This is a genomic window from Rhizobium ruizarguesonis, from assembly GCF_017357285.1.
Lineage (GTDB): Bacteria > Pseudomonadota > Alphaproteobacteria > Rhizobiales > Rhizobiaceae > Rhizobium > Rhizobium ruizarguesonis.
This window is the reverse complement of sequence record NZ_CP071679.1, coordinates 459035-689720: the sequence shown is the minus strand read 5'-3', so window position 1 is coordinate 689720 and position 230686 is coordinate 459035. Positions and strand designations below refer to the sequence as shown.

The following is a 230686-nucleotide window of genomic DNA, read 5'->3' as shown; positions in this document are numbered from 1 at the left end:
GCTGCGCGGCACGGCGGATGAACCTCTTCCAACCATCCTCTGCGGCGATTTCAACGCCATTCCGTCATCGGCGACTTACCGACTTGCCGCGCGGTCATTGAAGGACGCCCAGCTCGCAAGCGGCGCCGCGCCTAGAGCGACCTTTCCCTCGCGCTACCCGCTGATGCGCCTCGACCACATCTTCGTCACTGACGATCTCATCGTCAAACAGGCGGCGGTCCTGGAAAACCGCCTGACAAGGATTGCCTCGGACCACCTGCCTCTGCTCGCGGAAATCGGCTTCGCCTGATCCGTCATCGACGACGACTTTCACCGGGCGAGCTTCCGGTTCATCGCCGCCGCCACCAACGGTAGCGCCGTCGTCACCACGGCTCCCAGAGGCAAACGCATGATGCCCCTCGTGACGACGAAGGTCGCCGCCATTGCGCCTGCCAGCTTGAGCCAGGGCTGATTGCCAAGCTGCGCATGGGCGCTCGCATCGGCCCATCGGACGTTCTCCGTAACGACGGTCGCGGCCTGATGTTGGATCACGTGAAGGCGAGCGCGGAGGTTTTCGAGTTCTTCTCTCAGTTCTCGCAACCGGCCTTCCAGGGCATGACCATCGGAGACCAGGAGCGGTTCCTCGACGGTGCCTCCGACCGAAGCATCACCTCCGAGTGTCGCAATATACGCCCGATATTCAGCATCGCTGGCAAAACCCTCACGTCTGATAAGATCAGGATTGATGCTCGCCTCTTCGAAGGAGGCCGGCGCGGTTTCTACACCGTCGCGCATATCCTTGTTTGTGCCGGTATCCCCGAGTTCGTCCTTGAACATGATGCGTCTCCAGTTGTTTCCTGGCGATAGAACGCTCGACGGGTCAGAAGGATGCATCGGCTGCTCCTGCTGCCGCCTTCACGTCACGACGCGCTGAAACGCTCCGGTCGAAAGTCTGCCAGCAGCGGATGGCGGCGTCCGCTGACGATCTCGTCCGCCAGCAGTTCGCCGGCGATCAGGCCGAGAGTGGCGCCGCTATGGCTGAAGGCGACGAAATAACCAGGGATTGACGGCAGCTCGCCGAAGACCGGCTCGCCGTCGCCCGGGATGGGCTTCGGGCCAACCCCGTAATCCTCGATCTCCAGCGCCGGATTGCCTTCGAGAACTCTGGAAGCCTCGCGCAGCAACCCCTCCAGCGTCGATCGCCTGACTTCGTAGCTGCCGTCGAGCCTGACGCTCACCTCTTCCTCGGACCAGGCGGAATCGAGCGCGAAGCCGCCGCTGGGCGTTGGCCGGATAGCAATGCGAGGCGTGTTGAGCACCGCCTGCAATGGATGGCGGATCGGCTTGGTCCGGACGAGAAGGGCGACCGGCGTTGCATCGCCGATATGCTGGCCGACCTCGGCCACGATTGCGGGGACGTCGCCGCCAGCAGCAAGCAGTACGGCATCCGCATCGCGGCGCATGCCGTCTGCCGTGATCACGCCACGGGCACGCCCGCCGTCGATATCGACCGTCGCGCGACCCGCGTCCGTGACGATCACGCCGCCCAGGGTGCGGAATTCTTCCGCAAGCATGCCGATCAAGGACGGAAGATCGACCCAGCCCTCCCCGGGGTTGAAGATCGCGCCTTGCCGCGTCACCGCATTTTCGTCGACACCCGGCGTCGCCGCGGCAATCCCTTGCGGCGCGAGCCATTGCGCGTGATAGCCGAGATCGCGCTCATAGTCGAAGATCTCAGCGATCTCGTTGCCGGCATCGTCCGCATCCCAGGTCAAGCCACCGTCGAAGCGAAGCCACGGCGCATCGGGATACCGGACGGCCAGTGTGCGATAGCGATCTATGCCGGCCAACCGCAGCCTGTGATAGGCGTCGGTGCGTTTACGCGCCGAGTTGAGCCAGGCGAGCGAACGGCCGGAGGCGCCGTTGGCAAGGGGGCCGTCATTGATGAGCACGGTGCGGACCCCGAGCCGTGCCAGATGGACCGATGTCGAGACGCCAAAGATCCCGCCGCCGATGACGACGACCTTCGAAGGTTTGGTGGAAGCATTCATGTCGATAACCTTGTTGTCTGCTCTTGCTAGATCGAATGAAATCCGGCGCACCCGCCATCAAGACGACCGGGGGCACCATGCGTTGCCTAAGGCGCTTCAGAGGACTTCCGCAAGGAAGCGCTGCAGCCGCTCGCTTCGGGGATTGTCGAAGATCTGCTGCGGGCAGCCGGCCTCGACGATGCGGCCCTCATCCATGAAGACGACCTGATCGGCAACCCTGCGCGCAAATCCCATCTCATGCGTCACCACGGCCATCGTCATGCCCTGTCGGCCAAAGGCGGCCATCAGGTCGAGCACGCCTTTCACCAGTTCGGGATCGAGCGCACTGGTCACTTCGTCGAACAGCATGACCTCCGGATCCATGGCCAGCGCGCGTGCAATGGCGACCCGCTGCTGCTGCCCACCCGACAGACCTGCCGGCCGATGATCCTTGCGTTCTGCAAGACCGACATCGGCCAGACGTGCCTCGGCGATGCGCCGCGCCTCCTGCCTCGGCATTTTCTTGATCTTGGTCAGCGAAAGCATGACGTTTTCGAGTGCCGTGTGGTCGGGAAACAGGTTGAAGTGCTGGAACACCATCCCCACGCGCCGGCGCAGCCTCTCCGGCTTCATCGCCAGGATGCTCTCGTCATCGAGCAGGATGTCGCCGCTTTTCGGTTCGACGAGCCTGTTCATGCAACGCAGCAGCGTCGATTTGCCCGAGCCGGAAGGGCCGATGATGCAGGTGACGGTACCGGCGGCGATGTCGAGATCGACACCCTTCAGCACGTCGAGATCGCCGTAGGCCATGGTGAGGTCGCGGATGTTCAGGACGCCGCCTTTGAAGCGCGGCGTCCTCTCCTCGACCACCTTGACCGTGGGATGAGGGCTGGTGGCGGCCTGCAACTCGCTCACCTCGACCAATCCGCTCGCAGCACCCGAGCCGCGGCCTTGTTTGCCCAGGCGCAGTTTCGCATCGATATAATTGACGAAGTGGGTCAGCGGCACGGTGATGACGAGGTAGAAGAAGCCCGCCAGCAGCAGTGGTGACAGATTGCCCGTGACCACCGCCTGATCCTGCCCAACACGGAAGATCTCCCGCTCGGAGGCGAGCAATCCCAGGAAGTAGACAAGGCTGGAATCCTTGACGTTTCCGATGAATTGATTGACCAGCGCCGGCAGAACGCGCCTGATGCCTTGTGGGATGACGATCAGGCGCATGCCCTGCCCGTGGCTCATGCTGAGCGCCCGGCAGGCTTCCATCTGACCGCGCTCGACGCTTTGAATGCCCGATCGGAAGATTTCGCCGATATAGGCTCCGGCAATCAGGCTGAGCGCCAGGATGCCGAGCGGAAATGGCGATGGACCGAAGATCTCGCGCCCGATCCGGGCAAAACCCTGGCCGATGATCAGGATCGTGACGATCGCCGGCAGCCCGCGGAAAACATCGGTGTAGATGCGTGCCGGCAGCCGCAGCCAGCGGGACTGCGAGATGCCCATCACCGCGAGAGCCATGCCGATGACGACGCCGAGCACGGTCGAGGCCGCGGCCAGGATCAGCGTATTCTTCAGGCCGATGCTGATCATGCTCGGCAGAACTTCCGCCATGGCATCCCAGTCCAGGAAGCTGCGGCGCAGATTTTCAAGCCAGTTCATTCAGATCCCCATGAATTCTTGCCCGGCGCAGACGCCGCCGTCCGGCAGAGCCTTGGTAGGCCGCCCGCCATGAGCGGGCGGCCACGGCGTCACTTCTTGGGAAGATACTGTTCCGGCATCGGCGAGCCGGGGAACCACTTTTCATAAAGGGACTTCCAGGTGCCATCCTGCATCGCGTCGTGAAGCGCGCCGTTCAGCGCCGTCCGGAAGGCATCATTTCCCTTTCGAACCACGAAGCCAGCAGGCGCATCGAAGGACGGGATGTTTACCGCAACCTTCAGCGCGGGATAGCGCTCGCCATATTGCTTGGCAGCCTCGTAGTCGAGAAAATGCGCATCGATCGTTCCGTTGTTGAGCGCGGCCACGGCGGAATTGTTGTCGGGGAATTTCACCAGATCGGTTCCCCCGAAATTCTTGGCCGCATAGACTTCCTGCAAGGTCCCCTGCACGACGCCGAGACGCTTGCCCTTGAGGCCACCGGCATCCTTGATCCCGGCGTCCGCAGTCAAGACCGAGAGATAACCGGCGAGATAGCCGTCGGAAAAGTCGACGGTCTTCTTGCGGGCTTCGGTGGTTCCGATCGCTGCAACGGCAACATCGAACCTTTCGTTTGCGACCGACGGCAGGAGTGCTGAAAATTCCTGGCCCGTGAACGTCACCTTGTCCTTTGGAAAACCGAGGCGGGAGACGACGTTGAGAAACAGCTCGATATCGAAACCGGTGAACTGGCCGTCCGCCGTCGCAAACGTATAGGGCTTGGAATCGCCCATCGTGCCGACGCTGATCACCCCGGGTTCGATGAGGTTATAGGGATTGTCAGCCGCCGCTGCAGAGCCTGCGCCCATCGCAAGAAGGCATGTCAAAAGGCCAGCTCGCAACGGGGCGAGGGTGGCCACGAATGATTCAAAAGGCTTCATGTTCGTTCTCCGCTCTGAAAGGAATGCTCTTGTCGGCATCGTCGGGTCGCCCTGCCCCGCCGCGTAATGCGGCAGAGATTTCTGGACAAGATACCGGTCTCCTGTATAAAGAGACCGGTCTCACAACATATTTGATATCCGTCAATTGACCGGTCGTCAACAACTCTTGTAGTCCTCAGCTCATGGAAGATTCCGCTCATTCGAAACGTTCAGTCACGGTCGCCGACGTCGCGAAGGCCGCAAAGGTCTCGAAGGCGACGGCCGCCCGTGTGCTTGGCGGCTATGGCGTGGTCAGCGCCAAGATCACGGATAAGGTCATGGCGGCCGCCGCCGCGCTCGAATACCGCCCGAATGAGCTCGCCCGGAGCATGAGCACCGGGAGGTCCGGCATCATCGGGGTCGTGGTCGGCGATATCGAGAACGCTTTCTTCAGTCTGGCGGTGCGCGGCATCAGCGATGCGGCCCGTCTTGCGGGATTCAACGTCATCATCGCCAATTCGGGCGAAGAGCTCGATGCGGAAAAATCGGCCGTCGACCTCCTGATCGGCAAACGTGTCGATGGCCTGATCGTCACGCCCGCTCGCTGCGACAGCGTCGATCATCTCCAGCACGTCCGTCGCGCCGGCGTGCCATTGGTTCTGTTCGACCGGGCCATCCCCGAACTCGATGTCGACGCCGTGACCGGGGACGACCGGGATGCGGCCATCACGGCGACCCGCTATCTGATCGGGCAAGGACATCGCCGCCTCGCCTACGTCTCTGCCATGGATGCCGAGGACGGTGGGCTCACCGATATCGGGCGGATCTCGAATTCCGCCGTGCGCGAACGCGTGGAAGGTTTTGTCAGCGTCCTGACTGAGGCGGGGTTGCCGAACCCTCTTCATTATATCAGGCTCGGCGCCACGAACCAGCAACAGACGGACAGCGTGATCAAGCGCCTGCTCTCGGAGGGATCGCCGCCAACGGCACTGCTGGCTTCAGACAGCCTCGTCGGCTTGCGCATCTTCAAGTCGCTGCAGTCGCTCGGCCTATCGATCCCCAAGGACGTGTCGATGATTTCGTTTCTCGACGCCGACTGGACCAGCGTCACCGTTCCGCCGATCACCATCGTCGACCAACGCGTCTACGAGATGGGCAAGCTCGCCGGCGAGCGGCTCATCGCCCGTATCGAACGCGCGCCCCTTGCCGTCGAACGTCTGCGCGTCAGCACGAGCCTCGTCGTGCGCGGCTCCGTCGCGGCGATCGGCCGGTGAGATCTATGGAGTTGGCTATACCCGCATCGCTTTGCGAAGCAGAGTAGTACCGCATGGCAATAAGTCACTGATGCCCATGGTCGCCGATTTGACATTACATGGGGTTGCTGTTGTCTTTGCCTGACCAACGTTATTTAATACCGAAAATACTCGCTGTGGGATTTTCAGAAAGATCATGCTCCAGTCAAAAGACGCTTCATCTGAGCTGATAGATTTGATCTATGGAAGTCTCTTCGGCGAGTGCAACTGGCAAGATTTTCTGGATCGAGTGGCGCAAACTTCGCCGAATGGAAAGGCTGCCCTCCATTACCACGATCTGGCCTCGCCTGTGGCCCATGTTCCCTACGTATCTGGGTTTTCGAGGAATGAGGTCGACCAGTTCAGCAGCCACTTTGCCGCAGTGAACCCCTGGATTCCGAGATTGAGTTTTGTGCCCGTCGGTCAGGGTGTCTGCGGAGACGAAATCTTTCCACGCGAGGACTTGCTCAAATCGGAATTCTACAATGATTGGCTGAAGGGTCAGGCCCAATGCGAGACAAGCATCGGTGTCTCCATCATTCGGGAGGAAACCCGCACCTTCGTCCTATCGACCTGCACGTCGTCAGCGGACCCCGATTTCAACAAGGAGGCGGCCGGGCGCTACACGCTACTCGCGCCCCATTTGAAAAGGGCTTTCGACTTCATCCGGAAGCGTGATCTACTCGCCCCGGAAAGACAGAATACGCAAACCCTGCTCGATAGCATCGGCGTCGGACTGATCTACGTTTCGGAGCAAGGGCGAGCACGCCAATGGAACAAGAGCGCGGAAGCCCTAATGGAGGCTGGCTTTCCTGTCCATGTCCTGCCAGGTGGCGAGCTCCGCCTTCAATGCGAGAAGTCGGCTGTCGTTCTCGATTTCCTGACGTCGAGAAAGGGTGTGCAGACAAAGCCGCACACAGCGGTTGTAAAGGGAAGAGACAAGGATAATTATCGCATCACCCTCGTCCGGCTCCAGTCCGATGCATTCACCGAATTCCTGGAGGGGCCGACTGTGGCCGTAATCATCGAGCCGATGATGGTTACGCCATTCAGTGAACGGCGAGACTTCCTGATGCAAACGTACAAACTGACCGCGACGGAGATCCGGATTGCATCAAGCATTGCCTCCGGGCATTCTCCAAAGGAGGTGGCCATAGCCGATCACATAAGCTACGAAACTGTCAGAACTCACCTCAGAAACATCTATTCCAAGCTCGGGGTTAATTCCCAGGTGGGTCTGGTGGCGCTGCTCATGCGCTAACCCGCCAAATGATCTTGCAATCATGACTGGCCCGCACAGCTTAGCCGCGCCAGTTTGGCGGCAATGCCGTTGCACACTCCTCACGCGACGCCCGGTTGCGTCGATTATCTCGCAGGCAACGTCCAATCACCGAGTCCGACAGCTGAGATCAAATACGCGTTGAACAAGAAATTCTGCGAACCCTTGTTTCGTTCGAGCAGGAAGATCAACGCGACGCTCTCTAATCGTAGAGTTCGCCGTGACCAATCTGTTCCTGCCTGGCAGGTGCGTCGCTGATTGAGGGATCGTCGGCCGGATCGGGATCTTTCTTGGTGGCATCGCTCATAAACTGCGCGGCCTTGAGGAGCGCCGCGGTTATCTCCTCGGTGCCCCATCCGGCTTCATTGGCGGCTGCAATCATCCCTTCCAAAGCGTCGCGCGCGGCTGCGCTCGCCTCTTCGAAGCGTTGCGCGGGAGATTCGGTCTTCGGCGGTGGAAAGGTCATCGGCGTTCCCTCCATAGGTGCGTCTGTTGTGGATGAACGCAGCCCAGGGGAAATGGATGCACGACCATGCTGATTTAACCTGCCGCGCCATACCGGCAACGGCCAGCGAGGTCTTTCCGCCTCAGATGACCGTCTTCAACAGAAACGGAGAGCGCTCCAACGGACGCTGAGCGAGGATCCTCAGCATCGCAGGGCCCTGTATGCCGGAAGTCGCGCATGAGTGGCCGTCGTGATAGACCACCGTCATGACGCGGCTCAGACTATCGTATCTGATCTCCGCGATCGTCCGGGTATGAACCGGAAAGATGAATTCATGGGGTTGAGGTTTCTCCCCCGAAGTGTTCAAGCTCATTGCGGTGCCCCAACGAAAAAAGCAATTTTGGCTCGACCCTGCCCTGGTCTGAGCCTAACTGCGCCAATCAAGCACATATTGCTGCGACGGTCGCGTGACATCAGCGTGACATGCAGAAACGTCATGGCGAACGCAGGCCGGGCCTCCTGGAGCAGTCAGCTTTTAAAGGAAGCGCAGGACCGCGCCAGCCTTTTGTTTTTACGCAATTCCCCGGCAAAACCGCCTCGCGCTTTTCCTGGAATAGCTCTAACGCGCCAGTTGCTAAGCGGCGATCAACCGTTAGTGCAATGTCCTACGGATCTCGTGTGCGAGAGCGGTCTGCGGCCAGCATTCGAGCGTACGTGCCAGCGATCGAACCGCTTCGTCCACGTTGAAAACCACGTCCCCGAGCCGCTCGATCTCATAATCGAGTTCGTAGACCTCGACTTCGTCAAGGCCGTCACTCAGGAGCAATCGCCTCATCGCCTCGATCAGGCGCTCACTTCGCCCAACGATATCAAGAGCGCTTCTTATGATGATGTCGAACATGCACGTCCCCTCGCTTCGATAACGAAGCTTCGGCGATAATCGTGACGCTGACAATCCTGAAATCTTGTCAGACGCGGCTTCGAATCGTGGCGTAGAGATCCCTCAGCTCACGCAGTGCGGGTCGAGGCCGATGGCGCGGTAGTGCGGCGCGACGTCCGGCGAATGCGAGCGCGCCGGCGACCGCCGCGACGAGCAGGAGCGTCGAGGCCGGGTAGAGCTTCGCCGCTGCTTCCGTCTGACGCATTGCTTTGCGGGCACTTCCCTTTGCCGATCGACCGGCATCGAGGACTTGTTGCTGGAGTGCACCGATCTGCTTCCGTAGCGCGCTCAACTCTTCGCGCAGATCATGATCAGGCTGCCGGGGAACACCGACGGCGGCTGTCTTCGTATCGATGACCGCCTTCGGCACGGGCTCGCCGATCTTGGCTCCTCTGTTATCGAGGGTCGTCGTCTCAGTGACCTTGCGACGCGGCATTGCCATTTCTCCTTCTACAACATCCCCGTTTTTCTCGCAGTCACGGAAACGCCCTATCTTTTTGTTTTTACGCGATTCCCGACGCAAACCGCCGCGCGCTTGTGGCATTGCTCTAGTCGTCGTCGAGCGCGAAGACCGGCCGGTAGTGGCGCTCGGCAATCAGCAAGCTCCGGTCGGGCCGGATGATATAGATCTCCTCGACCTGGCGTCCCCATTGATCCGTGAAACTATGCGGGAAGGGAGACCCCACGGGCGATTTCGTCAATTTCGTGCGAGGCTGGCCATTATACGTGATGCTGCCGGGAATGGGGGCCAGTCCCGCCGACGAGTAATAGCCTGCGCCGGTCGTGCAGCCTGCCAGCACAACGGCGAAAACCAACCCAAATCCTATGCTCCGCTTCATCGAGCCCTCCAACGGCTTCAGTGTCGACCGCCGCTCCAAACCCTTGGCACGGTCATCACGACGGGTTCGGGAAACCTGTCGGTGCACTCGCGCATCAATGATCATCTCGGTTGCCGCCTGCCGCAGGCGCCTAAAACTCATCGCTGCGGCGCTTCACGGCGTGCCTCAGAGCCACCAAATGCCTTCGACGCTCCAGCATATAGTCGGCAAATCCGACGCAGATGAACAGCAATGTCGGGCCGGCATAGATCATGATCAGAGCCAACGCGATGAGGATGAATGCGGTCGTCATGGTCTTGTTTCCATCAATACTGATCGTCGCAACTGAAGCGGCGAATGCGGACAAGCGTTCATCTCGCGATCCCTGTCCTTATTCCTTCAAAATTCGCCGGCTTCCTATTCGTTCCCTGCGCGATCGATTTCATTCACTTGGGATGCGCGATCGAACAACAATGACGAAGCTGACGGCTCGGCCGACCTCGATCACTCCTTCGGCCTTTCCTCTCGCATTGCCGCCGTGACGCTCTTGAGCAGCGGACTCCACAGCAAATCCTCGAGCAAAACCGTTAGCTTGGGCTTCCAGTTCGGATAGCTGTCACTGGTGCCTGGAACATTGGTCGGCCTTTTCTCGTCGGTGAGATCGGCAAGCCGAACCGCAACGAGCAGCGATGGGGTCCGCGCGATGAAGCGATAGGCGCTGACGGTCAGTGCCCTCAGCGTCTGCTCGTTGGCGAGCCGGGCAGGCAGGTTGAGGCCGGCAGCCTTGAGTGCCGTCTTCAGGTTCCTCCGCTCGCGCTTGCGGTCTTCGAGATGTTTTTCAGTGAGATCGGGCGGCACGATGCCGTGGTCGTACCGGGCTTGAATGTCGGCGCCGCGCCACCAGCCGGCAAGGGTCTGGTGGTCGTGCGTCGAAATGCAGGCCAGAGCGAGGACAGGATAGACGTCCGCCGGCTTGAAGCCCTGCTCGTCCTGTTCATAGGAAAGAATGCGATAGGAGAGAATGTGGGCGGCCGCCAGATCGTCCTGCAATCCCTTGGGGATCAGTCCAAGGTCTTCTCCGATGACGAGGCATCGATGCTCGCCGGACACCTCGGCGAGGATCTGCAGAAGCCGATCCGCTGGATAGCGCACATAGGCGCCGCCGTCCGGCCTGCTGCCCGATGGCACCAGGAAGAGGCGGCGAAGCGCTGCGGCGTGGTCGATACGGATGGCGCCCGCATATCGCATGGCAGCGCTCACCATGCGCCGGAAAGGCGACATTTCTCCCGCCGCGATCGCGGAAGGCAGATATCCGGCGAGATGCCAGTCCTGCCCGTTCACGGCGAATGGATCGGGCGGGCTGCCAATCGTGGCCTTCGCGAGATAGGTGTCCGGCTCGCTCCATGTCGCCGAGCCGTCGACCGCCTCCCCGACGGCAAGATCGAGATAGAGCCCGATCCGCATGCCGGCCGTCCGCGCCCGGTCCGCCGCCTGCATCAGTTGCCGGTGGGCAAGCCACTGCAGCCACATGTGGAAACCGACATCGTCCACGTGTCCGCGCTCGAATTCGGCGACGGCGGCGCTGTCGAAGCGCTGGAAATCGGCCGGCCACCGTTGCCAGCCGGCGCCCGCCCCGCGCTCGACCATGGAAAACGACAGGCATTCGAAAAGCGCGTGCAGCCGCAGGCTGTTACCGCCTTGCACGACGAAGGCGTCGAAATCGGCCGGATCATAGGCCTCGTCAATCAGGCTGCGCTGTCGCCAGACCGGCCAGAGATCGCGCAGGACCCTCAGCTTGATCTCTGCGACGCCGGCGTAGTCGACGAGATCGGTTTGGCGAAGGCTTGCCAATTGCCGTTCGAGTTCGGGACTGCAGGCAAAACCCGGCAACCGGTCGACCGCGATATAGAGCGGGTTGAGATGCTGGCGGCTCGAGGGCTCATAGGGGCTGCAACGGTCGGGATCGGCGAGAAACGGCGCGTGAAGCGGGGTGAGGCCGATGAAATCGGCGCCCAGCGATCCCGCGAGATCCGCCATTTCGGACAGATCCTCCAAATCTCCGATGCCCCAGTTGCGTGCCGAACGGAGCTCATAAAGCTGCAGGCTCACACCCCAGACGCGCGTGCCGGAAAGGAAATCCGGCAGAAATGACCTGGCGACCTTTTTAGCCGCCGGCGCGGGCTCCCGCCGCGGCGCGCCGGTCTCGTGATCGGCCGCTCCCGGTACGTCGATCTTCAGTGCCGAGAGGATCTTGCGTTTGGTCTCGCCTGAGATCGCCACCTCCCGATTGTCGGGACTGGGCCTGGTCAGGCTGATGCCGTGCCGGCGGGCGAGCTTGTCGAGCTCAGCAGATTTCATCGTTCGATCGCCTTCCTGTCAGCACGCCGTCAAACCTCGCCGATGCTCCAGATCACTGTCCAGGGCGCGAGATTGCCACCGTCACTGCCGCCGAGACGGAAGATCGTCTCGCCGCCGCTCTGCTGCGAGACGGGCGGCGCCGCCTCGGCGCCGAGGTTGGCGTGCAGATGAAGACGGCGGTTTTGCGCCAGGGTCCAATCTACCGCGAGCGCGCTTCCCGCCGCGCGATAGACTGCGTTTCCGGCGCCAGCGCCTTTCAGCAACGGCACGATCCTCTGGTGCCGGAGGTCGAGAAGCGTCCTGTAAAAATCAAGGACATCGGAGGAGGCGAGTTTCGACCAGTCCAGCTTGGCAGCGGCGAAGGTCGATGGCGCCGTCGGGTCGAGAAGGTCCTCGGCGTCGAAGCCCGGCAGACGGGAGAGCTCCTGGCGACGGCCTTTCCTGACCTTCTCGTTCAGGTCCTCGTCGAAATCGCAGAAGAAGGGGAAAGGTTCTCTGGCGCCCCATTCCTCGCCCATGAACAGCATCGGGATCTCGGGCGCCAACAGGTAGATGGCGGCGACAGCCTTGATGACATCAGCCGGGCTCGAAGCCAGAACCCGATCCCCCAGCGCCCTGTTGCCGATCTGGTCATGGTTCTGGATAAAGGAGATGAAAGCGGTGGGCGGGAGATGGCCGCTCGGCCTGCCGCGGCTTCCACCGCGGTACGGCATGTGTTCCCCCTGAAACACGAAGCCTTCAGCCAGCGCCCGGCCGAGCTTGCCAGCGTCGCCGGCGTAATCGGCATAATAGCCAAAGGTTTCGCCCGTGGCAGTGATATGCAGCACATGGTGTACATCGTCGTTCCACTGGGCGATGAACAATCTCACTTCCCCATTTTCGTCACGCTGCAACAGGTCGCTGTCGTTCTCCTCGTTTTCAACGATCAGGTGCACATGCCGGTCGCCGGCCGCGGCCCTGACGCGGCGGGCAAGCGCGTGAAGCAAATGCTCGGCGCTGTCGTCCTTGATGGCGTGGACGGCATCGAAGCGGAAACCGTCGAGCCTGAACTCGGTGATCCAGTAGATGGCGTTTTCGATGATGAACTCGCGAATCATCTCCGATCCGTCGCCGTCGTAGTTGATGCCGTTGCCCCAGGGCGTCTTGTGATGATCGGTAAAGAGTGGCGCATAGGCCGGGATGTAATTGCCATCCGGCCCGAAGTGATTGTAGACCACGTCCAGGAAAACCGAGATGCCGCGCTGATGTGCTGCGTCCACCAGCGCCATGAAATCTTCCGGCCGGCCATAGCTGCTGTCCGGAGCATAGGGAAGCACGCCGTCATAACCCCAGCTGTAACGGCCGGGAAATTCACTAAGCGGCATGATCTGCAGCGCCGTAACACCCAGCGCTTGCAGATGGTCGAGCCGCTCAATCGCGGCCTTGAAAGTGCCCTCCGGCGTGAAGCAGCCGATATGCATCTCGTAGATGACCATCTCTTCCCAAGGCCGTCCCGTCCAGTCGCTCGTCTTCCAGCGATAGAAGGAAAGGTCGACCACTTCGCTCGGCCCGTGCACATCCTGCGGCTGGAACCGCGAGGCGGGATCGGGAATTTCAAGACCATCCGGCAGGACGAAGCGGTAGCGTGTACCGACACTGGCATCCGCGACCGTGTAGTGGTGCCAGCCGTTCCCGACCGCCTGCATCGGCCGCGGATCAGCGCCTTCGATCTTCAACGACACGCTTTCATGCAAGGGAGCCCAGAGGCGGAATAGAATGCCCTCTTCGGTGAATGCCGGTCCGAACGTCATTTGGGTCAAAGGAAAGCCTTCGATGAAATGGGGATGGGATTTAGGTAACTTTTGTCAGGGCAAAAAGTTTCGCAGGCACGGAGAGCGCAAAGCGGCCCCCGTCGCGAGGCGCGCCACCGGCAGAGACCCTAAGAGTATGATTCCATCCTATCGGGAGTAGGATTTTATCCTATCGCGTGCTATAAACCTGCAAAATAGGAGTGTAATCGATGCGTTCGACGCAACAGATGAGCATCACGTTGCCCGTGGAAATGGCGAAGCGCGTTAAACAGCGGGTGTCTAACGGTGATTACGCCTCAGAGAGCGAAGTCATACGCGAGGGACTGCGGGCTTTGCAGGAACGCGAGAATGCCGTCGAACATTGGCTGCGAACAGAAGTTGCGGCCACCTATGATGCCTACAAGGCCGATCCCACCAAGGCCAAGCCCCTCGATGAGGTCTGGAAGCGCCTCGAAGCACGCATGGACGAAATCGATCGGGAAGAAGATTGATGAAGCGCTATAGTATCCGCCTTACTGATGAGGCGGAATTGGATTTGGCGAGCATCTATAGTTTCGTCCGCAAGACATCCGCATCTTCGACCGTCGCCCGCGATTACGTGGCACGCATCAAGACCTTTGTAAGTGGATTCGAAACGTACCCCGAGCGCGGCAGCATCCGCGATCATGTCCGACCCGGGTTACGCATTGTCGGTTTCGAGAGCCGTGTAAGCGTGGCGTTCGTGGTTGAGCCCACCGAGGTCGTTGTCCTCCGCATCCTCTATGCCGGGCAGCAGTTTGAAAGCGACGAGAGTTAGAGCTGGCCCAGAACGCAATACACCCAGTACATCCCCACTTCGATCGTCAAGCTGCGACGACTTTGCCCGAGAGCGCCTGATCCATCGCCGCCTGAAGCTGTTCCTGCGTGAATGGTTTCTTCATCCGCAGCATCCGGCCGAGGCCATTGTCCTCGGAAAACTCGGCATAGCCAGAGGCAAGGATGATGGGCAGCCCTGGAAAGGAGGAGCGAAGGTGACGCGCAAGCTCGGCGCCCGTCATGCCTGGCATGGCATGATCGGTGATGACGAGATCACAACCCTGTCCGTCGGCAAAGAATTCCAAAGCCTGGGAAGCGGAAGACGCTTCTTGCGGCAGGTGCCCGAGATCCTCCAGCATCGCCACGGTTCCCGTCCTGACAAGGGCATCGTCGTCGACGACGAGAATGGCAAGCGGCCGCGACGCCGGTTTCAAAGGCTCCGTCGCCAGAGGCTCGACGGGAGGCTGCACCTTAACGAAGGTTTCGGCAACGGGCAGCCAGAGGGAAACTGTCGTGCCCTTGCCCCGGACGCTCGATATCTGGATCGAGCCGCCGGATTGCGCCGCCAGGCCATGCACCATCGACAGGCCGAGACCGGTGCCCTTGCCGACCCCTTTGGTGGTGAAAAACGGTTCGGCGGCACGCGAGACCGTTGCCTCGTCCATTCCCTCGCCGTCGTCCGATACCGATATCCTGATGTAGTTTCCGCCCGCGAGCCCGGCCGGCCGGGCTTCTTCGGCTGCCGCCGCGGCCACCGTCACGGCTCCGCCGCTTTCGAGCGCATCCCGGGCATTGACGAACAGGTTGAGCAGCGCCAGTTCCAGCTGGTTGCTGTCGACCAGAAGGGGTGCCAGATCCGCCGGGATGCTTTTGCGGATTTCGATGCGCGGCCCCACCGCCTTGGCGAGAAGATCTTCGACGTTTTCGAACAACCGGAGGAAGTCGACTGCCTGCGGCTTGAGCTCCTGGCGGCGTGCGAAGGCAAGCAGGCGCTGGGTCAGCGCGGTGCCGCGCTCGGCCGCCTGGATCGCATTCGTCACCAGGCGTTCGCTGCGTTCATCGGCCGGAAGCCGCTTCTTCAGAAGGTTGAGGCTGCCGAGAACTGCCATGAGGAGGTTATTGAAGTCGTGGGCCACGCCACCCGTCAGGTGGCCGATCGTGTCGAGCTTTTGCGCCTCGAACAGCTGTGCGAGCGCCTCTTCGCGCTCGCGCGTCCTTTGATCGATCCGGTGCTCGAGTTCCTCGTTGAGCTCGCGCAGCTGCGCCGCCGAGGCCTCGAGCTCGGCGGTGCGCTGGTGAACGCGGGCCTCCAGCTCGGCGTTCAGGCGTTCGAGTTCCCTCGTCTTCCTATAGAGATCGGCAAAGACCCGCACCTTGGCTCTCAGCACCTCAGGGACGATCGGGACCGAGACGTAGTCGACCGCGCCGACCGCATAGCCGCGCAGCCGGTCCGGTTCGGCCAGCATCACGGCGGAAACGAAGATGATCGGCGTATTCTGATAGCGCGGATGCTGCCGGATCATGCTGACGAGCTCGAACCCATCCTGTTCGGGCATGCAGACATCGACGAGGATCACCGCGATTTCGGTGCGCAACAGATGTTCGAAAGCCTCGCGAGCGGATTGCGCCTTGATGAGGTTTTCTTCGAGCTCTTCGAGAATAACCTCGTAACTCAGGAGCTTTGCCGGTTGGTCGTCGACGAGGAGGATGTTGACGGGGTTCATGGCCGGATCCTCAGCGATGCAGCCACATGCGAAGAGCCGACAGAAGCTGCTCGGTATTGACCGGCTTCGCCAGATAGTCGGATGCGCCCGCTTCCAGGCATTTCTCGCGGTCGCCCTTCATCGCCTTGGCCGTCAGCGCCACGATCGGCAACCGCCGGAACCGAGGCTCCGAACGGATGACCTGCATCGTCTCGTAGCCGTCCATTCCAGGCATCATGATGTCCATCAGCACGATCGCGACAGAGGGCTCGTTGTTGATGACGTCGATGGCTTCGCTGCCGGTCGTCGCGGTCAGGACTTTCATTCCGCGGCGTTCGAGGACGCTGCTCAGCGCGAAGATGTTGCGGGCGTCGTCGTCGACGAGCAGCACGGTCTCGCCGACCAGATCCTCGTCCGAGCTGTGCAGTTCCTGCAGCGTCGCCTGTTTTGCGGCCGGCAGGTCGGCGACCACCCGGTGCAGGAACAGCGCCGTCTCATCCAGGAGACGCTCGGGCGACTCGACCCCTTTCACCACGACGCTGCGAGCCATGCTGTGCAGCGCCGCGTCTTCCTCGGCGGAAAGCTCCCGGCCGGTGAACACGACCACCGGCACTTCGCCGATCTCGGCGTCGTCGCGCATCTGCTCGAGCACTTCGAAGCCGGACATGTCGGGAAGAGACAGGTCGAGCACCACGCAGTCGGCGGCATTCTGCCGAAGCGCGGCGAGAGCCTCCGATCCGGAGCCGACGCTGGTGATATCGATGTCGTCATGTCCGAGAAGGGCGGTGACGCTCAAACGCTCGGCCTCGTTGTCTTCCACGAGCAGCAGATGCTTGCGGCGCGGCTGCGCATAGGCCTTCAATCGCGACAGTGCCCTGCCGAGGCCTTCCGGTGTCGTCGGCTTGCTCATGAAAGCGAAGGCGCCGCGGGTCAGCCCATGCTGGCGATCCTCGTCGAGGCTGATGATCTGGACCGGAATATGCCGCGTCTGCGCATTCTGCTTGAGCTGGCTCAGCACCGTCCAGCCGAGCATGTCGGGCAGGAAGATGTCGAGCGAGATCGCCGCCGGCCTGTAGTCCTGCGCGAGTGCGAGCGCATCGCTGCCGCGCATCGCCACCAGAACCTTGAATCCGTTGTCGCGGGCGAGATCCACCAGGACGCGGGCGTAATGCGCATCGTCCTCGACGACGAGCAGCACCGAGTCGCCGGCCGCAATCTGGTGGCGATCGTCTTCGACATGTTCGGTCGGCTTATCGGCGCGACGGTTTGCTGCCGCCTCGGCGAATTCCACGACATTTGCCGGCGGAACGGACTTCGGCGCAACCGCGCCGGCGCCGACATAGGTGAGCGGCAGGTAGAGGACGAAGGTGCTGCCGACACCTGGGGTGCTGCGCAACTGGATCTCGCCGCCGAGCAGGTTCGCCAGTTCGCGGCTGATCGCCAGGCCGAGACCGGTTCCGCCGTATTTGCGGCTTGTCGAGGCATCCGCCTGCTGGAAGGCCTCGAAAATGATGCGCTGCTTTTCAGGCGGTATGCCGATGCCTGTATCGACGACTTCGAAGGCGATGACCGAAGGCGCGTGCTTGAGCGAGGGATGATCGGACGACCAGCCGCTCGTTGCCGATGCGACGCGAAGCGTCACGCCGCCCTGCGCGGTGAACTTGAAGGCGTTCGACAGCAGGTTCTTGAGGATCTGCTGGAGCCGCTTCGAATCCGTGATGATGCTTTTCGTTATATCGGCGCCGACCTCGACTGCGAACGACAGGTTGCGGTTTTCCGCTTCGTGCCGGAACGGCCGGGCCATCACCTCGAGCAGGTTGCTGACGGAGATCTCCTCGGCATCGACCGAGACCGTTCCGGACTCGATCTTCGACAGGTCGAGAATGTCGCTGATGAGGTTCAGCAGATCGGTGCCCGCGCCATGGATGGTCTTTGCGAACTCGACCTGTTTGCCCGAGAGGTTGCCATCCGGGTTTTCTCCCAGCTGCTGGCCGAGAATGAGGATCGAGTTCAGCGGCGTGCGCAACTCATGCGACATGTTGGCGAGGAATTCGGACTTGTACTTCGATGTCAGCGCGAGCTCGGTTGCCTTCTCCTCCAGCGCGCGCCGGGCCTGCTCGATTTCCTGGTTCTTCGCCTCGACTTCGACGTTGCGCTCCTCCAGCTGCTGCGCCTTCTGCCCGAGCTGCTCGTTGGTCTGCTGCAGCTCGCGCTGCTGCGTCTGAAGCTCGGCGGCGAGCTGCTGGGACTGCTTGAGCAGGCCTTCGGTCTGCATGGTCGCTTCGATCGAGTTGAGGACGATGCCGATCGATGTCGTCAGCTGATCGAGGAAGGACAATTGCAGCTCGGTAAATTCGCCTGCGGAGGCAAGCTCGATCACCGCCTTCACCTGCCCCTCGAAATGCACAGGCAGAACGATGGCGCTTCTCGGCAGGGTCGTGAACACGCCGGAGCTTATCGGAACGACGTTGTCGGGAAGGTCGGTGACCAGGATGCGGCGGGCGTCGCTGGCGCACTGGCCGACAAGTCCCTGGCCGAACTCGAGCCGGGCCGGGTGCGCCGCCTCGCCCCCTTTCGCGTAGACGGAGAGGAGCGACAAGACCGGCTGCCGCTCGTCGGCATCCACCTGGTAGATGACCCCCTGATGGGCGCCGACCAGCGGCGCCAGCTCCGACAGCAGCATCTTTCCGACCAGCGTCAGGTCGCGCTGCCCCTGCAGCATGTTGGTGAAGCGGGCCAGGTTGGTCTTCAGCCAGTCCTGCTCGGTGTTGCGCTCGGTGGTGAGCCTGAGGTTGTCGATCATCGTGTTGATGTTGTCCTTGAGCTCGGCCACTTCACCGCGCGCGTCGACCTTGATCGAGCGGGTCAGGTCACCCTTGGTGACGGCGGTTGCCACCTCGGCGATGGCGCGCACCTGCGTCGTCAGGTTGGCTGCCAGCAGGTTGACGTTGCCGGTCAGGTCCTTCCAGGTTCCCGCGGTGCCGGGAACATTCGCCTGACCGCCGAGACGGCCTTCCACGCCCACCTCACGCGCAACCGTGGTCACCTGATCGGCAAAGGTCGCGAGCGTGTTGGTCATGTTGTTGATGGTCTCGGCAAGGGCGGCCACCTCACCCTTCGATGCGACGGTGAGATTTTGCTTGAGGTCGCCGTTGGCGACCGCCGTCACCACCTTGACGATGCCGCGGACCTGCTCGGTCAGGTTGGCGGCCATGACGTTGACGGTGTCGGTCAGGTCCTTCCAGGTGCCGGCGACACCCGGCACCTGCGCCTGGCCGCCAAGCTTGCCTTCGGTGCCGACCTCGCGGGCGACGCGCGTCACTTCGCCGGCGAAGGCGTTGAGCTGGTCCACCATCGTGTTGATGGTGTTCTTCAGTTCAAGGATTTCCCCCTTCACGTCGACGGTGATCTTGCGCGACAGGTCGCCGCGCGCCACGGCCGTCGTCACTTCGGCGATGTTTCGAACCTGGGTCGTCAGATTGGCCGCAAGCAGGTTGACGTTGTCGGTCAGGTCCTTCCAGGTGCCGGCGACACCGGGAACGACGGCCTGGCCGCCGAGCCTGCCATCGGTGCCGACTTCGCGGGCGACACGCGTCACCTCGCCGGCAAAGGAGCGAAGCTGATCGACCATAGTGTTGAGCGTATCCTTCAAGAGCAGGATTTCGCCGCGCACGTCGACCGTGATCTTGCGTGAAAGGTCGCCATTGGCGATTGCGGTGGCCACCTCGGCGATGTTGCGCACCTGCGCCGTCAGGTTGCCGGCCATGGAGTTGACGCTGTCGGTCAGGTCCTTCCAGGTGCCGGCAACACCGGAGACCTGCGCCTGGCCGCCGAGCTTGCCTTCGGTGCCGACTTCGCGGGCAACACGCGTCACTTCGCCGGCAAAGGCGTTGAGCTGGTCCACCATCGTGTTGATGGTGTTCTTCAGTTCGAGGATTTCCCCCTTCACGTCGACAGTGATCTTGCGCGACAGGTCGCCGCGCGCCACGGCCGTCGTCACTTCGGCGATATTGCGGACCTGGCCGGTGAGGTTGGAGGCCATGGAATTGACGTTTTCGGTGAGGTCCTTCCAGGTGCCGGCGACACCCGGCACCTGCGCCTGGCCGCCGAGCTTGCCTTCGGTGCCGACTTCGCGGGCGACGCGCGTCACTTCGGAAGCGAAGCGGTTCAGCTGATCGACCATGGTGTTCAGCGTTTCCTTGAGCTCGAGGATTTCGCCCGAGACCGACACCGTAATCTTCTTCGACAGATCGCCATTGGCGATCGCGGTCGAAACTTCGGCGATGTTGCGCACCTGCGCCGTCAGATTGCCCGCCATGGAGTTGACGCTGTCGGTCAGGTCCTTCCAGGTGCCGGCGACGCCGAGCACGTTCGCCTGGCCGCCGAGCCGCCCCTCGGTGCCGACCTCGCGCGCCACACGCGTCACTTCACCGGCAAAGCCGTTGAGCTGGTCGACCATCGTGTTGATGGTCTCCTTCAGTTCGAGGATTTCGCCCGACACTGTGACGGTGATCTTCTTGGAAAGGTCTCCCTGGGCGACGGCGGTCGCGACTTCGGCGATGTTGCGCACCTGCCCGGTTAGGTTGGAGGCCATGGAATTGACGCTGTCGGTCAAATCCTTCCAGGTGCCGGCGACGCCGCGCACATTGGCCTGGCCCCCGAGCCGGCCCTCCGTGCCCACTTCGCGGGCGACACGGGTCACTTCGGAGGCGAAGGCGTTCAACTGGTCCACCATCGTATTGATGGTTTCCTTCAGTTCGAGGATCTCGCCCTTCACGTCGACGGTGATTTTCTTCGACAGGTCGCCATTGGCGATCGCGGTCGAGACGTCCGCGATATTGCGCACCTGCGCCGTGAGGTTGCCGGCCATGGAATTTACATTCTCGGTCAGATCCTTCCAGGTGCCGGCGACACCGCGCACATTGGCCTGGCCGCCGAGCCGGCCCTCGGTGCCCACTTCGCGGGCGACACGGGTCACTTCCGACGCGAACGCATTGAGCTGATCAACCATCGTATTGATCGTTTCCTTCAGCTCGAGGATTTCTCCCGACACCGTCACGGTGATCTTCTTCGACAGGTCGCCATTGGCGATCGCGGTCGAGACCTCGGCGATGTTGCGCACCTGCGCGGTGAGGTTCGAGGCCATGGAATTGACGTTGTCAGTGAGGTCCTTCCAGGTGCCGGCGACGCCTGGCACCTGCGCCTGCCCGCCGAGCCGCCCTTCGGTGCCGACTTCACGCGCCACGCGCGTCACCTCGCCGGCAAAGCCGTTGAGCTGGTCGACCATCGTGTTGATGGTTTCCTTGAGCTCGAGGATTTCACCCGAAACGTCGACGGTGATCTTGCGCGACAGGTCGCCGCGCGCCACGGCCGTGGTCACCTGGGCGATATTACGGACCTGGGCGGTCAGGTTGCCGCACATGGCGTTGACGGAATCGGTCAGGTCCTTCCAGGTGCCGGCGACGCCCGGCACCAGTGCCTGCCCGCCGAGCTTGCCCTCGGTACCGACCTCGCGCGCGACGCGCGTCACTTCCGAGGCGAAGGATCGCAGCTGGTCGACCATGGTGTTGATCGCTTCCTTGAGCTGCAGGATTTCGCCGCGCACGTCGACGGTGATCTTCTTGGAAAGATCGCCATTCGCAACGGCGATCGTGACGTCGGCGATATTGCGCACCTGCGCCGTCAGGTTCGACGCCATTGAGTTCACGCTTTCGGTGAGATCCTTCCAGACGCCGGTCACCTCCGGCACCTGCGCCTGGCCGCCGAGTTTTCCGTCCGTGCCGACCTCGCGCGCGACGCGCGTCACTTCCGATGTGAAGACGCTCAGCTGCTTGATCATCGTATTGACGATATCGGCCGAGCGCAGGAATTCGCCTTTGAGCGCCCGCCCGTCGACGTCGAGCGGCACGGTCTGCAAGAGATCCCCCTTGGCGACCGCGGTGATCGTGCGCGTGACGGCTGTCGTCGGCCACAGGAGATCGTCGATCAGACCGTTGATCGATCCTTCCATTTCAGACCAGGAGCCGTCCGACAGGCCGAAGCGCACGCGCGTGCTCGTTCGCCCGTCCCGGCCGACCACCTGCCCGACATGCTCGAGCTGCTGGGCCATGCGCTGATTGGCGGCAATGATGTCGTTGAGGGCATCGGCGACCTTGCCGGTGAGTCCTGTCAGGTCGGACCGCATCCGTACGGAGAAGTCGCCGCGCCTGACCGCGACGAGGACTTCCAGAAGTGCGCTGGCGTCGTCGAACGCCATTGTTTTGTGGTCATGCCCATTGAGGCTGTCTACCGCAACGCTTTCGCGCGCGAATTCGCTGGATTGGTTGCTCACGAAAATCCCCCTGTTCGACGACTGGTAATTTAGCGCTCAACTCAGAAAATGGTATGGGCCATCCCGCATACAGCTTATCATGATTCAGTGCTTAAAATGAGCCCGATAGTTGCAGGTATCGAAAATGCCCGTCGGAAACCGTCTGGCCGGAATTTGCGGTTTTTCGTGCGCGGGGGAACACTTGCCTGCCGGCTGTCGTTTCAGTCCTGACGATGGAGAGCGACATGTCGAACGTCTCGAGGACAGGCAAGGAAGAGATCAACAACGCGACCAGCCCGACCACCTTCGGAAAGTCGGTCGAGAGCCAGGCGCAAATTAAGGATGCGGCTGCGCAAGCGTCGCCCGACGCCGGCGGCGAGATGCTCAACATCTACCGGTTGGAGCCGATCGCCGCACCCGACGATCCGCGATGGGACAATTCCCCCGGACATGGCACCGTCGTCGTCGCCGCCAGAACGCCCGGTGACGCGAGGATCGTCGCCGCGGCTCGTGAACTCGATTTCATGGAGGTGGATGCGGCTCCCGCCGAGGATGTGACGACGGTCAATGCCAGCGCCTTTCGGGACGATAAGCTTTACACCGTCATCGAGATCGATCGGAACAGACGCGATGTCACGCGCGGGATCGTCGACGGTGTGGTCACCATCGACACCATCCGACCGGTTCAAACGGACTGACGTAGCAATTCCCCGGCGCGATCGGCGAGACGCCGGAGCGTCACCATCGCAGTTCCTCTCGTTTCCTCGGAGTTCTCATGAATACGGCCAACCTCCAGCTCAAAGGCCTGATCATGGCCATGGCAGCGATATGTGATGCGATCGTCGAGAAGGAACTGCTTACCAGCGGGGAACTCAATGCCGCTCTCTCGAAAGCCACGAAGGCAATCGAGGAGGACGACGACCATGAACTGTCGGATGCCAACCGCGCCGCGATCCTGTTCCCCATCCGTGTGCTGCAGCTCGCCGAGGAGGCAGGCAGGAAAGGCGAACGGTTGACGTTTTCGGACTATGCCAAGCTCGTGGCAAAGCTGACCTGAACATGCCCGATGGCTTTACCCTGATGCTGTTGACATCGGAGCGGGTTCGCTTCGGGTCCGTCACGGAGGATCGGGGCCAAGCCGTTTTTCTTCTCCACGGTCATCCAGAACGCATATGACCTGGAGCAAGGCGGCGGACTTTCTGGCACCGGACCGCATACGGGGCATCTCCCCTCTTGACCTCCACCCTGGTTGACTTCATACCATCAACAGATATATAAATACCTCGTCAACCAAGGAGCCGCTCAATGGCCCGCCACGCATCCGGTCCCGTCACAGTGCAGGAAGAGCCGAATTCCATCAGGACCGCGTTTCTGCGACGTGCGACATCGGCGCTGGAACGCATTTCGGCGAACGTCCCGGCAAAGGACCTGGCCGATGCGCTTTCAGCCCCGACCGACGCCGGATCGTTGGCGCAGCTTCTCAGCCGCTCGGATATGGTGGGCGCGGCTATAAACGATCTCGATCCGCTGGTTCCGGCGCTAGCTCGCAACGTCGAGCATCGGCAAAATCTCGTCGAGCGGGCCGGCGGGACAGTGTCAGCCGAAGACGCCGGACGGATGCTTGGCATCAGCAGACAGGCCGTCGACAAGAGGCGGCGGGCCGGCACGCTGCTTGCCGTACGCGAGCGCAGCGACTGGCGCTATCCGCTCTGCCAGTTTGACCAAGGTGAGGTGATCGCGGGGATTTCCGACGTCGTGCGTGATTTTGCCGCCGCCGGTCCCTGGATCGCATTGGATTTTCTGCTTGCTGCCGATACGGCTCTCGGTGGCCGGACAGCCCTGCAGGCGCTGCGCGACGGCGATCGCGAAGCAGTCCGGCGTCTGATCCGGATTGAAACCTCCGACGGCTTTGCCTGATGCCGGCAAATGCAGGCAGAGGGCCGTCGGGATCTGCCCTGCCCCCGCCTCCTTGGCTCGCCCATTCGTCATTGCCGATCGACCTCATTGCGGCCGGGCAGGTTCTTCATAGGGTCCATCGGACGCCTCTCGATCCCATCTTCTTTGGACCCGGCCCCGGGATTGCCGCCACCAATCGTTTCGACAGCGCCAGCGGACGTTTCGGAATTCTCTATGTCGGAATGAGCCGCAGGGGAGCGATTGCGGAAACGATCCTGCGCAATCCCCAGCGGTTGATGGTGTCGATGACCGAAATCACCACCCGCGCCATCAGCGAACTCAGCTGTATCAGACCGCTGAGGATCGTGCGCATGCACGGCACCGGCCTGCAGGCCCTCGGCACCGATGATGCCGTCTCCACCGGCCCTTACGAACCATGCGGCCTCTGGGCCGACGCGCTTTGGGACCATGCCGACCAGCCGGACGGTCTCGCCTACCAGTCACGTCACGATTCGAGCGAGATCTGCCTTGCCCTTTTCGAACGCAGCGACATGGCGTTCGACAGAAAGGGCATGCTTCCGCTCTCCGGCATCCTCAAGGAGATTGCCGCGATCCTCGAGGTCTACGGCAAGTCGCTGTCACCGGTCGGCCCCGTTTAGACGGCGAACGCGGCTGCAGTCGACAGGCGATGGCACGCTGCCCCGTGGCAATGCGCTGTCAATTTTGCGATAAGTTGATTTATTTTGTCTTGTTTTCTGGCCGTTTCTGAGGCTATACGGCGACCGCATATATTCACGCACCGGGAATTTCTTCGTGACCAGCCTCAAATCGCTTATGGCCGCCTGCGGCCTCTCAACCATGATCGGCCTTGCCGCAAATCCGTCTTTGGCCGGTTCGGCGACCTACCCGCTGACGCTGGAAAACTGCGGCGCACAGGTGACTTTCCAGAAGGCGCCCGAACGGGCGATTGGCCTCGGCCAAAACAGCGCTGAAATCCTGCTGCTGCTCGGCCTTCAGGACAAGATGGCCGGCACGGCCTTCTGGCCGAGCAAGGTTCTGCCGCAGCTCGCAGAAGCCAATGCCAAGGTCAAGCTTCTGACCGTCGAGATGCCGACCTTCGAATCGATCCTCGCCGAAAATCCCGATTTCGTGGCCGCGGCTCTGCCAAGCCTGGTCGGGCCGAACAGCAAGGTCGCCAAGCGCGAGGATTTCGACAAGGTGGGCGTCGCAACCTATCTCTCGCCCAGCACGTGCCTCAGCACCAAGGACGTCAAGGACCAGTATGGCAGCCGCGCCGAGCTGTGGAATATGGATCTGCTCTACAGGGAGATCGACGAACTGTCGCAGATCTTCGACGTCGCCGATCGTGGTCAGACGCTGATCGCCGACTTCAAGGCACGCGAAGCCAAGCTTCGCTCCAGCGTTTCGAAGGACGGCAAGAACCTTTCCTACGTCTTCTGGTTCTCCAGCCCCAGCCCGTCGGCGGACGCCTATCTCGGCGGCAAGAACAGCGCGTCCGGCTTCATCGCCGACCTGCTCGGCGGACACAATGCGATATCAGCGGAAGCGGAATGGCCGACGCTCGGCTGGGAAGGCATCATCGCCTCCAATCCCGACGTCATTGTCGTCGCCAGTCTCGACCGCAACCGCTGGGAGCTCGACAAGCCGGAGGCCAAGATCAATTTCCTGAACACCGATCCGGCCGTCAGCCAGATCCCTGCCGTCAAGAACAAGACGATCGTGATCATGGACGGCCAGGCCATGAACCCGACCGTTCGCACGGTCTGCGGCGCTGAGCAGGTGGCCGGCCAGCTGAAGGCTCTCGGTCTGTTGAAGTGACGGAAGCGGGCCGTATCTTCCGGCAGCTGGGAGCCGTCTTCGCACTGCTCCTCGCCTCTTTCTGCCTCATCGCTATCGCCATTGGCGTCAGCGTCGGGATCGGCGACCTGCCGATCCCACTTGCAACCACGTTTTCGGCCGTAACCAACCGGCTGGGATGGACCGCGGTCGAACTGAACCGCATCCATGAGACCGTCATCTGGGATTATCGTCTCAGCCGGGCGCTCGTTGCCGCCTTCTGCGGCGCCGGCCTTGCGCTATCGGGCGCGATCATGCAGTCGCTGCTGCGCAATCCGCTTGCCGAACCCTATGTTCTTGGCATATCTGCCGGCGCCTCTTCCGGCGCCGTCGCGATCGTCATCCTCGGCGTCGGCGCCGGTGCGGTCTCGCTTTCCGCCGGCGCGTTTGCCGGTGCCTTCGCAGCCTTCTTCTTCGTCGCCCTGCTGTCGAACGGCACCCGCGGCGGAGCGGATCGCACCATCCTTGCCGGTGTCGCCGCTTCGCAGCTTTTCAACGCCACCACGTCCTATATCGTCACCACCTCGGCTAATGCGCAACAGGCCCGCGACGTCATGTTCTGGCTACTCGGCAGCTTCGGCGGCGTGCGCTGGCCGGAATTCGCGCTGGTCTCGATCGTCGTCGGCATCGGCCTCGTCGGCTGCCTGTTTTACGCCCGCGTGCTCGACGCCTTCGCTTTCGGCGACGAGGCGGCATCCTCGCTCGGCGTCAATGTCGGCCGCGCGCGGATGGTGCTCTTCGCGCTAACGGCAATGATGACGGCGACGATCGTCAGCATGGTGGGGTCGATCGGCTTCGTCGGCCTCGTCGTGCCGCATGTCGCCCGCTTCGTCGTCGGGCCGTCGCATGTCCGTCTCCTGCCGGCCTGTGCCATGACAGGGGCGATCTTCATGGTGCTCGCCGACATCGCCGCACGCGCCCTCATTCCGAACCAGATCCTGCCGATCGGCGTCGTCACGGCCCTGGTCGGCGTCCCGTTCTTCTCGATCATCCTCTACCGGTTCCAGCGCGCATCATGAGCATCAAGGCCGACAACCTCATCTGGAAGATTGGCAGGAAGACCATCCTCGACGGCGTTTCCCTGGACGCACCGCCGGGCAAGATGCTCGGCCTGCTCGGGCCGAACGGCTCGGGCAAGACCTCGCTCCTGCGTCTTCTGGCCGGCCTGAAGCGGCCGCATTCCGGCCGCGTTACGCTCGACCGGAGCGACATCGGCACGATCAGCCGCCGCTCGATCGCCCGGCGGATCGCCTTCGTCGAGCAGCACGCCACGACAAATGCCAATCTGAAGGTCGTCGACGTCGTCAAGCTCGGCCGGTTCCCGCACCGGTCGATGTTTTCAGGCTGGACGAAGGCCGACGACGAGGCGGTCGAAAGTGCGCTCGCGCGCGCCGGCATGGCGCAGAAGCGCGACGATCGCTGGCAGAGCCTGTCGGGCGGCGAAAAGCAGCGCACCCATATCGCAAGGGCGCTCGCCCAGTCGCCCCAGGAACTGATCCTCGACGAGCCGACAAACCATCTCGATATCCAGCATCAGATCGGCCTGATGCGGCTCGTCTCCGGTCTGCCGATCACCAGCATCGTCGCCCTGCACGATCTCAACCATGCTGCCATGTTCTGCGACCAGCTGATCATCATGCAGCAGGGCAGGATCGTCGCCTCCGGCGCGCCGCAGGACGTATTGAGTGAAGACCTTCTGCGTGACGTCTTCTCCGTCGAAGCCCGCATCGAAGCCTCACCCTATCACGCGCGCCCGCATATCCATTATCTCAGGTGAGAGCGGCTCTCACGTCACGATCTGCAGCGGCAAAGCGGTCGTCTTTTTCAGTGTTTTGAGGACGATGCTTGACTTCACCGACGCCAGATTGTCGGTGACCCGGATCATTCTTTCGAGAAACTGGCTGAGATGTTCGAGGTCACGCGTCATGACCTTCATCAGAAAGTCGGCGTCGCCGGTCTGCGAATAGCACTCCAGAATCTCCGGCGCGGTCTCGATAAAGCGATGAAGCTGCTCGTTTCCGCCTTCGGTATGTGCTCTCAAGCTGACAAGAGTATGAGCAACGACGGTGAAACCCAGTTTCACGGGATTGAGGATGGCCACGACGCTCTGGATATATTTCTCATTGCGCAGCCTTTCCAAACGGCGCGCGCATTGGGTCGCGGAGAGATTGACCTTCTGAGACAGTTCGCTCTGCGTCACCTCGCTGTTTTGCTGGAGAGCGGCGAGCAATTTGATATCGAACTGATCAAGCATGACCACCACACCGAGACGGAGAATTTCTGCACATCATAGCCATGTTGCGCCGATTGTCTGCATGGATGCGCCGTCACGGGGAGATAATCGCAGAAATTCGCCGCGAAAGCTCCGTTAGTCTCCGACTTAGAGTTACGAAAACGAGGTGGACTTGTGTTTGACAAACTGAACAGCCGGCCAGCCGACAGCCTGCTTGCACTCATCAAGGCCTTTCAGGCCGACGATCGCCCCGGCAAGATCGACCTCGGCGTCGGGGTTTATCGTGACACTATGGGACGCACGCCGGTGATGCGTGCCGTGAAGGCAGCGGAGCAGTTTCTCCTGGAGACCCAGGACAGCAAGAAATATCTTGGCCCGGAAGGTGATCTGCAATTCGTGCGCCTCCTGCAACCCATCATCTTCGGAAAATCGCCAAAGTTTACTCAACGCCTTGTCGGCATTCAGACACCCGGTGGAAGCGGCGCCCTGCGTCTCGGTGCTGAGCTCATCCAAGCGGCAAATCCATCGGCGAAGGTTCTGCTCGGAACACCAAGCTGGCCAAATCATGCGCCGATCTTTAGCTCGGCGCGCCTGCCGGTAAAGGAGTACGCTTTCGTTGACCTGATGTCGCAGCAAGTGAAATTCGAAAGCGTGGTCGACGCCTTGTCTTCTGCTCGGGAAGGCGACGTCGTGCTGCTTCACGGTTGCTGCCACAACCCGACCGGCATCGATTTTACCATGGAACAGTGGCGGCGGATCACCGAGCTTCTTGTTACGCATAGGCTGGTGCCGTTCATCGACCTCGCCTATCAGGGCCTTGGTGACGGTCTCGAACAGGACGCCGCGCCGACGCGCATGATCCTCGACGTGGTCGATGAGGCGCTGATCGCCTATTCCTGCGACAAGAATTTCGGCCTCTATCGCGAGCGCGTCGGAGCGCTCTATGTCATGACCCGCAATGTCGATGACATCGGGAAGGTCGAAAGCAACATGGCGGCACTTGCCCGCGTGAACTGGTCCATGCCGCCCGATCATGGAGCCGCAATCGTCAGGACCATTCTCGAGAGCGAAGAGATGTCGGCCATGTGGCGCGCTGAGCTTGAAGAGATGTGCCTGCGCGTCAACGGCAATCGTGCGGCGCTGGCCGCCGCCTCCCCTGATCTGGCCTTCATAAGCAGGCAACGCGGTCTGTTCTCCAATCTCTCCATGTCCAGGGAAACGGCAGTGGCGCTCAGAATGAGCCACGGCATCTACATGGCGGATTCCGGGCGTGTGAACCTTGCGGGCATGCAACCGGCCGACGCCGACGCCATCGTCGCGGCGCTCAGAGCCGAACGCTGCCTGAAATCGCCGACGGTCGCCTGACCGAATTCAAGCTATTGGAGCCTCCGGATGAGCAGGAAAGAAACGACCGGTCAGGCAATGACCCGTTCACTCGTCGCCCATGGGATCGATACCTTATTCGGCATCCCGGGCGCCCACATGTATGATTTTAACGATGCTCTCTACGGTGCCGGTGACAAAATTCGGTTCATTCACACCAGGCACGAGCAGGGCGCCGGTTACATGGCCTATGGTTATGCCAAATCCACCGGCCGGATCGGTGCCTATACCGTCGTTCCCGGCCCAGGCGTCCTCAATTCCGGGGCAGCTCTTTGCACCGCTTACGGCGCCAATGCCCCGGTGCTGTGCATCACCGGCAACATCATGTCCCACTTGATCGGTCAAGGCAGAGGGCAGTTGCACGAATTACCGGATCAACTCGCGACGATGCGCGGAATCACAAAGACGGCAGAGCGGATCAATCACCAGTCCGAAACCGGCCCTGTCATGGCCGAGATCGTCGCCAAAATGCTCTCAGGCCGCCAGGGTCCGGGAGCGGTCGAAGCGCCATGGGACGTGTTTGGACAATCCGGCCCCGAAATCGATCTGCCGGTCGGCACGACAGCGTCTCATCCGGCCGTCAACCCTGATGAAATCGCTGCCGCGGCGGCACTGATATCAGGCGCCAGGAATCCGATGATCATGGTTGGCGGCGGCGCGGTGGATGCTGGAGCGGAGATCGCTGCTCTTGCGGAATTGCTGCAGTCGCCGGTCACGTCCCATCGCTCCGGCAAGGGCATCGTCGCCGACGACCACCCGAACTACCTGAATTTCGTCGCCGCCTACGAATATTGGAAGAACACCGATGTTCTGATCGGCGTGGGTAGCCGCCTCGAATTGCAATTCATGCGGTGGAAGTGGCTTCCCAAGGATCTCAAGGTGATCCGCATCGATATCGATCCGACCGAGATGGTCCGTCTCAAGCCGAACGTTGGGGTGGTCGCCGATGCCAAAGCTGGAACGCAGGCTCTACTCGATGCCCTGGCAGGTTCCGGCCGCACGGATCGCACGCGCGAATTTGCCGAACGCAACGAAGAGGCCAGGTCCCGCTTCTCGGCCGTGCAGCCGCAGCTCGCCTATCTCGATGCCATTCGCGAAGCCCTGCCGAGGGACGGCTTCTTCGTCGAGGAAATCTGCCAGATGGGCTTTACCGCCCGATTTGCATTCCCGGTCTATGCCCCTCGTCAGTACGTCACATGCGGTTATCAGGACAATCTGGGTTTCGGCTTCAACACGGCCTTGGGCGTGAAAGTCGCCAATCCCGACAAGGCCGTTATTTCTGTTTCCGGCGATGGCGGCTTCATGTTCGGGGTTCAGGAACTTGCCACCGCCGTCCAGCATAAGATCAATGTCATCGCCATCGTCTTCAACAATTCGGCCTATGGCAACGTACTGCGTGACCAGAAGCAGGCGTATAAAGGCCGTTATCTTGGCTCGGAACTCACCAATCCAGACTTTGTCGCGCTTGGCGAGAGCTTCGGCATTCGCGCATTCAAGGTGACGAGCCCTGGCGAATTGAAAGACGCGATCGAGAAAGCCCTATCTCTCGACGAACCCGTTCTCATCGAGGTTCCCATCGAGAAGGGATCCGAGGCGAGCCCTTGGCCTTTCATTCATCCGGCTCCGCACACCGAATGAAGCGCAAGGGCTGAAGCCGCTCAAGGCGACGGTCCCTGCAGAAAGATCGTCGATAGCGGCGGCAGCGTCAGCGACAGCGAGACGGGCCTGCCATGGGCGGGCACCGGTTCGGTCGACACCGCGCCGTTGACCAGGCCAGAGCCGCCATATTCCCGTGCATCCGTCGTCATCTTCTCGATCCACACACCGTCTCTCGGCACACCGATCCTGTAGCCGTAACGCGGCACCGGCGTGAAATTCGACATGACCAGGACCGTCGAAGCGCGATCGGGCGCATAACGGAGCATGCCGAGGACGGAATTGACGGCGTCGTCGGCTGCCGCCCATTCGAAACCCTCCGGATGAAAGTCGCCGAACTGCAATGCCGGCTCGCCCCCGTAAAGGCCGTTCAGATCCTTCACCAGCCGCTGAATCCCCACATGCTGAGGCCGGTCCAGCACATCCCAGGTCACCGACCCGTCATGATTCCACTCGCCCGGCTGGGCGATTTCGCTGCCCATGAACAAGAGCTTCTTGCCGGGATGGCCCCACATGAAGGCGAGGTAGCTGCGCAGATTGGCGAATTTTTGCCATTCGTCGCCCGGCATCTTCGTCAGCAGCGAGCCCTTTCCGTAGACGACCTCGTCATGTGAAATCGGCAGAATGAAGTGTTCGGAATAGGCATAGAGCATTCCGAAGGTCATCGTGCCATGGGCGTAGCTCCGGTAAATCGGATCCTTCTCGATGTAGCTCAGGCTGTCATGCATCCAGCCCATGTTCCATTTGATGTCGAAGCCCAGCCCCCCTTGCTCCGGCGGCTTCGTCACCCCGGGCCAGGCCGTCGATTCCTCGGCGATCGTCATCGCGTGCGGGCAGCGCTCGTGAATGATGCTGTTCAGGTGCTTGAAGAATTCGACCGCTTCCAGGTTCTCGCGACCACCATATTGGTTGGGAATCCATTCGCCCTCGTTGCGGCTGTAGTCGCGGTAAAGCATCGAGGCCACGGCGTCGACCCGCAAACCGTCGATATGGTAGCGCTCTAGCCATTCCAGCGCGCTGGCGATCAGGAACCCTTTCACCTCTTTGCGGCCGAGATTGTAGATCAGCGTGTTCCAGTCGCGGTGAAAGCCTTCGCGCGGATCTTCGTGCTCGTAGAGCGCGCTGCCGTCGAAGCGGGCAAGCCCCCAGACGTCGGTGGGAAAATGGGCGGGCACCCAGTCGAGGATGACGCCGAGCCCGGCGCCATGGCACCGGTCAATGAAATAGGCGAAATCCTCAGGCGTCCCATATCGGCCGGTCGGAGCGAACAGGCCGAGCGGCTGATAGCCCCAGGATCCGCCGAACGGATGCTCCATGATCGGAAGCAGCTCGATATGGGTAAAGCCCATGTCTCTGACATAGGGAATGAGCCGTTGGCTGAGTTCGACCCAGTCGAGCGACCTGTTGCCGTCCTTTTGATCGCGAAGCCAGGAACCGGCGTGCACCTCATAAACGGAGAACGCGCCCTCCAGCCTGTCTTGCCGGGACCGGCCCTTCATCCAGCCGTCATCGGTCCATCGAAACGGCGTCGACGATGCGACGATGGACGCGGTGGATGGGGCGGCCTCGCTCGCCCTCGCCACCGGATCGGCCTTCTGCGGCAGGCAGGTCCCCTGCGCATCGACGATCTCGAACTTGTATCTTTCGCCGGGTGCCAGCCGGGGGATAAACAGCTCCCACACGCCCGCCGATTGTCTCAGCCGCATCGGGTTTCGCCGCCCGTCCCAGGCGTTGAAGTCGCCGACAACCGAGACGCGGCGCGCATTCGGAGCCCACACGGCGAAACGAACGCCTGATATACCGTCGATCGACATATCAACCGCGCCGAGCGTACGGCTGAGACTATAGTGGGTGCCCTCCGATATCAGATGGAGGTCGAGTTCCCCGAGCAGCAGACCGAAACTGTAGGGGTCCTCGGTGATCTGGACTGCATCCGGCCATGTGATCCGCAGCCGGTATCCCGTCCTCGACGCAGCCGCCGCCGCAAACAGGCCGGACGGGTGGGCGATGCTGAAAGGCGTCACCACCCGATCGCTCGTCGCATCGATGAGATCGATCGCTTCCGCGCCGGGCAGGTACACCCGCACGATCGTCATGCCGCCGCTTTCGTGGGGACCGAGGATCGAAAAGGGATCGCCGTGGCGCCCCTCGATTAAGGCCCATAGCGCATCCTGTCCGATGCCCGCCAGGAGTTCCGAGCGCTCAACATTCATGCCTTGACCCCCGCCAGACGCGATACAATTTCGGTAAGGCCGGATAGCGGGATCGGAAGCCATTTCGGCCTGTTGCGGGCTTCATAGGCGATCTCGTAGGCGGCCTTTTCGAGAAGAAAGGCATCGAGAACCCTCCGTCTTTGATTGGCTGGCATGTCAAGCTCCTTCGATACGGAAACCGCCTGCGAATAGGCATCGAGAAAGGCCTCCTCGGCATGGCGCCCGAAGCGGGCGATCGCCTCGCGACGGACCTCGTTGTCGTGTTCGATGACCGCGTCATTATCGAGCTGGGCGGTGGCCACGAGATAGCTCAGCGATCTCAAAAGCCCGGCGACATCGCGCAGCGGGTTTGTCTTGGCGCGGCGCTCCGTCAGGTTTTTCGCAGGCTCGCCCTCGAAGTCAATAATGACGGCATCACCCTCGCTGACGAGGATCTGGCCAAGATGGAAGTCGCCATGCGTGCGCGTCATCAGCGTATGGCGGGCGCTCTCCGCCAGCGTCGCGGCGAGGTCTGCGAGTTCGGAACGACGCTTGAGAAGCGGCGCTGCGAGCAGGTCGATTGCGGGGTCGGCATTCTCGTCGCGTTCGTCAAGCTTCGACATGGCATAGGCGAGCTCCCCGGCAACGGCCTTCCTCATCGCCTCGACCTCGCTGTCGCCTGCTACCACCGGGCTGAAGGCCTCGTCCCCGGTCTTCGCAGCGAGCACGACATGCAATTCGCCGAGCCTGAGGCCCACCATCGCGACGAAACTGATCAGCGACCGGAAGACGTCGTCGTCTGGTTGGACCGCCGGATCGTTCAGCACCAGTTCGTCGGCCCCACGGCGCAGATTGTTCAGCATCCAGTTCCAGGCGTCGCCCTGATTGCGGATCGCGCCCTGGACGATGATCAAGGTCGAACGGCGTCCGCTGGAATCGGTATGTGCGACCTCGCCGAGCAACGGCGCCGTGTGGTCATAGCCGGCGCGGGTGAGGTAGCGCGTCATCTCGACTTCCGGATGGATGCCCGGGAAGATGTGCCTGATCAGTTTGATCATCGCTACGTCGCCGACGAGCAGCGAGCTGTTGGATTGTTCAGCCGATAGCCAATGCACCGGCAACTCGTCTGAAATATCGAGACTGTCGAGCTGTTCTGTCCCAATGAATTCGAGCGTGCCGGTCCGGCCGGTGGTGCGCGAGCGGTCGCGAAGTCCGTGGAGAATGCCGCGCGCCATTGCCTCCACGGCAAATCCGTCTGTGAGGAAACCGACGCGTCTACCTTGGCGAATCCTCCCAAGCGCAAGCTGCTGGGCAAGCGCGGATGGGTGCGCATCGTCCCAGGCGACCGCGAGCGGCAGTTGGTAGGATTCGCTGTGGTTCGGCAGCACGACCTCCAACTCGCCGAGGACGACGCCGTCGGCGAATGGGATTGGTGTCGTGGAGATCAGTCGGGCGGCCTGAAGCGCCTGGTCCTTTGCCCCGAACCATCGCCGCTTGGAGAGATAGGCGGGCAGGATTTCGCCGCTCAGGATGCGTGCATGACCCGGTTCATCCACGAGGTCGAGCAGGTTACGCCGGATGACCATCGTCAACAGATCGGGAAGCTGTTCCGGTGGTGCGGTGCGCCACGCCGGCGGGTCGGCATCAGCCGTCAGCTGGAACCAGAAGAAACCGTAGGGCGGCAAGGTCAGCAGATAGGTCAACTGGCCGATCGGCGGAAACGGCGACATGCCGGTCAGTTCAATGGGAACGCGCCCCTCGAAGCTCGACAAGTCGAGTTCGACGGCCTGGGGCAGCCGCGAGAGACTTGCAACACAAAGCAAGACCTCACCTTCATACTCCCTGAGATAGGCAAGGATCTTGCGATTTTCCGGTGAAAGAAACCGCAGCGTGCCACGCCCGAAGGCGGGATGCCTGCCGCGCAACGCCAACATTCTGCGCGTCCAGTTGAGCAGCGAATGCGCGTCCGTGCTCTGCGCCTCGACGTTGACGGCCTCGAAACCGTAGAGCGGGTCGGCGACGGGCGGCAGGACGAGACGCGCCGGATCTGCCCTGGAGAACCCGCCATTACGGTCCGGAGACCATTGCATCGGCGTCCTCACCCCATCCCGGTCGCCGAGATAGATATTGTCGCCCATGCCGATTTCGTCGCCGTAATAGATCACCGGCGTTCCTGGCATCGAGAGAAGAAGCGCGTTCATCAGCTCGATCCGCCGGCGGTCGCGCTCCATCAATGGCGCCAGGCGCCGCCTTATGCCGAGATTGATGCGGGCACGTTTGTCGGATGCGTAGGTCTCCCAGAGATAATCCCGCTCGGCGTCGGTCACCATTTCAAGCGTCAGCTCGTCGTGGTTGCGAAGGAAGATCGCCCATTGGCAGTTGTCTGGAATCTCCGGCGTCTGACGCAGGATATCGGTGATCGGAAACCGATCCTCCTTGGCGATCGCCATGTACATGCGCGGCATCAGTGGAAAGTGGAAGGCCATGTGGCATTCGTCGCCCTCTCCGAAATATTCGCGCGTGTCCTCCGGCCATTGATTGGCCTCGGCAAGCAGCATCACGCCGGGATGAGTGGCATCGAGCGCGGCGCGTATGCGTTTGAGGATCACGTGGGTTTCCGGCAGGTTTTCGTTGATCGTGCCCTCGCGCTCGACGAGGTAGGGGATCGCGTCGAGACGAAAACCGTCGATGCCAGTTTCCAGCCAGAAACGCATCACCCTCAGCAATTCCTCCATGACAAGGGGGCTATCGAAATTAAGGTCGGGTTGATGGGAATAGAAGCGGTGCCAGTAGTAGGCGCCAGCGACAGCGTCCCACGTCCAGTTGGATTTTTCCGTGTCGATGAAAATGATGCGCGTTTCCGGAAATTTCTGATCGGTATCGGACCAGACATAGAAGTCGCGCTCCGGCGATCCCGCCGGCGCCTGGCGCGCGCGCTGGAACCAGGGATGCTGATCGGAGGTGTGGTTGATGACGAGCTCGATGATGACGCGGATATTGCGCTGGTGGGCGGCGTCGACGAAGGCTCGGAAATCCTCCATCGTCCCATAATCGGGGCTGACATTGCCGTAGTCGGCGATGTCGTAGCCGTCGTCGCGGCGCGGAGAGGGAAAGAAAGGCAGAAGCCAGATGGCATTGACGCCGAGGGCTGCGATATGATCGAGCTTCTGGTGCAGGCCGGCGAAGTCGCCGACCCCGTCGCCATTGGCATCGTAGAACGACTTGATGTGCAGCTGGTAGATAATCGCATCCTTGTACCAGAGCGGCTGCGGCGCGCTATCTGCATTCATCGTGTCCATTCATGCCTCCCTTGAGCGAATACGCCAGATCGCATAGGGCAGGACCTCAGGATTGAGACTGATGCTCTGCCATTTGCCGGTCCACTTGAAACGATGCCCGCCGATCAGATCTTCGGCATCCAGCGTGCCGCCGTCGCCCAGCGACCACTGCCAGAGCGGCAGCTCGACGTCGCTCTGCTGGAAATTGTGGGGATCGAGGCTGATGGCGATCAACAGGACGTTGTCGCGGGCACGGCTTGCCTTCTCGAAAAACAGGATATTGTCATTTCGCGCGTTCAGCAGCGTCAACCCGAGATGCGAATGCAGCGCGGTGTTTTCGTTCCGGATGCGGTTGAGCGTCCTGATTTCGGCAATGATATTGCCCGGCCGGTCGTAGTCCCAGGCTCGAATCTCATACTTTTCGCTGTCGGCATATTCCTTGCGCTTGGCATCGGGACGCCCCTCGCAAAGTTCGAAACCGTTATAGACGCCCCACAACCCCGAAAGGGTAGCGGCAAGTGCTGCGCGGATCAGAAAGGCCGGGCGCGGCGCGTTCTGCAGGAAATCCGGATTGATATCATGCGTGTTGACGAAGAAATGGGGGCGGAAGAATTCCTTCGGCGCCGTCTCGGTCAGCTCCCGCATATATTGCTCAAGCTCCCACTTGGCATTGCGCCAGGTGAAGTAGGTGTAGGATTGGGAGAAGCCGATCTTTGCCAGCCGGTACATGACCTTCGGCTTGGTGAAGGCTTCCGACAGGAAGACGACATCTGGATGACGTCCCCTGATATCGCCGATCAGCCATTCCCAGAACGGAAAGGGTTTTGTGTGCGGATTGTCGACGCGAAACAGCTTGACGCCCTGGTCCACCCAAAGCTGGACGACATCCCTGAGTTCCACCCACAGCGAAGGCAGCGCATCTCTGGTGTAGAAATCGACGTTGACGATGTCCTCGTATTTCTTCGGCGGGTTTTCGGCATATTTGATCGTGCCGTCCGGGCGCCAGTCGAACCAGCCGGGATGCTCCTTGAGCCAGGGATGATCCGGCGACGCCTGGATTGCGAGGTCGAGAGCGATCTCCAGGCCATGTCGGCCTGCCGCCTCGACCAGCCGGCGGAAATCCTCGAACTCGCCGAGCTCGGGATGGATGGCGTCATGGCCGCCGTCCTCGGAGCCGATCGCATAGGGACTTCCGGGGTCGTCCGGCCCGGCTTTCAGGCTGTTGTTGCGGCCTTTCCGATTGGTCGAGCCGATCGGATGAATCGGCGGGAAATAGAGCACGTCGAAGCCCATGTCACGGATGGTGGGCAATCTCGGGATGACGTCGTCGAAGGTGCCGTGCCGGTCCGGATCGCCGCTCTGCGAGCGCGGGAAGATCTGGTACCAGCTGGCAAAGGCAGCCTCCTTGCGTTCGGCATCGACGGCGCTTGCCGTCGAGCGAAGCCGAAACGGCCGCCTGTCCGCCTTGTTCATCAAATCGGATGTCCCGGCATCGAGCAGGACCGCCGTGCGCTCGGCATCGGATGCCCTTTCGAGATGGTCGACGAGGGCCTTTAATTCGGCGCGGAGCGCGGCACCTGCATGCATCTCGGCCGAACGGACGAGCTTTATCCCCTCCTGGAGTTCAAGCTTCAGGTCCAGCCTGGCATCGTTCTTCTTCGTCAGTTCGTAGCGAAAGATCGCAAACGGGTTCTTCCATGCCTCGACGGCAAACTCATAGCGTCCAATGCGCTCCAGCAGGAATTCAGCGCGCCAGCGGTCGTTTTCGACCAGTTGCATCTCCGTCTCGTTCCAGTCCGCCGCATCGAGCGGCCGCCAGAGCAGGACCGCTGCGATCGGGTCGTGGCCGTCGGCGAATATATCCGCTTCGACGGTGACGGTGTCGCCGACCACCCGCTTGACGGGAAAGCGCCCGCCGTCGACTTGCGGCGTGATGTTTTCGATGGCGAGCCGCGGGGATGCTGTCGCCTGCGCGACGTCGAGGATCGGCCGGGATGTGATCGGTGCCGGCGCCTTGCCCTCCACTACTAGGGTCTCCCCTGCCCGCAGCCGCAGAGCCGTGCCGTCGGCGGCGACGGGAAGAAAGCCTGAGGCTGCTTCGCGCAGTGCGGTTACCGGAGCTGGCGCACTTTTCCGAAGGTCCCTGTTGAGCAGGATAAACCGCACATTCTCGGCGCTGCGAAGGTCCTCCGCCGCCGATTGCAGCAGTGCTGAGACCGGGCCACTGGCATTGCGGATGAGCCGAAGCGATGAGGAAGGCACATGGGGGTTCTTGCCGATCTCCGTGTTCGCAAGGCGAATTTCGGAGGAGATATCGAAGGCCAGATCATGACGCAGCCCCCGCAAGCCCGTTCCGTTCCCATGGGTCGGATCGAGCGGCGTGGCTGCACCATATTCGAAGCCCATCGGAACCATCAGGCCGCCGCCGAGCGAAGCAGCAAGGCGCAGCGCCCTGACGGCGCGCCTTTCGAGGATTTCGCGGCTTTCGGTTCCGTGCGCGATCCGCCTGCCGAATGGCGGCTCCGGAAAAGCGATCTGCCAGCCGAGCGGCTTCTGGACGCGGTGTTCTTCGACGAACCATCTCTCGTCGAAATCCCACCAGGCCATCGATGAAAAACATCCGTCGAAGCCCGTATTCTTGACCGCGCTCCTCGCCCCAAAATCAGTGCCGGGCGTCCAGGCGAGGAATTGCGCGTCCGCCTTCTCGCGCACCGCCGAAATCAACGATTTGAACGCAGCCGGCGCAATGCGATCAATCCCGAGCGCCCGGTAGCCGGAGAGGCCGAGACCGACCAGCCCCCGCAGCCGTTCGGTCCATTCTTCCAACAGCCGGGATTGAGACTCAGCCGCCATCGCGCTCATCGGCTCCGTCGGATCCAATGGTGAGCGTCTCGGATCGACAGGATGAAAGCCCGCCTCGGGATCTCGGGCCTTGCCGTCGAGCATCAGGTCCATCATCAAGGCGACGCCGCTCTTGCGGGCAGCGTCCGTCAGGCGCGCCACCCCATCCTCGACTGCACTTCCGAGCGACAGTTGAGGATCGAGGCGGCCCAGATCCTGAGAAGCAAAGATGCTGCGCTCCCCGCCCCGGTCGAAGAGAGGTGCCGTCAGCACACGGTCGAACCCGGTCTCCGCCGCATGGTCGAAAACCTCGCGCCACGCATCGATACCCTGAAGAAGGAGTGGATTGACATAATAGATCCGGGGTGGGGTGCTCAACACACCCTGGTTTGGAGAGAATGACATCGGCCGCCGCTCGAGTTTGCTTTGAAGGCAAACTTCTGTTGGCGGCGGTTGTTCCACTGAAACTGCCAATTCGCGATGCGCAGACATCGTCGGCCGCACTGGCGCGGGATCGATGGGACACGTACGAAGGCGCTCGCTTCCGCCGAGAGGCCTTGAAGGTTCGTGCCGAATTTGGGTAGTCTTCCGCTTCCCGGGAGGGGGACCCATATGGCTTCTGAGGGCGCACCATTGTTTCGATCGATACTCTCAAGCGCTGCCCTGTCGGCTTGCGCGTTGTGCCTTGCCTCCTGGAGCATCGAGACCGATCGCTCCACCAAGGACACGCACGGCCTGTTCGAATTCCGCGAGGAGGCCAGGCACTTCATTTCGCACGAAAACGCCAGGGGGCATCAGCAATGGGACGTGCTGGAGCCGAACCTGAAGACGCTGGTTCCCCGATGCGCGGTCCCGCTCGAAACACGGTGGACGCCGAAGAGCTATGGCCGCTCGAAACCGAGCGTGATGGTCATATGCCCGGTCGCAGTCCCGAACACCGCGATGAGACGCTGGGATGTCCATGTTCCGGTAGAGCGCAAGCCAAATCAGACGGGAAGCCCCGCCGCCGCCCCGCACCGTTCTGAAAGATCAGGCGCCCGAACGAGACTTGATGTATCCGAATGAAATCACTGCGATTGCAATAGAGGCGAGCAGACGTGAACCCATCGGTGGAATTATGTTCATATCCCGAACTTGATGATCGAATCGTGATCGTCAGGGCGGGGGACGAGGTTGATAGCGTGTTTGTCCGGACCGAAAGGTTCAATGTGCTGATCGATACGCTCGGAACGCCCGAACAGTGCCTGACGGCGCTGGACCTGCTCGGGGAACAGATGAACGCTCGTCCGCTGATCGTCATCAATTCGCACATGGATTGGGATCATTTCTGGGGGAATGCCGCCATTGCGGGGCGCGCTCCGATTATCGCGCATGCCGCCACGCTCGACCGTTTACGCGACCCTTCCGCACGGGAAGTCCTGAGGGACAAGGCAAGCCAGGAGCCGAGGTTTCGGAACGTCGACCTCATCGGTCCCGATATTACGTTCTCCGGCTCGATGACCCTCAACGGCGGCGATCTGACGCTGGAGCTCATTCATACGCCGGGACATACGCCCGACCATGTCGCCGTATGGATTCCCGAACTTCGCATCTGCCTGGCCGTCGACGCGGTGGAATACCCCATCCCCGAAGTCTGGGGCAAAAATGCAGGCGACCTGCGCTCGATCCGTTCCTCGCTCGAGCGGATACGTGACCTGGATGCAAGACTGGTCATCCCGGCGCACGGTCGGACGCACTCTCCTTCGGCGGTGGATGGCAACCTGGCCTATTTCCAAGCTCTGGCCGATCGTGTCGGCAGTTTGAGCGAGAGCCAGCTGGCGGACCCGCAACTCGGTGGTTCAAGCGGCCTGCGGCTTGAAGACTTCGTCCCCATTCCCGACGGAATGCCTTCCGACGTGGAGGCCTTCTATCGGAACTGCCATGAGACAAACCTTGGCGCCACGGTTCAGGCCCATATCGAAAAACTGAAATTCGCATAGAGGACGTCTGGAGACCGGAAAATGAAACTGTTGGAGGGCGGACGAGCCGGGCAGATCTGGCGTGACGGCAACACCGTGATCAGGCCTTCCGGCGCATGGACGCCGACGGTGCACCGGTTTTTGCGCCATCTGAGAAGCAGAGGCTTTCCGGGAGCGCCTGACCCCATTGAAATAACCGGGAACCAGGAAGTCGTCAGTTATGTCAGCGGGCGCGTCTGCGAAGACTTGAGCGACCAGTTTGTCGGGTCGGAGCGCATGCTGCTTTCCGCAGCCAGGCTACTGCGCGAATTTCATTCGGCATCTCAAGGGTTTCTGGAATCGGATCGCGCGGTCCAGGCATGGATGCTGCCGCCGCAGGAACCGCGCGAGATCATATGCCATGGAGATTATGCGCCCTACAATGTCGCCACAGCAGGTCATGAGGCCGTCGGGATCATTGATTTCGACACCGCTCATCCCGCACCCCGCATATGGGATCTGGCCTATTCGGTTTACCGCTGGGCGCCGCTCTCCGATCCTGCCAATCCTGATGTGACCTTCGGCCTCGACGATCAACTGCAGCGGGCGGAGATTTTCTGCACGGCATATGGGGCGACGATGCAAGAACGGCTCCAACTGCCGGAGATGATCTGCCGACGGCTTCAGGCGCTCATCGATTACATTTTGCCAAGTGCGGCGGCCGGAGATGAGACATTCGCGGAGCACGTGGCTAGAGGAGACGCCTGGCTGTATCTGAGCGATATGCATTATGTTCGAAGCCATCGGAATCGGCTGCTGAAGGCCCTGTGCTGACGCACCTTCGCCAACTCGAATGTCCAGCCTGCCGCATGCCCACCCTACAGCCATTTCCTCCGGCGGAAGAAGCCGAAAAGGACAAGGCACAAGGTGGCGATGACGCCAAGCACGACGAAATAGCCATACTGGGTTTTCAGCTCCGGCATATCGCTGAAATTCATCCCGTAGATGCCGGCGATCGCTGTGGGGACGGCAAGGATCGCCGCCCAGGCGGCGAGCTTGCGGGCAATCGCCGTCTGCTCCGACTGGCCGATCATCACGCTCGCCTCGAAGGCGAAGGCCAGCACCTCGCGCAGCGCGTCGATATCTTCCTGAACGCGGCGCACGTGGTCCGTTACATCGCGAAACAGCGATTGCAGCGTCGGATCCATGCCGGGAAGATCAGTGTGCTCGTATCGCCGACAGACGTCGACAAGCGGCACCACGGCGTTGCGCAGCCGCAGCAGCCTGCGCCGCAACAGGTAAAGCCGCTCGATATCGGACTTTGTCAGCTGTTCGCGCAGCACCAGATCCTCGATATTCTCGACCTCGTCCTGCACGACCTCGATGACAGGCATGTAGTTGTCGACGATGAAATCGAGGATGGAATAGAGAATGTAGTTCTCGCCGTGGGCAAGGGCCGCCGGCGTCGCCTCGCATCGCTGCCGCACCGCCAGATAGGAGGAAGAGTCGCCGTGACGAACGGAGACGACATAACCGCGGCCGACGAACAGGTGCGTTTCGCCGAAGATGATTTCGCCGTCCTTCATGTGCGCGGTCCGGGCGACGATGAACATCGCCTCCCCGTAGATCTCCAGTTTCGGGCGCTGGTGGGGCTGCGCCGCATCCTCGATCGCCAGCGGATGGAGATTGAACTCGGCCTGGACCTGGCTCAGCAGCACTTCGTCAGGCTCGTGCAGACCGATCCACACGATCGCCTTCTCTCGGCCCCGCCATTCGCCAGCCTCCTCTATCCTGATGTCGCGAATGCGTTGCCCATGCTGGTAAACGGCGGCAGCCACGACGCCGGGCCGTTCATAGGGAGGCGATGTGGAACCGCTAGCCCCCTGCGCGGGATTACTCCCCAGATTCTTCAGCTGTTCCAAATCCTGCCGTCCTCCACTCCGCACGGATCACATGTCCGCGGCCAGCTCCTCCGCCAGTCAGGCGCTCAGCCGATCATAATGCTATTTCGTAAAACATGCATCACCGCGTCGGCGCGGGGAGCTAATCGAGTTAACATGCCGCGCGGCAGCATCATGTGTCTGTGGAAATATCGTCCCAATCCTGATCCATGTAGCCGGTCAGCCAGTTGAGGGCGTAGTGTCGTTCGTAAACCACGCCCTTGTCCAAGCCGGCAGGGGGCTCTTCGCCCTTCAGCCGTGCGTTCACGGCGGCCCAATCGTAGCGGTAGATCAAGTCGGCGGCGTCGAGCAGCTCCTTCTGTGGGCGCAGCTTTGCGCGACGCATCAGCCCGTCCGTCCCCAGTTCACGAAGTGTGTTGGCAATGAATGGCACGTCGCAAATGTGGTCGGGGCGTCAAAGATCAGAGGTGATCCCGAGCGCCCATAACATGACGTGCACACCCTCGTAACGCCAGGCGAAGTTCGTCCGGTCCTGATCCGAGGGGTCGGCATCGTCCATGAACGCCTGTTCCTTAGGGGTGAAAAAACTTGCCGCGTCGAACTGCCGGATGAGACCCTGGCCCATTTCGTGGTCGCCGGTCTCGCCTTTCACGGCAACGATCGCAAGCGCAATCGCCCGCTGAACGACAGCCTTTGTATTTCGGCGGGTACTCTCGCTCTCGGGCTCGATGGTCGGCAGATGATCGATGATCGGCACGCCTTCCGATTGTAGCTGGGCGATAGACCGGGCTTTGCGTGCCCCCCCCTCGTCAGCGGGTTGCGAAACGGCTGCCTGCACCGGAAGGATCAATGCGAGAAGGGCGGAAAATATGCGCTTCATCATTTCTGGCTCCTGTCATCCCTGACGCTGCATCGATAGGCATTTTCCTGCTTTAGCGGGAGCTGAGCGCGAAGGTGGCGACGGTTTTCCGGAAAATTGGTAAACGGCATTTTTACATATGGAACAGATCGTTAAATTATTTTCCTTACAAAAGTTCTCGGTCAAGCCGGTATGAAGCCGGACTGTTCGATGGGGATTTTTGATGCGTCGTCCAAACATAAAATCGAGCTTGCTGTTGATTTTCAGTGGCATAGCTCTTCTTTTCGGGCTTGTCGCTTATCTCGCGGTCGACGGTCTTCGAAAGACGAATGGCTCCACCGAAGAAATTGCGACCAACTGGCTGCCGAGCGTGCAGGCGTCGCAGGCGATCAATCTCACCATGACGAATTTGCGCTTAGCCTACCGTGATCACATCATCGCGCAGTCGGATGCGGAAAAGAAAACGCGCGAAGAGGCCATTAAAGTCGCCGAGGATACAGTTGGCAAAGCGGTGGACGCCTATCTTACGCTGGCTTCATCCGACCACGAGCGCGAACTGATCAAGACGATCAAGGAGAGCGTTGGTGGCTACATTGCCAGCAGCTCGCAGCTGCTTGTCCTTTCCCGGGCCAACAAGACCGAGGAAGCGGGGCAATATCTGGGTGGAGAGATGCGCTCTTATTCGGATAAGCTCAAGGAAGCCACGGCGGCCCTGGTCGAACTGAACGTTAGCGGCAGCAACAAGGCCGCCGAACTCAGCAAGGAGACCTTCGCCTCGATAGAATTCGATCTGTTTGCCGCGATCGGGTTTGCGGGATTGCTCGTTCTCGGCGCCGTCGTGTTCGTGCTGACGGGCATCGCCAATCCGATTACCGGCATCACCGCCTCGATGCGGCGGCTGGCCGACGGAGACACCGGTTCGGAGATCCCGTTTGCCGACCGTGCCGACGAAATCGGATCGATGGCGGGGGCGGTCGAGATCTTCCGCCAGGCCGCGATCACCAACAAGCGGATGACAATCGAAGCCGAGGAAAACCGCAACAGGGCGGAGGCCGATCGCCTCGCCGCTCAGCAGCAGGCGGAAGCCGACGCCTCGGAGCGGCTGCGCATCGCCACCTCGGGCCTCGCCGCCGGTTTGAAGCGGCTGGCAGGAGGCGATCTCGCCTTCCAGCTCAACGAGACCTTCGCACCCGACTTCGAGGCGCTGCGCCATGACTTCAACCAGTCCGTCAACCAGCTTGGCGCGACGCTGAGAGCAATTTCCGACAGCATCGGCACGATCGACGAAGGCACGCGGGAAATCTCCTCCGGAGCGAGCGATCTTGCAAAGCGCACGGAGCAGCAGGCGGCCTCGCTCGAAGAGACGGCAGCAGCACTGGAAGAGATCACGGCAAACGTGTCGAACTCCAGCAAGCGAACCGAGGAGACGCGCACGGTGGCCACGGAGGCAAATCGCAGCGCCGGGATCTCCGCGGAAGTCGTTTCTCACGCCGAAGAGGCGATGGGACGCATTGAGACCTCGTCGCAGCAGATTTCCAATATCATCAGCGTCATCGACGAAATTGCATTCCAGACCAATCTTCTCGCCCTCAATGCTGGCGTAGAAGCGGCAAGAGCCGGTGAGGCCGGCAAGGGCTTCGCCGTCGTCGCCCAGGAAGTGCGCGAACTCGCCCAGCGCTCGGCAAGTGCTGCCAAGGAAATCAAGGGCCTTATCCAGAACTCCTCGAAGGAGGTCGAAGGCGGGGTCAAGCTGGTGCGCGATACCGGCCAGGCGTTGAAGACCATCGGCGGCTTCATCACCCAGATCAATCACCATATGGATTCGATCGCCACCTCAGCGAAAGAGCAGTCCATCGGCCTCAGCGAAGTCAACGTCGCGGTCAACCGGATGGACCAGACCACGCAACAGAACGCAACCATGGTGCAACAGTCGACGGCGGCATCCGATTCGCTCGCGCAGGAGGCCCAGAAGCTTCGCGAACTCATCGCCCAGTTCAAGCTCGATGATGTGGCCTCCAGCCATTCCTCAGCCCTTCGCTCGACGGCGAGAACGATGGCGCAGCCCGCGGCTCGTGCAGCCGTGCATGCGGTTGGCGCTCGCCGCTGAAACAGGCGGCAACAGGAAATCCAACATCAAAAGGCGCCCGGCGATTGCCGGGCGCCTTTCATTAAGTCATGACGCGAAGGCCGGATTGCGCCGCGCGCCCATTCTCAACACGAAATAGATCGCCCCGCCGATGGCGACGCCGAAGAACCAGCCGTAGGTTCCCCACCAGTCCGGCAGGATGGTGGTGAAGGTCGGCAGGATCGAAGAGAAGAGCACGCCCACCGCAAATGCGATGAAGGCATTGCCGTGCCATCCGTTCTGGAACCGGAACTCGCCATTCTCATGATAGAGCGCTTCGACGTTCAGCTGGCTTCTCCGGATAAGATAGTAATCCACCATCATGATGCCGAAGATCGGCCCCATCGTCGATCCGATGAAATTGACGAAATGCGCCGCACCCGTCTCCCAGGGAGCAAACGGGTAAAGCACGAGAGCGATCAGGGCGGCGATATATCCCCCGCGTTTGAAGTTGATCTGGCGCGGGAACACATTGGCGAAGTCGAAGGCCGGCGACACGAAGTTTGCCACGACGTTGATGCCGAGCGTTGCGATCGCGAATGTCAGCGCGGCCAGTAGCGCCAGGAACCAGCTGTCGAATTTCGCCGATATCTGTTCCGGATGCAGAAGCACCTCTCCGTAGACGGTGAAGGCGGCGGTGGTCGTCACACCTGCGACAAGGCAAAACGCCAGGAGGTTGATCGGCAGCCCCCAAAGGTTGCCTTTCTTGAGCGCCTTCTCGCTCGTTGCGTAGCGCGAGAAATCGCAGAAGTTCAGGTAAAGTGCTGCGAAATAGGTGATCCAGGTGGCGGCCACGGCAGCTAGCGCTGCAATCGAACCAGGCTCACCCGGCACGCCCGCATCCTTGGTCTTTTCGATCAGCACGTCGCGCGGGATTTCGGACCCGAAGGAGAAGGTGCCGGACTTGACGACCAGATAGACCGCAAGGACCAGCATCATGATCCAGACGGCCGGACCCGCCCAATCCTGGAACTTGCGAACCGTTTCCATCCCACGCTGAATGATCAGCAGCTGCAGCGCCCAGACGATGACGTAGCAGATGACCTCGAGGGTCGAGTGACCGAGGAAGTGGCTGTTCTGGTGAAAGGCAAGCAGGCTGTCGTTGCGGATCAGCAAGGCAACGATGGCGCCGGATGCGGCGGCGGTCTGGGCCCCGTACCAGAAGCAGGCGACCACCGCCCGGACAAGTGCCGGCACGTTCGCCCCGAACGTGCCGAAGGAGGCGCGCGCCAGAACCGGAAAGGGTACGCCGGTGCGCACGCCGGCATTGCCGACCAGGCTCATCAGAATGAAGATGACCAGCGATCCAATGCCGATGGCGATGACGAAATTGACGAAGCTGCCGCACAGCAGGAACAAGCTCGCCGCCAGATAGTAGCCCCACAGGCTGTGGACGTCTGATGTCCAGACGTTAAAGATGCTGAATGCACCCCATTTACGCTCCTCGGCGGGTGCAAGATCCTCGTTGTATAACGAGGGAGACGGATTTCGTACGCTCATGAATGCCCTCCCCTATCCTTGAGGCCAAATCGACCACAGGCGGAAGTCTGCTCTTCATTTGTGCAGATGACAATTTAATAGTCACTTTATACACATCTCTTGACGATGCCTCAGGATTAGCCATGCGCGCCCGCCCGAGACACCAGATCTCATCATTGCGAGCCGACGACACGTCCGGCCAGGCGAAACGGACTTGCGACTGCGGCGCCGGCGGCATCGAAGACATAGGCGCCAACATCGCCGGCGGTCGACCGCCTTCCGCTTTCGAAGGAGGCAAGCTGCGCGCCGAACTTGGCGAGCGATGCGTAGCGGTCATGCCCCAGCCCGTCGGATGCCTGGATCGACGTGATGTCGATGACCCGAAGCCTTTCCTTCAAGGCAGCCTCCTTGATGACGGGATCGTCGATATCGAGGCGTCCGACACGCGCCCGCTCTCCCGCTATGAAGCTCGAGGCCACCAGCGCCCGGTCGTCCTTCGAAACGAGAAGAGATATCGGGATCGGCATCCGCCCGATATCCTTCAGCTGGGACCGGAAAACATCGACGTCGATGTCAGGGGCGGCGAGAATCACCGCCAGTTTGCCGATGACGTCGTCGCGATGCTGCAGTTTGAGCTGGCGCACCGTCTCCATGACCAGGAATCCGCCCATGCTGTGCCCGAAAAGGATGATGCGTTTCACCTTTCCGGAAGTCGAGAGCGAGGTGACAAGCGAGTCGAGGTCGCTGCGCGAGGAAAGGGCCGCATCGCGGTCGGCGACATAGCCGGCGACGGCCGCCGCCGAAGGCCACGAAAACAGGATCGGAGAGCCTGGAATATTGGCGTCCGCGGCGATCTGCGCGGTGCGAAACAACGCCTCCTGATAGCTATAGTTGTAGCCGTGGACAAAGATGCCGACGGTGCCGTCGGACTGCGTGGAGCGGAGCGCCTCCTCTAGGAAGGCGTCCTTTGCAAGCTGCTTGCGCCTGATAACGGCAAATTGGCGTTCGGGATCCGGTCTCGAGTTCGGATAGGTGATCGCGGTGTCCTTCCGGCCGGGAGGGACCGAAAACGCATATTGCTCGTAGGTGAGATTGTCAGCCCAGGCGCTCCCGAACCCGCCGCGTGCGGTGTCGAGGCTCCTGTTCGTCGCAGCGAGCACGTTCACCCGGCTTGGGGCGGCTTCTTCGGAGTGAAGCGATGCGTTCAGATGAGCTGGGAGATGAACGGGCTGATGGACCGGGTTCAACACATCGGGCGACGGTCTTGTGGCGCAACCAGCAAGCATCGCCAGGCCGATTGCGACCAGCATCGCCTTGGCCCTCATCGGAAACCTGTCCAAACGCTGTTCCGTCATCGAACTCTCTCCTCGGAGACCAGGACATGCAGCGGCCGCCGCGGCGGCCACACGCGATGGACGTAAAAGCCCATGCTCATGCCTTTGCCGCGGCTTCGGCCTGAACACCTTCATCCCTCGGAATCCTGAACCACGCGACATAGAGCGCAGGCAGGAACAGCAGGGTGAGCGCGGTTCCGACGACGATACCGCCCATCATGGCGTAGGCCATCGGCCCCCAGAAGATCTCGCGCGAGATCGGGATCAGCGCCAGCGTGGCTGCCGCGGCCGTCAGCATGATCGGTCGCATGCGGTGTTCGGTTGCCTCGATGACCGCCTGCCAGGGCGCCATTCCTTCACTGCGCAGATGTTCGATCTGGACGACCAGAATGACGGAGTTGCGGATCAGGATGCCGATCAGCGCCAGCACGCCGAGGATCGCGACGAAGCCCATGGGAGCATTGCTCAGCAAAAGTGCTGCGACCACGCCGATCAGGGCCGTCGGCGCGACGGCGAACACCAGGAAGAGGCGGCTGAAGCTTTGCAGCTGGATCATCAGGATCGTCGCCATCGCAAACAGCATCAGGGGAGCGACCGCCACGATCGGCCCCTGTGAGTCGGCGCTGGATTCGACCGCCCCGCCGACTTCTACCTTGTATCCCACGGGAAGGTTTTTCTGAAATTCTTCCACCTTGGGCTTGAGTTGGTCGACGATCGTGGCCGGTTGCGTCGGACCGACGACGGCCGCCTTGACAGTTATGGTGGGTTGCCTGTCGCGACGCCAGATCGTCGGCTGCTCGAGCTCGTAGCGGAAATTCGCCACGGCGGAGAGAGGCACGACCTTGCCGTTGGAGGTGGAGAGCTGCAGGTTCTCAAGCGTCTGGATGGAGTCGCGCTCGGATGCCCTGGCGCGGCCGATGACGTTGACCAGGTAGATGTCGTCTCGAACCTGGGTGGCCGTCGAGCCTTCGACGATGCCGTTAAGGGCGGTAGCAATGTCCTCGGAGGAAACGCCGAGCTGGCGCGCCTTGTCCTGCAGGACATCGACCTTCACCACGCGGGACGGCTCGTTCCAGTCCAGGACCATGTTTGCCAGAAGCGGGTGCGATCCCATGACGCCGGCAAACTGCTGCGAGAGGTCGCGGACCTTTTGAACATCGGGGCCGGTGATCCGGTACTGGACCGGCTTGCCTACCGGCGGACCGATGTCGAGAAGCTTCACGAAGGCGTCGGTGCCAGGGAAGGTCTTTGTCAGATAGTCCTGCAGTTCCGCCCGCACCTTGTCGCGCACGTCGAGCCCTTTGGTGACGATGATCGTCTGTCCGAACGACACGTCGGGCGTCTGTACGTCGAAGGACAGAATGAAGCGTGGCGCGCCCTGGCCGACATAGGTCGTCCAATGATCGATATCCTTGTTGTCGGCCAGCATCTCCTTTTCGAATCTCGCCATCTGCCTGTTGGTTTCGGCGATCGAACTGTTGTGGGGGAGGTTCCAGTCGATGACCAGCTCGGTCCTGTCCGAGCTCGGAAAGAACTGCTGCTGCACCAGCCCCATGCCGCCAATCGAAAGCGCGAAAACGCCAACCGTCAGAATGATGGTGACCCAGCGCCAGCGCATCGCCAGCCCCAGAAGCCAAGAGAAGACCGAGGCGAAGCGGCCCTTCTTTTCGTGATGCGATTTCATCGTCTTCGGCAGGATCGTGACGCCGAGAAGCGGCGTGAACAGCACCGCCACCACCCAGGAGACGATCAGCGAAACTGCGATGACCACGAAAAGCGTGAAGGTGAATTCACCGGCGGCGCTGTTGTTGAGACCAACCGGAATGAAGCCCGCAACGGTGACGAGCGTTCCCGTCAGCATCGGAAAGGCGGTCGACGTATAAACGTGGGTGGCGGCCTTCCTGAGATCGTCGCCCGCCTCCAGGCGGGCCACCATCATCTCGACGGCGATCATGGCGTCGTCGACAAGCAGCCCGAGCGCAATGATGAGCGCGCCGAGCGAGATGCGCTGAAGCGAAATGCCGGAATATTCCATCACCACGAAAGTGATCGCCAGGACGAGCGGAATGGAGATAGCCACCACCATGCCGGCGCGAAGACCAAGGCTGATGAAGCTGATGATCAGCACGATGACGATCGCTTCGAAGAGCGCGCGGGTAAATCCGGACACCGCTTCGTCGACAACGGCCGGCTGATCGGAAACGCGGTGGACATCCACGCCGATCGGAAGGTCAGCGACGACACGTTTCATCTGCGCGTCGAGCCCCTCGCCGAACTCCAGAAGATTGGCGCCCTGCTTCATGCCGATCGCAAGCCCGATCGCCGGCTGGCCGTTGAAGCGGAACAGCGCCGACGGCGGATCCACGTAGCCGCGTTTGATCGTGGCGACATCGCTCAGCGGAAAGAAGCGGTCGTTGATCCGAAGATTGATCGATCTCAGGCTGTCCTCGGACGTGAACTGTCCACTCACCCGCAAGGCGATGCGCTCCGGCCCGGCGTCAACGAAGCCGGACTGCGTGACGGCATTCTGCGCCTGCAGGGTCTGGATGACCGACTGCTGGTCGATCCCGAGCGCTGCGATCTGGCGTGTGGAGAATTCGAGATAGATCGCCTCGTCCTGGGCGCCGATCACATCGACCTTGCCGACGTTGGGCACGGTCAGAACCTTAGAACGGGCGTCTTCCACGAGATCGCGAAGCTGGCGCTGGGTAAGGCCGTCGCTGGTGAAGGCGTAGATGTTTCCGAAGACGTCGCCGAAGCGATCGTTGAAGAAAGGACCGACGACCCCGGTGGGGAAATCGCCCTTGATGTCGGCGATCATGTTGCGGATGCGCAGCCAGGTCGGCGCGACATCCTTGGCCTTGGTCGTTGGCAACAGCTCGACGAAGACTGTCGTCTGGCCGGCAACGGTCTCGCTCTTGGTGTAGTCAAGCGATTCCAGTTCCTGGAGCTTCTTCTCGATCCTGTCGGTCACCTGCCGCGTCACCTCTTCGGCGGAGGCGCCGGGCCACTGGGCGGTGATCACCATCGTCTTGATCGTGAAGTTCGGGTCTTCCTCGCGGCCGAGCTTCACGTAGGAGAAGGCGCCTGCGAGAATGAAGACGATCATGAAGTACCAGACGAGCGAACGGTGTTCGAGCGCCCAGTCGGAAAGATTGAAGGACTTCACTGGCTGATCTCCTGGTCGATCCTGATGGCCTGGCCATCTTCGAGTTTATGCACGCCTGCCACGACCACCCTTTCTCCGGGGGCGAGCCCTTCGCTGACGCGGACCGTGCCGCCGTCTTCGACGTCACCGTCGATCTTGACGCGGCGAAGTGATACCTTCCTGGCCGGCGCATCGACGATCCAGACGCTCGGGCCGTCGCTGCCGACAAGGATTGCGGAGGAAGGCAGGACGATCTGCGGATCGGCTGCAATGGTTGCCGAGGCTGATATGACGGAGCCCAGCCGGAAGGTGGCGGGGGGATCGCTCAGTGCGATCTTGGTCCTGCTCGTGCGGGTGGACGTCTCCGCCTCTGGTGCTATTTCACGCACGATCCCGGACGTGCGGATGGTCGGATCGAGCTGCAGCGTCACCTCGAAGGGCGCGCCGATCTTCAGTTTCTGGGCGGCTGCCTGGGGCACGTCGACCACGGCATCGCGCTTGTCCGGCCGTGCGATAGTGACGACCGTCTGGCCGGCCGACACCACCTGTCCGACCTCGGCCGAGGTCGCCGTCACCACCCCGTCGAATTCCGCCCGAAGCTGCGCGTAGCCGAGTTGCTCCGTGGCCTTGTCGAGATTGGCCTGTGCCTTGGCGACGGCGGCGGCCGCCGTCCGCCTTGCCTGTTCGGCCTCTTCGAGCGAGGCTTCGGTGCCTGAGCGCGACTCCAGCAACGCGCGCTGGCGCTGCTCTGTGGTCACCGCGTTCCTGAGCTGGGCGTCGCTGTTCTCCACGTCAGACTGCGCGTTGCGCACGGCAAGCTCCAGCGCCAGCGGATCGATGGCGGCAACGACATCATCCTTCTTGACGAGATCGCCGACATTGACGTTGCGGGCGATCATCCGCCCGAGAATCCGGAAGCCGAGTTCGGTCTCGATCGTCGGTTCGATCGTGCCGGTCAGGCTCAAGCTCGAAGACGACGTTTGCTTGACTGTCATCGACAGCACGGGACGGGGCGCTTCCTCCTTGCTTTCCTCCTGCGGCGTGCAGGAGGAGATCAGGGCCGTACCCATCATCAGTGCGACTATCTTGGGACGAATAATCACTTGGAAGCTTCCTTGACATAAGACACGATTTCACCCGGCCTGAGGAACTTGGTTCCGTCGGCCACCACGACCTCTCCTTCCGACACGCCTGACTTGACGATGAAGCTGCCGGTCTCGTAGCCGGAGACATCCACCGCCCTTGCCGAAACCGCAGACGATGCTGGATCGACAATCCATACGGCCGGCTTGCCGTCCTTGGATGTCATGGCGGACCAGGGAAGCTGGATGACGTCCTGCGAGACATAATCGAATCTTCCGACGACGGGAGCGCCGAGGGGGATCGGAGCGTCGCTCGATATCGCGACCTTGACCTTGATGGTTCCGGTGGAGGAATCGATCGTCGGCGAAATCTCGCGAACCTTCGCCGCGATCTTCTGCGAGGGGTTCGACAGAAGGGCCACGGTCCCGTCGCCGTCGATCGGCCGCAGGAACGCGCTTTCGACCACTTCAAAGACGGCATCCCGGTCGCCGTCATGGGCAAGCGTGAAGACGACCTGGGCGGCCTGCGCCACCTGCCCGACCTCGGCATTGCGGGCGGTGATCATCCCGTCGGCGTCCGCCTTCAGCTCTGTGTAGGACAGAGTATCCTGAGCGGTTTCCAACAGCGCCTGCGCCGACTTCGTCGATGCCTGCGCGGTCAGAAGCGCCTCCTGCGCCTGGTCGAGTGCCGCACGCGTCGTCACCTGCGTTCGAAACAGGCTCTGCTGGCGGTCGTATGCGAGCTGCGCCTGGGTTTGCTGCGCCTCAGCCGACTGAAGATTGGCAGCTGCCACATCCAGCTCGGCCTTCTGCTCTTCAGGATCGATCCGCGCGAGGAGCTGCCCCGCCTTCACGGACTGTCCGACTTCCACCAGCCGCTCGATGATCTTGCCGCTGACGCGGAAGGACAGATCGGTCTGCACACGGGCGCGGACTTCGCCGGTGACCGCGCCACCTTGGACCAGCGGCTCAGGCTTGGCGACGACGACGCCGACCTGCCGTGCGGTGGGCTCAGTCGGCCCGCGCTCATCGCTGCATGATCCGAGACCGACGGCGCATGCGATCGCTGTGGCGACCAGAATGGTTCTCATAGTTGACCTCTTGCTCTCAACGGCAGCTGCTATATAATTGACTGACGCATTAGTCAATGAAACTTTGCGCCGCAGGGACGAGGGCGTGCGCAACAAGGGAGGCGAGGCAAATGGCAGCTCAGAAGAAGATCACGCGCGCGGAACAGAAAGCGCTCCGGCCCATCCAGATCCTGGATGCCGCCTTCGAGGAATTCGTGAGATGCGGTTTCGCTGGCACACGCGTCGAAGACATCGCCGACAGGGTCGGCGTCACCAAGGGTACGGTGTATGTCTACTTCGAGACGAAGGAGAAGCTTTTCGAAGCCATGATCAACCACTTTTCCGTGCCGTTTCAGGAACTGCTGGGGATCACCGAGGGCCTCAGCGGCAGCGCCACCGACCGGCTACTTTCCATTCTCGGCCTGCTCTACGAACAAATCGCCGAGGATCGCACGACCCGCGAGCTGACGCGGCTCGTCATTGCCGAAGGACACCGGTTCCCCGACCTGATCGACCGCCACCACGATCAGTTCATTGAGCCGATCATCGCCAAGGTCGACGCTCTCATTCTCGAGGGTGTGGCGTCGGGGGAGTTTCGCGAAATTCCGGTGGAATTCTCCGAAATCGTGGTCGCGCCCATCCTGACGACGACCGTTCTGCGGCTGATATTCGACGACCGCCGCGTGCCCACTCCCAACAAGGAGGCCTTCCTGCAGGCCTATTTCGACCTGCTGCTCAACGGCCTGCTTGCCAAACCTCACTGATGGCCGAATGACGAATAATTCCGCGCCAAACACGTAGATCTTTTGACGTTTTTATGTAAAAACATTGAGTTAGCTATGCCTTCGAAGGCGCGACCTCAATTCGTGACGGAAAAAGTGGAACGCAAAGTCAATCTCAAGGATGTCGCGCGCGATGCTGACGTATCGCTGAGCACGGCCTCGCACGCGCTGAACGGAACCGCACCGCTGACAATCGAGGTGCGCGAGAGGGTTCTGGATTCGGCAATACGCCTGGGTTACCTCGACCGCCGGAGGAAGAAGGCGACGATCGCGACCTTACGCGTCCTGCTTCTCGCCATTCCAGACGATGCCGCGCCGGAGAGCGACCTCAACCTGGTGAGCTGGACGATCCTCAACGGCCTTCGCAGGGAGTGCGAGCGCCGCGGCATCAGGATCGTACCCTTTGTCAGCACCGGCCGCCGCATCGACGGCGCCCAAGTCAGGCAGATCGCGCTTTCGGAGCGCGCCGACGGCATCGTGGTCCTGAACGACGATCAGCCGGAACTGATCCGTAGCCTCGCCTCCCCTGATATGCCGGTCGTCATCGTCAACGGCGAAGACCCGGCGATGCTGGTCGATACGGTGACGCCCGAAAACCGTTTCGGGGCGCGGCTCGGCATCGAGCACCTGCTGGCACTCGGACATCGCCGCATCCTGCACCTGACCTGGAAGGGCCGCACGACGATCCAGCGCCGATATGACGGTTTTTCCGATGCCTATTTCGCCGCGCAGCTTCCCGTGCCTGACGATATGATCGTCGAGGCAGAGGGATATGAGCCCCGGCACGGCGAGGCTGCCATCAACGCACTGCTCGACCGCGATGCAACGATGAAAGGCGCGACCGCCGTCTTCTGCGCGGCCGACAATCTGGCGCTCGGCTGCCTGAAGGCATTGGCCGATCACGACATCCGCGTGCCCGAAGCGATATCAGTCCTCGGATTCGACGACATCGTTCCCGGCGAGTTCAGCCGCCCGCCGCTTTCGACGATCAGCGTCCCCACAGACAGGCTCGGCGCTGCCGCTTTGGCGCTCATCGAACAGCGCCTGATCGCCAACGATCCGCAAAGACCGGCCCATCGCCTGGAACTCGGATGCCATCTCGTCTTGAGGGGTAGCGTCGCGCCGCCGCGCGAGAATGCAACGCATCGAGCCTGATCGATGCGTTGCATTCGGAGAGCACGATGACCAAAATCCTTGCTGCAACCCTATCGATCTCATTGTGCATCATGATCGATGCTTCGATAGCCATTGCGTCCGACGCTAAAGAAACCTTGCAAATTCCCAAGATCTTTAGTGCAGTGAAGCTTCAAGACTGCAACCAGTACGATGGTAAGGAGCGTCGCGCTTGTGAGGCGACCACGCTCAGACTTGGATACTTTAGCTGGGGCCTCGTGTTCGCAGCGCAAGGCTTCGATCTAGCTCCGCGAATATTGCGCAGTGATCTTGGAGCGTTCCGCGATTTTGTAAAAAGCGATCCGACTTACTCAACGCAAAGATTGGCGGTCCAGGCCTTCTTGAGCAAACCCTTCAAGATTTGCGCCTCTGATGGCTGCGGAAAATACCTCGGCCTATCGGAACGGGAACTAGAGGCCACGTCGGCGGAGTTCAACGAGAGTCGACGGTCGATGATTTGTCTTCTCAAACGAGACCGGTCGAAAGACAAGGCGGGCGGCGCGCTCCACGATCGGACATTGCTCACCGATGTCTGGCAAATGCAGCGCGGCCTGATCCCATCCTGTGCGCCGGTATCGACTGCTGTTGAAGAAATTATTAGGCGCGCCTTCCGTAGTTAGCTAGCGCAAGCGCTCGGCCCGCAAGCGCGTATCGCGCGGGCTTTCTCCAAAGGTGCTGCGGTAGACAATGGAAAATCTGCCCGCATGAGAAAAACCCCACATCGCGCAGATTTCGCGGACGGATCGCTGATTCATCGGATCCCGCAGTTGGTCGCGGGCTGCCTGCAGCCTGATCGTGCGCAAGTAACTGCCCGGTGAAGTTCCCCTGAAGGCCTTGAAGCCCGTTTGCAGTGCGCGAAGTGAAACACCGACATCATCCGCAACCATCGTCATTGTAAGAGGCTCTGCGATATTGGCGTGCATATAGTCGATAGCACGACGGACATGCCACGGCGCGACCAACGACACTTTCTTTTTTTCCATATGGCCAGAAAGACGGTGGCGGCCAAATCGGATCACGAGGTTAGCAAGCGTTTCGCTCATCGCCGCCACGGCCAGAGGTGAAGACAGAAGCGGACCGTCATTGCGCATACCCTGCACGATCGTCTGCACCAGACTGCCGATAAGCTGACCTGACGGTGTTGCGAGATCCACAACGGGCTCAAGGTCAAGCGACTCAAGGATCGGCGTTTCCATCAGTGAAACGAGCATTCGTCTCACAACTTTCCAATCCAGGAAGAGAGCGTCCGAGCAGTGCGGGCCTTGGATGAAACGATCGCCAGCCTCGTGGTTGTTGGCCATGAGAAGACGACCTGGCCCACTTTCAACCACCTTTTTTCCAATGGACAGTCGAAAGGATCCCGTGTGCGGAATGTAAAACGCAAGGTGTTGCGGCGTCTCATCGAGTGTCCGAATTGTCCAGGAGCTCTGATAAACCGAATGAAGCACCGTAAACGCCTCACTTGTTCTCAAGTCCGCTGCCCAAGCAAAGGCCCGGTCGTTGCTCAACGGCTTCGCGCTAAAGACCCCGTAGCCCGCAGAATAGGCTCGAACCATCGACTCGAAGTCACTGCCTTCATGCGTTGGCGCAAACCCGTATGCCTCACGCTCAGGAGCGCGCGCCGTATTTTCGGATCTCAACGATATCTGCAACTCGGTTGTTTCCCTTTCCACACCCCGACCGGCTAACCGCCTTTCAAGCGCTCCATCCCGTTTGAGATCGCCGCAACGCCGATATCCTGCCTTCCAAACGCTCGGACACGATCCCCTTTGAAAGGCCGTCAGCCTCACTGGCTTGACCAATCTCAATGAGGTAAGCAGGGCCGGGAAAGCGGGGATCGAATTCCTTGTTTGACAGAAGCAAAATGCCCTCCCAATGTGGTTCACACTCACAGTGTAAATCAAAACGAACCGAAAATGAAGTATGATCCGCTAAACCATGTTGCCGCGCATTTTTTGCGAGATACACAATCCGTGCGCGTAGCTTCCCGCAACGAGCGCGACCTGTTGCGGCTGATCTGGAAGTCTCCAGGGATCGAGCGCTCCGACCTGACAGAGCCGCTCGATCTCACCCAGCAATCGTTGCACAGGATCGTCGCGCGGCTTCATGAGCGAGGAATGCTCATCTTTTCCCATCCGGAAACCCGGCGGCCGGGACCGCCCAGCCCGGAGCTGACCCTTCGCAAAGACTGGTGTTTAACCCTGGGCATCTCCGTGAACGTCGGCTCGATCGGCCTTTGCCTCATGGGTTTCGGCGAACCTTTGGAAAAAATGGAAATCCAACAGGCAGGCTCCTCGCTATCCGCTGAAATGCAGCGGATCGAAGCGGCGGTCGAAGAGCTTCTTGCCCGCCGAAGCGCCAAACGGCGTGACGTCCTCGGCGTCGGCCTGGCCGTCGCCGGCCACCGGATGCTGGAGACGGCCTTCAATTGCCCCTTGCCGCTCGCTCATTGGTCACTGATCGACCTGGCGCCTTTGCTGGGAGAGCAACTTGGCCTGCCGGTCTGGGCAGACAATGTCGCCAGGACCGCAGCCTTGGCGGAAGCCATTTTCGGTGTCGGCCGGGATGTCGCGGATTTCGCCTATATCGCCCATCTTCATGGCTATGGCGGCGGCCTGGTTGCCGGAGGCATGCCGTTTCGCGGCAATTTCGGCAACGCCGGCGAATTTTCCGTTCTCTTCGGACGTCAGGACTATGAGGAACGCCCTGCGCTCGGCGTCCTGCTTGAACATCTTCGTGCCAAGGGACGCTCGAACTTGACCCTGAGAGACCTGAAGAACGACGACCTGATGGATTGGGATGGCATCGGGGAGTGGATCGATCGCGTCACGCCGGCCCACAATCGCGCCATTAATGCGATCTGCGCAATATTCGACCCGGCATTGATCGTCCTTGGCGGCGAGCTTCCGCATTCACTCGCGAGAATGCTGATCGAACGGACCGAGTTCAACAATCTGCCTCGGCATGGCGTTTTACGCGACGTCCCCAGGCTTGCCGTGGCACAGATAATCGATGCCCCCGGTGCAATCGGCGCGGCCTTGATCCCGCTCTTCGAAACCGTTTTGTGATATGGGCAGGACGCCGCAGCACTTTGTACTCGACGTCAACATAGCCTAAAACGGCGGCCTATCAAGTCGCGGAGGCGGCCGGCTTCGGTGGCAAGCGCTACGCTCGCCGCGGCGCATACCGCCCTAAAAATGAGCGACGGCCTTGGGAGTCATCCGCAAAGACAAAAACCGAAACGCGCCGCATGAACCAAGTTCAATGCGACGCGCCTCAGCCGGGAGGAGGACGTGGTATGGATTCTTCGGCGATTGCGGGGAGGTCTATCTCCACGCCTCGCCGTTCACTTCATGCCTGTTCCGGCGATGCCCGTGGTGATGTACTTCTGCAGGAACAGGAAGACGACGGTGACAGGCAGCAGGCTGAGGAACGTCATTGCCAGGATATAATGCCACTGCACCGAGAATTCTCCCTGGAATGCATTCAGGCCGACCTGCAGCGTGAAATTCTCGCGGCTGTTGAGGACGATGAGCGGCCAGAGGAAATCGTTCCAGCGCCAGAGCACGGAAAAGATCGCCAGCACCGCTAGCGCGGGCGCCGTCAGCGGCAGGATGATGCGCCAGAATATGCAGAATTCGCTCGCCGCATCGACGCGCGCCGCCTCTATCAGCTCATCGGGTATGGTCAGCATATATTGCCGCAGCAGGAAGACGGCGGTCGGAGAGGCGACCGTCGGCAGGATGACGCCCCAGAGGTTGTCGGCAAGCCCGACCCCGACGATGACGAGATAGGCCGGCACCATGACGACGGCGAGCGGGATCATCAGCGTCGAAATGATGATGACGAAGACAGTCGTATCGCCAGGAAATTTGTATTTCGACAGGGCGAAGGCCGCCATGGCGTTGACGATCAGCGTCAGAAGCGTTGCGACGAAGGTGACGAAGACTGAATTCTTGAGGAAGGTCAGGAAGTTGAAGCGCGTCAGCGGATCGGTGTAATTCTGCGTGGCAACCGTCAGCTTCTGCACCGGCGTCAGCCCCTTCACGTCGACGCTGACCGGTGGTCCCGGATTTGCCGGATCGACCATCTGGGCTTTGAGGCCGATGCGGCGGACCATGGCCATTTCACGTTGCTGGCCGTCGACTGTGACCTGCCAGAGGCTCAGCGGCTTGTCGAAGCCGGGCACGGTCTGTTCGACGGCGGCCCGGGGAAGCAGCGTCGGCGGAAACCGGGTGATCTCAGCCGCCGGCTTCAGCGAGGAGAGGCCCGCCCAGAGAACCGGAAGCAACACCACGAAGGTTCCGCCGATCAGCCAGACCCATGACAATATATCGGTTATATCGATGCGTCCGGCCCGGCGTGTGCGCGTGAAAAAGCTGATCGGGTTCATCTCAGGACTCCATTCGCTTGCCGATGCGCAGCTGTATGAGGGTGAGAACCAGAAGCACCAGCCCCATGAGAACCGATGCGGCGGAGGCCAGTCCGAAGAGGCGAAGATCGCTGCCGAATGCCATCTGGTAGATATATTGGACGATGAAGCTGTTGGCCGTGCCGGGGCCCCCGCCATTGGTCAGAACCCAGGCCTCGTCGAAGATCTGGACGGATTTGATCATCAGCAGAATGAACACGACCAAGAGGTTCGGAGCGAGCAACGGAAGCGTGATCCTGAAAAGTGTTCGGCGCGGCGAGGCGGCATCGATGGAGGCAGCCTCGTAGAGCTCCTTCGGGATAGCCTGGAGGCCGGCGAGGAGGATCAGGGTATAAAAACCCATGTGAAACCAGACCGACACCGCGACGACGAAGAAGCGCGACCAGCCGACCTCGAGCAGGAAGATCTCAGGGGGAACACCGATCATCTGGAAGAAGGCGTTCAGGAGCCCGTTGCGATCGAGGAACCATTTCCAGATGAGACCGATGACGACGGGAGACAGCAAGACGGGATAGAAGAACATCGCCCTGAAGAAGCCGCGCGCGACGATCGCCCGATTGAGGATCAGCGCCGTGATCAGCGCCACGAGCAATGTGGCGACGACATTGAAGGCCACGAACCAGAGCGTGTTCCACACGGCCGTCCAGAACAGCGATTCCTGACAGGTTCCCGGCTGCAGATAATTGCCGCAGGAAAGCAGCGTGCGGAAATTGTCCAGGCCGACGAAGGGACGCTCCGACACGAAAAGGTTTGTGCCACCGGTAAAGGCGTACCCGATCGCGATCGCGATCGGAAGGAACGTGAAGATAGCGAACAGAACGAGGTTCGGCGCCAGGAACAGCCATGGCATACGCTTGCGGCCGAAGATGCGCTCGATCACATTTATCGGGGCTTCGACCACTCTCATCGCCGTTTCCCCTGCCTGGGACAGCAATGCACCTGCCTTGAGCGCCGCCATGTTCAGCGCCTCCCCTGTCCGGGCCGCCGGGCAAAAGCCAGGCCGCTTTCGGGATCGAACAGATGAACCCGCCCCGGGGCGGCATCAATCAGGATGTGATCACCGGGCGCCGGCGCGAAATGGCCGGCCTCATGAATGATGATTTGCTCGTCCTGCCCTGCAAGGTTGCCGTAGACATAGGTCTCGGTCCCGAGGCCCTCGTGATACTGGACGATGAACGGCAGGCCCTGCTCGCTGGAACGTGAAAAATGCGCGGGCCGGATGCCGGCGAGAACGGCCTGTCCGACCGCAATGCCGGCGAGATCGACATCGCTAACGATGCTGCCGCCGTTGCCGACATCGATGACGACGCCGCTTTCGCTGACGCCTGATACCTTGCCCTTGATGATGTTCATGCGGGGCGAGCCGAGGAAGCCGGCGACGAAGAGATTGCGGGGGCTATCGAATAGGTCCAGCGGCGCGCCGACCTGCTCGACCCGGCCGGCGCGCAGCACGACGATCTTGTCGGCCATCGTCATCGCCTCGACCTGGTCATGCGTGACATAGATCATCGTCGTCTTGATCTCGCGGTGGAGCTTGGTGATCTCGGCGCGGGTCTGAACGCGCAAGGCGGCGTCGAGATTCGACAGCGGCTCGTCGAACAGGAAAATGTCCGGTTCGCGCACGATGGCCCGGCCGATCGCCACGCGCTGGCGCTGGCCACCCGAAAGCTGCTTCGGGCGCCGGTCCAGATAGGGTTCGATCGCCAGCATCCTGGCGGCTTCGGCAATCCGCGCCTCGATCTCGGCGCGCTTGAACTTCAGGTTCTCCAGGCCGAAAGCGAGGTTCTTGCGAACGCTCATATGCGGATAGAGCGCGTAGGACTGGAAGACCATCGCGATCTTGCGCTCGGCCGGCGAGAGCGCGCTGACGTCACGACTCCCGATCGCGATTGCGCCTGACGTCACCTCTTCGAGGCCGGCGATGACGCGCAGCAGGGTCGACTTGCCGCATCCCGACGGGCCGACGAAGACGACGAACTCGCCGTCCTTGATATCGAGTTCGACGTCATGCAGGACTTTGACCGAGCCATACGATTTGTTGACGTTGGAAAGTTTCAGTTCTGCCATGCCCCACTCCCATCAGGTGCCGCCGTTTCGAAGACGGCGTCGTTTTTGTTCCAGCCTTGCGGCAGCGGTGTCGGCCTTGTGATCCGCACCTCGTTCATCAAGATCCCGGTAACCCCCGCCACGTAGACGGCCGGCATTCCTCCCGGATAGTGCTGAAGACCGATTACCCGCCCGTCTGACCCGCGGGTCCAGGCATTGGCGCGGCCACCGCCATCGGCTTTCGGAGAAAGGTCCGCGTTTGTCGGACGCAGGTCGTAGGACCGCGCCGTGTCGAGTTGCCCGGGCTGCTGCTCTATGGCGATGCGCGTAAGCCGTGCGTTGCCGATGCCGGCCGAAGAGGTCGAGATGACCGTGATTGCCCCCTCCATCCGTCCGGTTATGTCCTCGACGATGAGATTTTCGATGGCGCCCGCCGTGCGTTCCGTGACACGGTCGACGACATTGACGGTCAGCGCCTCTCCCGAGCCCCAGAAACCATCGGGGGTCTCGCGGCACTCCACCGCAATTCTCGAAAACCTCACATTCGATATCCGGCCGCCGTCGCGGGAAAATATGCCGAGCGCCCTGTTGGAGGATGAGACGTTGCAATCCTCGAACACGACGTTGGTGACGTCGCCATGCGTTTCCGTGCCGATCTTCAGCGCACAGCTGAGGCTCTGAACGGAGCAGCGGCGGACAAGAATGTTTTCGCATCGTCCGATGGCGATACGATCGGGGCCGATGCTCGTCTTCAGACATATGCCGTCGTCGGCCGTCGATATCCGGCAGTCCTCGATCACGGCGCCACGGCAGGCATCCAGCACGATGCCGTCGGTGTTGGGAAGGCGGCGGTCGTTGTCGATGGTCACGTCCCTGACCGCAACATCGGTGCAGCGGACGAAGTGCAGCGTCCACATCGGCGAGCGGCAAATATGGACGGAGCTGATCTCGACCTCGTCGCAACCCTCAAAGACGACGACACGGGGACGAAATTCGGCCGGGATGAAGGTTCCCACCGTCTCGTCGTCTCCCACAATGAAGCTGTCGCAACCGGCTTCGATGCGCCCCGCCCCCGTCAGGCTGATCCGCCGTGCATCCTTGGCGACGATCATGCCGCGGTCCGATTTTTCGGCGATCACCGAAACACTCGTATGCGCATAGGCCTCGTAGTCCGGAACGGGTCGCAGGATCGCGCCGGCGGCCAGATGAAGGTCGACGCCGGATCTAAGCTGGAGCCCGCGGCAGACATGGATGCCGGCCTTGAGCTCCACGCGTCCGCCGCCCGAAGCCGACAGGCCGTCGATGGCCGCCTGCAGGCGGACTGTGTCGTCGCCCTCCGCCGGCTCGATCGCGACAGGAGACACGGGGCTCATTGGCGCTCGCCGTTCTCGAGAAAGACTTCCGTCAGGAGCAGCATGGTCAGCGCCTGGCCATAAGGCGTCGGCACGTTGGGGATGCGCCTGTAGAAATCGAGGTCATGGCCCATCGGCGTGCCGTCCGAGACGCCGTGGACGACACCTTCTTCGTCGATCTGCGCCAGCACCGCCGCAAGCGCGCGCTCCGCATAGGCCCTGTCGTCCTTGTCGAGAATGCCGGCATCGATGGCGCGCAATATGCCGTAGGCGATGCCGGCCGTGGCCGAGGTTTCCAGCGGCGAGGACGGATCGTCCAGAAGCGTCGTGAACATGCCGTCCGGACGCTGGTATGCTTTCAAGGAGCGCACCTGGCTGACGAGGACATTCGACAGAAAACGCCGGTCCTTCTCGCCGAGCGTCGGAACGAGATCGAAGAGCTCGGGGATGGCGACCGTGATCCAGGCATTGCCGCGCGCCCAGAAGGCATTGGCGAAATTGTGCCGCCCGTTGAAGGTCCAGCCGTGATACCAGAGGCCGCTGACCGGATCGGAGAGGTAGCGGGTGTGGATCACAAACTGATAGACGGCCTCGTCGATCCATTCGCTGCGCTCGCAGAGCACGCCGGCCCGGGCGAGAAACAGGCAGGCCATGAACAGCGTATCGTCCCACAATTCGCCGTCGTTGAGGCGCTCCTTGACGACGTGCTGAAAGCCGCCGTCCTCAGTCTTCGGCAGTTCCTTGACGAGCCATTCGGCCCAGTCCTCGACGAGAGCGCGAAAATCGGGACGGTCGACATGCTGGACGAGGATCGCAAGCGGCAGCATCGGCGCCGTGCTGTTGATCTGGCGCGGCGGCAGGCCGCGTTCGATCTGGCCGGCATACCAGGCGACGAGCTCCTGCAGCGCTTTCTGGTCATTGGTGGAAATGGCACGCCGCAGGAAGCCGTAAAGGCCGACGCCGACTTCCCAGTCCCATTCGTCGAACTGGATTCCGGAGGCGGAATTTCCCGTCACGAGACCTTCCTTGATGCCCCTGAGCCGGCTGAAAGCCGTCGCCACGCGATCAATCGTCGTCAGGAGGGCGGCGTTATCGACGGATGTTGTGTTCATGCTGGAGACCTATGTTTCAAGAGTAGAACGGCCCGTCAGTGCCGGCGCCGGAGGCTGCACTGTCGTGGGTGAGGATCGGGTGCGGCTGATCGTGGGTGAAGGGCCTCGCCTCGCCGCCGATCGAAAGACCGTCGACATAGGAGAGGTCGATCGCCGGGCCGCCGGGCGGCGTCAGGGAGAGACGCCGAAGCCCGGGATCGAAGGAAACTGTCGTCTGGCGCAGGCGTTCGATGAACGCCTTGAAGGCGTCACCATTGCCGCATCCGACGATACCAGCCCAACCGGAAAGCGGCCCGTAGGAGCGCGCCTCGCGGCCGGCGGTCGGGCCGTCGGTGATCAACTCGAGGCCGTTCGACGCCCAGAGGGCGGAAAATCCCCTGCCCGATCGCGCGATGAGCCACTTGTCTTCGGTAATAAGATCGTCCAGGCCGTCGCGGCCGGTGTAGGCGTGCGTCCATGCGTGCCGTGCGTCGCTTGTGTCCTCGATCAGCAGGGCGACGTCGCGATGCTGGGCAACGCGCGGCAGGATGCCGTTGCCGGCCCAATAGGACGGCCTTTGATTGCCCCAGGGATCGTCCTCACCGGGATGATTGACCCATAGCCTCGCCATCGGGTGGCCGGCCAGCCTGATGTCGAGGACATGCTGCTGGTGCCCCTTCTGGCCGGTCTTGTGATCGACGACCGTCGAAAGCTGCGCCGCCTCATTCTTGAACAGCACGAGTCTTCCGCTCTCGAGCCCCTGGCTGTAACGCGCCTCGATGCTTCTTGCCCGGGTGAGCGCCGCAAGCTCGGCCAGATCGGCGGGCGGCTCGTAACCGCCGGCGCAGAACATGGTCAATGCCGCGACACCGTTGTTCAGCCAGCCGGTTCCGAAGGCGACCTGGGCGAAGGGCGCAAGCTCGGTCAGCGGGCCGGCGCGCAGTTCTTTGTCGTAGGCGCGGCCCTGCGATCCGGCCGGAACGCCTGCGAGCGTATGAAGGGCGATCATCCGGAAGATGAGATCGATCTGGGCGCGGGCGCGGGCTGACATCGCCGTCTCGGCCCAGCGCTCCAGCGCCAGCAGACCGATGAAGTCGATCGGGTAATAGGCCGCTGAGTTCCACTCCGCCAACCCGTGGGCTTCGACGCTGTCGAACCAGCGCCCGAGCCGCTCGCCGGCGATTTCCGCTTGCTGCCGTCCCGTCCTGCCCGAGGCTGAAAACACTTCGTCGGGCAAAAGAAGTCCCGCCAGCAACTGGCTCGTGTGAAAGCAGAGCACATGGTTCTCGCTCCAGAACCACATCGCGTCGTTGCCCGGCTCGTCGACCCAGTAACGGTAGGAGCGAACGGAATGCCGAATGCGATCGACCACGGCGTCGGGCATCCGCTCGGCATAGGCGCCGAGCAGCCACAACAGCGGCACCATGATGAAATCCGAGCAATCCTCCCGCGCATCGATGGAGGCGAGCGTCGCCTCGATGATGCGGTCGAAGCTTTCCTGGTCGTGGTGACCGGTTTCCATCATGGCGATCAGGCGCCCGACGCGGTTGGCGCCGAAGCGGGCGCTGTATTCCAACGCCTGCCGCTTGCGGGCGGCAAGCGACGTCTCTGATGGCAACGGCGAAATGCTGCTCATGAAGCCGGCGTCGATAACGCGCGTGACCGAACCCGGGCCGCTGCCGATCGTCATATGCACGCCGTGATAACCGTCCGGAATGCCGCAGATATCGTCGGCCGTGAGGCTGCCCCGATGGGCCTTGAGCGTCAGTCGGGAATGCGCGAGAACGGGCCGCTCGTGACCATGGCCGACGACCTTGATCTCCACAGGCAGATCGCGTTCGGGCGCCGTGCCGAAGATGATCTCCAGCGGCTGGTTGACGAAGACGTCGCGGGCCGGACGCACGCCGCGCGCAAGGGCTTCCAGCTCGCGGACCTCATCCTGATCAAGCGATACAGGCAGCAGCACGCAGAGCGGCTCGCCGTCCAGCATCTCGAGCTCGAAGAACCACGTCGTGTCGCGCTCGGCGAGGTCTTCGGTATGGACGAGAATCTGGTTGTCGCCGGCTTTCAGCGGCAGGCTGATGTCGGTTGCGCTCTCGACGTTGCGCTTGAAGGGTTCGAAGCGCACTTCCTCCTGTCCGTTGACCCATATGCGAACGCCGCCGCAGGTCTTCAGCTTGAGATTGAGCGTTCGCGCGGTCTCCGTCCTGAACGTGCCCTTCAGCCATCGCCTGAGGTGCGTCGGCACGTGCCAGAAGCCGGTGAACTCGACGCGGCGGTTCGAGCCGGGAAGATTGAGGCTTTCGGCCGGCCAGGCGGTGTCGGGCAGCAGCGGCCGCCCCACCATGGTCGACCAGAAGGCCTTGCGGCAGGGCAGGTCGCCGACATCGACGAAACCGTTGATGAAACGATAGTTCACGCGGTCTTCGGCCGGCGCAGGCTCGCCGGGAAAATAGCTCGCGATGAGGCCGGAAACGGCCCATGCCGTGATCGTCTGGCCCTCGGCCACGCTGTAGGCTGGCGCCATATCGTCCCGCTGCTTGATGCATTCCGTTTTCACAGACCGCCTCCTCCGCAATCCTATGAAAATATTTTCATTAGGTCTTTGTGCGCGCTATTTTTGCAAATTGCCCAAAAACATCGCTATTGCCGCAGAAAATAGCTTGACGGAACGAATGTCAAGTATATGAAATTCATTTATCGATGGCTGACGCCGCGATTGATGAAAATGTTTTCATGGGAGGATGAAAATGAAAACCTATCTCTCAGGAGCCCTCGCACTGGCGCTGGCTACCGTTTCTTTCGCATGGGCCGGCGCGGCCATGGCGGAAACCAAGACGATCACCTTTCTGTTCACCGACGACGACCAGGCTTACGTCGAGCGGATGGAAGCGCTCAGCAAAGAATTCGAGACGGCGCATCCCGACGTCAAGGTCAATTTCGTCTCGTCGGGTTATGATGCGGTCGCCAAGCAGCTACCAGTACAGCTTGCCGTCGGCGAAGGCCCTGACATCGCCAAGATCACCGACTGGCAGCTTGCGCCTTATTACCTCGACATGCGTCCTTACATGAAGGACCCGGACGGTTTCGCCAAGCTGCACGGCGACAGTCTGAACACGCTTCGCTTCCCCGGCGTCAACGATCCGCAGTCGATCAACGGCTATATCGCCTCGCAGACCTTCAACCTGCCCTTCGTCAACAAGACGCTGTTCGAACAGGCCGGCGAACCGCTTCCCAAGCCTACCGCCACGTTGAAGGATATCGTTGAAGCCTCGGCGCGCGTCGCCAAGGCGACTGGCGCTCAGATCCCCTTCACGATGGACCGCTCGGGCCACCGCTTTTCCGGCGCGGCATTCTCCTACGGTTCGAACTACGTCAAGGACGGCAAGTTCTTCTTCCCCGACGATGCCGCCAAGCGTTATGTCACGGATCTCTACGGCTGGACGAAGGACGGCTCCTTCCCGAAGGAAATGTGGGGTGCTGCCGGCGGAACCCAGTACAAGAACATGGGTGACGAGTTCGTCAACGGCAACGTCGTGACCTATCTCGCCGGCAACTGGATGGTCAATCCGTTCCAGAAGAAGATCGGCGACGCCTTCGACTGGACGGCGATCAGCGCGCCGTGCGGCGATGCCGGCTGCTATGCGATGCCGGGCGGCACCGCGATCGTCGGCTTCAAGCGCACCAAGTCTCCGGAGGCCGTGGCCGCGTTCATCGAGTTCCTCGGCTCTGAAAAAGTCCAGCGTGAAATCGCTGAAAACTACGTCATCCTGACGGGCGCCGACATCAAGGACCCGCAATACAAGCTCGAGAGCAAGAATGCCAAGGAAGCGATGGCCGTCTTCCTCGGAAGCCGCAATAGCGTGCCGCAGGCAGCCCGGGACCTGGAACGTCTCAAAGGATCCTCCGCCATCTATCAGCTCATCGTCCAGAGGATGAGCCAGCTGATCGTCGGCGAGCTTTCCATCGACGAGACCTTCAAGGCAATGAGTGCCGACGTCGACAAGGTCAACGAGGCGCTCGCCGCCAAGTAACCGGTCACGCGTTGTCCCGCATAATGCGCGCATGCAGCAGCCACGGCCTCGCAACAGGGCCGTGGCTTTTTCTTTCCCCACGGACACTTCGACCAGTTTCGAATTGTCGATGGCAACGCCGGAGATCTACCGATGCGGATGCGCGGTCTATCGCGGGTCATCTGTGGCAAAGCCGTCATGGAGCCGCTGACGCGGCGTGCGGCTGAACGAATGCCGGCCTTCACACCCGATGGCGAAGGCATGGTGACACGCGGTTCGGGAGAGGCTATAGGCGTTGTCGGCCTTCGCCGGCTCGCAGGCGCCATGGTCAATTCACACATGCCGGCAACCCGGTTACATCAGGCGACTCAGCGACTGTCGACCGTATAGAGGTGCATTTCCATGCCGATGGGCTCCGAGCATCCGCTGCGAAGGGAACTTCACAACGAGCTCCACGCGCGGCCGTCGCTTTACTTCGATGGCGACACGGATGTGTGGCACGTCGCCATCGTCGGTGAGAATGCCGCTCCTCAGATACCGAATTCCCTGCCGGGACTGGAGGACGTCTCCACGACCCGCGAGGGCAACCACGGCATCGGCCGCATCGGTGACGGCCGGCTGAAGTGGGAGGCGCATACCGAGTTCCTCACCCTGACCTTCGTCGTGCCGGCGTCGGCCGAACCCGGCAGCAATCCGCCTGAAGCCTTTCAGGCCTGCTGCCGCCAGATCGACGGGAAGGTCATCGCGGCTGTCCGGGTGCTGGTGCGCGACGAGAAGGACGGGCAGCGTCCAGAAAAACCAAAGCTCGACTATGTCGCCTCTCAGGTCGGCGGCGGCGATGCGGAAGTGCATTCGAACTTCCGCCTGACCGACAGCGGTTTTGTCGAATTCCTGTTCTTCAACCGCAACCTCAATGCCTATCGCACCGGCCGCATGGTCAGGCGTTTCCTGGAAATCGAGACATACCGAATGATGGCGTTGCTGGCGTTGCCGATGGCGCGCGAGACGGTGTCGAAGCTTTCTGTCTTCGACCGGCGCCTCGACCTGCTGATCGCGCATATGCAGAGTGCGGTCAAGGTCGACAAAGCCCTGCTTTCCGAGGTCACCAAGCTCTCGTCGGATGTGCTCAACTTCTCAGCTCTCGCTCGCCACCGCTTCGGCGCGACGAAAGCCTATGCCGAGATCGTCGCAAGCAGAACATCGGAGCTTCGCGAGGTGCGCGTCGAGCAGCGCCAGAGGATCGGCACCTTCATCGACCGGCGGTTTCAACCAGCCGTCCGCTCGGTCGAAGCCGCCGAACGCCGCCTCGACGAACTGGCCGAACGTGTGAGCCTGGCCGGAGACCTTCTCAGGACGACCGTGCAGGTTCAGCTCGAAGATCAAAACGCGTCGCTACTGACCTCGATGGAAGAGAGGGCGCGCATCCAGGTGCATATCCAGCAGGCGGTCGAAGGCTTCTCCGTCATCGCCATCACCTACTACACCGTCGGGCTGGCGAAGATCTGCCTGGAAAGCATTTCCGAACTGGGCGTCGACCCGCACATGGCGAAGCTCGCCGTTCTCGGCGCCATCCCGCTCGTGCTCTTCGCCGTCTGGACGGCAGTTCGTCACGTTCGCAAGAGCATTGCCGGCGCACCGCACAGTCCGGCATCCGGGAGCCATTGACGCCACACCAGACATGCGCTCGCCGCCGCCCTTTCGGGCGGCGGCGTTTGCTCGATCGACAGAATGTCAGGATGCCAACGCGTAGTGCCGATGCTCCGATGCCCGGCCGCTGCTCGTCCTGAAGCGCCGCAGCAGCTCTGCAAGGCTTTCGGTTTCATGCGTCAGGCTCTGGGCGGCGGCCGTGGTCTCTTCGACCATCGCGGCGTTCTGCTGCGTCACCTTATCCATCTGGTCGCCGGCGGCCGAGACCTCGCGCAGGCTCGTCGCCTGCTCGCGGGCAGCAACGGCGATCTCGGCCACGGTCGCATTCATGGCGGTCACCTGCTCGACGATCTGTTCGAGCGAGAGGCCGGATTCGCCCACCAGTTGGACGCCGGTCTTGACCTGCGCCGAGGAGGTGGAGATCAGTTGCTTGATCTCCCTTGCCGCGTTGGCGGAGCGCTGGGCGAGCTCGCGGACTTCCTGGGCGACGACCGCAAAGCCCTTGCCTGCTTCGCCGGCGCGCGCCGCTTCCACGCCGGCATTCAGCGCCAGCAGGTTGGTCTGGAAGGCGATCTCATCGATGACGCTGATGATGTTGCCGATCTTGGACGACGAATTTTGAATTTCCGTCATCGCATCGATGGCGCGGGCAACGATCTCGCCGCCCTTTTCGGCATTGGTGCGGGCGGTTGCCACGACGCCCTGGGCGCGGCTTGCGCCCTCAGCCGTTCCATTGACGCCGCGGGTCACCTCACCCAGCGCCGCGACGGTTTCTTCAAGCGAGGCGGCCTGCTGCTCGGTGCGGCGAGCGAGATCGTTGGACGCGGTGGAGATTTCCGCAAGGCCGGACCGGATGGTGGCGACCGCGCGAATGACGGAGTCGACCGCCTCTTCGAGGCTCGCGACCGAATTGTTGAAATGATCCCGGATCCTGACATAGCGATGGTCGACTTCGCCGACGCGGACGGTGAGATCGCCCTTCGACAGCGCGTCCAGCCCCACCGAAATCTGGCGGAAGGCATGTTCCATCACCTGCGCGTCGCTGAGCCGCTCGGCCTCCTGGCGCAGCCGCTCTTCTTCGGCCGCCAGACGGGCGCGTTCGGCATTGGCTTCCGCGATCAGCTTGGCGCGCCCCGTTTCCTGGAAAACCTTCAGCGAACGCGCCATGGCCCCCAGTTCGTGGCGGTGCTCGACGCCCGTTATCACGATTCTTTCCTCGCCACGGGCAAGCTGCTCCATGGACTGGGCCATGTTGCGCACCGCCGAGGAAATCAGCCGGCCGACGAAATAGGAAAGCACGAGGCCGATGACGATCAAGAGACCGCTGATGAGCAGCGTCGCGCTGGTCGCGGAGGCAACCGTTGCGTCGACCGAACCGTCGAGGTTCTTCTGCGCGCCGGTCACCGCCGCCTGCAGATCCCTGAACTCGCCTGATATCTTCGGCGCCAGCACATTCAGCTGCGTCTGGCGGATATTGCCGGAAGCCTGCAGCACCTCCTTCATGTCGCCGAGACGGGCGGTGTAATTCTGCATCAGCTGGCCGGCGCCCATCAGGCGCTTCTTCTGCAGCTCGTTCTTTGCTGCCTTGGCGGCGGCGTCGTTGAGCGCCACCGCTTCGGCGAGTGCTGCCTGCGCCGTGTCATAGGCGGCAAAATCGTTGGAATGCACGAAGCGTTCGGAGAAGTAGAGGCTGCGGTTCAGGGCCTCCAAAGTCGCCGCCGTCATCTGCAGCAGGGCCACGTCGTTCTGGCGCCAGGCGCTGCGCACGACGTCGTTGAGCGCGATGCTGGTCCAGGGGCCGAATTCGGTGACCTTGGAGATCAGCATGTCGCGCCGGGCCTGAAGGGAAACGATCTGTTCGAAAGCCTTGCCATAGGCGGTGATCTCCTGACGGATCGCCGCAAGGCCGGACTGCAGGTCCTTGTTGCCGGCAAAACGCGGGTCGTCCGCCTCGAAGGCCTTCACGCCGGCGCGAAAGCTGTCGACCACAGCCTGAGTCGGCGTCGAGCGGAAGGCTTCCGCCGACATCTGGATCTCGTTGAGTTGGTCGCTGTAGTCCGAGATGGCGAGACTTTGGCCGGCCGTGGCGCGATAAGACGCAAAGATCGAGGCGAGCCCGTTCATGCCGGAGATCGCGCTGACCGTGAGCAGGCTCATCAACAGGATCAGCGGCACGAAGCCAGAGGTGATCTGCGCGCGAATGCCGAATTTATTCCAGAAATGCAACATCATAGTCCTCTTATGCTCACTGGCTCTTCGGCAGATAGGTGGCAATGTTCTCAGGTGTGACGAGTTCGAAGGGAACGTTATTTTCGCGCGGCACCTTCTCTTTGCGGATCAACTTCATGGCGGCGTCGACAGCGGCAGCACCCTGTCCGACGGCGCTCTGGAGAATGGTCACGTCGAGATCGCCGGCTACCATCGCGGCGAGCGCGTCGTCGGTCGCGTCGACGCCGGCGACGACGACGTCCTTCATCGGCATGCCGGCCTTCTTCATGGCCCGGATCGCGCCGAGCGCCATCTCGTCATTATTGGCGATGACTGCATCGAACTTGACGCCGGCCGACAGCCATTCCTGCATCTGCTGGTCGGCATAATCGCTCGACCAATAGGCCGCCTGCCGCTCGACGATCTGAAGGCCCTTGCAATCCGGGGTGGCGATGACGTCTGATATATCCTGGGTGCGGGCACGGGCGGCGGCGTGGAAGGGTTCGCCCATCAGCACGACGACGCGGCCTTTGCCTTTAAGGAGCGCGCAGACCTGCTTGGTCTCCAGCGTTCCGGATTCCTTCTCGTTGGAGGCGACCACCACCTGATTGTCCGGCAGGTCCAGCAGGTTGGAAGGAACGTTGTTGATGTACACCAGCGGAATGCCGGCATCTGCCGCCATCTTGGTCATTTGCGGCCCGAGGTCGCCATCGGAGACGGCAAGAATGATCGCGTCGACCTTGTCGGCAATGAGCTTCTGCACCTGCTGCTTCTGGAGCTCCTTGTCGCCATTGGCATTTTCGGTGACGAGCTTGAGGCCGGATATCGTCTGCCCATGCGAGACGACGCCGTTCTGAAGCGCCGTTCTGAATTTGTCGAGACCGGACATCGAAACCCCGATCGTCTCGGCATGGGCAGCAGAGATCGATATCGCCAAGGCGATGGATGCAAGCGTGGCGGTTTTCATGAATTCCCCTGCACAATTCGGATATGAATGCGTTATTTCAAATTTTGGTTAAATTTTACTTTTCTTCCGTAAGCAAAAGTTAAGCGCGAGGATATGATCTTGCGGCGGCAGGGGCGCCTTCGTCGGTGGCGATCGACCGGACTTGAAACGCATTACACCAAACTTGATGCAATGCGCTCAAATCTTTGTTCTTATGAAGATTAACGTCCACCGAAGCCGGAGCTGACGGTGATACCCTTGTAGATCACCCTCTGCAGCACGATGGCCAGGACGACACCCGGCAGCATGGAGATCGTCGCACCGGCCATGATGTAGTTCCATGCGGTGCCCTGCTGTGTCTGGAACAGGGTGAGGCCGAGCGGCAGCGTGGCTTTTTCGACGCCGCTGGTGGCAATCAGCGGCCAGAGGAAGCTCTTCCACTGTGCAATGAAGGTGAACAGCGACAAGAGGCCGATGGCCGGCATGGCAAGCGGAACGATGACCGTGACCAGGATGCGCAGGCGCGAAGCCCCGTCCATCATCGCCGCCTCGTCGAGATCCTTGGGGATGCCGAGGATGAACTGCCGCAGCAGAAAGGTGCCGAAGGAGCTGAAGGCGACCGGCAGAATCATGCCGTGATAGGTATTGATCCAACCGAACTTGCTGACGATGAGGAAGAGAGGAATGACCAGCATCACCTGCGGGATCATCAGCGTGCTGAGATAGGTAAGCAGCAGCCCCTCCCGGCCGGGAAATTTCAGCCGGGCGAAGGCGTAGGCGGAAAGGCAGGATACCGCAATCACGATCGCCGTCACGCCGCAGGCGACCACGAAGGAATTCAACAGGAAGGTTCCGAACGGCAGGGAAACCAGGGCTTCGACGAATGTTCCCCAATGATACTCCTCAGGGAAGATACGGACCGGCACGGCCATCACCTCGGCATTGGAGCGCACCGCGTTCGACACCATCCAGAAGAAGGGGAAGAGGAAAAGCAGCGCGATCAGCGAAAGCGCCGTGTAGCTGACGAAGGTGCCGACGCGCCGCAACATGCGGTGACGATGTTGAGACACGGAATGCGGATGCCGTGAGGTCGGATCAATCGTCATAATGCACCCATTTGCGCTGCATGTGGAATTGCAGGATGGTGAGCGCCATGATCATGACGAACATCACCCAGGCGAGAGCCGAGGCATAGCCCATCTGGAAGTTGGTGAAGCCCTTCTGATAGATGGCGAAACCGAGCGTGGCCGTCGCCGAGCCCGGGCCGCCGCGCGTCATCGCGAATATCTCGTCGAAGACCTGCAGCGAGGTGATCGCCGTCATCACGGTGCCAAAGAAGATGGTCGGCGAGATGAGCGGCAGGCGGATGCGCCAGAAGCGCTGCCAGGCATTGGCGCCGTCGATCGTCGCCGCCTCGAGATAGTGCTTCGGCACCAGGTCGAGAGCGGCGTTGAACATCACGACGTTATAACCGACATTCGCCCACAGGGTGACGAGCACGACCGCCTGCATGGCCCAGGTAGAGCTCAGCAGGAAATTCGGCAGGCCAAGCCCGAGCGCGCGGATGATGGTGTCGACCAACCCGTCCGGCGTGAAGATCAGCAGCCAGACCACCGACGCGGCTATGGTCGGCGTGAAGGTCGGCAGGAAGAAGATCACCCGGAAGATCGCCTTGCCGCGCTTCAGGCTCGATATCCAGACCGCGAGCGTCAGCGAGACGATAATATTCAGCGCCAGATACTCGACGGCGAAGAACAGCGTGTTGCGGAGTACGGTGTAGAAGGCCGGATCGACAGTGAAGAGCCTGATATAATTCTGGAAGCCGACGAAGGATGGCGTCGAGATCAGCTGCCAGTTGGTAAAGCTGAGCGCCAGCGACGCCAGGATAGGCAGGGCCATGAAGACCATGAAGCCGAGGAAGCTCGGCAGCAGGAACAGCATGGCTGTCTGCGTTTCCGGTTTCAGGAAGCGCCGTGGCTGACCGGGCTGCAAGGGAACTTCGGCAACAGCGCTTTGCGACATGTCTTCCTCCATGCGCGGCAGGTCCTGCCGCAGCGAGAGCTGGCGCATGACCCGAAAATCGGAATCGATTTTCCGAAAGGATCATGCGCAGATTTCAAAGCGACGGCGCGTCCTGTCGGACGCGCTGGCTTTATTGCTGCGCAAGGCTCTGGATGGACTCCATCGTCTGCTTGACATCGGCGCTGCCGGCAAAAGCCGGCGGGAAATACTGGTTGAAGAGGTTTTCCACCGCTGCCCAGTTGTTGGTGATCACGTAGGGCACGGAGTGCGCCAGAGAATAGTCGATGGCCTCGCCGCCATTGGTGATGTCCTTGGCCGCCACCTTGTACCAGGCCGATTGCGACGCCGTGCGTGCCGGCAAGGCACGGCCCTGCTCGGCGAGATAGGACAAGGCTTCCGAGCTGGTCAGCACCTGGATCGCCTTCCAGGCCGCGTCCTTGTTCTTGCTCGTCGTGGAAATCCCGAAACCGGAGCCTGCGGTGACGGCCGAAAGTTCGCCCTCATCGCGCGGCAGGGTGGTGAGGCCGATCTTGAATTTCGCCTGGTCCTTCATGCCGATGATCGACCAGGGGCCGTCGATATACATGGCGACATTGCCCGAATTGAACCGGCCCTGGACGACATCACCGGGATCCGCGCCACCCGAGGGGACCAGCGGCGCGATCTTGTCCTTGGCGGCAAAGCCGATCAGCCTGTCGGCGGCGGCAACTGCGCTCGCACTGGTCAAGTCAAGCTCGCCGGCGTCGTTGACGTATCTATCGCCCCAGGCCGCGGCCAGGACCGAATAGTTCGTCGGGGTGATGCCGAAGCCATACTTGCCGTCCTTCGTCAGCTTCTTGGCGGCATCAGTGAACTCGGCAAGCGTCCAGCCCGGCTTCGGCAGCGGAACGCCAGCCGCTTCGAGCGCGTCCTGGTTATAATAGATGACCCATGGACCGACATCGTAGGGCAGGCCGTAAAGCTGCTTGTCGACCGACATGCCGCCGATGATCGAAGGAGTGAAGGCGCCGACGTCGAACTTGTCGGCCTCGATCCGGTCATTCAGAGGCTCGAGCAGCGAATAGAAGTTCGGCATGCGCAGCGACTGCATGGAAACGATGTCGGCAAGCTGGCCCGATGCTGCCAGTACCGGCAGCCGCGTCCAGTAGTCGACCCAGCCGGTCGTCGTCAGCGTCACCTTGATATCGGGATACTTGGCGGTCACCATCTCTGCCAGGTGCTGCCAGCTCTTGGTGTCGGTTTCGGAGCCGGTCCACATCTGCCAGGTCAGGTTGACCTGCTCGGCCGATGCGGCTGTGGCAAAAAGACTGCTGCCGATAGCGGCAAGCAAAAGCGTTTTCTTCAGAACCTTCATGGGTTTCTCCTCCCTCCATGAACGCAAAGGACACGCGAGTGCGATCGAGCTCACGCCTTCAGGACAATCTCGATCACCGGCACGGTAACGTCCGGGCGCCGGACCGGCAGTTCGAGCGTGATCATGCCTTCCGGCACCGTCACGCCGATATTGGAATCCACATCTGTGGCGTGGCTCAGCCAGCGCACCTCGCTGGCGTCGTGCAGGAATTGCGCATAGGCGATCCTGTCGGCGAGACCTTCGATGTGGATGTGGCGGTAAGGCCAGTTGTAAACATGCAGATAAAGGCGGTTGCCGCGCTGTGTATAACGGCAGCCGGCCGGTACCGGATAGCGGGACGGCCCGGCCCTATAGATGGAACGCCCGTTGACGGCCATCCAGTTCTGATAGACCTCGAGCGCACTGATGGCGCGCGCATCGAGCGTGCCCCGGCCGGTCGGGCCGACATTCATCAGCAGGTTGCCGCCGAGCGCGACGGAATCGATGAGCAGCTGGATGATCTGTTCCGGGCTTTTCCAGGTATCTTCGTCGCGGTGATAACCCCATGAGCCGCTGAAGGTGTGGCAGGTCTCCCAGAGCACCCCCTGGCTGGCGATGGCGGGGGCCACGCGCGGCGTATATTGCTCCGGCGTGGTTACGTCGGGCAGGTTGCCGGGCGGCAGATCGAGGCGGTTGTTGACGATGATTTCAGGCTGCAGCTCGCGCACCAGATCGACCAGGCGCTCGCTCTCCCAGTCGGCACGCCCCTTGCCGGGCAGGCCGCGATAGTCGCGCCCGGGGTAGCTGAAATCGAACCAGATGATGTCGATGCGGCCGAAGCCGGTCAGAAGCTCGCGCACCTGTTCGCGCATATAGGCAGCGTAGTTGGCGATGTTACGGCCGGCATTCAGCGCTTTGGCATCGGGATGGTTGCGCAGCGGGTGGTGAACGTCGATCGGGAAATCGGGATGGTGCCAGTCAAGCAGCGAATAGTAGAAGCCGATCTTCAGGCCCTCAGCGCGGAAGGCTTCGACCAGCGGCGTGAGCAGATCTTTGCCACAGGGCGTGTTCGTCGCCTTGTAATCCGTCACCTTGCTGTCCCAGAGGCAGAAGCCCTCATGATGCTTGGTCGTCACCACGACATATTTCATGCCGGCAAGACGCGCCCGGCGGGCCCATTCCTTAGGGTCATAGAGATCGGGATCGAAATTGTCGAAATAGCGCTGGTAGTGGTCGTCAGTCAGCTCTTCTCGGTTCTTCAACCATTCGTGCCGGGCGCCCAGCGCATAGAGGCCCCAATGAATGAACATGCCCAGGCGATCCCGGCTGAACCAGGCGTGTTTCTCCGCCCCTCCCGATGCCGGATTTTCCGGCTGGCGTTCCGAAGTCGTCACAGGTTTTTCCTCCCTGTTTTCCGGCTCAACATCATATCGAACCGGTTCGGTAGATGATCATCTCGCCTGATCCGACGTCTGTCAAGCCGAATTTCGCGATCACAAAATCAGAAAGGAAAGCCCTGCAAAACAGGTGATTTGAAGCATAAATGTTGCGTCGGCCAATAAAATTCGACATAATAAAGCATTAGAACCGGTTCGATAGTCATGACCACCATACGAGATGTCGCGCGCCTTGCGGGGGTTTCAATCTCGACCGTCTCGCTCGCGCTCAACAGCCCGAAGCGGGTCGGTGCCGAGACGCTTGACCGCATCCAGCAGGCAATAAAATCGACCGGTTACCGCATCGATCCGGTGGCCCAGACGCTGGCGCGCGGACGCAGCTCGCTGATCGGTTTCGTTTCGGCCAATCTCGGCAACATGTTCTTCGGCGACATCCGTCGAGAGATCGAGCACCAAGCTCTCGATCACGGCTATTTCGTCCTGATCGCCGACTCCTCCGGCAGGGCCGATCTCGAACGGGCGCTGCTGGAGCGGCTGGAGGCGCAGAAGATCGCCGGCATTGCGCTGGCGGCAAACGGGCGCGGCGAGGAGTACGCCACGTTCCTGCGCGACTTCAAAACCCCGATCGTGATGTTCGACCAGAAGGTGGAAGGCGCGGCGCGTGATTTTGTCGGTTCCGACAACCCGCTGACCACCACTATCCTGACGGAACATCTGCTGCAGCTCGGCCACAGGCGGATCGGCTTCATCTCCGGGCCGAGCGGCCTGCACACCGCCGACGAGCGTCTGAAGGGCTTCATGAACACGATGGCCGGCGCCGGTGTGGACATCGACCCTTCGCTGGTGGTCGAAGGCGGCTACACCAGGACCGGCGGCCATGCACAGGCGATGCGCCTCTTGACCCGTCGCGACCGGCCGACCGCAATCATCGGCGCCAATAACATGACGGGCCTCGCAGCACTGCAGGTGATGCAGGAGATGGGTTTCCGCTGCCCTGACGACGTGTCGCTGGCGATGGTCGACGACGTGCCCTGGAGCAATGTCATCACGCCTCGCATCACCATGGTGGTGCAGGATGCGCAGAAGCTCGGCGAGCTTGCGGCACAGCGTCTGCTGGCAAGAATAGCAAGCCCGGAGGGCGCCGCAGCACCGCCGCAGGATTTTATCCTGACGCCAAGGTTCGTGCGCGGAGAGTCGACCAGGCGGCTGTGAGTGCTTCTACCTGTCCTCACGCGTATGCCAAAGGCGCAATACATAGATCATCGACTGCTGGATTTCATAGCGCAGCTCGCAACGACCGACGAGAATACGGCGGACCTCTCGAGGATCGAACTCCTCGAGCCGCTCGCCGAGGCGCGGCTGCTCAAGCAGCCGTGCAGGCGCTGCCGTCAGTGCCCGCACTGTTCGGACCGCCGCTTGCCTGTCGACCGGAGTGAGAAAGTCGTACAAGCGGGCGACGTCCGAGGCCGCTTTGCTCGTCCACTTGATCCCCATCACCGAGGCAAAGAAATCGGCTCGTCGCTATCAAGACTATCGGCCCAGGCTTGAACAGACTGGTGCTCGACAAGGTTACCGTCATCGACGTCGGCCAACGCCTCGAGCGTCAAACGCCGGCGCTCCTCCTCCTGGTCGATCCATGCCGTGAGAGCCTGCTTGACGATCCAACCACGCGAGCGTTCGAGCCGCGACGCGAGTTGATCAACCTTTTGCGCAAGCGGCAGCGGAACATGAGCAGTCAGAACCTTGGTCTCCATCTCAAACTCCTCGTCAATCATTTCTAATCATAGCGATTAATTTTGATTATATCCAGTCGCATGTACATCGTGAAGTAAAGTCGCGGCATTGCGGTAAGCTAACGCCGGATCGCGAGTTTGAGAGAAAGCGCAGTGCCGGATTTTCGTCGGACCGCAAAAACTGTCAAGGAACAAAGCGCAGGCGCCGCTCGTCCATTGAAAGACCGCCACATTTGTCATACATGTGTGATGAATCGTAAATTTCGAGTGCCGCGCGTTTGAACGGCATGCGGATCAGAGCCGAGGCGGGGGTCAGGCGTGGCTATGCAGATGAAGGATCGCAGCAAAGGCTCCGGGTCGCTGGTCACACAGGTCGGCGAAAGCCTCCGGCAAGCCATATTGAGCGGCCAATATTCCGCCGGCGACAAGCTTCCGAGTGAGCACGAGTTGACCGAAACACATGGTGTCAGCCGCACCGTCGTGCGCGAGGCCGTGGCAGCACTTCGCTCCGACGGTCTTGTCGAGGTGCGCCAGGGAGCAGGGATTTTCGTACTCGGTGCCGATCCGACGCTCTCCGCGCGGAAAGTCGACAAGGCCCGCGTCGCCTCCGATCTTGAGGTACTCGAGATCAGAACACCTGTCGAAATCGAGGCGGCGGGCCTTGCGGCCCTGCGCCGCTCGCCGGCACAGGAGGAAGCGATATTCGAATGTCATCGGAAAATCCTCCAGTGCATCGAGAGTGATCAATCGATTCGCGATGCGGATCTCGAGCTCCATGCCGCAATCGCGGAAGCCACGAACAATCCGCTGTTCAGGCAGTTCCTGGAGTCCCAGGGTTCGGCGATCATCCCGCAGTCGAGGCTCGTCCCGGAAACGAGGACGGCCGAACAGACCGCCTATCGAAAGCTGATCCACAGGGAGCACGAGGCAATCGTCGTCGCCATCTCGGACAGGGACGATCAAGCTGCCCGCAACGCTATGCGCGACCATCTGGTCGGCAGCCAGGCGAGGTACCGCAATCTGCTGAGGGATCTGCGAAGCTTCACGAACTGACATCTGATCGCAAGAGCTCACACCTTCTAGCCGATCATCAGATGACGATGACGGCCGCTGACAAGTCGTCTCAAAATTTTCACGTTGAAGCGGTTAGCACGAGGGCTGAACGCTGCCGATGCGCTCGGACAAGGATATGTCTGCGATACATGTCTGTGGAAAGGACGGCGTATCCGGCTTAGGAAATGCGGGCGCTGTCATTGATGCATGGACGGGATTGGACGGGCTGCCTGCCCGTCCGCGACTGAAAGCTAGTTGAAAGCTTCGACGTCATAGGAAGGGGCAGCATCGTGGAGGAGACACGGTCAAGGTGGCGAGACGACGATGCTAGCAAACCATAGGAGGAGATTTCCATGCGTTCTTCACGCAGCCTTTTTCATACCGTCGCTTTTTCGACGCTTCTCGCCGCAGCATCTTTCGCTACCAGCGCCGCACATGCGGCCGATAAGATCACCATCATGGTCGGCGGTTATGAGAAGCAGATCTATCTGCCCGCCAAGCTTGCTGAATCGCTCGGATACTTCAAGGATGAGGGTCTCGACGTCGAACTGCTGAATGAAGCTGCCGGCGTCGACGCCGAAAACCAGCTTCTGGCGGGCGCCGTCCAGGGTGTCGTCGGCTTCTACGACCATTGTGTGGATCTGCAGGCCAAAGGCAAATTCGTCGAATCCATCGTCCAGTTCAGCCAGGCGCCGGGCGAGGTCGAGATGGTCTCGAGCAAGTATCCTGACATCAAATCGCCGGCCGACTTCAAGGGAAAGAGCCTCGGCGTCACCGGTCTCGGCTCGTCCACCAACTTCCTGACCCTCTTCATGGCGTCGAAGGCCGGCCTGAAGCCCGGTGATGTCGTCACGGTTCCAGTCGGCGCCGGCGGCACCTTCATCGCTGCCATGCAACAGGATCAAATCCAGGCCGGCATGACCACCGAGCCGACGATCTCGCGCATGATCAAGACCGGCGAGGCGAGCGTGCTTGTCGACATGCGCACGGTCGAGTCGACCCGTCAGGCGCTCGGCGGCACCTATCCGGCCGCCTCGCTCTACATGGAAGCGTCCTGGGTCGACGCGCACAAGGAAGAGGCACAGAAGCTCGCCAACGCCTTCGTCAAGACGCTGCGCTACATCAACACGCATTCAGCCGCCGAGATCGCGGACAAGATGCCGAAGGACTTCTACGTCGGCGACAAGGACGGCTACATCAAGGCTCTCGACGACGGCAAGGGCATGTTCACACCGGATGGCGTCATGCCGGAAGACGGTCCGAAGACCGTGCTTGCCGTGCTCTCGGAGTTCTCCAAGAACGTCAAGGGCAAACAGATCGACCTTTCCAAGACCTACACGACGGAATTCGTCAAGAACGTCAAGTAAGGCGTCGCGTCGCTTCCGGTCCCAACCGGAAGCGACCTCCCATCGATCCATGGGCATTGCGTGCACGCGCCCAAAGCACGCCTCAGGTATCATCATGCAACATGACAAGAACCAGATTCCTGCGATCGAGCTGATCAATGTCAGCCGCCGCTTCGTCTCGCCGACCGGCAAGTCCCTTACGGCCCTGCGTGATTTCAACATGACGGTCGCCCGCGGAGAGTTCGTCGCCGTTGTCGGCCCCACCGGATGCGGTAAATCGACGACGCTCAATCTTGTGACGGGTCTCGCACGCCCCAGCGCCGGTGAAGTCCGGCTGATGGGCGGCCCGATCACCGGCATTGACCCGCGTGTCGGCTTCGCATTCCAGACCGACGCGCTCTTTCCCTGGAAGAACGTCATCGACAACGTCATGGCCGGTCCGCTGTTTCGAGGCAAGTCGCGCGCCGAGGCAGAAAAGAGCGGACGCGACTGGCTCGCCCGTGTCGGCCTTTCGAAGTTTCTCCATCATTATCCCCACCAGCTTTCTGGCGGCATGCGCAAGCGCGTCTCGCTAGCGCAAACCTTCATCAACGAGCCGGAAATCCTGCTGATGGACGAGCCGTTTTCGGCTCTCGACGTGCAGACCCGCACCGTCATGCACGAAGAGCTCTTGAAGCTGTGGGCGGAGCGCAAGGCCTCGGTGGTGTTCGTGACCCACGACCTCGAAGAGGCTGTCGCCCTCGCCGACAAGGTCTATGTCTTGACCGCCGGCCCCGCGACGGTCAAATCGGTCTACACGATCGATCTCCCCCGCCCGCGCGTCGTGTCGGAAATCCGCTACGAGCAGAACTTCATCGACTACTGCAAGACGATCTGGGAGGACCTCCGCGAAGAGGTCGAGACCAGCTACCGTCGCGCGAGCGAAGCGGCCTGAGGGAGGATATCATGGCACACACCACTCTTGAGGCCGGTTCGGCCACCATGTTTCGGCCAGGCACGTCAGACACGGAAATCGAGGCGTCGGCGCTGAAGGCGATGCGCCGGCGCAAGACGCTGGTGCGCTTCTGGCAGATCGCCATCCTGGTCTTCGTGATCGGCATGTGGGAGCTCTCCTCCAACATGCAGTGGATCGATCCGTTCTTCTATTCGAGCCCAAGCGGCGTCGTTCAGCGCCTCTACGAATGGGCAACAGAAGGCACCACCGAAGGTTCCCTCTGGTATAACCTATGGGTGACGATGGAGGAGGCCTTGATCGGCTTCTTTGCGGGTTCGATCACCGGCGTCTTCGTCGGCATCGGTCTTGGCCGCAACCGCTTCCTGTCGGACATTTTCTCCGTCTATATCAAGGCGATCAATTCGATACCGCGTGTCGTTCTCGCCCCCATCTTCATCATGATCATGGGTCTTGGCCTGCCCTCCAAGGTCGCTCTTGCCTTCATCATGGTGTTCTTCGTGGTGTTTGCAAACGCCTTCCAGGGCGTGCGTGAGGCCGACCGGAATATGATCGCCAACGCCCGCATCCTCGGCGCCTCGGACTGGCAGGTCACCCGCACCGTGGTCATCCCGTCGGCGATGAGCTGGATCTTCGCCAGTCTGCACGTGTCCTTCGGTTTCGCGATCATCGGCGCAATCGTCGGCGAATTCGTCGGCGCCCGGTTCGGGATTGGTCAGCTCATCTCGATCGCCAAGGGTACGTTCGATGCGGCCGGCATGTTCGCGGCAATCCTCCTCGTCATGGTCGTCACGCTTTTTGCCGAATACATCATGACATTGATCGAGAACCGCCTGGCGAAATGGCGTCCGCAGCAACACCTCGATACCCAGTGATCCAATCGACCTCCTCCTACTGCATAATTCCTTAAATCGGAATCGATTTCAGGATAAAATTATGCAGCGATTCAAAGTGTTACAGCGTCCTTTGCGCGTCTGAAAAGACGCGCGGCGCTGTAAGGCAGATCGAACAGAAGGCCGGGCGCCATGCCCGGCTTTCTTCATTTGATGCGCCTCAAGTTTAAGCGAGCGGCAGCCGCACAGTCACGATGAGGCCGCCGCCTTCCGCATCACCCAGCAAGACTGAACCTCCGGCGCCTTCGACAACCTCGCGAACGATCGCAAGTCCCAGGCCGCTCCCCTCGCTTTCAGTCCCCATGATCCGGTAGAAGCGTTCGAAAACCTGTTCGCGCTCGCCGCTCGGAATACCCGGCCCGTTGTCCTCGACGGTCACGATGGCGTTGCCGTCTGCCTGCCCGACGGCGACGGTCACCCGTCCATTCGGGCGGGTATAGCGGATCGCGTTGTCTATGAGGTTGACCAACATCTCGCGCAACATCGTCGCGTCGCCGTCGACAATGACCGGGCGGACGGCTTCCAAGCCGACGTCGATGTTGCGCTTAAGCGCCTCTTCGGCAAGCGCTTCCAGGATCTCGCGGGCGGCCTTCGTAAGGTCGGCCGCATCGTTGCGCGGGCGCCGGCTTCCGGGCTCGGCCCGCGACAAGGTAAGAAGCTGGCTGGCAAGACGCGAAATCTGCTTCGTGCTGGTGCGAAGGGCGACAAGCGCCTCGTCGCGACGGGCCGCATCGGCTTCGCGGGCCGCCACGCTCGCCTGCGTCGAAATCAGCGCGAGCGGCGTTCTGAGTTGATGCGCAGCATTGGATACGAACCGTCGCTGCGCGGCCATCTGGTTCTGGACGCGCTCCATGTGGTCGTTCAGGGCGTGAACGAGCGGCTGCAGCTCGCTCTGCACCATCTCTGGCGGCAGCGGATCGAGACGGTTGCGCCCGCGCAGGCGCAGAGCGTCCCGGAGTCTCAGCGCAGGCGCCAGGCCCCGTTGGAGCCCAAGGATGGTCACCAGGCTGGCGACGAAGACGAGCACGAACTGCTTCGAAAAGTCTGAGAGCCACAACTGCCTTCGCATCGCATACTGGCTGTTATGCGTAACGGCGACGGTGACGGAGATCGCACCGTCATCGGGAAGGCCGACGACAGGATGGTCGAGCATCATGACCCGCACATCGGCACCATGGAACGCGCGATCCTCCCCTGCCCGCTGGACGGCCGACAACGGCAAGTCGGGAAAGCCGCTGACCAGACTGCCCCACGCGGTGATCACCTGGTAAAATACCCGGTCGCCGAAGCCTGTATCAAACATCTCCAGCGCGGAAGGCGGCACGTCCACCTGAACATTGCCGCCCTCGTCGACGCGGACGGCCTCGGCAATGACGCGGGCCGAGGCCAGAAGTGTTCGATCCGTCACCAGCTTTGCCGTCGCATCCGCCGTCCAGAAGCTGTCGTAAAGATTGAAGCCGATCGCGCCGAACAGGGTCAGCAGCACCCAGCAGAGCAATTGTACCCTCAAACTGTGGCTGAGCCGCGCGATCGCCGCGCCCACCTTTTTGACGAGACTACTGGACATGTCTGAGGAGATAGCCGAGCCCGCGCAACGTGGCAATTTGAACCGAACTGCTCTCGAGTTTCTTTCGCAGCCTGTGGACGTAGATTTCGATGGCGCTCGGATCCGCCTCGTCGTCGAAACCGAAGACGCTTTCAGAAAGCGTGGCTTTCGAAACCGTGATGCCATGCTTCATGACGAGCTGCTCGAGAACGGCATATTCGCGCGGCGTCAATTGCAGCGGCTCGCCTGCGACGAAAAACTGCCGCGTTCCACCGGAGAAACGCAGGTTGCCGACGGTGATTTCCGACGATGCCCGGTCCTGGCCGCGGCGGACCACCGCGCGGATCCTGGCTTCGAGTTCGGCGATTTCGAAGGGCTTGGCGAGATAGTCGTCGGCACCGCTGTCGAGCCCCGCTACACGACCGTCCAGGCTGGCATTGGCGGTCAAGATGATGACCGGCAGCTTGCTCCCGGACTGCCGCAATCGCTTCAAAAGCGTCAATCCGTCAAGTTTGGGCAGTGCAAGATCAAGGATCATAGCCGAATACTCAGCCACCTTGAGCAAATGCTCGGCGTCCTCGCCGTCGTGAGCAATGTCGATAGCATACTGCGCCTGTCGCAGGGCTTTGCCCAGCCAAGCCGCCAGATCCTTGTTGTCCTCCACCACAAGCAGTCGCATCCGACCTCCTTAGCATGTGCGGACGGTCTGGCGGAAGCGTGACCCGATTTCCTCCGCCGACGCCTGGCATCCATGGCGCGAATTGTCCGTTATTTGTCCGGCGCGCGCATTTTCCTCTGTCTTCAAATTGCCGAGTATGACTTCATGATCAACTTGGATGGAGCAAAAAATGTCCGGCCATGATATAGTCCTTCTCGTTATCGACGCTCAGGAGTCCTTCCGACACCGCGATTACTGGGATGAAAACCTCGCCTCCGCCTATATCGATCGTCAGCAGGCTCTGATCGACGGTGCGGAAGCCGATGGAATACCCATCATCCAGATCTTCCATGTCGATGAAAACGGGCCGTTTTCGGAAGCATCCGGGTTCGTCACCACACTCGCCCCGCTCAGGATCGCCCCCAAGGCGACATTCAGGAAGAGGCGCCATAGCGCCCTGGTCGGTTCCGGTCTCGACGTGTGGCTGACCGAGAATGGCGTCCGTCGTATCCTCGTCTCCGGCATCCGCACCGAACAGTGCTGCGAGACTACCACCCGCCATGCCTCCGATCTCGGCTATCAAGTCGACTATGTCGGCGAAGCGACGCTGACCTTCCCGATGACCGACGCCACAGGACGCACCTGGAGCGCGAGGGAAATCCGGGACCGGACCGAGCTGGTCCTGTCGGACCGTTTCGCTCGGATAACAACCGTCGAACAGGCCCTGGCGGGGCGTGGAAAGTCACTCGCCGCATGACGGACGCCGCGCAGCCCTTCGATATTCCAGTCTTCGTCGTCGTGCCGCCGCGCGTGCTGCTGCTTGACGTCGCCGGCCCGATCGAAGTGCTGCGCAAGGCGAACCTCGAACAGCGCACGGTGCGCTTTTCCGTCACCTATATCGGTCCATCCCTGACGGTCGGCAGCTCGATCGGTCTTGCCGTTACAGGCGTTGCCGCATTGCCGGAGCGCCTGCCCGATACCGCACTTGTCATCATTGCCGGCAGCGCCGATGCCCCGATGAAAAACAGCCGCCCGGGGAACGAACAGGAGCGCGCAGACCAGGCTGCCATCGTCGCATGGCTAAAGCACACCATTCGCCCGGGAGTTCGTCTGGTCTCGATCTGCTCGGGCGCATTGCTCGCTGCCGAGGCAGGCATGCTCGATGGCCGCGATTGCACCACCCATCATGGCTGCATAGAGGATCTGGCCAGGCTCGCTCCCACCGCGCGTGTCCGGGACAACCGGCTCTATGTCGAGGATGGAGATCGCCTCACGAGTGCCGGCATCACCGCCGGCATAGACCTCATGCTGCATATCGTTGCCGAAGCGGCGGGGCACGCGTGTGCGCTTGCGGTGGCGCGATATCTTGTCGTCTATCTCAGGCGCGGCGGCTCGGATCCGCAGCTTTCGCCCTGGCTCGAAGGTCGCAACCATATCCACCCGGTCATTCACCGCGCACAGGATGCCGTGGCCGCCAACCCGTCTGAGGACTGGTCGGTGGCGTCGCTCGCCCGCCTCAGCGGCGCCAGCCCGCGCAACCTTTCACGGCTGTTCAACGAGCAGACGGGCATGAGCGTGACGGATTTCGTCAACCGCATGCGCGTGGCTCTTGCCCGCGAGATGCTCGCCGGTTCACGGCTGGACATGGAGGCTGTCGCGATGCGCGCCGGCTTCGGCTCGGCGCGGCAGCTCCGCCGCGCCTGGAACCGTCTGAATGACGGCCCGCCGAGTGCGGCGCGGTCGAGGCTACCTACAGGCTCATAGCGCGAGAGGAAGGGCGGATGGCTTGAGGCCGGCTTCCTGTACCTCGGTTCCCCAGATTTCGATCTGTGTCAGTGCCGGATAGGGCGAGGCGTCTTCGGCCTTGATCAGACCGTGCAGTTCCAACCATTCGACGATGCAGGGTTCTATGGCAAAGCCCTGCGCGGCACCCGATTTTGCCAGCGGAAAACAGGAGGTCTTGCCGTTCGAGAAGGTGACGCTGGCCTGCTCCCACCAGGAATCATGCGGAAAGTCGGCCCGGAGATAGAAAACGATCTCGTCGATCCTGACCGGCCTGCCGAATTCCACCGTCAGTGCTGCTTGCGGATCGCGATTGATGCCCCAGCTCGTATAGGGCCAGAAGCCGTGATCATCGTTGGCCTTTTCGCCGTCGATCGCGTTGCGCGCGGCAAAAACCGCTTCGCCGCGGGTCTCGACATTGGCGCGCGCATGCGGAAACAGAGCCCGATTGGCGTGATCGTCCCAGGGGTTGAGGGCGAGATTGCGCCGATGGACAATCTCGTCAGAGCGCGTGCTACGCGCTGAGAGCCGATGGATATCGCCCCTGAAGGCATTCGGCGAATAGGGCTTGCGTTTGTCGCCGAAGGGCACGGCGAGCGAATAGGCGCATTCCTTCATATAGACCAGGCCGGGTTGGATCGCGCCATCGAGGGCGAGGAAGACATGTCCGGGCTCGGAGACCTCCACAACCACGCGATCGCCTTCGCGATAACTCTGGCGATAGACCAAGAACGTCTCGTCCCGACCGGTGGAACTCGCCAACACTGCCCCATCGGCATCCACGATCTTCAGCGTCAATTCCATGCTCGCCCTCCCCAGAGCATGATGCCGAAAAGTGTGAGCGATTTTCGGACGACATCATGCTCTAACTCTTTAATTTAGAACAGGATTCAGATTTCAGGCCGACCCGGCCCAAATCATCCTGTTCTAGACGATCCGCAATCTCAGGAGCCTGCCGGCAAACGGCACGCGCAGCCGGTAGATCTGTTCGGGCCAGGCCGATCTCAGCCGGGCGTCGTCCACGCCGATTTCGTCGATTTCGATCTCGCCGGCGCCCTCGACGAAAATGCTGCCGAGGTCGGCCAGATCGATCCTGTCCGGGCTGACGGTCGGCGCCAGGCATGTCATCAGCGACAGGACCGCCGGCTTGCTCCCGTCATAGGTGTCGACGATCTCGACATGGCGGCCGCGCAGCAGGGAAACGACGCGGCGGTAGCTGTGCAACTGCGCTTCGGGGGAATAGGCGCCTGATATATCGAGCGATATGCGAGCCTGCTCCTCGTCAAACGCGACCTCGACATCGCGGGCGCCAAAGACTTCGCCGGCCGACTGCATGACGCCTGCGAATGTCGGCAGGTTGTGGAAAGCCGACTGCATCGTCCATATCTCGTAGCGCCGCGCCGAAAAGGTCTTTGCGGTATAGGTCTCGACGCCGACGTCGATCAGGAGCGGACGTCCGTTCTTGTAAAGCGTGACACTTCCGACATCGTTGTGATTGTGGCCCTCGCCGTTGTTGCCGCCCTTGACGGCAAGTGAAAACTGCTCGTCGCGGGCGATGAACAGGCCGATGCCGGGATAGAAGATATCGCGCCGGGATGCAGGATGCGGCGGGGCGGCAGCGGGAGGCGTCGGGCCGGCCAGCAGTTCCTGCACGCGATACCAGAGGTTCCATTCACCGGGCAGATGCGGATTGTCGGACGCGGCCCTGTCGGCTGCCGCGAACTCAGCCAGCATCTCAGAGCCGACCGCCTGTCCGAACAGGTATTCGCGCGCGCTACAGGGTTCGACCACAGCGGAGGAATCCGCGAAATTGAAATAGTGGCGGCCGGCCACATGCATATGGGCAATATATTCGGCCATGTTGCGGATCTTCGGCTGCTGCCAGACCCCGGAGAACGGGCCTGGCGCCACGGCATCCAGGATGGTCAACGCACCATGCAGGCAGAGTGCGGCGTGGCGGTAGTAGAGCACACCCTCTTCGCAGGCCCCGTCCTCGGCATAATCCTTCAGGAAGGCGTCGAGACTGCCGAGCGCCTTCTTGGCGACGGCGTGACGCGTGGGCTGATCTGTTTTCAGGGAGAAGACCGTCAACAGGACGTTCTGGCTTATCCATGCCGTCCAGTTGTTCATCCGCTCCTCACCGCGGCCCATCCACCAGAAATGCCGGCCGAGATAGGGCGAGAGGATGCGGATCTCGATCTCGCGCTCTACGCGTGCCGTAATCTCCGGGCTGATGCCGTCGAGCTCGTCGCGAAGCAATGCGACGATGGTGGCAAGCAGCGCGGCCGTTTCGGCGGCGAAGAGATCGACGACAGGCTGCGAATTGTCGGGAAGCGGCAGGCGCGCACCGCTTCGTTCATAGGCGTTATGCGCCGGAAGCTGCCAGCCGCTCTCCTCCGCGATCAGGAAGATGCCATCGACGATCTTCGGCAGGAACCGCGCCCCGCCTTCGATGAGTTCGCCGAGCACCAGATTGTTGAGCATCCGCCGCCGCGTGAAATACAGCTCCTCGAAGCGCGCGCGGTTGCCCGTTGCGGTGAACTCCCGGTAATCCGAGGCCGCAATCAGCGGCCAGGCGCGCGCAAGCGTCTCTTCGGCCTCCTGAATGACCAGCTCCCGTACCGCTTGCGGCACAGCGCTCCATCTGGCGCGATCGGAGCAGACCGCCCCGGGCGTGAAATCGCCCAGCACATCCGGCAGTTCCCCTGAAATCTCGCTGAACATGTCCCTCCCCGTACCGGAAAAGCATCGATGGGCGTTTGGTCTGCATGCTCACCTATCATATGTATTTTGCGCTTTCCATAAAATTCGTATGACCTGTTCAGAACTTGTTTGACCAATACCGGATATGTGCTATGTCGTTGCGGGAGGAAGAGGAGGCATCGGTGTCCCTATCGAATTCGGTCATCACGACGGATGGCGCTCTGGCAACCTCCGGCCGGAAGGTCGCGGTCCTGTCGAAGCGCCAGCGCAGGATCCGCAACGCGCTCGTCGCCTATTCCTTCATCGCGCCGAATTTCATCGGCTTTGCCGTCTTCACGCTCGGCCCGATCCTGTTCGCCTTCGTGCTCGCCTTCATGCATTGGGACGGCTCGAATGCGATCACATTCGCCGGGCTGGATAATTTCTGGCGACTTTTCGAGGACAAGGCCTTTATCGCGGCGTTCTGGAACACGGTGATCTATACGGTCGCCTCCGTGCCGGCGACGCTTATCTGCGCGCTCGGCCTCGCCGTTCTCCTCAACCAGAAGATTGCGGGGCGCGACTTCTTCCGCACGGCGATGTTCTTCCCCTATGTCGCCTCGCTGGTGGCCGTCGCAGTCGTCTGGAACATGATCTTCAATCCCGAGATGGGACCGGTGAACATGATCCTCTACACGCTCGGCCTTGATCCCAAGAACATGCCGGGATGGGCGGCCGATCGCCACTGGGCGATGGTGACAGTGATCCTCTTCGGCATCTGGAAGAACATGGGCTATTACATGGTCATCTATCTGGCCGGCCTGCAGGGCATCAATTCGGAGCTCTATGAAGCTGCCGATCTCGACGGCGCCAATTCCTGGCAGAAGTTTATCCATGTCACCGTGCCGCAGCTCGGGCCGACGACCTTCTTCGTGACCGTCATGCTGACGATCCAGTCCTTCAAGGTGTTCGACCAGATCTACATGATCACCCAGGGCGGGCCCGGCACTTCGACGCTCGTCCTCGTCTACCACATCTACAACGAGGCCTTCATTTCCTGGGATCTCGGCTATTCCAGCATGGTTGCGCTGGTTCTGTTCTTCCTCGTTCTCGCGGTCACCGTCTTCCAGTTCCGCCGCCAGAGGGAGGACGGCGAATGAGGATTGCAGGACGCAAGGTAACCGTCAGATCGGTCGCGATCTACGCCATCGTCATCGCCGTCACGCTCATCATGCTGATGCCCTTTGCCTGGATGCTTTCGGCATCGCTGAAGCTCAGCCGCGACGTCTTCGCTTTTCCGATCGAGTGGATACCGTCCGAGCCGCAATGGCATAACTACGTCGATATCTGGACGAAAATCCCGCTTTCGCTCTTCATCTACAACACGTCGAAGCTGACGATCATCGTCACGCTGCTGCAGCTTTTGACTTCCAGCTTTGCGGCTTACGCCTTCGCCAAGCTGAATTTCCCCTACAAGAACACCTTGTTCCTCGGCTACATCGCCACCATCGCCATGCCCTGGCAGGTCTATATGGTGCCGCAATTCCTGCTGATGCGCGAATTCGGCCTCAACAACACCCATCTGGCGCTGATCTGCCTGCAGGCCTTCACCGCCTTCGGTGTCTTCCTGATGCGACAATTCTACATGTCGATCCCGACCGAGCTCTGCGAGGCAGCCCGCATCGACGGCATGAACGAGTACCAGATCTGGGCGCGCATCATGCTGCCGCTGTCCAAGCCCGCGCTCTCGACGCTGACGATCTTCACCTTCGTCACCACCTGGAACGATTTTCTCGGGCCGATGATCTACCTGACCAAGACCGAGCTGAAGACCGTCCAGATCGGCCTGCGCATGTTCATCTCGCAATATTCGGCCGAATACGGGCTGATCATGGCAGCCTCCGTCGTCGCCCTCATTCCGGTTCTCGTCGTCTTCCTCTCTCTCCAGCGTTTCTTCGTCGAGGGCATCGCCTCGACGGGACTGAAGGGTTAAATCCATGAACGCCGTCTCGTCCGTCGCCCCGCAGCCGATAACCGACCAGGAGGTCAAAGCCGCTCTCGATCTTGCCGTCGAGCAGATCAGGCGTAACCTTCCCGTCTTCACCCATGCCTCGCAGAACCATTCGAGTGTCGGAAATTTCTATCCTGCGGTGGCGAACGACCAATGGACCGCAGGTTTCTGGCCCGGTGAGCTATGGCTCGCTTTCGAGCATAGCGGCGAGGCGGTTTTCCGGCATGCCGCGCAGGTCCAGGTCCAGTCGTTTCTGCATCGGATCGTGAACCGCATCGAGACGGACCATCACGACATGGGCTTTCTCTATTCGCCCTCCTGCATTGCCGCCTGGAAGCTCGTCGGAGACGAGGATGGCCGCAAGGCCGCCATCCTGGCCGCCGACCAGCTGATCGAGCGTTTCCAACCCATCGGCCAGTTCATTCAGGCCTGGGGCCGCAAGGGGGTGGCGGAAGAATACCGCTACATCATCGACTGCCTGCTGAACCTGCCGCTTCTCTACTGGGCGAGCCGCGAAACCGGCGATCCGAAATACCGCGAGATCGCGCTCATTCACGCCCGCACCACGCTTGCCAACTCGGTTCGGCCGGACGATTCCACCTATCACACCTTCTATATGGACCCGGTCACCGGAGCGCCGGTGCGCGGCGCCACCAAACAGGGCTACAAAGACGATAGCGCCTGGGCGCGCGGACAGGCCTGGGCAATCGCTGGCATGGCGCTCTCCTATCGCTATGAGCGGATCGAGGAATATCGCCAAACCTTCGACCGGCTGCTCGCCTTCTATCTCAACCGGCTGCCGGCCGACATGGTGCCCTATTGGGATCTCGTCTTTTCGGACGGCGATGGCGAGCCGCGCGACAGCTCGTCGGCGTCGATCGCCGCCTGCGGCCTTCTGGAGATGGCCGATCTCGTCGAGCCGGAACCGGCCGCACGTTATCGCACGCTGGCACGCCGCATGATGAAGAGCCTTGCGGATCATTATGCGGTCAAGGATCCCACCGTCTCCAACGGCCTGGTGCTGCACGCCACCTATTCGAAGAAATCGCCGTTCAACACCTGCCGCGGTGAGGGTGTCGATGAATGCGTCTCCTGGGGAGATTATTATTACATGGAAGCTTTGACGCGTCTTTCGCGCAGCTGGTCTTCCTATTGGTGAATTCAGGAGAACCCGATGGCCAGCATTTCGCTTAAAGAGCTGAACAAGAGCTACGGTGCGCTCACCGTTGTCCACGACATCGACCTCGAGATCGCAGACAAGGAATTCATCATTCTGGTCGGCCCGTCGGGCTGCGGCAAATCGACGACGCTGCGGATGATCGCCGGCCTCGAGGAAATATCGGGAGGAGAGCTCAAGATCGGCGGCGACATCATGAACGACGTCCCTTCCAAGGATCGGGATATCGCCATGGTTTTCCAGAATTACGCGCTCTATCCGCATATGACCGTCTACAAGAACATGGCGTTCGGCCTGCAGCTCAGGAAGGTATCGCGCGACTTCATCGATGCCCAGGTGCAGGACGCCGCCAAGATCCTCGACATCTCTCATCTCCTGAACCGCAAGCCGAAGGCGCTTTCGGGCGGGCAGCGCCAGCGCGTCGCGCTCGGTCGCGCCATGGTGCGCAATCCGGCGGTCTTCCTTCTCGACGAGCCGCTTTCCAATCTCGACGCCAAGCTGCGCGGCACGATGCGCTCGGAAATCACCAAGCTGCACAAGCGCCTCAACGCCACCTTCATATACGTCACTCACGATCAGGTGGAGGCCATGACCATGGCGGACCGGATCGTCGTCATGAAGGACGGGCATATCCAGCAGGTGGATACGCCGCAGAACCTCTATGACCGCCCCGTCAACATGTTCGTCGCCGGTTTCATCGGCGCGCCGCAGATGAACATGCTGCCCTCGACCATTCTGCGCCGGGGCGATGGCTACGTCGCCGTCTTCGACGGCCGGGAACTGCCGCTGCCTGCCCATTTCGACAAGAGCAGGATCGCGCCCTACCAGGGCCGCGAACTGGTGCTCGGCATCCGTCCGGAAAATTTCCACGAACTGCCGCCGGCTGATATCGCACCGGAGAACCTGGCGCCCCTCAAGGCGATTGTCGAACTTGCCGAACCGATGGGCTCGGAAGTGCACCTGAACATGGTGGCAGGCGGTCGCAATCTCATCGCCCGCGTCTCGCCACGCTACCGGCCCGATATCGGCGAAGAGGCGACGCTGGTTGCCGATATGACCAATGCGCAGCTGTTCGACACGGAAACGGAACGCTCGATTCTATACTGAGGCGCCTGCGGGAGACGGCTATGCAGTGGTTGCGGGACATGTGGACGAGGGAGGGGCCGGGCATTCCGAAGGATGCTCCGAAGAGGACCGGCCTTGCTTTGTTCGCCGAGATCCTCGTCCGCGAGTGGTGGGAGATGGTCAAGCTGAACTTCCTCTTCATCCTGGCCGGCCTCTTCGTCGTGACGCTGCCGGCAGCGCTCGCCGCCATGGCCCGGGTCTCGGTGGCTCTCGTGGAAGACCGCAACACCTATCTGCTGCGGGACTTCACAGAGGCCTTTCTGCGCTACTTCTGGCGCGCCACCGCCTGGGGGCTGGCTTTGGCGGTCGCTCTCGCCGTCTGCATCCATGCGATCGCAACCTATGGCGCCGGCGCGCGGGACAATCTGTTGCTGAGCGCACCGCTGACGGTCGCGCTCGTCGCCACCGCCTTCGTCGCGGTCCTCGCCTGCCATCTCGTCATTCTCATGGTGATGCGCGATCTGCCGGCTCTCCAACTGCTGCGCCTCGCCGCCCTCGCCTCCGTCGTCCGCCCTTTCCCGGCGCTCGCGGCGCTCGCCTTTACCGCCGGCCTATGGCTGGCGCACATCCTCTTCTATCCGGTTTCGGTGTTCATGCCGGCAACCTTCAATTTTTCACTCGGAATGTTCGCCGTCGCATTCGGCGTCCATCGGACGGCGGTGATGGTTCTGGAGCAATTCCAGCAAAAGTGCGCAGCGGTTTTGCGTCCTGAATTGCGCGAAAACCAAAAGAGACACCTGCCAAACGCAACACAGCCGCACCGCGAACCGCATAGACGAGACGCTTCATAAAATAACTGATCCAGAGATGATCCAGGGAAGGAGAACGGGAATGTATTTGGATAAATTCGGGGGGACGGTGAAACTTGCCGTGGCAGGTTTCACCTTGGCGGCGATGACGGCCGGGGCAGCGTTTGCCCAGGACGCCGTGACGCTCAAATGGGCTTTGTGGGATTGGGACAAGACCGCCTATTACAAGCCGCTGATCGAGGCCTATCAGGCCAAGCATCCCAACGTGAAGTTCGAGCCGATGGATCTCGGCTCGCAAGACTACCAGCAGATGATCTCAACGCAGCTGACCGGCGGCTCCAAGGACATCGACATCGTCACCATCAAGGATGTGCCGGGCTACACCAATCTGGTGCGCGCCGGCAACATCGCCGATCTCAGCGGCTTCGTGAAGGATCAGAAAATCGACCCGGCTCCCTATGGCGGCCTGATCGAGGAACTGACCATCGACGGCAAAGTCTACTCCCTGCCGTTCCGGTCCGACTTCTGGGTCGTCTATTACAACAAGGATATATTCGACAAGGCAGGCGTCCCCTACCCCACCAATGACATGACCTGGGCGCAGTTCGACGCGACCGCCGAGAAGCTTTCGGGCGGCATGGGCACCAACAAGACCTACGGCGCGCTTCTGCACACCTGGCGGTCGACCGTTCAGCTGCCCGCCATCCTCGACGGAAAACACACGCTTGTCGATGGCGACTACGGCTTCCTGAAGCCCTGGTACGAGAGGGCGCTGACCCTGCAGAAGGATGGCGCGATTCCCTCCTATGCCTTCCTGAAGACGTCGAACACACATTATTCGGCGCTCTTCTTCAATGGCACGATCGGCATGCTGCCTATGGGAACCTGGTTCGTCGGCACCCAGATCACCAAGGTGAAATCGGGTGAATCGAAGAGCAAGAACTGGGGCATCGTCAAGTTCCCGCATCCCGACGGTGTGGCAACCGGCACGACCGCTGCGCAGATCTCGGGCCTGGCGGTCAACGCCAATTCCGTTCACAAGGAGGCCGCGCTCGATTTCATCAAGTTCGTCACCGGTCCTGAGGGCGCAGCAGTCATCGCCTCGACGGGTACCTTCCCTGCGCTCAAGACGGATGACGTCAGCGCCAAGATCGCGGCAACACCCGGCTTTCCTGAGGATGCGGCCAGCAAGGAGGCGCTGAAGCCGTCGAAAACCTACCTGGAGATGGCGGTCAACCCGAACGCCGCCAAGATCGAGGTCGTGCTCAACCGTGCGCATGACGCGATCATGACCGACAGCACCTCCGTCGATGACGGGCTGAAGGAAATGACTGAAGGCGTGAAGGCCATCAAGTAAGCGTCCAGAAATGTCGAAGGCCGCGAGCAATATCTGCCCGCGGCCGATCCTGTTTTTCATGAATTTCGAGCCTGACAATGATTTATGATCCCGCCCGGGCCAATCCGCTTTTCGGCAATCCCCTGAAGACACGCGACGACCTCGCCAAGGCCGTCATCGATCTCTTCGCGCCGCTACTGCCGTATTTTTCCGAAGGCGGCGCCCGTGTGCGCCTCGGTGCGGCCGCCGCGATCTTCGATCGGGCGGCGGCGGATCTGGAGGGATTTGCGCGGCCGCTCTGGGGGATCGTTCCGCTCGTCGCCGGCGGCGGCACGTTCCCGCACTGGGATCTCTATCGCCGCGGGCTGGCAAACGGCACCAATCCTGCTCATCCCGAATATTGGGGCGATCTTGCCGACCGCAATCAGCGGCTGGTCGAGCTCGCCGCGGTCGGCTTCGCCCTGGCGCTCGTGCCCGAGCACATCTGGGAACCGCTCGACGACAGCGAGAAGAAGACGGTCGCTGCCTATCTTCTCAGAGCGCGCGAGTTGGAATTCATAGACAATAACTGGAAATTCTTCCGTGTGCTCATCGATCTCGGGCTGGAACGCGTGAGCGTGGCGTTCGATCACCGGAAAACCATCGCCTATCTCGACGAACTGGAGGCCTTCGACCTCGGGGACGGTTGGTATCGCGACGGGCCGGTCCGGCGGGTCGATCATTACATTCCCTTCGCCATGCATTTCTACGGCCTGATCTATGCGGTACTGGCCAAGGGCGACGAGGCGCGCAAGGATCGCTTCCGCGATCGCGCTGAGATCTTCGCCAGGGATATCCGCCACTGGTTCGGCCCCGATGGCGCAGCCCTTGCCTTCGGCCGCAGCCAGACCTACCGCTTCGCGGCAGGAGGTTTCTGGGGCGCGCTTGCCTTTGCCTGCGTCGAAGCCCTGCCCTGGGCAGAGATCAAGGGCTATTACATGCGCCATATCCGCTGGTGGTCGGCGATGCCGATTGCCGATCGCGACGGCGTTCTTTCGGTCGGTTACGGCTATCCGAACCTCTTCATGAGCGAGAGCTACAACTCTCCCGGCTCGCCCTATTGGGCGCTGAAATTCTTCCTGCCGCTCGCTCTTCCGCAGGGTCATCCGTTCTGGACCGCCGAGGAGGCACCGCAGCCGGAATTTCCGGAGCCGGTTACGTTGAAGCCGGCGGGCATGGTCGCCATGCACACGCCGGGAAACGTGGTCGTACTCTCCTCGGGGCAGCAGCACGACAAGATGCTCGGCGCAAACGAGAAATATTCGAAATTCGTCTATTCCACACGCTATGCCTTCAACATCGAAGCCGACGACCGGAATTTCTCCGCCGCAAGTTTCGACGGCATGCTCGGCCTCTCCGATGACGGCGTCCATTTCCGCATGCGGGAAACTCTCGAAGAGGCGTTGATCGCTGGTGACCTGCTCTATTCGCGCTGGCGCCCCTGGAGCGATGTCACCATCGAAACCTGGCTGCTTCCCGAAAACCCGTGGCACATCCGCATTCACCGCATCGCCACGCCGCGCACCCTCAGTACCATCGAGGGCGGCTTTGCGATCGAACGCGCGGATTTCAATGCCGATCGCTCCGATGTAAGCGATGGCCGGGCCGTCTGGTACGGACAGACCGACGTCAGCGCCATCGTCGATCTATCGCCCCATCCGAGGGCCGGCCATGCGATGAGCCCGATACCGAACACCAATCTCATCCACGCCAAGACCCTGCTGCCGCAGCTGCGCGGTGAAATCGGCCCCGGAACCACCGTGCTCGCAACTGCGGCAATGGCCCTGTCCAGCCGCGAGAACTGGGCAAAGGCGCTCAACCCGCCGGCCTGCCCTCGCCTCGACGAGGTGGAGCGGCTCTTTCGCGAGAAAGGCGTACAGGTTCCGGCATTCGCCCTCGGGACGTAGCTTGGAGGCACTGGCTTTCGGGTTTCGACCGCAAGCCAGACGGTTGATTATCGTGCGGTCAACTCGGAACGGTATGCTTCAGCGATGCGCTGCGCCAACTGTGCCATTTGATCGTCAGGTATCTGCAGAACCCCGTACTCCGCCATCAGTGCATGGTATTGCTGCTCTTCAAGACGCACACCTGAGGGCAAGGGAACGACATGAAAATGCAGGTGGCTATTGGCTTGTTGGCTGCCGAGCGAAAGCACATAAATTCGCTCGGCGTCGAACACGCTCTTGAGGGCACGCGACAAGACGTGCACCTTCTCCTGTAGTCGAAGATATTCATCTGTCGACATGTCCCACGCCAGATCCTCACGGTGCTCTCTTGGACAGACGAGGCAATAACCGGGCAGAGTGGGATATTTGCTCAGGAAGATGATGGTCTCGTCGTCTTCAAAAACGCGATGGTGAAAGAAGTCAGGGGCATTCCTGACCAAGCCGCAGATAAAGCATGGCCTTGTTCCGATGTCCTGCGCATAAGCCTTGAGATCAAATGGTCGGCGTTCGATCATTCTAAACCTTTGTCGTCTCACGCGCCGAGGCGTATCCGATCGTCAAATTGGTGCGACAACCGATATTGGGAAGTCAAATCGATCCTGCCATCAAATCTGTCCACTGGCGCATATGCGAGGCTATGGTCATCCTGACACTCCCATTGCAATCGACTTTGCATGAATTAAGTGATATTGAGATGTTCATCACCAATCTCACGTGGCCGAAATGACCGAAGCTCTCTTTTCCGAATTTCTCATGATTGATCGGTCGTCCGCCAACGACGGGCGAACCGTGCCATTGGCTGGCCACCGGCGCAAAGGCGTTGCTCCAGAACGGACCTCGGATGAAAACGCTCTGCGTGATGCGTTCGCGGATGCCTTCCTGCAGACCCTGACGAAGTTCGCCGTCGATCGATCTGCTTTTCCTGAGAACGCGGACCCCGAACTCGCGAAGCTCGCCAGGGCGATTGCAAATGTTGCGGTCGGGGATTCCGTGGTAATCCGCTTGAAACCCGATCTGCCGGAAGGACATCGCAGATCCGTCAAGACCTTCTTCCAGACGATGGTCCGCGTCAGCGGCTCGCTGGAAGAAAGCCGCCTGGAAGATGCGATCAACAAGCTCGCGGATGTTATCCTGCCTGATGAGCTTGGCGAGGCGCGCGGCGTGCTCGCAGCGGACAATCTGGAGGTCAGGGATCGCTTCATCGCTGAGGTGCCGCAGCTCACCAGCGCGGAGATCGGAAACCGCGCCGGCTCAAGCGCGAGAAACCTGTACGCGACTGCGGCGCGCTGGAAGAAAGCCGGCGACATTTTCTCAGTACATCATCGCGGCACCGAATATTTTCCGGCGTTTCAGCTCCGGGACGGACGGCCGCATCCTGCGATCAAGAAGGCGCTTGTGGCGCTTCCGGAAAACCTGTCTCCATGGCAGCGCGCATTCTGGTTCGTTTCAACGAACGGCTGGCTGGACGACAAGGCGCCCATGGATGCGCTTGACGATATCGACGCGGTGGCTGCTGCCGCGGCCCGTGAACGGCAAGAGGTCATTGGGTGAGCCACCCTCCTCTGCCATGCCCGCCGTCTCCTTTTCCAACGATCAACATCCGGACGATCAAGGCGGGTACGGCGCTTCATCGGACCCATCTGTCTTCGTTCCGGGCAGGGCAATTCAATCTCTGCAAGGGACAGCCGACGCGCTTTGCGCCGTTCAACGACGCGCACGGCAATTGTGTCGCAACGCTCTATGCGGCAACGAGCAGAGAGGCGGCCGCCTTCGAGTCGATCTTTCACGACATCGAACCGGCCGCCGCTTTCAAGACCGTCCGGCTAGCCGTTGTCGAAGCGCGGACGGTGAGCGTCATCGCGCCAAAGCGTGATCTACGGTTGGCAAGCCTTTTCGCACCCGATTTGAAAGCCTGGAAACTCAGTCGAACCGATCTCATCGAAACGCCGAAGTCGACATATGGCGAGACCGTCCTGTGGGCCGAAGCCATTCATCGGGCGCGCGCAGACATTGACGGGTTGATCTGGACGTCCCGCCAGTGCGACCCCGAACAATGCATGATCCTGTTCGAGGATCGCATGACAGAGGATCGGCTCGACGTCGTTCAATCCATTGACGCCGGTACGGATGTTGGTCTCCTTCTCGAGCTGCGGGACTACGGGCGCCGTGCGGGCATAACGATCATATCTTAGCGCCAATGACGCTCGCTGACTCCGGAACCGTCACCAAAGCTATTCTCAAAAACCAATGCGCGCTCAACGCGGTCGTCGCATAATATTTTCGAATTACTCCATAATTATATTTATATCTTCAACTAATGAATAAGAAAAACCCACTCTTCGCAACATTGCTGTAATGAAATCCGGCAAAGCGCAGCAGCATACTCAGCCTTCAGTTTCCGAGATCTTGAGAGGAGACCGCAATGCCCACCATAATGATCTATCACGACGTCAAAGACACGAAACACTGGCTCGCTTCGCCCATCCGCAAACAGGTATTGGAACCCGTCGGCGTGACGAACATTCGCACGTTCACAGACCCTCAAACGTCCAACCGCGTCGGCTTGGTCATGGACGTTGCAGATATGGAAAAGTTGATGGCCTTCATGCAGACCAAGGCAGCGGCCGATGCGATGGCGAGTGACGGTGTCTTGCCCGAGACCATGACGTTCCTCGTGCAATCGTAACACGCGTCTCAACCAAACTTGGAAATGCAACGCGGGAGGATGATATGACGACATTATTCGTGAGGCACGAGGTCTCCGACTACGCCACTTGGCGCAAGACGTATGATGCGTTTCATCAGGTGCAGAAGGCCAACGGGGTGACGGCGCAAGCCGTTTATCGCGCCATCGACAATCCGAACGATATTACCGTCACCCACGAGTTCGCCACGTTTGAAGCGGCGCAGGCATTCAGCAAGTTGGACGAGCTGAAGACGGCGATGCGCACGGGAGGCGTGCTCGGCGCGCCGACAGTGTGGTTTACCAACAAAGCATGAGATAGGCCAAAACGGCCTCCGCCGCGGTGCAACGGAGGCCGCCGGCTCTCAATGCATGACATGGAGGCGGGTAGTGGACGCTTGCCAGATTGCCGACCTTGATGGCAGTTGCCGGCGAACGTAAAATTATGACCCGCTCGTTATGTCGCGCAGGAGATCCAGGCCGCGTTGGTATTTTTCCGTTTTCTTGCCGGCCTGTTCGGCCTGCCGGAGATTGTCTTCGAGATCGGCCCGCTTGACGGGCAAGGACAACGGGTTTGATGCCGCACGTCTGACGAAGTCGTCGTCCGGCTCGTCCGGCCGCCGTGTCAGAGCATTCACCGCCGAGATGATCGCCGGCGGAAAGCCTTCTTCCCTCAGCCTGTCGAGCGTCCAGCCGCTTCCCTTTTCGACAACGTCATGAAGGTAGGCGACCGTTCGCGTCTCGTCACCAGAAACCAGAAGGGCTACCCGCTGGCAGTGCTCGAAGAACGGCCGGCCGGTTTTGTCCGCCTTACCTTCATGGGCTGTAAGAGCGATCTGGATGGCATGGTCGAGATGCTGCATGGCGATCACGGTCCCTCTGTCTTCCTGATCTTCCGTCGGGAAGGCTTTTCGCCCGTCGTCATCTCGATGTCAGGGACGGGGGCCATCGCGGCCTGGACAGGCCTCGCTCGTGGGCGATCGAGATCGCCGCTCTCACCGGCGCCTTGAAGCAGTGCTGCATCATCCCTGTCGTCTTCATCAAGCAGGTTCTGCAGCGTCTCATTCTCATCCTCGCCGGCCAGTTCGTCACAGGCTTGAAGCCAGTGGCGCTGATCGGCGCCGTCCGGGCGGCCCTCGGCCTCCCAGATTTCGTAGGCACGGCGACGGATCTGCTCGTGCTTGTCTATAGCCATGATCGCCTCCAAGCGCATTTCATCCGAAGAACGAGCCCAGCCGCTTTCACGGCGTGTTGATGGTTGGAAGAAAATCCTCCACCTGTTTGCGCTTATCCTTCGAAAGCGTCTCCACCCGTTCCTTCCAGAACCGCTCAGCCTCGGGTGGATCCTCATCCCATTGGCGAACATCGGTGATGTTGTCGTCGATCATGGACCGACGGTGGCCGCCGAGGCTGAGATATTCTTTCGCAAGCTTCAGGCTTGGGTTTTCAGTGTCGCTATCGCGGCCTGATGTCGAACTCGCGTTGCGCCGGGCATTTTCCAATGCCCTTTTACGATCGGTCTCGGCTCGCTCCGTATCGGCGGAACGCGCGTCATCTGTCCCGCTCTCGGGCGGCACGTTTAATCTGGAAGTCACCATGGATCACCTCTCGATGTTGTGATCCACTAACCTTTGCAAGCAGTGAGAGTTCCGCGTGGGTGGAGATTGATTTGAGCGAGCGCCCCGCACCGCCCGGCAATCAATGAACGGCCATACTCACCATTCGATAGGGGTGCACGGCTTCGAATTGCGAGATCATCGCCGTCGCCTGCTGAAATACGAGCTCGGCATTTTCCGGATCATCACGGGCGAGTTCATCGGCGTTGACGCGGATCGTTTCGGCCATATTGTTGGAAAGTGCGGCAAACTGCGTGTTGCCTTCGACATAGGCCTCGCGAGCCGTCTCCTCCAGCGTACGAGCGATATCGACGAGGATTTCCTCGCGTTCCTCGATACTGAGGTCTTTGATGATATTGGTCTTCTCTTCCATGTCACTCACTCCAAAAAGACGTGGGACGATGACCGAGCTTGAACAAGCCTCGATCATCAAAGAGTTGGGAATGCCGAAATCCGGATTCAAGCCTCAATCCTGCTGGAACTCGCCTCCGGCACCACGCCGTCGCCTTCGTTATTCGAACGCGGGAGGCGATTTTCTGTTCCCTGCCGGGCGTTAGCACTCACGAGCAGGGAGTGCCAATTTTTCTTCCATCACCTCTTGAATTGCAAAACCATCGAACCAAATCATTCTCGCAAGGCTCGCGCGCGAGCACCCGCCCGGATTGGTCATCCGGTCCGGCTAAGGACAACGTCATCACTGTTTATCGATGGAGGAAGACATGTCGTTCCGACCGCTTCATGACCGCATTCTCGTCCGCCGGGTCGATTCAGAGGAAAAGACCAAGGGCGGCATCATCATTCCCGACACTGCCAAGGAAAAGCCGCAGGAAGGCGAGGTCATCGCCGTCGGCCCCGGCGCACGCAACGACGCCGGCCAGATCCAGGCACTCGACGTCAAGCCCGGCGATCGCATCCTGTTCGGAAAATGGTCCGGCACCGAGATCAAGATCAATGGCGAGGATCTGCTGATCATGAAGGAAAGCGACGTGATGGGCATCATCGAAACCCAGGGCGAAAAGAAGCAGGCCGCATGAGATCCCTGCTGACATCCGTCCACGCTGGAGCGCTTCAGCTTTTCATGGAAACGCAGAACCGCTCCAACATTTTATTTCTGACGCAATTCCGAACGGAAAACCCCTTCGTACTTTCCTGGAATTGCTCTGGCTGCCTATGAAGGAGTGAGGACATGGCTGCTAAAGAAATCAAATTCAGCACCGAAGCCCGCGAGAAGATGTTGCGTGGTGTCGACATCCTGGCCAACGCCGTGAAAGCGACCCTCGGCCCGAAAGGCCGCAACGTCGTGATCGAAAGATCCTTCGGCGCCCCGCGCATCACCAAGGACGGCGTTTCGGTCGCCAAGGAAATCGAACTCGAAGACAAGTTCGAAAACATGGGCGCCCAGATGGTCCGCGAAGTTGCTTCGAAGACCAGCGACGTCGCCGGCGACGGCACCACGACGGCAACGGTGCTGGCCCAGGCAATCGTCAAGGAGGGCGCCAAGGCCGTGACTTCGGGCATGAACCCGATGGACCTGAAACGCGGCATCGATCTTGCGGTCGCCGCCATCGTCGCGGAACTGAAGGCCAACGCCCGCAAGATCTCCAACAATTCCGAAATCGCCCAGGTCGGCACAATCTCCGCCAATGGCGATGCCGAAATCGGCCACTTTTTGGCGGAAGCCATGGAAAAGGTCGGCAATGATGGCGTGATCACCGTCGAAGAAGCAAAGACTGCGGAGACCGAACTCGAAGTCGTCGAAGGCATGCAGTTCGATCGCGGCTATCTCAGCCCCTACTTCGTCACCAATGCCGACAAGATGCGGGTCGAGTTCGAAGACCCGTATATTCTCATCCATGAGAAGAAGCTGTCAAACCTGCAATCGATGCTGCCGGTGCTCGAAGCCGTCGTCCAATCCAGCAAGCCGCTCCTCATCATCGCTGAAGATGTCGAAGGCGAAGCTCTCGCAACGCTCGTCGTCAACAAGCTGCGCGGCGGCCTGAAGATTGCTGCCGTCAAGGCGCCGGGCTTCGGCGACCGCCGCAAGGCCATGCTCGAAGACATCGCGATCCTGACCGCCGGCACCGTCATCTCCGAAGATCTCGGCATCAAGCTCGAATCCGTCACGCTCGACATGCTCGGCCGTGCCAAGAAGGTCTCGATCGAGAAGGAAAACACCACGATCGTCGATGGGTCAGGCGCCAAGTCCGACATCCAAGGTCGTGTGGCCCAGATCAGGGCTCAGATCGAAGAAACCACCTCCGACTATGACCGAGAGAAGCTGCAGGAGCGCCTTGCCAAGCTCGCTGGCGGCGTTGCCGTCATCCGCGTCGGCGGCTCGACGGAAGTTGAGGTGAAGGAAAAGAAGGATCGCGTCGACGACGCGCTTCATGCCACCCGTGCTGCGGTCGAGGAAGGCATCCTGCCGGGCGGCGGCGTGGCGCTGCTGCGCGCCGTCAAGGCGCTCGACAATATCAAGACCGCCAATGGCGACCAGCGCGTCGGTGTCGACATCGTTCGCCGCGCGGTCGAGGCGCCGGCTCGCCAGATCGCCGAGAACGCCGGCGCAGAAGGTTCGATCATCGTCGGCAAGCTACGCGAGAACTCCGATTTCTCCTACGGCTGGAATGCTCAGACGGGCGAATATGGCGACCTTTATGCGCAGGGCGTCATCGATCCGGCCAAGGTGGTTCGCACCGCGCTGCAGGATGCGGCCTCCATCGCCGGCCTTCTCGTCACGACGGAAGCCATGATTGCCGAGAAGCCCAAGAAGGACGCGCCGCCGCCGATGCCCGCCGGCCCCGGCATGGATTTCTAGAATCTCGCCCGCCCGCACCGCCGGGCGGGCCTTTTCCGAGGGAATAGAGATGGTTCAGACGATCAAAAACCGATCGCAGGTGCCGCTGGACTCCCGCGATCTTGCAACCTGCCAGCGCGTCTTCGACAAGTTCAGTGCCGATTACGGGGTGGCAAGGAACAGCGACGAAGCCGAACGAATGGCCAGCATCATCATCGAGCTCTACCGACAGGGCGTGCGCGACCCCGATCACCTGCAGTCGATGGTCGAGGCGGCCCGCGGCCTCTTCGAAACGAGCGAGCGCCCGCCTACTGCTCCGGGAATTTGACCATGCTGCCGCCGCCGGTCGCCTGGTCCGTCGGGAAGACTTCAATTCGGGCGACGTCAGCGGTTTCGAACGCATCAGCCCGGATAGGCTTTTCGCCGCTTTCGTCGGACAGTCCCTGAGCGCGTCGGCCTCGGCCGACGGCGTAAACCCTCAGCCCATCTCGCGTAGCCTGTCGACCCGCTCGCAGCACCAGTGACCACGCCGCGACGGAGTGGCTCCGACATAGATCTCGCATCTGCTGACGACGACGTTTTCGCCGGTGACATGTTCGGCCTCGATGACGCTCCATGCCGCCACCTCGACCGGCTCGGGCCGCGCACCCGGCCGCGCTGGCCTTAGCCAGCTCCGGCAAGAACTCGAATTCCCTTTGCGCGGTCCGTCGCGGAACTGGCGGGTCCGGCGGAATTGACAAGGATCGGATCTTTTGAGCATTTCTGGGAGAATGATTCCACGTCTCCAGCCGAACGCTTCAATCCCCCTTCCCCCCGCGGATTTCTTCCAACGGCTCGTTGAGGCAGGCTTCGACGGTGACATCGAGACCGGCCCGGCAAGCCGGACTGTGTTTTCGACCGACAATTCCATCTATCAGGTCGAGCCGGCCGGCATCCTTTTCCCAAAGGGCATCGAAGACCTGCAGATCACGGCGGCCGTGCTGTCGGAGCCGGCTTTTCGGGGGATCACCGTCGCGCCGCGCGGCGGCGGAACCGGCACGAACGGTCAATCTCTCACCTCAGGCATCGTCGTCGACTGCTCGCGACACATGAATTCCATTCTCGAGATCGACCCGATCAGGAAAATTGCGCGGGTCCAGGCAGGCGTGGTCAAGGATCAGCTGAACCAGGCGTTGAAGCCCTACGGCCTGTTTTTTGCGCCTGAACTCTCCACCTCCAATCGCGCCACCATCGGCGGCATGGTCTCCACCGATGCCTGCGGCCAGGGTTCATGCCTCTACGGCAAGACCAGCAACCATGTGCTGGGATTGCGCATCGTGCTTGCGGATGGGACCGACTGGTGGTCCCGCCCGCTCGATGCGGAGGCACTCACGGAGATCGCCGCGCGCCAGGATCGCGTCGGCGAGATCCACAGGACGGTCGACCGCATCGCGCGCGAAAAACGGGACCGGATCACCGATATTTTTCCGAAACTCAACCGCTATATGACCGGTTACGATCTCGCGCACATCCGGCGCGGCGACGGACGCTTCGACCTCAATGCCATCCTCTGCGGCTCGGAGGGAACGCTGGCGATGATCGCCGAAGCCGAACTTAACCTTCTGCCGATCCCCGCCCATGCGGCACTGATCAATATTCGCTACGGGGACTTCAACACTGCATTGGAGGATGCCCGCACGCTCGTCGCGTTGAAGGTCGCCTCAGTGGAAACGGTCGATGAAAAAGTTCTAGGCCTCGCCAGGAGCGACATCGTCTGGACCGGCATTGCCCGCTTTTTTCCCGACGATGCCGGCCGAACCACAAACGGCATCAATATCGCGGAAGTGCTCGCCGACGATGAAGCCGAACTCGACCGCAAGCTGGCCGAAGTGACTGCCGCGCTTGCTGCGGGCGCAAATGCGCATCACATGGGTTATACGATTGCGCGGGATCATGCCGATGTCGAGGCGATCTGGTCGATGCGCAAACGGGCGGTCGGCCTGCTCGGCAATGTGGACGGACCGGTCAGGCCTGTCGCCTTCGTCGAGGACACCGCCGTGCCGCCGGAAAACCTCGCGGCCTATATCCGCGAGTTCCGCGCATTGCTTGATGGCGCGGGCCTTTCCTACGGCATGTTCGGCCATGTCGATGCCGGCGTCCTGCACGTGCGGCCTGCCCTCGATCTCACCCGTGATGACCATGTCCGGCTGGTCCGGGAGGTCAGCGATGCCGTCGTGGCGCTGACGCGTAGATATGGCGGCGTGCTCTGGGGGGAACACGGCAAGGGGGTGCGTTCCGAATATGTGCCGGAATTTTTCGGCGACCTCTATCCCAGCCTGCAGGAGATCAAACGGGCTTTCGATCCGGAAAACCGCCTCAACCCGGGCAAGATCGCAACCCCTTCCGGCGAGCAAGCACTGCTGAAGATCGACGACGTTCCGCTGCGGGGAGATACCGACCGCATCATCGGCAACGAGATCCGCGCAGCCTTTGACAATGCCGCCTATTGCAACGGCAACGGCGCCTGTTTCGATTTCGACGAAACGAGCCCGATGTGCCCCTCCTATAAGGCGACACGCGACCGGCGTTTTTCACCCAAGGGCCGCGCCGCCCTGATGCGGGAATGGCTGAGGCTGCTTGCCGAGAAGGGCATCGATCCCCGCCAGGAGGCAAAGCGCTTGCGGCGAAGCGGCCCGCTCGCGAGCTTCGCGCGGCGCGCCTTCAACTCGCTGAACCCTCAAAATCGCGACGACTTTTCCCACGAGGTCCGCGTTTCGATGGATACCTGTCTGGCGTGCAAGGCCTGCGCGGGGCAATGTCCCGTGAAAGTCAGCGTCCCGGCCTTCCGCTCCAAATTCCTGGAACTTTATTACGGACGCTACCTCCGTCCGCTGAAGGATCCGCTGGTGGCAGCCATTGAAACCACCCTGCCCCTGGTCCACCGGATACGACCTGCCTACAACCTGGTCGTCGGCACGCGAGCCGGCAGGATGATGATGCGCGTCGCCGGACTGACGTCCCTGCCCCGTCTGCCGGCGATCTCTCTGGCGAAGGAAGCCGCCCGCCTTGGCGTGCCGCTTGCGACCCTTCGGCAAATCGAGGCCTTGTCGCCGCGTGAGAGGGAGCGGAGCGTCATCTTCGTCGCCGATGCGTTTACCGCCTATTTCGATCCTGAGGTCGCCCTCGCCGCAATCGGGCTCGCACGGAAAATGGGGCTTTCGCCCTTCCTCGCAGCATCCCACGTCAATGGCAAAGCCCTGCACGTTCATGGCTATCTCGGACGTTTCGAGGCTGCGGCAGGGCGGACCGCGCACTATCTGCAACGGCTGGATGATACGGGCGTGGCGCTGGTCGGGCTCGATCCGTCGATGACGCTCGCCTTTCGCAGCGAATACAAGGAGGTGCTGAAGGCGACCATTCTCCTTCCGCAGGAATGGCTGGTCGCCAATCTCGACCGGCTTGCCGCTTCCCCCTCCACCATCATAGGCAGGAGCTTCCGGTTGATGGCCCACTGCACCGAACGCACCAATGCGCCTGGCTCAATCGCACAATGGAAAAAAGTGTTCGAGAGCCTCGGCATCGATCTTCAGGCAGTGCAAACCGGCTGTTGCGGAATGGCCGGCACCTTTGGTCACGAGGCCAGTAATCGGGCGATTTCCGAGCGCCTCTATGCGATGAGCTGGAAGCCAGAGCTTGATGTGGCAGGCGAAGGCGATATCCTCATGGCAACGGGATATTCCTGCCGCTCTCAGGTGAAGGAAATCGACGACAAGCGCATTTCCCATCCGTTTCAGGTCATCGATCGGATAATTGCTGAAAAGCCAGACTTCGCGCAATAGGGGGCACTCAGATACCTTGCCGAGAAACGGAACTGCTTCAACACGTTACGCCTCACCATACATCAATAATGATGATCTCGGCCGGACGCATCAGGATGCTTTTCCCCGAAGAACGGTCATGTGCTCGTGCTGCACTTCGTTCGCGTCGTTTAGCACCGCGCACCAAAGCCTGTTGCCGAGCCGAAGCGACACCCGCTTGGTGCCCTCATGTTCAGCCGTGCCGACTTCCACCGTGCTGACGACGGAGCCATGTCGCATGTGACGGCGGAGCGCGGCCAGCGACAGTCCGAACCGCTCCGCAAGTTCGGATGACTCCAGGATGAAATCGCCATTTGCATCACGCTCGATCAACACCGGCTTATTCTCCCACCGCTTTACATATCGATGACAAACCGGCTCAGGCCACTGCCGGGATCGCATTATCTTCCTTTGGCAGCAATCGCGCCACTGCGCTCAGCAGATCCGTCTGCGATATCAGGCCAAGGATCCGATAATCGTCATCGACAATGATGACCGCATGCGTGTGCCCGTCCGTCAGAACGGGCAACAGCGACAGAGCAGGATCCGAAGGTCTGGCCACCGCCGGCCTCGCGATCGCATGCGCGATGGTCTCGGTGCTCATCGACAATTCCCGCAAGCCGACAGCGCCGACGAGACGGCCCTCCGGGTCCTTCACCGGCAAGGTGCGGATATTATGCTTCAAAAGAAGATGCCGTGCGGCATCCGGCTCCGAAGCTTCGCCAATGGCGATCACGTCACGCGACATGATATCGGCACAGCTGATCTTGCCGTTTGAGCGGATGGCCGCTTGCAGCTCGACCTGCTGCAACAGCCGGCCGAGGTCTGCCCGGTCGATATCGAAGGTTTCGTCGAGCGCTTCGAGGGCCGCATCGACATCCTCCTCGCGAAAACCGACCCGCACGGCCGATGGCAGGTCGATTGTCTGATGGGTATTCTCCGCGGATTTCGGAACGACGTGCGGATAATTCCGCTTGGAAAGCTTGTGGAACAACAAGCCAAGGCCGACGAGAATGCAGGAGTTCAAAGCGACGGGCACGAAAGGAAAGAGGAATCCCCAGCCGGCAACGACAGGACCGCCGAGCACGGCGGTCAGTGCAGCGGCTCCTCCCGGTGGATGCAGGCAGCGCGTGAAGGACATCGCGCCGATGGCAAGCGAAACGCCGACGCCGGTCGCGATGATCGGATCGCGAATGAAGTAGGCGGCAATAATCCCCATCAGGGCGGAAATCGTATTGCCGCCGATGATTGACCATGGCTGCGCCAGCGGACTTGCCGGCACCGCGAAAAGAAGCACCGCGGACGCCCCCATCGGCGCGACGATCAGGGGAAGATGCGGCCCCTGGCCGAACAGATAGCCGCTGATGACGCCGGTGAGACCAATGGCCAGCAAGGCGCCGAGACATCCAATCAATCGCTCTCGTAAGGTCGCACCGGCCAGAATAGGTGAAAACAAACGGAAGCGGCGGAAGCGGCTCGGTCCCACCTTCGGGGAAACGGGATACTGCATGACAAGACCAATTTTAAGCGAGGATTATCTGGCGGCGAGGGAGGAAGACGTTCGGGCTAGTTTGTCGCCAGCCTGATATCTCTGCCCTTTGTCGCGCTGAGGACTTCGTGGAATGCGTTGAACGCGCTTGGGCGATCATTCCTGCGGTAGACGAGCAGCGTCTCGACAGGCCCGAGCTGATGGGTCTGGACAGGCGTCGGCCAGTGCATGAGATCAAGGACGGATCGCGGCATGACGCCCGCCGTATTGCCGGTCGCAACGCTCGCCAGGATAGCGTGATAGGAGCCGAGTTCGCTCGTCGGCAGGGCGCTCGATTTGCGCGCCCAGTTTTCGGCGATCCGGCGATAGGTGCAGCCGGGTTCCAAAGCGGCGAGTGATCCGACACGCAGGTCTGCGGCGGATTTGATGGAGGGATGCCCGGACGGCAACACGATCAACAGGTCCTCGACAAAAACCGGCTCCATCTCCAGCGCCTTAAGTTCGGCATCGAAGCTCGGGTCTTCCTCGCGCATCGTCTTCGGCGGGCGGGCAATCAGCGCGCAATCCAGCGCATTGGAGAGAACGTCGCGGGTCAGATCGCGGGACGCCCCCATCGTCAGATGAAGTGACACATCAGGCCACATTTGATTGAATTGCGTCAGCGCAGCCGGCAGCCTGCTTGCCGCCGTGCTCTCCATGGTGCCGACCCGCAATGTCCCCGATGGGGCGAGAGGCCGCACGGCCTGGCGCGCTTCGAGCGCAAGCGCCATAAGCCGGTTGGCATAGGCGAGAAACGTCTCGCCCTCACGTGTCAACGTCATCTTCTTGCCGTCACGGCTGAAGAGCGAAACGCCGAGGTCCTCCTCCAATTGCTGGACGCGCGTCGTCACATTCGACGGCACCCGCCCTACGGCCTTGGCAGCCTTGGTAACACTGCGGTCGCTGGCAACGGCGAGGAATATCTCGATCGATGAAAGGTCCAATGAAAGGATCTCGTTTCCGGAATTAAGACGATAGATAATTCTCTATATAAAAATCATTGCCTCAGCTCAAGCCGGTTTCGGCATCGGACCAAAATCATGAGCCCAAGCAGACGAACGATTGCCGAAAAAAGGGTCGCGACGCCGAGGAAATAGCCATGCAAGCCGCGACATGGCCTCTGTTGGATGACGTTTTGAGGGTTTGAGGCTGGCATGAGGTTTGCATGCCTAGGGCTATCTGCAGATCGATCGGCGACGACCTCAATGTTGCAACTTGTCTTGACCTGTCTTCTTCTGAGCGTCGCTTCAGGCTTGAGCATGCGCCGTTTTCTTCTGCCGTATTTCCCAGGCGGCGATCTCGCCGAGAAATCCGCCCCGGTGACAATCGTCGCAAGCGCCGTCTTTCTGGCGGCAATCGCTTTCACCGTCTCCGATCAGGATCTTTGGGCGAAATCGCTCATCCTGATGCTCGGCCTTGCGCTGGCAGCCATGTTCGACGATGCAAGACCCAGGCTGACGATCGCTCTCTCCGCCATCAGTCTGGCTGCCTACCTCGGGCTTCGTTCGATCGCCTGAGTATCCAACCATCACGCAAACAGATCAGTGGCGATTGAACACTGCAGCGTATCGCGGTGTCGACGCCCATTCGTCAACAGAGCCACATCTTACAACCTGAAACATCTCCCGACGGGGGACAAAGAAGACTTCACGCAATACGAGCAAATGATCTCTATTGAAGAATATTCGTTCGCTGTTATTCTGTATTATAGAACATTACCGAAGCACGCAGGGATCGCAGCAAGCAGAAATCGGACCTCCCGCGATCGGTGTCTCTCGACTCCAGGAAATCGAGACCATCGATCCCGGGACCTGATCGTGACGATGCCGAAATCCGGTTTCGTAACGACAACGGCTCCCGCGCCGCACGGATGTTCGAGTTGCGCTGACGATGGGGAGGCGAGTGGCGATCATGGACAACGACCCGGCAGGAAAAACCTGGTCGGAATGGTATGCGTGGCATCCTGTCTTGCCGATCGATGACTCAGTGTACTGGCTCGAGACCGTATACCGACGGGAAAGTCCGGAAGGTTTCTGGCAATATCGTTCGTTCCGGCCCGAATGTGAGCGCCGGCAGGCTCTGATCGACATGCCGGTCTGTCCCGGCGCTTAAAACCCGACAACGATCGCCAGCTAGGCTTGCGTCAACCGAGCGCCTGGCTGACGAGCGCATAGGTTCTCGGCTCATGCGCTGCCTGATGTCCCGAAACCGGAAGCCAAGGGCCGCCGAGCGACATGGTCGTCACGATGTCGTAAACGGGAAGACCGCAGCGAGAGAGGAACTCGGAAAAGGTCCCGCCCTGCTCGCGTGTGTCGAGGCGCAGAAACGATCCTGCATGCTCAGCCGCATGCGGGCGGACGACGGCGATCGCGTCCGCGTCACTGCGCGCCACAATAGGACCGATGACATGGCCACGCCCGAACCGCCGGCAAAGCGAGAAAGCCTCGATCCTGCCGGCGCGGGTCAACACGATGCCTTTGGAATTTGCCATCAGCCGAGCCAGGAGCAGCTTGCGATCGGTGCCGAAGGCCACGCAGTCCAATTCGGCGATCGCTTCCAGATCGCCAGCCTCCACTGCCCGTATCACCGCACCGGACGGCAGCTCCACATCCGGCGGCGAGACCGCTTCGCCCTGGCATTGAAAGACGAGCGCCTCGCGAACAAAGTTCAGGGAACGATAGAGACGTCGCGCTGCACGCGTCGCATTCAGCCCGAGGTTGCGCCCGGCGACCTGTTCCAGCGCGTGGCCCATGAGCCATTGCCCGGCGCCATTTGTTTGAAGACGAGGCGAGGTGATGACCATACCGATCGTGGCAAATTGCGCGTCGTAGGGAAACCACATCGCAGAGCCCAGGATGCGGCCGATGTCATCGATCGCCACGATGCCCTGGCCGAATTCCCGCAAGAACTGCCAGTCTTCGCCACGATGCGGCCAGGCGACGGTCATCGACAGCGCATGCAACTGGTCGAGGGCAACGCTGTCGATCCCGGCAATGTGCGTCTCGAAACTATCGACGAACCTGGATTCGGATGTCAGTTCACTCACTCCCACCCCCTGCCGCATTTTTCTGGCCAAGCCTGTGCCCGGAAACTTCTCTGCCGAGACTAGAACAGATCGTTCGATACAATTCACTGGTGAGGCCGGCGCAAACACAACAATCGACCAAATCCGCTGCGCTTTCGGCAAATAAAGCCTGGGCCGTCCTCTAAAGTCATTGGCTAGGCCCGACCGGCCGCAGTCGTCGTTCACCGTGAGAACCTGGAATGTCGCCTCCCGTCAGCCCAGTTGCAAGCACCTCGAAGATCCGCGCACTGTGAGGAATCCCATGCAGGCAATTGAAATTCTCGAAAGGCTCGTTGGCTTCCCCTCCGTCGTCGGCACGCCGAACGGTGAGATCGTGGCGTGGATCCGGCGCTATCTGCAAAGCCACGGCGCTGTCGTCACGGAGCTTCCCGGCCCGGAGGGAGACCGGTCGAACCTCTTCGCCACCATCGGCCCGAGGGAAACGCCAGGCTATATCCTCTCAGGCCATATGGACGTGGTCCCCGCCGCCGAGGGCGGCTGGACCAGCGATCCGTTCCGCCTGCGGGCCGAAGCGGACCGCCTCTACGGTCGCGGCGCCACCGACATGAAGGGCTTCCTGGCCGCCGTTCTCGCGACCGTCCCAGCGCTTGCTGCCATGCCGCTTCGCCAGCCCGTCCACCTTGCCTTTTCCTATGACGAGGAGGCCGGCTGCCGCGGCGTGCCGCACATGATCGCCCGCCTGCCGGAGCTCTGCGCAGCCCCGCTTGGCGCGATCATCGGCGAGCCGAGCGGCATGCGGGCAATCCGCGCCCACAAGGGCAAGGCCGCCGCCCGGCTGACGGTCAGGGGCCAGTCCGGCCATTCCTCGCGTCCGGACCTGGGACTGAACGCAATCCATGCCATCACCGATGTTCTGGCCTGCGCTCGCGCCGAAGCTGAATACCTCACCTCCGGCCCATTCGAGCATGTCTTCGAACCGCCCTACTCCTCGCTTCAGGTCGGCACGCTGAAGGGCGGCCAGGCGGTCAACATCATTCCCGACAGCTGCGAGGCCGAGTTCGAAGCGCGGGCCATTTCCGGCGTCGATCCCGCCACTTTGCTGGCGCCGCTGCGAGCATCGGCCGAGGCGCTGTCGCCGCTCGGCTTCCAGGTGGAATGGCGCGAACTCAGCGCCTATCCGGCGCTTTCGCTTGCCGCCGATGCGCCGCTTGCGGCCCTGCTTGGCGAACTGACCGGTATCGAGCCGCTCGCCGCCGTTAGCTACGGCACGGAGGCCGGCCTTTTCCAGCGCGCGGGCATCGACGCGATCATCTGCGGCCCCGGCGACATCGGCCGCGCCCACAAGCCGGACGAATTCATCCTCACCGGCGAACTGCTCGCCTGCCAGGCGATGATCGAGGCGCTTGGCCGCCGCTGCGCCTGATGACATCGAGATCAAGGAGCCGACGCAATGACTTTTCTCTTCAATTCCGATGCGAAGCGCGGCGCCATCTTCGCCGAAGCCTTCGCGCGCGAAATGCCCGACATTGCTTTTTCCATGGATCCCAACTCGATCGAACCAGACGCCGTGCGCTACCTGATCACCTGGACGGTGCCGGATGATCTCGCGCGCTACCGCAATCTCGAAATCCTCTTTTCGATCGGCGCGGGTATCGACCAGTTCCGCATTGATGCCGTGCCTGCGTCGGTCAAGGTCGTGCGCATGGTCGAGGACGGCATCATCAGGATGATGCAGGAATATGTGACGCTGGCAGTCCTTGCGCTGCACCGCGACCTGCCGGCCTATCTCCACCAGCAGCGGCGCCGGACCTGGCAGACGATCGCTTCCAGGCAGGCCTCCGAACGCCGCATCGGCGTGCTCGGGCTCGGCATGCTTGGGAGTGCCGCGCTCGAACGTCTGCAGCCCTTCGGCTTTCCGCTTTCGGGCTGGAGCCGCAGCCCGCGCGAGATCGACGGCATCCGGTGCCTGAGCGGCCGCGACGGTCTCGATACTCTGCTTGCAACCACCGACATTCTTGTCTGCCTGCTGCCGCTGACGGATGAGACGCGCGGCTTCCTGAATGCCGAGCTCTTCGCCGGATTGCCGGCTGGCGCTGCACTCGTCCATGTCGGCCGCGGCGCTCAGCTCGATCATCAGGCGCTCGTCGACACGCTCGACGCCGGGCATCTCTCCGGCGCCGTCGTCGACGTCACCGAGCCGGAACCGCTGCCTGAGGACCACGCCTTCTGGAACCATCCGAAGATCCTGCTGACGCCGCACATTGCGAGCGTCACCCAAGCTGAAACCGCCGCGGCGGCCGTGATCGGCAACATCAAGCGGCACCAGGCCGGCCTCGATCCGATTGGACTGATCGATCGCAACCGCGGCTACTGAGTTCTCAACCTAGGAAAGCAAAATCATGTCCCTCCTCAAGACGATCGACACCAACCCATCCTTCGCGCCGCGCGAATCCGGCCCCCTCCCCGAACGGCTGATCTCGGGCAATCCTGCCTTCAAGACCTGGGCACAGGATGTCGCCCGCAGCGAAACGGTTCATAGCGGTGTCTGGGAAGCGACACCCGGCGAGACACGCTCGATCAAAGGCGAGACCTTCGAGTTCTGCCACATCCTTTCCGGCCTGATCGAACTCACGCCGGAAGGCGGTGAACCGGTGGTCTACAAGGCGGGCGACAGCTTCGTCATGAAGCCGGGCTTTATTGGCGTCTGGAAGACGATCGAGACGGTGCGCAAGATCTACGTCACCGTGACGTGACGCCGTAGATTTGACTGCCGCAGCGGCGAAAACGCAATTTTTCGCCGCTGCGGCACCACCGGTCGATGCATGCTGCTCGCGTTCCCCAGTTAGGCTTGTCTCAGCCCATCCCGAGGACATGCGATGACACTCAGCTTCGATCCGAACACGATTTCCACGCCCGTCGGGCATTTCATCGGCGGCCGGCTGGTTCCGGCCGAAGCCGTCATCGACATGCATCGTCCATCCGACGGCAAGCCCTATGCCGGCTGCCCGCTGGCCGACGAGGCCCTTGTCGATCAGGCCGTCGAAACCGCCAGAGAAGCGTTGAAGACGAGCAATTGGGGTGGTGTGCGGCCACGCGAGCGCACCGTGGCGCTGCAGCGCTGGGCGGACCTGATCGAAGCCGAGGCGGAAACCCTCGCCAGGCTCGAAGCGCTTCCCTCGACACGGCCCGTCGGCCATCTCGTCGCCGGCGATATCGCCGTCACCGCCGAACAGATCCGTTTCTTTGCCGAATTCGCCGACAAGGAAGGCGGCGATCTCGTTCCGACCGACGACGCGAATTTTGGCATGATCATGACGGAACCCTATGGCGTCGTCGGCGCCATCACGCCCTGGAATTTTCCCTTGTCCATGGCCGGCTGGAAGCTCGGTCCGGCGCTGGCGGCAGGCAATGCGGTGGTGTTGAAGCCATCGGAAATGACGCCGTTTTCGACGCTCTATCTCGCCGAACTTTCGGTGCGAGCCGGCCTGCCGGCCGGTCTCGTCAACATCGTGCTCGGCGACGGCCCGACCACCGGAAATGCGATCACCGGACATCCAGGCATCTCCAAGATCAGCTTCACCGGCTCGACGGCAGCCGGCTCGGCGATCATGACCAATATCGCCCGCACCGGCATCAAGCCGATGACGCTCGAACTCGGCGGCAAGAGCCCGCAGCTGGTCTTCGCCGATGCCGATCTCGAGCTTGCGGCGGGCGCAATCGCCGGCAGCATTCTCTCCAACGCCGGTCAGGCCTGCGTTTGCGGATCCCGCCTCATCGTCGAGGCGAAGGTGGCGGACGCGCTCGCAGCCGCACTTATCGAGAGGCTGGCGGCCATCCGCCCCGGCCCCACCTGGGATGAAGCGACCGATTATTCGCCCGTCATCTCCGAACGCCAGATCGCCCGCATGGACGGCATCATCCGCGCCGCCATCGACGACGGCGCCGAATGCCTCACCGGTGGCCGCCGCCTCGACCGCGAAGGTTATTTCTACGCACCGACCCTGATGTCAGGCGTGACGGCAACATCGCCGGCGGTTCTTGAGGAAATTTTTGGACCGGTCCTGACCATTCAGACCTTCGAGGACGAGGAGGAGGCGCTGAGCCTCGCCGACCATCCGGCCTACGGGCTCGCCGCCGGCCTCTTCACCCGCGATCTCTCACGCGCCATCCGCGTGACCCGCCGCCTGCAGGCCGGCACCGTCTGGGTCAACCGCTACGGCCGCTCACGCGACCATATCCTGCCGACCGGCGGCTACAAGCAGTCCGGCATCGGCAAGGATCTCGGCCGCGAAGCCTATCTCGCCAACCGCAAGAGCAAGAGTGTGCTCATCAGCCTGTGAGGACCTGCGATGAAAACCTACAAGATCGCCCTTCTGCCCGGAGACGGGATCGGCCGTGATGTGACGACGGCGGCCTGGGCCGTGCTCGAAAAGGCCGCTCAATCGAACGGATTTTCTCTTGATGCAACCAGCTATCCCTGGTCCTGCGACTACTATCTGGAGAATGGCAGCATGATGCCCGCCGATGGCATCGAAACGCTCAGATCCTTCGACGCCATCCTGCTCGGCGCCGTCGGCTGGCCTCGCAAAGTGCCGGATTCGGTGTCGCTGCACGGACTTCTGCTGCCGATCCGCAAGGCTTTCGTGCAATATGCCAATATCCGCCCGCACCGGCTGCTGCCGGGTGTACAGGGGCCGTTGCGGTCTGACGGCTTCGACATTCTCTGCATTCGTGAAAATACCGAGGGCGAATATTCCGGCGCCGGCGGCCGCGTCCACCAGGGCGCCGATAATGAGGTGGCTGTGGAGACCTCGATTTTCACCCGCAAGGGAGTCGAGCGCATCCTGCGTTTCGGCTTTGAGCAAGCGCGTGCGCGCAGCGGCAAGCTTGCCTCGGTGACGAAGTCCAACGCCCAGAAATATTCGATGGTCTTCTGGGACGAGATCACCCAGAGGCTTTCTGCGGAATATCCCGATGTCGAGGTGACCAGCTACCATATCGACGCCATGGCCGCCCGCATGGTCATGGCGCCTGATAGTCTCGACGTCGTGGTCGCCTCCAACCTGTTCGGCGATATTCTCACCGACCTCGGCGCCGCCATCCAGGGCGGGCTCGGCTTTGCCGCCTCCGCCAATATCAATCCCGATCGTTCGGCGCCCTCGATGTTCGAACCGGTCCACGGGTCGGCGCCCGATATCGCTGATCTCGGCATCGCCAATCCGATCGCCGCCATCTGGTCTGGCGCGATGATGCTGGAGCATTTGGGAGAAGCGGCTGCGTCAGGAAAGGTGATGGCCGCCATCGAGGCGACGACGGCACGCGGCATCGGCGCAATTCCCGGCAAGGACAAGACCGACGCGATCACGGCATCGGTGCTTTCGGCACTTGGCTGATCAATGGAGAACAGAATGAACGGATTAAGGGATAGCAGCCTGCTTCGTCAGCAAGGGCTGATCGACGGAGAATGGCGGGGAGCAGCAGCAGGACGTACGATCGAGGTGATCGATCCGGCGTCCCAGCATGTGCTGGGCACGGTGCCCGACATGGATGGAGCCGATACCAGAACGGCGATCGCGGCGGCGGAAAAGGCCTTCGGTCCATGGCGCGCAAAGACCAATGCCGAGCGCGGCGCGTTGCTGGAAGCCTGGCATGATCTGATGCTCGACAATATCGAGGATCTGGCGCTGATCCTCACCCGAGAGCAGGGCAAGCCACTGACGGAGGCGCGCGGCGAAATCCACTACGGCGCCTCCTTCATCAAATGGTTTTCCGAGGAGGCGCGCCGCATCGGCGGAACGACCATTCCTTCGCCGACGGCGGACCGGCGGATCGTCGTTCTGAAGGAGCCCGTCGGCGTGTCGGCGATCATCACGCCGTGGAATTTTCCGAATGCGATGATCACCCGCAAAGTCGGGCCGGCGCTCGCCGCAGGCTGCACCGTCGTCGTCAAACCATCGGACCTGACCCCCTTTTCGGCGCTGGCGCTCGGCGTATTGGCGGAGCGCGCCGGCATCCCCAAAGGAGTGATCAATATCGTCACCGGCATGCCGGCCGGCATCGGCGACGAACTGATGGCGAACCAGACCGTCCGCAAGATCTCTTTCACCGGCTCCACCCGCGTCGGCTCGCTGCTGATGCGCGGCGCGGCCGACAGCATCAAGCGGCTCAGCCTCGAGCTCGGCGGCAACGCGCCCTTCATCGTCTTCGACGATGCCGATCTCGATCTTGCCGTGGAAGGCGCGATCGCATCGAAATTCCGCAATGGCGGGCAGACCTGCGTCTGCGCCAACCGGCTTCTCGTCCAGTCCGGCGTCTACGAGGCCTTTGCCGCCAAACTTTCCGCACGCGTATCGGCCATGAAGGTCGGGGCCGGCACGGATGCCGGCACCGATATCGGGCCGATGATCAACAAGGCGGCGATCGATAAGATCAAGCGTCATGTCGACGATGCGGTGGAAAAGGGAGCGAGGATCCTCGCCACCGCAGGTTCCATGCCTGACGGCGATCAATATGCGGTGCCGATGGTGCTCGGCGGTGCAACGACCGAGATGCAGCTTGCCAGCGAAGAGACCTTCGGACCTGTTGCCCCGCTTTTCCGTTTCGACAGCGAGGAGGAGGCGATCCGCATTGCCAACGCTACGCCCTTCGGGCTTGCGGCCTATTTCTACACCGGGAGCCTGAAACGCTCTTGGCGTGTCGCCGAAGCGCTCGAATTCGGGATGGTCGGCCTGAACACCGGGGCGATCTCGACCGAGGTCGCTCCCTTCGGCGGCGTCAAACAATCTGGTCTTGGCCGTGAGGGCGCGCAATGCGGCATCGAGGAATATCTCGAAATGAAGAGCTTCCACATCGGCGGGCTCGCCTGACCATAGGGAAACAAAGGGCCGGGAAATCATCCCGGCGCTGGATGATCGGAACGACGGTCGATGTTCCTGCTGGAGCAACTCCGACACGTCGTTTCGAATACGCCGCAGCTTTGGCGGATTCCTGCAAAATTACGGCGCCTAAAACAACATTTCTTTGACGCTGCTTTGACGGCGGGGTGCTACGGCCGGTTTGCGAAGTTACGCAGAGGGATTTCAACCGGTTATGCTTCAGTTCGATCATCGCCATAGCGTAGATTTACATTTCGCAATCCCGGTTTCCCTTCCCGGTTGCTTGCCAGACGCCGCAGTTGTGGCAGACTGGTTCCCGGATGCCAGGTTTTCCGGCCGCCAAACGAGCGTATCGGAGGCAACGGGGGCGGGGCCGGTGGATCGCATGAACAAGGAGCACGATCCGTTTCGGATGTTCCTGCTCGGGCCTTTTGCCCTTGTGGACGCTGGGGGGCGGTCGGTTACTCCGAAATCCAAAAAGGCACAGGCTCTTCTGGCGATGCTTGCATTGTCCACCCGGGGCTCGCGCTCGAGAATCTGGCTTAGGGACAAGTTATGGAGCGATCGCTCCGACGACCAGGCGGCAGCCAGTCTACGCCAGGCGCTTTTGGACATTCATAAGAGTCTGGGGCCGGCACGTAATCTCTTGATTGCGGATAAGAATACCGTTTGGCTGGATACGGACCGACTCGTGCTCGATACCGACCTGGTGGTTCGGACGGAGCGGGCTCCGGATCAAGTCACTGACGAATTGCTCGAAGGTATCGACATCCGCGATCCCGAATTCGAGGACTGGTTGGCGCTGGAACGGCAAAACTGGTATCGCCGCCTCGATGAAGGACAAGTCCACGATGTATTCGAGCCGCGACAGCAGCCGAGCCGCGATATCGCCAAACATTCCGCCCTGCTGCCTTTAACAGGCGCCCCGGATACGCCGAGAACAGGCAAACCCGTAGACATCGCCAGCGGCGACCCCTATCGGCGGCGGGTCGGCGGTGAATGGCAATGGATGATGGTTCTTCTGTCCCCCATCATGGTGGGTGCCGGAGAGGGCGGACAAATTGCTGCGACACGGTTCCAGAATCTCATTGCAAAAGCCATCACCGATGGGCTGGGCTTTGGCGTCACCGACCTCTCCTTCACCTTGCCGGATATTGAAGAGAGCGAACAGCAGATCAGCCTTCCCCTATGCCTACAGCTTCGCCTGACGTTTGATGGTGACATGGTGCTGATCGAACTGGTGATGAAGCACCTGATCAACAACCGTATTCATTGGCTGGGCAGTCAGGCAATCAACCGCACGCAGTTCGAGCGGGGCGAGTTCGGCATCGCCGCCGCACTAATCAGCCAGGCAGTCGATCAACTGGCCTATTTCCAGGAGATCCAGGCAACCGACAGCCGATTGTCGCAGGACGGTCTCCTGATCGACGCCGTCAATGCGATCTTTCGGCTGTCGCGCGACGACCTCGATAACGCGGAGCGGCGCCTGGAAGAACAGATCCAGTATCAGCCGCGGTCATCGACTTTTGCCTGGCTGTCATTCATTCGGACTTTCCAGGTCGGCCAACGCTTCAACGCGCTGGACGCGCATCTGATCGAGCAAGCCCAGGCCTATGCGCGCAAGGCGCTGGAACTCGATCCGCAGAATTCCGTGTCGCTCGCGCTCGTCGGCCACGTCCATTCGTTCTTGTTCGGCGAATACGACTATGCGGCCAACCTGTTCGAAAAGTCGATCCGCCTGAATCCGGCCCTGCCGCTCAGTTGGGACCTCTACGCGATGCTGCACTGCTATGCGGGCCAGCCCGACAAGGCGGTGGCCATGGCGCGTTGGGTACAAGAGCTCGGCGTCTACAGCCCGCATAAATATTACTTCGATACGACCAAATGCATTGCGGCAGCGCTTGCGGGCGATCATGCCGCAGCCATAGCTGCAGGCGAAGAAGCCCTCCGGGCACGGCCGAACTTCAACAGTCTGCTGCGCTATCTTGCCTCCAGTCACGCCCATTCCAACAATCTCGGCGGCGCGCGGCATTACCTGCAGCGTCTTGAGACGGTCGAGGGCGGCTTCTCCATCAACGCCTTCCGCGGCAGCGGCTATCCGCTGCTCGACACAGGCGGCGGGCAGATTTTGATCGACGGCCTGCTCAAGGCCGGCGCCAAGCTGCGCTGAACTCCGGACAAATCTTCACATCATCGCGCAAGGAGGCTGCAATGGAAGCGGACACTACTGAGGAATCGCAATCGAAAATTGTTTTATTTCTAAACAGTTATAAATTCAGGATTGAGCCGGATACGGTCCTTCCATGCGAACCCAGGGACGATGCCGGTGCTGATCCTCTCGCTGGTGCATCACCGGCTGCAGCCGATGCAGCCTCCGAAGCTGTGCTTTTCCTCGGCACGGATGACGATGGATCGCCCCTGCCCGGGCCCATGATGGCGACGATGGCCGTAGCCTCGGTCCTTAACAAGAGCGTCGCAAACAAGTCGGTGCTCAACAAGGCGTCGCTGAACAAAAACAAGAACAAAAATAAGAATAAGAACAAGAACAAGTCGACGATGGACGGCGGCAGCCTCGGCGTGTCGCAGCTTATCCCCTCCTTCGAGCTGCGCAGGCTGCATCAGCAGCCGTCACGCAACGCCTATACCGCGGCGCGGCGCTTCACCTGGGAAAAGCTGGATATACTTCCGCCGCCCGGCCCGGATTATACCCGCCTCGAAACGACGGTGATGCTCTCCATGCAACGCCGCGACCGCGAACGTGTGCGCCGCCTGCCCGACATCCAAATCGAGTCGACGATCTCCGTGGGGGAATTCACCCGCGCATTGCATATCGAGGATCTCGGCGGTTTCGAGCAGACGGAAGGCCTTTTCCAGGCAATCCTGACGGCCTGCGAATATGTCGGGCTGATTTACAAAAGCCAGTTCAACCGGCTGCGGCCAAACCAGTTCGAGCCCATGCTGCGGCCGTTGCTGGCCGTGCCGGTCCACGAATCCTATCCCAGCAATCATTCGTTCCAGTGTTTTTCAATCGCCTTTGCGTTCTCGACGATCCTGCCGGAACATCCGGCCACCGACGAGCTTGCCCGCATCGCCCAGAACGTCGCCGAAAACCGCGAATGGGCCGGCCTGCACTATCCGAGCGATACGCAGGCAGGGCGAGATCTCGCCCGGCGTTTCGCTCCCTACCTCCACGACGCGTTCGGTCCTCTGTTCCAGGCCGTACACGACGAATGGGTCTGAATTCGCCAGCTGCTGCTCAACAGGGTTACAACCATGACGGATCAAACACAAATGCCTGAGCCCGCACCGATCAACTACTATTATCTCTGGCACCTGACTGCCCTTGGCGTGGTCGACGCGGAATACGGATCGGCTCCGCCGGCACCTCCAGCGCTCGATGCGAGCGCCGCACGCGCGCTCCCCGATCCCCTCATCACCGGCACGGTCTGGGATGCTATCGCTTCCGCCGGCCCGTTGCGACCCGCACGGGTCGCGTTGATCGATGTCGGCGTATCGCCGGATCATCCCAATCTGGCAACCCGGCTTGACCGGGACGCGTCAATCGATTTGACGACCCATCGTTACGGTGCGCGCGTGCTCGAAATTCTTGATACGACCACGTCCTTCGACCGCGAAGAAAGGCATGCCTTCTTTGCCGGGCTCAACATCGCTCCGCTCGGCAATATCGGCCTTTCGAATGACGACCGGGACTATCTCGGTGATCTGGTTGCCGAATACGCCGCGTCGGAAGGGGTACTCCGGCGGCTCTACAATCCGGAATCGCTTTTTGCATCGCATGGCACCTGCTGTGCAGGGCTGATTGTCGGCGAACCCGCCGTTGTTGCGGAAGAAGGCACGCCAAGCCTTCCGCCGGAAGGAGCCTTCTACGGGAATGGCGACGAGCTGCGCACGAGCGGCAATCGCAATGTCATCCCCTATTTCGGCGTTGATCCTTTCTCAAGGCTCATCTCGATCAGAACGTCCTTCGAAGACGATGTCAGGCAGTTCATTGCGGCCTTCCTTTATGCCTATCTTCAGAAAGCAGATGTGATCGTCTTGCCGCGCGGTCTGCCTGACCCGAAACGCAGCATCGTTGATCCGAAGAACGAGCTGAAGGCCGACCTGGAATTATGGAAAAACCAGGATGCCGCCAATCTGTTCACGCGCATTGCCGTTGCTGATCAGGGTGGGCCTGAACTGGAGCCGAAGGCTGCGCAGAGAGGTTCCAATCCGGATCGCCCGTGGCATGTCCTCAAACAACTCATCCTCGCCATCAGCCGGCACATCCCCATCGTCTGCGCCGCAGGAAACAGTGGCGAGAGCCAGCTGATCTATCCGGCAAGTCTTGCCGCCGACAACAACGGCATCATTGCAGTTGGGGCCGTTACCGTCGAAGGTTTCCGTTCGGGCTACAGCAATTACGGCGAAGGATTGACGGTAGTCTCCCCCTCTGACGACGGGGAGGTCTTCAACAGGCATCAGTTGCGCCTCGACCGGCTTTCTCCCTTTGCCGCGCAGCACGACTACAGCGCTTTTCGAACGCGGGAATACTACTATTCGCACTTCTCGCTGCTGACGACCGATCTGCCGGGGATTTTCGGCTATAATCAGGGCTCCGATCCGTGGTCGGCCATCGTGCCGTTCGGAACCAATCCGGGCATCGGGGGCGGCTACTACACCCCCTTCGGGGGCACATCAGGCGCGTCGGCGCAGGTGGGTGGGCTATGCGCCCTGATACAGCGGGCCTACAAAAGCCACCACAATCCCGGTGACCGCCTCTCGGGGCTTCAAGTGAAATCAATTCTGAAGACGGCATCCCGCCTGGACGCCATTGTCGCGCCCGGAACGAGGAAATTGACGGCGGATTGCATGAACGCCGAGAGCGAGGACGCCGTCGAGATGGCCTATTTCTTTGGAGCGGGCCTGCCAAATGCGCGGGCGGCGGTCCAGGCGGCTCTGGCGATCTGACTGCTGCGGCTGCGTTATCCAAATTCCAAGCCTCCTCTATCGAGGGGGCTTTTTCTTTGTTTACGCCTTTTTTACGGATTTTTAACGCGAAACTGGCGGGCGAATGACGCCCTTGGGGAATAGTGCCTCTCAACCGACGAAGCACAACGTTCCGATGCCGGGCAAAGTCGTCCCGAACTCCGGCATTTTTGCCCGAGATGCAACCTTGATCCGCCCGAAGACAAACTCATGGAGGCTGCCGATGTCCGCGTCCCGCATACAGCAATTGGCAGATGAGGCGCGCCTCCTGCTCAAGCGCAATCCCCTGATGGCAAGTTCCGTCTCCCTGCAGCGCGTGGCAACACGCAACCTTTTGAAGCGACGCTTCCAATATGGCCGCACGCTTGCGGCGGCTTCGAAGCTCGCCGGTTGTTCGGCTGGGGTAGAGGCACTGTCAGGTTATTTCCCCGACCTTGCAGATGGCGGATACACTCGCCTGCCGGAGCTTCCGCCAGCGGTTGCCGGACCGGTCGGCGCCGACCCTTACCGTTCATCCGTACTTGCAGCCTGGATGGGTGCGCTCGCGCGCAGTCTGGAATGGCAGGCAGCCCGCCCCGATGTGCAGGTCGTCGGCCGCTATCTGCAGCCGGATCTGATCGCATCGGATCTTGAACTCGAACGTCAGACAGCGTGCCGGCTCTCTTGCGGCATCGGCCTCGTGCACATCGAAAGTCCGGCGCGAAGCCGTATCATGCAAGCCCTCCTCCGCCAATGCATGCCGGACTATCCCCGGCCCGGCTATCCGATCACCGACGATGCGGAATTGGATCGAATCGCCGACCATCTGGAGAAGGCCTTCGCATTGATCGCGGACTTAGACGAGTACGGCCATCAGCGTCTGATCGCCGGCCTACACACGCTTTACGTTGGCGTGCGGCGCGAACCGCAGTGCTCCTTTTCGAGTTCGAACGAATTGCCGGGCAGCGCGCTCATCGTCCTTTCCAGAGAGAGGTTGCGCGCCGGCGATCATGCCGCGACAGCGGCCCAACTGCTTCATGAGGCGGGGAATATCCTGCTCGGGTTCTATACGACCTCGGCGGCGGCATCCCTGCCCGGCGAGTTCCAGTATGTTTCCCCATACAAGAAGGACCTACAGACGCTCGAGAGCATCCTGCATACGGCCTACACCATTCCCTGGGAGTGCGCCTTGCGCATGGCATGCCTATCCACCGAGTCGGATCTTGAGCGCCGCGCCCGGAAAGCGGCATTCATAATCGCCTATGCCGCGCGGCAAGTCCCGCTCATCGACATAGCTCGGAAAGGTATCGAACGTCTTGGCGGCGATGTCCTCCTCGACCTCCCAGACATCGCCGCCATTCCTTCCTGGAGCAGTCGGATCTTGTTCCTCGTCGGCCAGTTGCTTGCCGAAGAACCCATTGCGCACCGGCAGGCGCATCTTGCCGAGCGCCAGCGAGTTCTCGATCGCCAAGCCTGGGATATCGGACAGATGCTGCTGCGCGGCAAGGAGCCGATCGATCCTCGGATGGGCCGGCGAGAGGTCGATGACAGCGGCGACAATGTCAGCCTCTGGTACGACGGCAAATTCCACGTGATCGCGAAGACACCCGACCATGCGATGGGCGAGGATTACGGTCACTACGCCGCGACGATCCGCGGAGTTGCGCCCACCGAGATGGAGGCGATCTGATGGTCAATGATCAGTCTAGACGATTGTCAACGGCAATCCGTGCGCCCGTCGACTTCCCGAACTTCTTCGCCCACAGCCTGGGGTGGGGCGGCAGAGGGGCTCTGTTCACCGGCAATAGTGCTGATCCTGTCGAGGAACGGAGCCCCAATGTTACCGGGCCTGCATTCGGGGTCTCGTTGGAGGGTTCCAATATGCCGGATGAGGACGAATATATCTCCACCGCATTGGATCACGACGACGCCTTCCTGACGCCTCTTCGCCATCGTCAACGCGACTTCGCAGGTTTTGGCGAAATCGACTTCGTCATTATCGGATGCGGCGGCTTGGGCTCGCAGATTGCCATCCAGCTTGCGGCCCACGGCGCGCGCCATTTCTATCTCGTGGATGCCGATCGTATCGACGAGGACAACTTGAACCATGTCCCATGGGCGAGCGAAGCTGATCTCGGCCGGCTGAAGACGGACAAGCTGGCGACCTGTCTGGCCGCGTGTTTCTCGGCCAATGTGTTCGCGCTGCCGGAATTTGCGGAAGGGGCCGCAGCGCTCCGATTGATCGCAGATTACGCCCACAATCCGTTCGTCGTTCTCGCCGGCGACGATTCTCATCCGGCCCAGGAGTTCCTGACGGCCTGCCACGCATCGAAAGCCGGCCTGCCGCCCCATCTGCATGTCGGCCGCTCCCAAGCACATGGCATGGCAGGTTCCTCGGTCGCAGTGCATGAGGACGCATGTCCCGTCTGCCATTGCACCGCCCAGGTCGCAACCGACGACGGCTTTCTCGCTCCACCGGCCGCTGCCGAGAACGCATTTATCGCCGGCCTTGCCGTATCGCGGATTGCCCAAAAATGCCTTTCGAGACACTCGGCCGCACAGGGACGCCGATGGATATTGGACCTCAAAAGCAATCAGGCCGAGCTGCGTTCTCTCTGCAAACACCCCGAATGCAAGGTATGTCCATGAACACGCTATTTTCGTCGGGATATTGTTGCTCCGTTGGCGCAACTGCCGGAAAGAACGATGAGCTGACGATATCCGAAGCTCTTTGCGATCCACTGATCGCCATGGTGATGCGCGCCGATGGCGTGACCTCTGAAGAATTCAAGCGACTCCTTGAGGCGGCAGCCCGTGAGCTAAAAGCCAATCTGGCTAACTGATGGTTGACGAGCATGTGTGGCCAATCCCGGTGCGAAACCATGGCCCGGCATTGGCACTGGCCGCCCCGCGGAGTTCAGGCACAATGAGATTCGATATGTTGAGAAACTTCCCAACGATAATTCTTGTTTTTGCCGAAGGGAAAGATCGCAGAGTGATCCGTACCGCTCGCGAGGCTGCCCAACTGTTGCTGAAGGAATGGCCCATCGACGATGGTGAGGAATTCTTCACGGCGGTGAGAACCTGTTTGGAGGTTCTTACCGGAGATACCGAGCCCGAGATATTGCATGAGGCGATCGTCCGCGCCGCATATGAAGCGGGTATTGCAGCCATCACGACTGATAACAGCCTTGGTGTTCTCAGGATCTATCCAGTCAGCCAGGTCAGATAGTTGACCGCGCGCAGGTACTCATCGCAATCCTGCCCCCATCGAGCCGCTTCGGCTGCAATCGGACTGATCCGGCCCGTTACTGGAAGCGATCGAGCGTCTTGTAATAGAGCCCGACGAGCGGCAGGAACCACGGCTTTCCGAAATGGCCGGGGACGGCCGGCCAGTCGAGCCCCTTGATTGGGTTACGGTCGGTCTTGCCGAGGATGGAGTCGGCCATGATCATGCCGAGATGGGTGGAGAGCTGGGCGCCGTGGCCGGAATAGCCCATGGCATACCACACGCCGTCGACATAGCCGGCGCGCGGATAGCGGTCCTTCGTCATGTCGACGAGGCCGCCCCAGCAATAGTCGATCTCGACGCCGGCAAGCTGCGGGAAGATTTCAGCCAGGCTGGCGCGGAGAATGTCGCCGCTCCTTGCGTCCGAGCGCTGATCCGACGTGGCGGAAAACCGGGCGCGGCCGCCGAAGATCAGCCGGTTGTCCGGCGACAGCCGGAAATAATTACCGATGTTCATCGACGTGACACAGGTGCGGTTACCCGGCATCGTAGCCGCGATTTCGGCGTCGGTCAGCGGACGCGTGGCGATCAGGAAGCTGCCGACGGAAATGATCCGGCGGCGGAAATAATTAAAGAGCGACGGCGTATAGGCGCCTGTCGCAACCAGCACGTGGTCTGCGGTGACGGTGCCGCGTGCGGTCGTCAGGCTGTGGCGACCGTTGCCCTGCCGGTGGGCGGTCACGGCTGCCTTTTCGAAGATGATAGCGCCGTGACGCGCGGCTGCCGTGGCGAGCCCCGCGACATAGCGGCCCATATGCATCATCGCGCTCTTCTTCGAGAGCATGGCGCCATGGAAGGGCGACCCGACCTCGCTTTTCAGGTCACCCGCCGTCAGAAGCGCCGTGTCCGGATCGACCTCTCTATGAACGGCCTCGAAATTGCGGGCAATGGCGTCGAAATGCTGCGGCTTGGAAGCAAGCTTCAGCTTGCCGGCGCGGCGGAAATTGCAGTCGATTCCCTCTTCGGCAATGATCGCCTCGATCGTATCGATGGAATCGTCGAACGCCTTGTAGAGGGCGACGGCTCGCTCCACGCCGAGTGCTGATTTGGCGGACAGGAAGCTATGGGCGAGGCCGTTGTTGAGATGGCCGCCATTGCGTCCCGATGCCCCCCAGCCGACCCGTTCGGCCTCCAGCACCACGACCTTGACGCCGGCCTTTGCAAGCTGGCGCGCCGCGGCAAGCCCGGTGAAGCCGGCGCCGATGACGGCGACGTCGTAATGTCCTTCGACGGGGCCTTCAGCGGCGCCGGCAAAGGCTGGAGCCGTGTCGTGCCAGTAGGATTCGAACTGCATCCGCGTCTCTCCGTCAGAGCCCGACGACGCCAGGCAGGCCCGAGATGTCAGGAATTTCGACATAACCGTAATAGGGATTGGCCGGCTCATGGCCGCGATTGACCCAAACCTTGTTCTTGATGCCAAGATCGTGGGCCGACATCAGATCATAGCGGAAGGAGGACGAGCAATGCAGCACGTCTTCCGGCCCGCAGCCCAGCATATCGAGCATATATTCAAAGCCCTTGAAGCGTGGCTTGTAGGACTGAGCCTGCTCGGCGGTATAGACCGCATGGAAGGGCGCGCCGAGTTTTTCGACGTTCGACATGATCTGCGAATTCATGGCGTTGGAGAGGATGACCAAAGGGATTTCCTTGGCGACCTTGGCAAGACCGGCCGGGACATCCGAATGCGGCCCCCAGGTCGGAACCCGCTCATAGATCATCCGGGCGGCTTCGTCGCGAAATGTCACGCCGTTGCGCTTGCATGTCCGCTCGAGCGAATTGTGCACCACCTCGGCATAGGGTTTCCAGTCGCCCATGATCTCGTCGAGGCGATAGGCAGCGAAATTCTTGATGAACTCCGCCATGCGTGGCTCGTCGAGCTCTTCGCCGTAGAGATCGCGTGCCGCCTCCGCCATCTGAAAGTTAGTCAGCGTGCCGTAGCAGTCGAAGGTGATGTATTTCGGACGGAACGTCGTCATTTGAGTATCCTTGAGCGATCGGAACTGGGGACGTGTCACAATCATAGGCACCGCTTCACCCACAGCTCGTCTGAATTGGCGGCATCGGAAGCAGAATCTATCGTATCGAAAGCAGGGTTTGGCAGAAGGTTGCGCGTCTGCCCGCGGTCAACGTCCGGCGGAGTGACGCCTTCAATCGCCGTCGTGATCGTGATCGTGATGCGACGGAAGGTCGAGGCCGAAGGTGTTGACGAGATCGGCCACCTGCGCCGGGCTGAGGAAACGAGGATTGAGGTTGCGCAACAGCAGATAGAGCTTCGCCGTTTCCTCCAGTTCCTCGGTCGCAAAGACCGCCGCCTCCAGGCTGTCGCCGGCGACAACAGGTCCGTGATTGGCCAGAAGCACTGACGAATACTTGCCCGCCAGTCCGCGGATGGCGTCGGCCACCGCCGGATCGCCGGGACGATAATAGGGCACCAGCGCGGTTTCGCCGGCGCGCATCAGATAGTACGGCGTCATCGGCGGCAGGGCCGCGCGCGGATCGATCTCCGGCAGCATGGTCAGTGCCACCGCGTGGGTGGAGTGAAGATGGACGATGGCGCGGGCGCTGCCGCGCGTATCGTAAAGGGCAGTGTGCAGCGGAATTTCCTTGGTCGGCTTGTCGCCGGACAGGAGCCGGCCCTCGGCATCGAGCCTGGAGATCCGCGCCGGGTCGAGAAAGCCGAGCGAGGCGTTGGTCGGCGTAACCAGCCAGCCGCCATCCTCCAGCCGCAACGATATGTTGCCCGACGAACCGGGCGTCAGCCCGCGCTCGAATAGCGAGCGGCCGTATCGGCAGATTTCCTCACGCAGGCGCGCGTCGGACATGACAGTTCCTCCAATATTACGCGGTTGCCCCTTCGATCAGCTCAAAGCCGAGATCGACGGACTGCGGCGGCGCATTAGCGACGACCAGTTGCGCGGCTATCTCCCCGGTCGCCACGCGCGGCGTTCGGATGGTCGACAACGGCTGTGGGGTTGCCCGGCCGATATCGAGGCCGTTATAGCCGAAAATGGCGAGCTTCGAGGGGATCGCGATCCCTTGAGCCAGACAATGAAAATAGCCGCCCAGCGCCATGTCGTCGTTGGAGAAATAAACCGCATCGAGATCGGTCGTCCGGGCAAGCAGCCGCTCCAGCCCCAACCTGCCGTTTTCCACGGACGAAGCGCCTGGGAGAATTTCGCGGGCGACGAGCGGGGCGTCATGTGCGCCGAGCGTTTCGCAAAAGCTGGAAAACCGCTTGCCGGCACGGGTATCACGGTTCAGGTCGTGACCGACATAGCCGATCCGGCGATAACCCCGCTTGAGCAGGAAGGCAGCGCTCCCCCGCCCGGCTGCGCGGTTCGAGAAGCCGACCGCGATATCGAGAGCATCGCCGTCGAGATCAAGCAGTTCGACGACCCGACAGCCGCTGGCGCGCAGCATCTTCACTGTACCCTCGGTATGCTCGCATCCCGCCAGCATGACCGCCGCCGGCCGCCAGGCAAGCATCGCGGCGGCGAGCGCTTCCTCCTTGCCCGGATCATAATCGGTCACGGAGAAGACCGCCTGATACCGGTTTTCCTCCAGAACAGCACTGGCACCGCGCAGCACATCGGGAAAGACGATGTTCGACAAAGAGGGAATAACGAAGGCGACAAGACGCGAACCGGTGGAGGCCAGCGTTCCCGCGATCCGGTTCGGCACATAGCCCAGCCGCTCGACGGCGGCCATCACCCGCTCGCGCGTCTTGCCAGAAAACGAACCGTGGTTGCGCAGCACGCGCGACACCGTGCTCTCACCGACACCGGCCGCCTCCGCGACTTCGGCAAGCGTCACCGTCGCCTGATGTTTGAATTCCATCGTTACGTTTGAACCCGACTGTTGAGGTGGTTGTCCGACCTGCCGGCCCGATGACCACCGCTCTGCCCCCCATTTTTCACCGCTCCCGCCAAGAAGCAAGGTTTTTTTGGCAGCGCTACCAATTTGCTGTTGGCAGCGCTGCCAAAATGGATTATTGAAAATGGCAGCGCTGCCAAAAGTGGCTCGGCGTGCCGCGGGAGGATCGACAGGAGACCGCGGCAACAATCGGAGGAGAAAATCATGACGCTGCAGACGCAAGCGCCAGTCATTGGCGCACATCCCGCCCAGACGCTCGAAGACCGTGCCTATGGCAAGGTATTCTGGCGCATCGTACCCTTTTTGATGCTGTGCTACGTGGTCGCCTATCTCGACCGCGTCAATGTCGGTTTCGCCAAGCTGCAGATGTCGAGCGAGCTCGGCCTCTCGGAAGCCGCCTATGGCATCGGCGCCGGCATTTTCTTCATCGGCTATTTTCTGTTTGAAGTGCCGAGCAACATCATCATGAACAAGGTTGGCGCACGGGTGTGGATCGCCCGCATCATGCTCACCTGGGGCATCATTTCCGCCGCCTTCATGTTCACCTCGTCGGAAACCGTCTTCTATGTCCTGCGTTTCCTGCTGGGCGTTGCGGAAGCTGGATTTTTCCCCGGCATTATTCTCTATCTGACGGCGTGGTATCCGGCCCATCGCCGCGCCAGGATCATCACCACCTTCATGTCGGCGATCCCGATATCCGCCATTTTCGGCAATCCGCTTTCGGGTCTCCTGATGGACAGTTTTCACGGCACGCACGGACTTTCCGGCTGGCAGTGGATGTTCCTGATCGAAGCCATTCCGGCTATTCTTTTCGGCGTTGCGACGTTCTTCTACCTTGATGATACGGTCCGGGGCGCGAAATGGCTGAACGATGAGGAAAAACGCGTGCTGACGGCCAATATCGAGGCGGAGAACCAGGCCAAGACGGCAAGCCCGCACAGCATCGGCGCAACGCTGACCGACCGTCGCGTCTGGCTGATGTGCCTGATCTATTTCTGCTTCGTGCTCGGGCAATATGGCCTGAATTTCTGGATGCCGACGATCGTCAAGGCCTCGGGCGTCAACGGAAACCTCAATATCGGTCTGATTTCCGCGATCCCTTATATCTGCACATTCGTCGTGATGCTGGCGCTCGGACGCTCCGCCGACAGGCTGCGTGAACGCCGGTGGCACCTCATCGTCCCAGCGCTCATCGCCGCCGGTGGCTTTGTTGCGGCGACGATGGCGACGAGCACGACGGTCTCGATTGTCTGCCTCTCGCTGGCTGCTGCCGGCGCCATCAGTTGCGCGCCGCTGTTCTGGTCGCTTCCGACGGCATTTCTCGCTGGCACCGGCGCTGCGGCCGGCATCGCCTGGATCAATTCGGTCGGCAATCTCGCCGGGTTTCTCGGGCCGTTTCTGGTAGGCTATCTCAAAGACTTCACCGGCACCAACAGCGCCGGCATGTATCTGCTGGCGGCTGCCTTGGTCATTGGTTCGCTGGCAGTGTTGACGGTTCCCGCGAAAACCGTCAATCGCTGAACTCGCGCATAACCCCGAAAATCGGAATCGATTTTCGGAAAGGATTATGCGCAAATTCAAAATGTTAGAGCGTCCTTAGCGCGTCTTGTAGACGCACGGCTCTCTAAAGCCCCTCCGGGATAGCACCCGGAGGGGCGCAGACCTTTCTCAAGAGACTGGAGAAGCTCCTCATGTCACCGCTTGCTGAAAACTCGGGCTCGACCGTTGTCGCAGCCGTCATCGGTCTTGGTTCCATGGGGCTTGGAATGGCCCTGTCGATGAAGCGCGCAGGTCTCGACGTCGTTGGATATGACGTCACGCCGGCGGCAGTGGACCGCTTCGTCGACGAGGGTGGACGTGGCGCGTCAACCCCCGCCGCTGCGGCAAAGGACGCCGACATTGTCGTCTCCGTGGTCGTCAACGGCGCGCAGACCGAGGCCGTGCTGTTCGGGCCTCAAGGTGTCGCGCATGCGATGAAGCCCGGCGCCGTCTTCATCTCATCGGCAACCATGGATCCAGCGGTCGCGCGCGATCTGGCCGGGCGGGTGGAAGCTCTCGGCCTGCATTATCTCGACGCGCCGATTTCGGGCGGCGCGGCCAAGGCGGCGCGTGGCGAACTGACGATCATGGCATCCGGTTCCAAACAGGCCTTCGATACGGCACGCCCGGGTCTCGACGCCATGGCCGCCAAGGTCTACGAGCTTGGCGACGAGGCCGGAAAAGGCGCCGCCTTCAAGATGATCAACCAGCTTCTCGCCGGCGTGCACATCGCGGCCGCCTGTGAGGCCATAACCTTTGCCGCCAAGCAGGGCCTCGACCTCGACAAGGTCTACGAGGTGATCACCGCGTCGGCCGGCAATTCCTGGATGTTCGAAAACCGCGTGCCGCATGTGCTGGCCGGAGACTATACTCCGCTCAGCAGCATCGAGATCTTCGTCAAGGATCTCGGTATCGTCCAAGACATGGCCCGCTCCGAGCGTTATCCGGTACCGCTCGCGGCAGCCGCCTTGCAGATGTATCTGGCCGCCTCCGGGGCGGGCATGGGCCGTGACGACGATTCCTCGCTGGCGCGGCTCTACGCCAAGCTTTCCGGCGCTGAATTGCCCAGCTCCACCAAAGAGCCGCAGAGCCTGTAAAAGGAACGCGAGACATGCCGGTTTTCGCCGCCAACCTGACGATGATGTTCAACGAATGGGCGTTCCTCGACCGCTTCGACGCCGCAGCCGATGCCGGCTTTGCCGCCGTCGAATACCTCTTTCCCTATGAAGCCGCGCCGGAGGCGATCGCCGAACGGCTTGCCCGCAACAATCTGCAGCAGGCCCTGTTCAACCTGCCGCCGGGCGACTGGGCAGCAGGCGAGCGTGGCATCGCCGCTCTTCCCGGACGCTTCGATGCACTGAAAGCGGATGTCGAGCGGGCACTGGACTATGCGGCGGCGACGGGGGTCAGACGGTTGCACCTGATGGCAGGCATCGCCGACCCTCATGACGAAGACGCCGTCTCCTGTTACCGGCGCTCCGTCACCTATGCTGCCGGGCGGCTTGCGGAAAAGGGCATCGATCTTCTGCTCGAGCCGATCAACGGGCGCAACATGCCAGGATATTTCCTCAACGACTTCGGCGCCGCCGAGCGGCAGATTGCCGAATGCGGTCTGCCGAACCTGAAGCTGCAGTTCGACATCTATCACCGTCAGATCATCCATGGCGACGTCACTATGGCGTTGCGAGGCCTGCTGCCGATCACCGGCCATATCCAGATCGCCAGCGTGCCGTCACGCAATGAACCGGACGGGGAGGAGTTGAACTATGCCTATCTGTTCGGCGAAATCGACCGCCTTGGATATGACGGTTTCATCGGCTGCGAATACATCCCGCGCGGCCACACATTGGACGGTCTTGGCTGGTTCAAACCTTTTGCACGGAGCTAGACGATGGCTATTTTCCTCGGATCAATCGCTGACGACTATACGGGTGCGTCCGACCTCGCCAACACGCTGACGAAGAACGGTCTGCGCACGGTACAGACGGTCGGCATCCCTGATCCGGCGCTGGCGCTGCCGGATGTCGACGCCGTGGTCGTTTCCCTGAAGATCCGCTCCGTCCCGGCTTCGGACGCCGTGACGGCTGCGGCGAGCGCCGAGCGATGGCTGCGCCAACTGGGCGCCGGCCATGTGCTTTACAAGATCTGCTCGACCTTCGATTCCACCGATGCCGGCAATATCGGTCCGGTCACCGAAGCCTTGAGCGATGCAGCCGGCGGCGGCGTCGTGCTGGTGACACCAGCCTTTCCGGAAACGGGACGCACCGTCTATCTTGGCCATCTCTTCGTCGGCGGACAGCCGCTGAACGAAAGCCCGCTCAAGGACCACCCGCTCAATCCGATGCATGACGCCAATCTCGTGCGAGTTCTCACCCGACAATCGCGCAACGTTGTCGGACTGATCGATCTCACGACCATCGCGGCCGGACCCGGCGCCGTCAAGGCGAGGCTCGATTCCTTTCGCACCGCAGGCATCACCGCTGTTATCGCCGATGCGATTTTCGAACGCGATCTTGAAACGCTCGGTGAGGTCGCTCTGGAAACGCCGGTGTCCACCGGTGCGTCCGGCCTCGGCCTCGGCCTTGCCCGTGCGCTCGTCCGCTCCGGTCGGATATCCTCCGGCGGTGCAACGACGACGGACGCCATTCGCCCCGTGGGCGGGCTTTCAGCGGTCGTTGCCGGCAGCTGTTCCAAGGCGACGCTCCATCAGCTCGACATCGCCGAACGGTCGATGCCCGTCCTGCGGCTCGACCCGGAGAGGCTGCTTGCCGGTCCGGATGAGATCGCCGCGGCGATTTCCTGGGCTGGAGACCGCATCTCCGCCGGCCCCGTCGTGGTTGCCGCGAGTGCCGCGCCTGAAACCGTGTCAAGGCTGCAATCACTCTATGGACGAGAGGCCACCGGCCACGCGATCGAGACCGCGACGTCGATCATCGCCACAGAACTGGTGGAGAGAGGCGTCCGGCGCCTCGTGGTCGCAGGCGGTGAAACCTCGGGCGCCGCCGTCGACAGGCTCGCCATTCCGGCATTTCTGATCGGCCCGGAGATTGCGCCCGGCGTGCCGGTGCTGCGCACGGTCGGCAATGCCCAGGGCGATATGCTTCTGGCGTTGAAATCAGGAAACTTCGGAGGCGAAGATTTCTTTGCCGCAGCGCTGGCGATGATGCACTGACAGAACTCGGATAGGTGGATATCGATCGGTTCTAGCATAAGATGCGGCGCCCCATGACAGCAACGCTATAAGATACTGCTTGAACCACGGCCTTCAGACGATCTGCCCGCCGGCGCTCCGGCAGACTGGCGGGCACGACATGAAGGACGCTCCCATGCAAGCAAGTCAGATCGAAATCGTCCCGTTCGGCCCCGACCATCTGGAAGCCGCCGTCGCGCTCTCAAGACAGGCGGGCTGGCCGCATCGGACGGAAGACTGGCAGCTGGCGCTCGCCTTGAGCGACGGGATGGTTGCGGTCGAGGATGGCAGGGTCGTCGGCACCGTCCTCGTCACGCCTTACAAGGGCGATTGTGCGACGATCAACATGGTCATCGTCGACGAGACAATGCGCGGCAGGGGTCTCGGCCGGAAACTCATGGACGCCGCATTGCTGGCCGCGGGAGACCGGCCGCTGAGGCTGGTGGCGACGACGGCAGGCCTGCCGCTCTACCAAAAGCTTGGCTTCCACGAGACGGGAACCGTGCTCCAGCATCAGGGCCTTGCCGGAGAAATCGCCGCGCCGGCGGAAACGGAAGCCGCTACCGACGCCGACCTCCCTGCTATCGCGGGACTCGACCGCCTCGCCTTCGCGGCCGACCGCGAAGGGTTGCTCTCTTATCTCGCCGGGATCGGCGAATTCGCCGTCATTCGCCGCGACGGCGGTATTTCGGGCTTCGCGTGTCTGCGTCCCTTCGGCCGCGGCGAAGTGATCGGACCCGTGGTGGCCGCCGACCTCGGCGAGGCCAGGAAACTCATCGAACATTTCATCGCCAGGCGGCCCGGACGGTTCCTCAGGGTCGACACCACGGCCGAGACCGGCCTTTCCCCGTGGCTCGCCGAACGCGGGCTCGCCCATGTCGGCGGCGGAATCACGATGAGAAAACCGTTGGCCAACGACGCCGCCGATCCGACCGCCACCACCTTTGCCCTCGCCAGCCAGGCACTCGGCTGATCCGGAGATTTCCATGTACAGCAATTCCCTCATCGAACTTGATCGCGCCCACCTCATCCATCCGGTCGCCTCCTACCGCGGCCATGAAAAGCTTGGCGTGCGCGTGCTCGCCTCGGCCAAAGGCGCGACGGTCACCGACGCCTCCGGCAAGCAGCTGATCGACGGCTTCGCCGGCCTCTGGTGCGTCAATGCCGGTTACGGCCACGAAAGCATCGTCGAGGCGGCGGCCCGTCAGATGCGCGAGCTTCCCTATGCGACCGCCTATTTCGGCCTCGGCTCCGAGCCCGCGATCCGGCTTGCCAGCGAACTCGCCGACCGCGCACCGGGCGATCTCAACCACGTCTATTTCACCCTCGGCGGCTCCGATGCGGTGGACAGCACAGTCCGCTTCATACGCTACTATTGGAATGCCCGTGGGCAGCCTCAGCGCGATCAGTTCATCTCGGTCGAACAGGGCTATCATGGCTCCTCGACGGTTGGAGCGGGTTTGACCGCGCTGCCTGCCTTCCACGCCGGCTTCGGCGTTCCCTTCGATTGGCAGCATAAGATTCCGTCTCACTATGCCTATCGCAACCCGGTGGGCGACAATCCGCAGGCGATCATCGAAGCCTCGCTTGCGGCGCTGAAACTCAAGGTCGAGGCGATCGGGCCGGAACGCGTTGCCGCTTTCTACGTCGAGCCGATCCAGGGCTCGGGCGGCGTTCTGGTGCCGCCGAAAGGCTGGATGAAAGCCATGCGCGAATTCTGCCGCGCGCACGACATCCTTTTCGTCGCGGACGAGGTGATCACCGGCTTTGGCCGCACCGGCCCGCTTTTTGCCTGCAGCGAGGATGAAGTCGTGCCCGATTTCATGACCACCGCCAAGGGCCTCACCTCCGGCTACGTCCCCATGGGCGCCGTCTTGATGGCCGATCACGTCTATCAAGCGATCGCCGAGGGTGCGGGTGCTGCCGCCGTCGGCCATGGCTATACCTATTCGGCCCATCCCGTTAGCGCCGCAGTCGGCCTCGAAGTCCTGAAGCTTTATGAAAACGGCCTTCTCGAAAACGGTGTCAGGGCCGGTGCGCGCCTGATGCAGGGTCTGGAGTCGCTCAGAGATCATCCGCTCGTGGGCGATGTCCGCGGCCGCGGCATGCTCGCCGCCGTCGAACTCGTGGTCGACAAGGTGAACAAGACGCCGTTGCCGGCATCCGCCGAACCCTCCCGCCGCATCTTCGATCGCGCCTGGGAAAACGGCCTCGTCATCCGCGCCTTCGGCAATGGTGTGCTTGGCTATGCTCCGCCGCTCTGCTGCACCGAAACGGAGATAGATGCGATCGTTGAGCGCACCCGCATCACCCTGGACGAGACGCTGGAGGACCCGGATGTGCGTCGGGCGCTGCAAGCCTGAGAATATCGCGAAACGGCCAGATTCGGTATTTTGTGCCGCCTCATGATGCCTATTCGGCGAATCCGGTGCGGTGCAGGTGACACACTGAAATCAACGAAAGGCCACCGCAGAAGCCGGCCTTCCATACAAGAGCGGGACAAAGACCCCGCCAGCGGAACAGAATTTTCTTCTTCGAGAAGCCGAGCTCCCATCGGAGCCGAACACTGGGGAATTCACGTGAGCAAGAGCCTTCCGGAATTCAAATACCTGACCTTCGACGTCGTCGGCACGCTCATCGACTTCGAAGGCGGCCTCAAGACCTGCCTCGCCGAGATCGCGGCCGAGGCGGGGACTGAAATCGACGGCGAGCAGGCTCTTGGCCTCTACCGGGCAGCCCGTTACTCCGAGGATGCCGACCTCTTCCCCGACGACCTCGTTCGCGTCTACCTCGCGATCGCGCCGAAGCTCGGCCTGCCCACTGACCAAAAATATGGCGAACAACTGCGGGATTCGGCAAAGAGCTGGAAGGGTTTTGCAGACAGCGCCGCAGCGCTGGCCAGTCTTGCCAAAGATTACCGCCTCGTGGCGATGACCAACGCCCGCCGCTGGGCATTCGATTTCTTCGAGAAGGAACTCGGCAATCCCTTTTATGCCGCCTTCACCGCGGATGATACGGCGACCGAGAAACCCGATCCCGCATTCTTCGAGAAGGTATTCGACTACGTCGCCTCGGAAGGACATTCGAAGGACGACATCCTGCATGTCGCCCAGAGCCAGTACCACGATATCGGGATTTCCAGGAAACTTGGGCTGACCAATTGCTGGATCGAGCGGCGACATGCCGTGAAGGGTTACGGCGGCACGATCGAGCCGGCCGAGTTCACCAAACCCGATTACCATTTCACCTCCATGGCCGGCCTTGCCGATGCCGTGGCCGCTGCGCGCGCCTGACTTTGAAAGCAGATCGGGCCTGCCCATAACGGGCAGCCCGCCACAGAAGAAAAGGGGAATGAGATGAACGACAAGATCACCAATTGGACCAGGTCCGACGACGCCATGGTCGAAACCGCCATCCGTCGTGGCGCGACCCGTCGCGAGTTGCTGCATATGATGCTTGCCGGCGGCGTGGCCATGTCGGCCGGCGGGCTCGTGCTTGGCCGTGCCGGCAAGGCGCTCGCCGCCACGCCCGTTTCCGGCGGCGCGCTCAAAGCGGCCGGCTGGTCGTCCTCGACGGCCGATACACTCGACCCCGCCAAGGCATCGCTCTCCACCGACTATGTCCGGTGCTGCTCCTTCTATAATCGCCTGACCTTCCTCGACAAATCAGGCACGCCGCAGATGGAGCTTGCCGACGCGATCGAGTCCAAGGATGCGAAGACCTGGACGGTCAAGCTGAAGACCGGCGTTACCTTCCATGACGGCAAGCCGCTGACCGCCGATGACGTGGTTTTCTCGCTGAAGCGCCATCTTGATCCGTCCGTCGGCTCGAAGGTCGCCAAGATCGCCGCCCAGATGACCGGCTTCAAGGCGGTCGACAAACAAACCGTCGAGATCACGCTCGCCAGCCCGAATGCCGACCTGCCGACCATCCTGTCGATGCATCATTTCATGATCGTTTCCGACGGCACGACCGATTTCACCAAAGCCAACGGCACCGGCGCTTTCGTCAAGGAAGTCTTCGAGCCGGGCGTTCGCTCGGTCGGGATCAAGAACAAGAACTACTGGAAATCCGGCCCGAATGTTGATTCCTTCGAATATTTCGCGATCAGCGACGACAATGCCCGTGTAAACGCACTGCTTGCGGGCGACATCCATCTCGCAGCCACGATCAATCCCCGCTCGATGCGCCTCGTCGAGGCCCAGGGCGACGGCTTCACCGTGTCTAAGACGACGTCCGGCAACTATACCAATCTCAACATGCGACTGGATATGGAGCCCGGCAACAAGCGGGACTTCGTCGAGGGCATGAAGTATCTCGTCAATCGCGAACAGATCGTCAAATCGGCGCTGCGCGGTCTCGGTGAAGTCGGCAACGATCAACCCGTTTCACCGGCGAACTTCTATCATGACGCAGAGCTGAAAGCGCGAGCCTTTGATCCTGAGAAGGCGAAGTTCCACTTCGACAAGGCCGGCGTGCTTGGCCAATCCATCCCGATCATCGCCTCCGATGCGGCGAGCTCGTCGATCGACATGGCCATGATCATCCAGGCGGCCGGCGCCGAAATCGGCATGAAGCTCGATGTGCAGCGAGTGCCATCCGATGGTTATTGGGACAATTACTGGCTCAAGGCGCCGATCCACTTCGGCAATATCAACCCGCGGCCGACCCCCGATATCCTCTTCTCCCTGCTCTACACCTCGGACGCTCCGTGGAACGAAAGCCACTACAAGTCGGAGAAGTTCGACAAGATGCTGATCGAGGCGCGCGGCTCTCTCGATCAAGACAAGCGCAAGACGATCTACAACGAGATGCAGGGCATGGTCGCCCAGGAAGCTGGTACAATCATTCCGGCCTATATCTCGAACGTCGATGCCACGACCGCCAAGCTCAAGGGCCTGGAAGCCAACCCGCTAGGCGGCCAGATGGGATACGCTTTCGCGGAATATGTCTGGCTTGAAGCCTGATACAGCAAAGGAGACTGGGGCTGCAGCCGCGCCCCAGTTCCTCCATCTGCATTGATGGAACTTAACTCGAACGCAAAGGGAAGACGCCCGTGAACCGCCAGGTCTTATCCCTTGTACTGAGCAGATTGTTCGTCGCCGTGATCACCCTGGTGATCGTCTCCTTCGCCGTCTTCTTCGCGACAACGCTGTTGCCGGGAGATACGGCGACGATCCTGCTCGGCCAAGCCGCCACGCCGGAAGCCGTCGAAGGCCTGCGCAAGGCCATGCATCTCGACGAACCGGCGCTCTTTCGTTTCCTGCGCTGGATCGTCGGATTGCTGCAGGGCGACCTCGGCACGTCCTATGCCAACGAAATGCCGGTCGCTGCTCTCATTGCCGGCCGCTTCGTCAATACGCTGAAACTCGCCGGCGTTACCGCGCTGTTCTCCGTGCCTATCGCGCTGACGCTCGGGATCACTGCGGCGATGCTGCGCGGCACCCTTTACGACCGGATCGTCACCGTGATCACCATCGGCGTCATCTCCGTGCCGGAGTTCATGGTTGCGACCTCCGCGGCGCTCATCTTCGCCGTCTATCTGAAATGGCTGCCGGCGCTGTCCTTCGCCAATGAGGTCCACAGTCTGACCGACCTGTTGCGCGTCTATGCCATGCCGGTGATCACCCTCACTTTCGTCGTCTCGGCCCAGATGATCCGCATGACACGCGCGGCTGTCATCGAGACGCTCAACACACCCTATGTCGAGATGGCGCTGCTCAAGGGCGCTTCCCGGCCGCGCATCGTCTTTCGCCATGCACTGCCCAATGCGCTCGGCCCGATCGTCAATGCCGTTGCGCTTTCGCTGTCCTATCTGCTCGGAGGCGTCATCATCGTCGAGACCATTTTCAACTATCCTGGTATCGCCAAGCTGATGCTGGATGCCGTCGCCACCCGCGACCTGCCGCTGATCCAGAGCTGCGCGATGATCTTCTGCCTGGGCTATCTGCTCCTGATCACCATCGCCGACATCATCGCCATCCTTTCCAATCCGAGGCTCCGATGACCATGACCAGTTCCGAAACCACCTCAGGCCGGCTGTCCGGAACCCGGTTTGGCTATCGCTTCAACATCGTCGGCGCGATCGGCTTCACTGTGATCCTCTTATGGGCGCTCGTTGCGATCTTCGCGCCATGGATCATCCCCTACCCGGTCGGCGAGATCATCGATCTCGACTATTTCGGCCCGATGAGCCGGGAACTCTGGCTCGGCTCCGATTATCTCGGCCGCGACATGCTCTCGCGGATTCTGATGGGCGCACGCTACACGGTCGGCATCTCGCTGGCGGCGGTCACGATCGCATGCTTCAGCGGCGTCGTGCTCGGCATGATCGCAGCGGTCGCCGGCGGCTGGCTGGACACGATCCTCAGCCGCTTCCTCGACGCCCTCAACTCCATCCCGAGCAAGCTGTTCGGCCTGGTGGTCGTCGCTGCCGTCGGCTCCTCAGTCCCGGTGCTGATCATGACGCTGTCGGTGATCTACATCCCAGGCGCTTACCGCTTCGCCCGGGCGCTCGCCGTCAACATCAATGCAATGGATTTCATCACGGTTGCGCGCATCCGCGGCGAAAGCACCCTCTATCTCATTCGCTCGGAAATCCTGCCCAACATCGTCGGACCGGTGCTTGCCGATCTCGGCATCCGCTTCGTCTTCATCGTTCTGCTGCTCTCCGGACTTTCCTTCCTCGGCCTTGGCGTCCAGCCGCCCTATGCCGATTGGGGTGCGCTCGTGCGCGAAAATATCGGTGGCCTGCCATTCGGCGCGCCGGCGGTGATGTTTCCCTCGCTTGCCATCGCCAGCCTGACGATCAGCGTCAATCTGCTGATCGACAACCTGCCGCAGAAAATCCGCGACCGGAGCACGTCATGAGCAATTTCATCGAAATCCGTGACCTGAAGGTCGAAGCCACCACCGATTCCGGCCGACGTGTCGAGATCATCAAGGGTGTCAGCCTCGATGTTGCCGAGGGCGAGATCGTCGCGCTGATCGGCGAGAGCGGCTCGGGCAAGACAACCATCGCCTTGACCCTCATGGGCCACACCCGCGCGGGCTGTCGTATCTCCGGCGGCAGCGTTTCGGTCGGCGGCAAGGACATGGTCACGCTCAGCGAGAAGCAGCGCGCCAAGGTGCGCGGCACCGAAGTCGCCTATGTCCCGCAATCGGCAGCTGCCGCCTTCAACCCGGCCACATCGATTATGGACCAGGTGATCGAAGTCACGCGTATTCACCAGCTGATGTCGCCGGATGAGGCGCGTGCCCGGGCAGTCGAGCTCTTCCGGGCGCTGTCCCTGCCGGAACCCGAGACGATCGGCAGCCGTTATCCGCACCAGGTTTCCGGCGGCCAGCTGCAGCGTCTGGCCGCCGCCATGGCGCTGATCGGCGACCCGACCCTCGTCATCTTCGACGAACCGACGACGGCGCTCGACGTCACGACCCAGATCGAAGTGCTGCGGGCTTTCAAATCGGTCATGAAAAAGGGCGGCATATCAGGCGTTTATGTCTCGCACGACCTTGCCGTCGTGGCGCAGATCGCCGACCGCATCGTGGTGTTGAAAGGTGGGGAGACCCAGGAAACCGGCACCACCGACGAGATCCTCAACAATGCCAAGCACCCCTATACCAGGGAGCTGCTCGCTGCCTTTGAGCCAAAGCCGCGCGGCGCAGTGGGCCCCGCCGAACCCGCGACCGCTCCCCTGCTGAGGATCGAAGATCTCGTCGCGGGTTATGGACAGCGCCAGGCTGACGGACTGCCGCTCGTTCGCGCGGTCGAGCACGTGAGCCTGAAGGTGGAAAAAGGCCGCAATCTCGGCATCATCGGCGAATCCGGTTGCGGCAAGTCGACGCTCGCCCGGGCTATCGCCGGCATCCTGCCGGCCTCGGTCGGCAGTATCGTCTTCGACGGCACGGAGCTGCGTCGCAGCGCTCGCGAGCGCTCGCGCGATCAGTTACGCGAGATGCAGATCGTCTTCCAATACGCCGATACCGCACTCAACCCGGCAAAATCGGTCGAGGACATCCTCGACAGACCTTTGGTCTTTTACCACGGCATGGATCGAAAGGCGCGGAACACCCGGATCGATCAACTGCTCGACATGGTGCGCCTGCCCCGCAACCTGCGCCATCGCCGGCCAGGCGAACTCTCGGGCGGCCAGAAGCAGCGTGTCAACTTCGCCAGGGCGCTTGCCGCCGATCCGAAGCTGATCCTCTGCGACGAGATTACCTCGGCGCTCGACACGGTGGTCGCCGCCGCCGTCATCGACCTGCTCAAGGAATTGCAGCGCGAACTCGGCCTCTCCTATATCTTCATCAGCCACGACCTCTCAGTGGTGGAGGCGATCTGCGACGAGATCGTCGTGATGTTTGGAGGCAGGAAGGTCGAGGAAATCACCTCCTCGACAGTGAAGGCCCCGCAGCACCCCTATTCGCAACTGCTCTTCTCATCGGTGCCGACGCTCGATCCGGCCTGGCTCGACGGGCTCCAGCAAGATCCGGAACTGGTGCGGGCTTATTGCCGGCACTGAGTGCCGATCTCCTGCACGCTTGCCAGACACGGCGCGCACCCGGTCGGGTCGTGTTGAAAAGCCTGGACTACACGGCACGAGATCTGCAAGTGGCAGCGAACATGGCTTTGGAAAGCAAGCCCGAAATTCTGGCGCAAGTCCTTCCAACCAGTAAGGAACTTACAGAGAACAACCTGCGACAGAGAATCGGCATCTGCTTAGGACCGATTGGATCGGGGAAAGGCAACGGGGTGAGGTCGGTCTGGAACCCCGAAATCTTGCGTTTGAGCGGGGCTCCCCCTGCGGTCCTCTCGCCGGCTAATGCGGAAACAAGGTGGTTAGCGGCATGTGGGCCTTGATGATCGGCGATTTCAGGACGACGAAGCTGAAATACTTGTCGATGCCGACGTCCATATCGGTGAGGCGCTCCATGATCGTCTGGTATTCGTCGATGCCGGCAGTGACGAATTTCAGCAGATAATCGTAGCCGCCCGAAACCAGATGGCATTCGATCACCTGGTCGACCTTCTCGATCGCCGCCAGGAAGCGGGCGAAGTCGATCTGCCGATGGTTTTTCAGGGTGATCTCGGTGAATACAGTCAGCGTCTGCCCGAGTTTGCTGACGTTGATCTGGGCCGAATAACCTTCGATATAGCCCTCCGACTGCAGCTTCTTCACACGCATCAAGCAGGGGCTCGGCGAGAGATTGACCAGTTCGGCGAGTTCCACATTGGTGACGCGGCCGTTCTTCTGCAGTTCGTAGAGAATTTTTACGTCGATCCGGTCGAGTTTCATCGCACACGCCCTCAATGACGCAGCAGATTATGCTGCCTGTTTCCCAGACCAACCTTAGCACATGATGCTGGCCTGTCGATCGCGTTGCGAGACAGGCCGAAGCACAAACGGCTGCTGGCATCCTCCCAACACGGAATCTTCTGCTGCCACCAACCGATCTCCGGCAAAGCCGTGGCGTCGGATCCGCTACACTACTGTTAAAACGGAGACGCTCCCATGCCCGCACCGCTCAATCGCGTCGATACCACGCCGGAACTGCCTTCCACCGCTGATGTCGTGGTCATCGGCGGCGGCATCGTCGGCGTTTTCGCGGCCTATTATCTCACCCGGCGCGGATTGAAGGTCGCCCTCGTCGAGAAGGGCCTGGTCGGCGCCGAGCAATCAAGCCGCAACTGGGGCTGGTGCCGCCAGCAGAACCGCGACGCGCGCGAATTGCCGATGTCGACGAAGAGCCTCGACCTGTGGGAGCGCTTCGCCATTGAGACCGGTGAGGACACAGGGTTCCGTCGTTGCGGTCTCTTCTACCTCAGCAATAGCGACGAGGAACTGTCCGGTTGGGCCCGTTGGCGCGATTTCGCCCGCTCGGTCGGCGTCACGACACATATGCTGAGCAGCGCCGAGGCAACCGAACGCGGGCGCGCCACCGGCGCCTCATGGAAGGGCGGGGTCTTTTCACCGACCGACGGCACCGCCGATCCGGCGAGCGCTGCGCCGGCCGTCGCGCGTGCGATCCTCAAACTCGGGGGCACGGTGCATCAATCCTGTGCGGCCCGCGGCCTCGACGTCGAAGGCGGCAGGCTCTCGGGCGTCGTCACCGAGCATGGCACGATCCGCACGAAAATCGCGATCCTGGCCGGTGGCGCCTGGGCCTCCTCCTTCTGCCGCCAGCTCGGCATTCGATTTCCGCAAGCCTCGATACGCTCCTCGATCCTCTCCGTATCTCCGGGCGCAGGCAGCCTTCCGGATGCGCTGCATACATCCGCCGTGTCGGTGACGCGACGCCGCGATGGCGGCCACACGCTGGCGATCAGCGGCCGCGCCCGCGTCGATCCGACGCCACAGCAGTTCCGCTTCGCGCGGCAGTTCCTGCCGATGTTCGCCCGGCGCTGGCGCAGTCTCGCACCCGGTGGGTTGGAAGGGTTTCGTTCGGGTCACGAATCTCTGGCCCGTTGGCGGCTCGACAGGCCGACGCCGATGGAGCACATGCGCATCCTCGACCCGACGGTCGACGAGGCCACCATTGCCCTCACCCATGCGCGGGCGCTCGAGCTTCTGCCCGCCTTGAAGAAGACCGCCATCAGCGCGGCCTGGGCAGGCTATATCGACAGCACGCCCGACGGCGTGCCGGGGATCGGCGAGATCGCCACCCTGCCGGGTTTCATCCTTGCCGCCGGCTTCAGCGGCCACGGCTTCGGCATCGGGCCTGGCGCCGGTCATCTGATTGCCGATATCGTCACAGGCGACGAGCCGATCGTCGATCCCAGGCCCTATCATCCCGACCGGTTCGGGGGATCCGCCTGGGGCAAAGTGGCGGATTTTTAGGACTCGGTCGGGCTTTGCGCGACGTTCGACGACGCGGATCGGCACGGCTTGGTACCGGCCATAGGAGCCGATGCATCACGCTTCGATTGCCACGATCACGAAAAGCCGGCGGTCAAGGGAAGGTGTATCGCTTCGGTTCCTCACTGGCATTATTGGCAATAAAGGCGCGCAATGCCGCCGCCACAGGCGTGCCAGCGACGGCGAGATCGCGTACCGTGCTCATGTGATTGCCGTCTGCGACCTGCGATGCCCGTACGTCAAGCCCTTGGGCGGCAAGAATGTCCCTGAACGCGTTTGCCTGTATTTTGAACGGATCAGTTTCCAGTTCGCCGGTCATGATAGCGACACGCGTTGCAGGATGGTGCTCTTGATGCATGGGCGTAAACCGTCGCACCTCCTCGTCGCTCAAGGCGATCTCGTCACGCAGGAAGGACGTCTGCAGGGGCTGGAGATCGTATAGCCCGCCAAGCAGGAAAGCAGCAACTACGCCCGAAGGCGCTGGCGAACGATGGAAGAGAAAGGTTGCAAGATGTGCACCAGCGGAGTGGCCACTGACGGAGAACCGCTTTGACGTGGCGCCAAAACGATCGGCATGCGCGAGTAGAAAAGCCTTGGCTTTCAGGACCTGACCAACCAGGACGTCCATTCTCGCCATGGGCATCAACGAATAATCGACGATGGCCGCGACCGCGCCGGCGCCGGTGATAGTCTCAGCGACGCAGGAATAGTCCTCCTTGGAAAACATCCGCCAATAGCCGCCATGGATGAACATGTGGATCGGCATGTCCGAGCCGGCATTGTTTGGCAGGAAGATATCGAGCGTCTCGCCAGGCAAAGCCCCGTAGGCGATGTTGGCCTCCATGGCGACAGTGCGCCGCGTTGCTAGGCTGCGAGCTCGGATATCGCCGACGATCTCGTCGAAATCTGCGACATGGTCACGAATGCGGAACGGATCGGCGGCCACAGGTTCCTCCCTCAGAAACTTGTCGCAATGTACTTGGCTTCCATGAACTCCGCGATACCGTGATGCTGCCCTCCTTCACGTCCAAGGCCGCTCTGTTTCACACCGCCAAAGGGGGCAGCGGGATCGGAGACCAGTCCACGATTAAGGGCGATCATGCCGGCCTCGACCTTGGAGGCGACCCGCATGCCGCGGCCAATGTCGCGGCTATAGATGTAGGCGGCGAGGCCATATTCCGTATCGTTGGCGGCAGCGATGACCTCTGCCTCGCTCTCGAAACGGTAGAGCGGCGCGACGGGACCGAAAATCTCCTCGCAGCCCATGTCGGAGGCCGGGGCAACATCGACAAGCACCGTCGGCGGATAAAAAAAGCCGCGTCCTGCCAATGTTCGTCCGCCGCAGAGCGCGCGCGCGCCGCGCGAAATGGCGTCCGCAACAAGGCGCTCGATCTTCTCCATCGCCTTGCGCGTGATCATCGGACCGCACTCGGTATCCAGATCCACACCCGGGCCGACCCTGAGGGCGGCCATGCGTCGGGTAAATTTTTCCGCGAAGGCATCGTGGATACCGGACTGGACATAAATGCGGTTTGCCGCCGTGCACGCCTCGCCCGCATTGCGCATTTTCGCGACCATCAGACCCTCGATCGCCGCGTCAATGTCCGCATCGTCGAAAACGATGAACGGCGCGTTGCCGCCGAGTTCCATGGAACAGGAGATGACATTTTTCGCTGCTTCCGCCAGAAGCGTGCGGCCGACGCCGGTCGAGCCTGTGAAGGAGAGTTTACGCACGCGCGGGTCGGCCAGCATGGCGGCGATGACGGGGCCCGGCGTCGATGTTGTCATCACGTTCACGACGCCCGGCGGCACGCCAGCCTCCTCGTAGAGAGCCGCAAGCGCATAGGCCGTCAGCGGCGTCTCGCTCGCGGGCTTCAGGATGACGGTGCAGCCTGCGGCAAGGGCAGGCGCGATCTTGCGGGTCGCCATCGCGGCCGGGAAATTCCACGGTGTGATGAGAACGCAGATGCCGATAGGCTGGTAGTCGACGACGATGCGGTTTCCGCCGGCCGGGGCAAGGCCGAACTCACCAGAGATCCGCACCGCCTCCTCGGCGTTCCAACGAAAGAACTCCGCCGCATAGGCCACCTCGCCGCGCGCGTCACGCAACGCCTTCCCGTTCTCGAGCGAAATGAGCCTGGCAATCGTTTCGGAGCGCTCCACCATAAGTTCGAAGCAGCGGCGCAGGATCTCGGAACGCTTTCTCGGCGGAGTTTCGCGCCAGCTTTCCGCCGCGCTTGCGGCAGCCTCCACGGCCGCTGCCGCATCCGCAAGGGTCGCATCCGGCACGGCGGCAATGACCGCCTCGGTCGAGGGGTCGATTACCTCGATCCGACCCTCGCCCGCCGCAGGCCGCCAGGCGCCGCCAATATAGAGGCCGCGGGAGAACGCGCTGAGCTCGAAGGGATCGGAGTCTGGATGCGCAGAATGCTGGTTGAGGTTCATGATGGTTTCCCAGGTCAGAGGGCGGAAGCGGCCAGGTCGCCGTCATAGGCGGCGCGCACGAGGCCGCGCATGGCGGCCGCATCGAAGGAGCGTGGATTATTCTTGATCAGCCGGCCGATGCCGAGCGCCTGCTCCGCGGCCCAGTCGATCCGGTCTTCCGGCAAGCCGAGCCCGGCAAGTGTCGGCGCGATGCCGATCGCGGCGAAGAGACGGCTCACCTCGCCGATCGCGGCATCGGCAATCGTTTCATCGTCCTCCACTCCGGTGGGATCGAGACCGAGCGCCCTACCGACAATGGCGATGTCCGCGCCCGCGACGCGGCGATTATATGTCATCACATAGGGCAGCATGGTCGCAACCCCGAGGCCGTGCGGCGTATGGGTCAAGGCACCGACCGGATATTGCACGGCATGGGCCGCAGCAGTTCCCGCCGTTCCGAAGGCGCAGCCGGCTGCGAGCGCGCCCATCATCACATCGGCGCGCGCATCGATGTCGGCGCCGTCGACGAAGGCCTTTTCCAGGCTCCGGCTGAGGAGCCGGATGGCATGCAGCGCGAACTGGTCGGAGAGATCGCTCTTGCCGATGAAGACATGCTGCTGCGCGAGTTCAGGATCGCCGGGGCGGCGCATAGCCGTGAAGGCTTCGATGGCATGCGTCAACGCATCCGCACCGGCAATCGCGGTGAGACCAGGCGGGCAGGATAAGGTCAGTTCCGGGTCGCAGATCGCCGCTGCGGCGATGAGATATGGGCTGGAAATGCCAACCTTCAGGATACGGTCAGGATCGGAAACAACCGCGACCGGCGTCACCTCGGAGCCCGTGCCTGCCGTCGTCGGCACGGCGATGACCGGCAGGACAGGCGCCGGCACCTTGAACTCACCGTAGTAATCGGCGAGCGCGCCGCCGTGAGCCAGCAGGAGCGAAGCGCATTTCGCCATGTCGAGACAGCTGCCGCCACCGATGCCGATCACCATATCGGGCTCAAAACCGCGCGCGGCCTCAACGCAAACCGCGACCGTATCTTGCGGTACGTCCGGCAGCGTGCCGTCATGCACCAGGACGACAATGCCGGCCGCTTCAAGTACGGCGATCATTTCCGCGAAAACGGGTGTTGCGGCAAAACGCGCATCCGTGCAGACGAGTGCGCGCCGGCCGGTCCTGCTGGCGACGCTCGCGAGCGCATGGCGCTGGCCGACGCCAAACAGGATTTCCCGCGGCAGCCTCAAGGCGGCAAACAGGCTCATAATCTTTGTCCCTCGAACGCCAGGATGCGGGGGCGCGAAAGCGCGTTGAGGTCTTCCCAGAGGCGCTGGTCGATCTCGAACCCGTTGCGGCTTGCCGCCGCCCGCCGCCCGCGGGCACGATCGCCAGGGACGAGAACAGGTTCGCCGGCGCTGGCGGGTGGTGAACCGCGCACGGCATCGAGATAGGTCGACAGTCGCGCCGGCAGTCCCGGCGCCAGACTGGGCTCGATCAAGATGAAGACATCGCCCTTGTTGCATGGCGACTGGCTGTCGAGCGTGCCGCGCACATCCGGCGCGAGCGCCGAGCCGGCAAGAGCTGCCACCAGCAGCTCCATGGCGATGCCGAGGCCGTAGCCCTTCGCGTCGCCGAAGGGCGCAATCGCGCCGGCCTTGGCACGCCCCGGATCGGTCGTCGGGTTGCCGGCCGCATCGCGCGCCCATCCCTCGGGAATGGGTCTGCCGGTCGCCGCGTGATGATGGATCCTGCCCATCGGCACGAGGCTGGTGGCCAGGTCGAGCACGAGCGGTTCCTCGGCCGTCGGCACGGCGACAGCAATGGGATTGGTGCCGAGCATGGCCCGGGTACCGCCGAAGGGATGGACCAGCGCCTCGCTCGACGAGAGCGCGATGCCGACGAAACCCATTGCGGCGATGGCCTCCACATAATGCGCAAGCATGCCGAGATGGTTGGCATTGCGCACGGCGACAAGGCCGATGCCAAGATCCGGAATGTGAGGCGCTAGCCGCTCGATCGCGGCCATGGCGACGACGGGGCCAAATCCCGACGACCCCTCCACCTCCAGCACCGCATCCGCGCGCCAGCGCTGGGTGCCCTTCGTCTGCGGGTCAATGACCCCGCGCTCGATCCGTTCGACCAGCCGCGGAAGCCGGTACAGGCCATGCGAGGGGTGCCCCTTCATCTCCGCCGTTACCAGGACGCCAGCCTGCAGGGCCGCGTGGTCATGCGGTGCGCCATGCTCTTCCAGCAGGCGGGTGGCAAGTGCAAGCGCTGAGGCTTCGGATATGCGCATGATTTTTCCTCCCTATATTAAATCGTATAGGATATAGGATTGTCTTGGCCGCAGCATCGTGCTAGCGATTGAACCTGTCAAGAGGCAAGGCAGCAGATGATTTCAACGAAACCGAAGGAACCCTCAACGGGCACAACCCAGATACCGCGCGCCAACAGCCTGGCGGGCGACGTCTACGAGGCAATTTTCAACCAGCTCATGTCGTTGAAGATTGCGCCGGGGACGCGCATCACGGTCGACAACCTGGTCAAGGAGTTCAACGTCTCCCATACGCCGATCCGCGAAGCCCTCGGCCGGCTTGAAGGCGAAGGCCTCGTCGTCAAGCAGCATCTCGTTGGCTATCGTGCCGCGCCCCAGATCACGCGCCACCGCTTCGACGAGCTCTATGAACTGCGTCTGCTGTTGGAACCTGCCGGCGCTGCGAAGGCGGCCGAGGCGATGAACGACGAAAAGCTCGCCATACTCACCGAGGCCGCAGGCGTGATGACACGCAGCGACAACATGGGCGAACGAGCGAACTATTCGGCCTTCGCGCGCCAGGACGCCATCTTTCACGACCGGATCATGGAATTTGCCGGCAACGAGTTGATCCGCGAGATGCTGACATTCCAGCACACGCATTTCCATATCTTCCGCCTGATGTTCCATCGCCGCGTCACCGAGGAGGCGCTCGCCGAGCATCAGACGCTGCTCGATGCCTTTGCAGCGCGCGACCCGGGCGCGGCTGCGAACGCAATGCGCATTCATATCGAACATTCGCGCGACCGGCTGTTGCCGGCATTCGACGAAATCTGAGCAACCGCGCCGGGCAAGGACGAGCCTGCCCGACCTGACAACGAGGAGGAGAACCCATGCCAGGCAAGAAAATCCTGATGCTCACCGGCGATTTCACCGAGGAGTACGAAATCTTCGTCTATCAGCAGGCGATGGAGGCGGTCGGCCACACGGTGCACGTCGTGTGCCCGGACAAGAAGGCCGGCGACATCCTCAGGACGTCGCTGCACGATTTCGAGGGAGACCAGACCTACACCGAAAAACTCGGGCACAACGTCACCATCAACAAGACGTTTTCCGAGGCTGAGAACCAGCTCGACCAGTATCATGCCGTCTACTGCGCCGGCGGGCGCGGACCGGAATATATCCGCACCGACAAGCGGGTGCAGGCAATGGTGCGTCATTTTCACGAGCAGAAGAAGCCGATCTTCACCATCTGCCACGGGGTCCAGATCCTGATTGCGGTCGACGGTGTCGTTCGCGGCAAGAAGGTGGGTGCACTTGGGGCCTGCGAACCCGAAGTCACCCTGGCGGGCGGGACCTATATCGACCTCTCGCCTACCGAAGCCTATGTCGATGGCACGATGGTTTCGGCCAAGGGCTGGACGGCGCTCGCCGCCTTTATCCGCGAATGCCTGAAGGTGCTGGGAACGGAGATCCACCACACCTGAGACGACGGCACCAAGGAACAAAAGGCCCGGCAGGTGACATCTGCCGGGCCTTGTTTGCGGTTGGGCCTGCAATCACGCTCCGCCGCGGTTCCAGCCGCGGCCGCGGTCGCCGAACATTTCATAGCCGCCATCGGTGATGGCGAGCGTATCCTCCAACTTGATGAATCCGCGCTTTGGGTGAAGCATCGTCGTCTCGACCGAGATCACGTTCCCGGCTTCCAGCGGCTTGTCGGCATCGATGCCATCATAGGTGACCGGGTGGTTCGTCATGAGGAATGGCGCTTCGTGGGCAATGAGGCCCATGCCATGGCAGAAAAAATCGGTGAAGGCCGCCGACGGCGAGGCCTTGAGCTCGGCCTCCGCTGCCACGATCATCTCCCTGCCCGCAGCCCCTGCCCTGACCTTGGCGAAGGCCGCTTGCTGGATGCATTCGACTTCGGCCAGAAGGTCCTCCAGCTCCGCATCCGGCTCGCCGAGCACACCCATGCGGCAGAGGTCACCAATATATCCGTGATAGTTGCCGCCGGAATCGATCGACAGGATCTCGCCCTCGACCCAGGCCTGCGGCGAGCCCGCGCGGTTGTGGCTGGAGCCGAGCGTCAGCAGGCAATATTCGAAGTGCAGGCCGCGGTTCGTTTCCTCCCGGCGCAGCTGCTCGATGATCTCCATCTTCGTCGAGCCGGCGCGAGCCGCCGCGATCGTCGCCAGCATAGAGTCGGTAATCAATTCGGAGGCGCGTCTCAGCTTTGCCAGTTCACCCGGCGTCTTGACGGCCCTTAGCCGCTCCAACACATGCGTGGCATCGACAAATCGAGCGCCATCCAGCCGAGAGGCAAGCAGGTCGCGGGCGTCGGATGGCAGGAAGGCTGGCTCGATGCCGATGCGCCCACCAGCCTTGCCGATTTTCTTCAGGTGCTCGACGGCGAGCCCGGCGGCATCCTGCGTGCCCCATGTCGCCGTATGCACGGCGGGCGTCCAGAATGGATTGTTCTGGTGCTCTGCGCCCTCCATGCGGTTCCCCACATAGGCGGAGTGATCGGGCGCGCCTTTCTCATAAATCACCATCGGCAGATACCGGCTATGCCCGATCGCATCCATGGCGGCGAAGAAGATGAACTTATAGCCGCCCATGAGATATTGCGTGTTGTGTTTGGAGGTGGCGACGATGACGTCGATACCGGCTTCCTCCATGAGACGGTCGAGCTTGGCCGTATCGAACGGCGTCACGGCGGCCTGCCTTGTTTGCCCTGCATTGTCGTTCATTGTCTTTCCTCCCAGAAAATGGATGCGACGCCTCAGAAGCCCGGCTGCAGCAGGCGGAAGTCCGGCAAATCGCGAAGCGCAAGCTCCGGCCCCGCCGGTGAGTAGACCACGAAGAGGAGCATCGGCCCGCCGCCGGTGTTCTTCGTCGAATGAAAGCGGCTTTCCGGAATATAGATCGTGCAGCCGCTGGCGACCTTTCGCGTGATCGGATTACCCGTCTCGTCCTCGACCATCTGCTCGCCCTCGCCGGAAATCACAAAAATGATTTCCTCCGCGCCAGGGTGATTGTGGCGGGAATGGCCCTCGCCGCTCGGCAGTTCGACGACACCGCCGGAAAACCGGCTGGCGCCGTTGACCTCGGGCGCCACAGTCAGCGACAGCTTGCCCCAGTCGAAGCCGAAGGCGCTCACATCCTTCGGATAGATGAAGTACTTGTCCTTTACCATGAAACCGCCTCCTCCACATCCTTCTTCAGACGATCGCGCCGATGGCGAGCGCCTTGAAATCTTCGGTCTGCTTGCGAATTGCCGCCTCTGCCGGCAGGCGCTCCATCGAGCTTGCGCCATAAAAGCCGTGGCAGCCAGGGCAACGCTCGAGAACGTAGCGCGCATCCTCCGGCATGGAGATCGGGCCGCCATGGCAGAGCACGATGACGTCGTCGCGCACGGAACGTGCCGCCTTGGTGATCGCGGTGATCTCATCGACGCAGTCATCGAGGGACTTGCCGGAGGTGGCCCCGATCGTGCCGCCGGTCGTCACGCCCATATGCGCCACAATGATGTCGGCGCCGGCGACCGTCATGGCGACAGCCTCGCTCTCGTTGAAGACATAGGGTGTCGTCAGCAGGTCGAGCCCGTGGGCGGTGGCGATCATCTCGACCTCCAGATTGTAGCTCATGCCTGTCTCCTCGAAACTCTGCCGCATCCGGCCATCGAAGAGGCCGATTGTGGGGAAGTTCTGTACGCCGGAAAAGCCCATTGCCTTGAGGTCGGCGAGGAAGCGCGGCATCAGCACGAAGGGGTCCGTGCCGTTGACGCCGGCGAGAACCGGCGTCTTTTTCACGACAGGCAACACTTCGAGCGCCATGTCCTTCACAATCTCGTTGGCATTGCCATAGGCCAGCAGCCCGGCCGCCGAACCGCGCCCCGCCATGCGGTAGCGCCCAGAATTGTAGATAATGATGAGGTCGATGCCGCCTGCCTCCTCGGCCTTGGCGGAGATACCGGTGCCGGCGCCGCCGCCGACGATTGGCACGCCGGCTGCGATCATGCTGTGAAATTTTTCGAGGATGGTCTTGCGCGGTATGGCTGGCATCAATTTGTCTCTCAGGGGTTGGCGATGTCACGATAGGCCGCGACGGCGGCCTCGGCGAAGTGCGGATCGTTGATATGCAGCGGCAGGCGAATAAGACGTCGCGATGCCGTCGGCTTCACCGTCGCCTCGAGCGCGGCAAAAAGCGCGGCGTCGGCTTGCGGATCGAAGAACGGACCGCCTTCGATGTCGAGGGCCGAAACGCCCTTTTCGGGAATGAGGAAGCGTACGGGGCCGTGGCAGAGATTGAGCTTGTCGCCGATCCAGCCGCCAATCTGCGCGCATTCGGCCGACGTCGTGCGCATCAAGGTGACGTTCGGGTTGTGGCGGTATAACAGCCGGCCGGCATAGCGCTCCGGAACGGTCTCCGGCGCCCAGAAGTTCACCATGTCGAGCGCACCGACCGAGCCGACATAGGGCAAGCCTTTGCGAGCAATGGCGCCAAAACGGTCCGAGGTGGCAGGCAAGACGCCGCCGAAAAGCAGGTCACAGACCTCGGTCGTCGTGATGTCTAGCACGCCTGAGACCAGTTCGCTGTCGGCAAGCTTCTCCATCGCGCGCCCACCCGTGCCTGTCGCATGGAAGACCAGGCAATCATAATCCGCTCGGAGGCGCTCGACCATGGCGGATACGGCAGGTGTGGTAACGCCGAACATGGTAAGCCCGAGGGCCGGTTTGGATGCAGTCACCTCAGCCGGCCGGCGGGCCATGGCCGTGATCGCCTGTGCGGCGTTGTGAAGGATGACACGGCTCAGCCGGTTCAGGCCCGCCATGTCCGTGACCGAGGGCATCATCACGATGTCGGAAACATCGACATAGGGCGCCACATCGCCGGATGCGAGCGTCGAGACCATGATCTTTGGCAGACCGAGCGGCAATTGGCGCATGCCTGCAGTGATGATCGAAGTGCCCCCGCCTCCACCGATACCGATGACACCGGCGATGTCCTGGCACTCCACGAGGAAGCGCGCGAAGGCAATGCCCATCGCCTCGACCGCCCTTCCGCGGTCCCCGCTGGCAAGAACGGCTTCCGCCCCGTCCGGATGGCACGCCGCCACTGCGTCGGCCTTCACATCGACGGCGGTCGCAGGCTCGCCTATGCCGACGTCGACGCGGACAACACCCCCGCCCGCCGCTTCGATGCAAGCGGCCAGATACGCAAGCTCCTCGCCCTTCGTGTCGGCCGTGCCGACCACGTAGATCTGCTTCATTTCCCCTCCGCGACCGGGTGAATTCCTCCCGGCATATCTCACGTTCGGGGCAAAGCGACGGGCCCTTGCAAAATTGTGAGACGTGCGTATCATAAAGACATGGATGTCTCACGTCAACAGAACGAAACAGCCAGGACCGAGCGAGGCCCGCGTGCCCGAACGCGAAAACTGATGCTCGAAACGGCAACGCGGCTCATGCAGTCCGGCATCACACCGTCGGTAAGTGAAGTCGCCGAGGCTGCCGAAGTCTCGCGCGCGACGGCCTACCGTTACTTTCCGAGCCAGGCCGCGCTCGTGCATGCCGTGGTGGATGAGGCTCTAGGGCCGATACTCGGCTGGTCGTGCGACAGTCCGGATGCACGCACCCGCGTTGCCGACCTCTTGGCGACCGCGATGCCGCGCATCGACGAGTTCGAGGCCACCTTCAAGGCGGCGCTGAAACTTTCGCTGGACCAGTGGGCGCAGCGCCAGGCCGGCACGCTCGGCAACGAGCCGCTGTTCAAGCGCGGCCACCGGGTCGACCTGCTGAAGAGCGTGACTGCCCCCCTGCAGGGCACCGTGCCGCCCGAATCCCGGGAACGCCTTGCACAGGCTCTTTCGCTTGTCTTCGGCGTCGAAGTGCTGATCGTATTGAAGGATATCTGGGGCCTGACCTCGGAAGGCGCGCAGTCTGTTGCCGAGTGGGCCGCCAAGGCGCTAGTCGATACCGCATTACGGCAGGCAGAGAGCGAGGCATGACATGGCGCGCCCACACTTGGCGCACCAACTGGTTAGACCAGCGTCAGTAATATATTCTTGTATTGTGGTCTGGATCGGCGATGATGATGAATGTGAGACGGTCCGACAAGACTGCGTCAGCAGGCCCGCAATTGCGGGGGAAAGACGTCGACACCTCGATGACGAGCCTTTGATGAAAGCTCTCCGAGGTTGCGCTTGACGATAATGGCATTTGGTAATACCAGATCAGGGAAACGACGTTCAGGCTTGAGATCTGAAACGAGCTAGGGGTCGAGGAGGACCCTGAGCACGAACACCACCCAGGAGGATCGGGAAGCCAGATCGGGAGGCCCGCGATGAAGCGGGAAGCGTGCATAAATGGGAGGAAACGTTATGCGCAAAACTATGACCGGTCTGTTGGCCGGTGTCGGATTGATGTGGGCCTGCGGAACGTCCGCACAGGCCCAGGAACTGACCATCTTCTGGGCCGAGTGGGACCCGGCAAACTACCTTCAGGAACTCGCCAACGAATATGAGGCTCAAACCGGCGTTAAGGTCACGGTCGAGACCACACCATGGGGCGACTTCCAGACCAAGGCCTTCACCGAGTTCAACGCCAAGGGTTCAGCCTATGACATGGTCGTCGGTGACAGTCAGTGGATTGGGGCGGCGTCAGAAGCCGGCCATTACGTCGATCTGACCGACTTCTTCACCAAGCACAATCTGACCCAGGTGATGGCCCCGGCAACGGTGAAATACTACTCCGAATATCCGTCGAACTCGAAAAAGTACTGGTCAGTTCCGGCCGAAGGCGACGCCGTCGGCTGGTCCTACCGCAAGGACTGGTTCGAAGATCCCAAGGAGATGGAGGCGTTCAAGGCCAAATACGGCTACGACCTCGCCCCGCCGAAGACATGGGCCCAGATGCGTGACATCGCCGAGTTCTTCCACCGTCCAGACCAGAAGCGATACGGAATCGCCATCTACACCGACAACTCTTATGACGGTCTCGTCATGGGTGTCGAGAACGCGATCTTCTCGTTTGGAGGCGAACTCGGCGACTACCAGAGCTACAAGGTCGACGGCATCATCAATTCCGAGAAGAACGTCAAGGCGCTCGAGCTTTATCGCGAGCTCTACGGCTTTACGCCTCCGGGCTGGGCCAAGTCCTTCTTCGTCGAGAACAACCAGGCGATCACCGAGAACCTGGCGGCGATGAGCATGAACTACTTCGCCTTCTTCCCTGCCCTGGTGAACGAGGCGTCCAACCCGAACGCCAAGGTTACCGGCTTCTTTGCCAATCCGGCAGGCCCGAACGGCGAGCAATTCGCAGCGCTCGGCGGCCAAGGCATATCGGTCATCTCCTACTCAAAAAACCAGGAAGAGGCGATGAAATTCCTCGAATGGTTCATCAAGGACGAGACCCAGAAGCGCTGGGCTGAACTCGGCGGCTACACGGCAAGCGCCAAAGTGCTTGAATCCCCGGAATTTCAGAACGCCACGCCTTATAACAAGGCCTTCTACGAGACCATGTTCAAGGTCAAGGACTTCTGGGCAACACCTGAATATGCCGAACTGCTGATCCAGGCGAACCAGCGCATTTATCCCTTCGTCACCGCCGGCCAAGGCACGGCGAAGGAAGTGCTCGACTCTCTAGCAGCGGACTGGAACGCGACGTTCAAGAAATACGGACGCAATAAATAGCAAACGCCATCAGCGGAGGGGCTCCGTCGCCCCTCCGTTGCATTCTGCATCTCGCGCCCAAAGGCGCGGTTCGAGAGGGCGCGGCGCCCGGAATTCACCTCGCGCATCGTGATGCTTTTTCCGGCATCCGGCGCCGACTCTCGGAGGAGGAGAGGATTGGCCACCGCAGTCATGACATCGCTGGACACGAAATCGCGTGCCGCATCTCGCGGCATGAGCGACATCCGAATTCGCAATCTCTTCATCATTCCGACGATCCTGTTCCTGATCGTCTTCAACATCTTTCCGCTGATCTATTCGCTCGGCTATTCCTTCACCGACTTTCGCGCCTCGTCGAACGCGCCGGCGAACTTCGTCGGCCTGCAGAACTACCGCGACCTGCTGAACGATCCTTTCATCTGGTCGAATTTCGCCATCACCGCGAAATATGTGATCGTCTCTGTTACGGGCCAGGTGGTCGTCGGCTTCGGCACCGCGATGCTGCTCAACCGCGACATCCCGCTGAAGGGTCTTCTGACGACGCTGCTGCTGCTGCCGATGATGCTCTCGATGGCCGTGGTCGGCCTCTTCTGGAAGCTGCTCTACGACCCGTCCTTCGGCATCATCAACTACGCACTCGGCCTCGGCTCCTTCGAGTGGCTGTCGAATCCGGACATGGCGCTCTATGCGGTCGCAATCACCGACATCTGGATGTGGTCGCCCTTCGTGATGCTGCTGTCGCTTGCCGGCCTTTCGGCCGTGCCGAAGCATCTCTACGAGGCAGCGGCGATCGACCGGGCGGGCCCGTTCTATACCTTCTTCCGCATCACGCTGCCGCTGGTGGCGCCGATCCTGATGATCGCAATCATCTTCCGTACGATGGAGGCCTTCAAGACCTTCGACCTCGCCTACATCCTGACCAGCCAACCGACGACCGAGGTGATCTCCATCCGGCTCTACAAGATGGCCTTCCAGGAATGGCAGACGGGGCGCTCCTGCGCACTCGCCTACATCGTGCTCGTCATGGTTCTCGCCATCACCAACATCTACGTCAAGTACCTCAACAAAGTGAAGGAGCGCTGAGATGGCTGCCGTCCAAACCCGCTCCGAACGCGCGCTGAACCGGGTGGCGATCGCCGCCGTACTGGTCATCACGCTGATCTTCCTGGCGCCGATCTACTGGATCACCTCGACGGCCTTCAAGCCGCGCAACCTCGCCACCTCCATTCCGCCGACGGTGCTCTTCGAGCCGGAACTCTCGCCCTTCGTGAAGCTCTTCACTAAGCGCTCGCAATTGCGCGGGGCGCCGACTCCTGAAGAATATGCCGCCGCCCCCTGGTGGGAGCGGATGGTGTTTGACGGCGGCGAGAAGATCGTTCGCTCCGGCCGCGGCGAGGTGCAGCCCTCCGGCTATCCGAACCGCTTTATGAACTCGCTGATCGTCGCCATCACGTCCACGGTGCTGGCCGTCGGCATGGGAACCTTCACAGCCTACGGCTTCTCGCGCTTCAAAGTGAAGGGGGAGGCAGACCTTCTCTTCTTCATCCTGTCGACGCGCATGCTGCCGCCCGTCGTCGTGGCGATCCCGATGTTCCTCATGTACCGCGTCGTCGGCCTCAACGACACGCATTGGGGCCTCATCATCCTCTACACTGCCTTCAACCTTTCCTTCTCCGTTTGGCTGATGAAGGGGTTCATCGACGAGATCCCTAGGGAATACGAGGAGGCCGCACTCGTCGACGGTTACACGCGGATGGAGGCCTTTTTCAAGATCGTCATCCCGGAAGCGGCGACCGGCATCGCCGCGACCGCGGTCTTCTGCTTCATCACGGCCTGGAACGAATATGCATTTGCGCTGATTATGACGAACCGGCGCGCGCAAACGGCCCCACCCTTCATTCCGAGCCAGGTCGGCTCAGGCCTGCCGGATTGGACGGTTATTGCGGCCGGCACATTCCTGTTCCTGCTACCGGTCGCCATCTTCACCTTCCTGCTCAGGAACCATCTCCTGCGCGGCATGAGCTTCGGAGCGATCCGCAAATGACCTTCCGCGCCTTGAACCAGAAATATCTCGAACCCGCCTCGCAGTATCTGATGATCCTCGGCATCATCGCGCTCTGCCAGCCCTGGAACCTGTTTCTGCATCGCTACGGCATGACGATGACGCTCGTCGGACTGATCGCCTTCATGGTGACGACCAAAATCCCGCGGGACGCGCAACCAGACGAAGGCAGCCATTCATGACGCAGATCGAACTTCGCGGGATTCAGAAATATTTCGGTGCCGTCCAGGTCATCAAAGACCTTAATCTCGCCATCGCCGACAATGAATTCATCGTGCTGCTTGGACAATCGGGCTGCGGAAAGACGACGACATTGCGCGCCGTCGCGGGGCTGGAAACCATCGACGAAGGCGATATTCTGATCGACGGGCAGCCGGTGCAGCATATCAAGGCATCCGGCAGGGACATCGCCATGGTGTTCCAATCCTTCTCGCTCTATCCGCACATGACGGTCTACGAGAACATCGCCTTCCCGCTCCGCGCTACCCGGATGAGCCGTGCCGATGTCGATGCGTCGGTCCGCGAGATCGCCGGTGTGCTGCGCATCACCGGTCTGCTGGCCCGCAAGCCTTCGGCGCTGTCAGGCGGCGACATGCAGCGTGTCGCGATCGGCCGCGCGCTCGTGCGACGCCCAAAGGCCATGCTGATGGACGAGCCGATCGGTGCGCTCGACGCGAAGCTGCGCGAGGAGATGCGGGCGGAAATCAAGCGCCTGCATATCAAGCAGGGTTCAACCACCATCTACGTGACGCATGACCAGGTGGAGGCCATGTCGCTCGCCGACCGCATCGTCATCATGCACGAGGGCATCCTCCAGCAGATCGGCACGCCGGAAGAGGTTTACGCGCAACCCGCCAACACGTTCGTCGCCCAGTTCGTCGGAAGCCCGGTCATGAACATGGCGCCGGCGACCATCACCGAAACGGGCGGCCATGCGAGCGTGCAGGTCGGCGACGCGGTAACGGGCTTCGAGTTCCCCGCTGCACTGGCCAACTGCCTCTCTGACGCAAGGGCCGAGAACGGCAAGCTGACACTCGGGGTCCGGCCTGAGGGCGTGCTCGTTTCACGCGAGGCCCGCGAGGGCTTCATGCCGGTCGAGGCGCATATCATCGAGCCTCTGGGCTCGCACGACATCGTGGACTTGAAGGTCGGTCACCAGATGATCAGGGCACGCACCAAGAGCGGTTTCGTGCCTGGTCCTGGCGAAGCCGTCTGGGCACGCATCGACCCCGCCCAGGCACATTTCTTCAACACCGCGACCGGCTCGTCGCTGGGGATCAGACTCTGATGGCGCATATCGAACTCAAGGGCATCACCAAGACCTTCGGCAGGCACACGGCGCTGAAAAACCTGAACATCGACATTGCTGACGGCGAGTTCTTCGTGCTGCTCGGGCAGACCGGCGCCGGCAAGACGACGACGCTACGCCTGATCGCCGGTCTCGAGAAGCCGACCGCAGGCCAGATCTTCATCGACGGGCAGGACGTCGCCGACTGGGGTGCCGCCGAGCGCGACGTGGCCCTGGTGCTTCAGCAATATTCGCTTTACCCGCGCTATACGGTGCGGGAGAACCTGGAATTTCCATTGAAATCCCGTATCCGTCGCGTTGAACCCGGAGAAATCAAGGAGCGCGTCGACCGCGTTGCGAAGACTCTGCGCATCGAGCATCTGCTCGACCGCAAGACGGACCGGCTGTCGGGAGGCGAGATGCAGCGCGTATCGATCGGCCGGGCCATCGTGCGCAAACCGCGGGTCTTCTTGATGGACGAACCGCTTTCGGCGCTCGACGCGAAGCTTCGCGAAGCACTTCGCACCGAGCTGAAAAACCTGCAGATGAACCTCGGCGCGACCTTCCTCTTCGTCACTCACGACCAGATAGAGGCCATGTCAATGGGCGACAAGATCGGCGTCCTGAACAATGGTCAACTGGTGCAGACGGGTACGCCGCAGGAGATCTACAGAAACCCGGTCAACACCTTCGTCGCGCGCGCGGTCGGCTCGCCGCCGATGAACCTGATCGCCGGCACGCTTGCCGGCGGCGAGGCAGTGGCCAGCGAAGGCTATCGGCTGCCCCTCGGCAACGGACACGGGATCGCGACAGACGGTCGCCCGCTCACCTTCGGCATCCGTCCCGAGGACATTTTTCTCGACAGCGGCGCGCCCGGCGAAGCACGGGTCCACGACGTGGAAAACCATGGTGTTGAAAAGATCGTGACGCTGCGCACCGGCGAGAAGTTCATCCACGCGACCGTGCCGACACAGACGGCGCTTCGGATCGAGGATGAGGTTCGCTTTTCGTGGAATCCGGAAAAGGTCGTGCTGTTTGACGCCGGAAGCGGTGTAAGCCTGCGGCACGCGGGCTGACCTGATCGGTCCGAAGGATGCCAGCGGTCTCGGCGGCACGGCCGGGGCAGTGAGCGTTTCGAGTTGTCGCGACGAGGCGCTATGCGGGAAAGCGCCGGCGATAGTGTTCTACCACTTCAGGATTGCGCAAATTAACGGGCAAGTCGCCCTTGATGACGCGCAGGGCTTCGCTCGCCGCGCCTGTTCCCATGCGCATCATGCTCTCTTCCGTCAGACCCGCGAGATGCGGCGTGACGATGACGTTGTCAAAGCCGAAATAGGGATGGTCGAGCGGTAGCGGCTGCGTTGCGAAGACGTCGAGCGCGGCTCCGCCGATGCGACCATCGCGCAGCGCCTCGATCAACGCCGCATCATCGATCACGGGGCCGCGCGAGACGTTGACCAGAACGGCCGCGGGCTTCATGCGCCCGATGCGACCGGCATTGAGCAAGCCGGTCGTCTCCGGCGTCAGCGGGCAGCAGAGCACCACGATGTCGGCCGTCGCCACAAGCTCATCGATCGTCAGGAAACGCGCGCCGTCCGGCACGCTTTCCGGCGACCGGCTCGTGGCGACCACCTCCAGGCCGAAACCGAACTTCGCGATCTGGAAGATCGCCTTGCCGACATTGCCCATTCCGACGATGCCGATGATGCGGCCGGCGAGGTCGACGGCCGTGTCCGATTGGGCGCGGCCCGCCGCCCAGCCGCTCTGACGCAGTTCGCGGTCCATCGCGCGAAAGCGCCGTAGCAGGGCCAGTGTCACGAGGAAGACATGCTCGGCGACAGTCGAGGCATTGGCGCCCGGGACGTTGGCGACAAGCACGCCGGCACGGGTCGCCGCATCCAACGGCACCATGTCGAGCCCGGCGCCATGGCGGATCGCAGCGCGAAGCGCCGGCGCATCCTCGAAGAAGGCCGGCGGGATCGGCGCGCGTACGATGACGATGCCCGCGCCGCGGCCTTCTCGCAGCAATGTTTCGGGATCGGGCGCGGAAGCGACGCGCAGATCACCCGCAGCCTCAAGCATGGACTTGGCCGCAGGGTGCAGGGGATGTGTGGAAAAGATGAAGCTCATCGGCCCTCCCGCCGGTTGCGCCTATTCGGCTGTCGTCGCTGGACCGCCGATGAGACCCTTCCAATAGCTTTCCGCACCTTGAAGATGCGCGCTCATCAGCGCCTGGGCCAGATTGCCGTCTCGGGCAAGCAGCGCCTCGTAGATGCGGATGTGTTCCTCATGCGAGCGCCGGCTGCGGGCGGCGTCGGCAAAATAGATCGGCAGGCGGTGCTCGCCCATGACGTAATAGACGCTGCACACCCGATGGAAGACGCTGTTCTTGGTGGCTCGGACGATCTCCAAATGGAAGTCCCGGTCCTCGCGCGCCAGCCCCTCGCCGGCGGCAAGCTTCGCCTCCGACGCAGCGAGGATATCGCGCAAGTGCTGGTAGTTCTCCTCCGTCGCCCGATCGCAGGCGAGCTCCGCGGCCTTGATCTCATGGATCTTGCGAAGCTCCACAGTCTCGTAGATCAGGATAGGATCAAGCGGCACGCCGGCGCGGGCAAAAAGCGCCATTGCCTCCACGCTCGCCTCCGTGGTCGTCAGATAGATTCCCGACTTGGCTCGGCGCTCGACGATGCGCATTGCCTCCAGAATGGCCAGTGCCTCGCGGATTTGGCCCCGGCTGACGCCGAAATGCTCCGCAAGCTCTCGCTCCGAAGGCGTACGGCCGTTGCCGCTCGAGTTCGAGAAAAGATGGGCCGCGAGATCGGAGAGGAGGGAGTTTTCTTTCATCGTCACTGTCTTTGCGCGTGAGTCTCCAGGACCCGCTGATTGATCGTGAAGCCCAGGCCAGGCCTGTCCGGGATCTCTACCATACCGTCTTTCACCGACACAGTGTCCTCGACAAGATCATGGATCATCGGATTGGCGCCGAGCGAATATTCGATGATGAAGCTTGCCGGGGAAGCGGCGCACAAGTGCAGGCCGGAGAAGAAGCAGGGCGCACCGGCCCAAAGATGCGGCGCGAAACGGAGGTTGAAGGCGCTGGCGAGCGAACTGATGCGCATCGCCTCCGTAATGCCGCCGCAGAAGGCGGGATCCGGCTGGAATATGTCGGCGGCCCGAAGCATGGCAAGATCTCGGAAGGCAAAACGCGTCGCCTCGCTCTCGCCCGCAGCGATCGGCACGTTCCCAGCCGCGCGCACCTCCGCCATGCCCGGCTTGTCATCCGCTATCACCGGCTCCTCGAACCAGGCGAGGTCGCAATCGGCGACCATCTGGATGAAGCGCTTTGCCTCCGCAACAGTATAGGTGCCGTGCGCATCGACCATGAGGTCGACATCGGGGCCGATTGCCTTGCGAGCCGCCCGCACGCGCGATGCCGAGACATGCAGCGCACGATCCATCGCACCGACGCGCATCTTGACTGACTTGAAACCACCGGCCGCGACATAGGACCGGAGCTGTTCACCGATCCGGTCCACGCTCTCCCAACCGCCCGAGGCATAGGCGGGCAACCTGTCCGCCTTGCGCCCACCCAGCAGCTTCCAGACGGGGACGCCGAGCGACTTGCCGAGAATGTCCCAGAGCGCTATGTCGACCGCGCTGATCGCCGCGACGGAAAGGCCGCGCCGCGCGATCTCGGGCATGGCGTGACCCGAACTCGCCGCCGTCTCGTGGCGTACGCCGTTATAGAGCATCTCCCATATGGTGGAGATGTCGGCAGGATCGCGGTCGATGAGCTTCGGCCCAATTTCGTGATTGAGCATGTGGACCAGCGTGCCATAGGTTCCCGCACTGCCCGCGGCATTCTTGCCCTCTCCCCAGCCGACGATGCCGTCGTCCGTTTCGATCCGCAGGATCGCACTATCGAAGGTCGTCAGTCGGCCGAAGTCGCTGCGGTGCTGACGGCTCGCCTCGATGGGAATTTTAATCCACCAGGCCTCTACGGTCTTGATGCGCATGTCTCGGATCCCCTGCCCCTCGCGGCCCGCGAGCCGCAGGGCATATTCTTTCCGTTCGTTATTTGATCAGCGGCAGGATCGTCTCGGCAGTGATCCGCATCTGATCGTCGTAGAACTTCTCAGTGAGAAGGCTCGAGCCGTGGTCCTGGATAAATTTCAGTTGCTCCGGGGGAATATCGACGGGGTTGCGCTCGACCATGTCCGGATATTTTGAGGCCGGCGTGCGGTCGACCGGAGCGACGAATTCGTTGGTGACGGCGCCGTCGTACCCGATCTCCTTCAGCGTGCCGATGATCTTCGGCCAGTCGAGCTGGCCGAGGCCGGCGGCAAAACGATTGTTATCGGCGACGTGGAAGTCGAACAGGCGCTTTCCAGCGAGCCGGATCGCTTCATACATGTCTTCCTCCTCGATGTTCAGGTGGAAGGCATCAAGGCAAACCCCGCATTCAGGGCTGACGGCATCGGCGAGCGCCAGCGCTTGGGCGGCACGGTTGAAGAAATAGGTCTCGAAGCGGTTGAGCGGCTCGACGGCAATGCGCACGCCCCTCTTCTGGGCATGGGCAAAACACTCCTTGGTAGCGTCCACCACCCATGTCCACTCTTCTTCCTCGGTGCCATCCGGCACCACCTTTCCGACGGTCGCCGGCACCAGGGTGACGATCTCCCCCTCGAGTTCGCTGACCATGGTGATGACGCTCTTGACATAGTCCACCGACCTGGCGCGCTGGCCTTCATCCCTGGCGGCAAGATTGCGCTCGCCGAGCGTCAGGGTGACGGCACCCCAGCAGCGGATGCCGTGCTCTTTCAGCAGCGCGCGCGTCTCATTGACGTCGTATTGTGCCGGCTCGCCGGATATCTCGATGCTTTCGTAGCCATATTTCTTGATGCGCTTCAGCGTGACGGCGAGCGGCTCGGCCCGCATCCAGTTGTGTGTCGAAAGATGCATGAGGTCCTCCCAGACAGGTGCAGCACGGTCCACCGCCAATCGGGCGGCAAAAGGTCATGTTATCGTTGGCCACTCTCGCCATCCTCGGCAATCTGGTTTGGCCAATTCTCGTTATTTGAAAGCTCTAGCTCAATTCTTAACCCTCTGCAAGACGGGGCCAAAAGGTCGATAATTCTTTAAACGATCGACATTTAATCCGGAATTTCCCGCTTAGGCGCAAATCCAGCATCCCAAGCGTGCAATTAACTGGCTTGACCAGATTCGAAGATTTGGTATGACCAGATTTGGAAAAGTGATAGGGTGTTGAAATCGTCGCGCAGTGGCCGCAGGGCCAAGTGGAGGGGAGATGAAGATTGGCATGTGCATGTTCCTCTGGACGACAAGTGTCGGCCGGAAACACGAGGCACTGTTACGCGATATCAAGGACACGGGGTTTGACGGTGTCGAGATCCCGATCTTTTCGGGCACACCCGACGACTACCATCGGCTGGCAGACATGCTTGACCGGATCGGCCTGGAACGGACCGCCGTTTCCGCCATGGGCGATCCGCAGATGAACCTGATCGCCGCCGACGCCCAGACCCGCAGACGCGGCATCGACTACATGAAATGGGCCATCGACTGCAGCGATGCGCTGGGCGCGACGATGCTGAGCGGGCCGCTGCATTCGACGCTCGGCAAATTTTCCGGCAGCGGACCGAGCGCGGCGGAACTCAAGCGCTCGGTTTCCTCGCAACGCGCGATCGGCGATCATGCAGCAAAGCATGGCATCACGATCGGGCTTGAGGCGCTGAACCGCTTCGAATGCTACCTGTTCAACACGATGGACGATCTTGCGGCCCATATCGACGCGGTCGGACACCCGCATATCCGCGCCATGTACGACACGTTCCACAGCAATATCGAAGAGACCGACCCCATCGGCGCGTTCACGCGAAACAGTGATCACATCGTCCATGTCCACATTTCGGAGAACGACCGCGGCGTACCCGGTCGTGGCAACATTCCCTGGGCGGAGACGTTTAGGGCACTACGCGCGAGCGGCTACGACGGGTGGCTGACAATCGAGGCCTTCGGCCGGGCGCTCAAGGAGCTCGCCGCCGCAACAAAGGTCTGGCGCGACTTTTCCGAGACACCGGAATCGGTCTATCGCGAAGGCTACCGCCATATCCGCGATGGATGGCACGCGGCGGTATGACTACCAACCGATTCTCGCCGCGGTCGATAAGGGAACCATCGGCCTGAACGCTGCACTGGCAGGCACGCCTTACGCGTGAGCAATCAACTTCTGCCTGCTCTCATTGAGCACCCAGGTTCCCTTGCATATCGGAGAGATTTCCGAAGGCGTCCGCTCAGGAGACATCCCCTCAGGAAACCAGGGACATCGGGGGGCGGGCGGCGGGCGATGCCTTGCGGATATCGGCGGTCTGAAAGTGGGAGATTCTTTCGTTCAACACTTCCACCTGATGCCGGAGCCGATGAATCTCCGCGGTGTTTTCCTCCACCATGGCGGCATTGTGCTGGGTGATGTGCTCGACATCGCGAACGGCGTTGTTGACCTCGTCAATCCCCTTGTATTGCGTGGTCGTCGAAGACGAGATGACTTGCACCAGCCCATTGATCGAGGTGAAATGGTCCATGATGGATGACAGCGCCTGGCCGGTCTCCTCGACGAGCTGGACGCCTGCGCCAACCTGTGATGCGCTGGTGGAAATCAGGCCCTTGATCTCACGGGCGGCCGTGGCGCAACGTTGCGCAAGCTCACGCACCTCCTGCGCGACGACAGCAAAGCCTCGGCCCGCCTCTCCAGCCCGGGCCGCTTCCACACCCGCGTTGAGCGCGAGGAGATTGGTCTGGAAAGCAATCTCGTCGATCACGCCGATGATGCTGGTGACTTTTTCGGATGACCGGTTGATGGCGCCCATGGCGTCGATCGCCTTGGCGACAACGGCCGCGGAGTGCTCCGCCTGGCGGTGCGCCTCGGCGACCGAAAGCGACGTCTGACGGGCGTTTTCGGCCGTCGTTCGCACGCTGGCAGTGAGTTCGCCCAGCACCCGCGAACTCTCCTCGAGGGACGCGGCCTGTTGTTCCGTGCGGCGGGCCAGATCGTCGGCGGCGCCGGAAAGGTTGGTGCTGCCCTCGGCGATCTCGTAGGTCGTGTTGCGCACCTCGGCGAGCGTCAGGCGCAGCGCATCGATGGCGTGATTATAGGTGCGCGCCATCGCGACATAATCTGTGGCCAGATCCTCGCTCATCACAGCTGCAAGGTTGCCATCGGCGAGTTTGCCGAGCATTTCCGACAGGGCGGTGAGAGCCTCGCTCTGTTCGGCCTCGATACGCGCCTGCTCAGCCGCGCGGCGGGCTTGCTCCAGTTCGTCTCGCGCCCTGTTTGTTTCGGCAAGCTCTTCCAGCCTGGTCTTCTCAAGCGCATGATCACGGAAGACGGTGACGGACCGGATCATGTCGCCGATCTCGTCGCCGCGCTTGCCGTCGCCGATCGGGACGTTCAGATCGCCGTCGGCCAGTCTCATCATCGTCTGGGTGATCCGCATCAGCGGCCCGCGCAGCGTTTCGATCAGCATGAGACCGCCGATGATCGCTAGCACGGTGCCCACAATCATTGCCGACAGCGACATTGTCGCCGAGCGCTGGCTGATTTCCTTGCCGCTCTCCTGCGCCGTGCTGACGAACTGCTCGAGCGTATGACTTGCCGACGCCACCAGCTCCGTCGCGGCCTCCTTGTTGCCCCGCCAGCGATCGGCGATCGATATCAAAAGCGACGTGTGCTTTTCGATTGCGGAAAGCGACGGCTCGATTTTCTTGGCAAGATCCTGCAACGCGGCGTTTCGCCCGCTCAAAGGCACAAGCTTTGCAGCGCTTTCGCGCAGCGCCTTGAGATCTGTGAGAACCGCATCCCTCGCTTCGGCATCCACCCGTCTGTTCAATTCGCTCAAGTGCAAGCGCAGATCGTCAATGGATTTGAAAGCGGCATTGACGATCGCCACCATCGAGCGAAGCGTTGATATACTCGCATCCATGCCGGCAAAGCGCTCGATTGCCGTGTCCGCATTGGCAGCGGCGAGCTTTGCAAACTGCTCCTCGAGATATTGCAGTTCCTGGTCGAGGGGAGCGTAAGTGTCCAGCGTCAGATTGCTACCTTCCTTGGCCATTGCAGCGAGCCTGTCCAAGAGTGGATTCAGCAACGCGATCTGGCTTTGAGCCTTCTCGGACGCAAGCGTCACACTCGCGCCCGCTTCTTTGACGAGCGGTGGCAGCAGGCTGCTGACGGCCTTGGCGAGATCCTCAGGGGTGGTTGCTCGTGCGGTTGCCTTGCGCAATTTCGCAATGCGCTCTCCGAGGCCCTTATAGGCCGAGGCATCGAGAAGAAGTGCCCGGACGAAGGCCTCTTTTCCGTTCGCCTGATCCTGAAGCACGTCGAGTTGCTGGCGGGCGCTCTGACTTTCCTTAAACAGCCGCGCCACCTCGTCGTCGATTGCCTGTTCCGTATTGGCGCGCTCCTGTGACACTGCCCATAATGTGTCGGCGCCGCCCTGCATCTTGGCCCCGAGTTCGCGCACCGCGGAGATCTGTTGCTTCTGCGCCGGATCGGCCAACATCGCATCAAGTGTCGCCGCGCCCTTCTCCTGATCCGAGATGCTGGCGATCAACCAATCGCGCGTGGCAGCACTCGGAAGATCGGTAAACGCAGTCAGCGCGGATCGCAGTTGCTGAAAACTGGAAAGGGTTTCGATCGTCTGCCGGGTCAGGGTCATCTGGCCGTTGAGCGTACCGGCAGTGAAATAACCGAAAAGGCCAATGCCAGCTATCAGGACGATCAGGGGCACCAGAAACAAGAGGATCTTCGTCACGATCCGCATGCGTTGCAACAGTCGATCAATCAGCGCCATGGATGGCCCCCGCCCCAGTAAAATTGGCTCTTTTCCGGCGCGACCTCTCGCCTTGGCTCACTGCACCGGCGGTCATGTCACGATGACCGCCGGTAGCAGGATCGCGCCAGGCCGCCACTGTAGTCACAACTGTTAAAAAAATGGTCAATGGTGTCGAGTTTGGCGCATGTGCGGCGAGGGCGCATTTTCAGCGCCCTCGTCCCGTTACTCAGCCAATGGCCATCAGGCTTGCATTGCTGCGGGCAGCCGCGATGTTGATCGGCGTCGACGCCTCCTCCAGCAGCCAATTCAAAGCAATAGGCTTCGGGATCGCCCGCCAATTCCTCGGTCGTCGCGGCGTGGACCAGCAGAAGCGGTCCGGCCGGTGAGCGATGAAGCTGAAACCCCACCGCTCGGGACGCAAGCCCAAAGTCTCTAAGAGGTAGCCTGAGCCTCCTCGAAATCCCTGAGCCGAGCCAAACATCTACATCCCAAGCCCCAAGGTCCTGCCCCGCTTCAGCGAGCGCTCCAACTCCATCTGCTGCGTGAGTTCTGCACGATGACTGCGGTCGGCAAGGCGGACGACCTGGCGGATCCGCTCGATGTCCCCGGCCTGATCGGGACCCATTCGCTTCAGCTGATCTGCGAGATCTGAGGGATCGGCGCGACCGAAGCGCGTTTCGATCGCAGTAACGATGTCCTTCGCCTCGGCAAGCGCGCGACGACCCTCCGGCGTCCCCGCCAGTTGCTCGACGAACTTTGCCTTGTCCGTATAAGGCAGATCGTCGAGCTGGCGCAGCAGCGCCTCACTCCGGCGGCTCGGCCCCAGAACTTCGACCACGTCCTGCCTTTCTCGCTTCCAGCGCTCCGAGCCGCATTCGGCCGCAAGGCGACGCTGCCAGGTCTTGGCGGATTGGCGAACATGCGAAGCCAGCGCATCGATCCTTGAAAGCGCGTGTTTGCGTTCGGCGTTGTCTCCGAACAGGCCGGTCTTGCCGGCGAGCGCACCGAACGTCTCGGGCGAAGCGCTGAGTTGGTTGGCGAGCGCGACCGGATCTGCATTCTCATCCAAGATGCGACCGCGCAAGGCTTCCATTGCCGCTGGCGCGTCTTTGAACACCTGCGGTGCAAGCTGCTTTGCCGCCTCCCAATCACGTTCGAATGCCACCATTGCCTTTGACCGTCCAACCGCTTCGACACTCATCGCATAGGTCTTCACGGCCGCAATGAGCACCGGGCGATCATCGTCGCGTTCACCGTCACGGCGGTGTTGGTGCGCAGAGCCGCCATCGGCGATGCTGCGGGCTGCGAGCGCTGTGAGCGGCTGCGGTTTCTCCATTGGCTTGGGAACCGCCGTGTCCGGGATGGGCTGTACCCCTTTGGTGATTCCGTGAGATGCGTCATCACTTTCGCCCTGCCCCCGGCGATCCTCCATGCCGCGCCGATTGGCAAAGTCATGGGTATAGTCGAGCGTCGTCTCCTTCACGCCTGAGCGGCTCAGTGCCTCCGTCAGGGCGCGCTCCGTCTTGAATGCATCGAGCCCGGCATAGAGCTGCACCTCTTCACGATGACGGGTCATCGCCACATAGGTCAGATGCCGGTCCATCGTCGTCGACGCGAGGACAAAACTCCGGTCGACGGTAGCGCCTTGCGTCTTGTGGATCGTCGTGGCGTAGCCGTGATCAAAGGCCTGGTAACGATTGACCGGTACGGTCACCTGGCGCTGCCCATCTTGCGTCTGCGCCTTGCCGTCAAGCCGAACCTGTATTGCGTCCGGCGCGACGGCGATGACCTCGCCCAACATGCCATTCTTGACGGCGAGGTCGCGATCGTTCTCCAGGAAGACGATGCGGTCACCACGCGCAAAGGATCGCTTGCCATTGTTGGTCTGGTAGGTGCGTTCCTCACCTCGATCATCCGAGGTGCTGGTGCTGTTTGCCAGCTCGCCGCGATCCTGCAACCGAGCACGAATGCCGGCATTGATGGCACGGACGTCGTCGCGTCGATGTGCCATCGCAATGCGCGTGTCGTTGGGATTGGCCGATCGGTCAGCGACGTAATCGGCAATGATCGCCTTCAGCGTTTCAGCGCGATCCGTCTTCAGATGAAGGTTTCCTCGTGCAGCATAGGCAGCAAGCCCGGCTGCGGTCCGATGCGAGGCAAAGTCGATCGAGGCCTGCTTTTGCCAATCGGCTTTTTGCCGGCGCACGTCCGACAATTGCACGTGACCCACCGCCTCCGCGATTGCCCGGAACGGTGCGCCGGCTCCGATCGCCTGAAGCTGTTCATGGTCGCCGACCAGGACGAGCTTGGCGCCGGCCCGTTTGACCTCGTCGACAAAGCGGGCGAGCTGACGGCTTGCGACCATTCCACCCTCGTCGATGACGAAGACATCGCGAGCATTGAGCCGACTACGATCGGCTTGCCAGGAATATTCCCACGACGCCAAGGTGCGGCTCGTTATACCGGATGACTCCTCCAGGCCCTCTGCGGCCTTGCCGGCTAGAGCCGCGCCATGAACGCGATAACCTTGCGCTTCCCAGGCGTGGCGGGCAGCTGCCAGCATCGTGCTCTTGCCGGCACCGGCAAAACCGATCACCACGGCGATCTGAGCTGGACCCGTGACATGCTCGATCGCCTGGCGCTGTTCAGCCGACAGCCCCTGCCCCGGTGACGCGCCTGCGGCCTGGATCGATCTGTCCTGAGCGGCGATTGCCGCATCGACATGCCGCTTGAACACACCCTGGTTTTGACGCGCTGTCATCGCCATGACGTTGCTGGCGATCGCGCCCTCGATCGCCACGATCTCTACCGTCGAATAGCGTGCCTCACCGTCACGACCCCGAAGGCCCGTGCTTTCGGGCCTCAACTCGACGAGAGCCTTCGACGCCATGACCGCGGCAAAAGCATTCTGGAAGGTCTGCGGATCGTCGTTGATGGTGCGATGCAGAGCCCTGGCAATGTCATAGCGGTTGAAGACGCTCTTCTCGTTGGTAATCAGCTTCAGGATTTCATCGGGGCGCCTCCGGATGGTCTCGGCATTTCGGTCGGCCGATTGCGGTGAGATGCGCGCGCGCGAGACTGCCCCACCGTGGCGTTCGATCTGTGTCGCATGCACACCGACATGTTCGGTCGGCTCGATCGTGATCCCGGCTTCCAGATGCGAACGGTTGTCGATACGGATATCGAGGCCGACCCTCTCAAGGTGCGTGTTGGCAAGATGCTCCCAGGCCTGTCTGAGATCCTTCAGCTGCAGCTGCGATGGCGGCAGGTGATTGGCGAGAAGCCATCTGTTTTCCCGCTCGAGCAAAGTCTTGTCGCCAAGGCCGGTTTCCCTCACCTCACGCGTCGTCATCATCAGATGCGCGTGGCAGTTTCTGATGTCGCCGCCCTCGCCTGGCCGATGGATGGCGAAGTCGACGGCAGCGCCATAGCGGTTGGCGAGATCTTCGGCGAAGGCCCGCGTCAGCGCCAGTCGCTGATCCGACGTCAATTCGTGCGGCAGCGCGATTTCGAATTCGCGGGCGATCCGGGCGTCACTGCGCTTCTCGGCACGCTCGGCGGCATTCCACAGGGCCGATCGCTTCATCGCCCAATAAGCAGAAGAACCAGCCGGCAAGACGATCTCGGCATGCTCGACACCCTGCCGGTTGCTAAAATCATGGGTCAGCCCATCGCGCTCGTTGGTGAGGCGCTCGGCCGCACGATAGGCGGCGGATGCCACGGCACTGCGCCCGCCGCTGCGGGCGATCGGCTTCATGCTGAAGTGATAGATCGCCATCGCTTGTCCTTGGTCAGCGGGCCGCGGCCCGCACTGGAGTTGCGCCAGCAACTCGTAAGTGCGCCCTTGTGCCTTCGTCGCTTCGCGCCTTCGGGCACTGGTGGGAGCACGCGGCAATCTCCCGATGACCTCGTAAGCCGTTCAGCCGGTTGATTCCACGCGCAGATTTGCGAGTAGCCGACATGCCACCCATCGCTGCAGCATCTGCGCATGCGATCGTGTGCGGTCATTGTCCTGATGCCGTTCGGCCGATCGCTGATTGTGGAACAGGGAGACGATGGCAATGGCACGCAAAACCATTGGGGAACGGCTGGCGCAGCTCGAGGCCCAGCGAAGAACATTGCAGATCCGGCTCAGCAAGCAGGAGCGCGCCATCGATACGCGCCGCAAGGTGCTGATCGGCGCACTTGTGCTCCATCGGCTCGAGAATGATCGCGATGTGCAGATCGGCGGCGGACTGGCCGAGTGGCTGAGACGGGAACTGCCAAAGTTTCTCACCCGCGATGGCGACCGGGATCTGTTCGACGCTCTGCTCGAACCACGGCCGCACGACCCGTCTCTCGGCAATATCGGCAGTGGGAGTGCGGCGCCATGATCCATGCCAATCAGATCAAAACTGCCTTCGCAAACATGATGCGCATGGCGGCCCGCGATCCGCTCTGGGCGATCGTCGCGTTCATCACCTTTCCGCTTCGATATGCCAGGTCGTTCCTGAAGGGTGCGGTCGGCTATGTCATCGTCATCGTTACCGTCAAGTTCGGGATCGACTACCTCCTTCGCGTGATCCTTGGCAGCAGCAGAGGTGACATCGTCTGGCATATCGGAGACTGGGGATTCATGCTTTTTGCCATCGTGCTGCTTATCCGGTTTTTGTCCGAGCCGCTGATCACGCATTTTGGCACAGCGAGCGACGCCGACACGCACGGGACGGCTCGGTTCGCAGGTCCGCGAGAAATCGCGCCCTTGACAAAGGCAGAAGGCGGATTGCTGATCGGCCGTGCGAACAACTCTGGCCGGCTTCTTCGCTACAGCGGACCGGCTCATCTCTTCACCATGGCCCCGACGCGTAGCGGCAAGGGTGTCGGCACCATCATCCCGAACCTTCTGACCGCCGACCGCTCGATCATCTGCATCGATCCGAAAGGCGAGAATGCGATCATCGCAGGTGATGCACGAGAGAAGTTCGGGCCGGTTCATATCCTCGATCCGTTCGGCATCACCGGCAAACCAACGGCTGCCTTCAATCCGATGGACGGTTTTAATCCTGCCGGCATCGATGTTGCCGAAGACGTCGCCACCTTGGCCGACGCACTGGTGTTCGACGAACCGGGTCTTTCAGGTGACGCCCATTGGAACGAGGAAGCCAAAGCGCTGATCGCGGGATTGCTGCTGCATGTGCTTGCCAGCCAGCCAGACGACAGGCGCACGCTGACGATGCTCAGGCACTTGCTGACGCTGGCGCCGGAAGCGTTTCGTGCCGTGCTGGACGAGATGCAGGACAGTGACGCAGTCAATGGTCTGGTTGCCCGTGCCGCCAATCGTCATCTCGGCAAGTCGGATCGTGAGGCCAGCGGCGTGCTGTCGGCCGCCCAACGACACACGCATTTCCTCGACAGTCCGCGGATGACCGGGGTGTTGTCACGATCGGATTTCCGGTTCGCTGACCTCAAGGCGAACAGGGCGACGGTATTCCTGGTCTTGCCGCCAGACCGGCTTGCGGCCTATTCGCGTTGGCTGCGTTTGCTGGTGGCCCAGAGCCTGACCGAGATGGCGCGAACGCCACCCTCGCCGCATGCATCTGCGCCGCCGGTTCTCTATCTGCTCGACGAGTTCGCCGCCCTTGGTCATCTGGCGCCGATCGAACGGGCCATGGGATTGATGGCAGGCTACGGTGTGCAACTCTGGCCGATCGTCCAGGACATTCATCAGCTGCGCGCCACCTATCGCCAGCGCGCCGGTACGTTTCTGTCCAATGCCGGCGTGCTGCAAGTGTTCGGCGTCAATGATTACGACAGCGCCCGTCTGGTCTCCGATCTGCTCGGCAAGGAGACCGTGGTGTTCAACACGGCCGCACGCGCGCTCGATTCGGAAAAGAGCGGCCTCTCCTTTGCCGAGCAGCACGTCGGCCGCCCGCTGCTGACGCCCGACGAAGTGCGCAACATGCATGCCGAGACCGAGCTGCTGTTTATCGCCGGTCAGCGGCCGATCGTTGCGACAAAGTTGCGCTATTATGCCGATCCGGAATTCGTCAGATTGTTCACTGCGTCACAGATCTGACGAGGCGACATCACCAACGTGAATCGATCGGGCCTGACCGATTCACAAAAGTCGTTGGACGCAGTGAACCGGTCTTTGCGATTCTGCCGGCATGACACTTCAGCCCTATCGCCTCTACATCGAACGCATCGATCCATCGAAGAACATGGCCCGCTTTTATGCGCTGTCGATCGAGCCGAACCTCTTCGGCGAGACATCGCTCGTGCGCAGCTGGGGACGCATCGGCAACCGCGGGCAGCAGAAGATCCATGTCTTCGACAGCGAGGCAAAAGCCGTCGATCTCCTGCTCACCCTTTTGCGCAGGAAGCGGTCGCGAGGCTATCGGGTCCTGCGGTGATCGGCATCCGCATCTCGCATGGTTGAGTGAAGGAAAAGACGGATGAGTGGAGGAAGAGACGGCTTACGCCGCCTCCTCCTCGTCGAGTTTGGGCTGCAAGGAATGCAGGTAGTCGACGGCGCGCTGCGCATGTGCCGCCGCCGAAAAGATAGCGCGCTTGTCGTGGCTCAGAACCTTGAGCCAGCTATCGAGATAGCCTGCGTGGTCGGGGCGTGGTTCGAGCTCGGGGACGATGCCGAGATCGGCGCAGAGAAACGCGCTGCCGAGTTCGGCAATCAGCTCTTCGCGGGCGCGGCCGCTCCGGTCTTTTGCATAGCGGCTGAGATCGCGATCCAGCCGTCGCGGTGCGCCGGTCCAATGCGTCATCTCGTGGCTGAGGATGGCGACATAAGAGGCATCGTCCCTGAAGGCATCCAGGCATGGCATCTGGATGTAATCACGCTGAGCGGCATAATAGGCAGCCGTTCCTCCATGCCGGATCAGCGCGCCGGTATTGGCAAAGAAGCGGCCGGCATAGCCGATCCGGCTCATCGGATCCTCACCAGGTGCGATCTCGTCAAAGCGGCCGTCGAGACCGGCGATCTGGTCGGTGTTGAACACCGTGTAGGCTTTGAGGAATGGAATATCCTGTTCGATCTCATTGCCCGTCTGCGTCATCTCGGTGCGGCTGAACGAACTGGCAAAGACGACGGTCGTGCCGGTTTCGCCCTTGCGAACGGCGCCGCCAAGTTCGATTGCCTGGCGGAACGTCATCCACCTCGATGAGGCAAAGCCGCGGGCGATGGCTTGCGACCACAGCAGCAGGACGTTGATGCCGGAATAGGGTTGGCCGTTGTGGCGCAGTGGCCGGCCGACCTCGCCCGTCGCATGCCCCGTCGTCCAGGGTTTGGTCCATGGCCGCACGCCCCGTTCGAGATCGGCGATGATCGTGTTGGTGATGCGGCTATAGATATCGGATCGTTGATTGGATTGTTGCCTGCTCATGTTGGAACCTCCGTTTCGAGGTCGCGGCCATCGCGACCTGCTACGGCGGTCCGAAAGCCGGGCGGCAAGTGCTGCCTGCACCCGCAGGGCCGAAACGCAGTGGAGGACGGCAAAGCCGTTGCCGGCGGCGCGAGCCTGGCAGGACCCAAAGCCGGGGCAGGACGCGATGGCCGCAATCGCAGGGGGGTTCTGATGGAGGCAGACGTGGCTGATCCGCGAGGCGGCATCTCGTCGCTCGCGTCACAGATGAACCGCAGCGCGGATCGCTTACCTGCCCGGCCGTCCCAGTGAGCGGGCGATATCGACGATGTCGTCACGCGAGGCGGTTGGGTCCTCTTTGTTCCAGGCAACACCAAGCCCGATCCGGAAGTCGATGCCCCTCACCGCCTTCAGCTCGAACGCCCGGTTCGGCAAGCCTTCGGTCCATTCCGGCGCAAAGCCGATGCCAAGGCCGGCCGAGACCAGCGACACCAGCGAATAGGTATCGTCGCAACTGTAAGCGATGTTGCGGGTCAGATCGTATTCCTCGAACTTCTCGTTGAAGTACCGCTCGGTGTAGGAGAGGTTCTTGCGATTGAAGGCAATGATCCTTTCCGAGCGCAGGTCGTCGATGGCAATCTCCGCCTGTTCCGCCAGCCGGTTGGTGCGGGCGACGGCTAAGAGATAACGCTCATGGGCGATCGAGGAGAAGCGCAACGAGCCGATGTTTTCCACCGGTCTGATGAAGCCGAGATTGATCTGGCCGTTTTCCAGGCCGCGGATGATGTCGCCGGTATTGCCGCTGGATATATGGATGCGGATATCCGGATACTTGCGGGCGATCTTTGCAAGAAACGCCGGCAGCACGCCGGTGGTGGCGGGATAGACGGTGCCGATCCTGATCTGCCTTATCGTCTTGCCGGCCACCGCCCTGGTGATCTCGGCGGACAGATCGACCTCGCTCAAGATCCCGACGCAGCGCTCGTGGAAGATCTCCCCTGCCCTGGTCAGTTCCACCCGCCGGGTCGAACGGATGAACAGCGCACAGCCGAGTTCCCGCTCCAGCGCCTGCACATGGTTGCTGAGCGCCGGCTGGGCGATGCGCACCTTGGCTGCCGCCCGGCCGAAGTGCAGTTCCTCGGCCACCGCGACGAAGTAGGAGAGCTGACGGAGTTCCATGGGAGCGTCCCTTTTTGCAGCTTTATTATGGGACTATCAGTCCGTCGATTGTCAAGCCGTGAATATGCGTTTGTTATGGGATGGACGTTCGACAAACCATCGGCTGGAATCTCAGACGACTCCGTGTGGCCAACGGTCTCTCTCAGGAAAGACTGGCTCTCGAGGCCGAGATCGACCGCTCGTATGTCGGACGGGTCGAGAGAGGCATGGAAAATGTCACCGTCGCAACGCTCGAGGCGTTTGCGAGGGTTCTTTCGGTGAACGTTTCAGCTTTATTCGCAGAAATTGATCCACGCGCTCCCAAGCCCAAGCCTCTTCGGTCAGGCAGAAAACAAAAGGAACCCGGCAGGTGAATGATGGAGCGTTTTCGTCCGTCTGGGCACCTTCAGCTTGGCCGCCTTGAAGGGTTCGAACTCGTGACCATCCTGTTGGCCTTAATACGCAGCAAGGTTCGACGGTTTGAATGGCTGGCTGGCGAGGGCGTCACCTTCGGATGGCACGCTGCCCTGACTACAAAACTCGATCTTTGACAAACGGCATTCAAAGGCAACTGACATCGGAGCCCCGAGCGCTGGCAGCGTTGAATTTGGTCAATGACCGCCCTGCGCCTCTGAGTTGGGTCATCTAACGAAATGAGGTGCTGAAGACCTTGGTATCGAGAAAGTCGACAAACGAGCGACCGAAGTCGCTAAGACGCGGCACTTCGGGACGGTATCGCCGCCCCCTTGCTCCGCTACGCAATCCATGCGTCTATTTAAGCTTTGAGGGGTGAGCTTCAACGTCATGGCATCACGCACGAAGATAGCCGCTTCGCGGCAGCTCGGAGCTGGGGTCGACCTCCATCCCCAAGGGACAACGGAAGACTTGAGGATGAGTGTTTTGCGCAAGAATTCAACTCGGGTTGGCCCCGGCTATCCACAGGTCGTTGTGCTCGTCGGCGCAACGGGCGATCTCTCACGGCGCAAGCTGCTGACCGGGCTGTTCCACCTCACCAATGCGGGCTTCATTCCAGGGTGCCGCATTATCGGCGTCTCGCTCGACGACATCGACGCGGATGCCTTCCGCACCATCGCCCGTGACTCGCTGGACAAGTTCTTGACTCGCAAGTTCTCGCAGTCCGAATGGGAAGCGTTTGCCGCATCGCTCGACTATGTCCCGCTCGCAGCAGGCGCCAATGCTCTCAAGGAAGCGGTCGACAGGGCCGAGGAAGCACTGGGCGCCGAGACGCGGCGCGTCCATTATTTATCCGTGCCACCAAGTGCCGCCCTTCTGGCCGTGCAACTCCTTGCCCAGGCTGAGCTGACTGAACGCTCCCGTATCATCATGGAAAAGCCCTTCGGCACGGACCTTGCCAGTGCCGTTGCACTGAACAAGAAGCTGCACGAGGTGTTCGACGAGAAGCAGATCTTCCGCATCGACCATTTCCTCGGCAAGGAGCCGGCGCAAAACATCCTGGCCTTCCGATTTGCCAATGGCCTGTTCGAACCAATCTGGAACCGCAACTTCATCGACCATGTGCAGATCGACGTCCCGGAGACGCTCGGCCTTTCCACCCGCGCCGCCTTTTACGAGACCACCGGCGCCTATCGTGACATGGTGGTGACCCACCTCTTCCAGATCCTCGCCTTCATGGCGATGGAGCCGCCGACTGCCCTTGAGCCTGCGCCAATCTCGGAAGAGAAGAACAAGGTGTTCCGCTCCATGTTGCCGATTGAGCCGCGCGACGTGGTGCGCGGTCAATACATTGGCTACCGTAATGAGCCTGGCGTCGATCCCGAAAGCGACACTGACACCTTCATCGCCCTAAAATGCGCGATCGACAACTGGCGCTGGGCCGGAGTGCCCTTCTACCTGCGTACAGGCAAGCGCATGGCCGAGGGGCAGCGCATTATTTCGATCGCATTCCGCGAGCCCCCGAAATCGATGTTCCCTGCGGGATCTGGCGTGGGGGCACAGGGCCCTGACCACCTCACCTTCGACCTCGCTGATGCCTCCAAGGTCTCGCTTTCCTTCTATGGCAAGCGCCCTGGTCCGGGCTTCCGGCTCGACAAGCTCTCGCTGCAATTCGCCATGAGCGAAACCGGCCTGATTGGCGAAGTTCTGGAGGCTTATGAGCGTCTGATCCTCGACGCCATGCGCGGTGACCACACGCTGTTCACTACGGCCGAGGGTATTGAGCGGCTCTGGGAGGTTTCCCAACCTCTCCTCGATAACCCGCCGCCCGTACGCCTCTACGACCAGGGCGGCTGGGGGCCGAAGTCGATCCACCAACTCATTGCCCCGCACGCCTGGCGCCTGCCGTTCGAGCGCGCCTGGAGGGATGCGGCAAAAGGATGATTTGACGGTCAAAAGTTGGAGCGATGCCGGCGGTCGGAATGGCGCCGACCAATTGCGAACAATCCCAATAAAATGACGTTGGCAGAGATGTGCAGGAAACGGAATTTCGACCGCTAATGCTCAGTTCCGGAGTGGCATTGGTGCGTGGACCTGCATTTGTGCAGATTTCGGTCTTTTGATACATCGTTTATTTCGTCGCCGCCGTCGGTACCGTGCAGCGAACGGATTTCGGGCGTCCGCAGGCGGGTGTTCGGTTCAGTATTTCAGCCGATCACAGCCTCTGTTTGCTGAGCGGCGAACGAGCGATGCAACCCGCTGCAACGTCGTCCTGGCAAGTGCTCGCTCCAGAGCTTCGATACAGGCCGGGTCGTGCGAATGCCCACCCGTCCCGTAGGATCGCTATTGCCTTGCTGATTGGCATGGCAACTTGATACCGCCCGTCGGCCGCCTGGGTAAATTGGCTGGGCTGTGGTGATCGCGTCAGGACTCAATGATTGGGATTGCGATCACGAAGAAGACCCTGCAAGCGGCCGCTCCCGCTTGAGAGGGATATGTCTTTGAACAACCGCGATATGAGGCGCGGTCGCAATCCTTGCCTCTCATCGATGAGGAGGAATGACATCCTCTTTATCTCGATCGTGATCACGCCTGCATTGTCATGGCGACGATAATTCCCGCAATCCATCGCATGGAATCCATTTTCCACCGCCCAGGCGGCTATCATATCCGCGTTCATCAAGGTCCTGCTTTAGGAGATGCGGACGTGCTGTCTCTAGCTGTCCCGCTCGCGCAAATCGCTTCGCAGTCCTACGGATACCGTAACTGAAACGCTCTAATCCAGCCAAATCCTTCCGCGATACCAGTTCCCACATAGGTGTTGCGAGAAAGACTCGCAGCACTCGGCACGACTCAGCCTTAAGCCCCGCCCGTTTGGTGCTCTTGAAGAGATTCGAACCGTGGCAACAGATCGCCGCGCAATTGGCCAATTCGATCAACTGAAGGGCCGAATACCCAATACCAAGACGTCGCAAGGCTGGATGGCACCGAAACCGAACCGCGCCCGTCAAATGACGGACGCAGCTCAGCGGGAGGCGCCGGGGGATCAGCCTATCCGATTGCCTTCGGCGGAGAAGAGGTGGATTTTCTCGGATTTGGGCGCGAGGTGAATTTGCTGGTCGGGCTTTATATCCACCCGCCGGTGCAGCACGATGGTTGCCGTCTGCGTGCCGACACGCACCGAAAGATGGGTCTCCGCACCGGTCGGCTCGACAGTCAGCACGGTGGCCGGAATGCCCGTCTCCGCAATGTCGAGGTCCTCAGGGCGGATGCCGTAGGTGCGCGCCGCGCTTTGGCTCAATTGCGGGGGAAGCGGCAGGGAAACACCGCCTTCGATACGGAAGCCGCCGTCGCTGACGCCACCCTCGAAGAGGTTCATCGACGGCGAGCCGATGAAGGCGGCGACGAAGGTGTTATCTGGGCGGTCGTAGAGATCGAGCGGCTTGCCGATCTGCTCGATGCGGCCGGCGCGCATGACGACGATCTTGTCGGCCATGGTCATCGCCTCGATCTGATCGTGGGTAACGTAAACGATGGTCGTGCCAAGGCGCTGATGCAACTCCTTGATCTCGCTGCGCGATATCGCGCTCCTTCGGCGCGACGTCGTTGACGACGCGGCCGTCGATGCGGATTTCACCGCCGCTGATATCTTCTAGCCCGGCCAGCATGCGCAGAAGCGTGGACTTGCCGCAGCCGGACGGCCCGACGAGCGTGACGAACTCACCGTCCTCGATATCCGCGGAAACTCCGTGGATAACGGAGGCCGCGCCGTATTGCTTCAGAACCCGGTCGATTGCTACCGATGCCATTGTCTGTCCTCCCTCACAGTTTCAATTGCCAGACGCCGGCCGCGGCGACGGCGCCTGTGAGCGTTGCCGAACCTGCGGCGGCAAAGCCCGGAATGCGTTTGGACCCCGTCCAGCGGCCGTTGTCAGCGAAGACCTCGATGGAGCCGGCATCGAGGAAGATGCGCAGGTTCGACGGTTTCGCGCCGGTGGCGACGTAACGTGGCGGCGTCTTACCGGTACGAGCGTCGAAGACAATCGCCAGACCATCGGCATCGAGTTTCACGCCTAGATCGACATCCGGATGATCGAAGGTGAGATCGAAGGCGGCGCCCGGCTCGGTGAGATCAAGTACGATCTCGACGGCGCCGGTGCCGAGCGGCACGGTCTTGCCGGCGGCAAGCGCGGTGTCGTCCAGCAACTGATGGCGCAGGCTTTCGACGGCTGCGACCGGCGGGGTCAGCACGGTGTCGCCATCGAGAAGCACGCGGCGCGGCAGGGTCATGGTCGTCGGGAAATCGTCCTTCTTGGAAAAATCCGACCAGTTGGCGAGCCAGGCGATGCCGACCGGCTCGTTGCCATCAATGAAGGCCTGGAAGGCATAGGCATCCGAACCGAAATCCAACTCCTGCTCGAACTCCGCAGTGAAGGTGCGGCCATCGAAACCGCCGACGGTGACGGAGGTGAGGTTGCGGCGGCCGGTGGCCGGGTCGCGGCTGGTGAGCAGACCGAAGATCAGCGCCCAGCGGGTTTCTGCGTTTTTGCCGGAAAGCGGCACCATGCAGGGGCATTCCGCCGCCGTCATGCCGAAACCGTCCTCGCGATGGATGATGCCGAGGAAGGTCCAGCCATCGGCGCCTTGCGCGTCTGCGGTTTCATAGAGCAGTACGACGCCGCCCTGCCTGTCACGGCTGCCGAGCAGCATCTTCCAGCGACCGTCCGGGCCTTTGAAGACATAAGGGTCGCGGAAATCGGTGGTGAGGTTCAAGCCTTCCGGGCGCAGCGGCATCACGGTTTCCGACGGGCCGGCGACGATGCCGTCGCGGCTGACGGCGGAAAGCTGGATTTGCTCTTCCGGTTGCCGATCACGCACATGCTCGGTGTAAAAGACGCGGATTTCCCCGCCTTCTGGACCGGTGCCGGGGATCGCCGAGCCGGAGAAGGCGCCGCCGCGGCCATCGTCCTTTTCCGATAGATGCGCCGCCGGGAAGAGGAACATGGGCAGATGCGTCCAGCGGACGAAATCCTTCGAGACGGCATGGCCCCAGTGCATGGTGTTCCAGCGCGGCTCATGAGGATAATGCTGGTAGAAGAGGTGAACGTTTCCGCCGAACCGTCCAAAACCGTTCGGATCGTTCATCCAGCCGAAGGGCGGGCGGAAGTGGTAGCTGTCGGGCACGTCGGGGGCGGCGGTGCGGGCATCGCTGTGCAGGACGCGGATGCCCTCCTTCATCACGGTTTCCGGCCTGAAGGCATAGGCGACAGAGAGCGCTGTGGTTGTCGCATCATAAGACAGCGCGGCACCACCGCCCTTCGCGAGGGTCACAGCGAAGAACTCAAATTCCCCCGTGCGGCGGGTCGAGGGCTCGCCGATGTCGTTGCCATCGACGGCGACGAAGAGCTTCGCCTCGCCGCCGGCATGGCGCGCCTTCAGCCACAGATGCAGCACAGTGCCTTCGGTCAGCGCCGCTTCGATGGTTTCAGGTGCTGACGTTTCGGATTTTGCCTGCAGAGACATGATCAACCTTTCACGGCGGAGCCGACGAATGAACTGACAAACCAGCGCTGGAAAGCCAGATAGAGAATGAGGACGGGGATCATCATCAGCACCGAGGCGGCCATGGCGCGGTCCCAGTAGATGCTGTCCTGTCCGAAGAAGGTGGCGATGGCGACGGCAATCGGCCGCGCATAGTCGGTCTGGGTGACCAGCGTCGGCCAGAGATACTGGTTCCAGCTTTCGATGCCCATGAGGATCGAGACCGTGGCGAGCGCCGGCAGGCTGAGCGGCATGTAGATCGACCGGTAGATGCGGAAGGCCGATGCGCCATCCATTTCCGCCGCTTCATAGAGTTCCTTCGGCAGCTGCGCGAAGAACTGGTAGAAGAGGAAAACATAGAGCGGGCTTGCCACCCAGGGCAGGATCTGCACCGCGAATGTATCCGTCAGCCCCGCCCGCGACATCATGACGACGAGCGGCATGATGATGCTTTCCTGCGGGATGACATAGAGCGCGACGACCAGCGCCAAGAGCGCCGCCTTGCCGCGCAGCGAACCCCAGGCCAGGACGAAGCCCGCCATGGAATTGACGATCAGACCCGAGACGACGGTGGCGACGAGGATCACCAGCGAATTGAAGAGATATCGGCCGTAGGCCAGCTCGCCGGAGAAATGGGCGATCTCCTTGTAGTTCGACAGCGTCGGGTCGCTGACCCAGAAGGCGCGGAAGCTGCCCATGTCGGCGAGGATGCGGAAGCGGTCGTCCTTCAGGCTGGCGATCAGCAGCATGAACAGCGGCGAGATCATCACCAGCGCAATGACCAGGATGCAGAGGCTCTGCACGATGCGCAGGCTTCTCTTGCCGTTGCCCCTTGCGATTGCCAGCGGGGCGGGCTGGCTCAAAGCGATATCAGACATCGAAGCGCCTCAGGAGTTTGCGTTGCAGGAGCGCGATCAGAAGAACGATGACGAAGAGGATGACGGAAACGGCCGATGCGTAGCCGAGTTTCTGCTCTTCGAAGCCGGCGCGCACCATGTAGTGGACAACGGTTTCGGTGCTCTCCTTCGGGCCGCCCTGGGTGAGGATCGCCACCTGCGTATAGAGCTTGAAGGCCTGGATGGTCGTGATGACCAGCACGAAGACATGGGTCGGGCGAAGGCCGGGCATGGTGACGTGCCAGAAGCGTCGCAGCGCGCTTGCCCCGTCGATGCGGGCGGCATCGTATAGTTCTTCGGGAATGCCCTGCAGGCCGGCGAGATAGATGATCATCTGAAAGCCATAGGCCTGCCAGGCTGAAAGCAACACGATGGAGAACATCGCCCAGTTGGGGTCGCCGAGCCAGTCGATCGGCTGGATCGTGCCGCCGGAAAGGAAACCGACGATCTGGTTGAGCGGCCCGCTCGGATACTGGAACAGCGTGCCCCAGATGACGCAGACCACCACCATGGAGGTGATCGCCGGCAGGAAGAACAGGCCGCGCAGCAGGTTTTGCATCGGCAGCTTCTGGTGCAAGAGTAGCGCGGTCAGGAAGGCGAGGCCGCACTGCACCGGCAGCACCCAGATGGTGAAGCGCGTAACGTTCCACAGCGAGGTCCAGAACAGCGGATCGGTGAAGACGCGCTCGAAATTCAGCAGGCCGACGAAGCGCACCGGCGTCGGGCGCGGCACGAGCGGCTGATTGGTCATCGCCGTCCAGAAGGACAAGAGGAACGGCGCGATCAGGAATATCGCCAGAAGCAGAACGGCAGGCGCGATCATCGCCATTTCCTGCCAGAGCCGCCGCTTGTCGCGGCGTTTCGCCGGACGCCGCAAAGCGGGCGTGGAGGCCTGTTGCAAAGTCATTGTTTCCTCCTCATCGGTTATCCTCCCGAGATGGTCCAGGGCCGGCAGGACGAGCCGGCCCCGTCAAAACCCCTTACTGCTGCTCGTCGAAGGGCGGGTAGCCGGCGTTGTCCTCGATATCCTCGTCGATCTTCTTGGCAGCGGCCGTCAGCGCTTCCTGCGCGTCACCGCCGTTGAAGATCTTGTCGACGGCCTGCATGAAGGCCGAGGTGATCGTCGGATAGGCCGGGTGCGGCGGACGGGCGATCGCGGTCTTGGAAGCCTGCTCAAAGGCGATGGCGAGCGGACCGCCTTCCGCATAGAGCGGGGATTCGGCGGCGAAGCTTTTCAGGCCCGGATAGGCGGACTGGGTCTTGGCGTACTCCCGGTACTCCTTGTCCTTCAGCAGGAAGCTCAGAAACTTGCCGGCGATCTCAGGGTTTTCCGAGGTCGCGGAAATGCCCCAGATCCAGGTTCCGTTCGGGCTCACGCCCTTGTCGCCGATCTTCGGCAGCGGCATGACGACGATATTGTCCTTCATCGCTGCCGATGCCTCCGCGTAGAACCAGTGGCCGCCCATGGCGAGCGCGGCCGGCTGTCCCTCGGCGTAGAACTGGTTGGTGCCCGACGAAGTCGGTACGACCCAGCCCTTCTTCACCCAGTCCTGCATCATCGTCAGCGCCTTGACGCAGGCCTCGCCATCGAGCGTGCCGCTGGCCTTCCAAGTCTTGCGGTCGATCAGGTCGCAGCCGGCGCTTTCGAGCAGGGGGCCGTAGGCATAGGTGATCCACTCGGTCTTGATGCCGTAACCTCGGAAGGTGTCGATCGGCCACTTCACGCCTTCAAGCTTGGAAAGCTTTTCGAGATAGCCTTCGAATTCCTCGCGGGTCCAGGCATCGTCGACCGATTTCGGAATGCGGGCGCCAATGGCTTCAAGATATTTCTTATTGCCGTAGAGCACGACCGAGGAGTCGGTTAGGCCGATCGCATAGAGGTCCTTGTCGATCGGATAGGTGCCCTGGGCGATATTCGAATCCGTCATGTCATCGAGCAGGTCCTTGTCAATGAGCGGCTTGACGGCCTGCAGATAGCCGGACCAGACATAATTGGCGAGGAACGGAGCATCGAGTTCCATGATATCGGGCAACTGCTTGGCCATGACGGCGGCGCTGAACTTTTCGTTATAGGCATCGTGCGGCGCGTAGATCATCTCGATGTCGACATCGGGATTGGCGGCCTCGAAGCGGGCGGCAACGTCGCCATAGGCCTTTACCCAGCCGGGATCGCCCTGGTGCATAACGTGCATGACGGTCTTCGCCTCGGCAAAACCGGCGGTTGCGACCAGGGCGGCGGACGCTAGGAGTGCATAAAGTAAACGATTACCCATTGAAGTGCTCATTGATATTCTCCTCCTGTTAGACACTATTCGATGTTCAGACGGATGCCCGTTCGACCAGATGGAACGGCAGTTTCCGCAGATGCGGCGGTTCGGGCTGCTCGGCCAGGAGGATCTCCATGGCAAGGCGGCCCATGGCGCGGTGCGGCAGGGCCATCGTCGTCAACGGCGGGTCCAGCCGCGAGGCAAGCTCGACCTGGTTGTCGAAGCTTGCCACCGCGATATCATCCGGAATGCGAAGGCCGGCGCGGGCGAGCGCCGCATAGACTTCCATCGCCACGCGGTCATTGCCGCACAGGATGGCGTCCGGCCGTTGACCGGATTTCAGAAGCGCCTCCACATGAGAGGCAACAAGGCTTGGCGCGCGGTCGCTGTAGACGCTGCGGCGCACCGCCGGCAACACGCCGACGGGGTCGATGCCCCCCTCCTCAAGCGCCGCACGAAACCCCACCTCGCGCAGCGTGCCAGCGAGAATGCCCGGCAGGTTGATAAAGGCGATGCGCCGGCGGCCGGCGACGAGCAGATAATGCACGATCTCCCGCGCGCCGCCCTCTTCGTCCGGCACCAGCGCGGTGACGCGGCCGGCAGCCTCGCGGCAGTTGATCATGACGCCGACGGCGCCCGCCAACCTGTCCGACAGGGCGACATGCTTGTGATACATGGCGGCATAAGCAACGGCGCGCGGCCGGAACTGCTGCACCTCGTCGAGCACCGAGCCGATAGACTGGCCGCTTCTGTGGTTGACCGCAAAGACCGCCATGCCGGCGCTGCGGGCCGCCCCGTCGAGGCCACGCACGATCTCGGTGGCGAAGGGCGAAGTGATGAGGCCGTCGGAGACGACGCCGACCAGCGGCAGCCAGCCCTGACGAACGCCACGCGCCGCAAGGTTGGTCACGTAGCCGAGTTCTTCCGCAATGGCCTTGATCTTCTGGCGCGTATCGTCCGACATGCGGGCGGAGCCGCCGTGCAATGCGCCCGAAACCGTCTTTACCGAGACGCCCGCACGTTCCGCGATGTCAGAAAGCGAGACTGCCACGATCTTCACCATCCTCCTTGGGTTATCGATTACCCAATAGTGGCGGAAGACGCGTTTTGTCAAGCGGATTTTACGCGCACTGCTCGACGTTCCGCTGGCAATTGAGGGAGAACGCCAGCCTTTCTCGACGCGGTGCGCAAGTCGATGCGGCAGGTCGCCGCCCGCCTCCGGTAATCGAAAGGCTAACTTCGGTTCTCCAAGCGGTTTGTTTTGCGCCACTCTTCGTACTCTCCGCGGGCATCGTCATGCAGCGGATAGTAGCGCTGCAACGACCCGCCCTCCATAAGCTTCACTCGCGAGAACTCCTCCCAATCGTGATGCTTTTGCGACTCTTCGATTACCTTCGAGGCCATTGCGACTGGAAGCACCACCACCCCGTCGTCGTCGGCGACGATGATGTCGCCGGGGATGACCGTGACACCGCCGCAGGCAATCGGAACGTTGACGGCATTGGGATAGATGCTCGTCTGCACATGGTAATTGGGAGTCCAGCCGCGCAGCCATAGGGGGAGATCCAGCTTCTCGACATTGGGCCGATCGCGCATGCATCCGTCGATTACGATGCCAGCGCCGCCTCTGCCTTTGAAATACGTCGACATCATATCGCCAAAGACGCCCGAGCTCATGTCGCCGCGCGCGTCGACCACGACCACATCGCCCTCCTGCGCGTGATAGAGCACGTGCCGGTGCAACTGCGTCTCCGGATCGGCATATTCTCCCTCGGTGAAGAGGTCCGGCCGCTGCGGCATGAACTGGAGCGTCAGCGCCGGACCGACGATCGACTTCCCGCGGTTCTGCGGCACGGGACCGACCATGTGCGGATTGCGGAAGCCCATGTGGCCAAGCGTGCCGGCAACCGTCGCGGCGCCGATTTCCTTCAGTGCGTCGATCAGCTCTTTGGGCGGTCGCGTAATGTCGGGAGTATGGGTCATTTTAGACTCCGGTGGATGAAACTACCAGTTCGTAACAGAACCGTCGCGGCGCTTCAGGTGAGGCGCTTCCCAGAAACGAAAGCTCTCCGCCTTGACCGCCTCTTCATTGACCTCGACGCCGAGCCCCGGCAGATCGCTGACCGGATAGTCGGGGCCGTCGAGCCGTGGCTGCATGGGGAAGAAGTCGGAATTATCGAAGCCCAGCTTTGCTTCGGGCGCCCTGGTCTCGAGCCAAGCGAAATTCGGAACGGCGGCGGCGAGATGGATGGTCGCGGCCGTGCAGACTGGGCCGAGGGGATTGTGCGGCATCAGGTCCACATAGTGCGCCTCGCTCCAGCCAGCCACCTTCATCGCTTCGGTGAGCCCGCCAACATTGCAAACATCGAGCCGGTTGAACTGATGGATGCCGCGCTCGATATAGGGCAGGAATTGCCACTTGCTGGCAAATTCCTCGCCGATGGCGAACGGGATGTCGGTCATCGTGCGCAGGGATTCGTAGGCCTCCGGTGTCTCGTCCCGTATCGGCTCCTCGAGGAAATCAAGCACGCCACGGCCGAGCTTGTTGCAGAAGCTCGCCGCCTCTGCCACCGACAGCCGATGGTGATAGTCGATACCCAGGACGACGTCGTCGCCCAGCGCCTCGCGCGCCTTGTTTAGCATGCTTGCGGTAGTGCCGATCGATTCGCGCGGCTCAAAGATGTCCTTGCTGTTTTGCCCGATGGGAAAGAAGCGGATCGCCTGCCACCCCTGTGCGCGTAGTTCGCGGGCTCGTTCGATGGCAACATCGCCTTCGGCCTCGTCACCGGTCGAGGCGAAGGTAGGAATGCGGTCGCGCTGCTTGCCGCCCAGCAGGTCGTAGGCCGGCACCCCCAGCGCCTTGCCCTTGATGTCGTGAAGGGCAATGTCGATGGCGGAAATCGCCGCCTGCAGAACGCGCCCGCCTTCGAAGTATTGGCTGCGATAAACTTCCTGCCAGATCCGACCAATCTGCATCGCGTCTCGGCCGATGAGAAACTCGCGATAGTGCTCGATCGCGCCGGCCACGGCCTTCTCGCGACCGCTCAAGCCGCTCTCGCCCCAACCGAAGATGCCGTTGTCAGTCTCGACCTTGACCAGCATCTGGTTGCGCGTTCCTACCCATACCGGATAGGGCTTGATCGCCGTGATTTTAAGTTTCGTAGTCATCCACGCCCTCGTATCGCACACATCCGCTTGGTATCAGTTGGCCTTGAGGGCCATTTCTGTTTCGCCGTCGAACAGATGCATCCGCTCCTGATCGAACTCGAGCCAAATCTGTTCGTCGGGCGCGACGGCAATGGTCGGCGGCACGCTGACGTTGACGATGGCGCCGGAAAGAAACGCCTGGACGAAGGTGACGTCTCCGGTCGGCTCCACCGTGTAGGCCTTGGCCGGGACGCTTCCAGGCATCGCACTCTTGTGCAGCTTGATCGTCGAGTGACGTGCGCCGAGCACAACCTTCTTGGTTGTTGCCCTTGAGACCTTCTGAGCGTTTTCTGGCGAGAGCTCGAGGCGCCAGCCCTCCGCGCTGGTCAACACAGTGTTGCCGCTTGCCGTTGACGCCTCCAGCGGAACAAGGCTCATCGCCGGGCTGCCGACGAAGCTGGCGACGAACATGTTCACCGGATGGGCAAAGACCTGCGCCGGTGAATCGTATTGCTGCAGGTAGCCGCCGTTCATCACCGCCATCCTGTCGGCCATGGTCACGGCTTCGAGCTGGTCGTGCGTCACATAGATGATCGTTGCCTTGAGGTCCTGGTGGAAGCGCTTGATCTCTGAGCGCATCTGCACGCGCAGCTTCGCGTCGAGGTTGGAGAGTGGTTCATCCATCAGGAATACCGCCGGATCGCGAACGAGGGCACGGCCGAGCGCCACGCGCTGCTGTTGCCCGCCCGAAAGTTCGCGTGGCTTGCGCTCGAGCAACTGCGTCATGTCGAGCACTCGCGCTGCTTCCTTGACCTTCTTGTCGATCTCGTCCCTTGGCAGTTTGCGCATCTGCAGCGGGAACGCCAGATTTTTGTAGACCGATTTCTGCGGATAGAGTGCGTAGTTCTGGAACACCATTGCGATGTCCCGGTCCTTGGGGTCGAGGTCGTTGACCACCCGGTCGCCGATGACGATGTCGCCCGATGTGATGGGGATTAGCCCCGCTACCAGATTGAGCGTGGTCGTCTTGCCGCAGCCTGAAGGGCCGACGAGCGCAACGAATTCGCCGTCGTTGACCGTCAGCGAAACATTGTTGACAGCTTTGAAGCTGCCATAGGTCTTGACCAGATCTTTGAGGACCACGTGGGCCACCGGCAACTCCTCTAGTGCTTGACTGCGCCTTCTGTAAGGGCGCGTACGAAGTATCGTTGCAGGACGAGGAACAGGACCACGACGGGCACGCTCATCATAAAGCTGGCCGCCATCAGGCCCGGAAAGTCCGTCGTATTTTCCGAGAAAAAGCGCTGGATGCCGACCGGCAGTGTCAACTGGTCGTTCTTGGAGAGGAACGTGTAGGCGTAGATGTACTCGTTCCACGCGCCGATGAAGGCATAGATCGCCGTGGCGATGATTCCTGGCGCCGAGAGCGGCATCACGATCAGGACAAAGGCCTGGAACCGCGTCGCTCCGTCGATGCGCGCCGCCTGCTCGAGTTGCACCGGGATGTTGTCGTAGAAGCCCTTGAGGAGCCAGATCGCCAGCGGCAGGCCGAATGTGAGGTAGGTGAGGATGAGCGACGCATGCGTGTTCACCAGCCCGATCGCGCGCATCAGGATGAAGAGCGGCACGAGAAAGATCACGGCCGGGAACATGTTGCGAAGCAAGACGGCGAAGAACAGAAAGTTTCGGCCCGGGAAGGTGAAGCGCGAAAAAGCGTAGGCCGCAGGAACTGCCACGATGACCGAAAGGATGGTCGTGGCGGTGGAGACGAAAAGGCTGTTCCAGAAGAAGCGGAGGAAGTCCTGGCCAACGCTGTTTTGCGGATCGAGCAGCTTCTGGTAGCTGGCAAGGGTGGGTTGGTCAGGCCACCATTGCGGCGGGAATTGCATGGCCGCGAAGCCGGACTTGATCGAGGTGATCAGCATCCAGATCATCGGCAACGCGGTGTAAAGCAGCATGAACACGAGGAAGATGCGTCCGCCCCACCGCCATCCATCGATGCGCACACGGCGACGGGTCTTGCCTTGAGCAGCAGTCTCGGCAATCGTGCTCATGCGCTCCCATCCTTCCGCTCGTTACCGCTTAGCGCACGGACGTAGAAGTAGCCGAGCGACATCAGGATCAGGAACAGCAGCACCGAATAGGCCGATGCTACCCCCCAGCGCTGGCGGCCGAAGGCGAGCTCATAGATGTGGGTGATCCAGATATGCGATGCGTTCGACGGCCCGCCGCCGGTCATGATCCAAGGGATGATGAATGAATTGAAGTTGGCCACTGCCAGCAGAAGGATCGTCACCGTCGAGACGTTTCTCAAGTGCGGGAAGGTGACGTGCCAGAACCGCTGCCATGCATTGGCTCCGTCAACTTTTGCGGCGCGCAGCAACTGATCGGGAACCGTCTGCAGGCCAGCCATCATCATGATCATGGCAAACGGAAACTCCCGCCAGATATTGACGACGATCAGGGAGGGCAGCACTGTGCTGACGCTGTCGATGAAATTCGGCGGCCTGTCGGCCAATCCGAGGCCGACCAGCACCGCGCCGATAATCCCAAAGTCCGAATGGTAGATCCACTTCCAGATATAGGACGCGGCGACCGCGCTGATGACCCAGGGAATGATCAGGACGGCGCGCAGGATGCCACGGCCGACAAAGTCGCGATGGAGCGCCAGGGCGCTGGCAAACCCCAGGACAAATGAGATGAAAGTGGATCCCAGTGTCCAGATAAGAGTGTTCGTGGTGACTGTCCAGAACACCGGACTTGTGAGGATGGCGGTGTAGTTGCCGAGGCCGATGAAAGTCTTGTCCCGGAGCTGCAGGCCCGGCGGCGTATTGAAGAACGACAGCTCGATCGTATAATAGATCGGATAGGCTATGACGATGAGCATCACAGCGATCGCAGGAAGCACGTACGCGTAGTCAGCGCGATGCTCCCAAATTTTTCGCAGCACGCTGGACCCGTCGGGTTGCAGTCTTCGGCGAGCCTCGGCCTTGCCAGTCAAGATCGTCACTGTGCCCTGCCCTTATTCTTGGGAACAAACCGGCTGCAATCGAGGCGCAGCCGGTCAGATCGTCAGGCTTGGACTAGAGTCCGCCGTCCATCAGGTCTTTCACCTTCTTGGCTGCGTCATCCGCTGCTTGGTCGACCGTCATGGCTCCGGTGAGAGCATTCTGCAGCATGTCCGGGACGATGATGTTCATGATCTCGGGCGACTGTGGCAGCGCCGGGAACGGGATACCGTATGGCAGCATCGAAGTCGTGACATCAAGGAACTTGATATTGTCCAGACGTTCCTTCATCCATTTGGTCTTGAAGCCGTTAAGGTTTCCCGGGTTCGAGCCGGCATAGGCCATCTTCAGCGACCATTCGGGGCTCGTCCACATGCAGATGATAGCCTTTGCAGCCGGCTCGTCTACCTTGCCGCCCTCGACATATTCGGGCTTCAGGATGTGAATGTTGGAGCCGCCAAACACGACGGCACGCTTGCCGTCGGGGCCAGTCGGAATCAGACCGTAGCGCATGTTGTCGATGACGGTCTGCGCCTTGTCCTTGTCGGTACCCGTCGCCTTTTTCTGCAGGTCGAGCATGACGTTGTAGTCGGACGGGTGCGAGATCATCATGCCGAGCTGGCCAGCGAGGAAGAGGGGCTGGTTGTCGGCCTGCTGGTTGGTGAGCGCCGAAACCGGAACCGACTTGTCGCGAACATACATATCGTACGAGGCTTGCAGCGCCGCCTTGCTCTGCGGGCTATTGAGCTCGACCTTCTTATAGGTCGGGTTGGCGGTAGCTTCGTCGAAGACGCCGCCGCCATAGGCCCACAACTGCGGCATGAAGCGATACGGCGTATTGCCGGCATTCTTGCGAGCCACGAGGCCGTAACCGGCAATGCCGAGCTTGTCGTGGATCTGCTGGGAATCCTTGACGACGTCGTCCCAGGTTGCCGGAGCCTTGTCCGGATCGAGGCCTGCACGTTTGAAGATGTCGGCGTTCCAGATGAACGCCATCGTCTCGTTGTTGGTTGGAATGCCGTAGGTCACCCCGTCCCAGGTTACAGCCTTCATTGCGCCGGGCCAGAAATCCTCGGTCGAATACCCTACATCCTCGGGTTTGAGCGGCTGCAAATAGCCCTTTGAGGCGAACTCGGTGCCGCCCAGGATTTGCAGGCGGACCGCCATGGGCGCTGCATTGCCAAGGAGCGCGGTCCGGAACTTGTCCAGCAGGTCGTTATAGGTGAGGGCTTGTTCCTCAAGCTGGATGTTTGGATAGGTTTTGCGGAAGGTCTCGAAGAACTCCTTGTAATACTGGCGCAGGAGGTCGGGGTCGCCCTCGAAGACGCCCTGATACCAGAACGTCAGTCGCCCCTTGTAGTCGAGCGGGGTGACCTTGGCGCAATCGGCGGCCGTGTCAAAATCCTCTGTGCCGGCAATGGAGCGCACATATTGCGGCGACCACTTGCTCAAGTCGACCGGCGCACCCAGCGCGGACGCGGACATCAACGATACCATCAAAGCAGTGCAGACAGTGCCGCGCAGTACCGCACGGCCGAGTGAAATCCTCGTCATAAGGTATCCTCCAGGTTCTCCCATGCCGCTCTGCGTCGAGGCGAGCGGTCTTTGCTCCCCGGCCGTGGGACTTTCCACCTAATGTATCCCTTCGACCTAATCATACGTTTTCAGATTGAAGATTGTCTGTCAATCAAAGAAATCGTACATTGTTTATGGAAGCTTCGCATGATATCCGAGCAATATGTGTATTGATTGGGGACCGTCTTGGCCGGAACAAGCGATTTTAAAGCAATGCCACCCGAAGGGATCGACGCTATCGGGGCCTCCAGCGAGGGCGCCTCGCTTTATCAACTGATCAGGGAAGACATCATCGAAGGGCGGCTGGCTGCCAACGAGCGGCTTGTGGTCACCGACCTCGCCCGGCGCCACGGCACCTCAACCAACCCCGTGCGCGAGGCTCTGCAACTGTTGCGCGGGGAAGGCTTTGTCACCCTCGTTCCCAACCGCGGAGCGCGCGTGCGGCCCATAGATCAGGATTTTGTTCGGGACATCTATGAGATAGGAGTCTTGATCGAGCCGGCACTGACGCGATGGTTCGTGAATATGGCCACCGTCGAGGACATTGCTGAACTCGAACGCATCCAAGGCCTGATCGAAGACAACGACTTCGCCGACACGTTCAGGCACAGCGAGCTGGACACCGCCTTTCACACCGTAATGTACCAAAAACACTACAACCGCCATGCCGCCGAGCTTTGGTGGAAGCATCGCGAAGTGCTTCGAGCCGTGAGCCGGCGTTTCAACTTCACGCTCGCCCGGCGTGCCGCGATCATTAGCGAGCATCGCGAGCTCATCGCGCATGTCAAAGCGGGAAATGCGAACGAGGCAGCCGAGCTCATTGCACGCCACGTCGAGGGCTCCGGCCGGCACATCCTCGAACACATGCGCGCGCGTAACGCCGCTCGGGCAGGATAGAATAGATAGCCTGGAATATCGTTATCCCGACCATTTCAGTAAAGGCAGTTGAGATGAAAATCACCAGCGTCCGGCCGTGGCTAATCAGATCCGATGCTTCTTATTGGGGAGAGTATCTGTTCGTTGAGGTGACGACCGACGAGGGGGTGAGCGGCTGGGGAGAGATCACCACCACGACAAGGCTCGCCAATCGCGCCCTCTGCACGATCCTGCGGCAGATCGGTGCCGCTGTAACAGGCGAGGACCCGGCGCGTATCGAGTATCTGTGGCACAAGATATTCCGCAGCTTCACCTACATGGGCAGTCGCGGCGCCGCCGTCGAATGCGTAAGCGCCATCGACATCGCCCTTTGGGACATCCGAGGCAAAGTTCTTGGTCAGCCGATTTACGAGCTATTGGGCGGACCGGTCCGCGATGAAATCGCGCTCTACACCCATCCCAACCAAGCCAAGTTCACCAGCAAGGAGGCTGTAGTCCGGGAAATTCGAGACATCGTCGAGTCCGGCCACACTGCGCTCAAGTTCGATCCTTTCCCCCACCAGGGCCGCACCGCCGATGGACAGCCTCGCGAACAGCGGGACGGCTACCTCGATGGCAGCATGACCCGCAAGGATGAGCGCGAAGCCGCCGAACTCACGGCTCTGATCCGCGAAACGGCGGGCTCTGATGTCGACATCCTCATCGATGCGCATGGCCGGTTCGACGTTCCCACCGCCATTCGCCTTTGTCGGACCCTCGAGGAAGCTGGTCAGATCGACTGGTTCGAGGAGCCTTGTCCACCGGAGAGCCTCAACGCTCTCAAACAGGTCCGTGAGAAGGTCAGCGCCGCTATCTCATGGGGCGAGCGCGGCCACACGAAGTGGGATTTCGTGCCGGTGCTCGAAAACAGGCTCGCCGACTACATCATGCCTGATGTCACCTGGACCGGCGGCATTACCGAACTCAAGAAGATTTCTGCCCTATGCGAAGCCTACTACATCCCGGTCTCGCCGCATGACGCCGCAGGGCCGATCAACGTGGTTGCGGGAGCGCAGGTGATGATGACCGTTCCTAATTTCTACAAACTTGAAACGTCAGAGTGGAACCTGGGCAAATACGATCACCTCATCGACAGACCACTCGATGTTTCGAACGGCAGCCTCAAGCTTACGCCCAAGCCTGGTCTCGGCGTTGAAATGAACCGCGACTACCTTCAAAGCCACGAGATAGAGCTGGACTAGCTAGCAACGCTCTACGCCGCCGCAGCCGTGCACGGCGACGAGCCCAGCCGACCAGAACGAGGATAAATCATGCCAGAGGCAGATGGAGCCGACGAGGCGCTCAATCGGGTGAACACGCATTCCAAGCCGTCCGACCTTCGCATCACCGACATGCGGGTAGCCGAAATTGTCGGCGCGCCGTTCACCTCAGTGCTGCTCAAGATTTACACCAACCAGGGCATCGTCGGGCTTGGCGAGGTGCGCGACGGCGCCAGCGCCACCTACGCGCTGATGCTGAAGAGCCGGCTGCTTGGCGAGAACCCTTGCGACATCGACCGCCTGTTTCGCCGGATCAAGCAGTTCGGCGGGCACGGCCGACAAGGCGGCGGCGTATCGGCGGTCGAAATCGCGTTGTGGGATCTTGCCGGCAAGGCCTATGGCGTCCCCATCTACCAGATGCTCGGCGGCCGGTTTCGGGAGAAAGTGCGCGTCTACTGCGATACCGACGCCACGGTGCCGAGCGGCACCGAGACCGGCAGGCGCCTCAAGCAGCGCATGGAGCTTGGGTTCACCTTTCTCAAGATGGATCTGGGGCTGATGCAGATCGCGGATGTGCCCGGTGCGGTCGTGTCTCCTGCCGGCTCACTTGAAGGGTACCGCGACCACCCCGGCCGAGGCCCGCTGAAGACCATTGAAGAGCGGCGCGTCCGCAACGCTGCGTACGATTTGCATAATGTCCCGCACCCGTTTACCGGCCTCCACTTTTCCGACAAGGGCCTCGACTTCCTTGAGCAATACATTGCCGAGGTTCGTGAGGTCATCGGCATGGATATTCCGCTCGCCATCGACCACATCGGCCACATCTCAGTGCAGAACGGCATTCGCCTTGCCAGGCGAATTGAAAAATACGTGCCAGCCTGGCTCGAGGATGTGATCCCATGGCAGTATACCGAGCAGTACCGACAACTGCAGGACGCCACTACGGTGCCGATCTGCACCGGCGAGGACATATACCTCAAGGAGGGCTTCGAGCCTTTGCTCAAGAGCGGCGGCCTCTCCGTTATCCACCCAGACCTGCTCACCAGCGGCGGAATCCTCGAGACCAAAAAGATCGGAGATATAGCGCAGGACCATGGTGTCGCCATGGCCATCCACATGGCAGAAAGTCCAATCGCCGCCATGGCCGCGGCACATGTCGCGACCGCGGCTGAAAACTTCATGGCGCTCGAATACCACTCTGTCGATGTCGACTGGTGGGACGATATCGTCACCGGCCTTCCCAAGCCACTGGTGAAGGACGGCTTTATCACTGTTCCGGACAAGCCGGGCCTGGGGATTGACGACGTCGTCGACGAGGTGATCTCGCAGCATCTGCAGCCGGGTGTCACCGGCATTTGGCAGCCCACGGATCGCTGGGACGATGAGTATTCCTGGGATCGCACCTGGAGCTGAGGCAAAAGGAACGAAGATGAAGATCACCGACCTCCGCTGTGCCGTTATCGGCAAACACCCAATCGTCCGCATCGTGACGGACGAGGGCCTCCATGGCTTGGGTGAAGTCGAATTCACCAAGTCCTACCTCACGCCCTTTGTGCTGCATTTCCGCGAGGCGCTGATCGGCGAGGACCCGACTGACGTCGAGAGAGTTATGCTGAAGATCCGCCAACGCGGCTCTTTCAAGCCGTACGGCGCGGCGGTGAGCGCTATTGAGCATGCGCTGTGGGATATTGCTGGCAAGGCCGCGGGCGTGCCCGTCTATAAACTGCTCGGCGGCAAGGTGCGCGACAAGGTGCGCGTCTACAATGGCTCGATTCGCCAGAAACGCACGGGCGACCGGCCGGAGGACTACGCCGCTGACGTCAAGTGGATGATGGAGCAGCCGCAGAACTTCTTCATGGTCAAGCAAGGAATCTCGTTCCACTCCAACATGAAGGACACCATCGAGGACTTCCACTACGGCGTGACGCAGAAGAAGGCCGGCTATCACGGCGCCATGGATCAGGGCATGATCAGCGAGCGCGGTTTCAATCACATGCTCGACTGCGTGATCGCGATGAAGGAAGTGCTGGGCGACAAAGTCAGCCTGGCGCTCGACTGCGGCCCGGGCTGGATGCTGCCCGATGCGATCAAGTTCGCTCGCGCGGTCGAGAAGTACAATTTGATGTGGCTCGAGGACATGCTGACTGGCGACTACGTGCCGTGGGTCAATCCGCAGGCCTATCGGGAACTGACAACCTCCACCTCGACGCCAATCCACACTGGTGAGCAGATCTACCTGCGACACAATTTCAAGGAACTGATCGAGACGCAGGCGGTGCGCGTCATCGGCCCCGATCCAGCCGATATTGGCGGCATTGCCGAGCTCAAATGGGTCGCCGAGCACGCCTACATGCACTCGATCCTGATGGCACCGCACGGCACCGCTAACGGCCTGCTGGGGCTCGGCGCGTTGATCAATGTCTGCGCCACATTGCCGGCAAATTACATCGCGTTCGAATATCCGAGCGCCTCCGACCCCTGGTGGGAGGATCTGGTAATCGGCTTGCCGCCGCAGATCGTGAAGGACAGCATGGTGGACCTACTGGAAGCGCCGGGGCTGGGCCTCGATATCGACGCCGAAGCGGCCAAGAGATATCTCAGGGAAGAGGATGCGGGCTTCTTCGACTGAACCTCCCTCCACCTGCATGAGGTGAATCGTCTACGCAAATGACTGGGATGACACGCTTCGGGTCATGCAGCGCTCAGTAAGCCCCGCCGGTATGGGAAAGGAGATCGGGCTCCGCGCGGACTCTGCAGGCCCGCCGCCCGACGCCCTTGTAGGCCGACGTATCGAGATTGACCCCCGGAGGAGGGCCTCTTTTCCGTCTCGAGTTTCATCGGCGCATGCAATATGCGGCCGAGGGCGCATTTTCTGCGCCCTCGTCTTGTCACTCAGCCGATGGCCATGAGGCTTGCATTGCCGCCGGCAGCCGCGGTGTTGATCGACGTCGACACTTCCTCCAGCAACCAATTGAGGCAATAGGCTTCGGGATCGCTCGCCAATTCCTCGACCGTCGCGGCCTGGACCAGCAGAAGCGGACCGGGCAGGTGAGCGATCTTCTGATTGACGGCAAGAACCCTGTCGCGATCCCCTTCGACGAGGGCACCGGAGAACGGCCCGTCCTTTTCCCAATCCGATGTCCAGGAAATCCGGCCGGCGACAGCCGCCGGAAGGTCCGCCAGGACTGATTTCGATAGGGAACCCGCGTCCACGACGATGTGGTTGCCGGTCGATAGGGCTGCGGCGATCTGGCGGTGAAGCCCGCCCTCCGTCTGCGGCACGAGGAGAATACGACCGCGGGGATGGAGCGCGTAGAGATTGAGTTCGCCGACCGGACCGGTGAGTTCACGTTCGAGCCCGAGTGCCGAGCGGCTTGCATATCCACGCGCCACTTCCCCCTCGCCCGACAAGCCCTTCTTGTCGAGCCAGACGATGTAGTCACGAAGAGCGAGGTCCGTATGAACGGAGTCCTGCTGCGGCGGCACGGGCGCACGCTGCACCAGCCGGCCGATATAGAGCGGACCGCCGGCCTTCGGACCCGTTCCCGACAGGCCGCGGCCGCCGAATGGCTGCACGCCGACGACGGCGCCGATGATGTTGCGGTTGACGTAGAGGTTTCCGGCCTTGATCCGGCTGGTCACATGCGCGATCGTTTCATCAAGCCGGGTGTGAAGCCCGAATGTGAGACCATAACCCGATGCGTTGATGTCGTCGATCAGACGGTCGAGTCCGTTTCTCTTGAAGCGGATGACATGCAGAACCGGTCCGAAGACCTCCCTCGTCAGGTCCGACAGCGACTTGATTTCGATGATCGTCGGCGGAACGAACGTTCCCGCCGCCGCACTTTCGGGCAACGGCAGCTGATCCACCTTGCGGCCCAAGCCGCGCATATGCTCGATATGCTGGTCGATCTCCGTCTTTGCGCTATCGTTGATGACTGGGCCGACATCAATGCTCAGCCGATCGGTCCGGCCGATCGTCAGCTCGCGGAAGGCGCCCTTCAGCATATTGAGGGTCCTGTCGGCGACATCGTCCTGAAGGCAGAGAACCCGGAGCGCCGAGCAGCGCTGACCGGCGCTGTCGAAGGCAGACGCAATGACGTCGGCCACCACCTGCTCGGCCAATGCCGAGGAGTCGACGATCATGCCGTTCTGGCCACCGGTTTCGGCAATCAGCGGAATCGGCTTGCCGCCTGCTGACAGCCGTTCCGCCAGCTGCGCCTGGATCATGCGGGCAACTTCGGTCGACCCGGTAAACATGACGCCTGCAGTCTCCTCCGCCCCGACCATGCCGGCGCCGAGGCGGCCGCTGCCGGGCACGAACTGCAAGGCACCGACCGGCACGCCCGCCTCGTGAAGGATTTTCACACTCTCCGAAGCGATGATCGGCGTGACGCCGGCAGGTTTCGCAAGCACGGGATTGCCGGCCACCAACGCTGCGGCGACCTGTCCGGTGAAAATCGCCAGCGGGAAATTCCACGGGCTGATGCAGACGACCGGACCGAGGGGCGCATGCGAGGGGCCGAGGGTCTTGCGGGCCTGTTCGGCATAGTAGCGCAGGAAGTCGATCGCCTCACGCACTTCACCGACGGCATTAGCGGCAGATTTGCCGGCCTCGCGCATGACGATGCCCATCAGCACCTTGATGCGGGCCTGCATGATATCGGCCGCCCGCTCCAGGCAGGCGGCACGCTCGGCCGGCGGCACTGCGGCCCATTGCGGCGCGTGCTCCGCAGCCATGCGGACGATGCGCGCTGCCTCCTCGACCTTCACTTCGGTCACCGTGCCGACGACATCCCGGTGATCGGCAGGATTGAGAACATCGCGTGTCACCCCATCGGTAGAGCCGTCGGCAAGGAGGGGAAGCGCATGCCACGGGGCAGCAGCCGTAGAAGTGAGCGCCTCAGCCAAATCCGAAAGGGTGGCCTCGTTCGAGAGATCGAGACCATCGGAATTGGCCCGGGCGTTGCCGTAAAGAGCCTTTGGCGAGGCGATCTGCACGTGGGGCGTGCCAACGACAGGCATGGCCGCGACGATTTCGGCGGGATCGGCGATCAGCGCCTCGACCGAGACATTCGGATCGGAGATGCGGTGCACGAAGGAGGAATTGGCGCCATTTTCCAGAAGGCGTCGAACCAGATAGGCGAGCAGCGTCTCATGGGTTCCCACAGGCGCATAGATGCGGCAGGGCCGGTCCAGCTTTTCCTTCCCGACGACCTCGTCGTAGAGCGGTTCGCCCATGCCATGTAGGCATTGGAACTCGTATTTGCCGACGGTGAAATCAGGACCCGCCAGACGATAGATCGTGGCGAGCGTCTGCGCATTATGGGTGGCAAATTGCGGGAAGACCGCATCCGGAGCATCGAGCAGCTTGCGCGCGCAGGCGACGTAGGCGACATCGGTGTAGATCTTGCGAGTATAGACCGGATAGTCGTCGAGCCCGTCCAGCTGGGCGCGCTTGATCTCCGCATCCCAATAGGCGCCCTTGACGAGACGGACCATGATCCGGCGCCCGGAACGACGTGCCAGATCGATGATGTAGTCGAGGACGAAGGGGCAGCGCTTGCCATAGGCCTGCACGACGAAGCCAAGCCCACTCCATCCGGTCAGCTCCTGGGCAAAGCAAAGCTCCTCGAGGAGATCAAGCGAAAGCTCCAGCCGATCGGCCTCCTCGGCGTCGATATTGAGGCCGATATCATAGGTCTTGGCGAGAACGGCCAGCGCCTTGAGCTTCGGCAGCAGCTCGCTCATCACCCGGCCGGCCTGCGACCTCACGTAACGGGGATGCAGGGCCGAGAGCTTGATCGATATGCCCGGGCCGTCATAGATGCCGCGCCCGTCCGACGCCTTGCCGATGGCGTGGATCGCCTTTTCGTAATCCCGATAATAACGCTCGGCATCGGCGCCCGTCGTCGCGGCCTCGCCCAGCATGTCGTAGGAATAGCGGAAGCCGCGTGCTTCCAGTGGCCGGGCGCGCTTCAGCGCCTCCGCGATCGTTTCGCCGGTGACGAACTGCTCGCCCATCATGCGCATCGCCATATCGACGCCGCGACGGATGACCGGCTCGCCGGCGCGCGCGATCAGCCGCGTCAGCGCTGCCGACAGGCTTCGGTCGTTGACCGTCGAAGTCAGCTTGCCGGTAACGACGAGGCCCCAGGTGGCGGCGTTGACGAACATGGATTTTCCGCCGCCGATGTGGGAAGTCCAGTTGCCCTCGGCGATCTTGTCGCGGATCAGCGCGTCCCGCGTTTCGGTATCGGGAATGCGCAGCAGCGCTTCGGTGAGGCACATGAGCGCCACGCCTTCCTGGCTGGAGAGCGAATATTCCTGCACCAGCCCTTCGACACCGGTGCCCTTGTGCTTGGCGCGCAACGCTTCGATCAGGCTGCGGGCCGTGCTGCGGATATCATAGCGTTTTGCCTCGGAGACGCGCGCTGCTGCCACAAGAGGCGGCAGGCATTCGGTTTCCGGCCGGCGATAGGCTGCCGTGATGGCCTGGCGAAGTTGGGATTGCGGTCGGATCGGTGGGGCAAAGCCGGAGAACGGCGCGCCGTCGACGGCATCTTGGGAGGGCGTGGAGGGGGTCGCTGCGTTCAACATGGAAGTCCCTATTCAATCGATGTTTGGTCTAGCGGATAAATGGAACAGCGGGCTCATCGTCCCAATGCTCATCATCCGTGAAAGCGGGGCCGGAATATTCCGTCTCGTGCAGCGAGCGCGCATTCGGCTTGTCGCGCTTGAGGGTCAGTGCCGCCGCCACAGCCCTTATTGCCACCGGCCGGTAGTGAACGAGCAGGTCGGGTTTTTGGTCATCATCCGCTTCGTTGTCATGCATGTATGATCCCCCGTTTTGAAGTCGGCGCCGATACCGATCACAGCGCTCTTTCGCCCGGCACCTAATCTATCACAGCCACAAATCGCGATCTCACTTGATTTTTACAGTTTCTAGGCCGTATGAACTTATTAATGCGTCATCGAGAGTTCAAATGGCCACAGAAACTGACATCTTTAGTGAATTGGACCAGTTCGACAGAAAAATCCTCGCCGCACTCGCCGAGGACGGAAGGCTGTCGATCACCGATCTGGCTACGCGTGTCGGATTGTCGAAGACGCCATGCCAGATCCGCTTCAAAAGGCTGATCAGCGAAGGATACATCGAAGGCTTTAAGGCCATCCTCAATCCGTCGAAAATGCAGCTCGACCACATTGCTTTCGTCGAAGTGAAACTCTCCGATACCCGCGAGCATGCGCTGAAAAGCTTCAACGATGCCATCAAGAAGATCGGGGAAGTCGAAGAGTGCCATATGATTGCAGGCAGGTTCGACTATCTCTTAAAGATCCGCACCCGCGATATCGGCCGCTACCGTCGGGTTCTGGGCGAGCGCATCTCGACACTGCCCCATGTTGCCAGCACATCGACGAACGTCGCGATGGAAACGGTCAAGGAAGGCTGGGACAAGTCCGGTTCGAGTTTTTCGTGAATGTGATCCTTGGGATGACCACCTGCCGGTGAGTTGCCGCAGAATCCAAAATGCGCGCCGACCGAGCTGCGCATAATCCGTCCAATTTGCCGCCGGACGAGCTGCGATATATTCATTGTCGTCGGCCATCGCGCCAAAGCGGTTGCAGCAAGGGTAGCAATCGCTCCCCAGGCAGTTCAGCCATCTCTGGCTTTCCGACCGCGTGCGCTCGGTTTCACCGGCACACTCTTGCCGTACTCATTCCACCATGCCGTCAAGGCTTCCATGGTGGGGCCGAGGCCCCGCGCTTTTTTCGTGATCTCATATTCGACGCGCGGAGGAACCTCCGCAAAGATGGTGCGGGACACGAGGCCGTCTGCTTCGAGCTCGCGGAGTTGCACCGTCAGCATGTGTTGGGTGATGCCTGGAATAGCCTTTCTCAGTTCGCCAAACCGGTGGACCCGCTGATGGAGCAGCCACATGATTTCCAGCTTCCATTTGCCGGAGAGCAGCGCGAATGCGCGACGCATCTCCTCATGCATATTGATTTCGCCATCGGCCATAGTCTGGTTTTCCATACTAGCTGCAAGTAATTCATCCTACTTGCAAAGATAGATCTTAGACGACATTTTCCATCCGTGCATCAGGGGCGCAGTAAAAGGAGCGCCTCTCGCATAGAAACCGACAGACTCGACGAGAGGAATGTTGCTGCGTGGGCAGCGACAGGGATGAACCTATGCTTGAATTTTACGGATACTGGATCAGCACGGCACTTCTATCCGTGCTCTACCTCGCTTCAGCCTACATGTATGCCACAAAGAAACAGTGGGTTCGTGAGGCGCTGACGGAACTCGGATACAGCGCGAACAACCTCGTTCCGTTCATGATCATTGCTAAGGTCCTCGGCCCGGTTGCGATCCTTTCGCGCGTCAGCGTGCCGCTCAGCGATCTCGCCTATGCCGGCATCTTCTTTCACCTGCTGCTATCGGGTCTCGCGCATATCGGCGTTCGAAAACCTGTCGGCGCTCTGCCAGCGGCGATCGGCCTGGCGCTGCTGATCACGTCGTTCATGACGCAGAACGACGCCCGCGACCTCCCTTCCCCTTACATCAAGGCCGCCGCCCTCTGACGCCTCGAAGATTCCCAAGCCTTATCAAATGGAGATACACATGGGTCGACTCAATGGAAAAGTTGCCGTTATCACCGGCGCAAGCCGCGGCATTGGCCGCGCCACCGCAAAGCTGTTTGCGGCCGAAGGCGCGAAGGTCGCAATTCTTTCTCGGACATCCGAAGGCGTCGATCGCGTTGTCGCGGATATCGTCGAAGCGGGCGGCAACGCGCTCGGCGTCGTCTGCGACGTCGGTGAAGCCGATCAGATCACGGCCGCGGTGGACAAGGTTGTCGCTGCATACGGCCGCATCGACATTCTCGTGAACAATGCTTTCGATGGTTCTGCGGTCTTGTCTTCGGTCATCGACCTTTCGCTCGAGCAACTGCAACGGAACTTCGACACCGGGCCGATCGCATATCTACGCTTCATGCAGGCTTGCTATCCTCACCTTAGAGAAGGCGGAGCAGGGCGGATCATCAATTTCGGTTCGATGGCCGGCACCGTGGGGTTGGCTGGTTACGGTCCGTACAACATGGCCAAGGAGGCGGTGCGCGCGCTGACTCGCACGGCCGCACGCGAATGGGGTGCCGACAACATCACCGTAAACAACGTTCTGCCGGTCGCGGACACCTGGGGTGCTGCGGTAAAGGACGTTCCTCCCCCGACGAACGCCCTCGCTCGTTTCGGCTCGCCGGAAGACGACATTGCCCCGGTGGTGCTGTTCCTGGCCAGCAAGGATTCCCAATTCATTACGGGATACAGCCTTACCCCAGATGGCGGCGCAATCATCGACAGCGCACGGTAACAGCCTTCGGCAACCGTCGATGAGCAAGGGGCGCAGCGTGTTGCGCCCCGTTGTCCGGCAGAGCCTCCCGACATGAGTGTTGGTTACCGATGCCGGTAGCGAAAGGCTTCGACGAAGGCGGAGAAAGCAGGGGATGGATGGCGCCGGCTGGGGTAGTAGAGATGATAGCCTTGGAATGTTGGCGCCCAATCCGCCAGCACTTCGTTCAGTTGACCGCTGTCACAATATTGCCGGACGAGGTCCCTCGGCACATAAGACAGCCCCGCGCCATCGAGAGCGGCATTGATCGCCGGCCCTATGTTGCTCATCACGAGCTGGCCTTCCACACGAACGCTGAACTCGCGGCCATCCTTTTCAAACTCCCAGGCATAGAGAGCGCCTGACGTCGGAAGACGCAGGTTGACGCAATTGTGGTCCGTCAAGTCATGCGGGGTCGAAGGCACAGTGCGGGCCGCAAAATATTCGGGTGATCCGACCACGGCGTAAGAGATATCGGGTCCAATGCGAACGGCCACCATGTCGCGCGCAATCGCTTCGCCGAGCCGCACGCCGGCATCGAATTGGCGCTCCACGATATTTGTGAAACCGTTGTCGATGATGAGTTCCACCGTGATATCGGGGTAATCCCGTAGAAATGCCGGAAGCCTCGAACGGAAGACCAGCTCCACGGCATCATCGGGACATACGAGGCGGACTGTGCCCGAAGGTTTGTCGCGCAGCGCGCCGAGGGCACTGATCCCGGCGGCGATGCTCTCGAAATGCGGCTGGATAGTTTCCATGAGCCGGGCACCGGCCGCCGTGGGAGCCACGTCACGCGTCGTGCGGGAGAGAAGCCGGACGCCGAGCCGGGCTTCGAGCGCGCTGATCGTATGGCTCAGCGCCGAGCGCGTGACTCCCAACTTTGATGCAGCGCGGGTGAAACTCCGCTCCTGAGCCACCTCCAGAAACGCACGCATTTCCGTGAACTCGTCGCGCCGCATTGTTGAATCTCCTTCATCACGACGTTCAGATTATAGCTTCTAGTCGCGCAAAACCAGCCCGGCTATCTATCTGGCACCGGACAGGAGAACGTGAATGACCGTCGAGTTGACATTGAATGAGACCTCACTGACGGACGACACGGCGACCTCATGGTCTGCTGTGACCTGTCTCTCGCTTCTCACTTTCCTTCTGGTGGGGTTGGAATTTCTCCCTGTGAGCCTTTTGACCCCGATCGCCGCGGACCTCTCTGTGTCAGAGGGGCAGGCCGGATTGGCGATCACCGTGTCGGGAGTCTTCGCGGTTATCACCAGCCTTTTCGGCAATGCCTTCCTGGCGAGGATCGACCGGAAGGCTGTCGTCCTGCTTTATACGGCGGTTCTTGTTGCATCGAGCTTGGCGGTTGCCCTCGCACCCAACTTCCCTGTCTTTCTCGTCGGGCGGTCCCTGGTCGGCGTTTCGATCGGCGGCTTCTGGTCGCTGTCGACGGCTATTCTGGCACGCCTGGCTTCGGGCCGTGACCTGCCCAAGGCCATTGCGCTTCTTCAAGGTGGCACCGCATTCGCACTCGTCCTTGCCGCGCCGCTCGGCAGTTTTCTTGGCGGGTTGATCGGATGGCGCGGAACCTTCTTCATCACGGTGCCGATCGGAATTGCAGCGCTCGTCTGGCAACTGGTCGTCCTGCCGAGGATGCCGGCGACGTCAATCGTCTCGGTGGCCAGAATATTAGGGCTGCTGCGCAATCGCACATTCGCGATCGGAATGGCGGCGACCGCTCTCGCCTTCATCGGCCAGAACGCGCTGTCCATTTACCTTCGTCCGTTCCTCGAAGGCGTCACCGGACTGCAATTGAATGTTCTGTCCATGGTGCTTCTCGGCCTTGGCGTCGGTGGACTGGCTGGAACCTCCGTCATTGGCTTAGTCGCCCGGCGCCATCTCCTGCTCGTTCTAGCAGGACTGCCGGCTGCTCTTGCGGTCCTTGCCCTGCTGCTGATCGCTCTCGGGCCGTTCGCGGCGGTTACGGCATCCCTGCTCGTCATGTGGGGATTTTTCTCAACCCCGCTTCCGGTCGCCTGGAACACCTGGATGGCCGCTATCGTTCCCGGTGAATTGGAAGCGGCAGGTGGACTGCAGGTGGCGCTGATCCAACTCGCCATTGCAGGCGGTGCTTTCGCTGGCGGCATGCTGTTCGACACCGCGGGATGGTGGAGCCCCTTCCTTCTGGCCGCCTGCCTTCTCGCCGGTTCGGCTGTCCTCGCCGCACTCCCCGGTCGCCGTTCCTGAACCTTCAGAAACCTCACAACAGGAGATCATCATGTCCCAAGGAATCGAAAACAAAGTGGTCGTCATCACCGGGGCAAGCAGCGGGCTTGGCGAAGCCACCGCCCGTCACCTTGCCGAGCGCGGCGCTTCCGTCGTCCTCGGCGCACGGCGTAGCGACCGCATCGCTAAGCTGGCTGAGGAGCTGTCCGCCAAGGGCTATAAGGCCACGGCAGTCCAAACCGATGTCACGGACCAACATCAAGTCAAGACGCTCGTCGACACGGCCGTCAACGCGTTCGGTCGCATCGACGTGATGCTGAACAATGCCGGCCTGATGCCACTTGCGCCGCTCGAACGGCTCAAAGTTGACGAGTGGGATCGCATGATCGACGTGAACATCAAAGGGGTGCTCTACGGCATCGCAGCAGCGCTTCCCCACATGAAAGCGCAGAAGTCGGGGCACATCATCAACGTGTCCTCCGTCTATGGTCATGTGGTCGATCCGGGTGCCGCCGTCTATTGCGCGACGAAATTCGCCGTGCGCGCCCTCTCGGAGGGGCTGCGGAAGGAAGTGAAGCCATACAACATCCGCACCACGATCATTTCACCCGGCGCGGTGAGCACCGAACTCCTAGAACACATCAGCGAAAAGGACATCCAGACGGGCACCAAGGAGTTCGTCAGTAAAATCGCCATCAGCGCCGACACGTTCGCCCGAACGGTCGCCTTCGCGGTGAACGAACCAGACGATGTCGACATCAACGAAATCCTGTTCCGGCCCACGGCTCAACCTGTCTGACGCGAGGCGCGCTATGTCGATGACATCCAAGTTCATGAGCCGTCGCGCGGTGCTGGGCGGAACCTTGGCGACCGCCGCTCTACCTCTTGTGGCGCAAGGGCAGGACGAGCGCGGCTCGGCGGATCCCGAGGCGACAGACGTCAGAATCAGGATAGGCTTCAACACTCTAACCCTGACCGCGACGCTCTCCGACAATCCGACGGCGCGCGATCTCGCTTCCATGCTGCCCTTGAACCTCAAGATCGAGGACTACGGCAGGAGCGAAAAGATCGTCCATCTGCCGCGCAAGCTGACAGAAGAAGGCAGCGGTGCTTTCGGAAACGAGCAGCCGGGCGACCTTTGCTACTTCAAACCGTGGGGTAACCTGGCCTTGTTCTACGCGGATTATCGCTGGGACGGGCTGATCCGGCTCGGCCGCTTCGACAATGGCTTCGAGCCGTTGCTGCTGCGCGGCGAGTATCCGGTCCGCATAGAACGCATATGACAAGGGCTTTATGGCCGGAGATAGCAATTCGCCTTCCGCCCAAGCATGAAAGGACCCCATAGACGATACTTCCAGAACCAGAAAGCCGCGGCCGGCTTAAGCCAGCAGAGGCGCTCGAGGGGGCGCCTCCGTCTATTCGATGATCTCGACGCAGAAATCTATAAAGGCCCTGACCTTAGCCGGAACATGCTGACGCGAGGGATAGAAGGCGTAGAGCGGGAATGTCTCGTCCGACCAGTCGGGAAAGAGGTTCACGAGCTGCCCATTGTTCAGATAATCCGCCATCCCGAGTGAGAAGACTTGCGCGATGCCTATCCCCGCAAGGCAGGTCGCCAAGGTCGTGCCGGCATCGTTGACTAAAATGCGGCTGCGGGTCTCGATCGAGACGACCTCTTCACCCCACCGAAGCTCCCATCCGAAAGGCCTTGCAGTCAGCGGGTCCTGGAACTGGATACAGGTATGCTCGCTCAAATCCTGTGGACGGCTCGGCCGACCATGTCGCTCGATATAAGCGGGAGCCGCAATGGTGATCACGCGCGTCTGCATCAACAGGCGCGAAATAAGCGACCTCTGCGCAGGCTCGCCAAAGCGCACCGCGACGTCCATGCCATCAGCAACAAGATCGCCGATCTCGTTGCGGGTGATGATCTCGATCTGGATATCCGGATAACGATCGAGGAAGGCGCCGAGCCGCGGGCCGAGCACAAGGCGTGAGAAATATGGGTCGACATTGACTCGCAGTCGGCCACGCACCGCCTGTCTGGCGCCAACAGCTGTCTGGGCAGCCTCTTCGATGCCGCTCAAGAGTGGGGCCACTTGTTCGTAGAACCGCGCGCCGTCATCGGTCAGCCGCATCGTGCGTGTTGTCCGGTCGAGGAGCCGCAGACCGATCCGCCCCTCCAGTCGAGAAATGGCGCGGCTGACACCCGACGCCGATAGTCCCATCAGCTCCGCCGCCCGCGCGAAGCTTCCGCTCTCGATAACGGCGGCCAGTACGCTCACGCCATTCAATAATCGTCCGTCAAACATCGCGCATCCGTGATTTTTAGTCACCAATCATGTGACAGAAGCGCGCTTCAGTCAAATGCTGCCAAAGGACATGATCAGCATAACAAACCGCCAACCTGCTGGCGGTGGAGGAAGCAAAGGAGTCTAACCATGTTTGTGATCACCGGAGTAACAGGCCAAGTCGGAGGCATTGTCGCCGCGCGTCTGCTGAAGGCGGGGGTGCCGATACGCGCCGTCGCGCGCAATGCGGAAAAAGCAGCGGAATGGAAGGACAAAGGCGCGGAACTGGCCTTGGCCGAGATGACCGACGCCGATGCGCTCACCAAGGCTTTCGCCGGCGCCGACGGCGTCTTTCTGCTGATCCCGCCGACCTTCGATCCGACCCCCGGCTTTATGGAAGTGCGCGCTGTCATTGCGGCCCTGAAGACCGCGCTTCTTTCGTCTCGTCCTGCCAAGGTCGTTTGCCTCTCCACCATCGGCGCGCAGGCCAGAGAACCTAACCTCTTGAGCCAGCTCGGTCTCGTCGAACAGAAGTTATCTGCCTTGCCAATGCCGATCGCCTTTCTGCGTGCCGGCTGGTTCATGGAGAACACGGCCTGGGATATCGCGCCGGCGCGCGAGACTTGTGTCCTCTCGAGTTTCCTGCAGCCGCTCGATCAGCCCTATCCGATGGTTTCTGTCTTCGACGTCGGAGCCAAAGCGGCAGAACTGCTGCAGCACGAGTGGGTGGGCCAGCAGGTCGTCGAGTTGATGGGGCCAGAGGGCGTCACGCCCAACGATATCGCCGCTGTCCTATCGTCCATCCTCGGCAAACCCGTCCGGGTGGAGCCGGTCGCCCGCGACACCTGGGAGCAGATTTTCACCGATCAGGGCATGCAGAACCCACTCCCGCGGATGCGTATGATCGACGGCTTCAACGAAGGCTGGATCCGGTTCGAGGGCGAGCCGGTAAAGGGCACGACCACACTGGACACAGCCATGAGCCGTCTGATTTGCCCCGGCCGATAAACAGCTGAAAGGCCGTGGCGGAGAGCAGCCACGCCCTCTAATGCGGCCTCTGATAGGGTCGACCCCCGATTTTGAACTGAGGGACTACCAGAAGACCACCGGATTGGAGGGCAGCCTATTTCAAACTCTTCAGGAGATAGCTTCCCACGCCCTTGGACGGTGGCGACGACACTTCGAGCCTCTGCCTGATGAGCGTCTGTTCCTGCTCAGGAGACTTAGTGGGAAATGCTCCCAGCACCGAGGCCGAGGGTCGCTTGTGTCATCTCGGCGGCGCCGCAATCATCGACAGCGCCCGGTAACAGCCTCCGGTAACTGTCGATGAGCAAGGGGCGCAGCGTGTTGCGCCCCGTTGTCCAGCGGAGCCTGACGCAGCGAGACCTTGGTGACCGAAAGACGCTGACGGTAAGCCCTTCGAGCAAACGTGCGGCCTAATGCGGTCTTTGGATTTCACAGTAGACAATGCTGCGGTTTGAGCCGGGCCAAACAGACACCTTCACATCCGCCCCAGTCACGCTTTCACGGGCGATCAAGCCCATCTCTCGTTCTGACCGCAACAGCAGCGCCCAGTTCATAAATGTCTCCATATAGCCATCGACGTCCGTCTCCGGGGAGAAGTTGGCGAATAGGAATGTGCCGCCAGGCTTCAGCATGCTGACGCACTTCCTGGTCAGCTTTACGGCTACCGCGTCCGGCAGATAGTCATAAAGACCCGCGGCATAAACGAAATCGAACATTCCCAGCGCGTGCCTTCCACCGAGCAGGGATTTGACCGACCCGTTCACCGCCTGGACGGACGTGCCGGCGAAATCGCGGGCGACGGTACCAACGCTCATCGGGTCTTGATCCAAAGCGACCCAGCGTCTGATCTCGCCGGCGCCGAGAGCGCGCGACAAAGGCCCCTCACGAAGATGCCCAGCCGCGATGGCGAGGACTTCGGTGGAACCAGGCCGGGCCGAAGCGATTTCGTCAACGCGGCGAGCCAAAATGTCTCGACGCTGCCTTACCGCGACGGATGACGAAGCATTACGAGTGTAGGCGTAGATCGAACGTCCCAAGTTGCTGGCTGATAAGACAGCGTCCTCAATCTCAGGTCTGCCGTAGATGAAGTCGAGAAGGCGTGCGTCGCCAGAATAGCCGCGCGGCTTTTCGAACGACCAGCGGGTCAATGGATCTTGATGAAGATAGTGAGCAACGGGATGAGATTGCGCGATCGGAACGATGACGTCCCACACCTCCGGATGAAAGCGCCGCCGTATCTGATGCAAGGCGTCGGTAAGACGCTCGATGATCGCATTAGGCTCGACGCCGGATCTGAACTGACGGATCGACACGTCAAGGCTGAGGGCAAGCTCGGCTCTGGCAACGATAAGGTGGCCGGGATCCGGGGCAGCAACCCTTCTTGCCGCCCGACGAATTTCACCGGGCGCAACAAGACTTTCACCGTCCAAGACCAGGCTTTGTTCCATTTCGAGACCCCTTTGACATAGCGTTAAGTATAATCAACCTCGAAATAGGATGCGACTAGAATCTACACGGGATAAGAGTATTTCTACTATTGCGGGTCAGATCCTATCCCTCTAAGAGTGCTCAGCAATAAGACCAATCGGGTTCAGGTTGCAGAATGTAACTTTGGAGGGCGCCGAAGTATGGCTTACTTTTTACCTTCTCTATATCGTTGCCAGGCCGGTGTTTTTGCATGAGCGCGGCTTACGCTAATGTGCGGCGCGACGAATTGACCGTCAGCTTCTCATCTGCCGAGGCCCTCAAGTCTCTGGAAACTGAAAATGATGCTGCCCGAAGGCGGAGCTCACGGCATGGTCTTTGGATCGCGGTCGTCGTTTATGTGGCCTTCGCACTTCCAGATCGATGGCTTATCCCGGATGTTGCGCCTGTGACGATCGCCGCGCGATTCGTCATTGCAACGATCGCGTTGCTGGCTTTCGAAGCCTTGCGACTGGCAAAAGCGAAAACCGTCTGGCTTGACGTCACATGTGCCGCTGCACTGCTTGTGGGCTATGTGGGCTGGCTTTACCCGGCGATTGCCACCCGCGACGTCACCGCCATGTCATACTACATGATATTCGGCGCCATCTTCATGATGGGCGCCAACCTGTTTTTCAGTTTCCCGTTTCGGCTTTCGGTGATCACCTCGGGCCTCGTTCTCTGCGCATTTTTCGTTACGATCGAGGAGTTTTTTCCTTCAAGCCAAACCTACAAGCTTGCCTTCGGGATGTTCTACATTTCGTGCTTTGCCTTCACGTCTTTCGTCAATTGGCGATTGAACGTGGAGCGTCGAAATGTGTTGCTGAACGCGGCGGAGGCTCGCCACCAGCACTGGGAGGCGTCCGAGCGTGGAAGGTCACTGCTCGAGCTTTCACATACTGACTACCTGACGGGCATAAGCAACAGACGCGCCCTGGATCGGCGGCTCGACGAATGCTGGGCCGCCTGGAAAGACGAACGCCGCGACTTCTCCGTGTTCCTCATCGACGTCGACTTTTTCAAACGCTTCAATGATCGCTACGGACATCAGGAAGGAGACCGATGTCTGACTGTCATCGCCAATGCGCTGAAGGCGGTTGTAGAGTCGTCCGATGGCATGATCGGCAGGTATGGTGGCGAGGAGTTTATCGTGGTCATGCCGGCTGCCCTCCCCAAGGTCGCGATGACTCTCGCCGAGAAGATCAGAATGGAAGTCGAGTCTCTTGCGATTGCTCACGACGAGCGACCAGATGATATGTCGATCGTAACCGTCAGCATCGGCGTCGCCTTCACCCGCGAGAAAGTTGGAGAGAAAGTTGAACGAATAGTCCGTGAAGCCGACCTCGCTCTCTACAACGCCAAAGCAAATGGCCGAAACTGCATTCGTAGTTTTGATCCGCTGTTGCCTCGCCCCGACGACCATGCTGGTAAGCTCGTCCCGCTGCTGGCGGCCGCCATCGATCGCAAACTGGTCTCGCTCGTGTACCAACCGATCTTCGACGTGACGAACGGGAAAGCAAGAGCTGTCGAGGCTTTGATGCGCCTCAGAATGCCGGACGGCACCGCGGTTTCGCCGAAGACGTTCATTCCGGTTGCAGAACGAAGTGGCGCTATCCTCGAACTGGGCAGATGGGCGATCGAGACGGCATGCCGGGACATACTGATGACCGATCGCATGGCTTCCGTCAGCGTCAACGTGTCGCCAATACAACTGCGTTCCCCGGGCTTTGCTGCCAGTGTCGCTGATATCCTTGCTCGGTGCGGGGTCTGCGGGTCGCGACTGGCCTTGGAGGTCACCGAGGGCCTGGACATGGATATGCAGTCGGAGGTGCTTAAATGCATTGCCGATCTGCGGGCGCTCGGCGTCGAGATCTGGCTTGACGACTTCGGCTGCGGCTTCGCGGGCCTCTCTTGGCTGAGGGCAATCGAGTTTCAGACGGTCAAGGTCGATAGAACCTTCCTGCACGACTGCTCGAACCCACGCGGTTTGACGATGCTTCAGGACATGATTGCTCTCATCCGCAATCGTGGGAATACGATTCTGGTGGAAGGCGTCGAAACTGCAGCACAATTTTCCCTTCTCAAGGATCTTCGCATCGACCGCGTCCAGGGCTTTCATATGGGAATGCCGGTCAGCGCTGAACTTCTGAACGCGGCATAACTCGACCTCAAGGTTTTCCAGATGGCTCAGCACGTTGCCGATGATCGATGAGTAGCGTGTGACATCTCTGCGGATTGCGAATTGGGACGTGAGTGTGGCAGGCATACCCTATTCCGGTCAGCTTATCTTCTCGCCGGGTGGTACACTTTCCGTACAGCCGATGAACCCGTACGCGTCGGCCGAACCGACTACCTACACGGCAACCAAAGCAATTGGAGCCATCTCAACGAGGGCTGCGCCACCATTGTCAGAAGTCTTGCTTTTAGACGGATCACGCCGTCTGATGCAGCGAGGCAACGGATCGCTGAAGGCAGAGGAATATTCAGCGGTTGAACCTGAGAATGAGGATCGAGATGGATCACGCCAACAGCCCGCAATCGTCAGTGAGCGAAGAGAGGGAAGCGCGCAGGCTTCAATACCTGACCTGGGAACACGTTGCGTCTGACCTCCGTCATCCGGCTCACCTCGCCCGCAAGGCGGAACTCCGGCGATCATGCGGTGCGGAGCTGGCCGAGACGTCCTACATCGCTGAGGGCGCCGCAATCTTCACCGAAAACCTGACGATGGGCGAACGATCCTGGATCGCCGGTCACGCGCTGGTCCGCGGCGATATAATCTTCGGTGATGATTGCACCATCAATCCCTATGCCTGTGTTTCCGGCAAGGTGACGTGCGGTCATGGCGTGCGGATTGCCTCGCATGCATCGATCGTCGGCTTCAATCATGGCTTCGACGATCCGACCATTCCTATACACCGACAGGGTGTCGTCAGCATCGGCATAGTGATCGGTGACGATGTCTGGATCGGCGCCAATTGCGTGATCCTCGATGGCGCCACGATTGGAAATGGTGCGGTGATCGCCGCCGGAGCGGTGGTCACGGGGGACATTCCCGCCATGGCGATTGCCGGTGGCGTGCCCGCCCGGGTGCTGCGGAGCCGAGGCTCGGCGCCCAGGAAATCCGGCACGGGCGACGTCGAAGATCAATTGGTCAGGCTCGGTCAGAAAGCGAAAGACCAATGGCCCGACATTCTTGCGCGCTGGAAAACGGAGGGAGCCTATGAATCGCTGGAGGCAGACGGCATCCGGAGACCAGCGATCCGGCATCTCTGCGATGCAATCGAGATCGCTGCCGGATTCGGCCAGCTGCCGCCCGACCTCAATCCGGCGGAGACGGTCGGGCTCCTCCAAGGTCTGCAGGACCAAGAGACCGGCCTTTTCCCGGAGGAGCATTCGCGAATGCATGGCAAGGCGCTGAGGGATGAACCAAAGGCGCTCTATAACGTCCTTGCGGTTGGCTATGCGCTTGAACTGCTTGGTTCCGGTCCACGGCAACTCGTCCATGCAGTCGAGCTCGGCGCCGGAGAGCTGGATGAATGGCTGAGCGCCCTGCCCTGGTCGACCCGGGCGTGGCACGCCGGAAGCGTGGTCGATGCGATCGGAACTGCCATGTACTTCAATGCGAAGTATTTCGGCATCAGGAATTCCCGGCAGGAGCTTTTCGAGTGGCTGAGCCGGAATGCCAACAGTGTCTCGGGGCTGTGGGGTGAACCGACCGCGGCGGAAGGATGGCTTCAACCGGTGAACGGCTTTTATCGCCTGACGCGCGGCACCTACGCCCAGTTCGGCGTGGCACTTCCGCATCCGTACGCCTCACTCGAAACAGTTCACCTCAACTATCGCAACCACAAGGGCTTCGTCGCCGCGAGATACAATGCGTGCAACCTGCTCGATACGATGCATCCTCTGCTGCTGATTGCCCGGCAGACCGACTACAGGCGGGCTGACGGGGAGGCGATCGCCCGCAATCTCATATCGCGGGCTCTCGATAGATGGCGGGATGGCGAGGGATTCCCGTTTGCCGACGGTGGTGAACCGAGCCTGCAGGGGACGGAAATGTGGCTTTCCGTCATTCACCTGGCGGCCGATTTTCTGGGCCTGTCAGATCGCTTCGCCTTCATCCCCAAAGGCGTTCACCGGACGGCAGCCGTGGGGCTCGGTTTGTGATTACGGCTTTCGATTAGCCGTGCAGCGATGCCGTCAGCCAGGCGGCGGCAAGGTCGCGTGCATTGCTTCGCTTGGCTTTGACGGGCACGATCACGTTGTAACGATCTTCCGCGGCAAGCTCGCCGCCGTCGGCCTGCACCAGGGTTCCATCCTCCAGAAAGGTGCCCACCAGCATGCGCCATCCCAAGGCAATGCCTTGGCCTGCGCGCGCGGCGGCAATGGTTTCGGTATAGTGGTTGAACCGAAGCGACGGCTTCACCTCGAGGTTGGCGCCGGTCAGCGAAAACCACTGCGCCCAGCTATACCAGGAACGATCGAGAACATCCGTTTCGATGAATTCGTCTAGGGGGCCGGGCGGACCATCGCCCCGACGCCGGAGATAGTCGGGAGAGCAGACGGGGCAGATGACGTCGCCGCGCGAGGCGATGACGGTGCCATCGCTGAAGGGAGGCACACCATATCGAATTGCCACGTCGACTTCGCCGTCGTCGAGAGCGATCGGGCTATCCTGGGATATCACCCGCACCAGGATGCCCGGGTTCGCCCGGCGGAATTCGGCCAGCCGCGGCAGCAGCCAGAAAGACGAGAATGCAACGGTCGCCCCTATCGTCAGCACGTCCTGGCTGCGCGACTGGAGCGCTTCCACGCCCTCGGCAATATCGGCAAAGCTCTTGGCCAGCGTGGCTCCGAGGCTGATGCATGCCGCTGTCGGCTCGATCGCTCGATGCTTGCGCACAAATAAGGGCTGGCCGAATTCCTCCTCCAGCAATGCAATCTGCCTGCTGACCGCTGCCTGGGTGACGCCCAATTCGGTCGCAGCCGTGGTGAAGCTCTTCTTTCGGAGCACCGCCTCCAGAGTGACCAGTGCCGTCAGCGACGGGATCCGTCTTCGGAAATGCATCGCAACTCCTCTTCACATGATAAAAACTCATGCGAGTGTAATTTTTTATGCCGTTGAAACATCAGCTTTGCAAGGGCAATCTCGGGAAACTCTCGCATAAGAGGTTCTCATGCTAAACAAGCTCCCATCTTCCATTTCGGCTCTTCTCGACGCTCGCGCCAACGGTCACTCTTTGCCGGCCGGCCTTTACGTCAGAGAAGACGTGTTCGAAGCAGACATCGACGTCTTCTTCCACAATCACTGGATCTGCGTCGGTCTGGACTGCGATGTTCCCGAGCCCGGTGACGCCACGGTGATCGATATCGGCAAGACGAGCCTAATCCTTCTGCGTGACGACGACGGAGAAATTCGCGTCCTGCACAATGTCTGCCGTCATCGCGGCTCCCGCCTTCTCGATCCGGGCAAGACGATCGTCTCAAAACTCGTCTGTCCCTATCACACCTGGACCTATGAACTAACGGGTGAGCTCAGCTACGCACCTCACATGGGCAAGGACTTCGACAAGGAGTGTCGGAGCCTCAAGCCCGTCACTTTCAAGTCGATCGGCGGGCTGATTTATGTCTGTCTCTCCGACAATCCGCCCGAAGACATTGCTATCCTCGAACAGGCCATGACCGAGCGCCTCGCCCCCTACGACATCCGGAACGCAAAGGTTGCCTTCCAAACGGATGTCATCGAGGATGGCAACTGGAAGCTCACGATGGAAAACAATCGCGAATGCTACCATTGCTCCGCGAACCATCCGGAGCTTTGCGTCTCCTTCGTCGATCTCGACTTCGGCTTCGACCCGGAAACGCTGAACCCGGAGGATCGCGAACAGGCCGAGGAGCATTTCAGGCTGTATGAAGAGCGGACGAAGGCCTGGGAGTCCGACGGCTTTCCGTCGGCGGCCGTCGAGCAGCTCGCCGACTGCGCCACCAACTTCCGCACCCAACGGCTGATCATCGCAGGCGCCGGCGAATCCCAGACCCACGACGCCACCGCCGCATCCTCCAAGCTTCTTGGGCACATGACCCGCAAGGATCTCGGCGATACGCATCTTTGGGGCCACAACAGCTGGAACCACTTCATGGGCGACCATGCCGTGGTGGCAACCGTCATTCCGCTCTCGGCAGGCAAGACGCTTGTGAGAACCAAGTGGCTGGTCCACAAGGACGCCGTCGAAGGCGTGGATTACGATCTCGACAAGCTGACGGATGTCTGGGTCGCGACGACGGACCAGGACGCCGATCTTGTCGCGCGCTCCCATGCAGGCACTCTCGACCCGGCCTATCAGCCCGGCCCCTACTCCCGCTTCTCCGAGACGAACCTCGACAAGTTCGCCAGTTGGTACATCGATCGGATGCGCGCCCATGGATACTAGGAGCCCGCAGATGCCCGCAGCCAGGGCCGCCCTTGACGACGTCTGGAACCCGGAAGAAGACGACGCGCTCGTCTGCCTCGACGTTCAGCAGGAAACCCATGACGTCAAGACATTCACCTTCGCATCGCGCGAGGGCAAGCGGTTCGCGTTCAAGGCCGGGCAGTATTTTCTGTTCGACCTCGAACACAATGGAGACGCTGAAAACAGGTGCTACAGCATTTCCTCCTCGCCGCATCGGACAAACGCCTTCTCCGTGACCGTGAAGCGCGTTCCCGGCGGAAAGATCTCCAACTGGCTTCACGACACCCTGGTTCCCGGCGCGACCGTCAAGGCGAACGGCCCGCTCGGCCACTTCGTCAGGCCCGAGACGTCGGGACGCAAGCTTCTGCTTTTGTCCGGCGGCTCCGGCATTACCCCCGTCATGTCCATCCTGCGGGAACTCGCCGACAGTTGCCAACCTGCCGACGTCGTCTTCATGCACGCGGGACGGACGCCGCAAGACCTGATCTTTCGCGACGAACTGGCCTGCATCGCCCGCAGGCTGAAAGGCCTTCGCCTGCATTTCCTCCCGGAGACCGTGGCCGGCGAGCCGTCCTGGCCCGGTCTGACCGGTCGCATTTCGAAAGACTATATCAGGCTTGCGGTTCCCGATATCGCCGAGCGAACCGTGATGTGCTGCGGCCCCGCCCCGTTCATGGCCGCCGCGCGCACCATTGCCGCCGAACTCGGCGTGCCCGCCTCGAACTACCTGGAGGAAAGCTTCGACGCAGCGGTCATCGACGAACCCGAAATCCCTGCGGTTCAGGAGGCAACTGCCAAGGTCTTTCAGGTCACCTTCTCGAAGCAGGCCCGCAGCATCGAGGTAACAGGCGACCAAAGCGTGCTTTCTTGTGCGAAGAAGTCAGGCGTCAGGATCCCGTCGTCCTGTGCGAACGGCGTCTGCGGCACCTGCAAGTCGAAGCTCGCCTCCGGAACCGTCGACATGAACCACAATGGCGGAATTCGCCAGAGGGAAATCGACGCCGGCTTCTTCCTGCCCTGTTGCTCCAAGCCGCTCAGCGATCTGGTCGTCGAGCGCTGACACTGTCACTCACCGACAACAGGGACTGACTGAGATGCTGCGAGAGGAAAGCGGTTCCGCCGAGTTGACCGGCTCGACGGTCTTCAAGGACGAGCGAAAGCAGGCATATTTCAATCCTGAAGGAGCCGACCGGCCTCTTATCAGTCCTGTGCCGGCCGCGACGCTCGATCTGGCCCGCCGCTATCGTCTGGAGCGCCTGCGCAGGAAAATGCGCGAATGGGACTGCGGCGCCCTGCTTCTCTACGACCCCGTCAACATCCGATATGCCTTCGATTCATCGAATATGAGCATTTGGACGATGCACAACGCCTCGCGTTACGCTCTGATCCTGGCCGATGGTCCGGCCATACTTTTCGAATTCGAAGGCGCCGACCATGTCAATGACGGGCTTCCCGGCATCGACGAGATCCGGCCGGCGAAGTCATGGATATTCTTCACGGCCGGGAACCTTATGGAACCTCGCCTGAAAGCCTGGGCGGACGAGGTCGCGGACCTCGTAAGCCGCAATGGCGGTAACAAACGCGTGGCGGTGGACAGGCTCGAACCCGCCGGCGCGTTCGAATTGCGGGAACGCGGCTTCATGCTCTTAGACGGCCAGGAACTGGCCGAGCGGGCGCGATCCATCAAGAGCACCGAGGAGATCGAGCTGATGCGATGGACGATCCGTGTCTGCGAAGCAGGCATGGCGCGGATGTACGAGATTTCTGAACCGGGCCGCACCGAAAGAGAGATCTGGGCCGAGCTTCACTTCGAAAACGCACGCAGCGGTGGCGAGTGGCTCGAGACCAAGCTCTTGACCGCAGGCCCGAGAACGAACCCCTGGTATCAGGAATGTTCGGACTACGTCATCAAACGCGGGGAGATGATATCCTTCGACACCGACATGATCGGACCCTACGGCTATTGCGCCGATCTCTCGCGCTCGTGGACAGCGGGACACGTCGCGATGAGCGCCAAGCAGAAGGAACTTTACGCCGCCGCCCGGGATCAGATCGAGCACAATCTTTCAATCATCAGGCCCGGGATGACATTCCAGGAATTCAACGAACTGTCGTGGCGGATTCCGGAGAAATACCAGCCTTATCGATACACGCTTGCTCTGCACGGAACCGGAATGGCGGACGAATGGCCGGGGATCCTTCTGCATCCGGATTTCGACCCGAACTTCAGCGGCTGCATCGAGGAGAACATGGTGCTCAACGTCGAAAGCCTGATCGCCGAAGCCGGATCCGAGAGCATCAAGCTGGAAACTCAGGCGCTGATCACGGCAAGGGGAGCGGTGCGGCTGGACACGTTTCCGTGGGAAGATATCTGAATAAGCCTAGAGCATGATGCCGAAAAGTGTGAGCGGTTTTCGGACGACATCATACTCTAACTATTTAATGTAGAACAGGATTCAGATTTTAGGCCGACCCGGCCTAAAATCATCCTGTTCTAGTGCGCTCTCGAAGCGGCTGCGCGATGCTGCGACGGCGTTTGCCCGAATGTGCGTTTGAAGGTTCTGGTGAACTGCGAGGCATTCTCAAAGCCGACGTCCAGCGCGATCTCGATCATTGGCGCCTTCGACTGGGCCAGGATCGATTTCGCCCGCTCCATGCGAACACGATTATAGGCCTTGGCGGGAGACATTCCCGTCTTGTCGATGAAGATCCTCTCCAGTTGCCGCCGAGACAGGCCAACCGTGGCGGCAAGCTTCTGTATAGACATGCTGCCATCGACGAACTGTTCCATCGTAATCATCGCCGCCTTGACGCGGGCGTCGTCATAATCGTCGTAGAGCGGACGCCTGGGCTGTATGTCCGTTGAAGTCCGGGCCTTTTCGATCTGAAGGACCTCCAGCGCGTTTCGTTCGGCGTCGCGGCTGATGCATTTCCTGACCAGCAATGCCGCCATGTCGGCGGAGCTGCTGCCGCCTGCGCACGATCCGCGCTGGCGATCGAGATTGAAGAGCCGGTCGGAACGAACGCTAAGCTCAGGAAACCTCTCCCGAAACTCCTTGTAGTGCAGCCAGCTCACACAGGAGTCGTGCCGCTTCATCAGGCCTGCCTCAGCAAGGATGAACGAACCCGTGCACACGCCGATCAGCGGCACCTTCTTGGCGTCGGCCTGCTTGAGAAAAGCGATGGTCTCCTGGTCGACAGGGTTCTCCACCGTCAAAAGGCCGCCGACGACCACGATGTAATCGAACTTCGACGGATCGACGAAATCGGACGTCGGAGCGACCTGGACGCCGCAGCTCGCAGTGATCAGGTGCCGCGTGCTGCCGATCACCTGCCAGTCGGCAAGGACCCTTCCCGAACGATCCTGCTCGTCGCTGGCAAGCCGCAGCGTGTCCACGAAGAGGGCGAAGGCGGACAGCGTGAACGATCGCGCCAGAACGAAGCCCACCTTGAGCCGGCCAGCCGACTTCGCGGCGTCGTCTCCCTGTCGATGCTGCCCGGGTCGCATAGTCATCTCATCACCGTTTCTGAATGCACTCATCGAATCTGAAAACCGTGCGCCAGCGGATCACGATCGTCAACGAAAATGGTGTTGTGTCCGATGACGCGTGCCCAGCCTCCGATGCTTGGAAGAATACCGCTATAGGGTCCAATACTTGCCTCGGCTTCGACCCGCCCCTCGAAGATGGTTCCGATCAGGCTTTCATGGCGGTATTTCGACCCGACGGTAAGCCGTCCCTTGCCGTAGAGCTGGGCCATGCGGGCGGAGGTGCCGGTTCCGCCCGGCGAGCGATCGATGGCCTTCTCCCCGTAAAAGACGGCGCAGCGTCCATCCGAGACATCATTCACCGGGCGGTCGCACCAGATGGCGTGATGCACGCCTCTAATCCTGGCGTCGTCGGGATGAACGGGATCGCAGATACCGGCAAGTGCTGACCTCAGTCTCTGGCTGCAGCCGACAATGTCGGATGCGGTCATGCCATCGAGGCCGATCCAGTTATCCTGTGGTTCGATGACAGCATAATAGTTGCCGCCATAGGATATATCGACACGCAGACGGCCCATTCCCGGCACCTCCACCTCGACATCAGCCTCATGGAGATAGCTCGCCACATTGTGGAGACGAACGGAATCGACATATCCGCCCTTCTCCTCATAGGTAACATCAACTCTCCCCGCGGGCGTCTCAATGGCGACCCGGCCGGGTTCGCGCGGCTTAACCAGCCCTTCCTCGATCGCAGCGGTCACGGTGCCGATGGTGCCGGCGCCGCACATCGGCAGGCAGCCGCTCACCTCGATGAAAAGCACGGCGAAATCGCAATCCTCCCGATAGGCGGGATAGATGATCGCGCCTGACATGATGTCGTGCCCCCTTGGCTCGAACATCAGCGCCTTGCGCACCCAGTCATGGTCCCGGACAAAAATCTCCCGTCGCTCACTGATCGGCGCATGCGCAAGCAACGGACCGCCTCCGGCGACGAGGCGGACGGGATTGCCGCAGGTATGCGCATCGATACAGAAGAAGCTGTTTCTCATCTTTTCATGTCCTTGCTCATCCGGCCTTGCGTGGCCTGTCGCGGTCGAGCAGGCCGCGGGACAGCCGGTCGAGCAGAAGGGCGACTGCAACGATCGCCAGGCCCGCCCGCAGGCCAAGCCCCATCTCCATGCGCGTCAGGCCGCGCGTCACCTCCGCACCGAGACCGCCCGCGCCGACAAGGCCGGCCAATACGACCATCGCCAGCGACAGAAGGATGCATTGGTTGAGCCCGACCAGGAGCGTCTGCCTGGCCAGGGGGATCTCGATCTTCCAAAGCACCGAACTGGGAGGCGCGCCGATGGCGCTGCCGAGTTCCACAAATTCTCTCGGCACCTGGTTGAACGCCAGCGTGGTCAGGCGGAGCATCGGCGGAATGCCATAGACGATGGTGGCGATGATTGCCGGCACCCGTCCAAGGCTGAAGATCATCACCGCAGGAATGAGGTAGACCCACGGCGGCACGGTCTGCATTACGTCGAGAACCGGGCGAACCATCGCCTCCAATGTCTTGTGGCGCGAGCACAGGACGCCGATCGGGAAGGCGATAAGCACGGAGATCAGAACTGCGACAGTGACCAGAGAGAGGGTCTGCATCGATGCCGTCCACAGTCCCATGAGGAGACAGAAGCCCAGGCAAAGACCCGCAAGGATCGCGGCGCGCAGACCGACGGCGACGAATGCCAGGACGACGACGATCGCGATAAGCCCGTAGGGCGGCACGAAGAGGAGCGCCGCCTCGAATCCGGAAAGGACCGTTTCGATCAGATAGCTGATCGCCGCAAACAGCGGATGAAGATTGGTGTTGAGCCAATCGACCGACGGTGCCAGGAAAGCGCCCGGCGAAAACTGCAGGATGGACGGATTCATGACTTCCTCCCCGTTCCGAGCCGAGCGGCGCTCTGAGTTATCCGGTCAAGCACCATAGTCAGTACCACGATGGCTATCGCTCCATTGATCGAGGTCGCGATGTCGAGCGTTCTGATCGCGCCGTAGATCGTCTCTCCGAGCCCGCCGGAGCCGACGATGCCGGCGATGACGACCATGCCGAAGGCCATCATCAGGCTCTGGTTTATGCCTGCCATGATGCTCGGCAGCGCAAAGGGAAGGCGGATCTTGAAGAACATCTTCGCCGGCGTCATCCCCAGCGCCT

The 230686-nt window shown here is 61.3% G+C and carries 202 protein-coding genes and 4 pseudogenes (2 of these 206 cut by a window edge); 106 read left to right on the top strand and 100 right to left on the bottom strand.

Annotated elements, in window-relative coordinates; all coding sequences use genetic code 11:
- On the top strand, positions 1–289 hold the end of the coding sequence (locus J3P73_RS27670) for an endonuclease/exonuclease/phosphatase family protein (RefSeq protein WP_130663326.1). Its footprint begins 440 nt before the window's first position; 289 of the gene's 729 nt are visible here — the last part of the coding sequence; its start codon lies beyond the left edge, outside the window; its stop codon occupies positions 287–289.
- 20 nt (positions 290–309) lie between these two features.
- On the opposite strand, the gene J3P73_RS27665 is transcribed toward J3P73_RS27670, so the two are convergent.
- From J3P73_RS27665 to J3P73_RS27650, 4 genes are all read right to left on the bottom strand, one after another.
- Positions 310–816 carry a hypothetical protein gene (locus J3P73_RS27665; RefSeq protein WP_130687411.1) on the bottom strand — a complete coding sequence of 169 codons (507 nt, stop codon included), beginning with the start codon at positions 814–816 and terminating at the stop codon, positions 310–312.
- 83 nt (positions 817–899) lie between these two features.
- Positions 900–2030, bottom strand: coding sequence for an NAD(P)/FAD-dependent oxidoreductase (locus J3P73_RS27660; protein ID WP_130663328.1), 1131 nt, complete (start codon positions 2028–2030; stop codon positions 900–902).
- Between the two features lie 96 nt (positions 2031–2126).
- Positions 2127–3665: an amino acid ABC transporter permease/ATP-binding protein gene (locus J3P73_RS38090; protein WP_130687412.1), complete on the bottom strand. Its 1539-nt coding sequence runs from the start codon at positions 3663–3665 to the stop codon at positions 2127–2129.
- An 89-nt stretch (positions 3666–3754) separates the two neighbouring features.
- Positions 3755–4582 (bottom strand): ABC transporter substrate-binding protein, encoded by an 828-nt coding sequence (locus tag J3P73_RS27650; protein WP_130657004.1) that lies wholly within the window; start codon positions 4580–4582, stop codon positions 3755–3757.
- A 182-nt stretch (positions 4583–4764) separates the two neighbouring features.
- Here J3P73_RS27650 and J3P73_RS27645 point away from each other — a divergent pair, with 182 nt between their 5' ends.
- Complete coding sequence (locus J3P73_RS27645; protein WP_018073037.1) at positions 4765–5835, top strand: LacI family DNA-binding transcriptional regulator; 1071 nt, start codon at positions 4765–4767, stop codon at positions 5833–5835.
- Between the two features lie 175 nt (positions 5836–6010).
- Positions 6011–7114 (top strand): LuxR C-terminal-related transcriptional regulator, encoded by a 1104-nt coding sequence (locus J3P73_RS27640; RefSeq protein ID WP_027688257.1) that lies wholly within the window; start codon positions 6011–6013, stop codon positions 7112–7114.
- Positions 7115–7334: 220 nt separating this feature from the next.
- Here J3P73_RS27640 and J3P73_RS27635 read toward each other — a convergent pair whose 3' ends face one another.
- From J3P73_RS27635 to treZ, 8 genes are all read right to left on the bottom strand, one after another.
- A complete protein-coding gene (locus tag J3P73_RS27635) occupies positions 7335–7598 on the bottom strand; it encodes a hypothetical protein (protein WP_027688258.1) in 264 nt (87 codons plus the stop codon).
- A 121-nt stretch (positions 7599–7719) separates the two neighbouring features.
- On the bottom strand, positions 7720–7950 hold the full coding sequence (locus J3P73_RS38180; RefSeq protein WP_130687413.1) for a hypothetical protein: 231 nt from the start codon (positions 7948–7950) through the stop codon (positions 7720–7722).
- A gap of 279 nt (positions 7951–8229) precedes the next feature.
- On the bottom strand, positions 8230–8478 hold the full coding sequence (locus tag J3P73_RS27630; protein WP_018073033.1) for a hypothetical protein: 249 nt from the start codon (positions 8476–8478) through the stop codon (positions 8230–8232).
- A 67-nt stretch (positions 8479–8545) separates the two neighbouring features.
- Positions 8546–8953, bottom strand: coding sequence for a hypothetical protein (locus tag J3P73_RS27625; RefSeq protein ID WP_024319697.1), 408 nt, complete (start codon positions 8951–8953; stop codon positions 8546–8548).
- Positions 8954–9065: 112 nt separating this feature from the next.
- A complete protein-coding gene (locus J3P73_RS27620) occupies positions 9066–9356 on the bottom strand; it encodes a hypothetical protein (RefSeq protein ID WP_024319696.1) in 291 nt (96 codons plus the stop codon).
- A gap of 130 nt (positions 9357–9486) precedes the next feature.
- Entirely contained in the window at positions 9487–9702 is a 216-nt protein-coding gene (locus J3P73_RS27615) for a hypothetical protein (RefSeq protein WP_130687414.1), read from the bottom strand.
- Between the two features lie 137 nt (positions 9703–9839).
- On the bottom strand, positions 9840–11693 hold the full coding sequence (malQ, locus tag J3P73_RS27610; protein WP_130687415.1) for a 4-alpha-glucanotransferase: 1854 nt from the start codon (positions 11691–11693) through the stop codon (positions 9840–9842).
- 29 nt (positions 11694–11722) lie between these two features.
- The gene (gene treZ, locus J3P73_RS27605) at positions 11723–13483 is read right to left on the bottom strand and encodes a malto-oligosyltrehalose trehalohydrolase (RefSeq protein ID WP_392397320.1); all 1761 of its coding nucleotides are present in this window, start codon (positions 13481–13483) and stop codon (positions 11723–11725) included.
- A gap of 209 nt (positions 13484–13692) precedes the next feature.
- Here treZ and J3P73_RS27600 point away from each other — a divergent pair, with 209 nt between their 5' ends.
- Together J3P73_RS27600 and J3P73_RS27595 are read left to right on the top strand one after the other, a co-directional pair.
- Positions 13693–13974, top strand: coding sequence for a type II toxin-antitoxin system ParD family antitoxin (locus tag J3P73_RS27600; RefSeq protein ID WP_011649474.1), 282 nt, complete (start codon positions 13693–13695; stop codon positions 13972–13974).
- Positions 13974–14279 carry a type II toxin-antitoxin system RelE/ParE family toxin gene (locus J3P73_RS27595; RefSeq protein WP_024319693.1) on the top strand — a complete coding sequence of 102 codons (306 nt, stop codon included), beginning with the start codon at positions 13974–13976 and terminating at the stop codon, positions 14277–14279. Before J3P73_RS27600 ends, J3P73_RS27595 begins: the two co-directional genes overlap by 1 nt.
- Before the next feature lie 46 nt (positions 14280–14325).
- On the opposite strand, the gene J3P73_RS27590 is transcribed toward J3P73_RS27595, so the two are convergent.
- Positions 14326–16002, bottom strand: coding sequence for a response regulator (locus J3P73_RS27590; protein WP_018073027.1), 1677 nt, complete (start codon positions 16000–16002; stop codon positions 14326–14328).
- Positions 16003–16012: 10 nt separating this feature from the next.
- The gene (locus J3P73_RS27585) at positions 16013–22312 is read right to left on the bottom strand and encodes a HAMP domain-containing protein (protein WP_024319692.1); all 6300 of its coding nucleotides are present in this window, start codon (positions 22310–22312) and stop codon (positions 16013–16015) included.
- A 212-nt stretch (positions 22313–22524) separates the two neighbouring features.
- Here J3P73_RS27585 and J3P73_RS27580 point away from each other — a divergent pair, with 212 nt between their 5' ends.
- The 8 genes and pseudogenes from J3P73_RS27580 (at position 22525) to J3P73_RS27550 (ending at position 27821) form a co-directional block, all read left to right on the top strand.
- On the top strand, positions 22525–22989 hold the full coding sequence (locus J3P73_RS27580) for a hypothetical protein (protein WP_024319691.1): 465 nt from the start codon (positions 22525–22527) through the stop codon (positions 22987–22989).
- A 77-nt stretch (positions 22990–23066) separates the two neighbouring features.
- Complete coding sequence (locus J3P73_RS27575) at positions 23067–23348, top strand: hypothetical protein (protein ID WP_024319690.1); 282 nt, start codon at positions 23067–23069, stop codon at positions 23346–23348.
- Between the two features lie 2 nt (positions 23349–23350).
- Positions 23351–23502, top strand: a pseudogene (locus J3P73_RS38300) (alpha/beta fold hydrolase); the annotation flags it as partial.
- 94 nt (positions 23503–23596) lie between these two features.
- Positions 23597–24208 (top strand): DNA-binding protein, encoded by a 612-nt coding sequence (locus J3P73_RS27570; protein ID WP_130687417.1) that lies wholly within the window; start codon positions 23597–23599, stop codon positions 24206–24208.
- Positions 24208–24846: an RES family NAD+ phosphorylase gene (locus J3P73_RS27565; RefSeq protein ID WP_130687418.1), complete on the top strand. Its 639-nt coding sequence runs from the start codon at positions 24208–24210 to the stop codon at positions 24844–24846. Before J3P73_RS27570 ends, J3P73_RS27565 begins: the two co-directional genes overlap by 1 nt.
- 154 nt (positions 24847–25000) lie before the next feature.
- The gene (locus J3P73_RS27560; protein WP_130687419.1) at positions 25001–26026 is read left to right on the top strand and encodes an ABC transporter substrate-binding protein; all 1026 of its coding nucleotides are present in this window, start codon (positions 25001–25003) and stop codon (positions 26024–26026) included.
- Positions 26023–27063, top strand: coding sequence for a FecCD family ABC transporter permease (locus J3P73_RS27555; protein ID WP_130673789.1), 1041 nt, complete (start codon positions 26023–26025; stop codon positions 27061–27063). The genes J3P73_RS27560 and J3P73_RS27555 overlap by 4 nt, the downstream gene beginning before the upstream one ends.
- Positions 27060–27821: an ABC transporter ATP-binding protein gene (locus J3P73_RS27550; RefSeq protein ID WP_130687420.1), complete on the top strand. Its 762-nt coding sequence runs from the start codon at positions 27060–27062 to the stop codon at positions 27819–27821. The genes J3P73_RS27555 and J3P73_RS27550 overlap by 4 nt, the downstream gene beginning before the upstream one ends.
- Positions 27822–27830: 9 nt before the next feature.
- Here the strand turns inward: J3P73_RS27550 and J3P73_RS27545 are convergent, their stop codons facing one another.
- Entirely contained in the window at positions 27831–28298 is a 468-nt protein-coding gene (locus J3P73_RS27545; RefSeq protein WP_018073018.1) for an Lrp/AsnC family transcriptional regulator, read from the bottom strand.
- Between the two features lie 153 nt (positions 28299–28451).
- Between J3P73_RS27545 and J3P73_RS27540 the strand changes: the two genes are divergently transcribed.
- Together J3P73_RS27540 and J3P73_RS27535 are read left to right on the top strand one after the other, a co-directional pair.
- A complete protein-coding gene (locus J3P73_RS27540) occupies positions 28452–29642 on the top strand; it encodes an amino acid aminotransferase (protein WP_130687421.1) in 1191 nt (396 codons plus the stop codon).
- A gap of 27 nt (positions 29643–29669) precedes the next feature.
- Entirely contained in the window at positions 29670–31298 is a 1629-nt protein-coding gene (locus J3P73_RS27535; protein ID WP_130687422.1) for a thiamine pyrophosphate-dependent enzyme, read from the top strand.
- 20 nt (positions 31299–31318) lie between these two features.
- Here J3P73_RS27535 and glgB read toward each other — a convergent pair whose 3' ends face one another.
- From glgB to J3P73_RS27520, 3 genes are read right to left on the bottom strand one after another with little or no spacing between them, the layout of a single operon-like run.
- Positions 31319–33529, bottom strand: coding sequence for a 1,4-alpha-glucan branching protein GlgB (glgB, locus tag J3P73_RS27530; protein WP_130687423.1), 2211 nt, complete (start codon positions 33527–33529; stop codon positions 31319–31321).
- Entirely contained in the window at positions 33526–36807 is a 3282-nt protein-coding gene (treS, locus tag J3P73_RS27525; RefSeq protein ID WP_130663341.1) for a maltose alpha-D-glucosyltransferase, read from the bottom strand. The genes glgB and treS overlap by 4 nt, the downstream gene beginning before the upstream one ends.
- Complete coding sequence (locus tag J3P73_RS27520; RefSeq protein WP_024319680.1) at positions 36808–40032, bottom strand: alpha-1,4-glucan--maltose-1-phosphate maltosyltransferase; 3225 nt, start codon at positions 40030–40032, stop codon at positions 36808–36810.
- A 207-nt stretch (positions 40033–40239) separates the two neighbouring features.
- Between J3P73_RS27520 and J3P73_RS27515 the strand changes: the two genes are divergently transcribed.
- From J3P73_RS27515 to J3P73_RS27505, 3 genes are read left to right on the top strand one after another with little or no spacing between them, the layout of a single operon-like run.
- Positions 40240–40692, top strand: a complete 453-nt coding sequence (locus tag J3P73_RS27515) for a hypothetical protein (protein ID WP_032988752.1) — start codon at positions 40240–40242, stop codon at positions 40690–40692.
- A 32-nt stretch (positions 40693–40724) separates the two neighbouring features.
- Positions 40725–41606, top strand: coding sequence for an MBL fold metallo-hydrolase (locus J3P73_RS27510; protein WP_024319678.1), 882 nt, complete (start codon positions 40725–40727; stop codon positions 41604–41606).
- Between the two features lie 21 nt (positions 41607–41627).
- Positions 41628–42398 carry a phosphotransferase enzyme family protein gene (locus tag J3P73_RS27505; RefSeq protein WP_024319677.1) on the top strand — a complete coding sequence of 257 codons (771 nt, stop codon included), beginning with the start codon at positions 41628–41630 and terminating at the stop codon, positions 42396–42398.
- 44 nt (positions 42399–42442) lie between these two features.
- On the opposite strand, the gene J3P73_RS27500 is transcribed toward J3P73_RS27505, so the two are convergent.
- Together J3P73_RS27500 and J3P73_RS27495 are read right to left on the bottom strand one after the other, a co-directional pair.
- The gene (locus J3P73_RS27500; protein WP_024319676.1) at positions 42443–43486 is read right to left on the bottom strand and encodes a magnesium and cobalt transport protein CorA; all 1044 of its coding nucleotides are present in this window, start codon (positions 43484–43486) and stop codon (positions 42443–42445) included.
- Positions 43487–43637: 151 nt separating this feature from the next.
- A pseudogene (locus tag J3P73_RS27495) lies at positions 43638–44348 on the bottom strand (DUF4272 domain-containing protein).
- Between the two features lie 199 nt (positions 44349–44547).
- Here J3P73_RS27495 and J3P73_RS27490 point away from each other — a divergent pair.
- A complete protein-coding gene (locus J3P73_RS27490; protein WP_024319675.1) occupies positions 44548–46431 on the top strand; it encodes a HAMP domain-containing methyl-accepting chemotaxis protein in 1884 nt (627 codons plus the stop codon).
- A gap of 66 nt (positions 46432–46497) precedes the next feature.
- Here J3P73_RS27490 and J3P73_RS27485 read toward each other — a convergent pair whose 3' ends face one another.
- The 5 genes from J3P73_RS27485 to J3P73_RS27465 form a co-directional block, all read right to left on the bottom strand.
- Positions 46498–47949, bottom strand: coding sequence for an NCS1 family nucleobase:cation symporter-1 (locus tag J3P73_RS27485; RefSeq protein WP_018073008.1), 1452 nt, complete (start codon positions 47947–47949; stop codon positions 46498–46500).
- 152 nt (positions 47950–48101) lie between these two features.
- Positions 48102–49283 carry an alpha/beta hydrolase gene (locus tag J3P73_RS27480; RefSeq protein ID WP_027688276.1) on the bottom strand — a complete coding sequence of 394 codons (1182 nt, stop codon included), beginning with the start codon at positions 49281–49283 and terminating at the stop codon, positions 48102–48104.
- Positions 49284–49359: 76 nt separating this feature from the next.
- Entirely contained in the window at positions 49360–52431 is a 3072-nt protein-coding gene (locus J3P73_RS27475; RefSeq protein ID WP_024319673.1) for an efflux RND transporter permease subunit, read from the bottom strand.
- The gene (locus tag J3P73_RS27470) at positions 52428–53513 is read right to left on the bottom strand and encodes an efflux RND transporter periplasmic adaptor subunit (protein WP_130656995.1); all 1086 of its coding nucleotides are present in this window, start codon (positions 53511–53513) and stop codon (positions 52428–52430) included. Before J3P73_RS27470 ends, J3P73_RS27475 begins: the two co-directional genes overlap by 4 nt.
- Positions 53510–54583 carry an efflux RND transporter periplasmic adaptor subunit gene (locus J3P73_RS27465; RefSeq protein WP_130663346.1) on the bottom strand — a complete coding sequence of 358 codons (1074 nt, stop codon included), beginning with the start codon at positions 54581–54583 and terminating at the stop codon, positions 53510–53512. The genes J3P73_RS27470 and J3P73_RS27465 overlap by 4 nt, the downstream gene beginning before the upstream one ends.
- A 110-nt stretch (positions 54584–54693) precedes the next feature.
- On the opposite strand from J3P73_RS27465, the gene J3P73_RS27460 reads away from it, so the two are divergent.
- From J3P73_RS27460 to J3P73_RS27450, 3 genes are all read left to right on the top strand, one after another.
- Entirely contained in the window at positions 54694–55326 is a 633-nt protein-coding gene (locus J3P73_RS27460) for a TetR/AcrR family transcriptional regulator (protein WP_018073003.1), read from the top strand.
- Positions 55327–55401: 75 nt separating this feature from the next.
- Positions 55402–56499 (top strand): LacI family DNA-binding transcriptional regulator, encoded by a 1098-nt coding sequence (locus J3P73_RS27455; protein ID WP_172643695.1) that lies wholly within the window; start codon positions 55402–55404, stop codon positions 56497–56499.
- A gap of 26 nt (positions 56500–56525) precedes the next feature.
- Positions 56526–57137, top strand: a complete 612-nt coding sequence (locus J3P73_RS27450; protein WP_024319668.1) for a hypothetical protein — start codon at positions 56526–56528, stop codon at positions 57135–57137.
- Here J3P73_RS27450 and J3P73_RS27445 read toward each other — a convergent pair whose 3' ends face one another.
- Complete coding sequence (locus tag J3P73_RS27445) at positions 57138–58157, bottom strand: AraC family transcriptional regulator (RefSeq protein ID WP_024319667.1); 1020 nt, start codon at positions 58155–58157, stop codon at positions 57138–57140.
- Positions 58158–58433: 276 nt separating this feature from the next.
- On the opposite strand from J3P73_RS27445, the gene J3P73_RS27440 reads away from it, so the two are divergent.
- Entirely contained in the window at positions 58434–59585 is a 1152-nt protein-coding gene (locus J3P73_RS27440; protein WP_024319666.1) for an ROK family transcriptional regulator, read from the top strand.
- 278 nt (positions 59586–59863) lie between these two features.
- On the opposite strand, the gene J3P73_RS27435 is transcribed toward J3P73_RS27440, so the two are convergent.
- The 6 genes from J3P73_RS27435 to J3P73_RS27410 are packed head-to-tail and all read right to left on the bottom strand — an operon-like array spanning position 59864 to position 67998.
- Positions 59864–60910 (bottom strand): carbohydrate ABC transporter permease, encoded by a 1047-nt coding sequence (locus J3P73_RS27435; RefSeq protein ID WP_024319665.1) that lies wholly within the window; start codon positions 60908–60910, stop codon positions 59864–59866.
- Between the two features lies 1 nt (position 60911).
- On the bottom strand, positions 60912–61907 hold the full coding sequence (locus J3P73_RS27430) for a carbohydrate ABC transporter permease (RefSeq protein ID WP_018072996.1): 996 nt from the start codon (positions 61905–61907) through the stop codon (positions 60912–60914).
- Positions 61908–61909: 2 nt separating this feature from the next.
- Entirely contained in the window at positions 61910–63016 is a 1107-nt protein-coding gene (locus tag J3P73_RS27425) for an ABC transporter ATP-binding protein (protein WP_130687425.1), read from the bottom strand.
- A complete protein-coding gene (gene pglB / locus J3P73_RS27420) occupies positions 63004–64368 on the bottom strand; it encodes a polygalacturonase PglB (protein ID WP_130687426.1) in 1365 nt (454 codons plus the stop codon). Before pglB ends, J3P73_RS27425 begins: the two co-directional genes overlap by 13 nt.
- Positions 64365–65459, bottom strand: a complete 1095-nt coding sequence (gene bglB / locus J3P73_RS27415; protein ID WP_017991433.1) for a beta-galactosidase BglB — start codon at positions 65457–65459, stop codon at positions 64365–64367. The genes pglB and bglB overlap by 4 nt, the downstream gene beginning before the upstream one ends.
- Positions 65460–65475: 16 nt before the next feature.
- The gene (locus J3P73_RS27410; RefSeq protein WP_207580023.1) at positions 65476–67998 is read right to left on the bottom strand and encodes a hypothetical protein; all 2523 of its coding nucleotides are present in this window, start codon (positions 67996–67998) and stop codon (positions 65476–65478) included.
- A gap of 190 nt (positions 67999–68188) precedes the next feature.
- Between J3P73_RS27410 and J3P73_RS27405 the strand changes: the two genes are divergently transcribed.
- Positions 68189–69472: an ABC transporter substrate-binding protein gene (locus tag J3P73_RS27405; RefSeq protein ID WP_026170974.1), complete on the top strand. Its 1284-nt coding sequence runs from the start codon at positions 68189–68191 to the stop codon at positions 69470–69472.
- Between the two features lie 381 nt (positions 69473–69853).
- Positions 69854–71116, top strand: a complete 1263-nt coding sequence (locus J3P73_RS27400; protein WP_024319658.1) for a DUF3422 domain-containing protein — start codon at positions 69854–69856, stop codon at positions 71114–71116.
- Between the two features lie 66 nt (positions 71117–71182).
- On the opposite strand, the gene J3P73_RS27395 is transcribed toward J3P73_RS27400, so the two are convergent.
- From J3P73_RS27395 to J3P73_RS27370, 6 genes are all read right to left on the bottom strand, one after another.
- Complete coding sequence (locus J3P73_RS27395; RefSeq protein ID WP_024319657.1) at positions 71183–73327, bottom strand: methyl-accepting chemotaxis protein; 2145 nt, start codon at positions 73325–73327, stop codon at positions 71183–71185.
- A gap of 16 nt (positions 73328–73343) precedes the next feature.
- Positions 73344–74273, bottom strand: coding sequence for a substrate-binding domain-containing protein (locus J3P73_RS27390; RefSeq protein WP_024319656.1), 930 nt, complete (start codon positions 74271–74273; stop codon positions 73344–73346).
- Between the two features lie 200 nt (positions 74274–74473).
- The gene (locus J3P73_RS27385) at positions 74474–75358 is read right to left on the bottom strand and encodes a carbohydrate ABC transporter permease (RefSeq protein WP_024319655.1); all 885 of its coding nucleotides are present in this window, start codon (positions 75356–75358) and stop codon (positions 74474–74476) included.
- Positions 75348–76322, bottom strand: a complete 975-nt coding sequence (locus tag J3P73_RS27380; RefSeq protein WP_024319654.1) for a carbohydrate ABC transporter permease — start codon at positions 76320–76322, stop codon at positions 75348–75350. The genes J3P73_RS27385 and J3P73_RS27380 overlap by 11 nt, the downstream gene beginning before the upstream one ends.
- 82 nt (positions 76323–76404) lie before the next feature.
- A complete protein-coding gene (locus J3P73_RS27375; RefSeq protein WP_018072986.1) occupies positions 76405–77628 on the bottom strand; it encodes an ABC transporter substrate-binding protein in 1224 nt (407 codons plus the stop codon).
- A gap of 50 nt (positions 77629–77678) precedes the next feature.
- Entirely contained in the window at positions 77679–79001 is a 1323-nt protein-coding gene (locus J3P73_RS27370) for an alpha-L-fucosidase (RefSeq protein ID WP_024319653.1), read from the bottom strand.
- 207 nt (positions 79002–79208) lie between these two features.
- On the opposite strand from J3P73_RS27370, the gene J3P73_RS27365 reads away from it, so the two are divergent.
- Positions 79209–80216 (top strand): LacI family DNA-binding transcriptional regulator, encoded by a 1008-nt coding sequence (locus tag J3P73_RS27365; RefSeq protein ID WP_024319652.1) that lies wholly within the window; start codon positions 79209–79211, stop codon positions 80214–80216.
- Positions 80217–80222: 6 nt separating this feature from the next.
- Here the strand turns inward: J3P73_RS27365 and J3P73_RS27360 are convergent, their stop codons facing one another.
- The gene (locus J3P73_RS27360; protein ID WP_024319651.1) at positions 80223–80498 is read right to left on the bottom strand and encodes a type II toxin-antitoxin system RelE/ParE family toxin; all 276 of its coding nucleotides are present in this window, start codon (positions 80496–80498) and stop codon (positions 80223–80225) included.
- Entirely contained in the window at positions 80498–80758 is a 261-nt protein-coding gene (locus J3P73_RS27355) for a CopG family ribbon-helix-helix protein (protein ID WP_027688292.1), read from the bottom strand. The genes J3P73_RS27360 and J3P73_RS27355 overlap by 1 nt, the downstream gene beginning before the upstream one ends.
- A 303-nt stretch (positions 80759–81061) precedes the next feature.
- Between J3P73_RS27355 and J3P73_RS27350 the strand changes: the two genes are divergently transcribed.
- The 4 genes from J3P73_RS27350 to J3P73_RS27335 all read left to right on the top strand — a co-directional run bounded on the left by J3P73_RS27350 (position 81062) and on the right by J3P73_RS27335 (position 84963).
- A complete protein-coding gene (locus J3P73_RS27350) occupies positions 81062–81790 on the top strand; it encodes a FadR/GntR family transcriptional regulator (RefSeq protein ID WP_024319649.1) in 729 nt (242 codons plus the stop codon).
- 353 nt (positions 81791–82143) lie between these two features.
- Complete coding sequence (locus J3P73_RS27345; protein WP_018072979.1) at positions 82144–83157, top strand: ABC transporter substrate-binding protein; 1014 nt, start codon at positions 82144–82146, stop codon at positions 83155–83157.
- Positions 83158–83251: 94 nt separating this feature from the next.
- The gene (locus J3P73_RS27340) at positions 83252–84070 is read left to right on the top strand and encodes an ABC transporter ATP-binding protein (protein ID WP_024319648.1); all 819 of its coding nucleotides are present in this window, start codon (positions 83252–83254) and stop codon (positions 84068–84070) included.
- 11 nt (positions 84071–84081) lie between these two features.
- The gene (locus J3P73_RS27335; protein WP_003549874.1) at positions 84082–84963 is read left to right on the top strand and encodes an ABC transporter permease; all 882 of its coding nucleotides are present in this window, start codon (positions 84082–84084) and stop codon (positions 84961–84963) included.
- A 184-nt stretch (positions 84964–85147) separates the two neighbouring features.
- Here the strand turns inward: J3P73_RS27335 and J3P73_RS27330 are convergent, their stop codons facing one another.
- Positions 85148–86548: a sensor histidine kinase gene (locus J3P73_RS27330; protein ID WP_024319647.1), complete on the bottom strand. Its 1401-nt coding sequence runs from the start codon at positions 86546–86548 to the stop codon at positions 85148–85150.
- Positions 86538–87206: a response regulator gene (locus J3P73_RS27325; RefSeq protein ID WP_018482404.1), complete on the bottom strand. Its 669-nt coding sequence runs from the start codon at positions 87204–87206 to the stop codon at positions 86538–86540. The genes J3P73_RS27330 and J3P73_RS27325 overlap by 11 nt, the downstream gene beginning before the upstream one ends.
- A 157-nt stretch (positions 87207–87363) precedes the next feature.
- Between J3P73_RS27325 and J3P73_RS27320 the strand changes: the two genes are divergently transcribed.
- Entirely contained in the window at positions 87364–87942 is a 579-nt protein-coding gene (locus J3P73_RS27320) for an isochorismatase family protein (RefSeq protein ID WP_171481063.1), read from the top strand.
- The gene (locus J3P73_RS27315; RefSeq protein ID WP_024319645.1) at positions 87939–88949 is read left to right on the top strand and encodes a GlxA family transcriptional regulator; all 1011 of its coding nucleotides are present in this window, start codon (positions 87939–87941) and stop codon (positions 88947–88949) included. Before J3P73_RS27320 ends, J3P73_RS27315 begins: the two co-directional genes overlap by 4 nt.
- Here the strand turns inward: J3P73_RS27315 and J3P73_RS27310 are convergent.
- Both J3P73_RS27310 and J3P73_RS27305 read right to left on the bottom strand, forming a co-directional pair.
- Positions 88944–89771: a carbohydrate-binding protein gene (locus J3P73_RS27310; protein ID WP_130687429.1), complete on the bottom strand. Its 828-nt coding sequence runs from the start codon at positions 89769–89771 to the stop codon at positions 88944–88946. The two genes, J3P73_RS27315 and J3P73_RS27310, sit on opposite strands and share 6 nt — an antisense overlap.
- A 123-nt stretch (positions 89772–89894) precedes the next feature.
- Complete coding sequence (locus J3P73_RS27305) at positions 89895–91691, bottom strand: heparinase II/III domain-containing protein (RefSeq protein ID WP_130687430.1); 1797 nt, start codon at positions 91689–91691, stop codon at positions 89895–89897.
- A gap of 131 nt (positions 91692–91822) precedes the next feature.
- Here J3P73_RS27305 and J3P73_RS27300 point away from each other — a divergent pair, with 131 nt between their 5' ends.
- From J3P73_RS27300 to J3P73_RS27270, 7 genes are all read left to right on the top strand, one after another.
- On the top strand, positions 91823–92809 hold the full coding sequence (locus J3P73_RS27300) for a carbohydrate ABC transporter permease (RefSeq protein ID WP_024319643.1): 987 nt from the start codon (positions 91823–91825) through the stop codon (positions 92807–92809).
- The gene (locus tag J3P73_RS27295; RefSeq protein ID WP_024319642.1) at positions 92806–93642 is read left to right on the top strand and encodes a carbohydrate ABC transporter permease; all 837 of its coding nucleotides are present in this window, start codon (positions 92806–92808) and stop codon (positions 93640–93642) included. Before J3P73_RS27300 ends, J3P73_RS27295 begins: the two co-directional genes overlap by 4 nt.
- Before the next feature lie 4 nt (positions 93643–93646).
- Positions 93647–94819: a glycoside hydrolase family 88 protein gene (locus tag J3P73_RS27290; protein WP_024319641.1), complete on the top strand. Its 1173-nt coding sequence runs from the start codon at positions 93647–93649 to the stop codon at positions 94817–94819.
- A gap of 15 nt (positions 94820–94834) precedes the next feature.
- A complete protein-coding gene (locus J3P73_RS27285; RefSeq protein ID WP_130680463.1) occupies positions 94835–95944 on the top strand; it encodes an ABC transporter ATP-binding protein in 1110 nt (369 codons plus the stop codon).
- 20 nt (positions 95945–95964) lie between these two features.
- Positions 95965–96753 (top strand): DUF624 domain-containing protein, encoded by a 789-nt coding sequence (locus J3P73_RS27280; RefSeq protein WP_024319639.1) that lies wholly within the window; start codon positions 95965–95967, stop codon positions 96751–96753.
- 40 nt (positions 96754–96793) lie between these two features.
- On the top strand, positions 96794–98068 hold the full coding sequence (locus J3P73_RS27275; RefSeq protein ID WP_024319638.1) for an ABC transporter substrate-binding protein: 1275 nt from the start codon (positions 96794–96796) through the stop codon (positions 98066–98068).
- 77 nt (positions 98069–98145) lie between these two features.
- Positions 98146–99993 carry a DUF2264 domain-containing protein gene (locus J3P73_RS27270; RefSeq protein WP_130687432.1) on the top strand — a complete coding sequence of 616 codons (1848 nt, stop codon included), beginning with the start codon at positions 98146–98148 and terminating at the stop codon, positions 99991–99993.
- A gap of 47 nt (positions 99994–100040) precedes the next feature.
- On the opposite strand, the gene J3P73_RS27265 is transcribed toward J3P73_RS27270, so the two are convergent.
- On the bottom strand, positions 100041–100547 hold the full coding sequence (locus tag J3P73_RS27265) for an HIT family protein (RefSeq protein ID WP_018072964.1): 507 nt from the start codon (positions 100545–100547) through the stop codon (positions 100041–100043).
- Between the two features lie 208 nt (positions 100548–100755).
- On the opposite strand from J3P73_RS27265, the gene J3P73_RS27260 reads away from it, so the two are divergent.
- The 4 genes from J3P73_RS27260 to J3P73_RS27245 all read left to right on the top strand — a co-directional run bounded on the left by J3P73_RS27260 (position 100756) and on the right by J3P73_RS27245 (position 103032).
- Positions 100756–101583, top strand: coding sequence for a hypothetical protein (locus J3P73_RS27260; protein WP_018072963.1), 828 nt, complete (start codon positions 100756–100758; stop codon positions 101581–101583).
- Entirely contained in the window at positions 101580–102224 is a 645-nt protein-coding gene (locus J3P73_RS27255) for an RES family NAD+ phosphorylase (RefSeq protein ID WP_207580022.1), read from the top strand. Before J3P73_RS27260 ends, J3P73_RS27255 begins: the two co-directional genes overlap by 4 nt.
- Before the next feature lie 230 nt (positions 102225–102454).
- Positions 102455–102718, top strand: coding sequence for a hypothetical protein (locus J3P73_RS27250; RefSeq protein ID WP_011649410.1), 264 nt, complete (start codon positions 102455–102457; stop codon positions 102716–102718).
- A gap of 44 nt (positions 102719–102762) precedes the next feature.
- Positions 102763–103032: a hypothetical protein gene (locus J3P73_RS27245; RefSeq protein ID WP_018072961.1), complete on the top strand. Its 270-nt coding sequence runs from the start codon at positions 102763–102765 to the stop codon at positions 103030–103032.
- Positions 103033–103158: 126 nt separating this feature from the next.
- Here the strand turns inward: J3P73_RS27245 and J3P73_RS27240 are convergent, their stop codons facing one another.
- From J3P73_RS27240 to J3P73_RS27225, 4 genes are all read right to left on the bottom strand, one after another.
- Positions 103159–103578 (bottom strand): HD domain-containing protein, encoded by a 420-nt coding sequence (locus J3P73_RS27240; protein WP_029767294.1) that lies wholly within the window; start codon positions 103576–103578, stop codon positions 103159–103161.
- A gap of 5 nt (positions 103579–103583) precedes the next feature.
- Complete coding sequence (locus J3P73_RS27235; RefSeq protein WP_024319635.1) at positions 103584–103910, bottom strand: DUF2934 domain-containing protein; 327 nt, start codon at positions 103908–103910, stop codon at positions 103584–103586.
- A gap of 46 nt (positions 103911–103956) precedes the next feature.
- Complete coding sequence (locus J3P73_RS27230) at positions 103957–104313, bottom strand: hypothetical protein (protein ID WP_018072958.1); 357 nt, start codon at positions 104311–104313, stop codon at positions 103957–103959.
- Positions 104314–104413: 100 nt separating this feature from the next.
- Complete coding sequence (locus J3P73_RS27225; RefSeq protein ID WP_018072957.1) at positions 104414–104704, bottom strand: hypothetical protein; 291 nt, start codon at positions 104702–104704, stop codon at positions 104414–104416.
- 346 nt (positions 104705–105050) lie between these two features.
- Between J3P73_RS27225 and J3P73_RS27220 the strand changes: the two genes are divergently transcribed.
- The 3 genes from J3P73_RS27220 to J3P73_RS27210 all read left to right on the top strand — a co-directional run bounded on the left by J3P73_RS27220 (position 105051) and on the right by J3P73_RS27210 (position 107453).
- On the top strand, positions 105051–105365 hold the full coding sequence (locus J3P73_RS27220; RefSeq protein WP_017991466.1) for a co-chaperone GroES: 315 nt from the start codon (positions 105051–105053) through the stop codon (positions 105363–105365).
- Between the two features lie 152 nt (positions 105366–105517).
- Positions 105518–107146 (top strand): chaperonin GroEL, encoded by a 1629-nt coding sequence (groL, locus tag J3P73_RS27215; protein ID WP_018072956.1) that lies wholly within the window; start codon positions 105518–105520, stop codon positions 107144–107146.
- A gap of 49 nt (positions 107147–107195) precedes the next feature.
- A complete protein-coding gene (locus tag J3P73_RS27210) occupies positions 107196–107453 on the top strand; it encodes a hypothetical protein (RefSeq protein ID WP_018072955.1) in 258 nt (85 codons plus the stop codon).
- 150 nt (positions 107454–107603) lie between these two features.
- Here J3P73_RS27210 and J3P73_RS27205 read toward each other — a convergent pair whose 3' ends face one another.
- Positions 107604–107750, bottom strand: coding sequence for a hypothetical protein (locus J3P73_RS27205; RefSeq protein WP_165448373.1), 147 nt, complete (start codon positions 107748–107750; stop codon positions 107604–107606).
- A 145-nt stretch (positions 107751–107895) separates the two neighbouring features.
- On the opposite strand from J3P73_RS27205, the gene ydiJ reads away from it, so the two are divergent.
- On the top strand, positions 107896–110943 hold the full coding sequence (ydiJ, locus tag J3P73_RS27200) for a D-2-hydroxyglutarate dehydrogenase YdiJ (RefSeq protein ID WP_130676257.1): 3048 nt from the start codon (positions 107896–107898) through the stop codon (positions 110941–110943).
- A 90-nt stretch (positions 110944–111033) separates the two neighbouring features.
- On the opposite strand, the gene J3P73_RS27195 is transcribed toward ydiJ, so the two are convergent.
- Genes J3P73_RS27195 through J3P73_RS27185 form a run of 3 tightly spaced genes read right to left on the bottom strand, consistent with a single transcriptional unit; the run spans position 111034 to position 113433 of the window.
- Positions 111034–111297, bottom strand: coding sequence for a DUF6522 family protein (locus tag J3P73_RS27195; RefSeq protein WP_018072952.1), 264 nt, complete (start codon positions 111295–111297; stop codon positions 111034–111036).
- Between the two features lie 43 nt (positions 111298–111340).
- Positions 111341–112471, bottom strand: a complete 1131-nt coding sequence (locus J3P73_RS27190; RefSeq protein WP_024319633.1) for an HPP family protein — start codon at positions 112469–112471, stop codon at positions 111341–111343.
- Between the two features lie 56 nt (positions 112472–112527).
- A complete protein-coding gene (locus J3P73_RS27185; protein WP_024319632.1) occupies positions 112528–113433 on the bottom strand; it encodes a LysR substrate-binding domain-containing protein in 906 nt (301 codons plus the stop codon).
- Positions 113434–113694: 261 nt separating this feature from the next.
- Between J3P73_RS27185 and J3P73_RS27180 the strand changes: the two genes are divergently transcribed.
- Both J3P73_RS27180 and J3P73_RS37695 read left to right on the top strand, forming a co-directional pair.
- Positions 113695–114006: a hypothetical protein gene (locus tag J3P73_RS27180; protein WP_027688304.1), complete on the top strand. Its 312-nt coding sequence runs from the start codon at positions 113695–113697 to the stop codon at positions 114004–114006.
- Between the two features lie 394 nt (positions 114007–114400).
- Complete coding sequence (locus J3P73_RS37695; RefSeq protein WP_027688305.1) at positions 114401–114601, top strand: hypothetical protein; 201 nt, start codon at positions 114401–114403, stop codon at positions 114599–114601.
- Between the two features lie 31 nt (positions 114602–114632).
- On the opposite strand, the gene J3P73_RS27175 is transcribed toward J3P73_RS37695, so the two are convergent.
- On the bottom strand, positions 114633–115553 hold the full coding sequence (locus J3P73_RS27175) for a GNAT family N-acetyltransferase (protein WP_027688306.1): 921 nt from the start codon (positions 115551–115553) through the stop codon (positions 114633–114635).
- A 262-nt stretch (positions 115554–115815) separates the two neighbouring features.
- Here J3P73_RS27175 and argE point away from each other — a divergent pair, with 262 nt between their 5' ends.
- The 13 genes from argE to J3P73_RS27110 all read left to right on the top strand — a co-directional run bounded on the left by argE (position 115816) and on the right by J3P73_RS27110 (position 130586).
- Positions 115816–116937, top strand: a complete 1122-nt coding sequence (gene argE / locus J3P73_RS27170) for an acetylornithine deacetylase (RefSeq protein WP_024319630.1) — start codon at positions 115816–115818, stop codon at positions 116935–116937.
- A gap of 27 nt (positions 116938–116964) precedes the next feature.
- On the top strand, positions 116965–117888 hold the full coding sequence (locus tag J3P73_RS27165; RefSeq protein WP_130687434.1) for a 2-hydroxyacid dehydrogenase: 924 nt from the start codon (positions 116965–116967) through the stop codon (positions 117886–117888).
- A gap of 25 nt (positions 117889–117913) precedes the next feature.
- Positions 117914–118267, top strand: a complete 354-nt coding sequence (locus J3P73_RS27160; protein ID WP_130687435.1) for a cupin domain-containing protein — start codon at positions 117914–117916, stop codon at positions 118265–118267.
- 123 nt (positions 118268–118390) lie between these two features.
- Positions 118391–119854 carry an aldehyde dehydrogenase family protein gene (locus J3P73_RS27155; protein ID WP_130687436.1) on the top strand — a complete coding sequence of 488 codons (1464 nt, stop codon included), beginning with the start codon at positions 118391–118393 and terminating at the stop codon, positions 119852–119854.
- 9 nt (positions 119855–119863) lie between these two features.
- Positions 119864–120907: a tartrate dehydrogenase gene (locus J3P73_RS27150; protein WP_207580021.1), complete on the top strand. Its 1044-nt coding sequence runs from the start codon at positions 119864–119866 to the stop codon at positions 120905–120907.
- Positions 120908–120922: 15 nt separating this feature from the next.
- A complete protein-coding gene (locus tag J3P73_RS27145; RefSeq protein ID WP_130687438.1) occupies positions 120923–122380 on the top strand; it encodes an NAD-dependent succinate-semialdehyde dehydrogenase in 1458 nt (485 codons plus the stop codon).
- A gap of 223 nt (positions 122381–122603) precedes the next feature.
- A complete protein-coding gene (locus J3P73_RS27140; RefSeq protein ID WP_130687439.1) occupies positions 122604–124559 on the top strand; it encodes an SARP family transcriptional regulator in 1956 nt (651 codons plus the stop codon).
- A gap of 41 nt (positions 124560–124600) precedes the next feature.
- Positions 124601–125629: a phosphatase PAP2 family protein gene (locus tag J3P73_RS27135; protein ID WP_130687440.1), complete on the top strand. Its 1029-nt coding sequence runs from the start codon at positions 124601–124603 to the stop codon at positions 125627–125629.
- A gap of 33 nt (positions 125630–125662) precedes the next feature.
- Positions 125663–127357 carry a S8 family serine peptidase gene (locus tag J3P73_RS27130; RefSeq protein ID WP_130687441.1) on the top strand — a complete coding sequence of 565 codons (1695 nt, stop codon included), beginning with the start codon at positions 125663–125665 and terminating at the stop codon, positions 127355–127357.
- Positions 127358–127460: 103 nt separating this feature from the next.
- Positions 127461–129044: an aKG-HExxH-type peptide beta-hydroxylase gene (locus J3P73_RS27125; protein ID WP_024319623.1), complete on the top strand. Its 1584-nt coding sequence runs from the start codon at positions 127461–127463 to the stop codon at positions 129042–129044.
- Positions 129044–130003, top strand: a complete 960-nt coding sequence (locus J3P73_RS27120; protein WP_024319622.1) for a ThiF family adenylyltransferase — start codon at positions 129044–129046, stop codon at positions 130001–130003. Before J3P73_RS27125 ends, J3P73_RS27120 begins: the two co-directional genes overlap by 1 nt.
- Positions 130000–130197 (top strand): hypothetical protein, encoded by a 198-nt coding sequence (locus J3P73_RS27115; RefSeq protein WP_128460671.1) that lies wholly within the window; start codon positions 130000–130002, stop codon positions 130195–130197. The genes J3P73_RS27120 and J3P73_RS27115 overlap by 4 nt, the downstream gene beginning before the upstream one ends.
- Before the next feature lie 83 nt (positions 130198–130280).
- A complete protein-coding gene (locus J3P73_RS27110) occupies positions 130281–130586 on the top strand; it encodes a DUF982 domain-containing protein (protein WP_027688317.1) in 306 nt (101 codons plus the stop codon).
- 76 nt (positions 130587–130662) lie between these two features.
- Here J3P73_RS27110 and J3P73_RS27105 read toward each other — a convergent pair whose 3' ends face one another.
- From J3P73_RS27105 to J3P73_RS27090, 4 genes are all read right to left on the bottom strand, one after another.
- Entirely contained in the window at positions 130663–131937 is a 1275-nt protein-coding gene (locus J3P73_RS27105) for an NAD(P)/FAD-dependent oxidoreductase (RefSeq protein ID WP_130687442.1), read from the bottom strand.
- Positions 131938–131950: 13 nt separating this feature from the next.
- Positions 131951–132619, bottom strand: coding sequence for a haloacid dehalogenase type II (locus J3P73_RS27100; RefSeq protein WP_018072931.1), 669 nt, complete (start codon positions 132617–132619; stop codon positions 131951–131953).
- Positions 132620–132790: 171 nt separating this feature from the next.
- Positions 132791–133465, bottom strand: coding sequence for a 3-oxo-tetronate 4-phosphate decarboxylase (otnC, locus tag J3P73_RS27095; RefSeq protein ID WP_017956779.1), 675 nt, complete (start codon positions 133463–133465; stop codon positions 132791–132793).
- Positions 133466–133481: 16 nt separating this feature from the next.
- The gene (locus J3P73_RS27090) at positions 133482–134480 is read right to left on the bottom strand and encodes a LacI family DNA-binding transcriptional regulator (protein WP_018072929.1); all 999 of its coding nucleotides are present in this window, start codon (positions 134478–134480) and stop codon (positions 133482–133484) included.
- 240 nt (positions 134481–134720) lie between these two features.
- Between J3P73_RS27090 and J3P73_RS27085 the strand changes: the two genes are divergently transcribed.
- The 11 genes from J3P73_RS27085 (at position 134721) to J3P73_RS27035 (ending at position 147767) form a co-directional block, all read left to right on the top strand.
- On the top strand, positions 134721–136037 hold the full coding sequence (locus J3P73_RS27085; RefSeq protein WP_130687443.1) for an MFS transporter: 1317 nt from the start codon (positions 134721–134723) through the stop codon (positions 136035–136037).
- A 170-nt stretch (positions 136038–136207) separates the two neighbouring features.
- Positions 136208–137152: an L-threonate dehydrogenase gene (ltnD, locus tag J3P73_RS27080; protein ID WP_130687444.1), complete on the top strand. Its 945-nt coding sequence runs from the start codon at positions 136208–136210 to the stop codon at positions 137150–137152.
- A 14-nt stretch (positions 137153–137166) separates the two neighbouring features.
- Positions 137167–137943 carry a 2-oxo-tetronate isomerase gene (otnI, locus tag J3P73_RS27075; protein ID WP_130687445.1) on the top strand — a complete coding sequence of 259 codons (777 nt, stop codon included), beginning with the start codon at positions 137167–137169 and terminating at the stop codon, positions 137941–137943.
- A 3-nt stretch (positions 137944–137946) separates the two neighbouring features.
- Complete coding sequence (gene otnK, locus J3P73_RS27070; RefSeq protein WP_130687446.1) at positions 137947–139227, top strand: 3-oxo-tetronate kinase; 1281 nt, start codon at positions 137947–137949, stop codon at positions 139225–139227.
- 154 nt (positions 139228–139381) lie between these two features.
- Entirely contained in the window at positions 139382–140218 is an 837-nt protein-coding gene (locus tag J3P73_RS27065) for a GNAT family N-acetyltransferase (protein ID WP_165419642.1), read from the top strand.
- 13 nt (positions 140219–140231) lie between these two features.
- On the top strand, positions 140232–141608 hold the full coding sequence (locus J3P73_RS27060) for an aspartate aminotransferase family protein (RefSeq protein ID WP_130687447.1): 1377 nt from the start codon (positions 140232–140234) through the stop codon (positions 141606–141608).
- 216 nt (positions 141609–141824) lie between these two features.
- Positions 141825–142538 carry an HAD-IA family hydrolase gene (locus J3P73_RS27055; RefSeq protein ID WP_024319612.1) on the top strand — a complete coding sequence of 238 codons (714 nt, stop codon included), beginning with the start codon at positions 141825–141827 and terminating at the stop codon, positions 142536–142538.
- A gap of 63 nt (positions 142539–142601) precedes the next feature.
- On the top strand, positions 142602–144212 hold the full coding sequence (locus J3P73_RS27050; RefSeq protein WP_027688328.1) for an ABC transporter substrate-binding protein: 1611 nt from the start codon (positions 142602–142604) through the stop codon (positions 144210–144212).
- 89 nt (positions 144213–144301) lie between these two features.
- Positions 144302–145252: an ABC transporter permease gene (locus tag J3P73_RS27045; protein ID WP_012755388.1), complete on the top strand. Its 951-nt coding sequence runs from the start codon at positions 144302–144304 to the stop codon at positions 145250–145252.
- Positions 145249–146115, top strand: coding sequence for an ABC transporter permease (locus tag J3P73_RS27040; protein ID WP_018482353.1), 867 nt, complete (start codon positions 145249–145251; stop codon positions 146113–146115). The genes J3P73_RS27045 and J3P73_RS27040 overlap by 4 nt, the downstream gene beginning before the upstream one ends.
- Entirely contained in the window at positions 146112–147767 is a 1656-nt protein-coding gene (locus J3P73_RS27035) for an ABC transporter ATP-binding protein (RefSeq protein WP_130687448.1), read from the top strand. The genes J3P73_RS27040 and J3P73_RS27035 overlap by 4 nt, the downstream gene beginning before the upstream one ends.
- Before the next feature lie 297 nt (positions 147768–148064).
- Here J3P73_RS27035 and J3P73_RS27030 read toward each other — a convergent pair whose 3' ends face one another.
- Positions 148065–148541, bottom strand: coding sequence for an Lrp/AsnC family transcriptional regulator (locus J3P73_RS27030; RefSeq protein WP_003549758.1), 477 nt, complete (start codon positions 148539–148541; stop codon positions 148065–148067).
- Between the two features lie 216 nt (positions 148542–148757).
- Here J3P73_RS27030 and J3P73_RS27025 point away from each other — a divergent pair, with 216 nt between their 5' ends.
- A complete protein-coding gene (locus J3P73_RS27025; RefSeq protein ID WP_130687449.1) occupies positions 148758–150083 on the top strand; it encodes an NAD(P)/FAD-dependent oxidoreductase in 1326 nt (441 codons plus the stop codon).
- A gap of 112 nt (positions 150084–150195) precedes the next feature.
- On the opposite strand, the gene J3P73_RS27020 is transcribed toward J3P73_RS27025, so the two are convergent.
- From J3P73_RS27020 to J3P73_RS27005, 4 genes are read right to left on the bottom strand one after another with little or no spacing between them, the layout of a single operon-like run.
- Positions 150196–151047, bottom strand: a complete 852-nt coding sequence (locus J3P73_RS27020; RefSeq protein ID WP_130687450.1) for an alpha/beta hydrolase — start codon at positions 151045–151047, stop codon at positions 150196–150198.
- 11 nt (positions 151048–151058) lie between these two features.
- Positions 151059–152546 (bottom strand): NAD-dependent succinate-semialdehyde dehydrogenase, encoded by a 1488-nt coding sequence (locus tag J3P73_RS27015; protein ID WP_130687451.1) that lies wholly within the window; start codon positions 152544–152546, stop codon positions 151059–151061.
- Between the two features lie 14 nt (positions 152547–152560).
- Positions 152561–153790: an iron-containing alcohol dehydrogenase gene (locus tag J3P73_RS27010; RefSeq protein WP_130687452.1), complete on the bottom strand. Its 1230-nt coding sequence runs from the start codon at positions 153788–153790 to the stop codon at positions 152561–152563.
- Positions 153787–154821, bottom strand: a complete 1035-nt coding sequence (locus J3P73_RS27005; RefSeq protein WP_130687453.1) for an Ldh family oxidoreductase — start codon at positions 154819–154821, stop codon at positions 153787–153789. Before J3P73_RS27005 ends, J3P73_RS27010 begins: the two co-directional genes overlap by 4 nt.
- A gap of 96 nt (positions 154822–154917) precedes the next feature.
- On the opposite strand from J3P73_RS27005, the gene J3P73_RS27000 reads away from it, so the two are divergent.
- Positions 154918–155616: a GntR family transcriptional regulator gene (locus J3P73_RS27000; RefSeq protein WP_130687454.1), complete on the top strand. Its 699-nt coding sequence runs from the start codon at positions 154918–154920 to the stop codon at positions 155614–155616.
- Positions 155617–155672: 56 nt separating this feature from the next.
- Positions 155673–156266 carry a DJ-1/PfpI family protein gene (locus J3P73_RS26995; RefSeq protein WP_003562944.1) on the top strand — a complete coding sequence of 198 codons (594 nt, stop codon included), beginning with the start codon at positions 155673–155675 and terminating at the stop codon, positions 156264–156266.
- Between the two features lie 72 nt (positions 156267–156338).
- Here J3P73_RS26995 and J3P73_RS26990 read toward each other — a convergent pair whose 3' ends face one another.
- Genes J3P73_RS26990 through J3P73_RS26975 form a run of 4 tightly spaced genes read right to left on the bottom strand, consistent with a single transcriptional unit; the run spans position 156339 to position 160051 of the window.
- Complete coding sequence (locus J3P73_RS26990; RefSeq protein WP_130687455.1) at positions 156339–157529, bottom strand: M24 family metallopeptidase; 1191 nt, start codon at positions 157527–157529, stop codon at positions 156339–156341.
- Positions 157530–157561: 32 nt separating this feature from the next.
- Entirely contained in the window at positions 157562–157975 is a 414-nt protein-coding gene (locus tag J3P73_RS26985; RefSeq protein ID WP_024319601.1) for a cupin domain-containing protein, read from the bottom strand.
- A 25-nt stretch (positions 157976–158000) separates the two neighbouring features.
- Positions 158001–158843 (bottom strand): phosphoenolpyruvate hydrolase family protein, encoded by an 843-nt coding sequence (locus tag J3P73_RS26980; protein ID WP_130663853.1) that lies wholly within the window; start codon positions 158841–158843, stop codon positions 158001–158003.
- Positions 158844–158854: 11 nt separating this feature from the next.
- Positions 158855–160051, bottom strand: coding sequence for a Tm-1-like ATP-binding domain-containing protein (locus J3P73_RS26975; RefSeq protein ID WP_027688339.1), 1197 nt, complete (start codon positions 160049–160051; stop codon positions 158855–158857).
- Positions 160052–160150: 99 nt separating this feature from the next.
- Between J3P73_RS26975 and J3P73_RS26970 the strand changes: the two genes are divergently transcribed.
- The 7 genes from J3P73_RS26970 (at position 160151) to J3P73_RS26940 (ending at position 166877) form a co-directional block, all read left to right on the top strand.
- A complete protein-coding gene (locus tag J3P73_RS26970; RefSeq protein ID WP_018482341.1) occupies positions 160151–160789 on the top strand; it encodes a TetR/AcrR family transcriptional regulator in 639 nt (212 codons plus the stop codon).
- Between the two features lie 372 nt (positions 160790–161161).
- Positions 161162–162472 carry an ABC transporter substrate-binding protein gene (locus tag J3P73_RS26965; RefSeq protein WP_018072906.1) on the top strand — a complete coding sequence of 437 codons (1311 nt, stop codon included), beginning with the start codon at positions 161162–161164 and terminating at the stop codon, positions 162470–162472.
- Between the two features lie 156 nt (positions 162473–162628).
- Positions 162629–163534 carry a carbohydrate ABC transporter permease gene (locus J3P73_RS26960; protein WP_024319598.1) on the top strand — a complete coding sequence of 302 codons (906 nt, stop codon included), beginning with the start codon at positions 162629–162631 and terminating at the stop codon, positions 163532–163534.
- Between the two features lies 1 nt (position 163535).
- Positions 163536–164495: a carbohydrate ABC transporter permease gene (locus J3P73_RS26955; RefSeq protein WP_018072904.1), complete on the top strand. Its 960-nt coding sequence runs from the start codon at positions 163536–163538 to the stop codon at positions 164493–164495.
- Complete coding sequence (locus tag J3P73_RS26950; protein ID WP_003549717.1) at positions 164492–164695, top strand: hypothetical protein; 204 nt, start codon at positions 164492–164494, stop codon at positions 164693–164695. Before J3P73_RS26955 ends, J3P73_RS26950 begins: the two co-directional genes overlap by 4 nt.
- Positions 164692–165801: an ABC transporter ATP-binding protein gene (locus tag J3P73_RS26945; protein ID WP_130687456.1), complete on the top strand. Its 1110-nt coding sequence runs from the start codon at positions 164692–164694 to the stop codon at positions 165799–165801. Before J3P73_RS26950 ends, J3P73_RS26945 begins: the two co-directional genes overlap by 4 nt.
- Positions 165801–166877 (top strand): ABC transporter ATP-binding protein, encoded by a 1077-nt coding sequence (locus tag J3P73_RS26940; RefSeq protein ID WP_077976816.1) that lies wholly within the window; start codon positions 165801–165803, stop codon positions 166875–166877. Before J3P73_RS26945 ends, J3P73_RS26940 begins: the two co-directional genes overlap by 1 nt.
- A 79-nt stretch (positions 166878–166956) precedes the next feature.
- Here the strand turns inward: J3P73_RS26940 and J3P73_RS26935 are convergent, their stop codons facing one another.
- From J3P73_RS26935 to J3P73_RS26920, 4 genes are read right to left on the bottom strand one after another with little or no spacing between them, the layout of a single operon-like run.
- Positions 166957–167931 (bottom strand): NAD(P)-dependent oxidoreductase, encoded by a 975-nt coding sequence (locus tag J3P73_RS26935; protein ID WP_024319597.1) that lies wholly within the window; start codon positions 167929–167931, stop codon positions 166957–166959.
- Positions 167932–167952: 21 nt separating this feature from the next.
- Complete coding sequence (locus tag J3P73_RS26930) at positions 167953–168645, bottom strand: FadR/GntR family transcriptional regulator (RefSeq protein WP_085994742.1); 693 nt, start codon at positions 168643–168645, stop codon at positions 167953–167955.
- A gap of 2 nt (positions 168646–168647) precedes the next feature.
- Positions 168648–169817, bottom strand: coding sequence for a mandelate racemase/muconate lactonizing enzyme family protein (locus J3P73_RS26925; RefSeq protein ID WP_018072899.1), 1170 nt, complete (start codon positions 169815–169817; stop codon positions 168648–168650).
- A 58-nt stretch (positions 169818–169875) separates the two neighbouring features.
- Positions 169876–170763, bottom strand: coding sequence for a sugar phosphate isomerase/epimerase family protein (locus J3P73_RS26920; protein WP_012755374.1), 888 nt, complete (start codon positions 170761–170763; stop codon positions 169876–169878).
- A 346-nt stretch (positions 170764–171109) separates the two neighbouring features.
- Between J3P73_RS26920 and J3P73_RS26915 the strand changes: the two genes are divergently transcribed.
- Positions 171110–171961, top strand: a complete 852-nt coding sequence (locus tag J3P73_RS26915; protein ID WP_130687457.1) for a sugar phosphate isomerase/epimerase family protein — start codon at positions 171110–171112, stop codon at positions 171959–171961.
- A 169-nt stretch (positions 171962–172130) separates the two neighbouring features.
- Here J3P73_RS26915 and J3P73_RS26910 read toward each other — a convergent pair whose 3' ends face one another.
- Together J3P73_RS26910 and traA are read right to left on the bottom strand one after the other, a co-directional pair.
- The gene (locus J3P73_RS26910) at positions 172131–174671 is read right to left on the bottom strand and encodes a methyl-accepting chemotaxis protein (RefSeq protein ID WP_130687458.1); all 2541 of its coding nucleotides are present in this window, start codon (positions 174669–174671) and stop codon (positions 172131–172133) included.
- Between the two features lie 463 nt (positions 174672–175134).
- Complete coding sequence (gene traA / locus J3P73_RS26905; protein ID WP_130687459.1) at positions 175135–178431, bottom strand: Ti-type conjugative transfer relaxase TraA; 3297 nt, start codon at positions 178429–178431, stop codon at positions 175135–175137.
- Positions 178432–178714: 283 nt separating this feature from the next.
- Here traA and J3P73_RS26900 point away from each other — a divergent pair, with 283 nt between their 5' ends.
- The 3 genes from J3P73_RS26900 to J3P73_RS26890 all read left to right on the top strand — a co-directional run bounded on the left by J3P73_RS26900 (position 178715) and on the right by J3P73_RS26890 (position 181045).
- The gene (locus J3P73_RS26900; protein WP_130687169.1) at positions 178715–179026 is read left to right on the top strand and encodes a mobilization protein; all 312 of its coding nucleotides are present in this window, start codon (positions 178715–178717) and stop codon (positions 179024–179026) included.
- Positions 179023–180708: a type IV secretory system conjugative DNA transfer family protein gene (locus J3P73_RS26895; RefSeq protein ID WP_130761579.1), complete on the top strand. Its 1686-nt coding sequence runs from the start codon at positions 179023–179025 to the stop codon at positions 180706–180708. Before J3P73_RS26900 ends, J3P73_RS26895 begins: the two co-directional genes overlap by 4 nt.
- A gap of 91 nt (positions 180709–180799) precedes the next feature.
- Positions 180800–181045 carry a WGR domain-containing protein gene (locus J3P73_RS26890; RefSeq protein ID WP_130687301.1) on the top strand — a complete coding sequence of 82 codons (246 nt, stop codon included), beginning with the start codon at positions 180800–180802 and terminating at the stop codon, positions 181043–181045.
- A 63-nt stretch (positions 181046–181108) separates the two neighbouring features.
- On the opposite strand, the gene J3P73_RS26885 is transcribed toward J3P73_RS26890, so the two are convergent.
- Both J3P73_RS26885 and J3P73_RS26880 read right to left on the bottom strand, forming a co-directional pair.
- Positions 181109–182029, bottom strand: coding sequence for an ArdC family protein (locus J3P73_RS26885; RefSeq protein ID WP_130687302.1), 921 nt, complete (start codon positions 182027–182029; stop codon positions 181109–181111).
- Between the two features lie 267 nt (positions 182030–182296).
- Positions 182297–183187 (bottom strand): LysR family transcriptional regulator, encoded by an 891-nt coding sequence (locus J3P73_RS26880; RefSeq protein WP_130687303.1) that lies wholly within the window; start codon positions 183185–183187, stop codon positions 182297–182299.
- 80 nt (positions 183188–183267) lie between these two features.
- Here J3P73_RS26880 and J3P73_RS26875 point away from each other — a divergent pair, with 80 nt between their 5' ends.
- From J3P73_RS26875 to zwf, 3 genes are all read left to right on the top strand, one after another.
- Complete coding sequence (locus J3P73_RS26875; protein ID WP_130687304.1) at positions 183268–183540, top strand: helix-turn-helix domain-containing protein; 273 nt, start codon at positions 183268–183270, stop codon at positions 183538–183540.
- Entirely contained in the window at positions 183541–183717 is a 177-nt protein-coding gene (locus tag J3P73_RS26870) for a hypothetical protein (RefSeq protein ID WP_165419641.1), read from the top strand.
- Positions 183718–184057: 340 nt separating this feature from the next.
- On the top strand, positions 184058–185524 hold the full coding sequence (gene zwf / locus J3P73_RS26865; RefSeq protein ID WP_018494277.1) for a glucose-6-phosphate dehydrogenase: 1467 nt from the start codon (positions 184058–184060) through the stop codon (positions 185522–185524).
- Positions 185525–185711: 187 nt separating this feature from the next.
- Here zwf and J3P73_RS38295 read toward each other — a convergent pair.
- The 14 genes and pseudogenes from J3P73_RS38295 to J3P73_RS26800 all read right to left on the bottom strand — a co-directional run.
- Positions 185712–185829, bottom strand: a pseudogene (locus tag J3P73_RS38295) (IS5/IS1182 family transposase); the annotation flags it as partial.
- Between the two features lie 182 nt (positions 185830–186011).
- A complete protein-coding gene (locus J3P73_RS26860) occupies positions 186012–186260 on the bottom strand; it encodes a hypothetical protein (RefSeq protein WP_130687305.1) in 249 nt (82 codons plus the stop codon).
- 366 nt (positions 186261–186626) lie between these two features.
- Positions 186627–187389, bottom strand: a pseudogene (locus J3P73_RS26855) (ABC transporter ATP-binding protein).
- Between the two features lie 13 nt (positions 187390–187402).
- Entirely contained in the window at positions 187403–189103 is a 1701-nt protein-coding gene (locus tag J3P73_RS26850; RefSeq protein WP_130687306.1) for a glycoside hydrolase family 32 protein, read from the bottom strand.
- 2 nt (positions 189104–189105) lie between these two features.
- The gene (locus J3P73_RS26845; RefSeq protein ID WP_018480211.1) at positions 189106–189999 is read right to left on the bottom strand and encodes a carbohydrate ABC transporter permease; all 894 of its coding nucleotides are present in this window, start codon (positions 189997–189999) and stop codon (positions 189106–189108) included.
- Positions 189992–190924 carry a carbohydrate ABC transporter permease gene (locus J3P73_RS26840; protein WP_018494273.1) on the bottom strand — a complete coding sequence of 311 codons (933 nt, stop codon included), beginning with the start codon at positions 190922–190924 and terminating at the stop codon, positions 189992–189994. Before J3P73_RS26840 ends, J3P73_RS26845 begins: the two co-directional genes overlap by 8 nt.
- Positions 190925–190997: 73 nt before the next feature.
- Positions 190998–192290: an ABC transporter substrate-binding protein gene (locus J3P73_RS26835; protein WP_165419643.1), complete on the bottom strand. Its 1293-nt coding sequence runs from the start codon at positions 192288–192290 to the stop codon at positions 190998–191000.
- Positions 192291–192336: 46 nt separating this feature from the next.
- Positions 192337–193347, bottom strand: coding sequence for a LacI family DNA-binding transcriptional regulator (locus J3P73_RS26830; protein ID WP_018069657.1), 1011 nt, complete (start codon positions 193345–193347; stop codon positions 192337–192339).
- Positions 193348–193517: 170 nt separating this feature from the next.
- Positions 193518–194267, bottom strand: coding sequence for a ribonuclease activity regulator RraA (locus tag J3P73_RS26825; RefSeq protein ID WP_130687308.1), 750 nt, complete (start codon positions 194265–194267; stop codon positions 193518–193520).
- Between the two features lie 21 nt (positions 194268–194288).
- The gene (locus J3P73_RS26820) at positions 194289–195452 is read right to left on the bottom strand and encodes a mandelate racemase/muconate lactonizing enzyme family protein (protein ID WP_130687309.1); all 1164 of its coding nucleotides are present in this window, start codon (positions 195450–195452) and stop codon (positions 194289–194291) included.
- A 33-nt stretch (positions 195453–195485) separates the two neighbouring features.
- Complete coding sequence (locus tag J3P73_RS26815; RefSeq protein WP_024322992.1) at positions 195486–196583, bottom strand: ABC transporter ATP-binding protein; 1098 nt, start codon at positions 196581–196583, stop codon at positions 195486–195488.
- Positions 196584–196594: 11 nt separating this feature from the next.
- Complete coding sequence (locus J3P73_RS26810; RefSeq protein ID WP_130687310.1) at positions 196595–197485, bottom strand: carbohydrate ABC transporter permease; 891 nt, start codon at positions 197483–197485, stop codon at positions 196595–196597.
- Positions 197482–198441 (bottom strand): carbohydrate ABC transporter permease, encoded by a 960-nt coding sequence (locus J3P73_RS26805; RefSeq protein WP_130687311.1) that lies wholly within the window; start codon positions 198439–198441, stop codon positions 197482–197484. Before J3P73_RS26805 ends, J3P73_RS26810 begins: the two co-directional genes overlap by 4 nt.
- 73 nt (positions 198442–198514) lie before the next feature.
- The gene (locus J3P73_RS26800) at positions 198515–199993 is read right to left on the bottom strand and encodes an ABC transporter substrate-binding protein (protein ID WP_018494267.1); all 1479 of its coding nucleotides are present in this window, start codon (positions 199991–199993) and stop codon (positions 198515–198517) included.
- A gap of 207 nt (positions 199994–200200) precedes the next feature.
- Here J3P73_RS26800 and J3P73_RS26795 point away from each other — a divergent pair, with 207 nt between their 5' ends.
- From J3P73_RS26795 to J3P73_RS26780, 4 genes are all read left to right on the top strand, one after another.
- Positions 200201–200911, top strand: a complete 711-nt coding sequence (locus J3P73_RS26795) for a GntR family transcriptional regulator (RefSeq protein WP_130687312.1) — start codon at positions 200201–200203, stop codon at positions 200909–200911.
- A 53-nt stretch (positions 200912–200964) separates the two neighbouring features.
- The gene (locus tag J3P73_RS26790; RefSeq protein ID WP_130687313.1) at positions 200965–202131 is read left to right on the top strand and encodes a mandelate racemase/muconate lactonizing enzyme family protein; all 1167 of its coding nucleotides are present in this window, start codon (positions 200965–200967) and stop codon (positions 202129–202131) included.
- 69 nt (positions 202132–202200) lie between these two features.
- Positions 202201–203562, top strand: a complete 1362-nt coding sequence (locus J3P73_RS26785; RefSeq protein ID WP_130687314.1) for a mandelate racemase/muconate lactonizing enzyme family protein — start codon at positions 202201–202203, stop codon at positions 203560–203562.
- 16 nt (positions 203563–203578) lie between these two features.
- Entirely contained in the window at positions 203579–204778 is a 1200-nt protein-coding gene (locus J3P73_RS26780) for a mandelate racemase/muconate lactonizing enzyme family protein (protein WP_130687315.1), read from the top strand.
- Positions 204779–205041: 263 nt separating this feature from the next.
- Here J3P73_RS26780 and putA read toward each other — a convergent pair whose 3' ends face one another.
- On the bottom strand, positions 205042–208749 hold the full coding sequence (putA, locus tag J3P73_RS26775; RefSeq protein WP_207580020.1) for a trifunctional transcriptional regulator/proline dehydrogenase/L-glutamate gamma-semialdehyde dehydrogenase: 3708 nt from the start codon (positions 208747–208749) through the stop codon (positions 205042–205044).
- 28 nt (positions 208750–208777) lie between these two features.
- Positions 208778–208984 carry a hypothetical protein gene (locus J3P73_RS26770; RefSeq protein ID WP_018480226.1) on the bottom strand — a complete coding sequence of 69 codons (207 nt, stop codon included), beginning with the start codon at positions 208982–208984 and terminating at the stop codon, positions 208778–208780.
- A gap of 151 nt (positions 208985–209135) precedes the next feature.
- On the opposite strand from J3P73_RS26770, the gene J3P73_RS26765 reads away from it, so the two are divergent.
- A complete protein-coding gene (locus J3P73_RS26765; RefSeq protein WP_018480227.1) occupies positions 209136–209630 on the top strand; it encodes an Lrp/AsnC family transcriptional regulator in 495 nt (164 codons plus the stop codon).
- Between the two features lie 176 nt (positions 209631–209806).
- Here the strand turns inward: J3P73_RS26765 and J3P73_RS26760 are convergent, their stop codons facing one another.
- Positions 209807–210187, bottom strand: coding sequence for a winged helix-turn-helix transcriptional regulator (locus J3P73_RS26760; protein WP_018069644.1), 381 nt, complete (start codon positions 210185–210187; stop codon positions 209807–209809).
- A 158-nt stretch (positions 210188–210345) separates the two neighbouring features.
- Between J3P73_RS26760 and J3P73_RS26755 the strand changes: the two genes are divergently transcribed.
- Complete coding sequence (locus J3P73_RS26755) at positions 210346–210738, top strand: DoxX family protein (protein WP_130687317.1); 393 nt, start codon at positions 210346–210348, stop codon at positions 210736–210738.
- Between the two features lie 40 nt (positions 210739–210778).
- Positions 210779–211525 (top strand): SDR family NAD(P)-dependent oxidoreductase, encoded by a 747-nt coding sequence (locus J3P73_RS26750; protein ID WP_130687318.1) that lies wholly within the window; start codon positions 210779–210781, stop codon positions 211523–211525.
- Between the two features lie 83 nt (positions 211526–211608).
- Here the strand turns inward: J3P73_RS26750 and J3P73_RS26745 are convergent, their stop codons facing one another.
- The gene (locus J3P73_RS26745; RefSeq protein WP_130687319.1) at positions 211609–212505 is read right to left on the bottom strand and encodes a LysR family transcriptional regulator; all 897 of its coding nucleotides are present in this window, start codon (positions 212503–212505) and stop codon (positions 211609–211611) included.
- A 94-nt stretch (positions 212506–212599) separates the two neighbouring features.
- Here J3P73_RS26745 and J3P73_RS26740 point away from each other — a divergent pair, with 94 nt between their 5' ends.
- Genes J3P73_RS26740 through J3P73_RS26730 form a run of 3 tightly spaced genes read left to right on the top strand, consistent with a single transcriptional unit; the run spans position 212600 to position 215049 of the window.
- On the top strand, positions 212600–213787 hold the full coding sequence (locus tag J3P73_RS26740; RefSeq protein WP_207580019.1) for an MFS transporter: 1188 nt from the start codon (positions 212600–212602) through the stop codon (positions 213785–213787).
- Positions 213788–213818: 31 nt separating this feature from the next.
- Positions 213819–214565: an SDR family oxidoreductase gene (locus J3P73_RS26735; protein WP_130687320.1), complete on the top strand. Its 747-nt coding sequence runs from the start codon at positions 213819–213821 to the stop codon at positions 214563–214565.
- Positions 214566–214578: 13 nt separating this feature from the next.
- On the top strand, positions 214579–215049 hold the full coding sequence (locus tag J3P73_RS26730; protein ID WP_130665591.1) for a cyclophilin-like fold protein: 471 nt from the start codon (positions 214579–214581) through the stop codon (positions 215047–215049).
- Between the two features lie 132 nt (positions 215050–215181).
- On the opposite strand, the gene J3P73_RS26725 is transcribed toward J3P73_RS26730, so the two are convergent.
- Positions 215182–216078, bottom strand: coding sequence for a LysR family transcriptional regulator (locus J3P73_RS26725; RefSeq protein ID WP_130665592.1), 897 nt, complete (start codon positions 216076–216078; stop codon positions 215182–215184).
- A 129-nt stretch (positions 216079–216207) separates the two neighbouring features.
- On the opposite strand from J3P73_RS26725, the gene J3P73_RS26720 reads away from it, so the two are divergent.
- Positions 216208–217065 carry an NmrA family NAD(P)-binding protein gene (locus J3P73_RS26720; protein WP_130680574.1) on the top strand — a complete coding sequence of 286 codons (858 nt, stop codon included), beginning with the start codon at positions 216208–216210 and terminating at the stop codon, positions 217063–217065.
- Positions 217066–217493: 428 nt separating this feature from the next.
- Here the strand turns inward: J3P73_RS26720 and J3P73_RS26715 are convergent, their stop codons facing one another.
- Entirely contained in the window at positions 217494–218531 is a 1038-nt protein-coding gene (locus J3P73_RS26715; protein ID WP_130687321.1) for a class I SAM-dependent methyltransferase, read from the bottom strand.
- A gap of 230 nt (positions 218532–218761) precedes the next feature.
- On the opposite strand from J3P73_RS26715, the gene J3P73_RS26710 reads away from it, so the two are divergent.
- Both J3P73_RS26710 and J3P73_RS26705 read left to right on the top strand, forming a co-directional pair.
- A complete protein-coding gene (locus J3P73_RS26710) occupies positions 218762–220708 on the top strand; it encodes a putative bifunctional diguanylate cyclase/phosphodiesterase (protein ID WP_130665595.1) in 1947 nt (648 codons plus the stop codon).
- A 353-nt stretch (positions 220709–221061) separates the two neighbouring features.
- Positions 221062–222714, top strand: coding sequence for an acyltransferase (locus tag J3P73_RS26705; RefSeq protein WP_024322975.1), 1653 nt, complete (start codon positions 221062–221064; stop codon positions 222712–222714).
- Positions 222715–222727: 13 nt separating this feature from the next.
- Here J3P73_RS26705 and J3P73_RS26700 read toward each other — a convergent pair whose 3' ends face one another.
- Positions 222728–223615 (bottom strand): LysR substrate-binding domain-containing protein, encoded by an 888-nt coding sequence (locus tag J3P73_RS26700; protein WP_024322974.1) that lies wholly within the window; start codon positions 223613–223615, stop codon positions 222728–222730.
- Between the two features lie 109 nt (positions 223616–223724).
- Between J3P73_RS26700 and J3P73_RS26695 the strand changes: the two genes are divergently transcribed.
- From J3P73_RS26695 to J3P73_RS26685, 3 genes are read left to right on the top strand one after another with little or no spacing between them, the layout of a single operon-like run.
- A complete protein-coding gene (locus J3P73_RS26695; protein ID WP_018494251.1) occupies positions 223725–224978 on the top strand; it encodes an aromatic ring-hydroxylating oxygenase subunit alpha in 1254 nt (417 codons plus the stop codon).
- A 10-nt stretch (positions 224979–224988) separates the two neighbouring features.
- Entirely contained in the window at positions 224989–226059 is a 1071-nt protein-coding gene (locus J3P73_RS26690; RefSeq protein WP_197727542.1) for an FAD-binding oxidoreductase, read from the top strand.
- A gap of 34 nt (positions 226060–226093) precedes the next feature.
- On the top strand, positions 226094–227374 hold the full coding sequence (locus tag J3P73_RS26685) for a M24 family metallopeptidase (RefSeq protein WP_130687323.1): 1281 nt from the start codon (positions 226094–226096) through the stop codon (positions 227372–227374).
- 119 nt (positions 227375–227493) lie between these two features.
- On the opposite strand, the gene J3P73_RS26680 is transcribed toward J3P73_RS26685, so the two are convergent.
- The 4 genes in view from J3P73_RS26680 to J3P73_RS26665 are tightly spaced (at most 29 nt apart) and all read right to left on the bottom strand, a layout consistent with a single transcriptional unit that may run on beyond the window.
- Positions 227494–228507 carry a GlxA family transcriptional regulator gene (locus J3P73_RS26680; protein WP_130687465.1) on the bottom strand — a complete coding sequence of 338 codons (1014 nt, stop codon included), beginning with the start codon at positions 228505–228507 and terminating at the stop codon, positions 227494–227496.
- Between the two features lie 29 nt (positions 228508–228536).
- Positions 228537–229535 (bottom strand): 4-hydroxyproline epimerase, encoded by a 999-nt coding sequence (locus J3P73_RS26675; RefSeq protein WP_130687324.1) that lies wholly within the window; start codon positions 229533–229535, stop codon positions 228537–228539.
- Positions 229536–229551: 16 nt separating this feature from the next.
- Complete coding sequence (locus J3P73_RS26670; RefSeq protein ID WP_130687325.1) at positions 229552–230403, bottom strand: ABC transporter permease; 852 nt, start codon at positions 230401–230403, stop codon at positions 229552–229554.
- Positions 230400–230686, bottom strand: partial view of an ABC transporter permease gene (locus J3P73_RS26665; protein ID WP_130687326.1) — the 3' portion only. 562 nt of this gene lie beyond the right edge of the window; the window shows 287 of its 849 coding nt (coding positions 563–849); its start codon lies beyond the right edge, outside the window — the gene reads right to left on this strand; its stop codon occupies positions 230400–230402. The genes J3P73_RS26670 and J3P73_RS26665 overlap by 4 nt, the downstream gene beginning before the upstream one ends.

Coding starts and splice junctions, on each gene's coding strand:
- J3P73_RS27260 (WP_018072963.1), top strand. CDS start 100,756: ATGACCGAAGCTCTCTTTTCCGAATTTCTCATGATTGATCGGTCGTCC.
- J3P73_RS26785 (WP_130687314.1), top strand. CDS start 202,201: ATGCCAGAGGCAGATGGAGCCGACGAGGCGCTCAATCGGGTGAACACG.
- treS (WP_130663341.1), bottom strand. CDS start 36,807: ATGGACACGATGAATGCAGATAGCGCGCCGCAGCCGCTCTGGTACAAG.
- J3P73_RS27400 (WP_024319658.1), top strand. CDS start 69,854: ATGCCGATGGGCTCCGAGCATCCGCTGCGAAGGGAACTTCACAACGAG.
- J3P73_RS27040 (WP_018482353.1), top strand. CDS start 145,249: ATGACCATGACCAGTTCCGAAACCACCTCAGGCCGGCTGTCCGGAACC.
- J3P73_RS27220 (WP_017991466.1), top strand. CDS start 105,051: ATGTCGTTCCGACCGCTTCATGACCGCATTCTCGTCCGCCGGGTCGAT.
- J3P73_RS26755 (WP_130687317.1), top strand. CDS start 210,346: ATGCTTGAATTTTACGGATACTGGATCAGCACGGCACTTCTATCCGTG.
- J3P73_RS27490 (WP_024319675.1), top strand. CDS start 44,548: ATGCGTCGTCCAAACATAAAATCGAGCTTGCTGTTGATTTTCAGTGGC.
- J3P73_RS27330 (WP_024319647.1), bottom strand. CDS start 86,548: ATGTCCAGTAGTCTCGTCAAAAAGGTGGGCGCGGCGATCGCGCGGCTC.
- ydiJ (WP_130676257.1), top strand. CDS start 107,896: ATGATTCCACGTCTCCAGCCGAACGCTTCAATCCCCCTTCCCCCCGCG.
- J3P73_RS27290 (WP_024319641.1), top strand. CDS start 93,647: ATGAACGCCGTCTCGTCCGTCGCCCCGCAGCCGATAACCGACCAGGAG.
- J3P73_RS26695 (WP_018494251.1), top strand. CDS start 223,725: ATGCTAAACAAGCTCCCATCTTCCATTTCGGCTCTTCTCGACGCTCGC.
- otnK (WP_130687446.1), top strand. CDS start 137,947: ATGGCTATTTTCCTCGGATCAATCGCTGACGACTATACGGGTGCGTCC.
- J3P73_RS27025 (WP_130687449.1), top strand. CDS start 148,758: ATGCCCGCACCGCTCAATCGCGTCGATACCACGCCGGAACTGCCTTCC.
- J3P73_RS26835 (WP_165419643.1), bottom strand. CDS start 192,290: ATGGGTAATCGTTTACTTTATGCACTCCTAGCGTCCGCCGCCCTGGTC.
- J3P73_RS26715 (WP_130687321.1), bottom strand. CDS start 218,531: ATGGAACAAAGCCTGGTCTTGGACGGTGAAAGTCTTGTTGCGCCCGGT.
- J3P73_RS27315 (WP_024319645.1), top strand. CDS start 87,939: ATGACGGACGCCGCGCAGCCCTTCGATATTCCAGTCTTCGTCGTCGTG.
- J3P73_RS26735 (WP_130687320.1), top strand. CDS start 213,819: ATGTCCCAAGGAATCGAAAACAAAGTGGTCGTCATCACCGGGGCAAGC.
- J3P73_RS27240 (WP_029767294.1), bottom strand. CDS start 103,578: ATGCAGCATCTCGACCATGCCATCCAGATCGCTCTTACAGCCCATGAA.
- J3P73_RS27110 (WP_027688317.1), top strand. CDS start 130,281: ATGAGATTCGATATGTTGAGAAACTTCCCAACGATAATTCTTGTTTTT.
- J3P73_RS26760 (WP_018069644.1), bottom strand. CDS start 210,187: ATGGAAAACCAGACTATGGCCGATGGCGAAATCAATATGCATGAGGAG.
- J3P73_RS27305 (WP_130687430.1), bottom strand. CDS start 91,691: ATGTTCAGCGAGATTTCAGGGGAACTGCCGGATGTGCTGGGCGATTTC.
- J3P73_RS27435 (WP_024319665.1), bottom strand. CDS start 60,910: ATGAACCCGATCAGCTTTTTCACGCGCACACGCCGGGCCGGACGCATC.
- J3P73_RS27340 (WP_024319648.1), top strand. CDS start 83,252: ATGCAACATGACAAGAACCAGATTCCTGCGATCGAGCTGATCAATGTC.
- J3P73_RS26680 (WP_130687465.1), bottom strand. CDS start 228,507: ATGCGACCCGGGCAGCATCGACAGGGAGACGACGCCGCGAAGTCGGCT.
- J3P73_RS26880 (WP_130687303.1), bottom strand. CDS start 183,187: ATGGAACTCCGTCAGCTCTCCTACTTCGTCGCGGTGGCCGAGGAACTG.
- J3P73_RS27575 (WP_024319690.1), top strand. CDS start 23,067: ATGAATACGGCCAACCTCCAGCTCAAAGGCCTGATCATGGCCATGGCA.
- J3P73_RS26725 (WP_130665592.1), bottom strand. CDS start 216,078: ATGTTTGACGGACGATTATTGAATGGCGTGAGCGTACTGGCCGCCGTT.
- J3P73_RS27565 (WP_130687418.1), top strand. CDS start 24,208: ATGCCGGCAAATGCAGGCAGAGGGCCGTCGGGATCTGCCCTGCCCCCG.
- J3P73_RS26850 (WP_130687306.1), bottom strand. CDS start 189,103: ATGTCTCTGCAGGCAAAATCCGAAACGTCAGCACCTGAAACCATCGAA.
- J3P73_RS26870 (WP_165419641.1), top strand. CDS start 183,541: ATGATGGAGCGTTTTCGTCCGTCTGGGCACCTTCAGCTTGGCCGCCTT.
- J3P73_RS27440 (WP_024319666.1), top strand. CDS start 58,434: ATGAAGTATGATCCGCTAAACCATGTTGCCGCGCATTTTTTGCGAGAT.
- J3P73_RS27460 (WP_018073003.1), top strand. CDS start 54,694: ATGGCAGCTCAGAAGAAGATCACGCGCGCGGAACAGAAAGCGCTCCGG.
- J3P73_RS26940 (WP_077976816.1), top strand. CDS start 165,801: ATGGCGCATATCGAACTCAAGGGCATCACCAAGACCTTCGGCAGGCAC.
- J3P73_RS27230 (WP_018072958.1), bottom strand. CDS start 104,313: ATGGTGACTTCCAGATTAAACGTGCCGCCCGAGAGCGGGACAGATGAC.
- J3P73_RS26750 (WP_130687318.1), top strand. CDS start 210,779: ATGGGTCGACTCAATGGAAAAGTTGCCGTTATCACCGGCGCAAGCCGC.
- J3P73_RS27265 (WP_018072964.1), bottom strand. CDS start 100,547: ATGATCGAACGCCGACCATTTGATCTCAAGGCTTATGCGCAGGACATC.
- J3P73_RS27485 (WP_018073008.1), bottom strand. CDS start 47,949: ATGAGCGTACGAAATCCGTCTCCCTCGTTATACAACGAGGATCTTGCA.
- J3P73_RS26675 (WP_130687324.1), bottom strand. CDS start 229,535: ATGAGAAACAGCTTCTTCTGTATCGATGCGCATACCTGCGGCAATCCC.
- J3P73_RS26875 (WP_130687304.1), top strand. CDS start 183,268: ATGGACGTTCGACAAACCATCGGCTGGAATCTCAGACGACTCCGTGTG.
- J3P73_RS27590 (WP_018073027.1), bottom strand. CDS start 16,002: ATGAACCCCGTCAACATCCTCCTCGTCGACGACCAACCGGCAAAGCTC.
- J3P73_RS27190 (WP_024319633.1), bottom strand. CDS start 112,471: ATGCAGTATCCCGTTTCCCCGAAGGTGGGACCGAGCCGCTTCCGCCGC.
- J3P73_RS27005 (WP_130687453.1), bottom strand. CDS start 154,821: ATGCGCATATCCGAAGCCTCAGCGCTTGCACTTGCCACCCGCCTGCTG.
- J3P73_RS26720 (WP_130680574.1), top strand. CDS start 216,208: ATGTTTGTGATCACCGGAGTAACAGGCCAAGTCGGAGGCATTGTCGCC.
- J3P73_RS27280 (WP_024319639.1), top strand. CDS start 95,965: ATGCAGTGGTTGCGGGACATGTGGACGAGGGAGGGGCCGGGCATTCCG.
- J3P73_RS27580 (WP_024319691.1), top strand. CDS start 22,525: ATGGAGAGCGACATGTCGAACGTCTCGAGGACAGGCAAGGAAGAGATC.
- J3P73_RS26740 (WP_207580019.1), top strand. CDS start 212,600: ATGACCGTCGAGTTGACATTGAATGAGACCTCACTGACGGACGACACG.
- J3P73_RS27225 (WP_018072957.1), bottom strand. CDS start 104,704: ATGGAAGAGAAGACCAATATCATCAAAGACCTCAGTATCGAGGAACGC.
- J3P73_RS27520 (WP_024319680.1), bottom strand. CDS start 40,032: ATGTCATTCTCTCCAAACCAGGGTGTGTTGAGCACCCCACCCCGGATC.
- J3P73_RS27635 (WP_027688258.1), bottom strand. CDS start 7,598: ATGACCTTTCCACCGCCGAAGACCGAATCTCCCGCGCAACGCTTCGAA.
- J3P73_RS27375 (WP_018072986.1), bottom strand. CDS start 77,628: ATGAAGGTTCTGAAGAAAACGCTTTTGCTTGCCGCTATCGGCAGCAGT.
- J3P73_RS27155 (WP_130687436.1), top strand. CDS start 118,391: ATGACACTCAGCTTCGATCCGAACACGATTTCCACGCCCGTCGGGCAT.
- J3P73_RS27105 (WP_130687442.1), bottom strand. CDS start 131,937: ATGCAGTTCGAATCCTACTGGCACGACACGGCTCCAGCCTTTGCCGGC.
- J3P73_RS26990 (WP_130687455.1), bottom strand. CDS start 157,529: ATGAACGACAATGCAGGGCAAACAAGGCAGGCCGCCGTGACGCCGTTC.
- J3P73_RS26985 (WP_024319601.1), bottom strand. CDS start 157,975: ATGGTAAAGGACAAGTACTTCATCTATCCGAAGGATGTGAGCGCCTTC.
- J3P73_RS27630 (WP_018073033.1), bottom strand. CDS start 8,478: ATGTTCGACATCATCATAAGAAGCGCTCTTGATATCGTTGGGCGAAGT.
- J3P73_RS27035 (WP_130687448.1), top strand. CDS start 146,112: ATGAGCAATTTCATCGAAATCCGTGACCTGAAGGTCGAAGCCACCACC.
- J3P73_RS27135 (WP_130687440.1), top strand. CDS start 124,601: ATGGAAGCGGACACTACTGAGGAATCGCAATCGAAAATTGTTTTATTT.
- J3P73_RS26810 (WP_130687310.1), bottom strand. CDS start 197,485: ATGAGCACGATTGCCGAGACTGCTGCTCAAGGCAAGACCCGTCGCCGT.
- J3P73_RS27010 (WP_130687452.1), bottom strand. CDS start 153,790: ATGAGCCTGTTTGCCGCCTTGAGGCTGCCGCGGGAAATCCTGTTTGGC.
- J3P73_RS27550 (WP_130687420.1), top strand. CDS start 27,060: ATGAGCATCAAGGCCGACAACCTCATCTGGAAGATTGGCAGGAAGACC.
- J3P73_RS38090 (WP_130687412.1), bottom strand. CDS start 3,665: ATGAACTGGCTTGAAAATCTGCGCCGCAGCTTCCTGGACTGGGATGCC.
- J3P73_RS27285 (WP_130680463.1), top strand. CDS start 94,835: ATGGCCAGCATTTCGCTTAAAGAGCTGAACAAGAGCTACGGTGCGCTC.
- J3P73_RS27235 (WP_024319635.1), bottom strand. CDS start 103,910: ATGGCTATAGACAAGCACGAGCAGATCCGTCGCCGTGCCTACGAAATC.
- J3P73_RS27620 (WP_024319696.1), bottom strand. CDS start 9,356: ATGAAGCGGAGCATAGGATTTGGGTTGGTTTTCGCCGTTGTGCTGGCA.
- putA (WP_207580020.1), bottom strand. CDS start 208,749: ATGTTGAACGCAGCGACCCCCTCCACGCCCTCCCAAGATGCCGTCGAC.
- J3P73_RS26705 (WP_024322975.1), top strand. CDS start 221,062: ATGGATCACGCCAACAGCCCGCAATCGTCAGTGAGCGAAGAGAGGGAA.
- J3P73_RS27165 (WP_130687434.1), top strand. CDS start 116,965: ATGACTTTTCTCTTCAATTCCGATGCGAAGCGCGGCGCCATCTTCGCC.
- J3P73_RS27145 (WP_130687438.1), top strand. CDS start 120,923: ATGAACGGATTAAGGGATAGCAGCCTGCTTCGTCAGCAAGGGCTGATC.
- J3P73_RS26910 (WP_130687458.1), bottom strand. CDS start 174,671: ATGGCGCTGATTGATCGACTGTTGCAACGCATGCGGATCGTGACGAAG.
- J3P73_RS26920 (WP_012755374.1), bottom strand. CDS start 170,763: ATGCATCTTTCGACACACAACTGGATGCGGGCCGAGCCGCTCGCCGTC.
- J3P73_RS27465 (WP_130663346.1), bottom strand. CDS start 54,583: ATGAGAACCATTCTGGTCGCCACAGCGATCGCATGCGCCGTCGGTCTC.
- J3P73_RS27505 (WP_024319677.1), top strand. CDS start 41,628: ATGAAACTGTTGGAGGGCGGACGAGCCGGGCAGATCTGGCGTGACGGC.
- J3P73_RS26980 (WP_130663853.1), bottom strand. CDS start 158,843: ATGCCAGCCATACCGCGCAAGACCATCCTCGAAAAATTTCACAGCATG.
- J3P73_RS26770 (WP_018480226.1), bottom strand. CDS start 208,984: ATGCATGACAACGAAGCGGATGATGACCAAAAACCCGACCTGCTCGTT.
- J3P73_RS27535 (WP_130687422.1), top strand. CDS start 29,670: ATGAGCAGGAAAGAAACGACCGGTCAGGCAATGACCCGTTCACTCGTC.
- J3P73_RS26955 (WP_018072904.1), top strand. CDS start 163,536: ATGGCTGCCGTCCAAACCCGCTCCGAACGCGCGCTGAACCGGGTGGCG.
- J3P73_RS27645 (WP_018073037.1), top strand. CDS start 4,765: ATGGAAGATTCCGCTCATTCGAAACGTTCAGTCACGGTCGCCGACGTC.
- J3P73_RS27300 (WP_024319643.1), top strand. CDS start 91,823: ATGTCGTTGCGGGAGGAAGAGGAGGCATCGGTGTCCCTATCGAATTCG.
- J3P73_RS27065 (WP_165419642.1), top strand. CDS start 139,382: ATGCAAGCAAGTCAGATCGAAATCGTCCCGTTCGGCCCCGACCATCTG.
- J3P73_RS27150 (WP_207580021.1), top strand. CDS start 119,864: ATGAAAACCTACAAGATCGCCCTTCTGCCCGGAGACGGGATCGGCCGT.
- J3P73_RS27515 (WP_032988752.1), top strand. CDS start 40,240: ATGGCTTCTGAGGGCGCACCATTGTTTCGATCGATACTCTCAAGCGCT.
- J3P73_RS26975 (WP_027688339.1), bottom strand. CDS start 160,051: ATGAAGCAGATCTACGTGGTCGGCACGGCCGACACGAAGGGCGAGGAG.
- J3P73_RS26830 (WP_018069657.1), bottom strand. CDS start 193,347: ATGGTGAAGATCGTGGCAGTCTCGCTTTCTGACATCGCGGAACGTGCG.
- J3P73_RS26685 (WP_130687323.1), top strand. CDS start 226,094: ATGCTGCGAGAGGAAAGCGGTTCCGCCGAGTTGACCGGCTCGACGGTC.
- pglB (WP_130687426.1), bottom strand. CDS start 64,368: ATGAGCCCCGTGTCTCCTGTCGCGATCGAGCCGGCGGAGGGCGACGAC.
- glgB (WP_130687423.1), bottom strand. CDS start 33,529: ATGAATGTTGAGCGCTCGGAACTCCTGGCGGGCATCGGACAGGATGCG.
- J3P73_RS27090 (WP_018072929.1), bottom strand. CDS start 134,480: ATGGAATTCAAACATCAGGCGACGGTGACGCTTGCCGAAGTCGCGGAG.
- J3P73_RS27570 (WP_130687417.1), top strand. CDS start 23,597: ATGGCCCGCCACGCATCCGGTCCCGTCACAGTGCAGGAAGAGCCGAAT.
- J3P73_RS27545 (WP_018073018.1), bottom strand. CDS start 28,298: ATGCTTGATCAGTTCGATATCAAATTGCTCGCCGCTCTCCAGCAAAAC.
- J3P73_RS26670 (WP_130687325.1), bottom strand. CDS start 230,403: ATGAATCCGTCCATCCTGCAGTTTTCGCCGGGCGCTTTCCTGGCACCG.
- J3P73_RS26700 (WP_024322974.1), bottom strand. CDS start 223,615: ATGCATTTCCGAAGACGGATCCCGTCGCTGACGGCACTGGTCACTCTG.
- J3P73_RS27310 (WP_130687429.1), bottom strand. CDS start 89,771: ATGGAATTGACGCTGAAGATCGTGGATGCCGATGGGGCAGTGTTGGCG.
- J3P73_RS27125 (WP_024319623.1), top strand. CDS start 127,461: ATGACGCCCTTGGGGAATAGTGCCTCTCAACCGACGAAGCACAACGTT.
- J3P73_RS38180 (WP_130687413.1), bottom strand. CDS start 7,950: ATGAGCTTGAACACTTCGGGGGAGAAACCTCAACCCCATGAATTCATC.
- J3P73_RS26780 (WP_130687315.1), top strand. CDS start 203,579: ATGAAGATCACCGACCTCCGCTGTGCCGTTATCGGCAAACACCCAATC.
- J3P73_RS27270 (WP_130687432.1), top strand. CDS start 98,146: ATGATTTATGATCCCGCCCGGGCCAATCCGCTTTTCGGCAATCCCCTG.
- J3P73_RS27665 (WP_130687411.1), bottom strand. CDS start 816: ATGTTCAAGGACGAACTCGGGGATACCGGCACAAACAAGGATATGCGC.
- J3P73_RS27030 (WP_003549758.1), bottom strand. CDS start 148,541: ATGAAACTCGACCGGATCGACGTAAAAATTCTCTACGAACTGCAGAAG.
- J3P73_RS26900 (WP_130687169.1), top strand. CDS start 178,715: ATGGCACGCAAAACCATTGGGGAACGGCTGGCGCAGCTCGAGGCCCAG.
- J3P73_RS27350 (WP_024319649.1), top strand. CDS start 81,062: ATGCAGATGAAGGATCGCAGCAAAGGCTCCGGGTCGCTGGTCACACAG.
- J3P73_RS26945 (WP_130687456.1), top strand. CDS start 164,692: ATGACGCAGATCGAACTTCGCGGGATTCAGAAATATTTCGGTGCCGTC.
- J3P73_RS27130 (WP_130687441.1), top strand. CDS start 125,663: ATGACGGATCAAACACAAATGCCTGAGCCCGCACCGATCAACTACTAT.
- J3P73_RS27430 (WP_018072996.1), bottom strand. CDS start 61,907: ATGGCGGCGCTCAAGGCAGGTGCATTGCTGTCCCAGGCAGGGGAAACG.
- ltnD (WP_130687444.1), top strand. CDS start 136,208: ATGTCACCGCTTGCTGAAAACTCGGGCTCGACCGTTGTCGCAGCCGTC.
- J3P73_RS26800 (WP_018494267.1), bottom strand. CDS start 199,993: ATGACGAGGATTTCACTCGGCCGTGCGGTACTGCGCGGCACTGTCTGC.
- J3P73_RS26845 (WP_018480211.1), bottom strand. CDS start 189,999: ATGTCTGATATCGCTTTGAGCCAGCCCGCCCCGCTGGCAATCGCAAGG.
- J3P73_RS27385 (WP_024319655.1), bottom strand. CDS start 75,358: ATGACGATTGATCCGACCTCACGGCATCCGCATTCCGTGTCTCAACAT.
- J3P73_RS27060 (WP_130687447.1), top strand. CDS start 140,232: ATGTACAGCAATTCCCTCATCGAACTTGATCGCGCCCACCTCATCCAT.
- J3P73_RS26820 (WP_130687309.1), bottom strand. CDS start 195,452: ATGACTACGAAACTTAAAATCACGGCGATCAAGCCCTATCCGGTATGG.
- J3P73_RS26790 (WP_130687313.1), top strand. CDS start 200,965: ATGAAAATCACCAGCGTCCGGCCGTGGCTAATCAGATCCGATGCTTCT.
- J3P73_RS26965 (WP_018072906.1), top strand. CDS start 161,162: ATGCGCAAAACTATGACCGGTCTGTTGGCCGGTGTCGGATTGATGTGG.
- J3P73_RS27650 (WP_130657004.1), bottom strand. CDS start 4,582: ATGAAGCCTTTTGAATCATTCGTGGCCACCCTCGCCCCGTTGCGAGCT.
- J3P73_RS26930 (WP_085994742.1), bottom strand. CDS start 168,645: ATGAAAGAAAACTCCCTCCTCTCCGATCTCGCGGCCCATCTTTTCTCG.
- J3P73_RS27600 (WP_011649474.1), top strand. CDS start 13,693: ATGCGTTCGACGCAACAGATGAGCATCACGTTGCCCGTGGAAATGGCG.
- J3P73_RS26860 (WP_130687305.1), bottom strand. CDS start 186,260: ATGAACGCGGATATGATAGCCGCCTGGGCGGTGGAAAATGGATTCCAT.
- J3P73_RS27625 (WP_024319697.1), bottom strand. CDS start 8,953: ATGCCGCGTCGCAAGGTCACTGAGACGACGACCCTCGATAACAGAGGA.
- bglB (WP_017991433.1), bottom strand. CDS start 65,459: ATGAACACAACATCCGTCGATAACGCCGCCCTCCTGACGACGATTGAT.
- J3P73_RS26995 (WP_003562944.1), top strand. CDS start 155,673: ATGCCAGGCAAGAAAATCCTGATGCTCACCGGCGATTTCACCGAGGAG.
- J3P73_RS27480 (WP_027688276.1), bottom strand. CDS start 49,283: ATGACGGAACAGCGTTTGGACAGGTTTCCGATGAGGGCCAAGGCGATG.
- J3P73_RS26825 (WP_130687308.1), bottom strand. CDS start 194,267: ATGACCCATACTCCCGACATTACGCGACCGCCCAAAGAGCTGATCGAC.
- J3P73_RS27455 (WP_172643695.1), top strand. CDS start 55,402: ATGCCTTCGAAGGCGCGACCTCAATTCGTGACGGAAAAAGTGGAACGC.
- J3P73_RS27180 (WP_027688304.1), top strand. CDS start 113,695: ATGTTGCAACTTGTCTTGACCTGTCTTCTTCTGAGCGTCGCTTCAGGC.
- traA (WP_130687459.1), bottom strand. CDS start 178,431: ATGGCGATCTATCACTTCAGCATGAAGCCGATCGCCCGCAGCGGCGGG.
- J3P73_RS27425 (WP_130687425.1), bottom strand. CDS start 63,016: ATGGCAGAACTGAAACTTTCCAACGTCAACAAATCGTATGGCTCGGTC.
- J3P73_RS26935 (WP_024319597.1), bottom strand. CDS start 167,931: ATGAGCTTCATCTTTTCCACACATCCCCTGCACCCTGCGGCCAAGTCC.
- J3P73_RS27595 (WP_024319693.1), top strand. CDS start 13,974: ATGAAGCGCTATAGTATCCGCCTTACTGATGAGGCGGAATTGGATTTG.
- otnI (WP_130687445.1), top strand. CDS start 137,167: ATGCCGGTTTTCGCCGCCAACCTGACGATGATGTTCAACGAATGGGCG.
- J3P73_RS27140 (WP_130687439.1), top strand. CDS start 122,604: ATGCTTCAGTTCGATCATCGCCATAGCGTAGATTTACATTTCGCAATC.
- J3P73_RS27365 (WP_024319652.1), top strand. CDS start 79,209: ATGACCACCATACGAGATGTCGCGCGCCTTGCGGGGGTTTCAATCTCG.
- J3P73_RS27390 (WP_024319656.1), bottom strand. CDS start 74,273: ATGAAAACCGCCACGCTTGCATCCATCGCCTTGGCGATATCGATCTCT.
- J3P73_RS27360 (WP_024319651.1), bottom strand. CDS start 80,498: ATGGGGATCAAGTGGACGAGCAAAGCGGCCTCGGACGTCGCCCGCTTG.
- J3P73_RS27275 (WP_024319638.1), top strand. CDS start 96,794: ATGTATTTGGATAAATTCGGGGGGACGGTGAAACTTGCCGTGGCAGGT.
- J3P73_RS27335 (WP_003549874.1), top strand. CDS start 84,082: ATGGCACACACCACTCTTGAGGCCGGTTCGGCCACCATGTTTCGGCCA.
- J3P73_RS27160 (WP_130687435.1), top strand. CDS start 117,914: ATGTCCCTCCTCAAGACGATCGACACCAACCCATCCTTCGCGCCGCGC.
- J3P73_RS27405 (WP_026170974.1), top strand. CDS start 68,189: ATGAAAACCTATCTCTCAGGAGCCCTCGCACTGGCGCTGGCTACCGTT.
- J3P73_RS26690 (WP_197727542.1), top strand. CDS start 224,989: ATGCCCGCAGCCAGGGCCGCCCTTGACGACGTCTGGAACCCGGAAGAA.
- J3P73_RS37695 (WP_027688305.1), top strand. CDS start 114,401: ATGGACAACGACCCGGCAGGAAAAACCTGGTCGGAATGGTATGCGTGG.
- treZ (WP_392397320.1), bottom strand. CDS start 13,483: ATGACGTTCGGACCGGCATTCACCGAAGAGGGCATTCTATTCCGCCTC.
- J3P73_RS27245 (WP_018072961.1), top strand. CDS start 102,763: ATGACGACATTATTCGTGAGGCACGAGGTCTCCGACTACGCCACTTGG.
- J3P73_RS26950 (WP_003549717.1), top strand. CDS start 164,492: ATGACCTTCCGCGCCTTGAACCAGAAATATCTCGAACCCGCCTCGCAG.
- J3P73_RS27295 (WP_024319642.1), top strand. CDS start 92,806: ATGAGGATTGCAGGACGCAAGGTAACCGTCAGATCGGTCGCGATCTAC.
- J3P73_RS27000 (WP_130687454.1), top strand. CDS start 154,918: ATGATTTCAACGAAACCGAAGGAACCCTCAACGGGCACAACCCAGATA.
- J3P73_RS27100 (WP_018072931.1), bottom strand. CDS start 132,619: ATGACGACGTTCCGTCCGAAATACATCACCTTCGACTGCTACGGCACG.
- groL (WP_018072956.1), top strand. CDS start 105,518: ATGGCTGCTAAAGAAATCAAATTCAGCACCGAAGCCCGCGAGAAGATG.
- otnC (WP_017956779.1), bottom strand. CDS start 133,465: ATGTCCGACGCGCGCCTGCGTGAGGAAATCTGCCGATACGGCCGCTCG.
- J3P73_RS27210 (WP_018072955.1), top strand. CDS start 107,196: ATGGTTCAGACGATCAAAAACCGATCGCAGGTGCCGCTGGACTCCCGC.
- J3P73_RS27355 (WP_027688292.1), bottom strand. CDS start 80,758: ATGGAGACCAAGGTTCTGACTGCTCATGTTCCGCTGCCGCTTGCGCAA.
- J3P73_RS27015 (WP_130687451.1), bottom strand. CDS start 152,546: ATGAACCTCAACCAGCATTCTGCGCATCCAGACTCCGATCCCTTCGAG.
- J3P73_RS27115 (WP_128460671.1), top strand. CDS start 130,000: ATGAACACGCTATTTTCGTCGGGATATTGTTGCTCCGTTGGCGCAACT.
- J3P73_RS27380 (WP_024319654.1), bottom strand. CDS start 76,322: ATGCGCCAGCTCTCGCTGCGGCAGGACCTGCCGCGCATGGAGGAAGAC.
- J3P73_RS27085 (WP_130687443.1), top strand. CDS start 134,721: ATGACGCTGCAGACGCAAGCGCCAGTCATTGGCGCACATCCCGCCCAG.
- argE (WP_024319630.1), top strand. CDS start 115,816: ATGCAGGCAATTGAAATTCTCGAAAGGCTCGTTGGCTTCCCCTCCGTC.
- J3P73_RS27450 (WP_024319668.1), top strand. CDS start 56,526: ATGACCAAAATCCTTGCTGCAACCCTATCGATCTCATTGTGCATCATG.
- J3P73_RS26710 (WP_130665595.1), top strand. CDS start 218,762: ATGAGCGCGGCTTACGCTAATGTGCGGCGCGACGAATTGACCGTCAGC.
- J3P73_RS27120 (WP_024319622.1), top strand. CDS start 129,044: ATGGTCAATGATCAGTCTAGACGATTGTCAACGGCAATCCGTGCGCCC.
- J3P73_RS27250 (WP_011649410.1), top strand. CDS start 102,455: ATGCCCACCATAATGATCTATCACGACGTCAAAGACACGAAACACTGG.
- zwf (WP_018494277.1), top strand. CDS start 184,058: ATGAGTGTTTTGCGCAAGAATTCAACTCGGGTTGGCCCCGGCTATCCA.
- J3P73_RS26840 (WP_018494273.1), bottom strand. CDS start 190,924: ATGACTTTGCAACAGGCCTCCACGCCCGCTTTGCGGCGTCCGGCGAAA.
- J3P73_RS27345 (WP_018072979.1), top strand. CDS start 82,144: ATGCGTTCTTCACGCAGCCTTTTTCATACCGTCGCTTTTTCGACGCTT.
- J3P73_RS26970 (WP_018482341.1), top strand. CDS start 160,151: ATGGATGTCTCACGTCAACAGAACGAAACAGCCAGGACCGAGCGAGGC.
- J3P73_RS27175 (WP_027688306.1), bottom strand. CDS start 115,553: ATGCGGCAGGGGGTGGGAGTGAGTGAACTGACATCCGAATCCAGGTTC.
- J3P73_RS26745 (WP_130687319.1), bottom strand. CDS start 212,505: ATGCGGCGCGACGAGTTCACGGAAATGCGTGCGTTTCTGGAGGTGGCT.
- J3P73_RS26895 (WP_130761579.1), top strand. CDS start 179,023: ATGATCCATGCCAATCAGATCAAAACTGCCTTCGCAAACATGATGCGC.
- J3P73_RS26730 (WP_130665591.1), top strand. CDS start 214,579: ATGTCGATGACATCCAAGTTCATGAGCCGTCGCGCGGTGCTGGGCGGA.
- J3P73_RS27395 (WP_024319657.1), bottom strand. CDS start 73,327: ATGTTGCATTTCTGGAATAAATTCGGCATTCGCGCGCAGATCACCTCT.
- J3P73_RS26925 (WP_018072899.1), bottom strand. CDS start 169,817: ATGCGCATCAAGACCGTAGAGGCCTGGTGGATTAAAATTCCCATCGAG.
- J3P73_RS27320 (WP_171481063.1), top strand. CDS start 87,364: ATGGAGCAAAAAATGTCCGGCCATGATATAGTCCTTCTCGTTATCGAC.
- J3P73_RS26885 (WP_130687302.1), bottom strand. CDS start 182,029: ATGAGCAGGCAACAATCCAATCAACGATCCGATATCTATAGCCGCATC.
- J3P73_RS27325 (WP_018482404.1), bottom strand. CDS start 87,206: ATGCGACTGCTTGTGGTGGAGGACAACAAGGATCTGGCGGCTTGGCTG.
- J3P73_RS26765 (WP_018480227.1), top strand. CDS start 209,136: ATGGCCACAGAAACTGACATCTTTAGTGAATTGGACCAGTTCGACAGA.
- J3P73_RS27640 (WP_027688257.1), top strand. CDS start 6,011: ATGCTCCAGTCAAAAGACGCTTCATCTGAGCTGATAGATTTGATCTAT.
- J3P73_RS26915 (WP_130687457.1), top strand. CDS start 171,110: ATGAAGATTGGCATGTGCATGTTCCTCTGGACGACAAGTGTCGGCCGG.
- malQ (WP_130687415.1), bottom strand. CDS start 11,693: ATGAAATCTGCTGAGCTCGACAAGCTCGCCCGCCGGCACGGCATCAGC.
- J3P73_RS26890 (WP_130687301.1), top strand. CDS start 180,800: ATGACACTTCAGCCCTATCGCCTCTACATCGAACGCATCGATCCATCG.
- J3P73_RS27660 (WP_130663328.1), bottom strand. CDS start 2,030: ATGAATGCTTCCACCAAACCTTCGAAGGTCGTCGTCATCGGCGGCGGG.
- J3P73_RS27050 (WP_027688328.1), top strand. CDS start 142,602: ATGAACGACAAGATCACCAATTGGACCAGGTCCGACGACGCCATGGTC.